General features: G+C 72.0%; 218 protein-coding genes and 1 pseudogene (1 of these 219 cut by a window edge). 149 read left to right on the forward strand and 70 right to left on the reverse strand.

The features are described 5' to 3' along the window. Positions 1–52: 52 nt before the first annotated feature. Both rfbC and rfbA read right to left on the reverse strand, forming a co-directional pair. Entirely contained in the window at positions 53–652 is a 600-nt protein-coding gene (gene rfbC / locus ABT118_RS04220; RefSeq protein ID WP_350645109.1) for a dTDP-4-dehydrorhamnose 3,5-epimerase, read from the reverse strand. A 2-nt stretch (positions 653–654) separates the two neighbouring features. Next, positions 655–1,530 (reverse strand): glucose-1-phosphate thymidylyltransferase RfbA, encoded by an 876-nt coding sequence (rfbA, locus tag ABT118_RS04225; protein WP_350644776.1) that lies wholly within the window; start codon positions 1,528–1,530, stop codon positions 655–657. Positions 1,531–1,665: 135 nt separating this feature from the next. Here rfbA and rfbB point away from each other — a divergent pair, with 135 nt between their 5' ends. From rfbB to ABT118_RS04255, 6 genes are all read left to right on the forward strand, one after another. Then, the gene (gene rfbB, locus ABT118_RS04230) at positions 1,666–2,643 is read left to right on the forward strand and encodes a dTDP-glucose 4,6-dehydratase (protein ID WP_350644777.1); all 978 of its coding nucleotides are present in this window, start codon (positions 1,666–1,668) and stop codon (positions 2,641–2,643) included. Further along, a complete protein-coding gene (rfbD, locus tag ABT118_RS04235) occupies positions 2,640–3,542 on the forward strand; it encodes a dTDP-4-dehydrorhamnose reductase (protein ID WP_350644778.1) in 903 nt (300 codons plus the stop codon). Before rfbB ends, rfbD begins: the two co-directional genes overlap by 4 nt. After that, entirely contained in the window at positions 3,539–4,858 is a 1,320-nt protein-coding gene (locus tag ABT118_RS04240; RefSeq protein ID WP_350644779.1) for a lipopolysaccharide biosynthesis protein, read from the forward strand. Before rfbD ends, ABT118_RS04240 begins: the two co-directional genes overlap by 4 nt. 95 nt (positions 4,859–4,953) lie before the next feature. After that, entirely contained in the window at positions 4,954–5,355 is a 402-nt protein-coding gene (locus tag ABT118_RS04245) for a DUF2304 family protein (protein ID WP_350644780.1), read from the forward strand. Then, positions 5,352–6,128: a glycosyltransferase family 2 protein gene (locus ABT118_RS04250; protein WP_350644781.1), complete on the forward strand. Its 777-nt coding sequence runs from the start codon at positions 5,352–5,354 to the stop codon at positions 6,126–6,128. The genes ABT118_RS04245 and ABT118_RS04250 overlap by 4 nt, the downstream gene beginning before the upstream one ends. A gap of 9 nt (positions 6,129–6,137) precedes the next feature. Further along, the gene (locus ABT118_RS04255) at positions 6,138–7,031 is read left to right on the forward strand and encodes a glycosyltransferase family 2 protein (RefSeq protein ID WP_350644782.1); all 894 of its coding nucleotides are present in this window, start codon (positions 6,138–6,140) and stop codon (positions 7,029–7,031) included. 74 nt (positions 7,032–7,105) lie between these two features. Here ABT118_RS04255 and ABT118_RS04260 read toward each other — a convergent pair whose 3' ends face one another. After that, a complete protein-coding gene (locus ABT118_RS04260; protein WP_350644783.1) occupies positions 7,106–8,350 on the reverse strand; it encodes an acyltransferase family protein in 1,245 nt (414 codons plus the stop codon). A gap of 384 nt (positions 8,351–8,734) precedes the next feature. Here ABT118_RS04260 and ABT118_RS04265 point away from each other — a divergent pair, with 384 nt between their 5' ends. The 40 genes from ABT118_RS04265 (at position 8,735) to ABT118_RS04460 (ending at position 38,064) form a co-directional block, all read left to right on the forward strand. Next, entirely contained in the window at positions 8,735–10,555 is a 1,821-nt protein-coding gene (locus ABT118_RS04265) for a glycosyltransferase family protein (RefSeq protein ID WP_350644784.1), read from the forward strand. A gap of 478 nt (positions 10,556–11,033) precedes the next feature. Next, complete coding sequence (gene rpsJ / locus ABT118_RS04270; protein WP_012785157.1) at positions 11,034–11,342, forward strand: 30S ribosomal protein S10; 309 nt, start codon at positions 11,034–11,036, stop codon at positions 11,340–11,342. 14 nt (positions 11,343–11,356) lie between these two features. Then, positions 11,357–12,001, forward strand: coding sequence for a 50S ribosomal protein L3 (gene rplC, locus ABT118_RS04275; RefSeq protein WP_350644786.1), 645 nt, complete (start codon positions 11,357–11,359; stop codon positions 11,999–12,001). 4 nt (positions 12,002–12,005) lie between these two features. Beyond that, positions 12,006–12,683: a 50S ribosomal protein L4 gene (gene rplD / locus ABT118_RS04280; protein WP_350644788.1), complete on the forward strand. Its 678-nt coding sequence runs from the start codon at positions 12,006–12,008 to the stop codon at positions 12,681–12,683. Further along, positions 12,683–13,003: a 50S ribosomal protein L23 gene (gene rplW, locus ABT118_RS04285; protein WP_030393296.1), complete on the forward strand. Its 321-nt coding sequence runs from the start codon at positions 12,683–12,685 to the stop codon at positions 13,001–13,003. Before rplD ends, rplW begins: the two co-directional genes overlap by 1 nt. Positions 13,004–13,045: 42 nt before the next feature. After that, the gene (rplB, locus tag ABT118_RS04290; protein WP_350644790.1) at positions 13,046–13,882 is read left to right on the forward strand and encodes a 50S ribosomal protein L2; all 837 of its coding nucleotides are present in this window, start codon (positions 13,046–13,048) and stop codon (positions 13,880–13,882) included. A gap of 11 nt (positions 13,883–13,893) precedes the next feature. After that, positions 13,894–14,175: a 30S ribosomal protein S19 gene (gene rpsS / locus ABT118_RS04295; protein ID WP_350644792.1), complete on the forward strand. Its 282-nt coding sequence runs from the start codon at positions 13,894–13,896 to the stop codon at positions 14,173–14,175. 49 nt (positions 14,176–14,224) lie between these two features. After that, positions 14,225–14,572, forward strand: a complete 348-nt coding sequence (rplV, locus tag ABT118_RS04300; RefSeq protein ID WP_057231334.1) for a 50S ribosomal protein L22 — start codon at positions 14,225–14,227, stop codon at positions 14,570–14,572. After that, a complete protein-coding gene (rpsC, locus tag ABT118_RS04305; protein ID WP_350644794.1) occupies positions 14,572–15,405 on the forward strand; it encodes a 30S ribosomal protein S3 in 834 nt (277 codons plus the stop codon). Before rplV ends, rpsC begins: the two co-directional genes overlap by 1 nt. Before the next feature lie 5 nt (positions 15,406–15,410). Continuing rightward, positions 15,411–15,830 carry a 50S ribosomal protein L16 gene (gene rplP, locus ABT118_RS04310; RefSeq protein ID WP_184918570.1) on the forward strand — a complete coding sequence of 140 codons (420 nt, stop codon included), beginning with the start codon at positions 15,411–15,413 and terminating at the stop codon, positions 15,828–15,830. Beyond that, positions 15,830–16,054 carry a 50S ribosomal protein L29 gene (rpmC, locus tag ABT118_RS04315; protein ID WP_030055825.1) on the forward strand — a complete coding sequence of 75 codons (225 nt, stop codon included), beginning with the start codon at positions 15,830–15,832 and terminating at the stop codon, positions 16,052–16,054. The genes rplP and rpmC overlap by 1 nt, the downstream gene beginning before the upstream one ends. Next, a complete protein-coding gene (gene rpsQ, locus ABT118_RS04320; protein WP_057231327.1) occupies positions 16,054–16,329 on the forward strand; it encodes a 30S ribosomal protein S17 in 276 nt (91 codons plus the stop codon). The genes rpmC and rpsQ overlap by 1 nt, the downstream gene beginning before the upstream one ends. Before the next feature lie 99 nt (positions 16,330–16,428). Next, positions 16,429–16,800 (forward strand): 50S ribosomal protein L14, encoded by a 372-nt coding sequence (rplN, locus tag ABT118_RS04325; protein ID WP_030263487.1) that lies wholly within the window; start codon positions 16,429–16,431, stop codon positions 16,798–16,800. A gap of 15 nt (positions 16,801–16,815) precedes the next feature. Continuing rightward, positions 16,816–17,127: a 50S ribosomal protein L24 gene (gene rplX, locus ABT118_RS04330; RefSeq protein ID WP_057231325.1), complete on the forward strand. Its 312-nt coding sequence runs from the start codon at positions 16,816–16,818 to the stop codon at positions 17,125–17,127. Continuing rightward, complete coding sequence (rplE, locus tag ABT118_RS04335) at positions 17,127–17,696, forward strand: 50S ribosomal protein L5 (RefSeq protein ID WP_350644795.1); 570 nt, start codon at positions 17,127–17,129, stop codon at positions 17,694–17,696. Before rplX ends, rplE begins: the two co-directional genes overlap by 1 nt. Before the next feature lie 3 nt (positions 17,697–17,699). Beyond that, positions 17,700–17,885: a type Z 30S ribosomal protein S14 gene (locus ABT118_RS04340; protein WP_104816571.1), complete on the forward strand. Its 186-nt coding sequence runs from the start codon at positions 17,700–17,702 to the stop codon at positions 17,883–17,885. A 265-nt stretch (positions 17,886–18,150) separates the two neighbouring features. Beyond that, positions 18,151–18,558: a 30S ribosomal protein S8 gene (gene rpsH / locus ABT118_RS04345; protein ID WP_073924300.1), complete on the forward strand. Its 408-nt coding sequence runs from the start codon at positions 18,151–18,153 to the stop codon at positions 18,556–18,558. A gap of 22 nt (positions 18,559–18,580) precedes the next feature. Further along, complete coding sequence (gene rplF, locus ABT118_RS04350) at positions 18,581–19,120, forward strand: 50S ribosomal protein L6 (RefSeq protein ID WP_057231316.1); 540 nt, start codon at positions 18,581–18,583, stop codon at positions 19,118–19,120. A 3-nt stretch (positions 19,121–19,123) separates the two neighbouring features. After that, a complete protein-coding gene (gene rplR, locus ABT118_RS04355; protein ID WP_344459728.1) occupies positions 19,124–19,507 on the forward strand; it encodes a 50S ribosomal protein L18 in 384 nt (127 codons plus the stop codon). Positions 19,508–19,555: 48 nt separating this feature from the next. Next, positions 19,556–20,191: a 30S ribosomal protein S5 gene (gene rpsE / locus ABT118_RS04360; protein WP_057231312.1), complete on the forward strand. Its 636-nt coding sequence runs from the start codon at positions 19,556–19,558 to the stop codon at positions 20,189–20,191. Next, entirely contained in the window at positions 20,191–20,373 is a 183-nt protein-coding gene (gene rpmD / locus ABT118_RS04365) for a 50S ribosomal protein L30 (protein ID WP_014136270.1), read from the forward strand. The genes rpsE and rpmD overlap by 1 nt, the downstream gene beginning before the upstream one ends. Position 20,374: 1 nt before the next feature. Beyond that, complete coding sequence (gene rplO, locus ABT118_RS04370; protein ID WP_350644797.1) at positions 20,375–20,830, forward strand: 50S ribosomal protein L15; 456 nt, start codon at positions 20,375–20,377, stop codon at positions 20,828–20,830. Between the two features lie 297 nt (positions 20,831–21,127). Beyond that, the gene (secY, locus tag ABT118_RS04375) at positions 21,128–22,435 is read left to right on the forward strand and encodes a preprotein translocase subunit SecY (RefSeq protein WP_350644798.1); all 1,308 of its coding nucleotides are present in this window, start codon (positions 21,128–21,130) and stop codon (positions 22,433–22,435) included. Next, positions 22,435–23,094 (forward strand): adenylate kinase, encoded by a 660-nt coding sequence (locus ABT118_RS04380; RefSeq protein WP_350644799.1) that lies wholly within the window; start codon positions 22,435–22,437, stop codon positions 23,092–23,094. Before secY ends, ABT118_RS04380 begins: the two co-directional genes overlap by 1 nt. 132 nt (positions 23,095–23,226) lie before the next feature. Continuing rightward, complete coding sequence (map, locus tag ABT118_RS04385; RefSeq protein ID WP_350645110.1) at positions 23,227–24,066, forward strand: type I methionyl aminopeptidase; 840 nt, start codon at positions 23,227–23,229, stop codon at positions 24,064–24,066. A gap of 109 nt (positions 24,067–24,175) precedes the next feature. After that, entirely contained in the window at positions 24,176–24,598 is a 423-nt protein-coding gene (gene mscL, locus ABT118_RS04390; RefSeq protein WP_350644800.1) for a large conductance mechanosensitive channel protein MscL, read from the forward strand. A gap of 160 nt (positions 24,599–24,758) precedes the next feature. Beyond that, on the forward strand, positions 24,759–24,980 hold the full coding sequence (infA, locus tag ABT118_RS04395; protein ID WP_014047798.1) for a translation initiation factor IF-1: 222 nt from the start codon (positions 24,759–24,761) through the stop codon (positions 24,978–24,980). 35 nt (positions 24,981–25,015) lie between these two features. Beyond that, positions 25,016–25,129 carry a 50S ribosomal protein L36 gene (gene rpmJ / locus ABT118_RS04400; protein ID WP_003956441.1) on the forward strand — a complete coding sequence of 38 codons (114 nt, stop codon included), beginning with the start codon at positions 25,016–25,018 and terminating at the stop codon, positions 25,127–25,129. A 195-nt stretch (positions 25,130–25,324) separates the two neighbouring features. Continuing rightward, positions 25,325–25,705, forward strand: a complete 381-nt coding sequence (gene rpsM / locus ABT118_RS04405) for a 30S ribosomal protein S13 (RefSeq protein ID WP_350644802.1) — start codon at positions 25,325–25,327, stop codon at positions 25,703–25,705. A gap of 72 nt (positions 25,706–25,777) precedes the next feature. Next, the gene (gene rpsK, locus ABT118_RS04410) at positions 25,778–26,185 is read left to right on the forward strand and encodes a 30S ribosomal protein S11 (RefSeq protein ID WP_350644803.1); all 408 of its coding nucleotides are present in this window, start codon (positions 25,778–25,780) and stop codon (positions 26,183–26,185) included. A 128-nt stretch (positions 26,186–26,313) separates the two neighbouring features. Beyond that, positions 26,314–27,336 (forward strand): DNA-directed RNA polymerase subunit alpha, encoded by a 1,023-nt coding sequence (locus ABT118_RS04415; protein WP_030232516.1) that lies wholly within the window; start codon positions 26,314–26,316, stop codon positions 27,334–27,336. Between the two features lie 125 nt (positions 27,337–27,461). Further along, entirely contained in the window at positions 27,462–27,956 is a 495-nt protein-coding gene (gene rplQ, locus ABT118_RS04420) for a 50S ribosomal protein L17 (RefSeq protein ID WP_350644805.1), read from the forward strand. Between the two features lie 73 nt (positions 27,957–28,029). Beyond that, positions 28,030–28,932, forward strand: coding sequence for a tRNA pseudouridine(38-40) synthase TruA (gene truA / locus ABT118_RS04425; protein WP_350644806.1), 903 nt, complete (start codon positions 28,030–28,032; stop codon positions 28,930–28,932). Positions 28,933–28,974: 42 nt separating this feature from the next. Beyond that, on the forward strand, positions 28,975–30,633 hold the full coding sequence (locus ABT118_RS04430; protein WP_350644808.1) for an ABC-F family ATP-binding cassette domain-containing protein: 1,659 nt from the start codon (positions 28,975–28,977) through the stop codon (positions 30,631–30,633). A gap of 211 nt (positions 30,634–30,844) precedes the next feature. Then, positions 30,845–31,288, forward strand: a complete 444-nt coding sequence (rplM, locus tag ABT118_RS04435) for a 50S ribosomal protein L13 (RefSeq protein WP_184918591.1) — start codon at positions 30,845–30,847, stop codon at positions 31,286–31,288. 30 nt (positions 31,289–31,318) lie between these two features. Continuing rightward, complete coding sequence (gene rpsI / locus ABT118_RS04440) at positions 31,319–31,834, forward strand: 30S ribosomal protein S9 (RefSeq protein WP_221504372.1); 516 nt, start codon at positions 31,319–31,321, stop codon at positions 31,832–31,834. Positions 31,835–32,011: 177 nt separating this feature from the next. Beyond that, positions 32,012–33,379: a phosphoglucosamine mutase gene (gene glmM / locus ABT118_RS04445; RefSeq protein WP_350644810.1), complete on the forward strand. Its 1,368-nt coding sequence runs from the start codon at positions 32,012–32,014 to the stop codon at positions 33,377–33,379. 151 nt (positions 33,380–33,530) lie between these two features. Beyond that, entirely contained in the window at positions 33,531–34,592 is a 1,062-nt protein-coding gene (locus ABT118_RS04450; protein ID WP_350644811.1) for a hypothetical protein, read from the forward strand. Continuing rightward, complete coding sequence (locus tag ABT118_RS04455) at positions 34,582–35,736, forward strand: glycoside hydrolase family 26 protein (protein ID WP_350644812.1); 1,155 nt, start codon at positions 34,582–34,584, stop codon at positions 35,734–35,736. Before ABT118_RS04450 ends, ABT118_RS04455 begins: the two co-directional genes overlap by 11 nt. A 171-nt stretch (positions 35,737–35,907) precedes the next feature. Beyond that, positions 35,908–38,064, forward strand: coding sequence for an acyltransferase family protein (locus tag ABT118_RS04460; RefSeq protein WP_350644813.1), 2,157 nt, complete (start codon positions 35,908–35,910; stop codon positions 38,062–38,064). A gap of 69 nt (positions 38,065–38,133) precedes the next feature. Here the strand turns inward: ABT118_RS04460 and ABT118_RS04465 are convergent, their stop codons facing one another. The 3 genes from ABT118_RS04465 to coaA form a co-directional block, all read right to left on the reverse strand. Next, positions 38,134–39,300: a glycoside hydrolase family 26 protein gene (locus ABT118_RS04465; RefSeq protein WP_350644814.1), complete on the reverse strand. Its 1,167-nt coding sequence runs from the start codon at positions 39,298–39,300 to the stop codon at positions 38,134–38,136. Next, the gene (locus ABT118_RS04470; protein ID WP_350644816.1) at positions 39,293–40,612 is read right to left on the reverse strand and encodes a glycosyltransferase family 2 protein; all 1,320 of its coding nucleotides are present in this window, start codon (positions 40,610–40,612) and stop codon (positions 39,293–39,295) included. Before ABT118_RS04470 ends, ABT118_RS04465 begins: the two co-directional genes overlap by 8 nt. Positions 40,613–40,769: 157 nt before the next feature. Next, positions 40,770–41,762, reverse strand: a complete 993-nt coding sequence (coaA, locus tag ABT118_RS04475) for a type I pantothenate kinase (protein WP_350644818.1) — start codon at positions 41,760–41,762, stop codon at positions 40,770–40,772. A gap of 88 nt (positions 41,763–41,850) precedes the next feature. Between coaA and glmS the strand changes: the two genes are divergently transcribed. Next, positions 41,851–43,707 carry a glutamine--fructose-6-phosphate transaminase (isomerizing) gene (gene glmS, locus ABT118_RS04480; RefSeq protein ID WP_350644819.1) on the forward strand — a complete coding sequence of 619 codons (1,857 nt, stop codon included), beginning with the start codon at positions 41,851–41,853 and terminating at the stop codon, positions 43,705–43,707. 27 nt (positions 43,708–43,734) lie between these two features. Here the strand turns inward: glmS and ABT118_RS04485 are convergent, their stop codons facing one another. Further along, positions 43,735–44,283 carry a Uma2 family endonuclease gene (locus ABT118_RS04485; protein ID WP_502884484.1) on the reverse strand — a complete coding sequence of 183 codons (549 nt, stop codon included), beginning with the start codon at positions 44,281–44,283 and terminating at the stop codon, positions 43,735–43,737. Between the two features lie 145 nt (positions 44,284–44,428). Between ABT118_RS04485 and ABT118_RS04490 the strand changes: the two genes are divergently transcribed. The 6 genes from ABT118_RS04490 (at position 44,429) to ABT118_RS04515 (ending at position 49,333) form a co-directional block, all read left to right on the forward strand. Continuing rightward, positions 44,429–44,797, forward strand: coding sequence for a holo-ACP synthase (locus tag ABT118_RS04490; RefSeq protein WP_350644821.1), 369 nt, complete (start codon positions 44,429–44,431; stop codon positions 44,795–44,797). Between the two features lie 16 nt (positions 44,798–44,813). After that, the gene (locus ABT118_RS04495; RefSeq protein ID WP_350644822.1) at positions 44,814–46,226 is read left to right on the forward strand and encodes an NAD(P)H-hydrate dehydratase; all 1,413 of its coding nucleotides are present in this window, start codon (positions 44,814–44,816) and stop codon (positions 46,224–46,226) included. A gap of 106 nt (positions 46,227–46,332) precedes the next feature. After that, positions 46,333–47,514: an alanine racemase gene (gene alr / locus ABT118_RS04500; RefSeq protein ID WP_350644823.1), complete on the forward strand. Its 1,182-nt coding sequence runs from the start codon at positions 46,333–46,335 to the stop codon at positions 47,512–47,514. Beyond that, complete coding sequence (locus ABT118_RS04505) at positions 47,511–48,596, forward strand: alpha/beta fold hydrolase (RefSeq protein ID WP_350644824.1); 1,086 nt, start codon at positions 47,511–47,513, stop codon at positions 48,594–48,596. Before alr ends, ABT118_RS04505 begins: the two co-directional genes overlap by 4 nt. Continuing rightward, entirely contained in the window at positions 48,593–49,087 is a 495-nt protein-coding gene (tsaE, locus tag ABT118_RS04510) for a tRNA (adenosine(37)-N6)-threonylcarbamoyltransferase complex ATPase subunit type 1 TsaE (protein ID WP_350644826.1), read from the forward strand. The genes ABT118_RS04505 and tsaE overlap by 4 nt, the downstream gene beginning before the upstream one ends. A 96-nt stretch (positions 49,088–49,183) precedes the next feature. Continuing rightward, on the forward strand, positions 49,184–49,333 hold the full coding sequence (locus ABT118_RS04515) for a hypothetical protein (RefSeq protein WP_350644828.1): 150 nt from the start codon (positions 49,184–49,186) through the stop codon (positions 49,331–49,333). Between the two features lie 19 nt (positions 49,334–49,352). Here ABT118_RS04515 and ABT118_RS04520 read toward each other — a convergent pair whose 3' ends face one another. Next, positions 49,353–49,931, reverse strand: a complete 579-nt coding sequence (locus ABT118_RS04520) for a hypothetical protein (protein ID WP_350644830.1) — start codon at positions 49,929–49,931, stop codon at positions 49,353–49,355. 142 nt (positions 49,932–50,073) lie between these two features. Here ABT118_RS04520 and tsaB point away from each other — a divergent pair, with 142 nt between their 5' ends. From tsaB to ABT118_RS04545, 5 genes are read left to right on the forward strand one after another with little or no spacing between them, the layout of a single operon-like run. Beyond that, positions 50,074–50,718: a tRNA (adenosine(37)-N6)-threonylcarbamoyltransferase complex dimerization subunit type 1 TsaB gene (tsaB, locus tag ABT118_RS04525; RefSeq protein ID WP_350644831.1), complete on the forward strand. Its 645-nt coding sequence runs from the start codon at positions 50,074–50,076 to the stop codon at positions 50,716–50,718. Continuing rightward, positions 50,715–51,197, forward strand: a complete 483-nt coding sequence (rimI, locus tag ABT118_RS04530) for a ribosomal protein S18-alanine N-acetyltransferase (RefSeq protein WP_350644832.1) — start codon at positions 50,715–50,717, stop codon at positions 51,195–51,197. The genes tsaB and rimI overlap by 4 nt, the downstream gene beginning before the upstream one ends. Next, positions 51,190–52,269 (forward strand): tRNA (adenosine(37)-N6)-threonylcarbamoyltransferase complex transferase subunit TsaD, encoded by a 1,080-nt coding sequence (gene tsaD, locus ABT118_RS04535; RefSeq protein ID WP_350644833.1) that lies wholly within the window; start codon positions 51,190–51,192, stop codon positions 52,267–52,269. Before rimI ends, tsaD begins: the two co-directional genes overlap by 8 nt. After that, positions 52,266–52,517 carry a hypothetical protein gene (locus ABT118_RS04540; RefSeq protein ID WP_350644834.1) on the forward strand — a complete coding sequence of 84 codons (252 nt, stop codon included), beginning with the start codon at positions 52,266–52,268 and terminating at the stop codon, positions 52,515–52,517. Before tsaD ends, ABT118_RS04540 begins: the two co-directional genes overlap by 4 nt. 35 nt (positions 52,518–52,552) lie before the next feature. Next, positions 52,553–53,413, forward strand: coding sequence for a polysaccharide deacetylase family protein (locus ABT118_RS04545; protein ID WP_350644835.1), 861 nt, complete (start codon positions 52,553–52,555; stop codon positions 53,411–53,413). On the opposite strand, the gene ABT118_RS04550 is transcribed toward ABT118_RS04545, so the two are convergent. Both ABT118_RS04550 and ABT118_RS04555 read right to left on the reverse strand, forming a co-directional pair. Then, on the reverse strand, positions 53,389–54,585 hold the full coding sequence (locus ABT118_RS04550) for a class I SAM-dependent methyltransferase (RefSeq protein ID WP_350644836.1): 1,197 nt from the start codon (positions 54,583–54,585) through the stop codon (positions 53,389–53,391). The genes ABT118_RS04545 and ABT118_RS04550 overlap by 25 nt on opposite strands. A gap of 67 nt (positions 54,586–54,652) precedes the next feature. Beyond that, the gene (locus ABT118_RS04555; RefSeq protein WP_350644837.1) at positions 54,653–55,081 is read right to left on the reverse strand and encodes a DUF6234 family protein; all 429 of its coding nucleotides are present in this window, start codon (positions 55,079–55,081) and stop codon (positions 54,653–54,655) included. 249 nt (positions 55,082–55,330) lie between these two features. Here ABT118_RS04555 and groES point away from each other — a divergent pair, with 249 nt between their 5' ends. The 3 genes from groES (at position 55,331) to ABT118_RS04570 (ending at position 58,494) form a co-directional block, all read left to right on the forward strand. After that, positions 55,331–55,636: a co-chaperone GroES gene (groES, locus tag ABT118_RS04560; RefSeq protein WP_057231242.1), complete on the forward strand. Its 306-nt coding sequence runs from the start codon at positions 55,331–55,333 to the stop codon at positions 55,634–55,636. Between the two features lie 102 nt (positions 55,637–55,738). Further along, complete coding sequence (gene groL / locus ABT118_RS04565; protein WP_350644838.1) at positions 55,739–57,367, forward strand: chaperonin GroEL; 1,629 nt, start codon at positions 55,739–55,741, stop codon at positions 57,365–57,367. Between the two features lie 125 nt (positions 57,368–57,492). Then, positions 57,493–58,494 (forward strand): LysR family transcriptional regulator, encoded by a 1,002-nt coding sequence (locus ABT118_RS04570; protein WP_350644839.1) that lies wholly within the window; start codon positions 57,493–57,495, stop codon positions 58,492–58,494. 51 nt (positions 58,495–58,545) lie between these two features. On the opposite strand, the gene ABT118_RS04575 is transcribed toward ABT118_RS04570, so the two are convergent. Continuing rightward, complete coding sequence (locus ABT118_RS04575; RefSeq protein WP_350644840.1) at positions 58,546–58,872, reverse strand: WhiB family transcriptional regulator; 327 nt, start codon at positions 58,870–58,872, stop codon at positions 58,546–58,548. A gap of 535 nt (positions 58,873–59,407) precedes the next feature. On the opposite strand from ABT118_RS04575, the gene ABT118_RS04580 reads away from it, so the two are divergent. From ABT118_RS04580 to ABT118_RS04640, 13 genes and pseudogenes are all read left to right on the forward strand, one after another. Beyond that, entirely contained in the window at positions 59,408–60,019 is a 612-nt protein-coding gene (locus ABT118_RS04580; protein WP_014136228.1) for a response regulator transcription factor, read from the forward strand. Between the two features lie 209 nt (positions 60,020–60,228). Next, on the forward strand, positions 60,229–60,864 hold the full coding sequence (gene shbA / locus ABT118_RS04585) for an RNA polymerase sigma factor ShbA (protein ID WP_350644842.1): 636 nt from the start codon (positions 60,229–60,231) through the stop codon (positions 60,862–60,864). Between the two features lie 269 nt (positions 60,865–61,133). Then, the gene (guaB, locus tag ABT118_RS04590; RefSeq protein WP_350644843.1) at positions 61,134–62,636 is read left to right on the forward strand and encodes an IMP dehydrogenase; all 1,503 of its coding nucleotides are present in this window, start codon (positions 61,134–61,136) and stop codon (positions 62,634–62,636) included. 130 nt (positions 62,637–62,766) lie between these two features. Then, positions 62,767–63,891 (forward strand): GuaB3 family IMP dehydrogenase-related protein, encoded by a 1,125-nt coding sequence (locus tag ABT118_RS04595; protein ID WP_350644844.1) that lies wholly within the window; start codon positions 62,767–62,769, stop codon positions 63,889–63,891. A gap of 231 nt (positions 63,892–64,122) precedes the next feature. Beyond that, positions 64,123–65,724, forward strand: a complete 1,602-nt coding sequence (locus tag ABT118_RS04600; protein WP_350644845.1) for a serine/threonine-protein kinase — start codon at positions 64,123–64,125, stop codon at positions 65,722–65,724. 197 nt (positions 65,725–65,921) lie between these two features. Continuing rightward, positions 65,922–66,950, forward strand: a complete 1,029-nt coding sequence (locus tag ABT118_RS04605; RefSeq protein ID WP_350644846.1) for a serine/threonine-protein kinase — start codon at positions 65,922–65,924, stop codon at positions 66,948–66,950. Positions 66,951–67,005: 55 nt separating this feature from the next. Beyond that, positions 67,006–68,562: a serine/threonine-protein kinase gene (locus tag ABT118_RS04610; RefSeq protein WP_350644847.1), complete on the forward strand. Its 1,557-nt coding sequence runs from the start codon at positions 67,006–67,008 to the stop codon at positions 68,560–68,562. 71 nt (positions 68,563–68,633) lie between these two features. After that, positions 68,634–70,253 (forward strand): succinic semialdehyde dehydrogenase, encoded by a 1,620-nt coding sequence (locus ABT118_RS04615; protein WP_350644848.1) that lies wholly within the window; start codon positions 68,634–68,636, stop codon positions 70,251–70,253. Positions 70,254–70,278: 25 nt separating this feature from the next. Next, the gene (locus tag ABT118_RS04620; protein ID WP_350644849.1) at positions 70,279–72,060 is read left to right on the forward strand and encodes a GMC oxidoreductase; all 1,782 of its coding nucleotides are present in this window, start codon (positions 70,279–70,281) and stop codon (positions 72,058–72,060) included. Between the two features lie 49 nt (positions 72,061–72,109). Continuing rightward, on the forward strand, positions 72,110–73,630 hold the full coding sequence (locus ABT118_RS04625; protein ID WP_350644850.1) for a hypothetical protein: 1,521 nt from the start codon (positions 72,110–72,112) through the stop codon (positions 73,628–73,630). A gap of 800 nt (positions 73,631–74,430) precedes the next feature. After that, positions 74,431–76,026: a glutamine-hydrolyzing GMP synthase gene (gene guaA / locus ABT118_RS04630; RefSeq protein ID WP_350644851.1), complete on the forward strand. Its 1,596-nt coding sequence runs from the start codon at positions 74,431–74,433 to the stop codon at positions 76,024–76,026. Positions 76,027–76,188: 162 nt separating this feature from the next. Continuing rightward, a pseudogene (locus ABT118_RS04635) lies at positions 76,189–76,701 on the forward strand (DoxX family protein); the annotation flags it as partial. Between the two features lie 267 nt (positions 76,702–76,968). Further along, the gene (locus tag ABT118_RS04640; RefSeq protein ID WP_350645111.1) at positions 76,969–77,229 is read left to right on the forward strand and encodes a Rieske (2Fe-2S) protein; all 261 of its coding nucleotides are present in this window, start codon (positions 76,969–76,971) and stop codon (positions 77,227–77,229) included. Here ABT118_RS04640 and ABT118_RS04645 read toward each other — a convergent pair. Together ABT118_RS04645 and ABT118_RS04650 are read right to left on the reverse strand one after the other, a co-directional pair. Beyond that, positions 77,226–77,435, reverse strand: coding sequence for a hypothetical protein (locus ABT118_RS04645; RefSeq protein ID WP_350644852.1), 210 nt, complete (start codon positions 77,433–77,435; stop codon positions 77,226–77,228). The two genes, ABT118_RS04640 and ABT118_RS04645, sit on opposite strands and share 4 nt — an antisense overlap. Beyond that, positions 77,432–78,910, reverse strand: coding sequence for a PspC domain-containing protein (locus tag ABT118_RS04650; RefSeq protein WP_350644853.1), 1,479 nt, complete (start codon positions 78,908–78,910; stop codon positions 77,432–77,434). Before ABT118_RS04650 ends, ABT118_RS04645 begins: the two co-directional genes overlap by 4 nt. Positions 78,911–79,125: 215 nt before the next feature. Here ABT118_RS04650 and ABT118_RS04655 point away from each other — a divergent pair, with 215 nt between their 5' ends. The 4 genes from ABT118_RS04655 (at position 79,126) to pcrA (ending at position 85,128) form a co-directional block, all read left to right on the forward strand. Beyond that, positions 79,126–80,511 carry an ATP-binding protein gene (locus ABT118_RS04655; protein ID WP_350645112.1) on the forward strand — a complete coding sequence of 462 codons (1,386 nt, stop codon included), beginning with the start codon at positions 79,126–79,128 and terminating at the stop codon, positions 80,509–80,511. Continuing rightward, positions 80,504–81,202, forward strand: coding sequence for a LuxR C-terminal-related transcriptional regulator (locus tag ABT118_RS04660; protein ID WP_350644854.1), 699 nt, complete (start codon positions 80,504–80,506; stop codon positions 81,200–81,202). The genes ABT118_RS04655 and ABT118_RS04660 overlap by 8 nt, the downstream gene beginning before the upstream one ends. Positions 81,203–81,282: 80 nt before the next feature. After that, the gene (locus ABT118_RS04665; protein WP_350644855.1) at positions 81,283–82,431 is read left to right on the forward strand and encodes a putative hexosyltransferase; all 1,149 of its coding nucleotides are present in this window, start codon (positions 81,283–81,285) and stop codon (positions 82,429–82,431) included. 63 nt (positions 82,432–82,494) lie between these two features. After that, complete coding sequence (gene pcrA, locus ABT118_RS04670; RefSeq protein ID WP_350644856.1) at positions 82,495–85,128, forward strand: DNA helicase PcrA; 2,634 nt, start codon at positions 82,495–82,497, stop codon at positions 85,126–85,128. A gap of 36 nt (positions 85,129–85,164) precedes the next feature. Here pcrA and ABT118_RS04675 read toward each other — a convergent pair whose 3' ends face one another. Beyond that, the gene (locus ABT118_RS04675) at positions 85,165–85,674 is read right to left on the reverse strand and encodes a nuclear transport factor 2 family protein (protein ID WP_350644857.1); all 510 of its coding nucleotides are present in this window, start codon (positions 85,672–85,674) and stop codon (positions 85,165–85,167) included. Between the two features lie 111 nt (positions 85,675–85,785). Here ABT118_RS04675 and ABT118_RS04680 point away from each other — a divergent pair, with 111 nt between their 5' ends. Together ABT118_RS04680 and icmB are read left to right on the forward strand one after the other, a co-directional pair. After that, positions 85,786–86,598, forward strand: a complete 813-nt coding sequence (locus ABT118_RS04680; RefSeq protein ID WP_350644858.1) for a LysR family transcriptional regulator — start codon at positions 85,786–85,788, stop codon at positions 86,596–86,598. 180 nt (positions 86,599–86,778) lie between these two features. Next, positions 86,779–87,186, forward strand: a complete 408-nt coding sequence (icmB, locus tag ABT118_RS04685) for a coenzyme B12-dependent isobutyryl CoA mutase small subunit (protein ID WP_350644859.1) — start codon at positions 86,779–86,781, stop codon at positions 87,184–87,186. A gap of 41 nt (positions 87,187–87,227) precedes the next feature. Here icmB and ABT118_RS04690 read toward each other — a convergent pair whose 3' ends face one another. After that, the gene (locus tag ABT118_RS04690; protein ID WP_350644860.1) at positions 87,228–88,802 is read right to left on the reverse strand and encodes a DUF5691 domain-containing protein; all 1,575 of its coding nucleotides are present in this window, start codon (positions 88,800–88,802) and stop codon (positions 87,228–87,230) included. Positions 88,803–88,937: 135 nt separating this feature from the next. Beyond that, a complete protein-coding gene (locus ABT118_RS04695; RefSeq protein WP_350644861.1) occupies positions 88,938–90,233 on the reverse strand; it encodes an SWIM zinc finger family protein in 1,296 nt (431 codons plus the stop codon). Between the two features lie 236 nt (positions 90,234–90,469). Here ABT118_RS04695 and ABT118_RS04700 point away from each other — a divergent pair, with 236 nt between their 5' ends. The 5 genes from ABT118_RS04700 (at position 90,470) to sucD (ending at position 97,758) form a co-directional block, all read left to right on the forward strand. Further along, positions 90,470–91,579: an ATP-binding protein gene (locus ABT118_RS04700; protein WP_350644862.1), complete on the forward strand. Its 1,110-nt coding sequence runs from the start codon at positions 90,470–90,472 to the stop codon at positions 91,577–91,579. Between the two features lie 55 nt (positions 91,580–91,634). Beyond that, a complete protein-coding gene (locus ABT118_RS04705; protein ID WP_350644863.1) occupies positions 91,635–94,103 on the forward strand; it encodes a DUF5682 family protein in 2,469 nt (822 codons plus the stop codon). Then, positions 94,100–95,284 carry a VWA domain-containing protein gene (locus ABT118_RS04710; protein WP_350644864.1) on the forward strand — a complete coding sequence of 395 codons (1,185 nt, stop codon included), beginning with the start codon at positions 94,100–94,102 and terminating at the stop codon, positions 95,282–95,284. The genes ABT118_RS04705 and ABT118_RS04710 overlap by 4 nt, the downstream gene beginning before the upstream one ends. Positions 95,285–95,684: 400 nt before the next feature. Beyond that, the gene (gene sucC, locus ABT118_RS04715) at positions 95,685–96,857 is read left to right on the forward strand and encodes an ADP-forming succinate--CoA ligase subunit beta (protein WP_350644865.1); all 1,173 of its coding nucleotides are present in this window, start codon (positions 95,685–95,687) and stop codon (positions 96,855–96,857) included. A gap of 16 nt (positions 96,858–96,873) precedes the next feature. Then, positions 96,874–97,758, forward strand: coding sequence for a succinate--CoA ligase subunit alpha (sucD, locus tag ABT118_RS04720; RefSeq protein ID WP_350644866.1), 885 nt, complete (start codon positions 96,874–96,876; stop codon positions 97,756–97,758). A 69-nt stretch (positions 97,759–97,827) separates the two neighbouring features. Here sucD and ABT118_RS04725 read toward each other — a convergent pair whose 3' ends face one another. Further along, on the reverse strand, positions 97,828–99,294 hold the full coding sequence (locus tag ABT118_RS04725; protein ID WP_350644867.1) for a sigma factor-like helix-turn-helix DNA-binding protein: 1,467 nt from the start codon (positions 99,292–99,294) through the stop codon (positions 97,828–97,830). A gap of 78 nt (positions 99,295–99,372) precedes the next feature. Here ABT118_RS04725 and ABT118_RS04730 point away from each other — a divergent pair, with 78 nt between their 5' ends. Then, a complete protein-coding gene (locus ABT118_RS04730) occupies positions 99,373–100,716 on the forward strand; it encodes a cell division protein PerM (RefSeq protein ID WP_350644868.1) in 1,344 nt (447 codons plus the stop codon). 7 nt (positions 100,717–100,723) lie between these two features. Here the strand turns inward: ABT118_RS04730 and ABT118_RS04735 are convergent, their stop codons facing one another. After that, the gene (locus tag ABT118_RS04735) at positions 100,724–101,380 is read right to left on the reverse strand and encodes a hypothetical protein (RefSeq protein ID WP_350644869.1); all 657 of its coding nucleotides are present in this window, start codon (positions 101,378–101,380) and stop codon (positions 100,724–100,726) included. Between the two features lie 304 nt (positions 101,381–101,684). On the opposite strand from ABT118_RS04735, the gene purN reads away from it, so the two are divergent. Further along, positions 101,685–102,359, forward strand: a complete 675-nt coding sequence (gene purN, locus ABT118_RS04740) for a phosphoribosylglycinamide formyltransferase (protein ID WP_350644870.1) — start codon at positions 101,685–101,687, stop codon at positions 102,357–102,359. Then, a complete protein-coding gene (gene purH / locus ABT118_RS04745) occupies positions 102,356–103,936 on the forward strand; it encodes a bifunctional phosphoribosylaminoimidazolecarboxamide formyltransferase/IMP cyclohydrolase (RefSeq protein ID WP_350644871.1) in 1,581 nt (526 codons plus the stop codon). Before purN ends, purH begins: the two co-directional genes overlap by 4 nt. Positions 103,937–104,024: 88 nt before the next feature. Here the strand turns inward: purH and ABT118_RS04750 are convergent, their stop codons facing one another. The 3 genes from ABT118_RS04750 to ABT118_RS04760 all read right to left on the reverse strand — a co-directional run bounded on the left by ABT118_RS04750 (position 104,025) and on the right by ABT118_RS04760 (position 105,678). Then, positions 104,025–104,738 (reverse strand): RDD family protein, encoded by a 714-nt coding sequence (locus tag ABT118_RS04750; RefSeq protein WP_350644872.1) that lies wholly within the window; start codon positions 104,736–104,738, stop codon positions 104,025–104,027. 143 nt (positions 104,739–104,881) lie between these two features. After that, positions 104,882–105,295, reverse strand: coding sequence for a DUF2752 domain-containing protein (locus ABT118_RS04755; protein WP_350644873.1), 414 nt, complete (start codon positions 105,293–105,295; stop codon positions 104,882–104,884). Then, entirely contained in the window at positions 105,292–105,678 is a 387-nt protein-coding gene (locus tag ABT118_RS04760) for a hypothetical protein (RefSeq protein ID WP_350644874.1), read from the reverse strand. Before ABT118_RS04760 ends, ABT118_RS04755 begins: the two co-directional genes overlap by 4 nt. A gap of 208 nt (positions 105,679–105,886) precedes the next feature. Here ABT118_RS04760 and ABT118_RS04765 point away from each other — a divergent pair, with 208 nt between their 5' ends. From ABT118_RS04765 to ABT118_RS04790, 6 genes are all read left to right on the forward strand, one after another. Beyond that, the gene (locus ABT118_RS04765; protein WP_350644875.1) at positions 105,887–106,744 is read left to right on the forward strand and encodes a bifunctional methylenetetrahydrofolate dehydrogenase/methenyltetrahydrofolate cyclohydrolase; all 858 of its coding nucleotides are present in this window, start codon (positions 105,887–105,889) and stop codon (positions 106,742–106,744) included. Positions 106,745–106,749: 5 nt separating this feature from the next. Beyond that, positions 106,750–107,160, forward strand: a complete 411-nt coding sequence (locus tag ABT118_RS04770; RefSeq protein WP_350644876.1) for a DUF3017 domain-containing protein — start codon at positions 106,750–106,752, stop codon at positions 107,158–107,160. Positions 107,161–107,376: 216 nt separating this feature from the next. Next, the gene (locus ABT118_RS04775; RefSeq protein WP_350644877.1) at positions 107,377–108,366 is read left to right on the forward strand and encodes a malate dehydrogenase; all 990 of its coding nucleotides are present in this window, start codon (positions 107,377–107,379) and stop codon (positions 108,364–108,366) included. A gap of 75 nt (positions 108,367–108,441) precedes the next feature. After that, positions 108,442–109,323 (forward strand): hemolysin family protein, encoded by an 882-nt coding sequence (locus ABT118_RS04780; protein WP_350644878.1) that lies wholly within the window; start codon positions 108,442–108,444, stop codon positions 109,321–109,323. 30 nt (positions 109,324–109,353) lie between these two features. After that, on the forward strand, positions 109,354–110,391 hold the full coding sequence (gene trpS, locus ABT118_RS04785; RefSeq protein ID WP_350644879.1) for a tryptophan--tRNA ligase: 1,038 nt from the start codon (positions 109,354–109,356) through the stop codon (positions 110,389–110,391). Positions 110,392–110,398: 7 nt separating this feature from the next. Continuing rightward, the gene (locus ABT118_RS04790; RefSeq protein ID WP_350644880.1) at positions 110,399–110,959 is read left to right on the forward strand and encodes a 2'-5' RNA ligase family protein; all 561 of its coding nucleotides are present in this window, start codon (positions 110,399–110,401) and stop codon (positions 110,957–110,959) included. On the opposite strand, the gene ABT118_RS04795 is transcribed toward ABT118_RS04790, so the two are convergent. The 3 genes from ABT118_RS04795 to ABT118_RS04805 form a co-directional block, all read right to left on the reverse strand. Next, positions 110,938–112,404 carry a hypothetical protein gene (locus ABT118_RS04795; RefSeq protein ID WP_350644881.1) on the reverse strand — a complete coding sequence of 489 codons (1,467 nt, stop codon included), beginning with the start codon at positions 112,402–112,404 and terminating at the stop codon, positions 110,938–110,940. The two genes, ABT118_RS04790 and ABT118_RS04795, sit on opposite strands and share 22 nt — an antisense overlap. 4 nt (positions 112,405–112,408) lie before the next feature. Next, complete coding sequence (locus ABT118_RS04800; protein ID WP_350644882.1) at positions 112,409–114,892, reverse strand: CDP-glycerol glycerophosphotransferase family protein; 2,484 nt, start codon at positions 114,890–114,892, stop codon at positions 112,409–112,411. Positions 114,893–115,127: 235 nt separating this feature from the next. After that, the gene (locus ABT118_RS04805; protein WP_350644883.1) at positions 115,128–118,691 is read right to left on the reverse strand and encodes a bifunctional glycosyltransferase/CDP-glycerol:glycerophosphate glycerophosphotransferase; all 3,564 of its coding nucleotides are present in this window, start codon (positions 118,689–118,691) and stop codon (positions 115,128–115,130) included. A 181-nt stretch (positions 118,692–118,872) separates the two neighbouring features. Between ABT118_RS04805 and ABT118_RS04810 the strand changes: the two genes are divergently transcribed. The 4 genes from ABT118_RS04810 to ABT118_RS04825 all read left to right on the forward strand — a co-directional run bounded on the left by ABT118_RS04810 (position 118,873) and on the right by ABT118_RS04825 (position 123,884). Then, the gene (locus tag ABT118_RS04810; RefSeq protein WP_350644884.1) at positions 118,873–119,889 is read left to right on the forward strand and encodes a glycosyltransferase family 2 protein; all 1,017 of its coding nucleotides are present in this window, start codon (positions 118,873–118,875) and stop codon (positions 119,887–119,889) included. Between the two features lie 142 nt (positions 119,890–120,031). Next, positions 120,032–121,780 carry a hypothetical protein gene (locus tag ABT118_RS04815; protein WP_350644885.1) on the forward strand — a complete coding sequence of 583 codons (1,749 nt, stop codon included), beginning with the start codon at positions 120,032–120,034 and terminating at the stop codon, positions 121,778–121,780. Between the two features lie 140 nt (positions 121,781–121,920). After that, the gene (locus tag ABT118_RS04820; RefSeq protein WP_350644886.1) at positions 121,921–122,880 is read left to right on the forward strand and encodes a class I SAM-dependent methyltransferase; all 960 of its coding nucleotides are present in this window, start codon (positions 121,921–121,923) and stop codon (positions 122,878–122,880) included. Between the two features lie 86 nt (positions 122,881–122,966). Beyond that, complete coding sequence (locus tag ABT118_RS04825; RefSeq protein ID WP_350644887.1) at positions 122,967–123,884, forward strand: YihY/virulence factor BrkB family protein; 918 nt, start codon at positions 122,967–122,969, stop codon at positions 123,882–123,884. Positions 123,885–123,918: 34 nt separating this feature from the next. Here ABT118_RS04825 and ABT118_RS04830 read toward each other — a convergent pair whose 3' ends face one another. Beyond that, entirely contained in the window at positions 123,919–125,118 is a 1,200-nt protein-coding gene (locus ABT118_RS04830; protein ID WP_502884463.1) for a D-alanyl-D-alanine carboxypeptidase family protein, read from the reverse strand. Between the two features lie 130 nt (positions 125,119–125,248). Between ABT118_RS04830 and ABT118_RS04835 the strand changes: the two genes are divergently transcribed. Together ABT118_RS04835 and ABT118_RS04840 are read left to right on the forward strand one after the other, a co-directional pair. Further along, positions 125,249–125,494, forward strand: a complete 246-nt coding sequence (locus ABT118_RS04835; protein WP_350644888.1) for an SCO4848 family membrane protein — start codon at positions 125,249–125,251, stop codon at positions 125,492–125,494. 95 nt (positions 125,495–125,589) lie between these two features. Beyond that, positions 125,590–127,113 (forward strand): hypothetical protein, encoded by a 1,524-nt coding sequence (locus ABT118_RS04840; RefSeq protein ID WP_350644889.1) that lies wholly within the window; start codon positions 125,590–125,592, stop codon positions 127,111–127,113. Between the two features lie 53 nt (positions 127,114–127,166). Here ABT118_RS04840 and ABT118_RS04845 read toward each other — a convergent pair whose 3' ends face one another. The 5 genes from ABT118_RS04845 to ABT118_RS04865 all read right to left on the reverse strand — a co-directional run bounded on the left by ABT118_RS04845 (position 127,167) and on the right by ABT118_RS04865 (position 131,469). Further along, entirely contained in the window at positions 127,167–127,940 is a 774-nt protein-coding gene (locus ABT118_RS04845; protein WP_350644891.1) for a succinate dehydrogenase iron-sulfur subunit, read from the reverse strand. Next, positions 127,940–129,682 (reverse strand): succinate dehydrogenase flavoprotein subunit, encoded by a 1,743-nt coding sequence (gene sdhA / locus ABT118_RS04850; protein ID WP_350644893.1) that lies wholly within the window; start codon positions 129,680–129,682, stop codon positions 127,940–127,942. Before sdhA ends, ABT118_RS04845 begins: the two co-directional genes overlap by 1 nt. A 28-nt stretch (positions 129,683–129,710) precedes the next feature. Further along, positions 129,711–130,202, reverse strand: coding sequence for a succinate dehydrogenase, hydrophobic membrane anchor protein (gene sdhD / locus ABT118_RS04855; RefSeq protein ID WP_350644895.1), 492 nt, complete (start codon positions 130,200–130,202; stop codon positions 129,711–129,713). A 6-nt stretch (positions 130,203–130,208) separates the two neighbouring features. After that, the gene (gene sdhC, locus ABT118_RS04860) at positions 130,209–130,589 is read right to left on the reverse strand and encodes a succinate dehydrogenase, cytochrome b556 subunit (protein ID WP_350644897.1); all 381 of its coding nucleotides are present in this window, start codon (positions 130,587–130,589) and stop codon (positions 130,209–130,211) included. A 325-nt stretch (positions 130,590–130,914) separates the two neighbouring features. Beyond that, positions 130,915–131,469 carry a carboxymuconolactone decarboxylase family protein gene (locus ABT118_RS04865; RefSeq protein ID WP_350644898.1) on the reverse strand — a complete coding sequence of 185 codons (555 nt, stop codon included), beginning with the start codon at positions 131,467–131,469 and terminating at the stop codon, positions 130,915–130,917. 229 nt (positions 131,470–131,698) lie between these two features. On the opposite strand from ABT118_RS04865, the gene ABT118_RS04870 reads away from it, so the two are divergent. Continuing rightward, positions 131,699–133,048 carry an MFS transporter gene (locus tag ABT118_RS04870; protein WP_350644900.1) on the forward strand — a complete coding sequence of 450 codons (1,350 nt, stop codon included), beginning with the start codon at positions 131,699–131,701 and terminating at the stop codon, positions 133,046–133,048. A gap of 9 nt (positions 133,049–133,057) precedes the next feature. Here the strand turns inward: ABT118_RS04870 and ABT118_RS04875 are convergent, their stop codons facing one another. Further along, positions 133,058–133,561, reverse strand: a complete 504-nt coding sequence (locus ABT118_RS04875; RefSeq protein WP_350644902.1) for a 2-oxo-4-hydroxy-4-carboxy-5-ureidoimidazoline decarboxylase — start codon at positions 133,559–133,561, stop codon at positions 133,058–133,060. Positions 133,562–133,867: 306 nt separating this feature from the next. Beyond that, complete coding sequence (locus ABT118_RS04880; protein WP_350644903.1) at positions 133,868–134,608, reverse strand: SDR family oxidoreductase; 741 nt, start codon at positions 134,606–134,608, stop codon at positions 133,868–133,870. 452 nt (positions 134,609–135,060) lie between these two features. On the opposite strand from ABT118_RS04880, the gene ABT118_RS04885 reads away from it, so the two are divergent. From ABT118_RS04885 to ABT118_RS04915, 7 genes are all read left to right on the forward strand, one after another. Then, positions 135,061–136,311 carry an amidohydrolase gene (locus ABT118_RS04885; protein ID WP_502884464.1) on the forward strand — a complete coding sequence of 417 codons (1,251 nt, stop codon included), beginning with the start codon at positions 135,061–135,063 and terminating at the stop codon, positions 136,309–136,311. A gap of 219 nt (positions 136,312–136,530) precedes the next feature. Next, entirely contained in the window at positions 136,531–137,586 is a 1,056-nt protein-coding gene (locus ABT118_RS04890; protein WP_350644905.1) for a BMP family lipoprotein, read from the forward strand. A 326-nt stretch (positions 137,587–137,912) separates the two neighbouring features. Then, complete coding sequence (locus ABT118_RS04895) at positions 137,913–139,421, forward strand: ABC transporter ATP-binding protein (RefSeq protein WP_350645115.1); 1,509 nt, start codon at positions 137,913–137,915, stop codon at positions 139,419–139,421. A gap of 5 nt (positions 139,422–139,426) precedes the next feature. Then, positions 139,427–140,581 (forward strand): ABC transporter permease, encoded by a 1,155-nt coding sequence (locus tag ABT118_RS04900; RefSeq protein WP_350644906.1) that lies wholly within the window; start codon positions 139,427–139,429, stop codon positions 140,579–140,581. Next, on the forward strand, positions 140,578–141,846 hold the full coding sequence (locus tag ABT118_RS04905) for an ABC transporter permease (RefSeq protein ID WP_350644907.1): 1,269 nt from the start codon (positions 140,578–140,580) through the stop codon (positions 141,844–141,846). Before ABT118_RS04900 ends, ABT118_RS04905 begins: the two co-directional genes overlap by 4 nt. Next, a complete protein-coding gene (locus ABT118_RS04910; protein ID WP_350644909.1) occupies positions 141,843–142,250 on the forward strand; it encodes a cytidine deaminase in 408 nt (135 codons plus the stop codon). The genes ABT118_RS04905 and ABT118_RS04910 overlap by 4 nt, the downstream gene beginning before the upstream one ends. A 112-nt stretch (positions 142,251–142,362) precedes the next feature. Continuing rightward, complete coding sequence (locus ABT118_RS04915) at positions 142,363–143,640, forward strand: thymidine phosphorylase (protein ID WP_350644911.1); 1,278 nt, start codon at positions 142,363–142,365, stop codon at positions 143,638–143,640. A gap of 22 nt (positions 143,641–143,662) precedes the next feature. Here the strand turns inward: ABT118_RS04915 and ABT118_RS04920 are convergent, their stop codons facing one another. Genes ABT118_RS04920 through ABT118_RS04930 form a run of 3 tightly spaced genes read right to left on the reverse strand, consistent with a single transcriptional unit; the run spans position 143,663 to position 145,792 of the window. Continuing rightward, on the reverse strand, positions 143,663–143,890 hold the full coding sequence (locus ABT118_RS04920) for a hypothetical protein (protein ID WP_350644912.1): 228 nt from the start codon (positions 143,888–143,890) through the stop codon (positions 143,663–143,665). Between the two features lie 58 nt (positions 143,891–143,948). Beyond that, positions 143,949–144,503 carry a Uma2 family endonuclease gene (locus ABT118_RS04925; RefSeq protein ID WP_350644914.1) on the reverse strand — a complete coding sequence of 185 codons (555 nt, stop codon included), beginning with the start codon at positions 144,501–144,503 and terminating at the stop codon, positions 143,949–143,951. Then, positions 144,500–145,792: an MFS transporter gene (locus ABT118_RS04930; RefSeq protein WP_350644916.1), complete on the reverse strand. Its 1,293-nt coding sequence runs from the start codon at positions 145,790–145,792 to the stop codon at positions 144,500–144,502. Before ABT118_RS04930 ends, ABT118_RS04925 begins: the two co-directional genes overlap by 4 nt. A gap of 64 nt (positions 145,793–145,856) precedes the next feature. Between ABT118_RS04930 and ABT118_RS04935 the strand changes: the two genes are divergently transcribed. Beyond that, positions 145,857–146,813, forward strand: a complete 957-nt coding sequence (locus tag ABT118_RS04935) for a LysR family transcriptional regulator (RefSeq protein ID WP_350644918.1) — start codon at positions 145,857–145,859, stop codon at positions 146,811–146,813. A gap of 35 nt (positions 146,814–146,848) precedes the next feature. Here the strand turns inward: ABT118_RS04935 and ABT118_RS04940 are convergent, their stop codons facing one another. Next, positions 146,849–148,066: an MFS transporter gene (locus ABT118_RS04940; RefSeq protein WP_350644919.1), complete on the reverse strand. Its 1,218-nt coding sequence runs from the start codon at positions 148,064–148,066 to the stop codon at positions 146,849–146,851. A 95-nt stretch (positions 148,067–148,161) separates the two neighbouring features. Here ABT118_RS04940 and ABT118_RS04945 point away from each other — a divergent pair, with 95 nt between their 5' ends. The 5 genes from ABT118_RS04945 (at position 148,162) to ABT118_RS04965 (ending at position 152,782) form a co-directional block, all read left to right on the forward strand. After that, positions 148,162–148,611: a MarR family winged helix-turn-helix transcriptional regulator gene (locus ABT118_RS04945; protein ID WP_350644921.1), complete on the forward strand. Its 450-nt coding sequence runs from the start codon at positions 148,162–148,164 to the stop codon at positions 148,609–148,611. A 303-nt stretch (positions 148,612–148,914) separates the two neighbouring features. Continuing rightward, entirely contained in the window at positions 148,915–149,808 is an 894-nt protein-coding gene (locus tag ABT118_RS04950; RefSeq protein WP_350644923.1) for a polysaccharide deacetylase family protein, read from the forward strand. A 16-nt stretch (positions 149,809–149,824) separates the two neighbouring features. Continuing rightward, on the forward strand, positions 149,825–150,865 hold the full coding sequence (locus ABT118_RS04955) for a GNAT family N-acetyltransferase (protein ID WP_350644925.1): 1,041 nt from the start codon (positions 149,825–149,827) through the stop codon (positions 150,863–150,865). 83 nt (positions 150,866–150,948) lie between these two features. Further along, a complete protein-coding gene (locus ABT118_RS04960; RefSeq protein ID WP_350644926.1) occupies positions 150,949–152,106 on the forward strand; it encodes an adenosine deaminase in 1,158 nt (385 codons plus the stop codon). 208 nt (positions 152,107–152,314) lie between these two features. Next, complete coding sequence (locus ABT118_RS04965; RefSeq protein WP_350644927.1) at positions 152,315–152,782, forward strand: hypothetical protein; 468 nt, start codon at positions 152,315–152,317, stop codon at positions 152,780–152,782. Between the two features lie 105 nt (positions 152,783–152,887). Here the strand turns inward: ABT118_RS04965 and ABT118_RS04970 are convergent, their stop codons facing one another. The 5 genes from ABT118_RS04970 to ABT118_RS04990 form a co-directional block, all read right to left on the reverse strand. Then, the gene (locus tag ABT118_RS04970; RefSeq protein WP_350645117.1) at positions 152,888–153,070 is read right to left on the reverse strand and encodes a PspC domain-containing protein; all 183 of its coding nucleotides are present in this window, start codon (positions 153,068–153,070) and stop codon (positions 152,888–152,890) included. A gap of 211 nt (positions 153,071–153,281) precedes the next feature. Continuing rightward, positions 153,282–153,833, reverse strand: coding sequence for a VanZ family protein (locus ABT118_RS04975; RefSeq protein ID WP_350644928.1), 552 nt, complete (start codon positions 153,831–153,833; stop codon positions 153,282–153,284). 53 nt (positions 153,834–153,886) lie between these two features. After that, positions 153,887–154,216: a hypothetical protein gene (locus ABT118_RS04980; protein WP_350644929.1), complete on the reverse strand. Its 330-nt coding sequence runs from the start codon at positions 154,214–154,216 to the stop codon at positions 153,887–153,889. Continuing rightward, positions 154,213–155,709, reverse strand: coding sequence for an ATP-binding protein (locus tag ABT118_RS04985; RefSeq protein WP_350644930.1), 1,497 nt, complete (start codon positions 155,707–155,709; stop codon positions 154,213–154,215). Before ABT118_RS04985 ends, ABT118_RS04980 begins: the two co-directional genes overlap by 4 nt. Positions 155,710–155,734: 25 nt before the next feature. Beyond that, on the reverse strand, positions 155,735–156,412 hold the full coding sequence (locus ABT118_RS04990) for a response regulator (RefSeq protein WP_350644931.1): 678 nt from the start codon (positions 156,410–156,412) through the stop codon (positions 155,735–155,737). 236 nt (positions 156,413–156,648) lie between these two features. Here ABT118_RS04990 and ABT118_RS04995 point away from each other — a divergent pair, with 236 nt between their 5' ends. Next, on the forward strand, positions 156,649–157,569 hold the full coding sequence (locus tag ABT118_RS04995; protein ID WP_350644932.1) for a SigE family RNA polymerase sigma factor: 921 nt from the start codon (positions 156,649–156,651) through the stop codon (positions 157,567–157,569). 144 nt (positions 157,570–157,713) lie between these two features. Here the strand turns inward: ABT118_RS04995 and ABT118_RS05000 are convergent, their stop codons facing one another. From ABT118_RS05000 to deoC, 4 genes are all read right to left on the reverse strand, one after another. Then, on the reverse strand, positions 157,714–158,352 hold the full coding sequence (locus ABT118_RS05000; protein WP_502884465.1) for an ATP-binding protein: 639 nt from the start codon (positions 158,350–158,352) through the stop codon (positions 157,714–157,716). 209 nt (positions 158,353–158,561) lie between these two features. After that, the gene (locus ABT118_RS05005) at positions 158,562–159,458 is read right to left on the reverse strand and encodes an aldehyde dehydrogenase family protein (protein ID WP_350644933.1); all 897 of its coding nucleotides are present in this window, start codon (positions 159,456–159,458) and stop codon (positions 158,562–158,564) included. Further along, positions 159,451–160,923, reverse strand: coding sequence for an aldehyde dehydrogenase family protein (locus ABT118_RS05010; protein ID WP_350644934.1), 1,473 nt, complete (start codon positions 160,921–160,923; stop codon positions 159,451–159,453). The genes ABT118_RS05005 and ABT118_RS05010 overlap by 8 nt, the downstream gene beginning before the upstream one ends. A 5-nt stretch (positions 160,924–160,928) precedes the next feature. Beyond that, positions 160,929–161,915 carry a deoxyribose-phosphate aldolase gene (gene deoC / locus ABT118_RS05015; RefSeq protein WP_350644936.1) on the reverse strand — a complete coding sequence of 329 codons (987 nt, stop codon included), beginning with the start codon at positions 161,913–161,915 and terminating at the stop codon, positions 160,929–160,931. Between the two features lie 154 nt (positions 161,916–162,069). On the opposite strand from deoC, the gene ABT118_RS05020 reads away from it, so the two are divergent. The 5 genes from ABT118_RS05020 (at position 162,070) to ABT118_RS05040 (ending at position 165,890) form a co-directional block, all read left to right on the forward strand. Next, a complete protein-coding gene (locus tag ABT118_RS05020) occupies positions 162,070–162,861 on the forward strand; it encodes an alpha/beta fold hydrolase (RefSeq protein ID WP_350644937.1) in 792 nt (263 codons plus the stop codon). A 79-nt stretch (positions 162,862–162,940) separates the two neighbouring features. Continuing rightward, positions 162,941–163,564, forward strand: coding sequence for a TetR/AcrR family transcriptional regulator (locus ABT118_RS05025; protein ID WP_350644938.1), 624 nt, complete (start codon positions 162,941–162,943; stop codon positions 163,562–163,564). Positions 163,565–163,617: 53 nt separating this feature from the next. Further along, positions 163,618–164,373 (forward strand): ABC transporter ATP-binding protein, encoded by a 756-nt coding sequence (locus ABT118_RS05030; protein ID WP_350644940.1) that lies wholly within the window; start codon positions 163,618–163,620, stop codon positions 164,371–164,373. Continuing rightward, a complete protein-coding gene (locus ABT118_RS05035; protein WP_350644942.1) occupies positions 164,370–165,107 on the forward strand; it encodes an ABC transporter permease in 738 nt (245 codons plus the stop codon). The genes ABT118_RS05030 and ABT118_RS05035 overlap by 4 nt, the downstream gene beginning before the upstream one ends. A gap of 102 nt (positions 165,108–165,209) precedes the next feature. After that, positions 165,210–165,890: a PH domain-containing protein gene (locus ABT118_RS05040; protein WP_350644944.1), complete on the forward strand. Its 681-nt coding sequence runs from the start codon at positions 165,210–165,212 to the stop codon at positions 165,888–165,890. Between the two features lie 103 nt (positions 165,891–165,993). Here the strand turns inward: ABT118_RS05040 and ABT118_RS05045 are convergent, their stop codons facing one another. The 4 genes from ABT118_RS05045 to ABT118_RS05060 form a co-directional block, all read right to left on the reverse strand. Then, positions 165,994–166,680: a hypothetical protein gene (locus ABT118_RS05045; protein WP_350644947.1), complete on the reverse strand. Its 687-nt coding sequence runs from the start codon at positions 166,678–166,680 to the stop codon at positions 165,994–165,996. A gap of 114 nt (positions 166,681–166,794) precedes the next feature. Further along, entirely contained in the window at positions 166,795–168,480 is a 1,686-nt protein-coding gene (locus ABT118_RS05050; RefSeq protein WP_350644948.1) for a phospho-sugar mutase, read from the reverse strand. A gap of 110 nt (positions 168,481–168,590) precedes the next feature. Next, positions 168,591–169,433 (reverse strand): purine-nucleoside phosphorylase, encoded by an 843-nt coding sequence (locus tag ABT118_RS05055; protein ID WP_502884467.1) that lies wholly within the window; start codon positions 169,431–169,433, stop codon positions 168,591–168,593. A gap of 130 nt (positions 169,434–169,563) precedes the next feature. Beyond that, on the reverse strand, positions 169,564–170,001 hold the full coding sequence (locus ABT118_RS05060) for a gamma-glutamylcyclotransferase family protein (protein ID WP_184918813.1): 438 nt from the start codon (positions 169,999–170,001) through the stop codon (positions 169,564–169,566). Between the two features lie 182 nt (positions 170,002–170,183). Between ABT118_RS05060 and ABT118_RS05065 the strand changes: the two genes are divergently transcribed. Then, positions 170,184–171,638 (forward strand): NAD(P)H-quinone dehydrogenase, encoded by a 1,455-nt coding sequence (locus tag ABT118_RS05065; RefSeq protein ID WP_350644951.1) that lies wholly within the window; start codon positions 170,184–170,186, stop codon positions 171,636–171,638. Positions 171,639–171,861: 223 nt separating this feature from the next. Continuing rightward, entirely contained in the window at positions 171,862–172,737 is an 876-nt protein-coding gene (locus tag ABT118_RS05070; RefSeq protein ID WP_502884468.1) for a DeoR/GlpR family DNA-binding transcription regulator, read from the forward strand. A 206-nt stretch (positions 172,738–172,943) separates the two neighbouring features. On the opposite strand, the gene ABT118_RS05075 is transcribed toward ABT118_RS05070, so the two are convergent. Then, a complete protein-coding gene (locus ABT118_RS05075; RefSeq protein WP_350644953.1) occupies positions 172,944–174,719 on the reverse strand; it encodes an acetyl/propionyl/methylcrotonyl-CoA carboxylase subunit alpha in 1,776 nt (591 codons plus the stop codon). 250 nt (positions 174,720–174,969) lie between these two features. Beyond that, positions 174,970–175,698, reverse strand: coding sequence for a hypothetical protein (locus tag ABT118_RS05080; RefSeq protein WP_350644954.1), 729 nt, complete (start codon positions 175,696–175,698; stop codon positions 174,970–174,972). A gap of 256 nt (positions 175,699–175,954) precedes the next feature. On the opposite strand from ABT118_RS05080, the gene ABT118_RS05085 reads away from it, so the two are divergent. After that, positions 175,955–176,710, forward strand: coding sequence for an alpha/beta hydrolase (locus ABT118_RS05085; protein ID WP_350644955.1), 756 nt, complete (start codon positions 175,955–175,957; stop codon positions 176,708–176,710). A gap of 16 nt (positions 176,711–176,726) precedes the next feature. Here the strand turns inward: ABT118_RS05085 and ABT118_RS05090 are convergent, their stop codons facing one another. The 4 genes from ABT118_RS05090 to ABT118_RS05105 form a co-directional block, all read right to left on the reverse strand. Beyond that, positions 176,727–177,323, reverse strand: a complete 597-nt coding sequence (locus tag ABT118_RS05090; protein WP_350644956.1) for a nucleoside triphosphate pyrophosphatase — start codon at positions 177,321–177,323, stop codon at positions 176,727–176,729. Positions 177,324–177,517: 194 nt separating this feature from the next. After that, entirely contained in the window at positions 177,518–177,643 is a 126-nt protein-coding gene (gene mmpB, locus ABT118_RS05095; protein WP_350644957.1) for a morphogenic membrane protein MmpB, read from the reverse strand. A gap of 53 nt (positions 177,644–177,696) precedes the next feature. Beyond that, entirely contained in the window at positions 177,697–177,918 is a 222-nt protein-coding gene (locus tag ABT118_RS05100) for an acyl-CoA carboxylase subunit epsilon (protein ID WP_057240907.1), read from the reverse strand. A 27-nt stretch (positions 177,919–177,945) separates the two neighbouring features. Further along, positions 177,946–179,538, reverse strand: coding sequence for an acyl-CoA carboxylase subunit beta (locus tag ABT118_RS05105; protein ID WP_350644959.1), 1,593 nt, complete (start codon positions 179,536–179,538; stop codon positions 177,946–177,948). A gap of 274 nt (positions 179,539–179,812) precedes the next feature. Between ABT118_RS05105 and ABT118_RS05110 the strand changes: the two genes are divergently transcribed. From ABT118_RS05110 to ABT118_RS05130, 5 genes are all read left to right on the forward strand, one after another. Continuing rightward, positions 179,813–180,250, forward strand: a complete 438-nt coding sequence (locus ABT118_RS05110) for a nuclear transport factor 2 family protein (protein ID WP_350644960.1) — start codon at positions 179,813–179,815, stop codon at positions 180,248–180,250. A 61-nt stretch (positions 180,251–180,311) separates the two neighbouring features. Then, entirely contained in the window at positions 180,312–181,172 is an 861-nt protein-coding gene (locus ABT118_RS05115) for a biotin--[acetyl-CoA-carboxylase] ligase (protein ID WP_502884485.1), read from the forward strand. Positions 181,173–181,328: 156 nt separating this feature from the next. Further along, the gene (locus tag ABT118_RS05120; RefSeq protein WP_502884469.1) at positions 181,329–182,438 is read left to right on the forward strand and encodes an adenylate/guanylate cyclase domain-containing protein; all 1,110 of its coding nucleotides are present in this window, start codon (positions 181,329–181,331) and stop codon (positions 182,436–182,438) included. Between the two features lie 127 nt (positions 182,439–182,565). Then, the gene (locus ABT118_RS32700) at positions 182,566–184,368 is read left to right on the forward strand and encodes a GGDEF domain-containing protein (RefSeq protein WP_502884470.1); all 1,803 of its coding nucleotides are present in this window, start codon (positions 182,566–182,568) and stop codon (positions 184,366–184,368) included. Between the two features lie 107 nt (positions 184,369–184,475). Next, positions 184,476–184,811: a hypothetical protein gene (locus tag ABT118_RS05130; protein ID WP_350644963.1), complete on the forward strand. Its 336-nt coding sequence runs from the start codon at positions 184,476–184,478 to the stop codon at positions 184,809–184,811. Between the two features lie 7 nt (positions 184,812–184,818). Here ABT118_RS05130 and ABT118_RS05135 read toward each other — a convergent pair whose 3' ends face one another. The 3 genes from ABT118_RS05135 to ABT118_RS05145 form a co-directional block, all read right to left on the reverse strand. Continuing rightward, positions 184,819–185,412 (reverse strand): TetR/AcrR family transcriptional regulator, encoded by a 594-nt coding sequence (locus ABT118_RS05135; RefSeq protein WP_350644964.1) that lies wholly within the window; start codon positions 185,410–185,412, stop codon positions 184,819–184,821. A 24-nt stretch (positions 185,413–185,436) separates the two neighbouring features. Beyond that, positions 185,437–186,837: an amino acid permease gene (locus ABT118_RS05140; RefSeq protein ID WP_350644965.1), complete on the reverse strand. Its 1,401-nt coding sequence runs from the start codon at positions 186,835–186,837 to the stop codon at positions 185,437–185,439. A 228-nt stretch (positions 186,838–187,065) separates the two neighbouring features. After that, positions 187,066–187,935, reverse strand: a complete 870-nt coding sequence (locus ABT118_RS05145) for a MurR/RpiR family transcriptional regulator (RefSeq protein ID WP_350644966.1) — start codon at positions 187,933–187,935, stop codon at positions 187,066–187,068. Positions 187,936–188,127: 192 nt separating this feature from the next. On the opposite strand from ABT118_RS05145, the gene ABT118_RS05150 reads away from it, so the two are divergent. After that, positions 188,128–188,523: a hypothetical protein gene (locus ABT118_RS05150; protein WP_350644967.1), complete on the forward strand. Its 396-nt coding sequence runs from the start codon at positions 188,128–188,130 to the stop codon at positions 188,521–188,523. A 34-nt stretch (positions 188,524–188,557) separates the two neighbouring features. Here ABT118_RS05150 and hutH read toward each other — a convergent pair whose 3' ends face one another. Continuing rightward, positions 188,558–190,132: a histidine ammonia-lyase gene (hutH, locus tag ABT118_RS05155; protein WP_350644968.1), complete on the reverse strand. Its 1,575-nt coding sequence runs from the start codon at positions 190,130–190,132 to the stop codon at positions 188,558–188,560. 142 nt (positions 190,133–190,274) lie between these two features. On the opposite strand from hutH, the gene fdhD reads away from it, so the two are divergent. The 6 genes from fdhD to hutI all read left to right on the forward strand — a co-directional run bounded on the left by fdhD (position 190,275) and on the right by hutI (position 197,136). After that, positions 190,275–191,090, forward strand: a complete 816-nt coding sequence (fdhD, locus tag ABT118_RS05160) for a formate dehydrogenase accessory sulfurtransferase FdhD (protein WP_350644969.1) — start codon at positions 190,275–190,277, stop codon at positions 191,088–191,090. 112 nt (positions 191,091–191,202) lie between these two features. Further along, positions 191,203–191,535 carry a hypothetical protein gene (locus tag ABT118_RS05165; protein ID WP_350644970.1) on the forward strand — a complete coding sequence of 111 codons (333 nt, stop codon included), beginning with the start codon at positions 191,203–191,205 and terminating at the stop codon, positions 191,533–191,535. 125 nt (positions 191,536–191,660) lie between these two features. Further along, positions 191,661–193,331, forward strand: coding sequence for a urocanate hydratase (gene hutU / locus ABT118_RS05170; protein ID WP_350644971.1), 1,671 nt, complete (start codon positions 191,661–191,663; stop codon positions 193,329–193,331). Between the two features lie 11 nt (positions 193,332–193,342). Next, positions 193,343–194,527 carry an allantoate amidohydrolase gene (locus ABT118_RS05175; RefSeq protein WP_350645121.1) on the forward strand — a complete coding sequence of 395 codons (1,185 nt, stop codon included), beginning with the start codon at positions 193,343–193,345 and terminating at the stop codon, positions 194,525–194,527. Further along, positions 194,518–195,867, forward strand: coding sequence for a formimidoylglutamate deiminase (locus ABT118_RS05180; RefSeq protein WP_350644972.1), 1,350 nt, complete (start codon positions 194,518–194,520; stop codon positions 195,865–195,867). The genes ABT118_RS05175 and ABT118_RS05180 overlap by 10 nt, the downstream gene beginning before the upstream one ends. Positions 195,868–195,984: 117 nt before the next feature. Continuing rightward, positions 195,985–197,136, forward strand: coding sequence for an imidazolonepropionase (gene hutI, locus ABT118_RS05185; protein ID WP_350644973.1), 1,152 nt, complete (start codon positions 195,985–195,987; stop codon positions 197,134–197,136). A 62-nt stretch (positions 197,137–197,198) separates the two neighbouring features. Here hutI and ABT118_RS05190 read toward each other — a convergent pair whose 3' ends face one another. Both ABT118_RS05190 and ABT118_RS05195 read right to left on the reverse strand, forming a co-directional pair. Further along, on the reverse strand, positions 197,199–198,704 hold the full coding sequence (locus tag ABT118_RS05190; RefSeq protein ID WP_350644974.1) for a peptide MFS transporter: 1,506 nt from the start codon (positions 198,702–198,704) through the stop codon (positions 197,199–197,201). A 281-nt stretch (positions 198,705–198,985) separates the two neighbouring features. Next, positions 198,986–200,452 (reverse strand): peptide MFS transporter, encoded by a 1,467-nt coding sequence (locus tag ABT118_RS05195; RefSeq protein WP_350645122.1) that lies wholly within the window; start codon positions 200,450–200,452, stop codon positions 198,986–198,988. A 195-nt stretch (positions 200,453–200,647) separates the two neighbouring features. Between ABT118_RS05195 and ABT118_RS05200 the strand changes: the two genes are divergently transcribed. After that, the gene (locus tag ABT118_RS05200; RefSeq protein ID WP_184918861.1) at positions 200,648–201,322 is read left to right on the forward strand and encodes a response regulator transcription factor; all 675 of its coding nucleotides are present in this window, start codon (positions 200,648–200,650) and stop codon (positions 201,320–201,322) included. 47 nt (positions 201,323–201,369) lie between these two features. Further along, the gene (locus ABT118_RS05205) at positions 201,370–202,614 is read left to right on the forward strand and encodes a sensor histidine kinase (protein ID WP_350644975.1); all 1,245 of its coding nucleotides are present in this window, start codon (positions 201,370–201,372) and stop codon (positions 202,612–202,614) included. A 9-nt stretch (positions 202,615–202,623) separates the two neighbouring features. On the opposite strand, the gene ABT118_RS05210 is transcribed toward ABT118_RS05205, so the two are convergent. Continuing rightward, entirely contained in the window at positions 202,624–203,160 is a 537-nt protein-coding gene (locus ABT118_RS05210; protein WP_350644976.1) for a GtrA family protein, read from the reverse strand. A gap of 250 nt (positions 203,161–203,410) precedes the next feature. On the opposite strand from ABT118_RS05210, the gene ABT118_RS05215 reads away from it, so the two are divergent. Genes ABT118_RS05215 through ABT118_RS05225 form a run of 3 tightly spaced genes read left to right on the forward strand, consistent with a single transcriptional unit; the run spans position 203,411 to position 205,988 of the window. Then, the gene (locus tag ABT118_RS05215) at positions 203,411–204,529 is read left to right on the forward strand and encodes a 5-(carboxyamino)imidazole ribonucleotide synthase (protein ID WP_350644978.1); all 1,119 of its coding nucleotides are present in this window, start codon (positions 203,411–203,413) and stop codon (positions 204,527–204,529) included. Beyond that, on the forward strand, positions 204,526–205,050 hold the full coding sequence (gene purE, locus ABT118_RS05220) for a 5-(carboxyamino)imidazole ribonucleotide mutase (protein WP_350644980.1): 525 nt from the start codon (positions 204,526–204,528) through the stop codon (positions 205,048–205,050). The genes ABT118_RS05215 and purE overlap by 4 nt, the downstream gene beginning before the upstream one ends. A gap of 8 nt (positions 205,051–205,058) precedes the next feature. Beyond that, positions 205,059–205,988, forward strand: coding sequence for a TAXI family TRAP transporter solute-binding subunit (locus ABT118_RS05225; protein WP_350644982.1), 930 nt, complete (start codon positions 205,059–205,061; stop codon positions 205,986–205,988). Here ABT118_RS05225 and ABT118_RS05230 read toward each other — a convergent pair. From ABT118_RS05230 to ABT118_RS05240, 3 genes are read right to left on the reverse strand one after another with little or no spacing between them, the layout of a single operon-like run. Then, entirely contained in the window at positions 205,970–207,301 is a 1,332-nt protein-coding gene (locus tag ABT118_RS05230) for a sensor histidine kinase (RefSeq protein ID WP_350644984.1), read from the reverse strand. The genes ABT118_RS05225 and ABT118_RS05230 overlap by 19 nt on opposite strands. Beyond that, the gene (locus tag ABT118_RS05235) at positions 207,301–207,963 is read right to left on the reverse strand and encodes a response regulator (RefSeq protein WP_350644986.1); all 663 of its coding nucleotides are present in this window, start codon (positions 207,961–207,963) and stop codon (positions 207,301–207,303) included. Before ABT118_RS05235 ends, ABT118_RS05230 begins: the two co-directional genes overlap by 1 nt. A 9-nt stretch (positions 207,964–207,972) precedes the next feature. Beyond that, entirely contained in the window at positions 207,973–209,280 is a 1,308-nt protein-coding gene (locus tag ABT118_RS05240) for an MFS transporter (RefSeq protein ID WP_350644988.1), read from the reverse strand. Positions 209,281–209,438: 158 nt separating this feature from the next. Between ABT118_RS05240 and ABT118_RS05245 the strand changes: the two genes are divergently transcribed. Together ABT118_RS05245 and ABT118_RS05250 are read left to right on the forward strand one after the other, a co-directional pair. After that, positions 209,439–210,617 carry a dipeptidase gene (locus tag ABT118_RS05245; RefSeq protein WP_350644990.1) on the forward strand — a complete coding sequence of 393 codons (1,179 nt, stop codon included), beginning with the start codon at positions 209,439–209,441 and terminating at the stop codon, positions 210,615–210,617. A gap of 57 nt (positions 210,618–210,674) precedes the next feature. Beyond that, the gene (locus ABT118_RS05250; protein WP_350644992.1) at positions 210,675–211,481 is read left to right on the forward strand and encodes a DUF1028 domain-containing protein; all 807 of its coding nucleotides are present in this window, start codon (positions 210,675–210,677) and stop codon (positions 211,479–211,481) included. A gap of 23 nt (positions 211,482–211,504) precedes the next feature. Here the strand turns inward: ABT118_RS05250 and ABT118_RS05255 are convergent, their stop codons facing one another. Further along, the gene (locus tag ABT118_RS05255) at positions 211,505–211,912 is read right to left on the reverse strand and encodes a CoA-binding protein (protein WP_350644994.1); all 408 of its coding nucleotides are present in this window, start codon (positions 211,910–211,912) and stop codon (positions 211,505–211,507) included. Positions 211,913–212,215: 303 nt separating this feature from the next. Here ABT118_RS05255 and ABT118_RS05260 point away from each other — a divergent pair, with 303 nt between their 5' ends. Beyond that, positions 212,216–213,418, forward strand: a complete 1,203-nt coding sequence (locus tag ABT118_RS05260) for an acyltransferase family protein (RefSeq protein ID WP_350644995.1) — start codon at positions 212,216–212,218, stop codon at positions 213,416–213,418. Positions 213,419–213,492: 74 nt separating this feature from the next. On the opposite strand, the gene ABT118_RS05265 is transcribed toward ABT118_RS05260, so the two are convergent. Next, positions 213,493–214,836, reverse strand: a complete 1,344-nt coding sequence (locus ABT118_RS05265; protein ID WP_350644997.1) for a UDP-glucose dehydrogenase family protein — start codon at positions 214,834–214,836, stop codon at positions 213,493–213,495. Positions 214,837–214,993: 157 nt separating this feature from the next. Here ABT118_RS05265 and ABT118_RS05270 point away from each other — a divergent pair, with 157 nt between their 5' ends. Next, positions 214,994–216,109 carry an LCP family protein gene (locus tag ABT118_RS05270; protein ID WP_350644998.1) on the forward strand — a complete coding sequence of 372 codons (1,116 nt, stop codon included), beginning with the start codon at positions 214,994–214,996 and terminating at the stop codon, positions 216,107–216,109. A 100-nt stretch (positions 216,110–216,209) separates the two neighbouring features. After that, positions 216,210–217,373: an acyl-CoA dehydrogenase family protein gene (locus ABT118_RS05275; RefSeq protein ID WP_350644999.1), complete on the forward strand. Its 1,164-nt coding sequence runs from the start codon at positions 216,210–216,212 to the stop codon at positions 217,371–217,373. 2 nt (positions 217,374–217,375) lie between these two features. On the opposite strand, the gene ABT118_RS05280 is transcribed toward ABT118_RS05275, so the two are convergent. Continuing rightward, positions 217,376–217,849, reverse strand: coding sequence for a serine O-acetyltransferase (locus ABT118_RS05280; protein WP_350645001.1), 474 nt, complete (start codon positions 217,847–217,849; stop codon positions 217,376–217,378). A gap of 150 nt (positions 217,850–217,999) precedes the next feature. Here ABT118_RS05280 and ABT118_RS05285 point away from each other — a divergent pair, with 150 nt between their 5' ends. Continuing rightward, entirely contained in the window at positions 218,000–218,608 is a 609-nt protein-coding gene (locus ABT118_RS05285; RefSeq protein WP_350645003.1) for a hypothetical protein, read from the forward strand. Positions 218,609–218,610: 2 nt separating this feature from the next. Here ABT118_RS05285 and ABT118_RS05290 read toward each other — a convergent pair whose 3' ends face one another. Together ABT118_RS05290 and ABT118_RS05295 are read right to left on the reverse strand one after the other, a co-directional pair. After that, positions 218,611–219,672: an LCP family protein gene (locus tag ABT118_RS05290; protein ID WP_350645005.1), complete on the reverse strand. Its 1,062-nt coding sequence runs from the start codon at positions 219,670–219,672 to the stop codon at positions 218,611–218,613. 127 nt (positions 219,673–219,799) lie between these two features. Beyond that, positions 219,800–221,140 carry an LCP family protein gene (locus tag ABT118_RS05295; RefSeq protein ID WP_350645007.1) on the reverse strand — a complete coding sequence of 447 codons (1,341 nt, stop codon included), beginning with the start codon at positions 221,138–221,140 and terminating at the stop codon, positions 219,800–219,802. Between the two features lie 322 nt (positions 221,141–221,462). Here ABT118_RS05295 and ssuE point away from each other — a divergent pair, with 322 nt between their 5' ends. From ssuE to ABT118_RS05310, 3 genes are all read left to right on the forward strand, one after another. Further along, entirely contained in the window at positions 221,463–222,017 is a 555-nt protein-coding gene (gene ssuE / locus ABT118_RS05300) for an NADPH-dependent FMN reductase (RefSeq protein WP_350645009.1), read from the forward strand. A gap of 261 nt (positions 222,018–222,278) precedes the next feature. Next, on the forward strand, positions 222,279–223,067 hold the full coding sequence (locus ABT118_RS05305) for an ABC transporter ATP-binding protein (RefSeq protein WP_350645011.1): 789 nt from the start codon (positions 222,279–222,281) through the stop codon (positions 223,065–223,067). A gap of 17 nt (positions 223,068–223,084) precedes the next feature. Next, positions 223,085–223,340 carry the 5' end (the start) of an ABC transporter permease gene (locus ABT118_RS05310; protein ID WP_350645013.1) on the forward strand. Its footprint extends 2,312 nt past the window's final position, so 256 of the gene's 2,568 nt are visible here — the first part of the coding sequence; the start codon lies at positions 223,085–223,087; its stop codon lies off the right edge, out of view.

Genomic DNA, 223,340 nt, shown 5'->3' on the forward strand with positions numbered 1-223,340 from the left:
TGAGGGCCCGGCAGTCGATTCGACTGCCGGGCCCTCACGGTTCGGTGCACGGTCAGGGGCGCTCGGCGCCCAGGCCCGCGGTGAACGCCTTGACGGCCTGGTAGTCGGGCAGCAGGCCGCTGGCCAGCGCCTCGCTCAGGGAGGGCGCCTGGGCGTCCTTGGCGGACAGCTGCGGCGTCCCGGCCGGCCATTCGATGCCCAGCTCCGGGTCCAGCGGGTGCACGCCGTGCTCGCCGGTGGGGTTGAACGGCTCGGAGCACAGGTAGGTCAGCGTCGCGTCGTCGCTCAGGGCGCAGAAGCCGTGCCCGAGGCCCTCGGAGATGTAGACGGCCTTGCGCTCGTCCTCGTCCAGCCGCACGCCCTGCCAGCGGCCGAAGGTCGGCGAGCCCACCCGCAGGTCGACGATCACGTCGAGCACCGCGCCCCGGACGCAGGTCACGTACTTGGCCTGGCCGGGCGGCACGTCGGCGAAGTGGATGCCGCGGACCACGTCGCGGCTGGACACCGAGAGGTTCGCCTGCGCGAGCCGCAGCGGGTGCCCGACCACGGCGGCCAGCTTGTCGAAGCGGTACCACTCGGTGAACAGGCCGCGCGGGTCGCCGTGGAGCTGCGGGGTGATCTCCCAGGCCCCCTCGATCGAAAGCTCCTCGATCTTCACCGGGCGTCCTCCTCGTCCAGCAGCGCCACCAGGTAGTCGCCGTAACCGCTCTTGAGCAGGGGCTCGGCAAGCTCCCGCAGCTGGTCGGAGCTGATCAGGCCGGCCCGCCAGACCGCCTCCTCGATGCAGCCGATCTTGAAGCCCTGGCGCTCCTCGATGACCCGGACGAACTCCGAGGCCTGCACCATCGAGACGAACGTGCCGGTGTCGAGCCAGGCGGTGCCCCGGTCGAGGATGGTCACGTGCAGGTCGCCGGCGTTCAGGTAGGCCTCGTTGACCGCGGTGATCTCCAGCTCGCCGCGGGCGCTGGGCTTCAGGCCGCGGGCGATCTCGACCACCCGGTTGTCGTAGAAGTAGAGGCCGGGAACGGCGTAGCGCGACTTGGGCGCGGTGGGCTTCTCCTCGATGGAGATCACCTGGCCCGAGGCGTCGAACTCGACCACGCCGTACGCGGTCGGGTCGGCCACCGGGTAGGCGAACACCCGGCCGCCCTCGGCGCCGGTGTGCTGCGCGAGCCGGGTGCCGAGGCCGCTGCCGTGGAAGATGTTGTCGCCGAGGATCAGCGCCACCGGCTGGTCGCCGATGAAGTCGGCGCCCAGGACGAACGCCTGGGCGATCCCCTCGGGGCGTTCCTGGACGGCGTACTCGAGCCGCAGCCCGAGCTGCGAACCGTCGCCCAGCAGCCGCTCGAACTGCTCGCGGTCGGCAGGGGTGGTGATGATCAGGATCTCGCTGATCCCCGCCATCACGAGGGTGGAGAGCGGGTAGTAGATCATCGGTTTGTCGAAGACCGGGAGGAGCTGCTTCGAGACGGCTCGGGTCAGCGGCCAGAGCCGCGAGCCGGTTCCGCCGGCCAGGAGGATTCCACGCATGCGAGCAGCTTAGACCGCCCGGGGACGAGCACCGGCGGCCCCGGAGGGCGACGGAGGGGTCCGGGGGTGAGCCCTCCCACGAGCGGTCCGGGCCGGTCGTGGCGGCCCCGGCGGCGCAGGTAGACTTCGCGCATTATGCGCATCCTCGTGACCGGCGGCGCCGGATTCATCGGTTCGGAGTTCGTCCGTCAGCTTCTCGGAGCGGACGAGGGCGCCCGGATCACCGTCTTCGACAAGCTCACCTACTCCGGTGTGCTGGCGAACCTCGACCCGGTGGCCCAGCACCCGGGCTACTCCTTCGTCCAGGGCGACATCTGCGACCCGGAAGCGGTCGACCAGGTGATGCCCGGCCACGACGTCGTGGTGCACTTCGCGGCCGAGTCCCACGTGGACCGCTCGATCGCCGGTGCGGGCCCGTTCGTCCTCACCAACGTGGTGGGCACCCAGGTCCTCCTGGACGCCGCCCGCAAGCACGGTGTGGCCCGTTTCGTGCACGTCTCCACCGACGAGGTGTACGGCTCGATCAGCGAGGGCTCCTGGACCGAGACCTGGCCGCTCGCCCCCAACTCCCCGTACTCCGCCTCCAAGGCCGGCTCCGACCTGCTGGCCCTGGCCTACCACCGCACCCACAAGATGGATGTCGTGGTGACCCGCTGCTCCAACAACTACGGGCACTACCAGTTCCCGGAGAAGGTCATCCCGCTGTTCACCACCAACCTGATCGACGGCCGCAAGGTGCCGCTGTACGGCGACGGTGGCAACATCCGCGACTGGCTGCACGTCGCCGACCACTGCCGCGGCATCGAGCTCGTGATGCGCGGCGGCCGCGCCGGTGAGGTCTACAACATCGGCGGCGGCACCGAGATCAGCAACAAGGAGCTGACCGGTCTGCTGCTCGAGGCCGCCGGCGCCGGCTGGGACATGGTGGAGCCGGTCGAGGACCGCAAGGGCCACGACCTCCGCTACTCGCTCGACATCAGCAAGATCCGCACCGAGCTCGGCTACGAGCCGCAGGTCCGGTTCGAGGACGGCCTCGCCGCGACCATCGCCTGGTACCGCGAGAACCGCGCCTGGTGGGAGCCGCTGAAGCAGAAGGCGGCGCTGGAGAAGTGACCGCCGACACTGTCCGCTGGCTGGTGACCGGCGCCGCCGGGATGCTCGGCCGGGACGTCCTGGCCGAGCTGGACGCCGCCGGGGCCGAGGTCACCGCGCTCGGCCGGGCCGACCTGGACATCACCGACGCCGCGGCCGTGCTGGCCGCGGTCTCCGGCCACGCCGTGGTGGTCAACTGCGCCGCCTGGACGGACGTCGACGGCGCCGAGAGCGCCGAGCAGGCCGCCACCGAGGTCAACGGCACCGGGGTGCGCAACCTCGCCGCCGCCTGCGCCGCGACCGGTGCCCGGCTGCTGCACGTGTCCACCGACTACGTGCTGGCCGGCGACGCCGCCGAGCCGTACGCCGAGGACGCCCCGACCGCGCCGGTGAACGCCTACGGGCGGTCCAAGCTGGTCGGCGAGCAGGCGGTGCTGGAGCTGCTGCCGGAGTCCGGATACATCGTCAGGACCGCCTGGCTGTACGGCGAGCACGGTCCGAACTTCGTCGCCACCATGCTCAAGCTGGCCGCCCAGCGCGACACCCTGGACGTGGTGGACGACCAGCACGGCCAGCCGACCTGGTCGCGCGCCCTGGCCCGGCAGCTCACCGCCCTCGGCCTGGCGGCCCTGGCGGGACGGGCACCGGCCGGGGTCTACCACGGCACCGCGACCGGCCGGACCACCTGGTTCGGGCTGGCCCGTGAGTCGTACCGGCTGAGCGGCCTCGACCCGGAGCGGATCCGTCCGACCACCTCCGCGGCGTTCGTCCGCCCCGCGGTGCGGCCCGCCTTCAGCGTGCTGGCCCACCAGCGCTGGGCCGCCGCCGGGCTGGCGCCGCTGCCCGAGTGGCCGGCCATGCTGGCCGAGGCGCTGGAGCGCCCGGCCTTCGTCGAGCTGCGCCCGCCGGTGCGGCCGTGACCGGCGTGCTCGGCAGGCTCACCCGGGCGCTGCCGCCCGGACTGCTCGCCGTCGCCCTGGGCACCGTCACCCTCGGTGTCGCCTCCTACGTGCACCTCGGCATAGCCGGCCACGCGCTGGACCGGGAGTCGCTCGCCGAGGTCTCGGTGCTGTGGACGATGGCGATGTCCTTCGGGCTCGGCCTGTTCTTCCCGGTCGAGCAGGAGCTCACCCGGGTGATCGCGGCCCGGGCGGCCACCGGCCAGGGGGCGATGCCCGTCCTGCGCAAGGCCACCGTGCTGACCGGCGCGGTCCTGGCGACCGTCCTGGTCGGCCTCGCCGTCTTCTCGGGCCAGATCGCGGACGTCTTCTTCCACGGCGACCGGACCATGGTGGTGGCGCTCGGCGCCGCCTTCGTCGGCCCGGCCGCCTGCTACCTGACCCGCGGCGTGCTGGCGGGGCTCGGGCTGTTCACCGCGTACGGTGCCCAGCTCGGCCTCGACGGGGTGCTGCGGATGGTCCTCGCGATCGCGCTGATGGTCGCGGGCGTCGACTCGGCGCTCGCCTACAGCCTGATCCTGGCGGTGGCGCCGCTGCTCGCGATGCTGCTCAGCCTGCCGCTCACGCTCCGGTCGGCCCGGCCGGGTCCGGCGATCGGCTGGCGCGAGCTGTGCAGTGGCCTCGGCCTGCTGACCGGCTCGTTCCTGCTCGCGCAGTTCGTGGCGAACGCCGCGGTGCTCAGCATCCAGGTGGTCGCACCGAGCCAGGCCGTCCTGGTCGGCGCGTTCACGGCTGCGATGGTGCTCAGCCGGGTGCCGCTGTTCGTCTTCGGCGCGCTGCAGGCCTCGCTGATGTCGGGCCTCTCGACCGCGGTGGCCACCGGGGACCGGCTCGGCTTCCGCCGGCTGCTGACCCGGACCTGCGCCATGGTGACCGCGCTCGGTGTGCTCGGCGGGGTGCCCGCGGTGCTGCTCGGCCCCTGGATCATTCACCTGGCGTTCAACGCCGACCGGCATGCTCTGGGCGCGGTCGACTTCCTCTGGCTCTCCATCGGTACCCTTGCCTATCTGCTGGCCACCGTGGTCGGGCAGGCGGTGATCGCCCGCGGTCACCACCGCCGACAGCTGCTCGGATGGCTGGCCGGCACCCTGGCGTTGCTCGCCGTCACCTGTCTGCCGGGTGATCCGGCGGTGCGGGTCGAGGTCGCCTACGCCGTGGGGCCGCTGGTGGTCCTCGGCGTTCTGTTGCTGGCGCTGCGCGGTGGCGGTAGCGTGCCCGGCGCCGGGTCCCGGCCGGTGCAGGTACCGCTCGCCGCCGACAGCATTCCGGCCGGCTGAGCCCCCGTGTCCCGTTTTCCGCTCCCCCGAAAGGGCGCTGTGATTTCCGCGTCCCTAATATGTGCCTCACCCACGCGTGAAAGGCGAACCCCATCGTGCAGTTGAGTGTGCTGACCTCGATCACCGGCGTGCTGGTGCTCGTGTGGATCCTGGAGTTGCTGCGCCGTCAGCAACTCCGGGAGAAGTACGCCGCGCTCTGGCTCGGCATCGGCGTGGTCGTCGCGCCCCTGGGGTTCTTCCCCCGGGTGCTCGACTCGACCGCCCGTCGTCTCGGTATTGCCTCCGGCGCCAGCCTGGTGCTGTTCCTGGGGTTCCTGCTGGTCCTGCTGGTCTGCGTCCACCTCAGCTGGGAGACCAGCAGGCTGGAGGCGGAGACCCGCACCCTGGCCGAGGACGTCGCGATGATGCGCGCCCACCTCGCCGAGCACCACGGCTTCCCGATCGCCCGGGCGAGCACCGACCAGAGCAGCCTTTCCGACCCCGAGGTGCGGACATGATCGACGGCAAGCGGGTACTGATCATCCTTCCCGCGTGGAACGAGTCGGAGGGTCTGCCGAAGATCCTCCGCGAGATCCAGGAGAAGCTGCCCGGAGCCGACACCCTCGTGGTGGACGACGGCTCCGTGGACAACACCGCCGCGGTCGCCGCGCTCGCCGGCTCCCGGGTCGCCCAGCTCCCGTACAACCTCGGTGTCGGCGGCGCGATGCGGCTCGGTTACCGCTACGCGCACCTGCACGGTTACGACGTCGCGATCCAGTGCGACGCCGACGGCCAGCACGACCCGGCGTACGTCCCCGCCCTGCTGGCCAAGCTGGAGGAGGCGGACCTGGTCATCGGCGCCCGCTTCGACGGCGAGGGCAGCTACAAGGTGCGCGGCCCCCGGAAGTGGGCCATGAAGCTGCTCTCCGTGGTGCTGTCCCGGATCACCGGTACCCGCCTCACCGACACCACCTCGGGCTTCAAGGCGTGCAACAAGTCGCTGATCGAGTTCTTCTCGCAGTGGTACCCGGTCGAGTACCTGGGCGACACCATCGAGAGCATGGTCGGCGCGGCCCGCTGCGGCTTCACCATCCGGCAGGTGCCGGTGGCGATGCGCGAGCGGACCACCGGCACGCCCAGCGCCTCGCCGATCAAGGCCATGGTCTACCTGTCCCGTGCGGGTCTGGTGCTGCTGCTCGCGATGATCCGCCGGATGCCGGCGAACGTGAAGGCGATCCAGCCCACCACCCGTACGGCCGTCAACCGGCCCGAGCTCATCGGCAAGGTGTAGGTTCACGCGATGTCCCGATTCGAGATCCTGCTGCCTTACTACGGCGACGTCCAGCTGATGCAGGACGCCGTCCACAGCGTGCTGGCGCAGGATGGCGACGACTGGCGCCTGACCGTCGTCGACGACGGTCAGGAACCGGAGGTCCCTGGCTGGTTCGAGGCCCTGGCCGACCCGCGGGTGCGGTACTTCCGCAACGAGGCCAACCTCGGCGTGACCGGGAACTTCAACCGCTGCGTGGAGCTGGCCGAGTACGAGTACCTGGTGCTGATGGGGTGCGACGACCTGATGCACCCCAACTACCTCCCGGTGGTCAGGGCGGCGCTGGACCGCTTCCCCGAGGCGGGCCTGGTGCAGCCCGGCGTGGCGGTCATCGACGGTGACGGCCGGCCTGCGGACAGCCTGGCGGACACCGTCAAGCGGCGGCTGTACGCCCCCAAGGACACCGGGCCCGCGCTCCTCTCCGGGGAGTCGCTGGCGGTGAGCCTGATGCGGGGGAACTGGCTGTACTTCCCGTCCATCTGCTGGCGGACCGAGGCGGTCAAGGGAGCGCGGTTCCGCGCGGACCTGGGCGTCATCCAGGACCTGGCGATCATCGTCGACCTGCTGCTGGCGGGCGAGTCGCTGGCCGTCACCCCGGAGGTCTGCTTCAGCTACCGCCGGCACGCGGTCAGCGAGTCCTCGGTCACGGCCTTCACGGGCAAGCGCTTCGAGGAGGCCAGGCGGTTCTTCCGGGAGACGGCCGACCGGCTGGACGCCTTCGGCTGGCACCGGGCGGCGGCCGTCTCGCGCCGCTTCGTCTCGTCCCGGCTGCACGCCCTCAGCATGATCCCGCAGGCGGGCCGGAAGGCCGGACTGCGGGGCATCGGCGCGATGCTCAGCCACGTGGCCGGCCTGCGCGTCTGACCGGGTCCCCGGCGCAGTACGAAGGAGCCCGGCTCCGCCTCGATGAGGCGGAGCCGGGCTCCTTTTCCGTTCGGTCAGCTGCGGGAGTCGGCCAGCGGGGCGTCCCGGTCGTCGTACGCCGGTGCGGCGGCCGGTGCCGCCGCGGGGGCCTCGGCCTCGGCCGGGCGGCTCTTCTTCTTCCCGATGTCCTTGAGCCGGAGCGCGGGCTTCTCCACCAGGTACCAGGAGAACAGCGCGGCGACCAGGGAGAGCAGCACCGACAGCCCGGTGTAGACGGCGTAGCCGTGGCGGTTCAGCGCCAGCAGGGTCAGGCACTGCTGGATCGGGAAGGCGTAGATGTACACGCCGTAGGAGAGGTCCACCTTGGTGCCGACCTTGGTCAGCGGCCGGGGCATCCGGGCGGCGAGCCAGATCAGCAGGTAGGCGAAGGCGGGCAGCCCGATCATGGTGAAGCCGCCGTACCTGGCCGTGACGAGGAAGACCACCAGGGCCAGCGCGGCGGCGACGGCGTTCATCCGCAGCCGGTCCTTGTAGAGCTCGGCCAGCGCGCCGAACCCGAACATCAGGATCAGCGGGAGCAGCATCTCCATGCCGAGCCCGCCGAGGAAGGGCAGCTGCCACCCGGGCAGGCCGGTCGGCGGGTACTGCGGGGCGCGCATCAGGTCGAAGTCGATCGCGATCGAGAACATGAACGCGTACAGCCCGGCGACCATCAGGGCCACGGTCCAGCGGGTGCTGCGGCGGAAGAGCCCGATGGCGGCGAGGGCGGCGACCGCGAAGTAGCAGAACACCTCGTACGCGAGCGACCAGACCGAGCCGTTGAACGCCCCCGCGTGCGGGTTGTGGTTCAGCAGCCCGGAGATGCCCCACTGCCCGACCCCGAGGCCCCAGTTGGCCCTGATGTACTGCCAGGGGCCCTGCGGGTCGCTCCAGAAGACGTCCAGCCGGCCCTGGCGGTGGGCGACCAGCGGCGCGATCACCAGCGCCGTCAGCAGCAGGCAGACCCAGAACGCGGGGAGGATCCGGATCGCGCGGTTCCAGAGGAAGCGGCCGGTGCTGAGCCGCACCCCGCTCCGGGTGATCAGCAGCCCGGAGAGCACGAAGAAGCCGTTCACCGCGATCGCACCGACGTTGGTCTGGCCGCGCGATTCGGTGAAGCCGAGGTCGGCCGAGCCGAAGCCCAGCGGCATGGCGTGCGCGAAGATCACGGCCAGGGCCAGGGTCAGCCTGAGCAGCCCGAACCCGTTCTCCCGGCCGAGCGCCTCCGCCAGCGGGGGAGCGGCGAGCAGGCGGTTCGGCTTGCGCTTCTTGCGGTTCATGGTGAGGAGGGCTCCGGGCCGGTAGGGCGGGAAAGAGGTGCGGGAGGTCGCGCGGTGGCCGGCAGCGGAGCACGCCGGGTGTGTGAGGTGCCGAACAGAGCACCGGGACCGGGCCGTGACCTCCGGCCGCCGGACGGCAGACCTCGACCGCCAAATCTATGGCACCCGGCCGGTCGGTGACCAGCACGGGGGCCCGTGACGGCCGTGCCGGTACGCCCGACTGCCAGGGGCGCGTGCACCTCTGTTCGACACATCTTGCTAGCGTGGCCTTCACGACTCATGTGTGTCGACCGGACACCGCACGGCCGCGCTGTAATCGCCGGCCGAATCAGAGCCGGCCCGCCAGTGCTGCGGCCCGCCGTTAACTCCACGGAAGTGAACGATATGACGGACCTGGCCCACGAGTCGGGCTACGGCGACTCGGCGACCGAGAAGCCCGTCCAGCCCTCCTCGGCGGACCCCGCAGCCCGCAGGGGCTGGTGGAAGGCCCGCTGGGTGATCCCGATCGCACTGCTGGTCGGCTATGTCGCCCAGGTGTGCTTCCGGCTGTCGCTGGTCACCGGCCAGGACTACCCGGTGGTGATGCCGGACGAGCCGATGTACCTGGTCATAGCGCGGATGTTCGCCGGCCTGCCGACCACCGAGATCCCCGGCAACGAGGTCCTCCCCGGCGGGTACGCGCTGCTGATCTCGCCGGCCTTCCGGCTGAGCCAGGACCCGGTGCAGGTCTACCACCTGATCATGGGCATCAACGCCCTGATCAGCTCGCTGGTGCTGCCGCTGGCGTACGTCGCCCTGCGCCGCCTGCAGATCTCCCGCCCGCTGTCGTACCTGTTCGCGACCGCGGCCGTCATGCTGCCGCCGGTCGTCTTCTACTCGCAGTTCGCGATGGCCGACACCCCGCTGCCCGCGCTGGTGCTGGGCTGGCTGATCGGTGTGCACGGGCTGCTCTCGGAGGGCTCCAACCGCCGTCGGCTCTGGTTCGGCCTGCTGGCCGGCTTCTGCGCGGGGTACTGCCTGCTGACCCACGACCGGGGCGGCGTGGTGGTCGCGCTGACCGGCCTGGTCCTGCTGGTGGTGCTGGTGTTCGGCTGGGCGCCGAGGATCGCCACCGCGTCGGCGCTGGCCGTGGTGGCGGCGATGTTCGTCGCCAAGAGCCTGATGACCTCCTGGCTGCTCACCCGGATCGACGGCGCGCACCCGAGCCAGGTCGGCAGCGTGGTGATCGACTCGCTGACCCAGCCGGACCTGCTCCGGCGCACCGTGATGCGGATGTCCGGCCACATCTGGTACTTCGTCACCTCCACCTGGGGCCTGGCCGCCGTGGTGATCGTGACCTGCGTGGTCGTCGTCTTCAGCTCGCGGTTCAGCAAGGCCGACCGGGTGGTGGGCTTCCTGATGGTCGGTCTGCTGTGCGGTGTCGCACTGGCCGCCGCGGCCGGCCTGCCGGAGGACCACCGGATCGACACCATCGTGTACGCCCGCTACCTGTCGCTGCTGGTGCCGGTCTTCTTCGTGGTGGCGGTGGCGATCCTGCTCAGGGCCCGCAGCTGGAAGCGGGTCGCGCTGCTCGGCGGGTCGTCGGTGGTGCTGACGCTGCTGGTGTCGGCGGTGGTGCTCGAACTGGCCTCGCGGGAGTTCAGGAAGTCCTGGTTCATCCTCTGGGCGCTGCCGGACGCGACCTTCCTGTCCAGCCTCTGGCAGGACAACTGGGGCAGCTTCCACCTGGTCAGGACCACGGCGGTGGCCCTGGTGGTGCTGGTCGCGGTGGTCCTGCTGCGGCTGCTCGGCGGCCGCCGGACCATGCTGACCGGCGTCGTGATCGGCCTGGCGCTGGCGGCCTTCGCGGCCTTCAGCACGGTGACCATCACCGACCACGTCACCAAGCCGAACACCGCCTGGCGCTACGGCGACGGGACCGGCTTCCTGAAGGACGCGGGCATCCGGCCCGGCGACCAGGTGGTGATGGACCCGGACTTCCGCTGGGAGATCCGGATGGGCCTGGCCTACGAGGTGATCGACGGCCGGGTCTGGACCAGGAACCTGACCAAGGGCGTGACCCCGCCGGCCGAGGCCAACGTCGCCCTGTTCGGCCTGTACGACCCGGTGGCGCCCCCGGCCAAGAGCTGGCCCAACGCTCCGGCGGGCTGGCACATCGACCGCAACGTGCAGCAGAACGGCTACGTCGTCTGGCGACGGGACTGATCGGACCGACCGGATCGGGGTCGGTGAGGTACGCCTCACCGGCCCCGATTGGCATTCCTGCAGCGTGCTGTGGCAGGATAGCCAAGTTGCTCGGTTGAGTGCCGATGCTGCGCGCCTCCCACCGGGAGGACTGGAAGCGAGTCCCAGGTACTCGTCGTTCCCGTGATGGCCGTTCATGTGTCCACGTGAAGTGTGTGGACGCAGTGGTGTGTAGTCGACACCGCGGCAGCTGCGGGGCGGACGTACGGGAATCTTCCGGGAAGCGTGGGCGGGGCCTCGATCCGGCACCTGGTGGGTGCAAGGCTCACCGATTCCGCAGGCCGAGAAGGGAAACCTTCCCGGTTCTTTGCAAGCGTCAGGGCGACACGCCCGAGCGCGGGGGTCGGAAGGTAACCACCCAAAGGGGCCACCGGACCAAGCCACCCGGCCGAATCCGGCAGAAGAAGCAGCAGACGAGACAAAGGACTACTGAGTAGCCATGGCGGGACAGAAGATCCGCATCCGGCTCAAGGCCTACGACCACGAGGTGATTGACTCCTCGGCGAAGAAGATCGTCGAGACCGTCATTCGCACTGGTGCGCAGGTCGCGGGCCCGGTGCCGCTGCCCACTGAGAAGAACGTGTACTGCGTCATCCGCTCGCCGCACAAGTACAAGGACTCGCGCGAGCACTTCGAGATGCGCACTCACAAGCGTCTGATCGACATCCTCGACCCGACCCCGAAGACCGTTGACTCGCTGATGCGCCTCGACCTTCCGGCCGGCGTCGACATCGAGATCAAGCTCTGAGAGGCGCGACGAAGATGGCAAAGCAGATTAAGGGAATCCTGGGCGAGAAGCTCGGCATGACCCAGGTCTGGGACGAGAACAACCGGATCGTTCCGGTGACCGTCGTCAAGGCCGGGCCCAATGTCGTTACCCAGATCCAGACCGCTGACGCTGCCGGCTATGACGCCGTCCAGCTCGGCTTCGGCGAGATCGACCCCCGCAAGGTGAACAAGCCCCTCGCGGGTCACTTCGCCAAGGCCGGTGTCACCCCGCGCCGCTTCCTGGTCGAGCTCCGCACCGCGGACGCGTCCGAGTACGCCCTCGGCCAGGAGATCACCGCTGAGCTGTTCGAGGCGGGTGTCAAGGTCGACGTGACCGGCACCTCCAAGGGCAAGGGCTTCGCCGGTGTCATGAAGCGTCACAACTTCAAGGGCCTCGGCGCCGGTCACGGCGTGCAGCGCAAGCACCGTTCGCCCGGCTCGATCGGTGGCTGCGCCACCCCGGGTCGCGTGTTCAAGGGCATGAAGATGGCCGGCCGGATGGGCCACGAGCGCGTGACCACCCAGAACCTGACCGTCCATGCCGTTGACGCGGAGAAGGGGCTGCTCCTGATCAAGGGCGCGGTCCCGGGCCCGAACGGCGGCCTCGTCCTCGTCCGCACTGCGGCGAAGGGGCTGTGAGGATATGAGCACCATTGACATCCTGTCGCCCTCGGGCGACAAGGCCGGCAGCCTCGAGCTGCCCGCCGAGATCTTCGACGCCAAGGTCAGCGTCCCGCTGATGCACCAGGTCGTCGTGGCGCAGCTCGCTGCGGCCCGTCAGGGCACCCACTCGACCAAGCGTCGTGGCGAGGTCCGAGGCGGCGGCCGCAAGCCGTACCGCCAGAAGGGCACCGGCCGCGCCCGTCAGGGCTCGACCCGCGCCCCGCAGTTCGTCGGCGGTGGCGTTGTCCACGGCCCGAAGCCGCGTGACTACTCGCAGCGGACGCCCAAGAAGATGATCGTCGCCGCTCTGCGTGGCGCGCTCACCGACCGGGCCCGCCACAACCGCATCCACGTCATCACCGACGTGATTGCGGCCGAGGCGCCGTCGACCAAGGCCGCGAAGGGCCTGCTCGGCAAGATCTCCGAGCGCAAGAACGTCCTCCTGGTCGTCGAGCGCGCGGACGAGCTGGGCATCAAGTCCGCTCGCAACCTGCCGAACGTGCACATCCTGGACGCCGGTCAGCTGAACACCTACGACGTGCTCGTCTCCGACGATGTGGTCTTCACCCAGGCTGCTTTCGAGCGTTTCGTGGCCGGTCCGGCCGCGTCCGCCAAGGCTGTGGCTGCTGAGGGCGAGCTCGAAGGGAGCGCCGCCTGATGGCTGCAGAGATCACGAGCAAGACGTTCACGGACCCCCGTGACGTCCTGGTGAAGCCGGTCATCTCCGAGAAGAGCTACTCGCTCCTCGACGAGAACAAGTACACGTTCGTCGTGTCGCCGGGTGCCAACAAGACCCAGATCAAGCAGGCCGTCGAGGCGGTCTTCTCGGTCAAGGTCGAGTCCGTCAACACGCTCAACCGTCAGGGCAAGCGCAAGCGCTCCAAGACGGGCTTTGGCAAGCGCAAGGACACCAAGCGCGCCATCGTGACGCTGGCTGAGGGCAACCGCATCGACATCTTCGGTGGTCCGACCTCCTAACGGGGTCCGGATCGTCGATAAGGACGAGGACGAGAGAGCCAAATGGGCATCCGCAAGTACAAGCCGACTACGCCGGGCCGTCGTGGCTCCAGCGTGGCCGACTTCGTAGAGATCACGCGGTCCACGCCGGAGAAGTCGCTGGTTCGCCCCCTGCACAGCAAGGGCGGCCGTAACAACGCCGGTCGTATCACCGCTCGCCACCAGGGTGGCGGACACAAGCGCGCCTACCGCGTGATCGACTTCCGTCGTCACGACAAGGACGGCGTGCCGGCCAAGGTCGCGCACATCGAGTACGACCCCAACCGCACTGCGCGCATCGCGCTCCTGCACTACGCGGACGGCGAGAAGCGCTACATCATCGCCCCGCGCGGTGTCGGCCAGGGCGACCGGATTGAGAACGGCCCCGCGGCCGACATCAAGCCCGGCAACAACCTGCCGCTGCGCAACATCCCGGTGGGTACCACCATCCACGCGGTTGAGCTTCGTCCGGGTGGCGGCGCCAAGATGGCCCGCTCCGCCGGTGCGGGCATTCAGCTGCTCGCCCGTGAGGGTCGCATGGCGCACCTGCGCATGCCCTCCGGTGAGATCCGCCTGGTGGACGCGCGCTGCCGCGCGACCGTCGGCGAGGTCGGCAACGCCGAGCAGTCGAACATCAACTGGGGCAAGGCCGGCCGTATGCGCTGGAAGGGCGTTCGCCCGACCGTGCGTGGTGTGGCCATGAACCCGATCGACCACCCGCACGGTGGTGGTGAGGGTAAGACCTCCGGTGGTCGCCACCCGGTCTCGCCGTGGGGCAAGAAGGAGGGTCGCACCCGTAAGGCCAACAAGGCTTCGGACGCTCTCATCGTGCGCCGCCGCAAGTCCAACAAGAAGCGCTAGGAGCAGGTCAGATGCCGCGCAGTCTCAAGAAGGGCCCCTTCATCGACGGCCACCTTCTCAAGAAGGTGGACTCGCAGAACGAGGCGGGTACCCAGAACGTCATCAAGACCTGGTCCCGTCGCTCCGTGATCAGCCCGAGCATGCTCGGTCACACGATCGCGGTCCACGATGGCCGGAAGCACGTCCCGGTGTTCGTCACCGAGTCGATGGTCGGCCACAAGCTCGGCGAGTTCGCGCCGACGCGCACCTTCCGCGGGCACGTCAAGGACGACCGCAAGTCGAAGCGTCGCTAGTCGCCAGCGAAGTACCGACTCAATGACTTACACCAGCAAGGGGACAACCATGGAAGCCAGGGCCCAGGCGCGGTACATCCGCGTCACGCCCATGAAGGCCCGCCGCGTGGTGGACCTCATCCGTGGCATGAGTGCCACGGAGGCCCAGGCCGTCCTGCGTTTCGCTCCGCAGGCAGCCACCGTGCCGGTCGGCAAGGTGCTCAACAGCGCCATCGCCAACGCCGCGCACAACTACAACCACTCCAACGTGGACGACCTCGTGATCAGCGAGGCGTACGTTGACGAGGGCCCGACCCTGAAGCGGTTCCGTCCGCGTGCCCAGGGCCGTGCCTACCGGATCCGCAAGCGGACCAGCCACATCACCGTGGTCGTCAGCAGCAAGGAAGGGACCCGGTAATGGGCCAGAAGGTTAACCCGCACGGGTTCCGCCTCGGCATCAGCACGGACTTCAAGTCCCGCTGGTACGCCGACAAGCTGTACTCGGACTACGTCAAGGAAGACGTTGCCATTCGTCGCATGATGACGAAGGGCATGGAGCGTGCCGGCATCTCGAAGGTTGAGATCGAGCGCACCCGCGACCGCGTCCGGGTCGACATCCACACCGCTCGCCCCGGCATCGTCATCGGTCGCCGTGGCACCGAGGCCGACCGCATCCGCGGCGACCTCGAGAAGCTGACCGGCAAGCAGGTCCAGCTGAACATCCTCGAGGTCAAGAACCCCGAGCTGGACGCCCAGCTCGTGGCTCAGGGCGTCGCGGAGCAGCTGTCCTCGCGCGTCTCCTTCCGTCGTGCCATGCGCAAGAGCATGCAGGGCACCATGAAGTCGGGCGCCAAGGGCATCAAGGTCCAGTGCTCCGGTCGTCTCGGCGGCGCCGAGATGAGCCGTTCGGAGTTCTACCGCGAGGGCCGTGTGCCGCTGCACACCCTGCGCGCGAACGTCGACTACGGCTTCTTCGAGGCCAAGACGACCTTCGGCCGTATCGGCGTGAAGGTCTGGATCTACAAGGGCGACGTCAAGAACATCGCCGAGGTCCGCGCTGAGAACGCTGCTGCCCGCTCGGGCAACCGTCCGGCCCGCAACGACGCCCGCCCCGCGCGTGGCGGCGAGCGCGGTGCCCGTGGCGGCGAGCGCGGTGGCGCCCGTGGCGGTCGTCGTCCCGCGAACACCGAGGCTCCGGCCGCGGTGAGCGCCGAGGCGCCGGCTGTCGAGAGCACCGGAACGGAGGCCTGACCGACATGCTGATCCCCCGTCGGGTCAAGCACCGCAAGCAGCACCACCCGAAGCGCCGCGGCGCTGCGAAGGGTGGCACCGAGCTCGCGTTCGGCGAGTACGGCATCCAGGCGGTCACCCCCGCCTACGTGACGAACCGGCAGATCGAGTCCGCTCGTATCGCCGTCACCCGTCACATCAAGCGTGGTGGCAAGGTCTGGATCAACATCTACCCGGACCGTCCGCTCACCAAGAAGCCTGCCGAGACCCGCATGGGTTCCGGTAAGGGTTCCCCCGAGTGGTGGATCGCCAACGTTCACCCGGGTCGGATCATGTTCGAGCTGTCCTACCCGAACGAGAAGATTGCTCGTGAGGCGCTCACCCGCGCTGCTCACAAGCTCCCGATGAAGTGCCGGATTGTCCGGCGCGAGGCAGGTGAGAGCTGATGTCGGCCGGTACCAAGGCTGCTGAGCTGCGCGAGCTGGACAACGAGGGTCTCGTTGCCAAGCTCCGCGAGGCCAAGGAGGAGCTGTTCAACCTCCGCTTCCAGGCGGCGACCGGGCAGCTCGACAACCACGGACGGCTCAAGCTCGTCCGTAAGGACATCGCGCGGATCTACACCCTGATGCGCGAGCGCGAGCTGGGCATCGAGACGGTGGAGAACGCCTGATGACTGAGAACACCACCAACGAGACGCGCGGTTTCCGCAAGACCCGTGAGGGTCTCGTCGTCAGCGACAAGATGGACAAGACCGTCGTCGTCGCCGTCGAGGACCGCGTCAAGCACGCTCTGTACGGCAAGGTCATCCGCCGTACGAACAAGCTGAAGGCGCACGACGAGGCCAACGCCTGCGGTATCGGCGACCGGGTCCTCCTCATGGAGACCCGCCCGCTGTCCGCGACGAAGCGCTGGCGCGTCGTCGAGATCCTCGAGAAGGCCAAGTAACGAAGCCGATGTGGTACGGCCGTATGTGCCCGGTGCAGCGATGCGACCGGGTGAGCAGCGGCCGGCCCGTCGACTCTCGTTGACGATCAGGAGAAAGCTGTGATCCAGCAGGAGTCGCGACTGCGTGTCGCCGACAACACTGGTGCCAAGGAAATCCTTTGCATCCGTGTTCTCGGTGGTTCCGGTCGCCGCTACGCCGGTATCGGGGACGTCATCGTCGCCACCGTCAAGGACGCGATCCCCGGTGGTTCGGTGAAGAAGGGTGACGTCGTCAAGTGCGTCATCGTTCGTACCGTCAAGGAGCGTCGTCGTCCGGATGGCTCGTACATCCGCTTCGACGAGAACGCCGCGGTCGTTCTCAAGAACACCGATGGTGACCCCCGTGGCACCCGCATCTTCGGCCCGGTGGGCCGCGAGCTGCGTGACAAGAAGTTCATGAAGATCATCTCGCTTGCGCCGGAGGTGCTCTAACCCATGGCGAACAGCATGAAGATCAAGAAGGGTGACCTGGTCCAGGTCATCACCGGCAAGGACCGCGGTAAGCAGGGCAAGGTCATCCAGGCCATCCCCGCCACCAACAAGGTCCTGGTCGAGGGTGTCAACCGGGTCAAGAAGCACACCAAGCCGGGTCCGGGCACCCAGGGCGGCATCATCACCGTCGAGGCCCCGGTTCACGTCTCCAACGTCCAGCTGGTCGTGGAGAAGGACGGCAAGAAGGTCGTCACCCGCGTTGGCTACCGCTTCGATGACGAGGGCAACAAGATCCGCGTTGCCAAGCGAACCGGTGAGGACATCTGATGTCTGAGACGACTGTTGAGAAGGTGACCCCCCGTCTCAAGGAGCGTTACAACTCCGAGATCAAGGGTCAGCTGCAGGAGGAGTTCTCGTTCGAGAACATCATGCTGGTCCCCGGCCTGGTCAAGGTCGTGGTCAACATGGGTGTCGGCGAGGCCGCTCGTGACAGCAAGCTGATCGAGGGCGCGATCCGCGACCTCACCGCCATCACCGGCCAGAAGCCGGCGGTGACGAAGGCTCGCAAGTCCATCGCGCAGTTCAAGCTGCGTGAGGGCCAGCCGATCGGCACCCACGTCACCCTTCGCGGTGACCGCATGTGGGAGTTCCTGGACCGTCTGGTGTCGCTGGCCCTGCCGCGTATCCGTGACTTCCGTGGCCTCTCCCCGAAGCAGTTCGACGGCCGTGGCAACTACACCTTCGGTCTGACCGAGCAGGTCATGTTCCACGAGATCGACCAGGACAAGGTCGACCGTCAGCGCGGTATGGACATCACCGTCGTGACCACCGCCCAGACCGACGACGAGGGCCGGGCGCTCCTGCGCGCTCTGGGCTTCCCGTTCAAGGAGGCGTAACTCATGGCGAAGAAGTCCCTCATCGCGAAGTCCGAGCGCAAGCCGAAGTTCGCTGTCCGCGGGTACACCCGCTGCCAGCGCTGCGGCCGTCCGCACTCGGTGTACCGCAAGTTCGGCCTCTGCCGTGTCTGCCTCCGTGAGATGGCGCACCGCGGCGAGCTGCCGGGCGTGACCAAGAGCTCCTGGTAACCCAGGCTCCGTCACACAGCGAATCAGCAGTGTGCCCGGCCCCACACGCCCCATTTTTGGGGTCCGTACGGTAATCCCGTAAGGTAGTGGGGTCGGGCCCCCTGTCGCGGCAGCCAGAGCTGTCCGCGACCCTCTTATGAGGGCTCGCACCCAGTCTTACTAACGCCGCAGGTCCCCTGCGTCTGTGCCCCTGTCCGCACTCCTCGCGAGTGCGGTGGGGGGACCTGGCGCGGAGAAACCACGGCGAGAGAGGCCTGAGGCCATCATGACCATGACCGACCCCATCGCAGACATGCTCACGCGTCTGCGTAACGCGAACTCGGCGTACCACGACACCGTGGCGATGCCGGCTAGCAAGATCAAGGCGCACGTCGCCGAGATCCTGCAGCAGGAGGGGTACATCTCCTCCTGGAAGGTTGAGGAGCCGCAAGAGAACGAGGTCGGCAAGAAGCTGACCATCGAGCTCAAGTTCGGCCCCAACCGTGAGCGCTCCATCGCCGGCATCAAGCGCATCAGCAAGCCGGGTCTGCGCGTTTACGCAAAGTCCACCAACCTGCCGAAGGTGCTCGGCGGCCTGGGCGTGGCGATCATCTCCACGTCCTCGGGTCTCCTCACCGACAAGCAGGCCGCCAAGAAGGGCGTAGGCGGAGAAGTTCTCGCCTACGTCTGGTAATTCGGGAAACGGAGGTACAGCAATGTCGCGCATTGGACGGCTGCCCATCCCGGTTCCCGCCGGCGTGGACGTCACCATCGATGGCCAGGCAGTCTCGGTGAAGGGCCCCAAGGGCTCCCTCACCCACGTTGTCGCCGCGCCGATCGAGATCGGCAAGGGCGAGGACGGCACCCTGCTCGTCACCCGCCCCAACGACGAGCGTCTGTCGAAGGCCCTTCACGGCCTTTCCCGCACGCTGGTGGCGAACATGATCACCGGCGTGACCGCGGGATACCGCAAGTCGCTGGAGATCAGCGGTGTTGGTTACCGAGTCGCAGCGAAGGGCTCCTCCATGGAGTTCCAGCTCGGCTACAGCCACCCGATCCTGATCGAGGCCCCGGAGGGCATCTCCTTCGTGGTCGAGTCGCCCACCAAGTTCCACGTGGACGGGATCGACAAGCAGCTGGTCGGCGAGGTTTCGGCCAAGATCCGCAAGCTGCGTAAGCCCGACCCGTACAAGGCCAAGGGCGTCAAGTACGCGGGCGAGGTTATCCGCCGCAAGGTCGGAAAGAGCGGTAAGTAAGCCATGAGTCTTTCTGTGAAGATCGGCAAGGGCAACGGCTACAAGAACGCTGCCCGCAAGCGCCGCGCCATCCGCGTTCGCAAGCGCGTCACCGGCACCGAGGTTCGTCCTCGTCTGGTCGTGACCCGCTCGAACCGCCACATGGTCGCCCAGGTCATCGACGACGCCAAGGGTCACACCCTCGCGTCGGCGTCCACCCTCGATGTTTCCATCCGTGGCAACGAGGGCGACAAGACCGAGCTGGCCAAGAAGGTCGGAGCCCTGGTCGCCGAGCGCGCCAAGGCCGCCGGCATCGAGACGGTTGTCTTCGACCGCGCGGGCAACCGTTACGCGGGGCGCATTGCCGCCCTGGCGGACGCTGCTCGTGAGGCCGGGCTCGACTTCTAAGCCGCTCGTCGGCTCAGTCGACGGACGTAATCGAGAGAGGTAATTCCAATGGCTGGACCCCAGCGCCGCGGTAGCGGCGCCGGCGGCGGCACCGGCGGTGGCGGCGAGCGGCGTGACCGTAAGCGCGACGACCGGGGCAACGCCCCCGCCGTCGAGAAGACTGCTTACGTTGAGCGTGTCGTTGCGATCAACCGTGTTGCCAAGGTTGTCAAGGGTGGTCGTCGTTTCAGCTTCACCGCGCTGGTCGTGGTGGGCGACGGTGACGGCACCGTAGGTGTTGGCTACGGGAAGGCGAAGGAGGTTCCGGCCGCCATCGCCAAGGGTGTTGAGGAGGCCAAGAAGAACTTCTTCAAGGTCCCCCGTATCCAGGGCACCATCCCGCACCCGATCCAGGGCGAGAAGGCCGCCGGCGTCGTGCTCCTGAAGCCGGCGTCCCCCGGTACCGGCGTTATCGCCGGTGGCCCGGTGCGTGCCGTCCTGGAGTGCGCCGGCGTTCACGACATCCTGTCGAAGTCGCTCGGCTCGGACAACGCGATCAACATCGTGCACGCCACCGTGGCTGCTCTGAAGGGCCTCGTGCGCCCCGAGGAGATCGCGGCCCGCCGTGGCCTGCCGCTGGAGGACGTGGCCCCCGCTGCTCTGCTCCGCGCTCGCGCGGCCGGGACCGCGGCGGTGAGTGCCTGATGGCTCGCCTGAAGGTCACTCAGACCAAGTCGTACATCGGCAGCAAGCAGAACCACCGTGACACCCTGCGTTCGCTCGGCCTGAAGCGGCTGAACGACACCGTGGTGAAGGAGGACCGCCCGGAGATCCGCGGCATGGTCCACACCGTTCGTCACCTCGTCACGGTCGAGGAGGTGGACTGAAATGGCTGACAACGCCCCGATCAAGATCCACAACCTGCGCCCGGCCCCCGGCGCCAAGACCGACAAGATCCGTGTCGGCCGTGGTGAGGGTTCCAAGGGTAAGACCGCAGGTCGTGGTACCAAGGGCACCAAGGCCCGCTACCAGGTTCCGCAGCGCTTCGAGGGTGGGCAGATGCCCCTCCACATGCGTCTGCCGAAGCTCAAGGGCTTCAAGAACCCGGCGCACAAGCAGTTCCAGGTCGTGAACCTGGAGAAGCTGGCCGAGCTCTACCCGCAGGGTGGCGAGGTCACCGTGGCCGACCTGATCGCGAAGGGCGCCGTTCGCAAGAACGAGCTCGTCAAGGTCCTCGGCACCGGCGACATCGCGGTTGCGCTGCAGGTGACGGTTGACGCCGTCTCCGGCTCCGCCGCCGAGAAGATCACCGCCGCCGGCGGTACGGTCACCGAGCTCCTCTGAGCTGGCTGACTTTTCCACGAGCCCCGTACCTCCCTCCTGGGAGGTACGGGGCTCGTGCTTTTCCTCGGTCGTATGTGGTGAAAAACGGGCATCCCGTCCCCCGTGCGTGGGGGAGGGGCTGTGCACGCTTCTTTCGGGTGGCCACACACTGTTAGAGTCCGTGGAGTTCCCTTGTAGGCTGCGCCCAGGCTTGCCTGGTGCCGTCCGGTTGCCGGACTCTCCAAGGGGCTGTACTCCCCACCCCCCATTCAGGACCGACCCTCCCGCCGACGACGTGCGGGAGGCGCAGGAGGCACCGTGCTCAGTGCGTTCGCGCGGGCGTTCCAGACGCCCGACCTGCGCAAGAAGCTGCTGTTCACGCTGGGCATCATGGTGCTGTTCCGGCTGGGCGCCCACGTTCCCGTACCGGGCGTCGACTTCGTCGCGGTCAACCAGTGCCTGAAGGACACTCCCAGTGGCCTGTTCGGCCTGGTGAACCTCTTCAGCGGTGGCGCGCTGCTGCAGCTGACGATCTTCGCGCTCGGCATCATGCCGTACATCACGGCCAGCATCATCCTCCAGCTCCTCACCGTCGTGATCCCGCGGCTCGAGGCGCTGAAGAAGGAGGGCCAGGCCGGTACGGCCAAGATCACCCAGTACACCCGCTACCTGACCATCGCGCTCGCCGTGCTCCAGGGCACCGGCATCGTCGCGACGGCCTCCAGCGGTGCCCTGTTCTCGGGCTGCCAGTACGCCAACCAGGTCGTGCCGGACCAGTCGGTCTTCCGGATCGCCACCATGGTGATCACGATGACCGCCGGCACCACGATGGTGATGTGGCTCGGTGAGCTGATCACCGACCGCGGCATCGGCAACGGCATGTCCATCCTGATCTTCACCTCCATCGCCTCCGGCTTCCCGGGCTCGATGTGGGCGATCAAGCTCTCGGGCAAGATCGGTGACGGCTGGGTCGAGTTCCTCAGCGTGATCGCGATCGGCGTGATCGTGGTGGTCCTGGTCATCTTCGTCGAGCAGGCCCAGCGCCGGATCCCGGTCCAGTACGCGAAGCGCATGATCGGCCGGAAGGCGTTCGGCGGGACCTCGACCTACATCCCGCTGAAGGTCAACCAGGCCGGTGTGATCCCGGTCATCTTCGCCTCGTCGCTGCTCTACATCCCGGCCCTGGTCGCCCAGCTGACGAACAGCCAGGCCGGCTGGGCCACCTGGATCCGCGACAACTTCGTCCGCGGTGACCACCCGATCTACATGGCCACGTACTTCGTGCTGATCGTGTTCTTCGCCTTCTTCTACGTCGCGATCTCCTTCAACCCCGAAGAAGTTGCCGACAACATGAAGAAGTATGGTGGCTTCATCCCGGGCATCCGGGCCGGCCGACCGACGGCCGAGTACCTTAACTACGTGCTGACCCGTATCACGTGGCCGGGGTCGCTCTACCTGGGCCTGATCGCGTTGATCCCGATGATCGCCCTGGTCGCCTTCAACGCGAACCAAAACTTCCCGTTCGGTGGCACCAGCGTGCTCATCGTCGTCGGTGTCGGACTCGAAACTGTGAAGCAGATCGAGAGCCAGCTCCAGCAGCGTAATTACGAAGGGTTCCTCCGCTGATGCGTATCGTCCTCGTCGGACCTCCCGGGGCCGGGAAGGGTACTCAGGCGCACGTCCTGGCCAAGACCCTGTCCATTCCCCACATCTCCACCGGAGACCTGTTCCGCGCCAACATCAGCCAGGGCACCCCGTTGGGGCTCGAGGCGAAGGCGTACATGGACGCGGGTCGTCTGGTACCGGATGAGGTCACCATCGGGATGGCCAAGGACCGGATGTCGCAGCCCGACGCCGGCAACGGCTTCCTGCTGGACGGATTCCCCCGGAACCTCGGACAGGCCAAGGCCCTGGACGAGATCCTGGTCGAGTTCGGCATCGCCCTCGACGGCGTGCTGGACCTGGAGGTCCCCGAGGACGAGGTGGTCAAGCGGATCGCCGGTCGCCGGCTCTGCCGCAACGACGGGGGCCACGTGTTCCACGTGGTCTACAACCCGCCGAAGGCCGAGGGCGTCTGCGACGAGTGCGGTGGCGAGCTGTACCAGCGCTCGGACGACACCGAGGCGAAGGTGCGGACGCGGCTGGAGGTCTACCACACGGAGACCGAGCCGATCATCGAGTACTACAACCAGCAGGGCCTGCTGGTCACCATCCCGGCGCTGGGCAAGGTCGACGAGGTGACCGAGCGCGCAGTGGCCGCGCTGGAGAGCAAGAAGAGCAGCTGAGACCGACGAGACGGCCGGGACACCCCGCAGGGGGAGTCCCGGCCGTCTCGGCGTCGTACGGTGGACAGGCAAGCAGTACGGCCCCCCGGCAAGGCCCGGACGGGCATTCGGACAGTGGAAGGCGTGGACCAGATGGTGGAGATCAAGACCCCCGAGCAGATCGCGAAGATGCGGGTGGCCGGGCTGGTCGTCGCCGAGGCGCTCAAGGCGGCCCGCGAGGCGGTGCAGCCGGGCGTCACCACGCAGGAGCTGAACGACATCGCGGCCAAGGTGATCGCCGACCACGGCGCGACCTCCAACTTCCGCGCGGACCACGGCGGGCTCTGGTTCCCCGGTGTGATCTGCGCCTCCGTCAACAACGAGGTGGTGCACGGCATCCCGGGCGACCGAGTGCTGGTCGAGGGTGACGTGATCTCGATCGACTGCGGCGCGATCGTCGACGGCTGGCACGGCGACGCCGCGATCACCGTGGCGGTCGGCGAGGTCGCGCCCGAGGTGGAGATGCTCAGCCGGGTGACCGAGGGCTCGATGTGGGCCGGCATCGCCCAGATGAAGAAGAACAACCGGCTGGTCGACGTCTCCAAGGCGATCGAAGGCTTCATCCGCCGCCAGCCGCTGCCCCCCAAGGGCAAGTGGGGCATCACCGAGGGGTACGGCGGCCACGGCATCGGCACCGCGATGCACATGGAGCCGCACGTGCTGAACTACGTCGAGCGCGGCCGCGGCAAGGGCCCGAAGCTCATCCCCGGCACCGTGCTGGCGATCGAGCCGATGGTCTCGCTGGGCACCCCGCACACCACCGTGCTGGAGGACGACTGGACGGTCGTCACCAACGACGGCACCTGGGCCTCGCACTGGGAGCACTCGGTCGCGATCACCGAGCAGGGCCCGCTGGTGCTGACCGCCTTCGACGGCGGCAAGGCGGAGCTGGCCAAGCTGGGCGTGGTGGCGGCGCCGGACCCGCTGGGCTAGCACAGCCGTCCGGCCGGGGTTGACGGGCCGTCAAGGACCTGGAGGTTTCGTCCTCCAGGTCCTTTGTCCTATTTTTAGGAGCTGACAACGGCTTCGAAGGGACCAGCAAGTGCTCAAGGGATTCCGCGACTTCATGATGCGCGGCAACGTGATCGACATGGCGGTCGGTGTCGTCATCGGCTCGGCCTTCACCGCGGTGGTGACCGGCTTCGTGGCGGCCTTCCTCACCCCGCTGGTCGGCGTGGTGGTCGGCGCGGCCGGCGACTTCCGCTCATACAGCTTCGACGTGGTCGGGGTCACCTTCCCGTACGGCCAGTTCCTGAACGTGCTGATCGCGTTCCTGCTGACCGCTGCCGTCCTCTACTTCTTCGTGGTGCTGCCGGTCACCAAGGCGACCGCCCGCTACCTGCCGAAGAAGCCGAAGGTCACCAAGCGCCCGTGCCCCGAGTGCCTGACCGAGATACCGGAGGCGGCCCGCCGCTGCTCGGCCTGCACCGCGCACGTCGAGCCGCTGATCCCGGTGGCGCTCTAGCCCGTTTTGGTCCGGGACCGGGCGGTGGCGTACGATGGACCGTCGGCTCACTCGTAGCGTGCTTCAGCGCGCCCTCTGCCCGGTCGGGCAGTGGTGAACCCAGGTTCGCACGAGCGTGCCGCATACGGTAGCCGTCCCCGGAAGGTGGATCTCGCAGTTCATGGCAAAGAAGCAAGGCGCCATTGAGATCGAGGGCACCGTGATCGAGTCTCTTCCGAACGCCATGTTCAGGGTTGAGCTGCAGAACGGTCACAAGGTCCTCGCGCACATCAGCGGCAAGATGCGGATGCACTACATCCGTATCCTCCCGGACGACCGCGTGGTCGTTGAGCTCAGCCCTTACGACCTGACTCGCGGTCGGATCGTCTACCGGTACAAGTAAGCAACTGCCAGATCTAGACCCGGAGTACCTGAATCATGAAGGTCAAGCCGAGCGTCAAGAAGATCTGCGACAAGTGCAAGGTGATCCGCCGTCACGGCCGGGTCATGGTGATCTGCGACAACCTGCGCCACAAGCAGCGCCAGGGCTGAGCAGCTTCACCCCGCATTTCTCGTAAGTCTTTGCGTGAGCACTGCCTCGCGCGACGCAGAACATCGTCATAAGCGGGCTACCCGATCCGTCCTCGCGGACGGACTGCCACCCCCGGTCAGAGGCCGGGGCTCCCACACCGAGAGGTGTCGGAGTAGGTAGCACGTCAGACCTCTGAAGAAAAACAGGAGCCTTGAATGGCACGCCTCGCAGGCGTTGATCTCCCGCGTGAGAAGCGCATCGAGATCGCCCTCACCTACGTCTACGGCATCGGTCGCACCCGCGCGCAGCTCGCGCTCGCGGAGACCGGCGTGAACCCGGACATCCGGGTCCGCGACATCACCGAGGACGACCTGGTCAAGCTCGGCCAGTACATCGACGCGAACTTCGAGGTCGAGGGTGACCTCCGCCGCGCGGTTGCCGCTGACATCCGCCGCAAGGTCGAGATCGGCTGCTACGAGGGTCTGCGCCACCGTCGGGGTCTCCCCGTCCGCGGCCAGCGCACCCACACCAACGCGCGTACCCGCAAGGGCCCGCGTCGCGCGATTGCCGGCAAGAAGAAGCCGGGCAAGAAGTAGTCCGCCCGTTAACCGGACTTCCCTCCGGCCCGCGGGTTAGCGGACCGACCACCTCAGTAGGAGAACAGACTTATGCCCCCCAAGGGTCGTCAGGCTGCCGGCGCGAAGAAGATCCGCCGCAAGGAAAAGAAGAACGTCGCTCACGGCCACGCGCACATCAAGAGCACGTTCAACAACACCATCGTTTCGATCACCGACCCCTCGGGCAACGTGATCGCCTGGGCCTCCGCCGGTCACGTCGGCTTCAAGGGCTCGCGCAAGTCCACCCCGTTCGCCGCGCAGATGGCCGCCGAGTCGGCCGCTCGCCGCGCGCAGGAGCACGGCATGCGCAAGGTTGACGTCTTCGTCAAGGGTCCGGGCTCCGGCCGCGAGACCGCGATCCGCTCCATCCAGGCCACCGGCCTGGAGGTGGGCTCGATCCAGGACGTCACCCCCACCCCGCACAACGGCTGCCGTCCGCCGAAGCGCCGCCGCGTCTGACGCAGCGCCTTCGGGCAGCTCGGTGTTTTAAACCGCGTACGGGGTCCTGTTTCTGACGGGACCCCGTACGCTGGTTCTGTTCGGCATCAAATAGTGGGTGCCGAGTTCCAACTGGAGGATCTGAAAACATGCTGATCGCTCAGCGCCCCTCGCTGACCGAAGAGGTCGTCGACGAGTTCCGCTCGCGGTTCGTGATCGAGCCGCTCGAGCCGGGCTTCGGCTACACCCTCGGCAACTCGCTCCGCCGCACGCTCCTCTCCTCGATCCCCGGTGCCGCTGTCACCAGCATCCGGGTCGACGGTGTCCTGCACGAGTTCACCACCGTGCCGGGCGTCAAGGAGGACGTCACCGACCTCATCCTCAACATCAAGCAGCTGGTCGTCTCCTCGGAGCACGACGAGCCGGTCGTGATGTACCTGCGCAAGCAGGGCCCGGGTGTGGTCACCGCCGCCGACATCGCGCCCCCGGCCGGTGTCGAGGTGCACAACCCCGAGCTGGTCCTCGCCACGCTCAACGGCAAGGGCAAGCTGGAGATGGAGCTGACCGTCGAGCGCGGTCGCGGCTACGTCTCCGCCGTGCAGAACAAGGCTTCCGGCCAGGAGATCGGCCGGATCCCGGTCGACTCGATCTACAGCCCCGTGCTGAAGGTCACCTACAAGGTCGAGGCCACCCGTGTCGAGCAGCGGACCGACTTCGACAAGCTCATCGTCGACGTCGAGACCAAGCCCGCCATGCGCCCGCGTGACGCCATGGCGTCGGCCGGCAAGACCCTGGTGGAGCTGTTCGGTCTCGCCCGCGAGCTGAACATCGACGCCGAGGGCATCGACATGGGCCCGTCCCCGACGGACGCCGCCCTGGCCGCCGATCTCGCCCTGCCGATCGAGGAGCTCGAGCTCACCGTTCGGTCGTACAACTGCCTCAAGCGCGAGGGCATCCACACCGTGGGTGAGCTCGTGGCCCGCTCCGAGGCCGACCTGCTCGACATCCGCAACTTCGGTGCGAAGTCGATCGACGAGGTCAAGGCGAAGCTGGCCGGCATGGGCCTGGCGCTCAAGGACAGCCCGCCCGGGTTCGACCCGACCGCCGCCGCCGACGCCTTCGGCGCCGACGACCTGGACGACGCGGGTTACGCGGAGACCGAGCAGTACTAAGAGTTTGGACGGGGCGGCCCCTCGGGGCCGCTCCTGTTCGATGAAGGAAAGCCGTACCGGCAACAGTGCCGGTACGCCCGTCCCGGTACCTGATACGGCCGGGTTCGGAGATACAAGGAGCAATCATGCCCCGTCCCACGAAGGGCGCCCGCCTCGGCGGCGGCCCGCACCACGAGCCGCTGCTGCTCGCCGGCCTGTGCCGCGAGCTGTTCACCTACGGCCGCATCACCACGACCGAGGCCAAGGCCCGTCGGATGCGCCCGCTGGCCGAGCGTCTGATCACCAAGGCCAAGGCCGGTGACATCCACAACCGTCGCATCGTCCGCAAGACGATCACCGACGTCTCCGTGCTGCACACCCTCTTCACCGAGATCGCGCCGCGCTACGAGAACCGCCCGGGTGGCTACACCCGTATCACCAAGATCGGTCCCCGTCGTGGCGACAACGCCCCGATGGCCGTGATCGAGCTGGTCGAGGCGCTGACCGTCGCGCAGACCGCCGTCGGCGAGGCCGAGGGCGCCACCAAGCGCGCCGTCAAGGAGGCCGACGCCAAGGTCGAGGCCACCGAGGCTGCCGAGACCGAGGTCGTCGCCGACGAGGTCGAGGCCGACAAGGCCTGACACCTCTAGGTGTTCGTTCGGGCCCGCTTCCCTTCCCGGGGAGCGGGCCCGTTCCTTCTTTTCTGGAGTGGATGTGCTGAACGACTGCGCCGAGCAGCCCCCGGTCAAGGACGGTCCGGCGGAGGGCCGGGTCCGGATCCGGCTCGACCTCGCCTACCAGGGCGCCGAGTTCTCCGGCTGGGCCCGCCAGCGCGGCCGGCGCACCGTCCAGGAGGAGCTGGAGAGCGCGCTGCAGGTGGTCACCCGCAACCCCGAGCCGTTCGCCCTCACGGTGGCGGGCCGGACCGACGCGGGGGTGCACGCCCGGGGCCAGGTCGCGCACGTCGACCTGCCGGTCGAGCTCTGGGCCGAGCACGGCGAGAAGCTGCTCCGGCGGCTGGCCGGGCGGCTGCCCGCCGACGTCCGGGTGTACCGGCTGACCGAGGCGCCGGCGGGCTTCGACGCCCGGTTCGCGGCGATCTGGCGCCGGTACGCCTACCGGGTGGCCGACCACCAGGGCGGGGTGGACCCGCTGCTGCGCGGGCACGTGCTCTGGCACGACCGGCCGCTGGACGTCGAGAAGATGAACGAGGCGGCCCGACTGCTGCTCGGCGAGCACGACTTCGCCGCGTACTGCAAGAAGCGCGAGGGCGCGACCACCATCCGCACCCTGCTCGAACTGCACTGGGACCGCGTCCCGGCGGACCCGTACGCGGCCCAGGAGGGCACCCTGGCGGTCGCCACGGTGCGGGCGGACGCGTTCTGCCACAACATGGTGCGCGCGCTGGTGGGCGCCATGCTGCTGGTCGGCGACGGGCACCGGCCGGTGGAGTTCCCCGGCCAGGTACTGGCGGGCCGGGTGCGGAACTCGGCGGTCAACGTGGTCCGGCCGTACGGGCTGACGCTGGAGGAGGTCGGCTACCCGGCCGACGACCAGCTGGCCGAGCGGAACCGGCTGGCGCGGCGGATGCGGACCCTGCCCGGGGTGGTCGGCTAAACGGTTTGGGCCGACCGCCCGGGCCTTGGCACAATTCCCGGCATGGGACACGTCGAGATTTCGCACCTTGAGTACTACCTGCCGGACGGACGGGTGCTCTTCGACGACGCGTCCTTCCGGGTCGGCGAAGGGTCGGCCGTCGCACTGGTCGGCGCCAACGGGGCCGGCAAGACCACGCTGCTGCGCATGATCGCGGGGGACACCCAGCCGCACGGCGGCTCGGTGACGGTGAGCGGCGGGCTCGGCGTGATGCGTCAGTTCGTCGGCACCACCGGCCGCGAGGACCAGCGGGAGACCCCGGGCGCGCTGGCCGCCGACGCCTCGGTCCGGGACCTGCTGGTCTCGGTGGCCCCGACCCGGATCGCGCACGCCGCCAAGGCGGTGGACGCCGCCGAGCTGGCGATGATGGCGCAGGACGACGAGAAGTCGCAGATGGCGTACGCCCAGGCGCTGGCCGACTGGGCCGACGCGGACGGCTACGACTACGAGACGGTCTGGGACGTCTGCACCATGGCCGCGCTGGGGATGCCGTTCGACCGGGCCCAGTTCCGCGGCCTCAACACCCTCTCCGGCGGCGAGCAGAAGCGCCTGGTGCTGGAGGCGCTGCTGCGCGGCCCCGAGGAGGTGCTGCTGCTGGACGAGCCGGACAACTACCTGGACGTCCCGGGCAAGCGCTGGCTGGAGGAGGCGATCAAGGCCACCTCCAAGACCGTGTTGTTCATCTCACACGACCGCGAGCTGCTCTCCACCTGCGCCGACAAGATCATCAGCGTCGAGTCCGGCGCGGCCGGCAGCAGCGTCTGGGTGCACGGAGGCGGCTTCGAGTCCTTCCACGAGGCCCGCAAGGACCGGTTCGCCCGGTTCGAGGAGCTCGGCCGCCGCTGGGACGAGGAGCACGCCAAGCTGAAGAAGCTGGTGGTGAACCTCCGTCAGGCCGCCTCGATCAGCCACGCGCTGGCCACCCGCTACGCGGCCGCGCAGACCCGGCTGAAGAAGTTCGAGGAGGCCGGCCGGCCGGAGGAGCCGCCGCGCGAGCAGTCCATCTCGATGCGGCTGAAGGGCGGCCGCACCGGCGTCCGGGCGCTCACCATCGAGCAGCTGGAGCTCACCGGCCTGATGAAGCCCTTCGACCTGGAGGTCTTCTACGGCGAGCGGGTCGGCGTGCTGGGCTCGAACGGCTCCGGCAAGTCGCACTTCCTGCGGCTGCTCTCGGGCGACTCGACCGTCAACCACACCGGCACCTTCCGGCTCGGCGCCCGCGTGGTGGCCGGCCACTTCCGGCAGACCCACGCCCACCCGGAGCTGCTCGGACGGACCGTCAGGTCGATCATCGAGGAGGAGCACGCGCTCAGCCGCGGCGCCGCGATGGGCGCACTGCGCCGGTACGAGCTGGACCGCCAGGAGGAGCAGAAGTTCGAGTCGCTCTCCGGCGGGCAGCAGGCCCGGCTGATGATCCTCAAGCTGGAGCTCACCGGCGTCACCGCGCTGCTCCTGGACGAGCCGACGGACAACCTGGACCTGGAGAGCGCCGAGGCGCTCCAGCAGGGTCTGGAGGCCTTCGACGGCACCGTGCTGTGCGTCACCCACGACCGCTGGTTCGCCAAGACCTTCGACCGTTTCCTCGTTTTCGGGGCCGACGGACGGGTCTACGAGTCCACCGAACCGGTCTGGGACGAGACCCGCGTGCAGCGCGACAGGTGAGCGTTTTTGACCCGTACGGACCCGGCCGGTAGGCTGGGCCCTTGTTGTGCGTATTGGCTCGCTCCATCTCACGTGAGAGGTCGGTACGCCGGAGATACCAGGCCGATGACCAGCGGCTCCCACTTGAATTGCGTCCAAGCGGGACCAGGCTGATCTCTCGCCCCAGGTGCTCCTGTCAGGACTCACTCACTGAAAAGCGAAGGCTACGACCGTGCGTACGTACAGCCCCAAGCCCGGCGACGTCCAGCGTCAGTGGCACGTCATCGACGCGCAAGACGTTGTGCTCGGCCGCCTGGCCTCCCAGGCCGCCAACCTCCTCCGGGGCAAGCACAAGGCGATCTACGCGCCGCACGTTGACACTGGTGACTTCGTCATCATCATCAACGCGGACAAGGTGCACCTGTCGGGTAACAAGAAGACCCAGAAGATGGCGTACCGCCACAGCGGCTTCCCGGGCGGTCTCCGCTCGGTCCGCTACGACGACCTCCTGGACAAGAACCCGGAGAAGGCCGTCGAGAAGGCCATCAAGGGCATGATCCCCAAGAACAGCCTGGGCCGCCAGATGCTCTCCAAGCTGAAGGTCTACTCGGGCGACCAGCACCCGCACGCTGCGCAGCAGCCGGTGCCGTTCGAGATCACCCAGGTCGCGCAGTAATTCCGGCCACCAAGCCCCATCACTGAGAAGCTGAGGAACACCGTGGCCGAGACTGCCATCGAGAACACCCTTGAGGTCGACTTCGACGAGACCGTCGAAGAGTTCACCTCCGAGGAGAGCTACACCTCCGAGTCGCTGGCCGGCCGCTTCGGCGAGGCCATCCCCGGCGCCGGCCTCGGCCGTCGCAAGGAGGCCATTGCCCGCGTCCGGATCGTTCCGGGCACCGGCAAGTGGAAGATCAACGGTCGCACCCTGGAGAACTACTTCCCCAACAAGGTGCACCAGCAGACCGTGAACGAGCCCTTCAAGCTCCTCGAGCTCGACGGCCGTTACGACGTTGTCGCCCGCATCTCGGGTGGCGGCGTCTCCGGTCAGGCCTACGCGCTGCGCCTCGGCGTCGCCCGTGCGCTGAACGAGGCGGACGTGGACAACAACCGCGCCGCGCTCAAGAAGGCCGGCTTCCTCATGCGTGACGCGCGTGCCGTCGAGCGCAAGAAGGCCGGTCTCAAGAAGGCCCGTAAGGCCCCGCAGTACAGCAAGCGCTAATCACCCCACCGGGGGGCGTACCATCGCGATGGTTCGCACCCCCGGGGTGTGCTTGGACACCCCGGAGCACCCCGTGTGCTCCGGGGTGTCTTGTTTTTCCCTCCCCGTACGCCTGTTCGCAGCCGGGGAGCCGCGAGAGATTTCTTGCCTGTGGAACGGCGACGGAGGACGGAAACTGTGGGACGACTCTTCGGTACGGACGGCGTGCGCGGTGTGGCCAACCAGACCCTGACGGCCGAGCTGGCGCTCGGCCTGTCGGTCGCGGCGGCCCATGTGCTCGGTGACGCGGGTGCCTTCGACGGGCACCGGCCGGTCGCCGTGGTGGGGCGCGACCCCCGGGCGTCCGGGGAGTTCCTGGAGGCCGCCGTCATCGCGGGTCTGGCCAGCGCGGGCGTCGACGTCCTGCGGGTCGGCGTGCTGCCCACCCCGGCCGTGGCGTATCTCACAGGCGCGCTCGGCGCGGACTTCGGCGTGATGCTGTCGGCCAGCCACAACGCGATGCCCGACAACGGCATCAAGTTCCTGGCCCGCGGCGGGCACAAGCTGGACGACGCGATCGAGGACGCGATCGAGACGCACTACCACCGCTACGGGGTCGGCTCGAACGAGGACTGGCAGCGCCCGACCGGCGCGGCCGTCGGCCGGGTGCGCCAGTACACCGAGGGCTTCGACAAGTACGTCGCCCACCTGGTCGCCGTGCTGCCGAACCGCCTCGACGGGGTCAAGGTCGTCATCGACGGTGCCCACGGCGCGGCCGCCCGGGTCGCCCCCGAGGCGTTCGCCCGGGCCGGGGCCGAGGTGGTCTACACCCTCGGCGCCGAGCCGAACGGCCTGAACATCAACGACGGCGTCGGCTCCACCCACCTGGACAAGCTCCAGGTCGCGATGCGCGAGCACAAGGCCGACCTGGGCATCGCCCTGGACGGCGACGCCGACCGCTGCCTGGCCGCCGACGCGGACGGCAACGAGGTGGACGGCGACCAGATCCTCGCCATCCTCGCCGTCGCGATGAAGGAGGCCGGCACGCTGCGCCGGGGCACCGCGGTGGCCACCGTGATGTCCAACCTCGGCTTCAAGCTGGCGATGGAGCGCGAGGGCATCGAGCTGGTGCAGACCGCGGTCGGCGACCGGTACGTGCTGGAGGAGATGAAGCAGCACGGCTTCGCGCTCGGCGGCGAGCAGTCCGGCCACGTGATCCTGCTGGACCACGCCACCACCGGTGACGGCACCCTGACCGGCCTGATGCTCGGCGCCCGGCTGGCCGCCACCAAGCAGTCGCTGGCCGACCTGGCCGCCGTGATGACCCGGCTGCCGCAACTGCTGATCAACGTCAAGGGTGTGGACCGGACGAAGGTGAACAGCTCGGCCGAGCTGGCCGCCGCGGTCGCCGAGGCCGAGGCCGAACTCGGCGCCACCGGGCGGGTGTTGCTCCGTCCGTCGGGGACCGAGCCGCTGGTCCGGGTGATGGTGGAGGCGGCCGACCAGGTGCAGGCGCAGGCGATCGCCGAGCGGCTGGCCACCGCGGTCCGTACCCACCTGGCCTGAAATCCCGTCACCCGGCCTTGGTTGTACGGGGAACGGGTACGGTTCCGTTGCGGAATGACAAATGTCTCGGCGCGGTGGCCGACAGTTGTGAATGCCTGATCCAACTACCGCTACTATTCGGTCACGTGAACGAAAGGTGGAGGGGGCTCTGATGTCCGAGGAGCAGCAAGGGCAGCCGGCGGTTCCGCAGGCGCAGGGCCAGGCCCCGCAGGCGGTGCCGCCGCAGCAGCAGGCGGCACCGCTGCCGCCGATACCGCAACCGCCGATACCGCAGCAGCCGGTCCAGGGCTTCCCGCCGGTGGCGCACGGCGGCCCGCCGACGACTCCGGCGGTCCGTCAGGACCAGTACAACCAGGGCGGGTACGGGTACCCGCCCATCGCCCCCCAGCCGATCCCGCACGGCCGCTACGGACCGGGCACCTTCCAGCACGACGCCGAGGAGCCGGACTGGTCGGCGATGGCGAGCCGGCACGAGGACGAGCGGCGCCGGCGCAAGCGCACCATGGTGCTGCTCAGCGTGCTGGGCAGCCTGGTGCTGGTCGGCGGCATCGTCACCGCCGCGGTGCTGCTCAACTCGAAGGACAAGCCGACCGACCCGGTCGTCGTCGCTTCGGGGAGCGCGTCGCCGTCGGCCAAGGCCTCGGGCACTCCGTCCGCGTCCACCACGGCGAAGTCGAAGAACCCGGAAGAGGCGCTGAGCCGGGGCGCCACCGACAAGGCACCGATGTCGGTCGACACGCTGTTCCCGAAGGCCACCCTGACCGTCGACGGTCAGGTGCTGAACAAGGTGGTGACCGAGCACGGCGACGAGTGCGCCTCGGGCACCGTCAACGGCCTGGGCACCGTGCTGGAGAAGGAGAACTGCCGGGACATCTACCTGGCCACCTACCTCTCCGACAAGGCCGCGGTGACCGTCGGCATCGTGCTGTTCGACGCCAAGACGCAGGCCGACCGGGCGCAGGCCAAGGTCGTCGGCAACATCAAGCCGCTGCGTTCCGCGCAGACCCCGCGGTTCTGCCCGGACCTGTCCCAGTGCGCGTTCTCCAACAAGGCGTTCGGCCGGTACATGGTGTTCACCACGGCGGGCAACGCCGACGGCACCCCGGTGACCGAGGGCACCCCGGCGACGAAGCAGGCCGCTGCGGCAGTGGCCAAGCAGGTGTTGGACGACCTGAAGGCCCGTGGTCAGGCTGCCCTGTCGAATGCCGGTTAAGCGTTTCCGGCGTCCCCGTACGCCGCAGTTCCGGCTCTGGCCCGCGCGGTTGCGGGCGCTCCCGGCGGCGCGGCTCTGGCGCAGTTGCCCGCCTCTGGCGCGGGCGGGTCTGGCGATCGTCCTCGTACTGGGCTGCACCGCGCTGCTGCTGGCCGACGGCACGTCGTCGGACCGGGCGGCGGCAGGTCCCGCTGCGCCGACCGGTTCGGCCACCCCGGCCGGTTCCGCCGCCCCGCCGGAGAAGCCCGGCACCGCCGCCCGGCGGGACCAGCTGATCAGCCCGCCGGGGCTGCTGTTCGGCATCGCCACGCCGAGCGCGCCGCACGCGGAGGAGACCGCGAACATGGCGCAGATCGTCGGGGTGCGGCCGACCGTCCAGGAGTACTTCCTGAAGTGGGATCAGAGCTTCGACCAGGAAGCCTTCGAGGAGTCGTACCGGCTCGGCGGGGTGCCGCTGCTGACCTGGGAGCCGTGGTCGGGCGGCGACAAGGCGGTCGACCAGCCGGAGTTCGCGCTGGCGAAGATCGCCGCCGGGGCGCACGACGGCTACGTGAAGCGGTTCGCCCAGGCCGTGAAGAAGGCCGGCCGGCCGGTGGTGCTGCGCTTCGCGCACGAGATGAACGAGCCCTGGTACACCTGGTCCGAGGACCGCAACGGCAACCGGCGCGGTGACTACATCGCGGCCTGGCGGCACGTGCACGACGTGTTCGAGCAGCAGGGCGTGACCAACGTGGTCTGGTTCTGGTGCCCGGACCTGCAGAGCCCGGAGAAGTCCCCGCTGTCCCGCTACTTCCCTGGTGACGACTACGTGGACTGGATCGGGACGGAGGCGTACAGCACCGACGGGGAGACCACCGCCGAGCAGCTGCTGGGCGCCACCTACCGGGAGTTGGTCGCGCTGTCGGACAAGCCGCTGTTCATCGGCGAGGCCGGGGTCCGGCCGACGGCCGTCAAGCCGGCGCTGATCCGGGACTTCTTCTCCTGGCTGTCGAAGCACCCGCGGGTGATCGGGTTCGTCTGGTTCCAGTTCTCCGACGCCGACGGCTCCCGCTACGACTGGCGGTTCACCACCTCGCCGGAGGCGCAGCGCGGTTTCCAGGACGGTCTGGCGTCGCTGCTGCTGGCCCCGGGGCCGATGCGCTGACGGTTCGTCAGCTGACGACACGTGTGCGGGCCCGAGCAACCAGCTCCGGGCCCGCACACGTGTCGTGCACGCCGCACCCATATGATCTGGAGCCGGATCAGCACCAGGGGAGCACTTTCGGCGGCTCGGCGAACTGCTTCGTTCGAGGACCGGAGGCCAGGGAGAGACTTCATGAGCAGTTACCACCAGCCCGTCCAGGGGGACCTCGCGACGGCTGTGCGGACCGACCAGGAGACCGAGGCCGCGGTGCCGCCTCGGAGCGGCGGCCGAAGAGCGGCCAGACGCAAGGGGCGGGGCGGGGGGAAGTTCCGGCTCGACATCGAGGGTCTGCGGGCGGTGGCGGTCCTGCTGGTGCTGGCCTTCCACGCCGCACCGGCGCTCGTGCCCGGCGGTTTCATCGGGGTCGACGTCTTCTTCGTCATCTCCGGATTCCTCATCACCTCGCTACTGGTGCACGAGATAGGGAAGACCGGCCGGATCTCGCTGACCGGGTTCTACGCCCGTCGGGCGAAGCGACTGCTGCCCGCCGCCTGTCTCACCCTGCTCACCGCGGCGGTGCTGACCTACCTCTACCTGCCGGTCACGCAGCGCTCCACCTTCGGCGGCGACATCGTGGCCGCGGCCGTCTACGCCGTCAACTGGCGGCTGGCCGACCGATCCGTGGACTACCTGGCCGCGGATGTGCTGCCCTCGCCGGTCCAGCACTTCTGGTCGCTGGCGGTGGAGGAGCAGTTCTACCTGGTCTGGCCGGTGCTGATCGTGCTGGCGCTCTGGCTCGCCCCGAAGATCCGCTGGTCGGTGCGCCGGGTGCTGGCCGTGGTCATCACGCTGGTGGCCGGTGCGTCGCTGGCCTACTCGGTGGTCCACACCGCGGCATCCCCGGCGGAGGCGTTCTTCGTCACCCCGACCCGCCTGTGGGAGCTGGCCGTCGGCGCGATCGTCGCCCTGGCCGCACCGCGCCTGGCCGTGCTCGGACGGGGCGTCAGCGCGACGCTCGCCGCGGTCGGCCTGCTGGTGATCCTGGGCGGTGGCTACTTCCTCGACGGCACCTTCGCCTGGCCCGGGTACTGGGCGCTGCTGCCCACCCTGGGCGCCGCCGCCGTGCTGGTCGGCGGGATCAACGGTCCGCGGGGCGCCGGGCAGCTGCTCGCCTTCCGGCCGCTGGTGTGGATCGGCGGCATCAGCTACTCGCTCTACCTCTGGCACTGGCCGCTGCTGATCGCGGCTCAGGCCGAGTGGGGCGACGGGACCAAGGTCGGCGTCCTCGCCGTACTGGCGTCCGTCGTCCCGGCCTGGCTCTCGCACAAGCTGGTGGAGAACCCGATCCGCTCCTCCGCCGCGCTGGCCAAGCCGTTCAAGGCGGCCTGGGCCGTCGGCCTGCCGTTCACCGCGCTCGCGGTCGCCTCCGGCCTGCTGCTGGTCGGCATCGCCTCGGGCAGCGACGACGGCGGCCCGGTCGCCGGTGCTGCCTCGCTGACCGGCATGAGCGCCAAGCAGCAGGGCGACCTGTGGAAGGTGAACAGCTACCCGGCCGTCCGGCCCGACCCGCTGAAGGCGACGGCGGACGTGCCGGAGGCCTACGGCAAGGGCTGCCAGGCCAAGCAGGAGACCTCCGAGGTGGCTTCCTGCGACTTCGGTGACGTCTCGGCCGCCACCGTGGTCGTGATGGTCGGCGACTCGAAGATGCTGCAGTGGCAGCCGGCCCTCGACGCGATCGGCAAGGCGCACGGCATCCACGTCGTCACCGTCACCAAGTCCACCTGCGCGTTCGCCGACACCGTCGCGGTGCTCAACGACAAGGCCTACAAGACCTGCGTCGACTGGAACAAGAAGGCGATGGCCAAGATCATCGAGCTGCACCCGGCTCTGGTGCTCACCTCGCAGAACTCCGCCCGAGCCTTGACCAACGCCTCGGCGACCGGCCCCGGCGAGGTCCCGCCGATGCGCGACGGCATGGAGCGCAGCTGGACCAAGCTGCAGAAGGCCGGCATCCCGGTGACGGTGGTGCTGAACAACGTCAACGGCGTGCCCTCGCCGGTCTACGAGTGCGTGGCCAAGAACAAGTCCAAGCTGTCCGCGTGCTCGTTCGGCACGCCGGACTACCAGACCGCGGACCTGCAGACCGAACTGGCCAAGAAGCTCGGCGTGGGCGTCATCGACCTCAACCCGCTGATCTGCCCGGCCAAGCACTGCCCCGCGGTGATCGGCTCGGCGCTGATCTACCGGGACGGCTCGCACGTCACCGCGACCTACGTGAAGACCCTGGTCCCGGCTCTGGAGGAGCAGCTGAAGCGGGAGTTCGTCCGCCGCAAGCTCAGCTGGAAGTAGCGGTCAGGAAAGGCGGACGGGCCCGGAGCGTTGTGCTCCGGGCCCGTCTGTCGTTCCTGTTCCGCGAGGTCAGTCCGGCAGGCCGTCGGCGAGCTTGACGGTGGCGATGCCGGAGCGGAAGGCGCTCTGGGTCTCCGGGGTCTCGTCGAAGCGCCAGTCCGACTTGGCGCCGTGGTCGGTGTCGCGTTCGAACCAGATGAAGCCGACCACGTCGGGCTGCTGGTTGAGCCAGACGAAGAAGTCGGTGATCCACTGCGCCTTGAGCGCGGTGCTCGGCTCGCGGCCGGTCTCGGTGATCAGGAACGGCTTCTTGGTGAGGCCGCGCAGCATGGCGATGGTCGGCCCGAAGGTGTCCTCGGCCGTCTTCTCACCCTTGGTGCCGTAGCCGGTCATGCCGATCCAGTCGACGTAGTCGTCGCCCGGGTAGAGCGCGCTGAGCGAGGTGTTCGGCACCGGGCGCAGGATGTTGGGGCTCCAGGTCCAGATCACGTTGGTCGCGCCGGCCTCGGTGAACAGGTCGTGGATGTGCCGCCAGGCCTGCGCGTACTGGCCCTTCTGGTTGCCGTTCTGGCTCTCCGACCAGGGGTACCAGACACCGTTCATCTCGTGCGCGAACCGGATCGCCACCGGCCACTTCTGGGCGGCGACCTGCTGGGCGAAGCGGCGCACGTACTCGTCGTGGGAGCCGTCGATGATGGTCGACAGCTTGTACGCGGGCTGGTCGGTGTGGCCGGCGTCCTCGCCCTCCCAGGGCTCCCAGGACAGCACGGGCAGGGTGCCGTGCTCGTAGGCCTGGGATATCGCCTTCGGGTTGAAGTCGGCGTTCCAGCGGATGAAGTACTCGGTCATGGTGGGGCGGGTGCCGGCCTTGTCGGCGATGGCGTCCACCTCGCCCGAGGACCACGGCGCCTCGGGGGTGGCCACCCCGAAGTACTTGCCGTCGGGAGCGCTGAACAGCGACTTGTCGGGCACCGGCGGCGGCGCCGGGTGCAGCAGCTGCTGCAGTCCGGGCACGCCCGCGGCCTGCCCGAGGCCCGCGTAGCGGGGGCCCTTGGCGTCGAGCTCCAGGGCGGCCATGACGCCCCAGCAGAGGGTGGCCAGCAGCAGCATGCTGACGGTCATCCAGATCCGCAGCCGGATCCCGCTGCCACGGGACCACCAGTGCATCTTCTTCTTGCGCCGGGAGGTGGCGTTCGAGCCGCTCTGGGCGTTGACTTCCACGACTGTCTCAGACACTCATCATCACCGAGCCGATCAGCATCGCGCTGCCCAGCAGATAGGGAATGGCCACCTTCGGACTGCGGACCTTCTCGCCGGCGAAGCTGTCCTTGCGGGTGCCCCAGGAGGCGTTGTGGCCCATTCGGAAGAAGCCCAGCAGCCGGACCGGGAGCAGGATGAAGGTGTTGATCACCATGAACACCGGCAGGAAGACCAAGTCCTGCGAGCGGTAGGCGAAGTGGCGGCCGAACCGGACGGCCAGCGAGAGCACGGACATCGCCGCGGCGAGCACCAGGATGGTGGCGATGGCCTTCCACTGCACGGCCGGCAGCGGCAGATCCAGGTACAGGCTCGGGCCGGTGTGCCGCCACAGCGCCTTCGCCCAGGACGCGAAGGAGCCGAGCAGGACGAACGGCACCAGGATGTCCACCACGTAGAACAGGGCCAGCATCTTCGCGTGGCGCAGCATCCACGGCAGCATCCGCAGCGTGTTGTACTGCGAGCCGCGAGCCCAGCGGTACTGCTGCTTGGTCAGCTTGCCGAGCTTCAGCGGCGCGTCGGTGTAGACGAGCGAGCTGGACTGGTACACGGTGCGGTAGCCCTGCTTCAGGGCGTAGTTGGTCAGGGTGCGGTCGTCGCTGACTTCCAGGAAGACGCCGAGGAACTTCTTCGACAGGAAGTCGTCCATGCAGTCGGTCAGGATCTTCTGGCGGAAGGCGATGGTGCGGCCGGGCAGGCAGCCGACGGTGCCGAGCACGCTCATCGCGGGCAGCGAGTACTGGCAGCGGACACTCTCCAGCCAGTCCGCCCAGCGGGTGAGCACCGAGCGGCCGGGCTCCAGGATGCGCTGACGGGTGGTCACCCCGCCGACCTTCTCGTCGCGGAACGGCTTGACCAGCTCCCGCAGGGTGGTGGGGGTCCACACGGTGTCGGAGTCCACCAGCACCGCGATCTCGCCGGTGCACACCTCAAGGCCGACCTTCAGTGCGTTGCGCTTGCCGGGGACCTCGGTCCACAGCCAGTAGACGCCGAGCCCGTCGCAGACCTGCTCCAGCACCTCGTTGCGCTTGCCGTTGATGACCACGACGATCTCGGTCGGCTGCTGGTCGATGATCCGGTCGAGCACCGAGTAGAAGAGGTCCGCCGGCTCGTCGACCACCGGAATGATCACCGAGGTGGTCACGGAGTAGGGTCGCGTCCAGGGCTTGTAGCGGCGGGCCAGGCCGAGCCTGACGAACCAGAGGATCCACACGACGCTCATGAAGACGGCGAAGGGGTACACCGCGCCGACAGTCCACCATTGGCGGAGCTGGAGCAGAAAAGCGAGCATGTCCCCCGGTACCGTCTCGAATAGTTGCTTGCACACTGACTAGGCCGATCTGATGATAGTCGGCTCGTGAAAGTGTGAATCGGGTCGAAACGGGCATTACGGACTGCCCCCCCGGGCTGATCGGACATCGGAACGAAGTCGTGATGCCGATGGTGTGTCAGAGCTTGCGCAGCAGCGCGCGGCGGACCTTGTGGTCGGCACCCTTCTGCAGGACCAGGGTGGCCCGGCCGCGGGTGGGGAGGACGTTCTCCAGCAGGTTGGGCTTGTTGATGGTGCGCCAGACCTGGCGGCCGTACTCCATCGCCTCCTCCTCCGGCACCTCGGTGAAGCGGCGGAAGTAGGAGTTGGGGTCCTGGAAGGCGGTGTCCCGGAGCTTCTTGAAGCGGGACAGGTACCAGCTCTCGATGTCGTCGGTGCGGGCGTCGACGTAGATCGAGAAGTCGAAGTAGTCGGCCACCGCGAGCCGGGTCCGGCCGTCGGTGCCGGGCAGTGCGGGCTGGAGCACGTTCAGGCCCTCGACAATCAGGATGTCGGGGCGCTCCACGGTGAGGCGCTCGTCCGGCACGATGTCGTAGACCAGGTGCGAGTAGACCGGGGCGGTGACCCGTTCCTTGCCGGCCTTCACGTCCGCCACGAAGCGCATCAGGGCCCGGCGGTCGTACGACTCCGGGAAGCCCTTGCGGGCCATCAGGCCGCGGCGGCGGAGCTCGGCGTTGGGGAGCAGGAAGCCGTCGGTGGTGACCAGCTCGACCCGGGGGTGCTCCGGCCAGCGGGCCAGCAGGGCCTTGAGCAGGCGGGCGGTGGTGGACTTGCCGACGGCCACCGAGCCGGCCACGCCGATCACGAACGGGGTGCGGATGCGCTCGGTGTCGGGGGTGTCCAGGAAGGTCCCGACCGTGCTGCGCAGCTCGTGGGTGGCGTGGATGTAGAGGTTCAGCAGCCGGGACAGCGGCAGGTAGACGTCCCGCACCTCGTCCAGGTCGAGGGCGGTGCCCAGGCCGCGCAGCCGCTCCACCTCCTCGGCGGTCAGCGGGAGCGGCGTGCGCTCGCGCAGGGCGCTCCACTCGGCCCGGCTCAGATCCACGTACGGGGAGGGGGTGGGCGTCGCGGGGGCGCCCCTCGTACAGAGTTCGGTCAGCACAGGCTCCATTGTGGGCCGTTCCGGGCCCCGGGGGTGCTGTGGTGTCGGTCACCAGGGCCTGGCGTGGGCTCCGGGGAAGCGCCGATATCCTGGCGCGATGTGCGGAATCGTAGGTTATGTGGGCTCTCTTGAAGCCCAGAATGTAGTGATCGAAGGTCTGCGACGGCTCGAGTACCGGGGTTACGACTCCGCGGGCGTGGCCGTCCAGACGCGAGGCGCCGACGGGCAGTGGAGCCTTGCCACGGACAAGCGCGCGGGCAAGCTGGTCAACCTGGAGAAGGCCCTGGCGGAGACCCCTCTCCCCGCCGGCACCTCCGGTATCGGCCACACCCGGTGGGCCACCCACGGCGGCCCGACCGACGCCAATGCCCACCCCCACCTGGACGACGCGCGGCGGGTCGCGGTGGTGCACAACGGCATCATCGAGAACTTCGCCCAGCTGAGGGCCGAGCTCGCCGAACGGGGCCACACGCTGCGCTCGGAGACCGACACCGAGGTCGTCGCCCACCTGCTGGGCGAGGCGTTCGAGGGTGACCTCGCCGAGGCGATGCGGGTGGTGTGCCGTCAGCTGGACGGGGCGTTCACTCTGGTCGCGGTGCACGCGGACCAGCCCGGCGTGGTGGTCGGCGCGCGGCGCAACTCCCCGCTGGTGGTCGGCCGCGGCGAGGGCGAGAACTTCCTCGCCTCGGACGTGGCGGCATTCATCGCCCACACCCGGGAGGCGATCGAGCTCGGGCAGGACCAGGTGGTCGAGCTGCGCGCGGAGTCGGTGACCGTCACCGACTTCGACGGCCGGACCGCCGAGGTGCGCGAGTACCACGTGGACTGGGACGCGTCGGCCGCCGAGAAGGGCGGTTACGACTACTTCATGCTCAAGGAGATCGCCGAGCAGCCGAAGGCGGTCGCGGACACCCTGCTGGGCCGGATCGGTGCGGACGGGCAGCTGACGCTGGACGAGCTGCGGATCTCCGACGCCGAGCTGCGGCAGGTCGACAAGGTGGTGATCGTCGCCTGCGGCACCGCGTTCCACGCCGGGATGATCGCCAAGTACGCGATCGAGCACTGGACCCGGATTCCGTGCGAGGTGGAGGTGGCATCGGAGTTCCGGTACCGGGACCCGATCCTGGACGACCGGACGCTGGTGATCGCGATCTCGCAGTCCGGCGAGACCATGGACACCCTGATGGCCCTGCGGCACGCCCGTGAGCAGGGCGCCAAGGTGCTGGCGATCTGCAACACCAACGGCTCCACCATCCCGCGCGAGTCCGACGCCGTCCTCTACACCCACGCCGGCCCTGAGGTCGCGGTCGCCTCGACCAAGGCCTTCCTGACTCAGCTGGTCGCCTGCTACCTGGTCGCCCTGTACCTGGGTCAGGTGCGCGGCACCAAATGGGGTGACGAGATCCAGAGCGTCATCCGTGAGCTCCGTGAGGCCCCCAAGCAGGTCGAGCAGGTGCTGCTGACCATGGAGCCGGTCCGAGAGCTGGCCCGGTCGCTGGCGGATGCCAAGTCGGTGCTGTTCCTGGGGCGGCACGTGGGGTACCCGGTGGCGCTGGAAGGTGCGCTGAAGCTCAAGGAGCTGGCATACATGCACGCCGAGGGCTTCGCCGCCGGTGAGCTCAAGCACGGCCCGATCGCGCTGATCGAGGAGGGCCTGCCGGTGGTCGTGGTGGTGCCCTCGCCGCGTGGCCGCTCGATCCTGCACGACAAGATCGTCTCCAACATCCAGGAGATCCGGGCCCGTGGCGCCAGGACGATCGTGATCGCGGAGGAGGGCGACGAGGCCGTTGTCCCGTACGCCGACCACCTGATCCGCATCCCCGTCACGCCCGTGCTGCTCCAGCCGCTGGTGTCGACGGTGCCGCTCCAGGTCTTCGCCTGCGAACTGGCCACCGCCAAGGGCCACGAGGTCGACCAGCCCCGCAACCTGGCGAAGTCCGTCACGGTGGAGTGAGGCGCGCCGCTCCCCTGTGGTGATCCGTCACTGCAGGGGAGCGGTGTCCAGGGCGAACGAGAACGGGGCGGGCAGGTCGAGCGGCTTGCCGAACGGGACCTGGATGAGCGCGGCGTAGTCGCCGTCGACGGGGTCGGTGAAGAGCACGGCCTCGGCGCGGCTGCGGTCGATCAGCAGGTAGCAGGGGATGCCGGCAGCGGCGTAGCCCCGCCGCTTGACGTCACGGTCCTTCTGCGGGCCGGTGGAGGTCACCTCCAGCACGAGCAGGACACCGGACGGCTGAGCCCAGGAGTCCTGCGCACGGAAGTGCCCGAGCGGCGCCACGGTCGCGTCCGGGATGAACCGGCCACCCGGCGTGATCAGGCCCTTTCCGCCGCTGACGTACAGGTCCGCAGCAGCATGGCGGGCCACCGCGCGGGAGAACCGGGCGATGGCGTCCTCGTGGTCGCCGTCCGGGGGTGGGGTCACGACGATTTCCCCTTCGATCAGTTCGGCCTTGTAGCCCGGGGGCGTGTCGAGGTTGAGGAAGGTCTGGAGGAGATCGTCCCCGGACACCGGGTGCTCGATGGCTGGCATGGCGACCATGGCCCTTCTCCCTCCTGGTGGGGTCGGTCTGCGCGACAGGTTAGGTCTGCGGGCCGACACCCGGAGGGGATCGAAGCGGTTCTCACTCGAAAGTGTGCCGTAAGGTCCGGGCAGCGAGAGAGAGGAGCGGTTCGCGGTGATTGTCGGGGTCGGGATCGACGTGGCGGAGATCGAACGGTTCGGGGCGGCGCTGGTGCGTACGCCCGGGATGGCGGAGCGGCTGTTCACGCCGGGGGAGTTGCTGTTGCCGAGCGGGGCGCGGCGCGGGGCGGCTTCGCTCGCGGCGCGGTTCGCGGCGAAGGAGGCGCTGGCAAAGGCGCTCGGTGCGCCGGGCGGGATGCGCTGGACGGATGCCGAGATCGAGGTCGGGGAGGCCGGGCGGCCGATCCTGACGGTGCGGGGGACGGTGGCGGCCCGGGCGGCCGAACTGGGCGTCCGGTCGTGGCATGTGTCGCTGAGTCATGATGCGGGCGTAGCGTCGGCCGTGGTGATCGCGGAAGGCTGAGCCCGGAGGTTGTCGCATGCGGTACGCCCACACGGTGGAACAGGTACGTGCGGCGGAGGCCGCGGCGATGGCCCGGCTGCCCGAGGGGACGCTGATGCAGCGAGCCGCGTACGGCCTGGCGGCCGTCTGCGTCCGGCTGCTGGACCGGGTGTACGGCAGCCGGGTGCTGGTGCTGGCCGGGAGCGGCGACAACGGGGGCGACGCGCTGTACGCGGGCGCCCTGCTGGCCCGGCGCGGGGCCCGGGTGCGGGCGCTGCTGCTGTCGCCGGAGCGGGTGCACGCGGGCGGGCTGGCGGCGCTGCGGTCGGCCGGCGGGCGGGTGACGGCGGATCAGGCGGAGTTCGGCCGGGCCGATCTGGTGCTGGACGGCATCGTGGGCATCGGCGGCCGGGGCGGGCTGCGGCCGGAGGCGGCCTGGTTCGCCGGGGCGTCCCGGCGGGGCACCGTGGTGGCGGTGGACGTCCCGAGCGGCGTGGACGCGGACACCGGCGAGGTGGCGGGCGCGGCGCTGCGGGCCGACGTGACGGTCTGCTTCGGCACCCACAAGCCCGGCCTGCTGGTCGACCCCGGGGCCTCGTACGCCGGGGTGGTGCACTTGGTCGGCCTCGGGCTCGACCTGCCGGAGGCGGCGGTGACGGTCCTTCAGGACGCGGACGTCCGGGCGCTGCTGCCGGTGCCCGGCGCGGAGAGCGACAAGTACCGGCGCGGGGTGGCCGGCATCGCGGCCGGGTCGGCGAAGTACCCCGGGGCGGCGGTGCTCTCGGTGGCGGGGGCGCTGCGGGGCGGGGCCGGGCTGATCCGGTACGTCGGGTCGGCGGCGCCCGAGGTGGTGCGACGGTTCCCCGAGGTGGTGGTCAGCGACGAGGGGTTGACGGCGGCCGGGCGGGTGCAGTCCTGGGTGGTCGGTCCCGGTGGCGGGGACGGCGTGGGCGAGGTGCTGGACCAGGCCCTCGGGGCGGGCGTGCCGGTGCTGGTCGATGCGGACGGGCTGACCGAGCTGGCGCGGCGGGGGCCGGTGGCCGGCGCCTCGCTGGTGCTGACCCCGCACACGGGGGAGGCGGCGCGGCTGCTGGCCGGGGCGACGGGGCAGCCGCCCCGGGCGGCGGCCGAGCTGGCGGCCGCCCGGCTGGCCACGGCCCGGCGGCTGGCGGAGCTGTACGGGGCGACGGTCCTGCTCAAGGGCTCCACCACGGTGGTCGCCGACCCCGACGGCCGCTGCCGGGTCAACCCGACCGGTACCCCGTGGCTGGCCACGGCGGGCAGCGGCGACGTCCTGGCGGGGCTGCTGGGCTCGCTGCTGGCTGCCGGCCTGAGCCCCTTCGACGCCGCCTCGGTCGCCGCTTACCTGCACGGCCTCGCGGGGCGGCACGCCGCGGAGCGGGGGACCCCGGTCACGGCCATGGACGTGGCAGCGGCGGTGAGCTTCTAGGTCCGGCGTCCGGGTCGCTGCGAAAGTGCCGTTCCCCGAGCCCATGTCTTCCGAACCATGTGCCGAATGCAGAGGCTTATGGGCTGGTCTGGGAGACTGATAGGCGATGACGACTGCGAACACGACCGGGACGGCCCTGCTCACCGACGGGGTGCGCGCCGAGGCGACCATTGACCTGGCTGCCCTGCGCGGGAACCTCGCCGCGCTGCGCGAGCGCACCCGCGGCCCCGAGCTGATGGCGGTGGTCAAGGCGGACGCCTACGGCCACGGCGCGGTCAGCTGTGCGCGGGAGGCCGTTGCGGCCGGCGCCCGGTGGCTGGGGACGGCGACGCCGGAGGAGGCGCTCGCGCTGCGGGCGGCGGGCATCGGGGCGGACCTGGCCCGGGTGCTGTGCTGGCTGTGGATCCCGGGCGGGCCGTGGGCGCAGGCGCTGCGGGCCGAGATCGACATCTCGGTGAGCGGCCGGTGGGCGCTGGACGAGCTGCTCGCGGCCGTCCGGGAGACCGGGGTCCAGGCCCGGGTGCACCTGAAGGCCGACACCGGTCTGGGCCGCAACGGCTGCCAGCCCCGGGACTGGCCCGAGCTGGTGGCGAGCGCCCGCGCCGCCGAGGCCGAGGGCCTGCTGAAGGTGGTCGGCGTCTGGTCGCACTTCGCCGCCGCGGACGAGCCGGGCCACCCGTCCATCCAGTTCCAGCTGGACTCCTTCGCCGAGGCGCTGGCGCAGGCCGAGCGGGCCGGGCTGCGCCCGGAGGTGCGGCACCTGGCGAACTCGCCGGCCACCCTGCTGCTGCCGCAGTCGCACTACGACCTGGTCCGCCCCGGCCTGGCGATGTACGGGCTGTCCCCGGTGCCCGAGGTCGGCGCCCCGGCGGACTTCGGGCTGCGCCCGGTGATGGCGCTGACCGCCCGGCTGGCCCTGGTGAAGCACGTCCCGGGCGGACACGGCGTCAGCTATGGGCACCACTACACGACTTCGGGCGAGACCACGCTCGGCCTGGTACCGGTCGGCTACGCGGACGGCATCCCCCGGCACGCCAGCGGCACCGGCCCGGTGCAGGTGGGCGGCAAGTGGTACACGGTGGCCGGCCGGGTGGCGATGGACCAGTTCGTGATCGACCTCGGCGGCGAGACCGCGCGGGCCGGCGACGAGGTGCTGCTGTTCGGCAACGGCGAGCACGGCGAGCCGACGGCCGAGGACTGGGGCCGGGCCTGCGGCACCATCTCGTACGAGATCGTCACCCGGATCGGCTCCCGGGTTCCGCGCCGCTACCTGGGGGCGTCCTCGTGACCGAGCGGACGCCCGGGGTCGGCCGGGCGGCCGGGCTGATCGGGATCTCGGTCGGCCTGCTGGCCGCCGGTGCGGCGGCCGGCGTCGCGGTGGAGCGGCTGACGGTGGGCCGGGCGACCCGGCGGCGGGCCCGCGAGGAGCTGGACGCCGCCGCCCCGTACGGTTCGCTGCGCGGCCGTCCGGTCAAGGTGGCCGCAGCGGACGGGACCGAGCTGTACGTCGAGGTGGACGGGGCCGAGGACGCGCCGCTGACGGTGGTGTTCAGCCACGGCTACTGCCTGAACCAGGACAGCTGGCACTTCCAGCGCGCCGCGCTGCGCGACCGGGCCCGGCTGGTGTTCTGGGACCAGCGCAGCCACGGCCGGTCCGAGCGCTCGCGCTCCTACCTGGCGGGCGAGGCCGCCAGCATCGACCTGCTGGGTGCGGACCTGAAGGCGGTGCTGGACGCCGTCGCGCCGACCGGGCCGCTGGTGCTGGTCGGGCACTCGATGGGCGGGATGACCGTGATGGCGCTGGCCGCCCAGGAGCCGGAGTTGTTCCGGGACCGGGTGGCCGGGGTGGCGCTGATCGGCACGCTGGCGGCCGGCTGGGACGCGGTCCCGCTCGGCCTGCCCGCCGCGCTGGTGCGGCCGATGAAGCGGATGGCGCCCGGGGTGGTGAAGCTGCTGGGCCGTCAGGCCGCCCTGGTGGAAGCGACCAAGCGGGTCGGCGCCGACGTGACCGCGCTGCTCTACCGGCGCTACTCCTTCGGGGGCGCGGACGTCGATCCCGGGGTGTCCCGGTTCGCCGAGCAGATGCTGGACGCCACCCCGTTCGACGTGGTGGCCGAGTTCTACCCGGCGTTCAGCGGGCACGACAAGCTGGCCGCGCTGGTGGCGATGGCCGGCCGGCCCGCCCTGGTGCTGGCCGGGACGAAGGACCTGCTGACCCCGCCCGAGTACAGCGAGGCGATCGCCGCCGCGCTGCCCGGGGCGGAGCTGGTGCTGGTGCCGGACGCGGGACACCTGGTGATGCTGGAGCGGCCGGAGCTGGTGGACCGTCATCTGACGGAGCTGCTGGCCGCCGCCGGAGGGAAGGAATGAGCGCGGTGATCACAGTGGAGACCCCCGAACGGATGAACCGGCTCGGGTACGCGCTGGCCGGGGTGCTGCGCCCCGGCGACCTGGTGCTGCTCTCGGGGGAGCTGGGCGCGGGCAAGACCACGCTGACCCGGGGCCTCGGCGAGGGCCTGGGGGTGCGCGGTGCGGTCACCTCGCCGACCTTCGTGATCGCCCGGGTGCACCCGTCGCTGACCGGGGGCCCGGCGCTGGTGCACGTCGACGCGTACCGGCTGGGCGGCGGCCTGGACGAGATGGAGGACCTCGACCTCGACGTCTCGCTGCCGGAGTCGGTGGTGGTGGTCGAGTGGGGTGAGGGCAAGGTCGAGCAGTTGACGGACGACCGGCTGGAGGTCCGGATCGAGCGGGCGATCGGCGGGGCGGCCGAGGAGGACGCGGACCCGCGCCAGGTCCGGCTGACCGGGGTGGGGTCGCGCTGGGCCGGGGTGGATCTCACCCGGCTGGGTGAGATCTGAGTTTCCGACGGAGTGTCGGCAACATGTTGTCGGCGGGGTCCCGGGTGTGATGGGATGGCCTCTGCGGTTAGGTGTGCCTAACTAGGGAGACACATCATGTCCAGCACGAAGCCAGCTCCGACGCCGGACCCGCAGGCCCCGATGCGGGCCCTGCTCGCCGCCGCCGCGGCCGCCCGCGCGGTCTCCACCCCGCCGAAGCCCGAGCAGCTCGCGGAGCCCGGGGCCAGGGCCGCCAAGGCCGCCTGAGCCCCCGCCGGGCGTGGTCCTAGGGGACCACCACGACCTTGGTGCCGTTCGGCGCGAAGTCCCAGAGCAGCTGGCCGTCCGTCCGGCCGGAGCGGATGCCGCCGGTCTTGGCCTTCGGGTCGGCGCTCGGGGCCGGGGACGGGGACGGGGCCGGGGTGGCTCCGTCCAGTGCGGCGCTGAAGCCGAAGACCACGTTGTTCTGCTGGGCGAACCGCACCACGTGCTCGATCTGGCGCCCGTCCGTGCCGGTGCCCGAGGGCGTCCGGCTGTAGACCGTGTAGCTGCCGGGGGCCGGCTCGACCGAGCCCGGGGTGACCGTGAACGCGCCCTGGGTCGGCGGGGTCCGCTTCGGGTCGACCAGCCAGACGGCGTGGCTGCCGATCGAGTAGACCACCCGCCGCCCGGAGCCGGAGGAGGCGGGCAGGGCGGGCGCGGAGGGGCTGGCGGAGGCGCTCGGGCTCGGGGAGCCGGAGGAGCTGGTGGAGGGCCCGGCCTCGGTGGTCCGGGTGGCCGCGCCGTTGGCCTGGAAGGCCAGCAGGCCGACCGCCGCCAGTGCCGCCAGGGTGAGACCGGTGACCACCACTCCAGGACGTGACACGTCTGCTCCCGCCAGGCTCGTACCCGCTCGTGCTCTTCCGGCCCATCGTGCCAGGTCCGACAGGTCCGTCCGGACCGTCGCGGCCGTGTGTTCCGGCCCGGTATGAAATACCGACCCCGGCGCACCCCTTAACCTTGACCCCGTGCTGCTGCTTGCTTTCGACACCGCCACCCCCGCCGTCACGGCCGCCGTCCACGACGGCACCCAGGTGCTGGCCGAGGCCCACCAGGTGGATGCCCGACGGCACGGTGAACTGCTGCTGCCCTCGATCGACCGGGTGCTGCGGGAGGCGGGTGTGGACAAGCACGCGCTGACCGGCATCGCCGTCGGCGTCGGCCCGGGCCCGTACACCGGCCTGCGGGTCGGCCTGGTCACCGCGGCCACCCTCGGCCACGCGCTCGGCCTGCCGGTGCACGGCGTCTGCACGCTGGACGCAATCGCGCACCAGGCCGAGGTGGCCGGACCGTTCACGGTCGCCACCGACGCCCGGCGCAAGGAGGTCTACTGGGCCTCGTACGACGCCGACAAGCGCCGCACGGCCGGCCCCGACGTCGCCAAGGCGGCCGAGCTGACGCCCGAGCCGGTGGCGGTCGGCGCGGGTGCGCTGCTGTACCCCGAGAGCTTCCCGCAGGTGACCGGGCCCGAGCACGTGTCGGCCGGCTGGCTGGCCGACTACGCGGCCCAGGAACTGCGGGCCGGCCGGGAGCTGCTGCCGAACGTGCCGCTCTACCTGCGTCGCCCGGACGCCCAGGTCCCGGCCGGCTACAAGGCGGTGCTCCCGGCATGACCGCCGCCCGGCTGCGGTCGATGCGCTGGTGGGACATCGAGCCGGTGATGGAGCTGGAGCTCCGGCTCTTCCCCGAGGACGCCTGGTCGCGCGGCATGTACTGGTCCGAACTGGCCGACACCGGCCCCGGCGGCACCCGGCACTACACGGTGGCGGTGGCCCCGGACGGCGGCATCGTCGGCTACGCCGGGCTGATGGCCGTCGGAGCGGAGGGCGACGTGCAGACCATCGCCGTCGCCGAGGGCCACCAGGGCGCCGGGCTCGGTGCCCGGCTGCTCGCCGACCTGGTGGCCGAGTCCGCCCGGCGGCAGTGCGCCGAACTGCTGCTGGAGGTGCGGATGGACAACCCCCGCGCGCAGCGGCTGTACGAGCGCTTCGGCTTCGAGCCGGTCGGCATCCGCCGCGGCTACTACCAACCCGCCAACGTGGACGCACTGGTGATGCGTCTCGACAACCCCAAGGAGCCGGCCGATGGCTGACGAACCGTTGGTCCTCGGTATCGAGACCTCCTGCGACGAGACCGGTGTCGGCATCGTCCGCGGCACCACCCTGCTGGCCGACGCGGTCGCCTCCAGCGTGAACGACCACGCCCGGTTCGGCGGCGTGGTGCCGGAGATCGCCAGCCGGGCGCACCTGGAGGCGATGGTCCCGACCATCCAGCGCGCGCTGGACACCGCCGGGATCAAGGGCTCAGACCTGGACGGCATCGCCGTCACCGCGGGCCCCGGCCTGGCCGGCGCGCTGCTGGTCGGCGTCTCGGCGGCGAAGGCGTACGCCTGGGCGCTGGACAAGCCGCTGTACGGGGTGAACCACCTGGCCTCGCACATCTGCGTGGACCAGCTGGAGCACGGCCGGCTGCCGCAGCCGACCATGGCGCTGCTGGTCTCCGGCGGGCACTCCTCGCTGCTGCTCAGCGCGGACATCACCACCGACATCCGCCCGCTCGGCGCGACCATCGACGACGCGGCGGGTGAGGCCTTCGACAAGATCGCCCGGGTGCTCGGACTCGGCTTCCCCGGCGGCCCGGTGGTGGACCGGATGGCCCGGGACGGCGACCCGAAGGCGATCCGCTTCCCGCGTGGCCTGAGCGGCCCGAAGGACCCCGAGTACGACTTCTCCTTCTCCGGTCTGAAGACCGCGGTGGCTCGCTGGGTGGAGGGCAAGCGCCGGGCCGGTGAGACGGTGCCGGTCGCCGACGTGGCGGCCTCGTTCCAGGAGGCGGTCACCGATGTGCTGACCCGCAAGGCGGTCAAGGCCTGCAAGGACAACGGCGTCGACCACCTGATGATCGGCGGCGGGGTGGCGGCCAACTCCCGGCTGCGGGAGATGGCCCAGCAGCGCTGCGACAAGGCGGGCATCGTGCTCCGGGTGCCCCGCCCGGGCCTGTGCACCGACAACGGCGCGATGGTGGCGGCGCTCGGCTCCGAGATGGTCTGGCGCGACCGGGCGCCCTCGTCCTTCGACCTGTCGGCCGACTCCTCGCTGCCGGTCACCGAGGTCTCCGTCCCGCACACCGACCTGCACGCCGCCGCGCACGAGGCGCTGCGGTGACCGTCGCGCAGATGTGGGAGGCCCGGGCCGCCGACGGCCGGGGCGCCGAACTCTCGGCCTGGGTGCGGGAGTTCGCGCTGCCCGAGCTGCGCGGAGCGGTCCGCCGGGAGCTGTTCAGCGCCCCGGGCGACCGGGTGCTGCTGATCAGCTGGTGGGACGGCGAGCCGGTGCCGGTGGCCGACCCGCCGGCCGGGCTGCTGGCGCGCCCCGTCCATCGGTGGGGGTTCACCAGCGAGTGGGTCGAGTAGCCTTCCTGGGAGTTCGCTGAACGACGGGGAGCACGGTGAAGAAGACGTACGGGGTGGCTGCGCTCGCCCTGGTGCTGGTGACCGGATGCAGCAGTGCCGCAGGCCGGTCGCCGGCCAGTCCACCGGCCTCGACTCCCGCTCCGAGCAAGGCTGTTGACGCTCCTTCGCCGACGCCGTCGGCTCCGCAGGGAGCGGCCGGGAACTGGGCCAAGTGGGGGCTGACCGCGCTGCCGGCGGCCCCGGCCGCCCCGGCCGACAAGCCGGTCAAGCTGACCGCGAGCGGGCCGGTGCCGGTCTTCAGCGAGGTGCCCACCAAGGACAAGGTCGTCTTCATCACCATCGACGACGGGGCCGAGAAGGACCCGAAGTTCGTCGAGATGCTCACCGACCTGAAGGTGCCGGTCTCGATGTTCCTGACCCGGGACATCGTCAAGGACGACTACGGCTACTTCAAGCCGCTCCAGGCGCTCGGCAACCACGTGCACAACCACACCACCGACCACGCCCAGCTCAGCAAGGTCTCGGCGGAGAAGCAGAAGTCCGAGGTCTGCGACGCCCAGACCGCGCTCACCCAGCAGTACGGCAAGGCCCCGCTGCTGTTCCGCCCGCCGTACGGCGACGGCGCGCACACCCCGCAGCTGAACACCTCGGTGCAGCAGTGCGGCCCGCGCGCGATCGTGCTCTGGCGCGAGTCGATGCAGATCCACGACATGCAGTACCAGGCCGCCGACAAGAAGCTCAAGGCCGGCGACATCGTGCTGGCGCACTTCCGGGGTCCCAAGGACCTCAAGGGCGAGACGATGACCGAGATGTTCGCCGAGATGCTGCGCCGGATCCAGGAGCAGGGCTTCGCGGTGGCCCGGCTGGAGGACTACATCCAGGCCCCGGCCGGCTGACCCGCCGTCACCGGCTGACCCAGCATCATCAGCGGTCCCCGGTCGGTCCGGCAGAGGATCACCGTGACGCTGTTCGGGCCGCTGGGCTTGAGCTGCTTGCGCAGGTCCTCGGGCGTGACGGCGATGCCGCGCTTCTTGATCACCACGGTGCCGACCGCGCGTTCGCGCAGCAGGGCCTTGAGCTTCTTGATCTGGAACGGCAGCACGTCGGTCAGCTCGTACGCGTGCGCGTACGGGGTCGCCACCAGCCGGTCCGAGGTCAGGTAGGCGATCATCGGGTCGATCAGCCGGCCGTCCACCTGCTGCGCCACCTCGGCCACCTGGTGGGCCCGGATCACCGCGCCGTCCGGCTCGTACAGGTAGCGGCCGACCGGGCCGGGCGCCGGGTCGGGCAGGTGACCGCCGGTCAGGCTGTGCGGACCGGGCAGCAGGGTGGCCCGGTGCGGCTCGGTGGCGCCGGTGCCGAACCAGAGCACCGCCTCCTTGACCTCGCCGTGGTCCGAGACCCACTCGGCCTCGGCGCCCTCGGGCACCAGTGCGTGCGGGATGCCGGGCGCCACCTTGAGCGCCCCGTACGGGGTCCGCCGGGCCGCCTCGACCGCCCAGGAGAGCGGCGGGGAGTACGCCTCCGGATCGAAGACCCGGCCGCGCGCCGTCCGCCGCGCGGGGTCGGTGAAGACCGCGTCGTACCCGGTGACGTCCACCTCGGTCACGTCCGCCTGCCGTACCTCGATCAGGTCGGCCAGGCCCAGGGCGGCGGCGTTGGCCCCGGCCACCGCGCAGGTCAGCGGGTCGCGGTCGACCGCCAGCACCTGCACCCCGGCCCGGGCCAGCGCGATCGCGTCGCCGCCGATCCCGCAGCACAGGTCGGCCAGCCGCTTCACCCCGAGCCCGGCGAACCGCTGCGCCCGCCACTCGGCCACGCTGCGGCGGGTGGCCTGCTCGACCCCGTTCGGGGTGAAGTACATCGCGTCCGCGTCGTCGCCGAACTTGGCCCGGGCCCGCTGCCGCAGCCCGGCCTGCGCGAGCGCGGCCCGGACCAGCTCGGCCGGGTGCTGCTTGCGCAGCCGGGTGGCCAGCACCAGCTCCTCACCGGGCCTGAACTCCCGCAGCTCGGCCAGCAGGGCCTGTCCCTGGTCGGTCAGCAGGGCCCGGAACGATTCGATCTCCACGGGGCCATTGTGCCGCTCGGGGGCGGGGCGTCCGCCCGGCTCCGGCTCCGTCCCCGGGACCGGAGGGTCAGTTGCACCGGCCGCTGCCGCTGAAGCAGGGGTGGTAGTCCGAGGGCAGCGGGGCGGGCTTGGGCGGCGGGGTGTTCCGCTGCTCCTGGACCTGGGCGACCCCGACGAGCAGTAGCACCGCGGCGAGCAGCAGCCCGTGCAGCACGGCGGTCACCCGGAGCCGGCCGTACCAGGCGAAGCCGGTGACCAGCAGCAGCCAGAGCGCCAGTGCGCCGACGGTCAGCACCGGCACCCAGTCGTACGGCGGCGGCGGGGGAGGGAGGGCGGAGGAGCCCGTCGGCTTGACCCCGGAGGAGGAGGCGGCCCAGGCGCGCAGGCCCAGCGTGAGCCCCGCGTAGAACGCTCCGCCGACCGAGAGCAGCAGGAGCAGGAACGCCGACACCAGGTCGGTCGCGAGGTCGGGGCGGGGGCGCTCGGCAGCGGGCATGACGGCAATTCTGCCCACCGGGAGCGGCCTCGCACATGAGTACCGGTACTCGTTTCCGGCGGTTCTCCGAGCCACGCCGTTGGCACTCTGGTTGACTGAGTGCTAACGGCCGCCTATGGTCGTTCCTGGCACTCCCCACCGGGTGAGTGCTAACGCGATGAAGCGAGTCTGACCCCCGCGACGGCAGACCCGTACTCATCGCCACCTACCTGAAGAACAACCCCGTAATCTCCGAAGGGGAGCTCGGACGTGACCGCCAGCAGCAAGGTTGCCATCAAGCCGCTCGAGGACCGCATCGTGGTCCAGCCGCTCGACGCCGAGACCACCACGGCCTCCGGCCTGGTTATCCCGGACACCGCCAAGGAGAAGCCCCAGGAGGGCGTCGTCCTGGCCGTCGGCCCGGGTCGCTTCGAGGACGGCCAGCGTCTCCCGTTGGACGTCGCCGTCGGCGACATCGTCCTGTACTCGAAGTACGGCGGCACCGAGGTCAAGTACCAGGGTGAGGAATACCTGGTTCTCTCGGCGCGCGACGTTCTCGCCATCATCGAGAAGTAAGACGTACCAGCCCGCCCCGGATTCTTGTCACCAGTGACAGGGGCCCGGGGCGCGGTTGTTGGCTCACGCCGTCGTCAGTAGACCCCTTTAGGAAACGGAATCATGCCGAAGATCCTGCAGTTCGACGAGGACGCCCGCCGCTCGCTCGAGCGTGGCGTGAACAAGCTGGCCGACACCGTCAAGGTGACCATCGGTCCCAAGGGCCGCAACGTCGTCATCGACAAGAAGTTCGGCGCGCCGACCATCACCAACGACGGTGTCACCATCGCCCGTGAGGTCGAGCTGGACGACCCGTACGAGAACCTTGGCGCGCAGCTGGTCAAGGAGGTCGCGACCAAGACCAACGACGTCGCGGGCGACGGCACCACCACCGCCACCGTGCTGGCCCAGGCCCTGGTCAACGAGGGTCTCCGGAACGTCGCCGCCGGCGCCGGCCCGGCCGCCCTGAAGAAGGGCATCGACAAGGCCGTCGCCGCCGTCTCCGCGCACCTGCTCGCCAGCGCGCGTGAGATCGAGGGCAAGGAGGACGTGGCCGCCGTCGCGTCCCTGTCCGCCCAGGACCAGCAGGTCGGCGACCTGATCGCCGAGGCGATCGACAAGGTCGGCAAGGACGGTGTCATCACCGTCGAGGAGTCGAACACCTTCGGCGTGGAGCTCGACTTCACCGAGGGCATGCAGTTCGACAAGGGCTACCTGTCGCCGTACTTCGTCACCGACGCCGAGCGTCAGGAAGCGGTCCTCGAGGACCCGTACATCCTGATCAACCAGGGCAAGATCTCCTCCATCCAGGAGCTCCTCCCGCTGCTCGAGAAGATCCTGCAGGGCGGCACCTCCAAGCCGCTGCTGATCATCGCCGAGGACGTCGACGGCGAGGCGCTCTCCACCCTGGTGGTCAACAAGATCCGCGGCACCTTCAACGCCGTCGCGGTGAAGGCCCCCGGCTTCGGCGACCGCCGCAAGGCCATCCTCGGCGACCTGGCCGTCCTCACCGGCGCCACCGTCATCTCCGAGGAGGTCGGCCTCAAGCTCGACCAGGCCGGTCTCGACCTGCTCGGCACCGCCCGCCGGATCACCATCACCAAGGACGAGACCACGGTCGTCGACGGTGCCGGTGACTCCGAGGCCGTCGCCGGCCGGGTCAACCAGATCAAGGCCGAGATCGCCAACACGGACTCGGACTGGGACCGCGAGAAGCTGCAGGAGCGCCTGGCCAAGCTGGCCGGCGGCGTCTGCGTGATCAAGGTCGGCGCGGCCACCGAGGTCGAGCTCAAGGAGCGCAAGCACCGTCTCGAGGACGCCATCTCGGCGACCCGCGCGGCGGTCGAGGAGGGCATCATCGCCGGTGGCGGCGCCTCCCTCGTGCACGCCCAGAAGGTGCTCGACGACAGCCTCGGCCTGACCGGCGACGAGGCGACCGGTGTCGCGGTCGTCCGCAAGGCGCTCGCCGAGCCGCTGCGCTGGATCGCCCAGAACGCCGGCCTCGAGGGCTACGTCATCACCTCGAAGGTCGCCGAGCTGGAGAACGGCCACGGCTTCAACGCGGCCACCGGCGAGTACGGCGACCTGCTGAAGGCCGGCGTCATCGACCCGGTCAAGGTCACCCGCTCGGCCCTGGAGAACGCGGCCTCGATCGCCTCGCTGCTCCTCACCACCGAGACCCTCGTGGTGGAGAAGCCCGCGGACGAGGAGCCGGCCGGCCACGGCCACGGCGGCCACGGCCACTCGCACTGACGCTCCGTCACGCCTGACCGAAGGCCCGGTTCCCGCACTGCGGGGCCGGGCCTTCGGCGTTCGCCGCCCAGGGGCTCGGGGTCCGACATTCGCGGTCGCCTCAAAGGATGGCTTATAACTGAGGCATGATCGAGGCCCGCCATCTCCGTGTCCTGCGTGCCGTGGCCCGGACCGGTTCGTTCTCCGCCGCCGCCCGGGAGCTGGGCTGTACGCAGCCCGCCGTGAGCCAGCAGATGAAGGCGCTGGAGAAGTCGGTGGCCACCCCGCTGGTGGCGCGCTCCGGCAAGGGGATGCAGCTCACCGAGGCCGGCCAGGTGCTGCTGAAGCACGCGAACGGCATCCTCTCCGGCCTGTCCGCCGCGGAGGAGGAGGTGGCCGCGATCACCGGGCTGCGGGCCGGCCGGGTGCGGTTGGTGTCGTTCCCGACCGCGAGCTCCACCCTGGTGCCGCCGGCGGTCGCCCGGTTGCGGGGCGCCCGTCCGGGCGTCCGCGTGTCGCTGGTGGAGGCCGAGCCGCCGGAGTCGCTGGCGATGCTGCGCGGCGGTGAGTGCGAGGTGGCCCTGGCGTTCCGGTACCCCGACTCGCACGGCGGCGCGGCGGTGCCGGCTCCGCACGCCACGGCGCGCGAGGCGCGGGCCGAGGCGACCCTGGAGGCGGCCGCCAGCCAGGCCGCGAACGACTGGTCGGACCTGGTGGTCCGGCCGCTGCTGGACGACCCGCTGATCGGCCTGCTCCCGACCGGCCACCCCCTGGCGGCCCGGGACGAGAGCAGGCCGGTCGACCTGGCGGAGCTGGCGGGCGAGCAGTGGATCGCGGGCTGCCCCCAGTGCCGGGGCCATCTGGTGGAGCTGTGCGCGGCGGCGGGCTTCGAGCCCCGGATCGACTTCGCCACCGACGACTACCCGGCGGTGGTCGGCCTGGTGGCCGCCGGACTCGGGGTGGCGGTGCTGCCCGGCCTCGCACTGGAGGCGGTGCGGCACTCGGGGGTGGCCGCGGTACCGGTCAGGGCGGCGTCGGGCGCCCCGGCGGTGCGCCGGGTGGTGGCGCTGACCCTGCCGGACCTGGCCGAGGTCCCGGCCGTGGCGCTGATGCTGGACCAGCTCGCCGGGGCGGCGGCCGACCGCTAGCGCCGGGCCGCGGCCTGGTGGTGAAACGTTTCTTCGATGTCTGACGAGGGCTCAGCGCCTGATCGTGGCCGGCATGGCGAGGGGCACCTCGACCAGCCGGTTGCGCGAACGGCCCATCAGCTCCTCGCGCTCGTCCTCGGTGAGTCCGCCCCACACGCCGTACGGCTCGCGGACCGCCAGCGCATGCGCCGCGCACTCGGTCCGGACCGGGCAGCGCATGCAGACCTCCTTGGCGCTTGTCTCGCGCGAACTGCGCGCGGCCCCGCGCTCGCCCTCCGGGTGGAAGAAGAGCGAACTGTCAACGCCGCGGCACGCGGCGGAGAGCTGCCAGTCCCAGAGGTCTGCGTTGGGGCCGGGGAGGCGGGAGAAGTCTGCCATGGCTCTTGTATCCCTTCATGGACTGCTGGAGGAGTCTCGGGCTGCGCGGCGAGGCTGCTCGGAGCCGGTATGGACACCTGGAAATATGACTTACGGCAACCACTGGGACAAGTCACTCATAGCGTTGCACAACAGTCAATGACCGCACAGAAGCTATAAAAAGGGACAAACGGGGCATGACGTTTGGCGGGTACCGGCGTGGCATTCGGGTTGCTCCGGGGGCGCGTGGCGGTGCCTGAGGGCGCCGGTGGTGCGCGGCACGCGTGTGAGCAGCACAAAAGCGCGGCGTGTGCACCGCGATGCGGCTGATCGGTAACGGGTCGGCCACGTACAGTGGTGGAGATGGCCCTGAAAGCCGTAACTCATTCGAGTGACGGTCGTTGGAAGTGCGGAGGCGGTTAGCGGGCGCTGGACGTCGGGAACGATCGCGGGAGACCGTCGGTCCGATCGAAGTCCTACGTCATTCGGCCGTGTCGGAGAGATTCGTACCAGCCAGGAGGCTCAACGTGACGCGGATCAGCTGCGGAGGACGGTCATGACATCCGTACTCGTCTGCGACGATTCCCCCCTCGCCCGGGAGGCGCTTCGCCGCGCGGTGGCGACGGTCCCCGGTGTCGACCGGGTGACCACGGCGACGAACGGTGAGGAGGTCCTCCGCCGGTGGGTGGCCGACCGCTCCGATCTCGTCCTGATGGATGTTCGGATGCCCGGCCTGGGCGGGGTGGAGACGGTCCGCCGACTGCTCTCGGCCGACCCCGGCGCCCGGATCATCATGCTCACGGTGGCCGAGGACCTGGACGGGGTCGCGCTCGCGGTCGCCGCCGGGGCCCGGGGCTACCTGCACAAGGACGCCTCGCGCGCCGAGCTGCGGGCCACCGTCACCCAGGCCCTGGCCGACCCGACCTGGCGGCTCGCCCCGCGCCGGCTGCGCAGCCCCGACATGGGTGCCGCACCGACTCTGACGGCGCGTGAGATCCAGGTGCTCGAAGGGATGAGCCACGGCCGGAGCAACGCCGAGATCGGGCGCGAGCTGTTCCTCTCCGAGGACACCGTGAAGACGCACGCCAGGCGGCTGTTCAAGAAGCTCGGCGCCTCGGACCGCGCGCACGCCGTGGCGCTCGGATTCCGCTGGGGCCTGGTCCGCTGACCGGCCCTCACCGGTCGGACTCCTCTGGTGCCGCGGCACCAGCGCTCGCTCAGATGTGTGACGTTACGGTCCCGAGGCTGCACCATGGAGTAGTGGAGCACCTCGGGGACCAGCGGGCGGAGGCGGCGGTGGGGGAGGCGCATAACGTTCCGATGCACAACTCCGGACGCGGTGCCATGTTTTCCGGTCCGACCAGGCACCATGGACCGATGCGCGACGACGATCCCCCCCGAGCCGGCGGTCCGCCCTCGGCGACGGCCGGATCGGTGGCGGGCGAGCTGACGGTGCTGGTCGCGGCGGCCGTGCGGGGCGAAGGCCCGGCGATCGAGGCCCTGTTGGCGTACGTCCACCCGTTGGCGCTGCGCTACTGCCGGGGCCGGCTGGTCCGGCTGCCCGGCGGCGCCCGGCACCACGTGGACGACGTGGCCCAGGAGGTCTGCGTGGCAGTGCTCTGCGCACTGCCCCGCTACAAGGACGAGGGCCGTCCGTTCGAGGCCTTCGTCTACGGGATCGCCGCGCACAAGGTGGCCGATCTGCAGCGGGCCGCGATGCGCGGGCCCGGCTCCACGGCGATCCCGCCCGACGACCTGCCCGAGCTGCCGGATGACGCGCTCGGCCCCGAGGAGCGGGCACTGCTGAGCAGTGACGCGGCCTGGGCCAAGGAGCTGCTCTCCAACCTGCCGGCCCGTCAGCGCGAGCTGGTGCTGCTCCGGGTGGCCGCCGGGCTGTCGGCGGAGGAGACCGGGGAGGTGCTCGGGATGTCCCCGGGCGCGGTCCGGGTCGCCCAGCACCGGGCGCTCAGCCGGCTCCGGGCGCTGGCCGAGCTGGCCGAGGAGCCCTCCTGATCCGGTCCGACCCTTCCTGACCTGGAAGGGATCGAGCGTTCCTGTTGTTGTCAAGGGGGCGCGAGTTCGGCATACCGGTTGCCAGTACCATGGGGTATCGGCGCCTGGGCAGGTCGCCAAAGTTTCGCGGGTGCGCGTGAGGTTCCGTTGGAGGTTCCTCCAGTAGCCTCGGGTGTCTTGGTGGCAGGCTGGTGCCGGTTCGAGAGCAGCGTGCCCGAACCCTCACCGGGCACGATCAGATCGACGGCCGCCACGGAAGGTCCCCACTCATGTCCTACAACGCCGCAGGCGTACCCGAGAAGTTCGCGATGCTCGGGCTGACCTACGACGATGTCCTGCTGCTGCCCGGTGCTTCCGAGGTGCTCCCGAACCAGGTGGACACCTCCTCCCGGGTCTCCCGGAACGTCCGCGTGAACATCCCGCTGCTCTCGGCCGCGATGGACAAGGTGACCGAGGCCCGGATGGCGATCGCGATGGCGCGCCAGGGCGGCGTCGGTGTGCTGCACCGCAACCTCTCGATCGAGGACCAGGCGAACCAGGTCGACCTGGTGAAGCGCTCCGAGTCCGGCATGGTGACCGACCCGATCACGGTCGGCCCGGAGACCACGCTGGCCGAGGCGGACGCGCTCTGCGCCAAGTTCCGGATCTCCGGCGTGCCGATCGCGGACGAGGCGGGCAAGCTGCTCGGCATCGTCACCAACCGCGACATGGCCTTCGAGTCGGACCGGTTCCGCAAGGTCCGCGAGATCATGACCCCGATGCCGCTGATCACCGGCAAGGTCGGCATCTCCGGCGAGGACGCGATGGCGCTGCTCCGCCGTCACAAGATCGAGAAGCTCCCGCTGGTCGACGACGAGGGCCGGATCAAGGGCCTGATCACGGTCAAGGACTTCGTCAAGGCCGAGAAGTACCCGAACGCGGCCAAGGACGCCGAGGGCCGGCTGCTGGTCGGCGCCGCCGTCGGCGCCTCCGCCGAGGCGTTCGAGCGGGCCCAGGCCCTGGTCGCCGCCGGCGTGGACTTCCTGGTCGTGGACACCTCGCACGGGCACAGCCACAACGCGCTGTCCTGGATCGCCAAGATCAAGTCGGCCGTCGCGGTCGACGTGGTCGGCGGCAACGTGGCCACCCGGGACGGCGCCCAGGCGCTGATCGACGCGGGCGTGGACGGCGTGAAGGTTGGCGTCGGCCCCGGTTCGATCTGCACCACCCGGGTGGTGGCCGGCATCGGCGTCCCGCAGGTGACGGCGATCTACGAGGCGGCGGTGGCCTGTCAGGCGGCCGGCGTGCCGGTGATCGGCGACGGCGGCCTCCAGTACTCCGGCGACATCGGCAAGGCGCTGGCCGCCGGTGCCGACACCGTGATGCTCGGCTCGCTGCTGGCGGGCTGCGAGGAGTCGCCGGGCGAGCTGCTCTTCATCAACGGCAAGCAGTTCAAGTCCTACCGGGGCATGGGCTCGCTGGGCGCCATGCAATCGCGCGGCCAGGGCCGCTCGTACTCCAAGGACCGCTACTTCCAGGCCGAGGTCTCCTCGGACGAGAAGCTGATCGCCGAGGGCATCGAGGGCCAGGTGCCCTACCGCGGCCCGCTGTCCACGGTGCTGTTCCAGCTTGTCGGCGGTCTTCGGCAGACCATGGGCTACGTCGGTGCGGCCACGGTCGCCGAGATGGAGTCCAAGGGCCGGTTCGTCCGGATCACCTCGGCGGGCCTCAAGGAGAGCCACCCGCACGACATCCAGATGACCGTCGAGGCGCCGAACTACCACGGGCGCTGAGCCCACCCCGAACGTCCGGTCCAGGGGCGCGGAACCGCAGCACTGCGGCTCCGCGCCCCTGGCGTGTCCGCCCGCTGCGGGAACGTGCGGGATACTTGGGGCGACCAGCAAGCAGCAGGAAGGGCTCGAAGTGACTGAGATCGAGATCGGGCGAGGCAAGCGCGGCCGCCGGGCGTACTCCTTCGACGACATCGCCGTCGTCCCCAGCCGCCGTACCCGCGACCCGAAGGAGGTCTCGATCGCCTGGCAGATCGACGCCTACCGGTTCGAGCTGCCGTTCCTGGCGGCGCCGATGGACAGCGTGGTCTCGCCCGCGCAGGCCATCGAGATCGGCCGGCTCGGCGGCCTCGGCGTGCTGAACCTCGAGGGTCTGTGGACCCGGTACGAGGACCCGCAGCCGTTGCTGGACGAGATCGCCACGATCTCGGACGAGGCCCAGGCGACCCGTCGGCTGCAGGAGATCTACTCCGCGCCGATCGACCCGGAGCTGATCAAGCAGCGGATCAAGGAGGTGCGCGAGTCCGGTGTGGTGACCGCCGCCGCGCTCTCGCCGCAGCGCACCGCCGAGTTCTCCAAGGCGGTGGTCGACGCGGGCGTGGACGTCTTCGTGATCCGGGGCACCACGGTCTCCGCCGAGCACGTCTCGGGCGCGGCCGAGCCGCTGAACCTGAAGCAGTTCATCTATGAGCTGGACGTCCCGGTGATCGTCGGCGGCTGCGCCACCTACACCGCCGCGCTGCACCTGATGCGGACCGGCGCGGCCGGCGTGCTGGTCGGCTTCGGCGGCGGCGCCGCGCACACCACCCGCAACGTGCTGGGCATCCAGGTCCCGATGGCCACCGCCGTCGCGGACGTCGCGGCGGCCCGCCGGGACTACATGGACGAGTCCGGCGGCCGGTACGTGCACGTGATCGCGGACGGCGGGGTCGGCTACAGCGGCGACCTGGCCAAGGCGATCGCCTGCGGTGCGGACGCCGTGATGATCGGTGCCGCGCTGGCCCGCGCCACCGACGCGCCCGGCAAGGGCTTCCACTGGGGCATGGAGGCCGTGCACGAGGAGCTGCCGCGCGGGAAGCGGGTCGACCTCGGCACCGTGGGCAGCACGGCGGAGATCCTCACCGGTCCGTCGCACACCCCCGACGGCACCATGAACCTGTTCGGCGCGCTGCGCCGGGCGATGGCCACCACCGGCTACTCGGAGCTCAAGGAGTTCCAGCGCGTCGAGGTGACGGTCAACCCGAACCAGCACCGCTGACGGTCCGTCTGCACCGAAGGCCCCCGCCGTGACACGGCGGGGGCCTTCGGCATCGGTCAGGACGGCGCCGGCGGACGATGGCGAAAGGTAGCAGCGCGGATGTGGCCGGGGACAGGCATTTCCGATCACGGGTCGAGTACGAACTCCGGTCTGTCCGGGGGCGGCTGACACTCCGGCGGGGTGACACGACATGATGGGGGTCTGGCCGACCGCACTTTGGGGGACGTGGCAATGACCGAGACCAACGGACGACTGTTGGGCGGGCGTTACCGGCTGACCGGGGTGCTTGGGCGCGGCGGGATGGGCACCGTGTGGCGGGCCGAGGACGAGATGCTCGGCCGGGTGGTCGCGGTCAAGGAACTGCGGATGAGCGGCGTCGACGAGGAGGACCGGCACCGGCTGGTGGTCCGGACCCTGCGCGAGGCCAAGGCGACCGCCCGGATCAGGCACACGGCGGCGGTGACGGTCTTCGACGTGGTCGAGGAGGACGACCGCCCGTGGATCGTGATGGAGCTGGTCGGCGGCCGTTCGCTGGCCGAGGTGATCAAGGAGGACGGCCCGCTGACGCCGGTCCGGGCCGCCGAGATCGCCCTTGAGGTGCTCGGAGTGCTGGGCGAGGCCCACGAGTTGGGCATCCTGCACCGGGACGTGAAGCCGTCCAACGTGCTGATCGGTGACGACGGCCGGGTGGTGCTGACCGACTTCGGCATCGCCAGCGTGGAGGGCGACACCTCGGTCACCTCCACCGGCATGCTGGTCGGCGCCCCCTCGTACATCTCGCCGGAGCGGGCCCGGGGCCAGAAGCCCGGACCGCCGGCCGACCTGTGGTCGCTGGGCGGCACGCTGTACGCGATGGTCGAGGGGCGGCCGCCGTACGACCGGGGTTCGGCGCTGGCCACTCTGACGGCGGTGATGACCGAGCCGCTGACGCCGCCGGTGTGCGCCGGGCGGCTGCTGACCCCGCTGATCGAGGGGCTGCTGGAGAAGGACCCGGCGCTGCGGCTGGACGCCACGGCCGCCCGGCCGATGCTGCGGCGGGTGATCGCGGAGGGGACGGTCAAGGCGGAGTCCACCACCGAGGTGGCCGCGATACCCGTGGCGGGGCCCGCCCGGCGGTGGCCGCTGGTGGCGGCGGCCGTGCTGGTGGTGGCGGCGCTGGTGGCCGGGGTGGCGGTCTGGCAGCCGTGGAAGGACGAGTCCGCCGGCGTGGCCAAGGACGCGCCGAGCACGGCGGCGGCGAACGTGCCGGGGCCCGCGAGCGCTCCGGCGGGGAGTGCTCCCGCCGCAGGCACTCCGGCGGCGGGCACCCCGGCCGCCCCGGCGGCGACGCCGAGTCCGAGCCCCAGTCCGAGCCCGAGCCCGAGTGCCGGCCCCGGTGCGACGTCGGATCAGCTGCCGGGCTATCAGGACGTGCGCGGCCCGCAGGGCTTCAGCGTCAGGATGCCGGACTGGCTGAAGGCGGAGGGGGTCAGCGACGACGGCGCCCAGTTCTACTACCGGGGCAACGGCATCACGCTGATCGTCGCGTGGACCGCGTCGCCGGGGCCGAGCGCGCTGAAGGCCTGGGAGGAGATGGACGCGGCGGGCAACTTCCCCGGGTACCGGAGCCTGGGCACCCGGGCGCTCACCTTCCGCTCCTGGACCAACGCGGCCGACTGGGAGTGGACGTACGACGGCAAGAAGGGCGTCCGCCAGCACTCCATGGAGCGGGGCTTCGTGACCGGGAAGTACGGCTACTCGATCTACTGGACCGTGCCGGACGCGGACTGGTCGAAGCCCGAGCTGGTGCAGGCCCGTCAGATCTCGTTCGACAGCTTCCAGTCCGCGCCGTAGCGGTCGGCCGGCCCTGACGCGTCCGGCGGCCGCCGGCGGCGACTCGCCCGGCAGGGCGGCCGGCCGGACCGGGTGCGGGGCCGGGCTGCTGGTGCTGTCACTGCCCGGGGCGTCGAAGGCCGGGTCGATCAGCTCGGTCCGGTCCGTGCTTTCGAGGGTGGCCCGCGTACTGTGACACCCCTAGGGAGGGACGACGCATGCTGGCCCCTGGGCAGGTGGTGGGCGGGCGGTACCGGGTGACGGACCGTCCGGTCGGTGCTGCCGTCTGCGCGGTGGACCTGCGCAGCGGTGAGCAGGTGCGGCTGGCCGGGCTGGAGCTGCCGGAGCTGCTGGACGACGAGGACTGGGAGGCGGCCGACCCGTGGGCCGGGCTGGCCGGGCGGGTGTCGGCCGGGCTGGCGGGGGTGCCGGTGCACCCGAGGCTGTTGCGGGGCTTCGAGGCGTTCGTCGAGGGGCGGTGGCTCTGGTCGGCGGAGGAGCTGCCGGCCGGGGTGCCGCTGGCGGAGCTGACGGAGCGTCCGTGGTCGCCGTACCGGGTGGCGGAGCTGGCGGCGGACCTGGCCGGGGCGCTGGGGGCGCTGCACCGGGCCGGCCTGGTGCACGGGAACGTTTCTGCGGCGTCGGTGCTGGTCGGCGAGGACGGGGCGGCGCTGCTCGGCGGGCAGGTGTCCGGGGCGGCGGAGGAGGCGTTCTGCGCCGAGCTGGGCGGACCGGTGCCGCGCCGGGTGTACGAGGCGCGGGCGGTGCTGCTGGGGGTGCGGGCCGAGCGCTGGGCGCCGATGGGCGGACCGGCCGGGGACGGCTGGGCGCTCGGGGTGCTGATGTACCGGCTGCTGACCGGCTACCCGCCTTATCCGGAGCGGGAGTTGGGCGAGCTGCTGGCGGCGGTGCGGGACGGCAGGTACGCCCCGGCGGAGGGCTGCGGGCCGCTGCGGCCGGTGGTGGAGGGATTGCTGTCCGGGCGGCTGGCGCTGGGGCAACTGCGGCTCTGGCTGGCCGCGTTCCTGGCGGCGGCGCCGGAGCCGTTCGAGCGGGTCGGCCCGCTGCTGCCGGTGGTCCGGCCGCGCGGACCCGTGGTGCCGAGGCAGCGGGCGAAGGTCCCGGCGGAGCGTCCCGGGCGGTCCGGACGGAGGATCAGCCCGCTGCTGCTGGGGCCGGTGCTGGTCGGAGGGGTGCTGGTGCTGCTGGTGGCAGCCCTGGCGGCGGTGGTCGCGTTCGGGGGCTGATCTAACCTGTGCAGGGAATGTGATTCGAACGCCTGGTACTGGGGGAGCAGCCACTGTGGACGCAGGGGACGGTCGGCGGCTGTTGGCGGGCAGATACGCGCTGGGCGAGCGGGTGGGCCGGGGCGGCATGGGAACGGTCTGGCGGGCCCGGGACGAGATGCTGGACCGGGAGGTGGCGGTCAAGGAGTTGACGGTCAGCCACCTGCCGGAGGAGGAACTGGAGATCCTCCAGTCGCGGATGAAGCGCGAGGCGAGGGCGGCCGCGCGGATCAAGCACCCCGGGGTCATCACCATCCACGACGTGCTGGAGCAGGACGGCCGGCCGTGGATCGTGATGGAGCTGATCGACGGGCGCTCGCTGGCCGACGTGATCAGCCAGGACGGCACGCTGCAGCCCAGGGAGGCGGCCGAGGTCGGCACCCAGGTGCTGGCCGCGCTGCACCGGGGGCACCAACTGGGGGTGCTGCACCGGGACGTGAAGCCCGCCAACGTGCTGCTGGAGCACGGCACCGGCCGGGTGGTGCTGCTGGACTTCGGCATCGCCACCTTCGAGGGTTCGACCGAACTGACCAGGCCGGGGGACCTGGTGGGGTCGCCGGACTACCTGGCGCCGGAGCGGGCCCAGGGTGAACGGCCCGGCCCCGCCTCGGACCTGTGGGGTCTGGGCGCGACGCTGTACGCCGCGGTGGAGGGCGACTCGCCGTTCCGGCGCAGCTCGCCGATCACCACGCTGGCCGCGGTGGTCGGCGATCCGCTGCCCGAGCCGCGCCGGGCGGGTGCGCTCGGGCCGGTGCTGGCGGCGCTGATGGCCAAGGACCCGGCCGACCGGCCGGGGGCGGACGAGGCGCTGCGGATGCTGGCGGAGGTGACGGCCGGTCACACCCTGGCGATCAAGGCCGCGCCGGAACCCCGGCCGCAGGTGGAGCCGACCCAGCCCGTTCCGGTGGTGGACCGGCCCGGACCGGTCGAGCCGGAGCCGCTGCCGCTGCCGGAGCCGCCGACCGTGCAGGTGAAGCGCCGTCGGTTCTGGCCCCGGGTGCTGCTGGCCGGGCTGGCGGCGGGCCTGCTGGCCGGGGCGGCCTCGTACGCGATGACGGTCGACCGGAGTGATGCTCCGACCCCGTCGCCGCAGCAGCAGAGCAGTGCGGCACCGGTGCCGGCGCCGAAGGGCTTCCGCTGGACCGACGACCCGGCCGGGTTCCGGTTCCTGCTGCCCACCGAGGGCGGCACCTGGGTGCGCTCGGTGGAGAACGGCCAGATCTACTACTCGCCGGACAACCGGCAGCGCTACCTGCAGTTCGCGGTGGCGGTCGGCCAGCCGCTGGAGCCGATCGCGCACTTCCGCGAGCTGGAGCTCTCGGTCAGCAAGGTCAGCAAGGACTACCGGCAGGTGGCGCTGACCAAGGTGGACGTGAAGGGCGACGAGGGGGCGGTCTGGGAGTTCACCTACCTCAAGGACGGCGTCCGGCGGCACGTCAAGGACGTGGAGTTCCGCGATGCCAAGGGGACCTCGTACACGCTGCTGGTCGGGGTGCCGGACAACGACAAGGACTGGGTCGCGGGTCAGCGCATCCTCACCACGGTACTGAACGAGTTCGTACCGACGCGATAAGGATCTGCCACAGATATTTTTCTGTTACCGACGGGTACCGTTCGGCCGGTCGAGCGCCTAGGCTGCGCCCCATGACGGACACCACGGCAGTCGGACAGACCAGCGGACGCAACCCCGCCGCCCCCGGCGCAGCCCGGACGGTCGCCTCGGCGGTCCCGGCGGCACTGGTCGCCCGGCTCGCGCAGGGCGTCACCGCCACCGGTGACCCCGAGCTCGTGCACACCACCGCCCCGCTCACCGGCGAGCGGCTGGCCACCCTGCCGCGGTCCACACCGGCCGACGTCGAGATCGCCTACCAGCTGGCCCGGAAGGCGCAGAAGGCCTGGGCAGCACTGCCGGTCCGCCGCCGGGCCGGGGTGCTGCTGCGCTTCCACGACCTGCTGCTGCGCCGTCAGGACGAGGTGCTCGACCTGATCCAGGCCGAGACCGGCAAGGCCAGGCTGCACGCCTTCGAGGAGGTGCTCGGCGCGGCGCTGGCCGCCCGGCACTACGGCCGCAAGGCCCCGTCCTACCTGCGCGACCGCCGCCGGGGCGGGGCGGTGCCGGTGCTCACGCACGCGATCGAGGCCCGCCGCCCCAAGGGCGTGATCGGCCAGATCTCGCCCTGGAACTACCCGCTGGAGCTCTCGGTCGGCGACGCGCTGCCCGCCTTCGTGGCCGGCAACGCGGTGGTCAACAAGCCGGACACCCAGACCGCGCTCACCGCACTCTGGGCCCGCGAGCTGCTGATCGAGGCCGGGCTGCCCGCCGACCTCTGGCAGATCGTGATCGGCGACGGCCCGGTGATCGGCCCCGCCGTGGTCGAGCACGCGGACTACGTCTCCTTCACCGGCTCCACCCGCACCGGCCGCGACGTGGCCCAGCGCGCCGCCGCCCGACTGGTCGGCGCCTCGCTCGAACTGGGCGGCAAGAACGCCCTGCTGGTGCTCGCCGACGCCGACCTGGACAAGGCCGCCGAAGGCGCCGTCCGGGCCTGCTTCTCCTCGGCCGGGCAGCTCTGCATCTCGATCGAGCGGCTCTACGTGCACCGCTCGGTGGCGGACGAGTTCCTCCGCCGGTTCGCCGCGCGGACCGCCGCGCTGCGCCTCGGCGGCGGGCTGGCCTACGGCGCCGACATGGGATCGCTGGTCTCCGACCGGCAGTTGGAGACCGTCACCCGGCACGTCGAGGAGGCGGTCAAGGGCGGCGCCACCGTGCTGGCGGGCGGTCAGGCCAGGCCCGACCTGGGCCCGCTGTTCTTCGAGCCGACCATCCTGGACGGGGTCACCCCCGGGATGGCGGTCTGCGACGAGGAGACCTTCGGCCCGGTGGTCTCGGTCTACCGCTTCGACACCGAGGACGAGGCCGTCGAGGCGGCCAACTCCACCACGTACGGCCTCAATTCGAGCGTCTGGACCAAGGACGCCCGGCGCGGCCGGGCGGTCGCGGCCCGGCTGCACACCGGCACCGTCAACGTGAACGAGGCGTACGCCGCGGCCTACGGCTCGGTCGCCGCGCCGATGGGCGGGATGGGCGACTCCGGCCTGGGCCGGCGGCACGGCTCGGACGGCATCCTGCGCTACACCGAGGCGCAGACCATCGCGACCCAGCGGATGCTGCCGATCGCCCCGTCGTTCGGCCTGGACGACGAGCGGTTCGCCGCGCTGTTCACCTCCAGCCTGAAGGCGATGAAGGTCCTGCGGTTCAAGTAGAGCGTTCTCTCTAGGAGTGCTGAGAATGACGGATGGAACGTTCGACTACGACGTGGTCGTCGTCGGCTCGGGGTTCGGCGGATCGGTGGCCGCGCTGCGGCTGACCGAGAAGGGCTACCGGGTCGCGGTGCTGGAGGCCGGGCGCCGGTACACCGCGGACGAGCTGCCGAAGAACTCCTGGGACACCAAGAACTACGTCTGGGCCCCCGCCCTCGGCCTGTACGGCATCCAGCGGATCCACCTGCTGGCCAACGTGCTGGTGCTGGGCGGGGCCGGGGTCGGCGGCGGCTCGCTGAACTACGCCAACACCCTGTACGTCCCGCCGAAGCCGTTCTTCGAGGACCGGCAGTGGCAGCACATCACCGACTGGGAGGAGGAGTTGGGCCCGTTCTACGACCAGGCCCAGCGGATGCTCGGGGTGCGCACCAACCCGACCGTCACCCCCTCCGACGTCCACCTCAAGGCCGCCGCCGAGAAGATGGGCGTCGGCGACACCTTCCACCTGGCCCCGGTCGGCGTCTTCTTCGGCGACGGCCGGGACGGCGACGGCGAGGCCAGGACGGCCCCCGGCACCGAGGTGGAGGACCCGTACTTCGGTGGGGCCGGGCCGCGCCGCAAGGCCTGCATCGAGTGCGGCGAGTGCATGACCGGCTGCCGGCACGGGGCCAAGAACACCCTGACCGAGAACTACCTCTTCCTGGCCGAGCGGAACGGCGCCGAGATCCACCCGCTCACCACGGTCGAGCGGCTGCGCCAGGTCGAGGGCGCCGACGGGGACAGCGGTTTTGCGGTCGACGTCCGGCGCACCAACTCCCGCTCCAAGGACCGGGAGAAGGCCGGCGCCAGGACCATCACCGCCGCCAGGGTGGTGGTCTCGGCCGGCACCTACGGCACCCAGACCCTGCTGCACAAGATGCGCGACGGCGGGTTCCTGCCGGACATCTCGGCCCGGCTGGGCGAGCTGACCCGGACCAACTCCGAGGCGCTGGTGGGTGCTTCGACCACCGACCGGCGGTACGGCGAGAAGGTCGACTTCACCAAGGGCGTCGCGATCACCTCCTCGATCCACCCGGACGCGAACACCCACATCGAGCCGGTCAGGTACGGCAAGGGCTCCAACGCGATGGGCGCGCTCAGTGTGCAGCAGGTGCCCGGGGTCGGCCGGGGGCCGCGCTGGCTGCGGTACGCCGTCACGGCGGCCCGGCACCCGGTGATCTTCGCCCAGTCGATGAACCAGCACCGCTGGTCGGAGAAGACCATCATCGGCCTGGTGATGCAGTCCCTGGACAACTCGATCACCGTCTCGCTGAAGAAGTCCGGCCTCGGCAAGGGCAAACTGACCTCCCGCCAGGGCCACGGCGCGCCCAACCCGACGTACATCCCGGCCGCCGAGGCGGGTGCCCGGGCGCTGGCCGAGTCGATCAACGGCTTCCCCGGCAGCACGGTCGGCGAGATCTTCGACATCCCGATGACCGCCCACTTCATCGGCGGCTGCCCGATCGCCGACAGCCCCGAGGGCGGCGTGGTCGACCCCTACCAGCGGCTCTACGGCTACCCCGGCATCAGCGTGATGGACGGCTCCACCATCTCGGCCAACCTGGGCGTCAACCCCTCGCTCACCATCACCGCCCAGGCGGAGCGGGCGGTGTCGATGTGGCCCAACAAGGGCGAGGCGGACCAGCGCCCCGAGCAGGGCGAGGAGTACCGCCGGGTGGCTGCCGTCACCCCGCGGACCCCGGCCGTCCCGAAGGGAGCCTTCGGCGAACTGCTGCTCCCGGTCCCGAAGGTGCCCAGGAAGTCTGTTTGACACCCTCGCGACAGCGGTGGGATAAACGGCCCCTGACGAGGGGGACGGTATGGCGATCTGTGGTGACTGCGGGGCGGCATCGGCCGAGGGGGCGGCGCGCTGCGCGGCCTGCGGGTGGTCGTTCGCGATCGGAGCGGTCGAGTTCGGCGACGGCGGGACCGAGGCGCCGGAGCAGCAGGGCAGTTGGGGCGCCGGAGTGGTGGTCGCCTCCCGGCCGCGGCCCGCGGCCGTGCGCTGGTTCACCGACGCGGACTGGCGCCCGGCGCTGCGGGCGGTGGCCGCGCCGACCGCCCTGCTGCTGGTCGTCCCGCTGCTGCTGGCGTTCGGAGCCAACGGCGAGCAGGACGGCGTCGGCTTCGGGACCCGCTTCGGTGGTGCGCTCGCCCTGGCGCTGACCGCCTTCGGCGGCCCGGTCGGCGTGCGCTCCCGCTTCACCGACGGGGAGGGCTCCTTCCCCGAGCTGGTGAACCAGTTCTGGCTGCTGCCGATGACCATCACGCTGCTCTGGGCGCTGCTGTTCGGATACGGCCTGCGGGCGGCCCGTCGGCGCCTGGCCGCCGGGTCGACCGGGCGGCAGCAACTCGCCGACGCCGGGCGCCCGGTGCTGCTGGCCGTCGCGGTCACGGTCGCGCTCGGCCTGCTCGGCGGGGCCGAACACACGGCCGGGCGCGGGCGGGTGGAACCGACCGGACCGCTGGGCCTGCTGTTCCAGTTCGGCTACGCCAGGCACGTGGAGGTGTCGGCCGGCACCGGCTGGTCCGCGCTCGGCACCGCCGTCCTGGCCACCGCCCTGGCCGCCGGGGTGTACGCCGCCCCGTGGCTGCGCCGGAAGCTCGGCGACCGGGCCGCGAGCGCGGCCGCGGCCGGCCGGGCGCTGCTGCTGACGGTCCTGCTGGCCGGCGCGGTGGCACTGGTCCTGCTCGGGTCGCTGGCTCCGCTGGACGTGACCCTGGTCGCCCTGGTGGCGCTGCCCAATGTCGGGCTGATCCTGCTCGGCTTCGGTTCGGGCGCCACGGCGGGGATCCGGCGGGACCGTACCGGTGTGGCCGACAGCGACCTGCAGGACGGACTCAACCAGGAGTACTCGCTCTTCGACCCGGCCGGACAGAGCGGCCAGTGGTGGTGGTCGGTGCTGCTCGCGGTGGCCGTCGCACTGCTGCTCGGCTGGCTGGTGCGCCGGTTCGACCTGCGCGGCCGACTCCGGGCGGCCGGCGTCTTCTGGGGCGGTGCGAGCGTGTTGACGCTGCTCGCCACCATCTCCCAGCGGACCACCATGGAGATGCACGGGGGCGAGCCCGGATTCGACCCCGCGGCGCTGGCCAGGACCGACGGGATCTCGTTCGGCCTGGCACCGGTGCCGGCCCTGGTCGCACTGCTGCTCTGGACGGCGCTCGGCGCCCTGGTGCTGGCGCCGCTGCTGGGCCGGCTGTCCGGGGCCGGGCCGGCTGACGGTGCGTCGGAAGCCGCCGCAGCACCGGCCGACGAGCCGTCGGCGCTGCCGCCGAAGCCCACGTACGTGCCGTTCACCGGCGAGGTGCTGGACTCGCACGGGCCGGACCTGCCGCGCTAGCGGTGCCCGGGACGGGCAAAGGGCCCCGCGGGGGAACGGGGCCCTTTGTCGTTCAGCACCGGGCGTCAGGGCTGCACCGGTGCTGCAGTGACGGCGCCGGGGGATGAGCGCCGTCCGGAAGGATGGTCCGGGTGCAGGGCGTCCCTTAACGGAGCGTGATGTTCAGGCTGACGACAGGTCAACCCCGCATCCAGCATCGTGCTGGAAAGAGCCCCGGCTCTGCAACCGGTTCGACGCAGTTCGGTACAGTCCGTCTCGTACCCGGTCGGACCGGCGTACCCTGCCCCGACGGTTCGGGGGCGGTCGGATCGGACCGCGAGGTCGACTACGCTCCGTAGTAGTGGCAAGCGGGACGGGGTCGGACGGTCCAGAGGTACGGCGGCCGGAGCCCGGCGTCCCGGACGCAGGCCGCCGCACCTCTTTCACTGGTTCAGTCGTGCCCGGGCGGCTGTCCCCTGCCGATCCGGTCACACCACCCGCGCACGGTCCCACGGCGGGCCGTTCCCGGAGCGGGAGCGGCGGCGCCACGCGCGCCGGTGGACTGAGAGATCCACGCGCATGGGTCGGGTCGACCACCCCGCCGGCCTCGCGCCTGGCGGGCACGACCCGGAAGGTGCGGTCGTGAGGAGCAACGATCCTGCGCGGCGCCGGTCACGCCGTTCGACCCGGGCAAGCGGGTGAACCGGGGCAACCGCGTCGGCCGGTAGAATCGCCGGTGACACCCCCACCCGCCGCCCGCCACCACCCTTCCAAGGTCGCGCTGCGCGCGGCACCTCCGTTTCGCTGCCGGAAGGCCGTCCGTGTCCTCTGCTACTCCCGACCAGTCCGCCCCCGAGCTCGACACCGTACTGGTGGTCGACTTCGGCGCCCAGTACGCCCAGCTCATCGCCCGTCGGGTGCGTGAGGCCCGGGTCTACAGCGAGATCGTCCCGAGCACCATGCCGGTGGCCGAGATGCTCGCCAAGAACCCGAAGGCGATCATCCTGTCCGGTGGCCCCTCCTCGGTCTACGAGGACGGCGCGCCCCGCCTGGACCGGGCGATCTTCGAGGCCGGGGTCCCGGTCTTCGGCATGTGCTACGGCTTCCAGCTGATGGCCATCACCCTCGGCGGCACCGTCGACAACTCCGGTGCCCGCGAGTACGGCCGGACCGAGCTGCACGTCGCCAAGGCCGGCTCGACCCTGTTCGAGGGCACCCCGGCGGAGCAGTCGGTGTGGATGTCGCACGGCGACGCCTGCTCGGCCGCCCCCGAGGGCTTCACCGTCACCGCGTCCACCGACGTGGTGCCGGTCGCCGCCTTCGAGAACGACGAGAAGAAGCTCTACGGGGTCCAGTACCACCCCGAGGTGCTGCACTCCACCCACGGCCAGCAGATCCTGGAGCACTTCCTCTACCGGGGTGCCGGGATCGCGCCGAACTGGACCACCGTCAACGTGGTGGACGAGCAGGTCGCGCTGATCCGCGAGCAGGTCGGCTCCAAGCGCGCCATCTGCGGCCTCTCCGGCGGCGTGGACTCCGCGGTCGCGGCCGCGCTGGTGCAGCGGGCCATCGGCTCGCAGCTGACCTGCGTGTACGTCGACCACGGTCTGATGCGCAAGGGCGAGACCGAGCAGGTCGAGAAGGACTTCGTCGCCGCCACCGGCATCCAGCTCAAGGTGGTCGACGCCCAGGAGCGCTTCCTGTCCGCGCTGGCCGGGGTCACCGACCCCGAGGAGAAGCGCAAGATCATCGGCCGCGAGTTCATCCGGGTCTTCGAGCAGGCCCAGGCCGAGATCATCGCCGAGGCCGGCGAGCACGGCGAGGACGTCGAGTTCCTGGTCCAGGGCACCCTGTACCCGGACGTGGTGGAGTCCGGCGGCGGCACCGGCACCGCCAACATCAAGTCGCACCACAACGTCGGCGGCCTGCCCGAGGACCTGCAGTTCAAGCTCATCGAGCCGCTGCGGAAGCTGTTCAAGGACGAGGTCCGGATGGTCGGCCAGGAGCTCGGCCTGCCGGAGGAGATCGTCCAGCGGCAGCCGTTCCCGGGCCCCGGCCTGGGCATCCGGATCGTCGGCGAGGTCACCAAGGAGCGGCTCGACCTGCTCCGCGAGGCCGACGCGATCGCCCGCGAGGAGCTCACCCTGGCCGGTCTCGACCGCGAGATCTGGCAGTGCCCGGTGGTCCTGCTGGCGGATGTTCGCAGCGTCGGCGTCCAGGGCGACGGCCGCACCTACGGCCACCCGATCGTGCTCCGTCCGGTCTCCTCCGAGGACGCCATGACGGCCGACTGGTCCCGGCTGCCGTACGAGGCGCTGGCGAAGATCTCGACCCGGATCACCAACGAGGTCAAGGACGTCAACCGGGTGGTGCTGGACGTCACCAGCAAGCCCCCGGGCACCATCGAGTGGGAGTAGTCCCCACCGAGCACCGAACGGCCGCGCCGCCGCTCCCGTACCCGGGGAGCGGCGGCGCGGCCGTCTCGGTACGGGGCCGTGCCACCGAAAGTGCGGGACAACGGGCAGAATCGGACCGGACCTGTCAGCAGTTGACGGGCCGTGAGCGAAGGGTGTCGGCACATGGCGGTGGGGCATGGTGGGCCGGAACAGTCGGGAAGAGCGGAACGAGCGGCGCAGCGGCGGGAGCTGGGCACCCGGTACGCACTGCTCCCGCTCCGGCTGTTCCTCGGGCTGACCTTCGTCTACGCCGCGTTCGACAAGCTCTCCGACTCGCACTACCTGGCCGGGGCCGGTGACCCGGTCTCGTTCGTGGCGCAGACCACCCTGCTCAAGCCGAACAGCCCGATCGGCTGGGCGCTCGGCCCGGCGCTGGACTACCCGACCTTCTTCGCCCTGATGATCGCCTTCGGCGAGCTGGCGGTCGGCCTCGGCACCTTGTTCGGCCTCTGGGGCCGGATCGCGGCCACCGGCGGCGCGCTGATCAGCCTCAGTCTCTGGCTGACCGTCAGCTGGAACGTCTCCCCGTACTACTACGGCAACGACCTGGTCTACCTGATGGCCTGGCTGCCGCTGGTGCTGGCGGGCACGCCGTACCTGTCGGTCGACGGCTACCTGGCCCGGCGCTCCGGCCGGGACCGGGACCGCGGGCTGGCCGAGGACCAGGTCCGCCGTCGGGCGCTGGTGGACGGCGGTATCGCGGCCGTCGCGCTGGGCGGCGCGGGCCTGCTGGCCGGCTCGCTGACGGCCACCTTCGGGCGGGACACCAAGACCCCCGCCGCGACGCCCACGCCCGCTCCCACGCCCGCGCCGTCCGGTTCCGGTACGGCCGGTGCGACCCCGGCCGGCGGGGCCAAGGTCTCGGTCGCCGCGGCGAGCGTGCCGGTCGGCGGCTCGGCGCAGGTGAAGGACCCGGCCTCCGGCGACGCGGTCTACATCGTGCAGCCCAAGGCCGGGCAGTACTGCGGCTTCTCCTCGGTCTGCACCCACTCCGGCTGCGCCGTGGACGCCCCGAAGAACAACCAGATGTACTGCCCCTGCCACGGCTCCAGGTTCGACGCCACCACCGGCGCGGTGCTCAACGGCCCGGCCACCAAGCCGCTGCCCAAGTACACCGTCACCAAGAACGGCGACCAGCTGGACCTGGGCGCGGTCCAGAGCTAATCGTGTGAGTCGGGTCGGCCGCGGCGGCTCATCGCGGTGACCGCGCCGACCAGGCCGGCCGCGCCGAGCACGATGAAGGTGACCGGGAGCACGATCCGACCGTTCACCGCGCGGTCGTTCAGTGAGGCGATCAGGTAGAGCGCGGCGACCACGGTGAACAGGGTGCCGGTGATCAGGGAGAAGGGGTCCAGCCGGTGCTTCTTCATGACTGCTCCACCTTGAGGTCGCCGAGGCCGACGGTGAGATCGAGGTCGAGCGTCCCCTTGGACGGCTGACCGTTGGTCGGGTGCAGCTGGTACTCCACCCGGTTGTTCACTCCGGAGGACAGGGTCCGGTCGCCGACCCGGAGGCTGCCCAGGCCGCTGTGCAGGGTCAGCCGGACCTCGACGTCGCCGGGGACGGACACCTTCAGATCGCCCGCGCCGAGCTTGGCCGTGGTCGTGACGGTGCCGCCCGCCGGGTCGATCGCGGACAGGTCGAGGGTGGCGTCACCGGCGCCGAGGCGGTAGTCGGCCTGCACCTCGGCGACCGCGACAGGTGCCCACAGCCGGTCGCCGACGCTGCCCTCCAGGGTGGCGTCCGTGCCCGAGACCGCGCCCAGCGCGATGGTCAGCAGCAGGGCGGGTACGGCCAGCCTGCGGGCCCGGCCGTACCGGGCGCCGATCAGGATCGCCACCCCGAGGCCGAGCAGCGCGGCCGCCAGCACGGTGGACAGCGGCGCGGCGTCCCCCTGACCGCGGGTCAGCCACCAGGCCAGCGCACCCGCACCGGCCGCCAGCAGCAGCCCGGCCGGGGCCAGGAACGAGCGCTGACGGTGCCTCACCACCGTGGCCGTGGCCGGCGGCAGCGGGGGCAGTGGAGCCGACGGGGCGCCCTTGCGCAGCGGGTCGCCCTCCGGGAGGTCGGGGCGCTGCCACCAGGGCTGGGCCTGGTGCGGCGCCCGCGGGGCCTGCGGTGCGAGCGGCGGCTGCGGGGCCTGCGGCGACGAGGCACCGTACGGGTTGCGCTCCGGGTGCCGCGGGTCCCAGAGGTAGCCGGAGGGGCCCGGGGCGGGGGTGTCGGCCGGGACGGTGCCCGCCGACCGCTCCCGGGCGTGCTGAGCGGCGGCCTGGTCCCGCCAGTCGGCCGGTGCGCCGCCCAGGTCGTACGGGTGGCCGCTCCCGTCGGTCGGCCGGTCGTACGGGCCGCCGGGCAGGTCGTCCCGCCGGTGGAAGTGCCGGCCCAGGCGGCTGCGGCGGCGGCGCTCGGGGTCGTACCGGACGGCCAGCAGGATCAGCCCGCCCAGCAGCAGGATCGGGAACAGCTGCCCGCCGTCGCCCATCGAGGAGAAGAAGACGCCGGTGCCGATCAGGGTCAGCAGCACCGCGCCGATCGACTGCCCGTCCACCCGGCCGGTCAGCACCCGCTGCAGCTCCGTCCGGCCCGGCCGGTCCGCGACCGGTTCGCGCGGCACGATCAGCCAGGCCAGGCCGTACAGGAAGAGGCCGAGACCGCCGGAGAGGCAGAGCACCGCGACCACCACCCGGAACACCACCGGGTCGATGTCCAGGTGCCGTCCGAGACCGCCGCACACCCCGGCCACCACCCGGTGCCGCTCGCTGCGGGTCAGCGGCGGGCGCTGCCGCTCCGGCTCGGTCGGTGCGCCGGTCGGGCCCGGTGCCGTGATCTGCTCGTCCGTCATGCCCTCCATCCTGCTGGTCCGGCCGCCCGGGCCCAACCTTCCGGTGCCCGGTACGGACCCTGATCTCTCCCTGAGAAGGATCGGGGTCGGCACCCTGATGCGCCGGGGGCGCCGGACGTGTGACCATCGGTGGCGTGGCAGCCCCCGGTACCGATCCCAGACCCCTCGCACCCGAAGGAACGCGCCTTCCTGACGCCCCGTCGGCCGACCCCGGGGTGGAGCGCCCGCCGTACCGCCGGCTCTACCGGAGCCCGCACGGGCGGATGCTCGGCGGCGTCGCGCACGGCCTCGCGCTGCACCTCGGACTGCCGGTCGCCTGGGTCCGGGTCGCCTTCGTGCTGCTGTTCTTCGCGCAGGGGATAGGGGTGCTGCTGTACGCGGCGTTCTGGTTCGTGGTGCCGATCGGCATCGGCCAGCCCGCGCCGGGCGGCGGACCGCGCTGGGCCTACGTCAACGGCGGGTTCGTCCCGGCCGACGCGGTGGTCGGCGGCAGCGAGCTGCGCAAGGGCAGGCCGCGCCGGATCGGCCGGCTGCGGGACCTGCTCCAGCGCACCTTCCACGGCGAGGCGGCGGTGGCCGGCGGGGAGGCCCTGCTGCCCGGTGCCGAGGCGGGCGAGGCGCGACCGGTCCGGGGCGGGCTCGGCCAGCTGTTCGCGCTGCTGCTGCTGGTGGTCGGGATCATGGCGCTGCTGAGCGCCCTGCACATCCAGACCGCCAAGCCGTACATCTGGCCGCTGCTGACGGTCGGGGTCGGCGTCGCGCTGGTCTGGCGGCAGGCGGACGACTCGCGCTGGCAGCGCTGGTTCGGCCTGGAGGAGGGGCCCCGGCGGCGGGGCGCGTACACCAGGGTCGGCGCCGGGGTGCTGCTGGTGGTTGCCGGTACCGTCGGCTTCCTGATCCTCCAGGGCAGCGGCTCCACGGTGGCCTCGGTGATCGAGGCCTCGCTCGCGGTGCTGGCCGGGGTGCTGGTGCTGGTCGGCCCGTACGCGCTGCGGATGTGGCAGGACCTCGGCACCGAGCGGACGGCCAGGATCAGGGCGCAGGAGCGGGCCGAGATCGCCGCCCACGTGCACGACTCGGTGCTGCACACGCTGACCCTGATCCAGCGCAACGCCGACGACGCCAAGGAGGTGCTCCGCCTCGCCCGGGCCCAGGAACGGGAGTTGAGGCTCTGGCTGTACCGCCCCGAGGCCGCCGCCGAGGCCGCCCCCGACACCCTGGCCGAGCGGATCCGCTCGGTGGTGGCCGAGGTGGAGGACCTGCACGGGGTGGCGGTCGAGCTGGTCTGCGTCGGCGACTGCCCGATGGACGAGCGGATCGCGTCCCAGATCCAGGCCTCCAGGGAAGCGATGGTCAACGCCGCCAAGTACGGTGGCGGGGGACCGGTCCAGGTCTACGCCGAGGTGGAGGGACGGACGGTGTCGGTGTTCGTACGCGACCACGGGCCCGGCTTCGACCCGGACAGCGTGCCGGAGGACCGGATGGGCGTACGGGAGTCGATCATCGGCCGGATGAAGCGCAACGGCGGCACCGCGAGGGTGCGGCCCGCGCCGGACGGCGGGACCGAGGTCGAGCTGGAGATGGAGAGAGCAGATGACTGACGCTGTGTCAGGGGCCGTCGAGGCGGGTCCGGAGCGCATCGCCCGGGTGGTGCTGGTGGACGACCACCGGATGTTCCGGACCGGGGTGCGGGCCGAGATCGGGCGCACCGAGGTCACCGGGATCGACGTGGTGGGCGAGGCCGACGACGTCGAGTCGGCCGTCCAGGTGGTGGCCGAGACCCGGCCCGACGTGGTGCTGCTGGACGTCCACCTGCCGGGCGGCGGCGGGGTCGAGGTGCTGCGCCGGTCCGCCCCGCTGATGTCCGACCCGAACGGGGTCCGCTTCCTGGCGCTGTCGGTCTCCGACGCGGCCGAGGACGTCATCGGCGTGATCCGGGGCGGGGCCAGGGGCTACGTCACCAAGACCATCACCGGCACCGACCTGGTCAACGCGATCTTCCGGATCTCGGACGGCGACGCGGTCTTCTCGCCCCGGCTGGCCGGCTTCGTGCTGGACGCGTTCGCCGCGACCGACACCCCGCCGGTCGACGAGGACCTGGACCGGCTGACCCAGCGCGAGCGCGAGGTGCTCCGGCTGATCGCGCGCGGGTACGCGTACAAGGAGATCGCCAAGCAGCTCTTCATCTCGGTGAAGACGGTGGAGAGCCACGTCTCGGCGGTGCTGCGCAAGCTGCAGCTGAGCAACCGGCACGAGCTGACCCGCTGGGCGACCGCGCGCCGGCTGGTCTGACGGTCCGGCGGGTCCGGTCCGGCGCCGACCGGGTCTGACGTGCTGTCATGGCCGGGAGCGGAGTACGGGATGATGGCGCCGTGACTCCGTACCCGCTCGCGCTCACCCGCCGGACCGCCCCGATCGGGGCGCTGCTGCGGCACGCCGCCCCCGCGCTGCTGGGATACCTGGCGGTGCGGGCGGTCGGCGTCCTGGTGACCCCGGCCTGGAAGGGCGCCGGTCTGTACCGGCTGAGCACGCTCTGGGACGCGTCCTGGTACCAGAACCTGGCGGCGCACGGCTACGCGGGCACCGCCCCGGTGCCCGGGCCGCACGGGCCGTACGAGGCGTACGCCTTCTTCCCGCTCTACCCCGCGCTGATCCGGGCGGTGGAGGGGCTGACCCCGCTGTCCGTCAACTACGCGGCCCTGCTGGTGGCGTGGGTCGCCTCGCTGGCGGCGGCCTGGGGCATCTTCGCGGTCGCCGACCGGCTCTACGGGCGCCGGGTCGGAGTGCTGGCCGCCGTGCTCTGGGGCGTGCTCCCGTACGCGGTGGTGCAGAGCTCGGCGTACTCCGAGTCGCTGTTCACCGCCCTCGCGGCCTGGACGGTGTACGCGGCGCTGCAGGGCAACTGGATCCGGACCGGAGTGCTCTGCCTGCTCGCCGGGCTGAGCCGGCCGACCGGCATCGCGCTGGCGGCGGCGGTCTCCGCCGTGGCGGCGTGGGAGCTGCTGCGCGGGCGCGGGGGGTGGCGGGCGGCGCTCGGGGCGGTGCTCGCGCCGCTCGGGTTCGTCGGGTACCTCGGCTGGGTCGGGCTGCAGAAGGGCCGCTGGGACGGCTACTTCCGGGTCCAGGACGCCTGGGAGTCGCACTTCGACTTCGGCCGTTCCACCTTCTACTCCTTCAAGGACCTGGTGGCCGAGGGCGACCGGGTCTGGTTCTCCCAGGTCACGGTCGCCGCCGTGCTGATCGCCAGCGTCCTGCTGCTCGCCATCTCGGCGGTCCAGCGGCAGCCCCCGGTGCTGCTGCTCTACAGCGCCGCCATGGTGGTGCTGGCGCTCGGCGACGCCGCGTACTTCAACTCCCGGGCCCGCTTCCTGCTGCCCGCCTTCGGCCTGCTGCTCCCGGTCGCGGCGGGGCTGGGGCGGGTGCGCAAGCAGGCCTCGGTGGTGCTGGTCATCGCGACGGCGGCGGTCTGCTCGGCCTTCTACGGCGGCTACCTGGCCTTCGTCTACCCCGACGCCCCCTGAGCGCGGCGGGATCGGTCCGTTCCCCCCGGAGCTGTCGGTGCGGGCCCATAGACTCGTAGGGCCATGACTAGCCTCTTTGACGACCTTCCGCTCCCCGGCTTCGAGCTTCCGTCCTCGGCCGGGTCGAAGCAGCAGCCGCCCGGTGACGAGCCCCCGTTCGCCGAGGAGGAGCCGCCGCCGTACGACGACGCCCCGTACGACGACGTTCCGTACGCCTACGAGGAGTCGGTGCCGGACGGGCTGTTCCAGACCGACCACGCGGCCGAGGCGGAGCGGGACGCGTTCTACCGCAACGGCGCGGCCCGGACGGTGATCGACCCGGCGCAGCTGCTGGAGGGGATGAACGACCCGCAGCGGCTGGCCGTGGAGCACGCCGGTTCGCCGCTGCTGCTGGTGGCCGGGGCCGGATCGGGGAAGACCCGGGTGCTGACGCACCGGATCGCGTACCTGCTCGGCGCGCGCGGGGTGCAGCCGGGGGAGATCCTGGCGATCACCTTCACCAACAAGGCGGCCGGCGAGATGCGCGAGCGGGTCGAGGCGCTGGTCGGGCCGCGGGCCCGGGCGATGTGGGTGTCGACCTTCCACAGCGCGTGCGTGCGGATCCTGCGCCGGGAGAGCAAGGTGCTCGGCTTCACGTCGAGCTTCTCGATCTACGACTCGGCGGACTCGCAGCGCCTGATGGCCCTGGTCTGCCGCGACCTCGACCTGGACCCGAAGCAGTTCCCGCCGAAGTCGTTCACCGCGAAGATCAGCAACCTGAAGAACGAGCTGATCGACGAGGAGACGTACGCCGACCAGGCGGCCAACCCGATGGAGAAGAAGCTCGCCGAGGCGTACTTCCTCTACCAGCGGCGGCTGCGCGAGGCGAACGCGCTCGACTTCGACGACATCATCATGACCACGGTGAACCTGCTCCAGGCCTTCCCGGCCGTGGCCGAGTACTACCGGCGCCGGTTCCGCCACATCCTGGTCGACGAGTACCAGGACACCAACCACGCCCAGTACATGCTGGTGCGGGAGCTGAGCGGCGGCTCGGTGGCCGCGCAGCCGAAGCGCACGGTCGACGGCGACTACGTGAACCCGGCGGCCGGGCAGCTGTCCGAGCTGCTGCCCGCCGAGCTGTGCGTGGTGGGTGACGCGGACCAGTCGATCTACGCCTTCCGCGGTGCGACCATCCGCAACATCCTCCAGTTCGAGGAGGACTACCCGAACGCGACCACCATCCTGCTGGAGCAGAACTACCGCTCCACCCAGACCATCCTGAGCGCCGCCAACGCGGTGATCGAGCGGAACACCGGCCGCCGGGAGAAGAAGCTCTGGACGGCCGGGGACCACGGCGAGAAGGTGGTCGGCTACGTCGCGGACGACGAGCACGGCGAGGCGCAGTACATCGCTGACGAGATCGACCGGCTGACCGACGCGGGCGACGCCCGGCCCGGCGACGTGGCGATCTTCTACCGGACGAACGCGCAGTCCCGGGTGTTCGAGGAGGTGTTCATCCGGGTCGGCCTGCCGTACAAGGTGGTCGGCGGGGTGCGCTTCTACGAGCGCAAGGAGGTCCGGGACGTGCTCGCGTACCTGCGGGTGCTGTCCAACCCCGAGGACACCGTGCCGCTGCGCCGGATCCTCAACGTGCCCAAGCGCGGGATCGGCGACCGGGCCGAGGCGATGATCGACGCGCTCTCGCAGCGCGAGCGGATCAGCTTCGCGCAGGCGCTGGTGCGGGTGGACGAGGCGTACGGGATGGCCGCGCGCTCGGCCAACGCGGTGCGCAAGTTCAACGAGCTGATGGCCGGGCTGCGGCAGATCGTCGAGTCGGGCGCGGGCCCGGCGGCGGTGCTGGAGGCGGTGCTGGAGGAGACCGGCTACCTGGCCGAGCTGCAGGCCTCGACCGACCCGCAGGACGAGACCCGGGTGGAGAACCTCCAGGAGCTCGCCTCGGTCGCGCTGGAGTACGAGCAGGACCCGGGCGAGCGGCCGGAGGGCGACGACGAGGGCACCCCGCCGGTGGGTTCGCTGGCGGACTTCCTGGAGCGGGTCGCGCTGGTCGCGGACTCGGACCAGATCCCCGACGACGAGGACGGCGCGGGCGTCATCACGATGATGACGCTGCACACCGCGAAGGGCCTGGAGTTCCCGGTGGTGTTCCTGACCGGCATGGAGGACGGGATCTTCCCGCACATGCGGGCACTGAACCAGGTCAAGGAGCTGGAGGAGGAGCGGCGGCTCGCGTACGTCGGGCTGACCCGGGCCCGGCAGCGGCTGTACCTGACCAGGTCGGTGCTGCGCAGCGCGTGGGGGCAGCCCTCGTACAACCCGGCCTCGCGGTTCCTGGAGGAGATCCCGACCGAGCTGGTGGAGTGGAAGCGCACGGGTGCCTCGGCGGTGCCGGTCTCGCGCGGGTTCTCCTCGTCCTCCGGGTCGGGCTCCGGTTACGGCTCCGGCTCCGGCGGCCGGAAGTCGGCCGGTACGGCGGCGAGTTCGCCGAAGGCGGGCTGGGGGCAGTCGGCCCGGCGGGTCACCGAGCGGGAGGCCGTCTCGCTGGCGGTCGGCGACCGGGTCACCCACGACAGCTTCGGGCTCGGCACGGTGGTGGCGACCTCCGGTGTCGGGGACAAGGCGCAGGCGACGGTGGACTTCGGGGCCACCGGGCGCAAGCAGCTGCTGCTGCGGTACGCGCCGGTCGAGAAGCTCTGATCGCTGCTGCGGTGCGGCGGCTGGGCTCTTCGGAGTTCAGCCGCCGAAGATCGCGGTGGGGTCGCCGGTGTACCAGACGTTCTCGATCCGCAGGCGGTGGATGAGCCAGCGGGAGCCGTCCCGGGTCAGCTCGACCGCATAGCGGTTCCTGAGCAGGGCCCGGGTGGAGTGGTCGGCGGAGAGCAGGTGCTGGGCCTCGACGAGCGCGGTCAGCCGGGCGGTGTCGCCGGTCACGGTGATCCGGGGGTTGGTCACCACGTGGCTGGTGTCGACCCGGCCGGTGAACATGCCGAGGATGGTGCCGGTGATCGTCTCGCGCCCGGCCAGCACCGGTGGCTCGGCGCCCCAACGGGCGGCGGCGGGGCGGAAGTCGAGCTCGGCGTCGGGGGTGAAGGAGGACGCGAACAGCTCCTTGTCCTGGAGGTCCTGGCCGAGGCCGAAGCGGAGCAGTGCATCCACGATCTCGGTGCGGTCGCGGAGCTCCCGCAGCAGGTCGCCGGCCTCGGCGGCGGTGGCAGTCAGGGCTCGGTCGGTGGTGACGTACATCGGGGGCTCCTCCGTTCGGCGGTGGTTCCACTCTCGGGCGGGACGCCCGTCCGATCAACGCGCTTCTGCGCAAGGACCGTTGAGCCGGGCTCAACGGTGGGGGAGAGGGAGATGCTGGAGCGGCACGAGCTGGAGGCGTTCCTGACGCTGGCGGAGGAGCTGCACTTCGGCCGCACCGCCGAGCGGATGCGCGTCTCCACGGGGCGGGTCAGTCAGATCATCGGCGCCCTGGAGCGGCGGGTGGGGGCGCTGCTGTTCCGGCGCACCAGCAGGCGGGTGGAGCTGACCGCGATCGGGCGCCGGCTGGAGCAGGACCTGCGGCCCGCCTGGGAGGCGATCGGGGCGGGCCTCGAACGGGCCGTCCGGGCCGGGCGGGGCTTCGACGGGGAGCTGCGGGTCGGCTTCACCGGGACCCCCGGGGGTCAACTGCTGGTGGATGCGGCCGAGTTGTGCCGGGCGCGGCAGCCCGGGTGCGAGGTGGTGATCCGGGAGGTGCAGCCCGCCGATGCGGCGGCCCGGCTGCTGGGCGGTGAGGTCGAGCTGCTGCTCACCTGCCTCCGGCTGGAGGTGGACGGGTTGGCGGCGGGGCCGGTGCTGGTGACCGAGCCGCAGCTGCTGGCGGTGCCGGCCGGGCACCGGCTGGCGGGGCGGGAGTCCGTCCCGGTGGCGGAGCTCGACGGCGTCCGGGTGCTGGATCCGGAGGCGGGCCTGCAGGAGGTGTTGACGTTCGTGGGCGCCGGGCAGGGGGTATGTCCGGTGGGGGCGCACGTCCGCCGCTACCACCCGCGCCCGGACGTCCGGTACGTACGGCTGGACGGTGCCGCGCCGTTGCACTGGCGGCTGCACCGGCGGGCGGACGGCGCCACTGCGCGGGTCCGGCTGTTCGAGGAGGCGCTGCGGGAGCTGCTCGACGGGGTGGCCTGAGCGGCGGCCAGGGGCGGTCGGGGCTGTTGGGGTTGTGATTTTCCCCTCCTCTGGAGAGGGGGGTCCGCCAACCGCCTCCGGGGGCGCTAACCTCCCCTCAGATTGGTTATCGGTCGTTAACCGCGTGCATCCGGCCAGGTCGGTCGCACGCGGCGGGACAGCGTGGTCCAGGAGGCAGTCATGGGTGTGTCAGGGCCGATCCGTGTGGTGGTCGCGAAGCCGGGGCTCGACGGCCACGACCGGGGTGCCAAGGTGATCGCGCGCGCGCTGCGGGACGCCGGCATGGAGGTCATCTACACCGGTCTGCACCAGACCCCCGAGCAGGTCGTCGACACCGCGATCCAGGAGGACGCGGACGGCATCGGCCTGTCGATCCTCTCGGGCGCCCACATGACGCTCTGCGCCCGGGTGATCGAGCTGCTCAAGGAGCGCGACGCGATGGACATCAAGGTCTTCTGCGGCGGGATCATCCCGGAGGACGACATCGTCGAGCTCAAGCGGATCGGCGTCGCGGACATCTTCACCCCCGGCACCCCGACCCGTGACGTGGTCGCCTGGGTCGAGGCGAACCTCCGGGTGGCGGGCTGAGGTTCGGAGCTCCCGAGGTCCGGAGGCTCTGGAGTCCGGGATCAGCCGGCCAGTTCGGCGAGCATGGCGGCCCGGAAGCGGAGCGTCTCGGCGAGCCGGGCCAGGGTGTCGGCCCAGGCCGAGTTCGGAGTCGCGTCGGCGGCCAGGGCGGCGACCGCCGGGGCGGTCCCGGGCGCGAGGGCGCGCTCGGTCATCCCCAGCACGCCGCTGTGGCTCCACGGGTACGCCCCCGAGGCGGCGGCCCGCTCCAGCGCGGCGACGACCGCGGTGCTCAGCGGCGGTGTCCAGGGCGTGGCACAGGAACCGAGCAGTTGGAACGCCTCACCCAGCCCGTTGACCTGGATGAACGCGGCCGTCCAGGCGGCCCGTTCGTCCTCCGGCAGGACGGCGAGCAGCCGGGCCGGGGCGCCGGGGGTGGGGCCGCCCGGTCGGCCGGCGGCGCGTCGGGGCGCCGGGCCGAGCAGGGCCCGGGCCCAGCCGACGTCCCGCTGACGGACCGCCGCGCGGGCCCAGGCCTCGTGCAGGTCCTCGGTCCAGTCGGGCCCGTCGGGGTCGGTGTCGGCGACCGGGAGCCGGAGCAACTGCTCCGGAGCGAGCCCGGATTCCGTCGTCCAGACCGTGAGCGGGGCGGCGGCGATCACCTCGCCGAACCACCAGGCGCGTTGGCCCCGGCCGGTGGGGGACTTGGGCGGTATCCCGTCGCGCTGCATCCCGGCGTCGCACTCGACCGGCGGGCTGACGGCGAGTCGGGCGGTGCGGCCGGCCCCGTCCAGCTGCACGGCGGACCGGGCGCGCTCCGCCATTCGGGCGGCCAGGGCCGACTCCGGCAGGGTCGAGAGCAGCTCGGCCGCAGTGGCCCGGACGTTCTTGCTCCGGTCGCCGAGCGCGGCCTCCAGGAAGCTCTCGTCGGCGGCTGACAGGCCCTCGTGCAGGGCGTCCAGGAAGAGCAGCCGGTCCTCGGCCCGCTCGGTGGACCAGGTACCGGCCAGCAGCTCCAGCGCCGTGGGCGAGCCGCTCCGCCGCAGCCGGGAGATCAGGGTGACCCGCTCGGCGAACAGGCCCTCCTGCCAGAGCAGTCGGTCGGACTCGACCGACTCGGAGGCTCCGCCGACCGGGTGCTCGACGGCGGTGCGGTGGACGTACTTCCAGTCCGGGTTCTGCCGGGCGAGCCAGCGGCCGAGCGGACCGGCCAGCGCGACCACGTCGGGGCGCAGCTCGCTGCGGGCCCGGGCGGTGTCCAGCAGGGCGGGCACGGCGGCGGCCGGGGCCCGGTAGTCGTACCGGCGGGCGGCGGCGAGCCACTGCGGGAGCAGCTCGCCCAGATTCGCGGTGCCGGTGTGGTGGCCGCCCAGCAGCACGGTCAGGCGCCGGCCGGCGGCGGCCGGGAGCTCGGGGCGGGAGTCGGCGGCGGCCGGGGCGGGTGGCTCGACCGCCGGCTCCGGCCTGGCCCCGGCCCGGCGGCGGACCGTCTCCAGGGCGGCCAGGTCGAGCAGGGCGGTGGCCGGGTCGGACCGGTCCACCTCGGCGGCCGGGCCGTCCGGGGCGGGCGGCAGCGGGCGGCGGTCGGTGCCGAGCAGGGCGGTGGTGTGCAGCTCCTGCCAGGTGTCGGTGGTCATCGGGACTCCATGCAGTCAGGGCACACGATTCGGACGGGACGGGACGAGCCCGGGGAACGGCGAGGGCGGGCTCAGGAGCGTTCAAGTCGCTGCTGCGATCGGGCAGTTCCGTCCTGGCCGGCGCCGGACGGGGGCTCAGGTGAGGGGCGTGGCGCGGCCGTCGGCGGACCAGGCGGTGACCGGGGCGAAGCCGCGGTGGCCGGACTCGCCGAAGACGGTGAGCGGATGGCCGGCCGAGACGGCGGCGAGACGCCAGAGCGCGGGCTCGGGGCAGCTGCCGGTGCGGACGGCCAGGCTGTGCTGCCCGTCCGTCAGGCGCCAGCCGTCGCTGCCGAGGACGGGCACCACACCGGTGAGCACGGTCGGCCAGGACTCCACCCAGGGGTCCTCGGCGACCGCCCGGCCGTACTCGGCCACGGCCTCCCCGGGCGTCACGCCGTCCGGGACCGAGGCGTCGGGCTCCGGCCCGCCGTAGCGGGGGCCGAGCACGGCCCGCAGCGGCCGGGCGCCGGGGTGGAAGGCGAGCTCGGCCTCCAGCAACTGGCCCACGGGCAGGGCGAGGTCGGGGGCCCGGCCGGGACCGCCGAAGGCGAGCAGCAGGGCGGGACGGCCGGTCTTGGCGCCCCGGAGCCAGATCCGGCGGGTGGTGAGCCGGTCGTCCGCGGTGTCGCGGGAGCCGAGCACGAGCCAGCGGTCCCGGACGGTCGGGCCGGCCAGCAGCTCGGCGGTGTCGGCGGGGACGCCGACCCGGCTGCGGACGGTGGCGGCGAGCTCCTCGGGCAGCCGGTCGGCCCGGCCGACCGCGCCGGCGAGCAGGTGCAGCAGGGCGTACTCGGCCAGCCGCTCCTGGGCCGGCAGGTAGTCCAACTCGCGGACCTGGGCGGCGAGTCGGGGTGCCTGGGCGTCGACCATCCGGGCGGCCACCTCCTCCCACCCGCCGGGGGCCTCGTCGGCCAGGCCGTGCCGGACCCGGTCGGCCAGCCGGAGCCGCAGCTCGGCCGCACCGGCCGCGATCCGGGTGGAGCGGCGGGCCGCGCGGCGGGCGGCGGCGACCGGATCGACCGGAGCGGTGGGGGCGGCCGCCCTGCGGACCGCGGTCTGCTGACGGATGCTCAGCCACTCGGCGGCCCAGTCGGGCGGCTCGGTGGCGGTGAGGGCCAGCAGGTCGCCGCTCCAGAGCAGCAGCAGGCCCAGGGCGTGCTTGCACGGGAACTTCCGGCTGGGGCACGTGCACGAGTAGGCGGGCGTGGTGAGCTCGACGACCGTCCGGTACGGCGTGCTCCCGCTGCCCTTGCACAGGCCCCAGAGCGCGCCCCCGCCCTGGCCGGTGCCGGACCAGGGGGTGGGTGCGGACAGCTTGCCCGCGGCCTTGCGGGACGGTTGGTCGGGGGCGAGGGACAGGACGTGCTCGGTGCTCCAGCGTTCCTCCATGCCGCTGACGCTAGGAGCAGGCACTGACAACGGAGCGGTCCGTTCACTCGAACTGATGATCTGTCACGGCCGGGCCCCGGATTGTCGGTGCCGGGGTGCATGGTGGTTCTCGCAGCCCGGGAACGTGTGTCCGAACCGGGGCCTGTCCGCACTGGTAAGACGCCTGCGCCCAGTCACCCACGACCTCTCCGTCCCCTGCCACAGCTCTGCCCTGCGGCTGATCCGAAGGAGCCCTGATGACCACTCGCACGAGTGCCCCCGAGACCGGCGAGGTGCTCCGCGAGCACGCCGAGGACGCCTTCGCCGCCGAGCTCGCCGCACTGGCCGCGCAGGACGACCGGCCGCGCCCCGAGCGCTGGCTGCTCTCGCCCTGGGCGGTGGCCACCTACCTGCTGGGCGGCACGCTGCCCGACGGCACCGTGATCACGCCCAAGTACGTCGGCCCGCGCCGGATCGTCGAGGTCGCCGTCACCACCCTCGCCACCGACCGCGCGCTGCTCCTGCTCGGCGTCCCCGGCACCGCGAAGACCTGGGTCTCCGAGCACCTCGCGGCCGCCGTCAGCGGCGACTCGACCCTGCTGGTGCAGGGCACCGCGGGCACCCCCGAGGAGGCGGTCCGGTACGGGTGGAACTACGCCCAGCTGCTGGCCAACGGCCCCAGCCGGGCCGCCCTGGTGCCGTCCCCAATCATGCGGGCGATGGCGGACGGGCAGATCGCCCGGGTCGAGGAGCTCACCCGGATCCCGGCCGACGTCCAGGACAGCCTGATCACCATCCTCTCCGAGAAGACCCTGCCGATCCCCGAGCTGGGGCTGGAGACGCAGGCGGTGCGCGGGTTCAACCTGATCGCCACCGCCAACGACCGGGACCGGGGGGTGAACGAGCTCTCCAGCGCGCTGCGCCGCCGGTTCAACACCGTGGTGCTCCCGCTGCCGGCCTCGCTGGAGGAGGAGGTCGACATCGTCACCCGCCGGGTCGGCCAGCTCGGCCGCTCGCTCGACCTGCCGGCCCTGCCCGAGGGCGCGGCGGAGATCCGCCGGGTGGTCACCGTCTTCCGCGAGCTGCGGGACGGCGTCACCACCGACGGCCGGACGAAGGTCAAGACGCCCAGTGGCACCCTCTCCACCGCCGAGGCGATATCGGTGGTCACCAACGGCCTCGCCCTGGCCGCCCACTTCGGCGACGGCGTGCTCCGCGCGAGCGACGTGGTCTCCGGCGTCGCGGGCGCGGTCCTGCGCGACCCGGCCACCGACCGGGTGGTCTGGCAGGAGTACGTCGAGGGCGTGCTCCGCGAGCGGGACGGCTGGAAGGACTTCTACCGCGCCAGTCGGGACGACTCCCGCTGACCGCACCACGGTTGACGCGCAGGCAGTACGAGGACTCGTTCGAGGGGAGCACGGCATGAGCGGCGCAGCGGTGACGTTGCTGGGCATCCGGCACCACGGCCCCGGCTCGGCCCGGGCGGTGGCCGCCGCACTGGAGCACCTGCAGCCGGACGCGGTGCTGATCGAGGGCCCGCCGGAGGCCGACGCCCTGGTCGGGCTGGCGGCGGAGCCGGGCATGGTGCCGCCGGTCGCCCTGCTGGCACACGCGGTGGACGACCCGGCGCAGGCGGCCTTCTGGCCGTTCGCGGCCTTCTCCCCGGAGTGGGTGGCGATCCGTCACGCGACCGACCGGGGCGTTCCGGTCCGGTTCATCGACCTGCCGGCGGCGTACGGCCTGGCGCAGGGTCAGGGTGCGGAAGTGCCGGGGGGCACTTCCGCACCCGAAGGGCCGACCGCCGGGTCCGGGTCCGGGCCCGACCCGATCGGGCAGCTGGCCGCAGCGGCCGGTCACACCGACTCCGAGGCCTGGTGGGAGGACGTGGTCGAGCACCGGGCCCCGTCCACCGACCCGGGGGCCGACGCGCTGGCCCCGTTCGTCGCCGTCGCCGAGGCGATGACGGCCCTGCGCGAGCAGGGCACCACCGGCCCCCGGGACGAGCTGCGCGAGGCGTACATGCGGCAGGCGGTGCGGGCGGCCCGCCGGGCCGGCCACGCCCGGATCGCGGTGGTCTGCGGTGCCTGGCACGTCCCGGCGCTGAGCGCCGGGACGACGGTCGCGCACGACCGGGCGCTGCTGGCCGGGCTGCCGAAGAAGGTCAGGACCGAGATCACCTGGGTGCCCTGGACGCACCGCAGGCTCTCCCAGCACACCGGCTACGGCGCGGGGATCGACTCGCCCGGCTGGTACCACCACCTGTTCACCAACGGCGCTGCGGGGGCGGGGGGTTCGCGCGGGCTGGCGCACTGGATGACCAGGGTCGCGGAGCTGCTCCGGGCCGAGGACCACCCGGTCTCCTCCGCGCACGTGATCGAGGCGGTCCGGCTGGCCGAGACGCTGGCGGCGATGCGCGGCCGGCCGCTGGCCGGGCTGGCCGAGACGCTGGACGCGGTCCGGTCCGTGATGTGCGACGGCTCGGACGTCGCGCTCGCCCTGGTCCGGGACAGGCTGGTGGTCGGCGACGCGCTCGGCGAGGTCCCCGAGTCCGCACCGACGGTGCCGCTCCAGCGGGATCTGACCCGGCTTCAGCGCAGTCTGCGGCTCAAGCCCGAGCCGGAGCCGCGCGAGCTCGTCCTCGACCTGCGCAAGGAGAACGACGCCGCCCGTTCGCTGCTGCTGCACCGGCTCCGGCTGCTCGGCGTGGACTGGGGCAGCCCGGCCCGCTCGACCGTCAACTCGACCGGCACCTTCCGGGAGAGCTGGCGGCTGCGCTGGCAGCCGGAGTTCGCGGTCCGGATCGCGGTGGCGGCCCAGTGGGGCACCACGGTCGAGTCCGCCGCCACCGGCCGGGCGGTCGAGCAGGCCGCCCGGGCGACGGCGCTGCCGCAGCTCACCGAGCTGGTGGAGCACTGCCTGCTGGCCGGGCTGCCCGCGGCGCTGCCCGCCGTGATGCGGGCGCTGGCCGACCGGGCCGCCCTCGACACCGATGTGGTCCAGCTCGCCGAGGCGCTCCCGGCCCTGGTCCGGGCGCTGCGGTACGGCGACGTCCGGGGCACCGACAGCGCCGCCCTGGAGGGCGTGGCCCACGGCCTGGCCGACCGGATCTGCGTCGGCCTGCCGCCCGCCTGCGTCGGGTTGGACGCGGAGCGGGCGGGCGTCCTGCGCGGCCACCTGGACAGCGTGCACACCGCCATCGGCCTGCTGGAGACGGACGGGCCGGCAGCAGCGGGCGAGGGAGAGGACGGGCCGGCGGCAGCGGGAGAGGACGGGCCGACGGAGGGGACAGCGCCGTCCGACTCGCTCGGCGGGCGCTGGGCCGCCACGCTGCGCTCGCTGGCCCGGCGTCAGCCCCCGGCCGCGGCGGGCACCGGCATCCCCGGGCTGCTCCGCGGCCGGGCGACCAGGCTGCTGCTGGACGGCGGGCGGATCGACTCCGCAGAGGCCGGGCAGCGGCTCGGCCTGGTCCTGTCGCACGCCAACCACCCGGCGGACACGGCGGGCTGGGTGGAGGGCTTCCTGGCCGGCAGCGGCGTCCTGCTGCTGCACGATCCGGCCCTGCTCGGCCTGCTCGACCGCTGGCTGAGCGGGGTGCCCGCAGAGGTGTTCACCGACGTCCTGCCCCTGCTCAGGCGGACGTTCTCGGCGCTGGAGGCGGGCGTCCGCCGCACCGTCGGCGAGCGGGTCGCCGCCGGCCCGCTGGACGGCACCGCACCCGGCCCCCGCCCCGGCTCGGCGGCCGTCGAGCCGGACGTCGAGCGGGCCGACGCCGCACTGCCGGTGCTCGCCCTGCTGCTCGGCCTGGGCGGGGCTCCCGCCCCCGCCGGCTCCACCGCCACCACCACCCGTGCCCGGATCCCCCGTCAGACCGACCGCAGGAGCGCCGGATGACCACCACTCAGTTCCCCACCGGCACCGACCCGCTCGACCAGGAGCGGCTGCGCCGCTGGCGACTGGTGCTCGGCGGCGAGTCCGACGGCACCGGCTGCACCCTGGCCGGCCGGGACGCCGCGATGGACGGCGCCCTGGCCGCGCTCTACCGCTCCGCCGACCCGGCCGCGCCGTCCGGCCGGTCCGGCAGCTCCCGGTCCGCCGGGCTCGGCGGCTCCGCCCCGCAGGTGGCCCGCTGGCTGGGGGACATCCGGGAGTACTTCCCGACCTCGGTGGTCCAGGTGATGCAGCAGGACGCGATCACCCGGCTCGGGCTGGAGCGCCTGCTGCTGGAGCCGGAGATGCTGGAGGCCGTCGAGCCGGACGTGCACCTGGTCGGCACCCTGCTCTCGCTCCGGCACGCCCTGCCCGAGACCACCAGGGAGACCGCCCGGGCGGTGGTCGGCAAGGTGGTCGCCGACCTGGAGCGCAGGCTCGCCGACCGGACCAGGGCGACCCTGGGCGGGGCGCTCGACCGCAGCGCCAGGGTCAGCCGCCCCCGCCACCAGGACATCGACTGGGGCCGCACCATCCGGGCCAACCTGACCAACTACCTCCCCGAGTACCGCACCGTGGTGCCCGAGCGGCTGGTCGGCTACGCCCGGGCGCAGCGCGCCGTGAAGAAGGAGGTGATCCTCTGCGTCGACCAGTCGGGCTCGATGGCCCCCTCGGTGGTGCACTCGGCGGTGTTCGGCGCGGTGCTGGCCTCGATGAAGAGCCTCTCCACCCGGCTGGTGGTCTTCGACACGTCGGTGGTGGACCTGACCGAGCAGCTCACCGACCCGGTGGACGTTCTGTTCGCCACCCAGCTGGGTGGCGGCACCGACATCAACCGGGCGCTGGCGTACTGCCAGTCCCGGATCACCCGCCCGGCGGACACCGTGGTGGTGCTGATCAGTGACCTCTACGAGGGCGGCATCCGGGACGAGATGCTCAAGCGGGTCGCGGCGATGAAGGCCTCGGGCGTGCAGTTCGTCGCGCTGCTCGCGCTCTCCGACGAGGGGGCGCCGGCCTACGACCACGCGCACGCCGCCGCGCTGGCCGCCCTCGGTGCGCCTGCCTTCGCCTGCACCCCGGACGCCTTCCCGGAGATCATGGCCGCCGCGATCGAGCGCCGTCCGCTGCCGGTCCCCGAGGGCTGACGGTCCGGCAGTGCGGTGCGTACTCGAAGGAGGGAAGCCGGGGAGCTGACGGAGTGTTGGGGCGGATTCACCCGGACGTGCGACGCGCGGAGCAGGGCGCCGGCGACCTCACCGCCGCCGCACACCGGGGGTGAGCTGGGCGGGCGGCGCGCCCGGGGAGACCCGTTGTGACGGTTCTCACCAAAGCCGAGCGGGCCCCGGGCGAAACACTCCCGTCGTCCGGGGATAACCTGCCACACGGACGTGACGCGCGTGTTGGTTGACGTGTGCGCCCGTGGCTGTGTGGGCCGCAAGGCCGTATCTCTGCGTACCCGCCCAGCCTCGACGACCCGCAGCGAAGATCCTGCCGTGGCACGCTCGTAGAGACACAATCCGCGACCACGAACAAGGACGAACACACGTGGACCTGTTCGAGTACCAGGCGAGGGACCTCTTCGCCAAGCACGGTGTGCCCGTGCTTGACGGGGATGTCATCGAGACCCCCGAAGCAGCTCGCGCCATCGCCGAGCGTTTCGGCGGACGCGCCGTCGTCAAGGCTCAGGTGAAGGTCGGTGGCCGTGGCAAGGCCGGTGGCGTCAAGCTCGCCGCCGACCCCGCCGACGCCGTCGCCAAGGCCGAGGCGATCCTCGGTATGGACATCAAGGGCCACACCGTCAACAAGGTGATGCTGGCTCAGACGGCGGACATCAAGGAGGAGTACTACGTCTCCTTCCTGCTGGACCGCACCAACCGCACCTTCCTGGCCATGGCCAGCGTCGAGGGCGGCGTGGAGATCGAGGTCGTCGCCGAGGAGAACCCCGACGCGCTCGCCAAGATCGCCGTCGACGCCAACGAGGGCTGCACCCCGGAGAAGGCCGCCGAGATCGTCGCCGCGGCCAAGTTCCCGGCCGAGATCGCCGACCAGGTCGCCGACGTGCTGGTGAAGCTCTGGAAGGTCTTCATCGCCGAGGACGCGCTCCTCGTCGAGGTCAACCCGCTGATCAAGTCCGGTGACGGCAAGATCATCGCGCTCGACGGCAAGGTCTCGCTGGACGAGAACGCCGAGTTCCGCCAGCCGCACCACGCCGAGCTCGAGGACAAGGCCGCCGCCAACCCGCTCGAGGCGGCGGCGAAGGCCAAGGGCCTCAACTACGTCAAGCTCGACGGCCAGGTCGGCATCATCGGCAACGGCGCGGGCCTCGTCATGAGCACCCTCGACGTGGTCGCCTACGCCGGTGAGAACCACGGTGGCGTCAAGCCCGCCAACTTCCTCGACATCGGTGGCGGCGCCTCCGCCGAGGTGATGGCGAACGGCCTGGAGATCATCCTGGGCGACGCCGACGTCAAGTCGGTCTTCGTCAACGTCTTCGGTGGCATCACCGCGTGCGACGCGGTCGCCAACGGCATCGTGCAGGCGCTCGCGCTGCTCGAGCAGAAGGGCGAGGCGGTCACCAAGCCGCTCGTCGTCCGCCTCGACGGCAACAACGCCGAGCTGGGTCGTCAGATCCTGACCGACGCCAACCACCCGCTCGTCGAGCAGGTGGACACCATGGACGGTGCGGCCGACCGCGCCGCCGAGCTGGCCAACAAGTAAGGAAGAGGACTTAATCATGGCTATCTTCCTCACCAAGGACAGCAAGGTCATCGTCCAGGGCATGACCGGCTCCGAGGGTATGAAGCACACCCGCCGGATGCTCGCCTCGGGCACCCAGATCGTCGGTGGCGTGAACCCGCGCAAGGCCGGCACCTCCGTGGACGTCGATGGCACCGATGTGCCCGTCTTCGGCTCGGTCGCCGAGGCCATCGAGAAGACCGGTGCCGATGTCACCGTCATCTTCGTGCCGCCGAAGTTCACCAAGGACGCCGTCGTCGAGGCGATCGACGCCGAGATCGGCCTCGCGGTCGTCATCACCGAGGGTGTCCCGGTCCACGACTCGGCCGCCTTCTGGGCGTACGCCGGTGCCAAGGGCAACAAGACCCGGATCATCGGCCCGAACTGCCCCGGCCTGATCTCCCCCGGACAGTCCAACGCGGGCATCATCCCGGCGGACATCACCACCACCGGTCCGATCGGCCTGGTCTCCAAGTCGGGCACCCTGACCTACCAGCTCATGTACGAGCTGCGTGACCTCGGCTTCTCCTCGGCCGTGGGCATCGGTGGCGACCCGGTCATCGGCACCACGCACATCGACGCCCTCGCGGCGTTCGAGGCGGACCCGGAGACCAAGATCATCGTGATGATCGGCGAGATCGGCGGCGACGCCGAGGAGCGTGCGGCGGCCTACATCGCCGAGCACGTCACCAAGCCGGTCGTCGGCTACGTCGCGGGCTTCACCGCCCCGGAGGGCAAGACCATGGGCCACGCCGGCGCCATCGTCTCGGGCTCCTCGGGCACCGCCCAGGCGAAGAAGGAGGCCCTCGAGGCCGCCGGCGTCAAGGTCGGCAAGACGCCGTCCGAGACCGCCCGCCTGGCCCGTGAGCTGATCGCCAACTAAGGCTCGGCATTCGCGTCTGAGGCCCCTCACCCGCTTGCGGGTGAGGGGCCTCAGACGTTCCGTCAGGTCTCAACGGAACGGCAGCTCCAGCGGGAGCGCCGCCACCGCACCAGCCGCACCCGGTACCCCCGGGCAGAGCCGCAGCCCGGAGCAGGGCGCGGCCGGCACCGCGACCGGCAGCGGGGGGAGCCGCGGTGCCACCGGTGCCGGGCGTGCGGCCGCCGGCCGGAGTGCCTCGACCACCGGTCGGGCGGCTCCGGCTGCGGCGGTGGCTGCGGCCGGGACGGGAACCGGAGCGGGCCCGTGCGGCACCGGCTTTCCCGGGGTCGGACCGCACCAGTGGCTGCGCAGCCCCGGCCAGGCCGCCGCACCCGGCGCGGCCGGCCCGGCACTGCCGCTGTCGGCGGCCGAGCAGACCTGCCCCGGGCCGAGGCCGGGCGGGCGGAACAGCTCTGACGGGCCGTTACCGGCCAGGGTGGCCGCGATCGCCGCCGTCATCGCCAGCGTGAGCGCCCCGGCGGCCGCGGCGGCCAGCCCGGCCCTGGTTCGGCCGCGGGCCTTGAGCAGCCGCGCCGAGGGTGGCCGGGGTGCCGGGCAGCCGTGCACCGCAGCCTGGTGCAGCAGCGCGCCGAGCCGGGCGCCGAAGCCGGGTTCGGCCGGGTCGGCTCCGACCAGGTCGGGGACCGACCGGGCCAGCGCCGCCCGGGCGGTGAGGACCCGTCCGGCGGCCGCGGCAGTGGTGGACTGCACCTCGGCGGCCACCTGCTCCGCCGGGAGGCCGAGCGCGTCGTGCAGCACCAGGGCACGGCGCTGCGGCCGGGTGAGCCGCTTCAGCGCCTTCAGCAGGTCCCGGTCCCGTGGTGTCAGCCGGTCCTGTTCCGGGTCCTGCCCCGGACCCGGCGGCCGGTCGGGGAGGGGGTGCACCTGGATGCGGCGGTGCGGCAGCTGCCGGAGGTGGGACCGGCGCGGTCCGCCCCGGTGCCAGAACGCCTGGGCCGTCTCGAACGCGTACTCCCGGGCCCAGCCCTCCGGATCGGGCAGCGCGGAGACCTCGGGCCAGCGGCGTCCGGCGGCGGAGAGCGCCAGGCGTACGGCGTGCACGGCGCGGTGGCGGCAGGCGGTGAGCAGGAAGGTCTGCTGCACCAGGCGGGTGTGGGCGCGGGTGCAGAGTTCGTCGAAGCTCTCGGGACGGGGTTCGGCGGCCACCGCCGTCTCAGCGGTCACCGCCTCGGCGACGGGTGCGGGTGCCACCTCGGCCACGGCGGAAGCTGCCGGGGCAGTCAGGGCGACGGCCTCCGCGCGGCTGCGGACGCCGAGCTTCCGCATCGCCCGGTGCAGGTGGGTGCGGGCGGTGCCGGGCGAGATGCCCAGCTGTGCGGCGATCTCCCCGGTGTCCAGGCCGGTCGCCAGCAGGGCCAGTGCCTGGGCCTCGCGCGGGGTCAGCAGCCGGAGCAGCCGGGCGGGATCGGCGTGCGGGCGCGCGGGCGCCGGCGAGGTCACCGGATCGCCCGGGGCAGGCGGGCTGAAAGTAGGCACATAAGCAGATAATCCGGGACACGGCGGAGCTTCGCCTCTTCACGGGGCACAACGGGTGATCTTGGGAGCATGAGGCCCATGACTCAGCTGATGGGCCGTCCGATCCTGGGCCTGCCGGGCGAACTGGGAGTCCGCCCGTTCCTCGCCGACCTGCTCGCCGGTGTCCGGGCCGCGCTGCTCACCCTGGCGGTGATCGCCGTCCCGGTCCTCGCCCTCTGGGTGCTCACCCCGTACGCGGACGACACCGCCGCCGGGGCCGGGCGGCTGGCCTGCGCGCTCTGGCTGTTGGGCCACGGCGCCCCGCTGACCAGGGGCGCGACCGGTGCGCCGGTGACGCTGACCCCGCTGCTGCTCACCGTGGTCACCACCGTGCTGCTGTTCCGCACCGGCCGCCGGCTCGGAGGGCGTGAACGCCTCTACTGGCGCGCACCGTTGGCCGTGTGCGCCGGGTATCTTGCGGTCGCGCTGGCGGCCGTCGCCGAGTGCTCCGGCGCGGGCGCCCTGCGGGCCGCCCCGGTGCTCGACCTGCTCGTGGTCGCGCTGGTGGTGACCGGTTCGGTCGGCGCGGGGCTCTGGTCGGCGCTCGGGGTGCGCCCCGCGCTGCCCGGGCAGTGGACGGCCCGGGTGCCGGACTGGGCCAGGCCCGCCGGTGGTGCCCCGGTGGTGGGACGGGCGGCCGCGGCCGGCGGCTTCGGCCTGGTGGCGGCGGGCGGTGCGGTGTTCGCGGTCACCGCGGTGCTCGGCCTGGACGCGGTCGGCCGGTCGGTGGCGGGTCTGGGCGGCGGTGCGGCCGCGGTCGGCGGGCTGGCGCTGGCCTGTCTGCTGCTGGTGCCCAACGCCGTGCTCTGGGCGGCCTCGTACGCCCTCGGCCCCGGGTTCCGGGTCGGCAGCGGCACGGTGGTGGCGCCGACCGGGGCCCGGGTCGGCCCGGTGCCGGACTTCCCGCTGTTCGCGCTGCTGCCGGAGACCGGCGGGGCGCCCTGGTGGCCGGTGGCCTGCGTGCTGCCGCTGCTGGCGGGGCTGGTCCCGGCGGTGCTGATCGGCCGGGCGGCGGCCGGGGCCCGCTGGCACCCGGTGGCCACCGCCCTGGCGGCGCTGGGCGGTTCGGTGCTGACCGGGCTCGGCGCGGGTGTCTGCGCCTGGGCGGCCGGGGGAGCGCTGGCCGGGGGCAGGATGGCCGAGCTCGGGCCGGTGCCGTGGACGGCGGGCCCGGCGGCGGCGGTCTGGCTCGCCCTGGTCGGGGTGCCGGGAGCGCTGCTGGTCCGCTGGTGGGTGGTCCCGCCGCGCTGGTGGACCTCCCTGACCGGCCCGGCCGGTCTGCGCGGCCTGACCGGCCGTCACCTCGGCCGGGCCCGCCGGGCCGTCCACCAGGGGCTGGTGTTCGCGGCGGACCGGCTGCCGCCCCGGCGGAGGGACGGTTGACCGGCGGTCAGCGGTCCTGGCTGTACAGGTTGACCAGGAAGTCCGGGGCGTTGTCGCAGCTGTCCCGGGCCTGGGTGGTGAGGGCCTCGCTGACGCAGGTCACGTAGTCCTGGTAGTAGAGCGTGATGCCGAGCGAGGCGAGCACGAACAGGACGGTCACCCCGCCGGTGACCAGCCCGCCGATCGCGGCCGGGGTCTGCGGCCGGACCGGCTGCGGGCCGGGCTGGGCCGAGCCGCCGGTGCCGGTGCCCGCGTTCGGCCGGGGCGAGCGGAGCGCGCTGATCCCCCAGTACGCGGCCAGCGCACCGAGCAGCAGCGCCACGTACGGGATGCCGAGCACCACGCAGAACAGGCCGCCCATGCCCGCGCTCAGCGCGTACCGCGAGCGGCGCTGGACCGGGTCGTTCGGGTCGAACTTCGGGGCGGCGGGCGGCGGCTGCGGCGACCAGCCGCCCTGGTAGCCCGGGCTCCACGGGTGCGGCGGCGGCACCTGCGGCCGGTCGCCCCCCTCGCCCGGTGCCCCTGACGTGCCGTCGGCGGAGCCGTCGGGCTGCTGGTCGGCGGGCGGCTGCTGCGGGGTACGCGGCTGCCAGGGCTGGTCGGGGGCATCCGCCGGCGGCGGCGCGAAGGGGTTGCGCTCGCCGGTGTTGTCTCCGCTGCTCATCGGTCAGCCAATCCTTCGTCGGTGGTCGGGCCTGCTCAATGATCCCGCAGGGGTGTACGAGAGTCACACGGGTATGGCGAACCCGCCGTACGTGGCGCCCCGGGCGCTCCGGTGTGGCCCGCGCCTCAACTACGCGCGTAGCGTTGCCATCAGGTGACAGGAGCCCTCCGACCAGCCGTTATCGTGGTGACGGTCAGCAGTTCGGAGCAGCCCCGCCGCCTCCCGACTCGACCTGGCGCCGCCCGTAGTGGCCCCACCGACGGTGGACGTACCAGCGGGCGCAAGACGTACGGAGAGTCCCGCAGTGGCCGCCGCTTCCGCCCAGCCCGCTCACACCCAGGTCTTTGCGCCGCGTACCCCGGGCCCGGCCCGGCTGGTGGTGCTGGTCTCCGGCTCGGGCACCAATCTGCAGGCCCTGATCGACACCGTCGCGGACCCGGCCTTCGGGGCGGAGATCGTCGCCGTGGGTGCGGATCGGGACGCCATCGCCGGACTGGAACGGGCCGAGCTGGCCGGGCTGCCGACCTTCGTGCACCGGATCAAGGACCACGCCGACCGCGCCGCCTGGGACACCGCGCTGACCGCCTCGGTCGCCGGGTACCGGCCCGACCTGGTGGTCACCGCCGGGTTCATGAAGATCCTCGGCCCGGAGTTCATCGCCGCCTTCGCCGGACGGATCGTCAACACCCACCCCGCCCTGCTGCCCGCCTTCCCCGGCGCGCACGGCGTGGCCGACGCACTGGCGTACGGGGTGAAGGTGACCGGCTGCACCGTCCACCTGGTGGACGGCGGTGTGGACACCGGTCCGATCATCGCCCAGGGTGTGGTCGCCGTCGAGGAGGCCGACCACGCCGACGGCGGCGCCGCGCTGCACGAGCGCATCAAGACTGTCGAGCGCCAGTTGCTCGTCGACGTCGTGGGCCGACTGGCTCGCGAGGGTCACCGCATCGAGGACCGAAAGGTATGGATTCCGGCATGAGTGCCAGCTCCACCACGCCCCCCGTCTCGGAAAATGTCCGCCCGATCCGCCGCGCGCTGATCAGCGTGTACGACAAGACCGGTCTGGAGGAGCTGGCCCAGGGCCTGCACGCCGCCGGGGTCACCATCGTCTCCACCGGCTCCACCGCCGGTCGGATCGCCGCCGCCGGGGTCCCGGTCACCGAGGTCTCCGAGCTGACCGGCTTCCCGGAGTGCCTGGACGGGCGGGTGAAGACGCTGCACCCGCGCGTGCACGCCGGTGTGCTGGCCGACCTGCGGCTGGAGTCGCACCGCGCGCAGCTGGCCGAGCTGGAGATCGAGCCCTTCGACCTGGTGGTGGTGAACCTCTACCCCTTCACCGCCACGGTCGCCTCCGGCGCCACCCCGGACGAGTGCGTCGAGCAGATCGACATCGGCGGCCCGTCGATGGTCCGCGCGGCGGCCAAGAACCACCCGTCGGTCGCCGTCGTGGTCGACCCGGCCCGCTACGCGGACGTGCTGACGGCGGTTCAGGGCGGCGGCTTCGACCTGATCACCCGCAAGCGGCTGGCCGGCGCGGCGTTCGCGCACACCGCCGCGTACGACGTGGCGGTCGCCTCCTGGTTCGAGGGCTCCGGCTACACCGAGAACACCGAGGCCTTCCCGGCCTTCCTCGGTGCCACCTACGAGCGCGAGAACGTGCTCCGCTACGGCGAGAACCCGCACCAGCAGGCGGCGCTCTACACCGACGGCACCGGTGGCCTGGCGGGCGCCGAGCAGCTGCACGGCAAGGAGATGTCGTACAACAACTACGTGGACACCGACGCCGCCCGCCGGGCCGCGTACGACCACGCGGACCCGGCCGTCGCGATCATCAAGCACGCCAACCCGTGCGGCATCGCCACCGGTGCGGACGTGGCCGAGGCGCACCGCAAGGCGCACGCCTGTGACCCGCTCTCCGCGTTCGGCGGCGTGATCGCGGTGAACCGCGCGGTCACCGTCGAGCTGGCCGAGCAGATCGCCGAGATCTTCACCGAGGTCGTGGTGGCCCCGGCGTTCGAGGACGGCGCGGTCGAGGTGCTGGCCCGGAAGAAGAACATCCGGGTGCTGCGCGCCCCCGAGGCCCCGGCCAACCGGGTCGAGGTCCGCCCGATCTCCGGCGGCGCACTGCTGCAGCAGGTCGACCGGGTGGACGCGGCCGGTGACGACCCGTCGACCTGGACCCTGGCCACCGGTGACGCGCTCTCCGAGGCCGAGCTGGCCGAGCTGTCCTTCGCCTGGCGGGCCTGCCGGGCCGTCAAGTCCAACGCCATCCTGCTGGCCAAGGGCGGTGCCTCGGTCGGCGTCGGCATGGGCCAGGTCAACCGGGTCGACTCGGCCAAGCTCGCGGTCGAGCGGGCCGGCGAGCGGGCCCAGGGCTCGTACGCCGCCTCGGACGCGTTCTTCCCGTTCCCCGACGGCCTCCAGGTGCTGCTCGACGGCGGCGTCAAGGCCGTGGTGCAGCCGGGCGGTTCGGTCCGGGACGACGAGGTGGTCGCGGCGGCGAAGGCGGCCGGCGTGACGATGTACCTGACCGGGACCCGGCACTTCTTCCACTGACCGGTGCACGGTGACCGCGGCCGGCGACGGCCCCGGTGACGACGGATGCCCCGCACACCACCAGGTGTGCGGGGCATCTGCCGTGCGGTCAGTTGGACTTGACGACCACGGTGCCGACGATCTTGTCCGAGAGCGTCTGCTTCTTGGCGTCCCAGAGCGGCCACAGGAAGCCGAGGCAGCAGACCAACTCGTCGACGATGTGGCAGAGCTGGCGGACGAAGGCCATGCCGAAGCCGATCGGCTGGCCGTCGGTCTCCCGGACCACCCGGATGTTGACCATCTTGCGGCCGGGGGTCTGACCGGTCTTGCCGACCTGGTAGATCAGCCAGAAGCCGCCGAGCACGCCGATCAGCCAGCCGAGGCCGGCCAGCGCCAGGCCGGCGCCGGAGAAGCCGCCGCCGGTGCAGGCCGAGGCGGCGTAGCGGCTGGTGGTGCAGACCGGGGCCTCGTAGCCGACCGCGAAGCCGATGCCGTAGAAGATGCTCGCCGGGATGCCGATGATCAGGCCGTCGACCAGCGTGGCGGCGACCCGGGAGCCCCAGCTCGCGTAGAAGTTCTGCACCTGGCCGCCGTGGCCGTAGCCCTGCTGCGGCGGGATGCCGTAGCCCTGCGGAGGCTGCTGCGGGTAGCCGTAGCCGGGGGCACCCTGCGGCGGCGGGGCCTGCTGCGGGTAGCCGTAACCCGGGGCGCCCTGCGGCGGGCCCTGCTGCGGGTAGCCGTAGCCGGGGGCACCCTGCGGCGGGCCCTGCGGCGGCTGCGGGGGCTTGTTGTACGGGTTGTTCGGGTCGGGCGGGTAGCTCATCAGTGCCTCCGGGCAGGATGGTGAGGTGGTGGGACTGGGCAGGAAGACCCTGGGACGGACAGGCAGTTGAGGTGCCGACCGGTGGGACATTAGCGGAACGCGGTGACACCGCGAAGGTCAGTTGTCGTCAGAAAGCGTCAGGCTCAGGGCAGTACGACACCGAAGCGGTGCAACTGCCAGAGCCAGGACACCGTTAATGCAGTGCCGATCACGACATTCCGGTGCAGATTGGACAGTTGCCACCACCAGCGCCCCGGTCCGAGCGGCGCGACCAGCAGGCCGAGCCCGACCAGCACGGTCACCGGGTTGGCCAGCAGCGCGGCGCCGAACGCACCGTGGCCGGCCTCGATGAAGACTGTGGTGCTCCCGCAGCCGGGGCAGGGCATGCCGGTGAACCGGCGCAACGGGCAGAGCGCGCCGGGGTCGTGCACGTCGTGCAGTGCCGCGACGGTCAGCGCGACCACCGCCGCACCGGCCCCGCGCAGCACCATCCGCAGCGCGCCGCCCAGTGGCGTTCCGGCCGTGCTCGTCCAGCGAGCCGTCAACTCGTGCTTCACGGCAGGTGGTTCTCGGCGGTCGTCTCGTAGAGGACCACTGCGGCGATACCGATCAGCAGGCCGAGGACGGACAGCACCAGGCCGCCGATCGCCTGGGTCCGGCCGACGCCGGTGCGCTGCGCCCTGGCCAGGCCGGCCACGCCGAGACCCAGGCCGACCGGCGCGAGCAGCGCGCCGTAGAAGCAGACCAGGACGCTCAGGAAGCCCAGCACCATCGAGGCGACGGCCAGGTTGTTCGGCACCGGGGCCGGCTGGACCGGCTGCGGGTAGCCGTACCCGGGCTGCTGGTACTGGGGCGCGGCGTACGGCGGCTGTGCCGGTTGCGGCGGCGGCCCGTACGACCCGTACGGATCGGGCGGCGGCTGTTGGTACGGATTGCTCACTGTTCTTCGGTCCCCCCGAGCTCTGTTCTCCCCCGTGCTGCTCCGACGGGCCGTCACCGGCCGACCGGGGCATGGTCGTCCCGGTCATATCGTGGGCGGGTGCCCCCCGCGCTGTCCAGCGACGGTCAGGACCCGGACCGAACTGTGGCGCAACCGCAACCCGGGTGGCACGTGCCGAGCACCGGGCGCGATCCGGGACAATGGCGCCATGACTGCCCAGATTCTCGATGGCAAGGCCACCGCGGCCGCGATCAAGTCCGAACTCGCCGTCCGCGTGGCGGCCCTCAAGGAGCGGGGCATCGTCCCCGGCCTCGGCACCGTTCTGGTCGGCGACGACCCGGGCAGCCGCTGGTACGTCAACGGCAAGCACAAGGACTGCGCCGAGGTCGGCATCGCCTCGATCCAGCGCGAGCTCCCGGCCACCGCCACCCAGCAGCAGGTCGAGGACGTCGTCCGCGAGCTCAACGCCGACCCGACCTGCACCGGTTACATCGTCCAGCTCCCGCTGCCCAAGGGCCTGGACCAGAACCCGGTCCTGGAGCTGATGGACCCGGACAAGGACGCCGACGGCCTCCACCCCACCTCCCTCGGCCGGCTCGCGCTCGGCATCGAGGGCCCGCTGCCCTGCACCCCGTACGGCATCGTCGAGCTGCTCCGGCGGCACAAGGTCGAGCTGGACGGCGCCGAGGTGGTCGTGGTCGGCCGCGGCGTGACGGTCGGCCGGTCGATCGGCCTGCTGCTCACCCGCCGGTCCGAGAACGCCACCGTGACGCTCTGCCACACCGGCACCCGGGACCTGTCCAAGCACCTGCGGCAGGCCGACATCATCGTGGCCGCCGCCGGTGTCGGCCACCTGATCAAGGCCCAGGACGTCAAGCCCGGCGCCGCCGTGCTGGACGTCGGCGTCAGCCGCGACGGCGAGGGCAAGATCCAGGGCGACGTGGAGCCCGCCGTGGCCGAGGTGGCCGGCTGGATCTCCCCGAACCCGGGCGGCGTGGGCCCGATGACCCGCGCCATGCTGCTCAACAACATCGTGGTGGCGGCCGAGCGCCGCGCCAACGGCTGACGCCGGTGACGGCCAAGGCCGGCCGGTCCCGCCGGCGGCCGGTGAAGACCACCGGCACGCTGCCGCCGGAGGGCTCGGCGGCGGCGCTGGACCGCAGCCACCCGCTGCCGGTCCGGCAGTGGCCGATAACGATGGTGCTGGGGCTGGTCGCGGCCGGCCTCGGCATCACCTGGTTCGGTGACTTCAAGTACGGCCTGCTGACGGTCGGCGGGGCGGTGCTGATCGGGGCGGTGCTCCGGCTGGTGCTGCCCGAGGTCGGCATGCTGGCGGTGCGCAGCCGCTTCACCGACGTCACCGTGCTGGCCTTCCTCGGCGGGGCGATCGTGCTGCTCACCCTGATCGCCCAGCCCGACCCGTGGCTGCGGCTCTCGGTGCTGGACAACATCGGCCAGTTCATCGGCCGCCAGCGGCACTGACCGGCACCCCCGTCCGGCGACGGCGGCGGCCCCCGCCCGGCTCCGGCCGGACGGGGGCCGCCGCCGTTGTGACGAATCAGCCACGGCCGGTGGCCCCCGGGAGCACGGGGCTGCGATAACCTGGCGCCGGATCTCTCGATGTCGAGAGACCGTCCTCGGCTCCAGCGCGTCGGGCGCGCGTGGGGCGTGGCTGGCGATCGCTGGAGTAGACAGAAAATGACTCGCACCCCCGTCAACGTCACCGTCACCGGCGCGGCCGGCCAGATCGGCTACGCGCTGCTCTTCCGCATCGCCTCCGGCCACCTGCTCGGTGCGGACGTGCCGGTGAACCTGCGCCTGCTGGAGATCCCGCAGGGTCTCAAGGCCGCCGAGGGCACCGCGATGGAGCTCGACGACTGCGCGTTCCCGCTGCTGCGCGACATCACCATCACCGACCAGCCCTCGGTCGCCTTCGACGGCGCCAACGTGGCCCTGCTGGTCGGCGCCCGTCCGCGCACCGCGGGCATGGAGCGCGGCGACCTGCTGCAGGCCAACGGCGGCATCTTCGGCCCGCAGGGCAAGGCCATCAACGACCACGCCGCGGACGACATCAAGGTCCTGGTGGTCGGCAACCCGGCCAACACCAACGCCCTGATCGCCCAGCGCAACGCCCCGGACGTGCCGGCCGAGCGCTTCACCGCGATGACCCGCCTGGACCACAACCGCGCGGTCGCCCAGCTCGCCAAGAAGCTCGGCGTCACCGTCAACGACATCCAGCGGCTCACCATCTGGGGCAACCACTCGGCCACCCAGTACCCGGACATCTTCCACGCGCTGGTCAACGGCAAGAACGCCGCCGAGGCCGTCAACGACGAGCAGTGGCTGGCCGAGACCTTCATCCCGACCGTCGCCAAGCGCGGCGCGGCCATCATCGAGGCCCGCGGCGCCTCCTCGGCCGCCTCGGCCGCGAACGCCGCCATCGACCACGTGCACACCTGGGTGAACGGCACCGCCGAGGGCGACTGGACCTCGATGGGCATCGTCTCCGACGGCTCGTACGGCGTCGAGGAGGGCATCATCTCCTCCTTCCCGGTCACCACCAAGGACGGCAAGTTCGAGATCGTCCAGGGCCTGGAGATCAGCGACTTCTCCCGCGCCCGGATCGACGCCTCGGTGGCCGAGCTGGTCGAGGAGCGCGACGCGGTCAAGGAGCTCGGCCTCATCTGAGTCCGGGTCAACCTGCCGACACGGCCGGGCCGCCCCAGTGGGGGCGGCCCGGCCGTCGCCGTACACTGACCCCCCGTGACCCTCGCCCTGCTCCTGCTGCTCACCGCTGTGCTGGCCGAACTGCTCCGCCCGCTGGGCCGGCTGGCCGGGTACGCCCGAGGGCTCCGCGAGGAGCCCGGGATCAGCTCCGAGGAGCTCCGCGGCCTGGTCGCCGCCAACACCGAACTCGGGCACGATGAGCGGGAGTTGATCGCCGATGTGTTCTCGGCGGGGGAGCGCCAGCTGCGCGAGGTGATGGTGCCGCGGACCGAGGTCACCTTCCTGGACGCCGACCGCCCGCTGGCCGAGGTGCGCACCGAGACCAGCCGCTCGCCGCACTCCCGCTACCCGGTGGTGGAGGGCTCCTACGACGCGGTGGCGGGCTTCGTGCACGTCCGCGACCTGTACGGCGCGCGCGGCGAGCACGCGCTGCGGGTCCGGGAGCTGGCCCGGCCGGTGAAGCTGCTGCCGGCCACCAAACGGGTGCTGGCGGCGATGGGCGAGATGCGCCGGGAGGGCCACCACCTGGCGATCGTGGTGGACGAGTACGGCGGCACGGCCGGCATCGTCACCCTGGAGGACCTGGTCGAGGAGGTGATCGGCGAGATCCGGGACGAGTACGACGCCCAGGACACCACCGCGACCCGTCGGCTGGCCGGCGGCGGGATGGAGCTGGACGGGCTGCTCAACCTGGCCGACTTCGCCGAGGAGACCGGCGTCACCCTTCCGGAGGGCCCCTACGAGACCGTGGCCGGCTACCTGGTCAGCGAGCTGGGAAAGCTCCCGAGCACCGGCGACCAGGTGGCCACGGAGCAGGGACTGCGGCTCGCGGTGGCCAAACTGGACGGCCGCCGGATCGAACGGATCCGGGTGAGTGCGGTCACACTGGCGGATCCTCCAGGGGCTGATGTTTCCTGAGCGGTCGGTGAAGCTGGAACAATGGCCACCATGGTCAACGCAGCGATCACTGGTCCGGTCAAGGACCGCCCCCGGGTCCTCTCCGGCATCCAGCCCACGTCGGGCTCCTTCCACCTCGGCAACTACCTCGGCGCGGTGCGCCAGTGGGTGGACCTGCAGGAGGCCAACGACGCCTTCTACATGGTGGTCGACCTGCACGCGATCACCGTGCCGCAGGACCCGGCGGTGCTCCGGGAGAACACCCGGATCTCCGCCGCCCAGCTGCTCGGCGCCGGCCTGGACCCGGAGCGCTGCACCCTCTTCATCCAGTCGCACGTGCCCGAGCACGCCCAGCTCGGCTGGATCATGAACTGCCTGACCGGCTTCGGCGAGGCCAGCCGGATGACCCAGTTCAAGGACAAGTCCAGCAAGCAGGGCGCCGAGGGCACCACGGTCGGCCTGTTCACCTACCCGGTCCTGCAGATCGCCGACATCCTGCTCTACCAGGCCGACGCCGTCCCGGTCGGGGAGGACCAGCGCCAGCACCTGGAGCTCACCCGCGACCTCGCGGAGCGCTTCAACACCCGCTACGCGCCCACCTTCACCATGCCGAAGCCGTACATCCTCAAGGAGACGGCCAAGATCCTGGACCTCCAGGACCCGACCGCCAAGATGAGCAAGTCGGCCGCCTCGCCCAAGGGCCTGGTGAACCTGCTGGACGACGCCAAGGTCAGCGCCAAGAAGTTCAAGAGCGCCGTCACCGACACCGACACCGTGGTCTCCTACGACGAGGAGAAGAAGGCCGGCGTCTCCAACCTGCTGCGGATCCACTCCGCGCTCAGCGGGCAGTCGATCGACCAGCTGGTCGAGCACTTCGACGGCAAGATGTACGGCGCGCTGAAGACCGAGCTGGCCGAGCTGTTCACCGACTGGGTCGGCCCGTTCCAGCAGCGCACCAAGGCCTACCTGGACGACCCGGCGGAGCTGGACCGGGTGCTCGGCCTCGGCGCGGAGAAGGCCCGCGCGGTCGCCTCCGAGACGCTGGCCACCGTGTACGACCGCATCGGCTTCCTGCCCCCGAAGCGCTGAAGCCCTGATGTCGAGCACCGTGCCCGCCCCCGTCGGTGACGGCCTCCCCGAGGCCGTCACCATCGGCGTGTCCATACACGTCCCGGAGCCCTTCGGCTCCGCGATCCAGGACGCCCGGGCCGGGCACGGTGACCCGATGGCCCGCTCGATACCCACCCACGTCACCCTGCTGCCGCCGACCGAGCTCCCGCTCGACCGGCTGCCCGCGGTCGAGGCCCACCTGCGCGAGGTGGCCGCCGCGCACCTCCCGTTCCGGATGCTGCTGCAGGGCAGCGGCACCTTCCGGCCGGTCTCCCCGGTGGTCTTCGTCCGGGTCGAGGAGGGTGCCCAGGAGTGCCGCGCGCTGGAGGCCGCCGTCCGCTCCGGACCGCTCGCCCGCGAGCTGGCCTTCCCGTACCACCCGCACGTGACCGTCGCGCACGGCCTGCCCGAGGACGTGCTGGACCGGGCGCACGCCCAGGCCAGGAACTTCCACGCGGCCTTTCCGGTGCCCGGCTTCGCCCTCTCCCGGTTCGGCGCGGACGAGGTCTGGCGGCCCTGCCGCAGCTACGCCTTCGGCACCGGCTGATCCGGCCGCCGCACGGCCGGGATCAGGGCGAGACAGAACGGTGCGATGAACAGCGGCCCCACCAGGTAGCGGTACAGCGGGGCCGGATTGGCCACCAGGACGCTGAGCTGGAAGCCGATCAGCACTCCCGCGAGGGCGTACGCGGCGGGCATCCGCCGCCGCCTCCCGTACCACGCGATCGCCGCGTAGCCCAGGTAGCACCAGGTGGCGCCCCGGTAGCAGAGCCAGTTCAGCTGCGGGACCCGGAAGGTGTTGTACCAGAACGCGGCCACCGGGCGGAGCAGCGGCAGCAGCGGGTGGCTGTACAGCGCCTGCCGGTAGGGGTTGGCCGCGAGCGGGGTGCCCGGGGCGGCCACGCCGTACAGGTCGGCCGGGGCGGGCGGCGGCGCGGCGATCCAGGTGTGCGCCATCTTCTCCGGCGGGCCGGGGAACGGGGACCAGGCGATGTGGCCCCGGCAGATCCGGGCGTTCAGCACCAGGTCGGGCCGCTGCGCCAGGGTGCGCAGCCAGAGCTCCAGCAGCCGGTCGTTGACCCGTTCGGCGGCGGCCCGGTCGAAGCCGGCGGCGAGCACCAGCTGGTCCGAGACGTAGCAGTTGGCGCCGCCCCGGGCCCACTGCTCCAGCGGGGCCACCTGGGCCAGCACGGCGGTGTCGGCCGGGGTGTACAGCCCCGGCTGGGCCGCGTACGCCACCGCGAGGTCGTGGTAGTTGAGCGAGTTGACCGAGCTGACCGAGGGCGGCGTGATCCCGAGCGCCGGGTAGAGCACCAGCTGGCCGAGCAGCGAGACCGCGACGGCGGCCAGGGTGAGCAGGGCCACCCGGAGCCGGCGCCCGGTCAGGGCCGCGGTCAGCACCAGGCCGGCCACCAGGGCGACCCCGAGGCCGTTGTTGCGGAACAGGCCGAGTCCCAGCAGGGCCGCGCCGAGCACCCACCAGTCCGCCCGCCCGGCCCGGCGGGCGAGCAGCCGCGCGGACGCGGCGAAGACCAGCACCGAGCAGAGGGTGAACGGGACGTCCTTCCAGATGAAGACGGTGAAGGCCCCGACCGGCGCGGTCGCCGCGAGCAGCACCGCGATCGGCGCCGTCCACCGGCCGCGGCAGCCCAGGGCCCGCATCGCCACGCAGGTGTAGGCCAGGGTGGCCGAGGCCAGCACGGTCTGGGCCAGCGTCAGCGCCGCGAGGCGGCCGGGCAGCCGCAGGGCCAGCCAGACCAGGGCGTTGTAGAGCACCGAGTGGTCCGAGTGCCAGGCCCCGCCCCCGGTCACCTCCTGGACGTAGACCGCCGAGTCGTAGCTGGTCAGCCCCGGGTAGAAGGACGCCCACCAGAGCAGCAGTACGGCCTGGACCGCGCCGCCGACCAGCAGCGGGAGCCGCAGCCCGCCGGCCGGGGCGGAGGCCGGGGCGGACGCGGACGGAAGGCGGGGCGGGGTGAGGGTGGCGGTCACCGGGTCAGCTCCCCAGTTCGAGCAGGCGGTCGACCACCCGGGCGGCGGCCCGGCCGTCGTCCAGTCGGCAGTGGGTGGCGCGGAACCGCCGGTAGGCGGCCGCGTGCCGGTCGGTCAGGGCGGTGCCGGTGGTCAGCGAGCGCAGGGCGGCCAGGAGTTCGGCCGAGCTGGGGAGCAGCGGCCCCGGGGCCTCGGCCTCGAAGTCGAAGTAGAAGCCGCGCAGGGTGTCCCGGTAGTGCTCCAGGTCGTAGGTGAAGAACAGGATCGGACGGCCGGTGATGGCGAAGTCGAACATGATCGAGGAGTAGTCGGTGACCAGGACGTCGGCGGCCAGCAGGAGTTCCTGGACGTCGGGGTAGTCGCCGACGTCCAGCAGGAAGCCGTCGCCCGCGCCGGGCAGCGGCTCGGCCACGTGCGAGTGCGGGCGGACCAGCAGGACGTGGTCCTCGGCCAGCGCGGCCCTGGCGGCGGCCAGGTCGAGCCGGAGGCCGAGCCGGTAGCCGTCGCCGTCGGAGCGCTGCTGGTCCTCGCGCCAGGTGGGGGCGTACAGGACGATCCGCTTGCCCGCGGGGATGCCGAGCCGGCGCCGGACCGCCGAGGCGTCGGCCGGGCCGGCCAGCAGGTCGTTGCGGGGGTAGCCGGACTCCAGGATCTCCCCGGTGTAGCGGAAGGCGCGGCGCAGGATCGGGGTGGCGAACGCGCTGGGGGAGACCAGCAGGCTCCACTGCGGGACCTCCCGGTCCAGCGCGGCCAGGTAGCCGCTGTCGGTCAGCCAGCGGTGCTCCACGTCGTGGGCGATCCGCTTCAGCAGCGAGCCGTGCCAGGTCTGCAGCACCACCTGGCCGGGGCGGCGGGTGAGGAAGTCCGGGAAGTGGGTGTTGCCGACCAGGTAACGCGAGGTGGCCAGCGCCTCGTACCACTCGGGGCTGTGGGTGCGGACCGGACGTACCCCGGCGGGCACCACCGCCTGGGCGTCGCCCACCGTCCAGAGGTGCTCCAACGGCGCACCGCGCCGGACCAGTTCGGCGTGCACGGCGCGGGGCGAGTCGGCGTAGCCACGCCCGCCGAACACGTCGTAGAGCACGGCGGGGCGGAGCGGCCGGCGGCGGGCGGCGGGGTAGCCGACCCCGCGCAGGCGCTGCTGGGCCCAGCGGCTGCGCTCGGCGGGGGCCAGCACCGGGGTGGAGTCCAGGATCAGGGTGTTGTGCCAGCGGCTCTGCAGCACGGCCTGCTTGGCGCCGCCGGCCACGAAGCCCGAGGTGGCCCCGAGCCGTACCGCGCAGGGGAGTTGGGCCAGGGCGTGCTGGGTGAGCAGCAGCGGCTGCTCGGCGTCGGCCCGGCCGGCCGGACGCAGCCGGAGCTCCCAGATGCCCTGCCGGAGCGGGCGCAGGCTGAGGTCGGGGGCGGTGGTGGCGATCGGCACCAGGAGTTCGGCCGGGGCTCCGGGCCGGACCGCCGTCCGGAGCTCGACGCTGCCGTTGCAGTGCCGGAGCACCAGCTCCCAGGGGCCCGGGCCGGGCAGCACGGTCTGGGCCCGGAGCCGGAAGCCGTCCTGGCCCGGGGTGATCCGGTCGATCAGTACGGCGCCCGGCTGGACGCAGAACTGCGGGTAGCCGTCCGCCAGTTGACGGACCATCAGGGCGCCGCCGGCCGGTCGGGGGAGTACCACGCCGCCGGGCTGCGGCCGTTCGTCGAGGACCGGCCGCTCGGTGGAGCCGTCCGGTCTGAGCAGTTCGCCGTTCCACTGCCCGTCCCCGGTCGCGCTCCCGGGGGCGAAGGCCTCGAACGGCAGCCGGGCGGTGAACTCCCGGCCGGTGGCGGCCACCGGGTGCCGGCTCTCTGCGCCGGTGGTCCCGTGCCGCAGCCGGAAGACGGTGCCCGCCGGGACGTCGTGGGCCCAGCCGGCCAGCTCCAGGCCGCCGTCGACCGGGCGGAGCGCGGTGATCCGGCTCCACACCCGGTGGACCTTCAGCCGCAGCCGCTCCTCGGTGAAGTGCAGCAGCACCCGGACGTTCGGGGCCACCCAGTGCGCCGGCGGGTACTCGCCCGAGCCGCACCAGTACGGCCCGAGCGGCCCGTGCTCGCGCCGCAGGCCGGTCGGCCGCAGCCCCTGCAGCAGCGCGGCCCCGACCTCCCACTCGGCGTCCGGCCAGGCGTCGTGCTCCCGCAGCCGCTCCGGGTCGACCGTGACGGTGAAGGCGGCCCAGTCGTGGTTGAGGTCGCTCTGGGCGCTGTCCTCGGTCACCTCGGGCAGCCGCAGCGGCCGGGTGCGGAGGCGGATCGGGCGGTGGCCGGGCCGGGTCAGCTCCAGCACGGTGAAGGAGCTGCGGACCTTCCCGCTGCCCCGGTCGGCCCGGCGGGCGAAGCCGGTCAGCTCCAGCCGGCCGCCGGTCCACCGGGCGGACCGGAGGCCGAGGGCGAGCGCGGGGGCCGGCCGGTCCGGCAGCCGGGGGGCGGGCAGGGCGGGGCGGGTGAGGGCAGCGGACATGGCGGGCGACTTCCTGGGCGGCGGTCGGCCGCGCGGCGGCCGACAGTCCGGCCGAGCCGTGGGGGAAGGCACCGCGGACCGGAGGTGACACACCCGGCACGGACTGTGAGCGCCATCACATACCCGATAGCGCCGGAGATCAACCGGTACCGCCCGGAACGCCCCGGGACAACCCGCCCGGGTGGCCGCAGCCGAACCGGCGTCCGAAACGGGTCGGACGCCGGTTCGGGCGGGGTCAACCGAGCAGTGCGTCGACCACCCGGGCCGAGGCCTGGCCGTCGTCCAGGTCGCAGTACTTCTGCCGGAACACCGCGTACGCGTCGGCGTGCTCCGCGGCCACCGCGTCGACCCGGCCGAGGGCCTCGACCAGCTCGGCCGAGGTCTCCAGCAGCGGGCCCGGCGCGTCCGCCTCGAAGTCGAGGCTGAAGCCGCGCAGGTTGTCCCGGTAGTGCTCCAGGTCGTAGGTGAAGAACAGGATCGGCTTGCCGGTGTTCGCGAAGTCGAACATCGCCGAGGAGTAGTCCGTCACCAGCACGTCCGCGACCAGCAGCAGATCGGCCATGTCGGGGTAGGTGCCGACGTCCCAGACGTAGCCGTTGCCGGCGCTCGGGACCTGACCGCACATCAGCTCGTGCGCCCGGACCAGCAGGACCTGGTCCGGACCGAGCGCGGCCTGTGCCGCCGCCAGGTCGATCCGCAGGTCGAGCTGGTAGCCGCCCTGCGGCCGGCGCCGGTCCTCGCGGAAGGTCGGCGCGTACAGCACCACCTTCTTGCCCTCGGGCAGGCCGAGCCGCTCGCGGACCTGCTCGGCGGTCTTCTCCCGGTCGGCGGCGAACAGCACGTCGTTGCGCGGGTAGCCGGACTCCAGGATCTCGCCCTGGTACCGGAACGCCCGCCGAAGCACGGCGGTGGAGAAGGTGTTGCCGGAGACCAGGTGGCTCCACTGCGGGACCTCCCGGTCCAGCAGCTTGAGGTACTCGGAGTCGGTGAACCAGACCTTCTCGAAGTCGTGGCCGATCCGCTTCAGCGGGGTGCCGTGCCAGGTCTGCAGGACCACCTGGCCGGGACGGCGGACGAAGAAGTCGGGCAGGTGGGTGCTGGTCACGATGTACTTGGCGGTGGCCAGGTGCTCGTACCACTCCGGGCTCCGGTGCCGGACCGCCTCGGCGCTGCGCGGCAGGTCGGCCTGCATGTCGCTGCTGGTCCAGACGTGCCGCAGCGAGGCGCTGCGGCGGACCAGCTCCTCGTGCACGGCGCGCGGCGAGCCCGCGTACTGGCCGCCGAGCGCGGTTTCGTAGAGCGCGGTGTCGTAGAGCACGGTGTCGGTCAGCGGGCGCTGCTGCGCCTCGGCGAAGCCGTTGCGGAGCTGGCGCTGGCGGTAGCCGCTGCGCTCCTCCGGCAGCAGGTCCGCGTGCGACTCCAGCGAGAGGCTGTCGTAGATGCGGCGCTCCAGCACCACCCGGCGGCCGCGGGCCTGGATCTCCAGCGGCAGTTCGCCGTGGCAGGAGGAGGCCAGCAGCACGTTCGGCCACAGGCTGCCGGGCTCGGCCCCGACCGGGCGGAACTCGACGTCCCAGGTGCCCCGGTGCAGCGGCACGTTCCCGGCGAAGGAGGCGGTCGGGACGGCGGGCAGCGCGGCCCGGAACCGGCCGTCGGTGATCTCGACCGGGTAGCGGTGCTCCTCCTCCCGCCAGTTGTGCCGGACCACCAGCTCGTAGAGGTGGTGGCCGGGCAGCGGGAAGCTGCCGCTGAGCAGGAAGCCCTCGGCGTCCTTGGACCGGACGATGCTGTCCACCACCGGCTGCAGCACCTGGTCGGTGAACTGCAGGTACCCGCTCGGGGACGGCTTGGAGAAGAGCGCCCGGGTGTTGTCCAGGATCGGCACGTCGATCTGCTCGGGTGCCCGGCTGTCGTCTATCACCACCGGCATGGCGGTGCCGTCGGCGAGCAGCAGCTCGGTGGCCCAGCGGTCGCGCGACCGCTCCTCGGCGGCCGGGTCGAGCGCGTCCCAGGCCTCGCGGACGGCGGTCAGCCCGGCGATCGGGAAGCTCGCGGTGAACGGGACCTGGCGGCCGGCCGGCGTACCCAGCTCGACCGGGAAGAGCAGCTCGCGGTCGGACTCGGCGTGCACCAGGCGCAGCTGCACCCCGGCCAGGTCCGCGCCGGAGCCGACGTTCCCGGTCACGGTGACCTCGCCGCGCGCCGCGGCGACCGTCAGGGCCCGGGCCCTGACCCGCTCCACCCGCAGGTAGACGTGGTTCTCCTTGAGCCAGGGCACGATCCGGACGTCGTCCTCGACCCACTGCACCGGCGGGTACTCGGCGGTGTCGCTCCAGCCGCCGGAGATCCGGCCCTTGTAGATGCCGCCCTTGCCGACGCCGGCGATCAGCACCCGCCAGGAGCCGTCCCGCCACTCGCCCCGGTGCTTGAGCCGCTTGGGGTCGATGACGGCGGAGAAGCCGGCCCAGTCGCAGTTGTAGAGGTCGTGCGGCGAGGAGGCGGTGGCCTCCGGGCTGTACATCGCCTTGGTCTGCACGGCCAGCACCCGGCGGCCCTTGGCCTCGCGCAGCACCAGCACCTTGACCATGTCGTGCCGGTTCTCGGCGCCCAGGTGCTCGGGGAAGGCGTGCCCGGTGATCCGGAGCTTCCCGTCCTCCCACGCCGTCTCGTACAGCCGGCTGCGCATGACCAGCGCGTTGTCCAGCCGCAGCACGTCGGCGGGCACGCTCTTGCGGCCGCCGCGCAGGAACGGGTAGTCGGCGTACGGGCGGAGCAGGCCGCGGGCCGGGGCGGCGCCGTTGCTGTCCTTCTCGAACTCCATCTGGTCGACGAACTCGGACATCCGGTTCTGCAGCGTCAGGTGGTACTTCAGCCGCAGCGGCGCGCGCAGCCTGCGGACCTGCTCGGGGCCGATCGCCCGGAGCAGCCGGCTGACGTTCTCCTGGTAGGCCTCCCGGTAGTCCTGGTCGCCCTCCAGCACGGACCAGAAGAACATCGGGATCTCCTCGACGAGGTTGTTCTCGTCGTAGGAGCGCAGGTACTCCTTGAACTTCGGCTCGGGGCGGGCCAGCATCCAGGCCCGGACCAGCTCCATCGACTTGACCCGGTCGATCAACCCCTTGGGGTTGGTGCGCATCTGAGTGATCGACATCTCGCCGACCTCGCGCTCGCGCCAGTGGTAGATCGGCTCGGAGAGCACGTCGACGCTCTTCGCCAGGTAGTGGTGCGGCACGCTGACCGGGGCGTCCTCGTACAGGATGCCCTCGGGGTAGAGCACGCCGGCCGCGTCGAAGAAGGAGCGGCGGTAGACCTTGTTCCAGGCGGTCCGGTCGGTGACCAGGCTGGGGAGCTCGGTGACGTGGGTCTTCAGCCTGGTCTCGGCGAACGGCTTCCGGTGGCCGCCGGACGGGTAGTAGCCCACCGCCCGGAAGCGCAGCACGTTGCCGGTGACGAAGTCCGAGCCGGTCTCCTCCAGCGTGCCGATCATCAGCTCGTACGCGCTGGGCGGCAGGGTGTCGTCACTGTCGACGAAGTTCAGGAACTCGGTGTCCGGGTCGATGTGCCGGTAGCCGGTGTTGCGGGCCGCACCGAGGCCCTGGTTCACCTGGCGGACGAGACGGAAACGCGAGTCCTTGGCGGCATAGGCCTCGGCGATCGCCGCGCTGCCGTCCTTGGAGCCGTCGTCGACCATCACGCACTCGAGGTCGCCGAACGTCTGGGCGGCGATGGAGTCCAGGCACTCCTCGAGGTAGCGCTCGACGTTGTAGATCGGTACGACGACGGAGAGACGGGGGGCCATCGGCTGCGCGGGCCTTTCATCGGGGACGTACGACCGGCTGTGCCCGGTCTGCTTCGATCCGGATACAGGTCTCCGTCGATCCTACCGTCCGGACGGGCCCCGACCCGGGGCGGCGCGGCCCGTCGGGGGACCGCGCGGAGGGGAAACGGGCCGGTCCGGTGCCCCCTACAATGATCCGCAAATGCCCCGCTTCAGTGTGATCGTCCCGGTGTACCAGGTCGAGGAGTACCTGGCCGAGTGCCTCGACTCGGTGCTCACCCAGTCGTGCGCGGACTTCGAGCTGATCGCGGTTGACGACCGCTCGCCCGACGGCTGCGGCGCGCTGCTGGACGCGGCGGCCCGGCAGGACGGGCGGGTCCGGGTGCTCCACCTCCCCGCCAACGTCGGCCTCGGCCGGGCCAGGAACGCCGGCCTGGCGGTCGCCACCGGCGACTACGTGGTCTTCCTGGACAGCGACGACACGCTGACCCCGGGCCTGCTGGCGGCCGTCGACGCCCGGCTGCGGTCGGCCGCGGACCCGGACGTCCTGGTCTACGACTACGCCCGCACCTACTGGGACGGCCGGGTGGTCCGCTCCGCCTCCGCTGGGGTCTTCTCCCGTCCCGGCCCCGAGGTGTTCGACCTGGACGGGCGGCCCGACCTGCTCGACCTGCTGATGGTGGTCTGGAACAAGGCCTACCGCCGCGGCTACCTGGACGAGCAGGGCCTGTCCTTCCCGGCCGGGTACTACGAGGACACCCCCTGGACCTTCCCGGCGCTGCTGGCCGCCGGCCGGATCACCCTGCTCGACCTGGTCGGCGTGCACTACCGCCAGCGCAGGCAGGGCGGCAACATCCTCGCCACCGCGAGCCGGCGGCACTTCGACGTCTTCGACCAGTACGACCGGGTGTTCGCCTTCCTGGACGGCCGCCCCGACCTGGCCCGCTGGCGCCCGGTGGTCTACGGGCGGATGGTGCACCACCTCGACACCGTGGTCTCCCGGCCTGGCCGGATCCCGCCGGGCGACCGCCGCGAGTACTTCCGGCGCGCCGCCGAGCACTGCGCCCGGCTCCGCCCGGCCGGCTACCGGCCGGCCCCCGGTGCGGAGGGGGTCAGGACCGAACTCCTCAGCCGCGGCCGCTACCTGACGTACCAGGGGGTCCGCGTGCTGGCCCGCGGCCGCACGGCCGCGGCCCGGCTGGTCCCCGGCACCCGGTAGGCGCGGCACCCCGTTCGGTGGAAGCGGCGGCCCTCCCGGTGACCTGACCGGGAGGGCCTCGTTACGCCGGTTGCAGTACCGGAGGACTGCCCGGTGCCGCCGTGCGGGAGTCCGGTCCCGACCCCACCGGAAGCGAACCACCATGTCGGACACCGCCACCGGGGCAGCCACGCTGCCCGCCCAGGCCATCCCGCTCGAACCGCCGCCACCGCGGCCGCCCTCGCCCGTCCGCTCCCACCGCCTGCTCGCCGTCTCGGCCGAGGGCGCCGTCGCGCTGGCCGTCGGGATCTGCTTCATGGTCTGGGCCCGCAACATCCACGTGGACCCGATGATCCGGATCGGCCAGGTGAGCGGGCTGGCCCGGCTGCAGTTCCGGGCCGCCCTGGTCGCACTGCCGGTGCTCGGCCTGGTGCTGTACGCCGCGCACCGGTGGAGCCCGCACCGCTACCGGCTGGTGCTGCGGCTCGGCTGCGCGGCACTGGCCGGCCTGGGCACCGGCATCGTGGCGGGCGGCATCGCGGTCGCCCTGCGCGGCACGCCCTGGGGGATCGGCGGCCAGGACGGCGACCCCGGAACGCTGGAGGGCTACGCGATGTCCTTCCTGCGCGGCGAGGGCATCCCCGACCTCTACCCGCCGGGCTTCATCGTGCTGCTGGGGGGCTGGGCCAAGCTCTTCCACCACAACCAGGTCGGCTTCGCCCTGAAGGACCTCCAACTGCTGCTCAGCGCCGCCTTCGGACCGCTCTGCTACCTGGCCTGGCGCAGTCTGCTCCGGCCGGTCTGGGCGCTCGCGGTGGCCCTGCCCGCCTCGATCCTCTTCCTCGACCCGATCCGCCCGTACAGCCACCTGGTGATGGTGATGCTGGTCCCGCTGTTCGGCCGGCTGCTCACCGAGCTGACCCGGGCGGCCGGGCGGCCGGTCCGGGCGGCGGCGCTGCGCGGGGCCGGGCTCGGCGCGCTGTTCGGCCTGCTCTACCTGCTCTACTCCGGCTGGTTCGTCTGGTCCGCCCCGGGGGTCCTGGTCGCGGTGCTCGCCCTCGTCCCGTGGCGGCGCGGCCGCCGGGCCCTGACCCGGGCCGCCGTCCTGCTCGGCGCCACCGGGCTGGCCGCCGCGGCGGTGGCCTGGCCCTCGCTGTACCGGATGGCCACCAACGGCACTGGCACGGTGGACCGTTACGCCTACTTCGACGTCTACGTCGACCCGGCCTACGTGATGGGCTGGCGCTACGACCGGCCCGGGCTGGCCGACTGGGGGTCCTGGCCGCCGCCCGGCGACCTGGCCGGGCAGAGCGGCTTCACCCTGGTGCTGCTGGCGGGCGTCGGGGTGGCGCTGGCGCTCGGGCTGCGCCGTCCGGCCGTGGTGGCTGCGCTGGCCTGCCTGGGCAGCGCGTGGATGCTCAGGTTCTGGTTCGCCGGGCACATGCAGCGCGACCAGGCGGTGATGCTGTACCCCCGCACCAGCTGGCTGATCCTGTACACGCTGCTCACCCTGCTGGTGCTGGCCGTGCTGATGGCCGGGGAGGGGGTGGGCTCGCTCTGGCGGCGGTCGACGGCGGACCGGCCGGTCCGGCTGCCCCGCCACCTCGGGCGGCGGCTGGCGGCGGGCTCGCTCGGCGGGCTGATGCTGTTCGGCGCGATGGCCGGCTCCTGGTCGGCCAACCGCTACATGCCGGTCGGCCCGGAGCGGCTCACCATGGGCCTGGACGCCTGGCGCTCGCACACCCTGCAACGCGCCGACGGCAGCTGCCCGTTGTACGCCCCGGGGCACCGCTGCGGCGCCCCGCGCGGGTACACCCGCCCCAAGGACAGCCTGGACACCAGGATCTGGTGCGGCAACGTCTCATACGCCAACTGGACCGCCTACTGCGGCGGTCGGCCGCCGACCGGGTGAACCCGCGCTGCCGCGGGTGAACCCGGTCAACCGCCCGTACCGAAGCTCACCCGGTACGGGCGGTCACCCGGAGGGACCCGTCTCGTTGCTCCGGTTGGGCCGTCCGTGGCGGTCGGCCGTGCAGCTGTGAGGAGTACCCGATGACCGGAAGCACCGCGACCACCGAGACCCCCGGAATCGTCGAACCGGCAGTCCTGGGCGACGTGCCGGGCTGGTTCTGGGATCTGGACCGACACGCCTTCGAGTGGTTCCTGGACCGTCAGCGGGAGGCCGGCACCGGTGGCGACCTGCTGGAGCTCGGGGCCTACCTCGGCCGCAGTGCGATCGTGATGGGCCGTCACCTCCAGCCCGGCGAGCGGTTCACGGTCTGCGACCTGTTCGACTCCGAGGCCCCGGACGACGAGAACTCGGCCGAGATGGCCATGTCCTACCGCAAGACCCTCACCCGGGACGCCTTCGAGGTCAACTACCTGGCCTTCCACGACCGGCTGCCCGAGCTGATCCAGGCCCCCACCTCGGTGCTGGCCGACGACCGGATCCCGGCCGGCAGCTGCCGGTTCGCGCACGTGGACGCCTCGCACCTGTACGAGCACGTGGCGGGGGACATCAAGGTCGCCCGGGCCGCACTGGCGAAGGCCGGGGTGCTGGTGCTGGACGACTACCGCTCCGCGCACACCCCGGGCGTGGCGGCCGCCACCTGGGAGGCGGTCTTCAACCACGGCCTGCGGCCGATCCTGCTGACCGAGTGCAAGTTCTACGGCACCTGGGGCGACCCGCTCCCGGCCCAGGAGGCCCTGCTGGCCAGCTCCGGCGGCGCCCCCGGCTGCCTGGTCCAGGTCGACACCATCGCCGGACAGCGGGTGCTCAGGCTCGCCGGCCAGCCCGAGCGGATCCGGGACTTCCCGGTCTCCCGGCACCACGACCGGCTCGCCCGGGAGGCCGCCGCCCGCGCCACCCAGGAGGCGGCCGAGCAGCTCACCGTCCGCCGGGCCAAGGCCGCCGCCGCCCGCCGTCCCGCTGCGGTGGCCAAGCGGATGGCCGCCGACCTGCTGCCGCCGGTGGTCACCGCGGCCGTCCGGCGGGCCCGCCGGGGGAACTGAGCCCCCGTCGACCGGAGCGTTTCCGCTCGCCCGGCCGCTCCGACCGGTATACAGGGGACCGGACGATCCGGACCCGACCGGCAAGGGTGACCGTGGAATTCCTGACCAAGCTCCCGGTGATCGGCCCGATCGCCGCCCGGCTGCTGCGCAGCCGCCCCTGGCTGGTGTACGCGCACTTCACCGAGGTGCAGGGCAATCGGCTGGCCGGGGCGGTCACCTTCTTCGGCTTCCTGGCGCTCTTCCCGCTGCTCACCGTGGCCCTGGCGATCGCGGTGGCCACCCTGACGGACAGCCGGGTGGAGCAGCTCCAGCAGGACATCGCCGACCAGCTGCCCGGCCTGGCGGACTCGCTCGACCTGCCCTCGCTGGTGGCCAACGCCGGGACGGTCGGACTGATCAGCGGCGTGCTGCTGCTGATCTCCGGCCTGGGCTGGGTGGACACCATAAGGGGGTCGATCCGCGAGGTCTGGCGGCTCCCCGCCGAGCCGGGCAACATGGTGCTCCGCAAGCTCTGGGACTGCGCCGTACTGCTCGGCCTCGGCCTGGTCTCGGCGGTCTCGCTGGGCGCCTCCGCACTGGCCACCACGCTGGCCCGGCGGGCCGCCGACTGGCTCGAACTCGACGGCGTGGGCTGGCTGTTGAGTGTGATCGGATTCCTGATCGCGGTCGGCGCCGACCTGCTGCTGTTCGCCTACCTGCTCGGCCCGTTCCCCCGGATCACCGAGCAGCAGCGGCGCCGATCCCTGCTCGAGGGCGCGCTGATCGGCGCGGTCGGCTTCGAGCTGCTCAAGCTGCTGCTCTCGTCCTACCTGGGCTCGGTCGCGGGCAAGAGCCTGTACGGCGCCTTCGGCGTCCCGGTCGCGCTGCTGCTCTGGATCAACTTCGTCTGCCGGCTGCTGCTGTTCTGCGCCTCCTGGACCGCGCTGGCCGATCCGGCCGCCGCCCGGGCCAGGACCAGGGCGAAGGCCGACGCGATGCTGGAGAGCGCGGCCGAGCCGGGCTGACGCCGGATCAGGTGGATCAGCCGGGCCAGTCGGATCAGGCGGCGGGGCCCGATCGGCGCGGGCGCCTGATCCAGAGCACGGCCGCGGCCACGGCGGACAGGCAGAGCCCGGCGGCCAGCCAGCCGGGCCAGCCGATGCCGCCCCCGACCGCGTGCACGGCCTGCAGCTGCTGGCCCTCCTGGCCGGCCCGGTCCGCCCGCCCCGACTGGTCCGACGGCTCCACCGGGGCGGCCTGCGGCGGTTCGGCGGGCGCCGCCGCCGCGGCGCCCGAGGCGTCGGTCAGCCGCCCGACCGGGGTGACCTTCCCGGCCGCGGCGAAGCCCCAGTCCAGCAGGGCCGCCGTCTCGTCGTAGACCTGCTGGTAGCCGGCCGGGTGCATGACCGTCACCAGCAGGGTCCGCCCGCCCCGTTCGGCCGCTCCGGTGAAGGTGGCCCCGGCGTTGGTGGTGTAGCCGTTCTTCACCCCGATCAGCCCCTGGTACTTGCCCAGCAGCCGGTCGGTGTTGGCGATGCCGAAGCTGCCGCGCTGCCCGGTGGCCTTGTCCACCAGGCCGGGGAACTGCGCGTCCCGGGTGCCGCAGTAGACCCGGAAGTCCGGGTTGGCCAGGCCCGCCCGGGCGAACAGCGTCAGGTCGTACGCCGAGGAGACCTGCCCGTCGGTGTCGTACCCGTCCGGCGTCACCACCTGGGTGTCCTCGGCCCCCAGCGCCTTCGCCCTGGCCTGCATCTGGGCCACCGTCGCGGCGATGCCGCCGTTCATGTGCGCCAGCACCCGGACCGCGTCGTTGCCCGAGCTCAGGAACACCCCGCGCCACAGGTCCTCCACCCGGTAGTCCAGGTTCTCCTTGATCCCCACCATGCTGCTGCCGTGGCCCATGCCGGCCAGTTCGGCGTCGGTCACCCGGTGCACGGTGTTCTTGTCCAGCTTGGGCAGCACCGTGTCGGCGAACAGCATCTTCAGCGTGCTGGCCGGCGGCAGCCGCAGGTGCGCGTTGCTCGACGCGAGCACCTCGCCGCTCTTCGCGTCCGCCACCACCCAGGACTGCCCGGTCAGCGCGGCCGGCAGCGCGGGCGCCCCGGCCAGCGGCGCCAGCTGCACTCCCGGCTGCCCCAGCCGCTCGCCGCCGACTGCGGACACCGGCGGCGGCTCCTGCCGGGGCACCCCGGCGGAGCAGAGCGAGACGACGGCGGCCACCGCGGCGCACCGGTGGACGAAGTGACGGTGTGTGGGCACCCACGGACCGTACCCGGACGTTCGGCCACCGGCCCGCCGCGCCGCCATCGTCCTCCGGACGAGTGCCGCTGCTTGGGCCGACCGGCCCACTCCGCATACTGGACCCGACCCCCGGAAAGGACTCACCCGCATGAAGCTCGGCCGCCGCACCTCCTGGTTCCTCACCGCCTTCGGCGTCTGGTCGGTGATCATCTGGACCACCTTCCTGAAGAACCTCTGGAAGGACTCCGGCGGCCAGGCCTTCACCGACGGCGACCACTCCCGCCCGACCGCCTTCTTCTGGGTCCACCTCCTGCTGACCGTCACCTCGCTGGCCCTCGGCCTCGCCGTCGGCGGCATCGGCGTGCGCAGTCTGCGGACCCTGCGCCGCGGCTGAGAAATACCGTTGCCCCCACCCGGCGGGACTGCCAGGATCCCGCCGGGGGGCGTACACGACGCACCCCAATTCCTCTCCAGGGGTGGGTTATCCAGATGTACTCCGCACGGCTGCTGACCTCCGCCGCCGCCGTCGCCCTCGCGGCCGGTCTGCTCTCCGCACCGGCCGCCTCCGCGGCCGGCTCCGCCGTCACCGAACCGCACGCCGTCCCCGCACCCGGCTTCGCCTCCACCGGAGCCCGTACGGACGCCTGCGACGACACCACCGTGCCCGGCTTCGTCGGCACCACCGCACCGGTGCTCACCGCCCGAACCACCGGGACCCAGGCCCGCTACGCGCTCTGGGACGAGACCAGCGGCGGCAAGCTCTTCGACCAGTCCGTCCCCGCCGTCGACGGCCTGCTCTCCGCAGCCCCCACCGGTCTGACGGACGGTCACACCTACGCCTGGCGCTACTGGCCCGCAGGCGGCGGCAAGCCCACCCCCAAGTGCCACTTCCGGGTGGACGTCAGCGCCCCCACCGGCCCGGTGGTCTCCTCCACCGACTTCCCGGCCTCGAACAGCGGCCAGACCCCGCAGAAGTACGCGGGGCAGACCGGCTCCTTCACCTTCCGGGCCGAGGGCGCGACCTGCTACCAGTACGTCCTGAACGGCACCCTCAGCGTCGGCTCCCCGTGCCAGGCCCCGGCCGGCCCGGACGGCAGCCTCACCGTGCAGCTGAAGCCCAGGCAGTGGGGCACCAACGTGCTCACCGTCCAGGCCACCGACGACGCGGGCAACGTCGCCCAGCCGGTCAGCTACACCTTCTACGCCCCGTCGAACCCGAACCCGGTGAGCGCCCCGGGCGACGTGGACGGCGACGGCGTCCCGGACATCCTGCTGCCGGACCTGGCGGGCAACCTCCAGGTGATCAGCACGGACGGCACCGGCACCACGCCGTCGTCGCTCATCGCGGCACAGAGGTCACCAGGTGGGGTGAGCTGGGCCGGGGCCGAGGTGGTGAACCGGGGCTACGAGAACCACTACCCGGTCAGTGATCTGCTGGCACTGTCTCCCGGCAACGGGTCCCTGTACTTCTACCGGAACTTCGACCTGGGCGAGTTCTCGAACGGACCTGTACTCGGTGGTCGCCGCCCGACCGACACCCCGGGCATCGCGTCCAACTGGAGCCACGCCACCCAGCTGGCCGGTCTCGGCACCCTCGACCAGTATCCGGGCTCCTCGGTGCTCAGCGTTGAGGACGGCGACCTCCTGCTGTTCACCGAGCCGGGGAACAACCGTTTCTGGGCGTCCAAGAAGCTGAGCACCGGCGCCGCCTGGGCCGGCTACCAGGTGATCGAGCCGGCCGTCGCCGCCGACGGGTCGCTCACCCTGCGCTCGCGCGAGCTGGCGACCGGTCAGCTCCGGGAGTACGCCGTCCCGAAGGCCGCCGACGGCACGTACGACTTCACCGCCCTGGCCGCCCCGGCGGCGGGCACCGTGGTCGGCACCTTCCCGGTCGCCGCGTACCCGACCCTGGACAGCTCGGCCGACGGCAACCTCTACGCCGTCACCGCCGACCGGCACCTGCTGACCTTCACCGGGGTGACCAACCCGAAGGACCGCGGGCTGCTCAAGTAGCCAAAAGCTGAGGGCCCGTCCGGAACACCGGACGGGCCCTCGGCACGTGGCGACTAGAAGCGGCGGGTCACCAGGGCCCGCTTCACTTCCTGGATCGCCTTGGTGACCTCGATGCCACGCGGGCAGGCCTCGGAGCAGTTGAAGGTGGTGCGGCAGCGCCACACGCCCTCACGGTCGTTCAGGATCTCCAGGCGCTGCTCGCCGCCCTCGTCGCGCGAGTCGAAGATGAAGCGGTGCGCGTTGACGATGGCCGCCGGGCCGAAGTACTGGCCGTCGTTCCAGAACACCGGGCAGGACGAGGTGCACGCGGCGCACAGGATGCACTTGGTGGTGTCGTCGAACCGCTCGCGGTCCTCGGCGCTCTGCAGGCGCTCGCGGGTCGGCTCGTTCCCGTTGGTGATCAGGAACGGCATGACGTCCTTGTACGCCTGGAAGAACGGGTCCATGTCCACGATCAGGTCCTTGAGGACCGTCAGGCCCTTGATGGCCTCGATCGTGATCGGCTTCTCCGGGTTGACGTCCTTCAGCAGGGTCTTGCACGCCAGCCGGTTGCGGCCGTTGATCCGCATCGCGTCGGAGCCGCAGATGCCGTGCGCGCAGGAACGGCGGTAGGTGAGGGTGCCGTCCTGCTCCCACTTGATCTTGTTGAGCGCGTCCAGGACGCGCTCCTTCGGGTCCATCTCCAGCTGGTAGTCGACCCACACCGGGTCCGGCAGCTCCTCCGGGTTGAACCGGCGGATCCGGATGGTGACGGTGATCAGCTTGTCGCCGCCGGCCTCGACCGCGTCCAGAGCGGCCGAGTGCTTCTCCACGGTAGGAGTGCTCATCAGTACTTACGCTCCATCGGCTGGTAGCGGGTCGTGACGACCGGCTTGTAGTCGAGGCGGATCGAGGTGGTGCCGTCCGCGGCGACCTCCTGGTACGCCATGGTGTGCTGCATGAACTTCACGTCGTCACGGGTCGGGAAGTCCTCGCGGTAGTGACCGCCGCGCGACTCCTCACGAGCCAGTGCGGAGACGGCCAGCACCTCGGCCAGGTCGAGCAGGTTGCCCAGCTCGACGGCCTCCAGCAGGTCGGTGTTGTAGCGCTGGCCCTTGTCCTGGATCGCCACGTGCTTGTACCGCTCGCGCAGCCCGGCGATGTCCGCCACGGCCTGCTTGAGGGTCTCGCCGGTGCGGTAGACCATGGCGTTGGTGTCCATGGTCTCCTGCAGCTCCTTGCGGATCTGCGCGACCGACTCGGTGCCCTCGGAGTCGCGGAGGCCCTCGATGATCCCGATGACCTTCTCGGCCGGGTTGTCGGGGAGCTCGGTGTACTCGACGGTCTGCGCGTAGTCGGCGGCGGCGATGCCGGCCCGCTTGCCGAAGACGTTGATGTCGAGCAGCGAGTTGGTGCCCAGGCGGTTGGCGCCGTGCACCGAGACGCAGGCCACCTCGCCGGCCGCGTAGAGGCCGGGCACCACGTCGGTGTTGTTGCGCAGCACCTCGCCCTCGACGTTGGTCGGGATGCCGCCCATGGCGTAGTGCGCGGTGGGCTGGATCGGGATCGGGTCCGTGTAGGGCTCGATGCCGAGGTAGGTCCGGGCGAACTCGGTGATGTCCGGGAGCTTGGCGTCGAGCTGCTCCGGCGGAAGGTGCGTCAGGTCCAGGTAGACGTGGTCGCCGTCCGGACCGCAGCCGCGACCCTCGCGGATCTCGGTGTAGATCGCGCGCGAGCAGACGTCACGGGACGCGAGGTCCTTCATGACCGGGGCGTAGCGCTCCATGAAGCGCTCGCCGTCCTTGTTGCGCAGGATGCCGCCCTCGCCGCGGGCGCCCTCGGTGAGCAGGATGCCCATCCGCCAGATGCCCGTCGGGTGGAACTGGAAGAACTCCATGTCCTCCAGCGGCAGGCCGCGGCGGTAGACCAGCGCCTGGCCGTCACCGGTGAGGGTGTGCGCGTTGGAGGTCACCTTGAAGAACTTGCCGGTGCCGCCGGAGGCGAAGACGACCGACTTGGCCTGGAAGACGTGGATCTCGCCGGTGGCCAGCTCGTAGGCGACGACGCCCGCGGTCTTGCCGTCGTTGATCAGCAGGTCCAGGACGTAGAACTCGTTGAAGAACTCGACGCCGTGCTTGACGCAGTTCTGGAACAGCGTCTGCAGGATCATGTGACCGGTGCGGTCGGCCGCGTAACAGGAGCGGCGGACGGCCGCCTCACCGTGGTTGCGGGTGTGGCCGCCGAAGCGGCGCTGGTCGATCCGGCCCTGCTCGGTGCGGGAGAAGGGGAGACCCATCTTCTCCAGGTCGAGAACGGCGTCGATGGCCTCCTTGCACATGATCTCGGCGGCGTCCTGGTCGACCAGGTAGTCACCACCCTTGACCGTGTCGAAGGTGTGCCACTCCCAGTTGTCCTCCTCGACGTTGGCGAGGGCGGCGCACATGCCGCCCTGGGCCGCGCCGGTGTGGGACCGGGTGGGGTAAAGCTTGGTCAGCACCGCGGTGCGGCTGCGCTGGGTCGACTCGATGGCCGCGCGCATGCCTGCGCCACCGGCGCCGACGATGACGGTGTCGTACTTGTGAATCTGCATGGGGTCTTCGTCGCCTCTGGCTGGCCGATTAGATGTTCGGGTCGAAGGTGAAGATCACCAGGGTGCCGAGCAGGACCGTGAAGACGGTCGCGGCGCCCATCAGGGTCTTCAGCCACAGCCTGGTGGAGTCCTTCTCCGCATAGTCGTTGATGACCGTGCGCATGCCGTTGCTGCCGTGCAGCATGGCGAGCCACAGCATCAGCAGGTCCCAGCCCTGCCAGAACGGCGAGGCCCAGCGACCGGCCACGAAGGCGAAGTTGATCTTCGACACGCCGCCGTCGAGCACCAGCATGATCAGCAGGTGACCGAGGATCAGCACGACCAGCAGGACACCCGACAGGCGCATGAACAGCCAGGCGAGCATCTCGAAGTTGGTGCGGGTACGCCGAGGGGTCTTCTTGGTACGCGCACGCGGGGGCTCGACGACGAAGGCGTCGGCGGGGTTGCCGGTACCCAGGCCCTGGCCCGTGTGGGCCTGGAGCGAGGGGACCACCAGGGTCTCGTTGGTCTCAGTAGCCATCGCGGATCAGCCCCCGAACCAGGTGCGAAGAGTGTGCTGGAGGATCGGGTAGAAGGCACCGGCCATCAGGACGACCCAGACACCGACAGCGGTCCACAGCATCTGCTTCTGGAGCTTCGGGCCCTTGGACCAGAAGTCCACGGCGATGACCCGCAGACCGTTGAGCGCGTGGAACAGGATGGCGGCGGTGAGGCCGTACTCCATCAGGTTCACCAGCGGGTTCTTGTACGTCTCGATGACGGTGTCGTAGGACTCGGGCGACACCCGCACCAAGGCGGTGTCAAGGACATGGGCGAACAGGAAGAAGAAGATGAGGACACCGGTGACTCGATGAGCCACCCAGCTCCACATGCCTTCCCGGCCGCGGTACAGCGTTCCAGCCGGCACGGAAAACCCTCCGGAAGCGATTGGGGGCTCGGCCGGCTTCGGTGTCGGTCAGCCCGGCCGGTACGGTCCTCCGGCCGCCAGCATCCTATCGACGCGCCGTGGCCAACCGCCTCCGGGGGTGTCAGGTGTGATCAATCAGGCACGCACGGCCTAATCGGCGCCCCGATTGTGACACTGCGTGACGATCGCCCGCGCTGCGGCGGCCGCCCTCCTGACGCCGACTCACCTGCCGCACCGGGGCGGCGGCGGGGCGGGAGCCGATGCGGCCGTCGGGTTCACCCTGACGAATGAATCCGGCGAGGTGACGGCTCCGCCCCGGCCGCCTTCAGTCCCGCGTCCAGTCCCGCCCGGCGACGTAGCCCCGGGTCACCAGGGCCGCACCGATCTCGTCGTAGTCGGCGGAGTCCTCCGGGAGGATCGCGTCGAGGCCGTCGACGTACCGGTTGAACATGCAGAACGCCGCCGCGACCAGCACCGCGTCGTGGATCGCCTCGTCGTCCGCGCCCGCCGCCCGGGCCGCCGCGACGTCCTCCGCGGTGACGTTCCGGGCGTCGCCCTGCACCTTGGCGGCGATCGCCAGCAGCGCGCGGGTCCGTTCGTCGACCGGCGCGGTGGCCGGGTCCTTCTTCACGGCGTCCACCAACTCGTAGTCACCGCCCAGGGCATGGGCGGCCGCCGCGCTGTGCGAGCCGGTGCAGTAACGGGTCTCGTTGCGGGAGGAGACGTAGGCGGCGATCAGCTCCCGCTCGCCCACGCTGAGCGGGGAGTCGCCCCGGAGCAGTTGCTGGGCGAGCTCACTGAGCAGGCGCCCCGAGGCGGGCTTGCTCGCCATCAGGCCACCGATCCCCGGGCGGCGGCCCGGGATCGCGATGTGCGGCATGGAATCGACTCTCCTTCGACGGTCGGCTTCGCGGTCGGGGACAACCGGGTCATCCTGCTGGGGCGGCACCCGGTCGCGCCTCTTCCAGATTGCCGTCAACTTCCGCCGGAAAGCAGCTACTTCGAGGTTTTCCGGAGCTCGGCACGATGGAAGAAGACACGCTTCGCCGAGGCCCCCGACTGTGTTCCCCGGCCGCCCGGCCCACCCCTGGCACACCTCGGGAGCACCCATGCCGCAGCACTCCGCCCCGCACCTTCCGCAGCCGCCGGGGCCGGACCGCCGTTCGGTCGCCGCCACGGTGGTGGGCAACTTCGTCGAGTCCTTCGACTGGCTGGGCTACGGGCTGTTCGCGCCGATCTTCGCGGTGAAGTTCTTCCCGTCCGCCAACCCGGTCACGGCCCTGCTCGGGGTGTTCGCGGTACTCGGAATCGGTGTGCTGGCGCGGCCGTTGGGCGGGGTGCTGCTCGGCCGCTTCGCCGATCGCCGGGGCCGGCGCCGGGCGCTGATGCTGTCGATCGCGCTGATGACCGGCGGGTCGGTGCTGATCGGTGTCGCCCCGACCTATCAGCAGGCCGGGCTGGCGGCGCCGGTCGTGCTGCTGCTCGCCCGGATCGCCCAGGGCGTCTCGCACGGCGGCGAGTGGCCGAGCGCGGTCGCCTACCTGATGGAGCTGGCACCCCGGGAGCGCCGCTGCTTCCACGGCAGCCTGTTCGCGCTCAGTACGGTGGCCGGCGCCTTCACCGCGTCGCTGCTGGGCGGCGCCCTGACCGCCGCGCTCGGCACCGGGGCGCTGGCCGACTGGGGCTGGCGGGTGCCGTTCCTGGTGGGCGGGGTGTTCGGCCTGGTCCTGCTGCTGCTCCGGAACCGGCTCAGCGAGACGGACGTGTTCCGGCGGGAGGTCCTGACCCGGCCGTCCCGAGGGTCGCTGCGGGTGCTGGCCCGGAGCCACTGGCGCCGGGTGCTGCGCTCGGTGCTGTTCGTCGCGGGCGTGGGCGCGGTGGGCAACACCTGGACCGCGGTGATCCCGGCGACGGGCCAGCGGCTGGCCGCGCCGGGCACGATGTTCTGGGTGGTGGTCTGCGTCACCGGCGTGATGATGCTGGCGGCGGTGCCGCTGGGGCTGCTCGCCGACCGGATCGGCGCGGTCCGGCTGCTGGTGGTGGCCAGCTGCGGCTTCGCGGTGGCGGGCTCCTGGACCTACCTGACCCTGAGCGGCGAGGTGTTCAGCCTGCTGGTGACCTACGGCAGCGGGGTGGTCTACCTGATGTGCGTCACCACGGTGCTGCCCAAGATCCTCTCCGAGTCCTTCCCGCCGGAGGTCCGGGCGCTGGGCATCGGTCTGCCGTACGCCCTGACCACGGCGGTGCTCGGCGCGGCCGGGCCGGCCTCGGCCACCTGGCTGGCCGAGCGGGGCGCCTCGGGCTGGTTCGCCGGCGGCATGGCGGTGGCGGTCCTGCTGGCGCTGCCGGCGGCGGCCGGCGCCCGGGGCGACCGGCCGCCGGCCGACCACCCGGGGATCCGGGCGGCCGGGCCGGGCGACGGTGCTGCCGTGGTCACGGCGGCAGGGTCAACCGCCTGACACCGGCGGTCAGTTGCTCGACCGGGTGGTGGCGGCGGCGACCAGGTGCTCCAGCCGGGTCAGGGCGATCCGGCGGAGCTCGTCGGCCGCCACCAGCCGCTCCTCGTCCGGGTCGTTGGCCAGCCTGGTCCGGACCGAGGTGAGGACGGTGTCGAGCATCTCCTCCGGGTCGACGCCGTCCAGGCAGACCACGAAGACGTGGCCGAAGCGCGCCTCGTACGCGGCGTGGGCGGCCCGCAGGGCGGTGTGCGCGGCCTGGCTGCCGGGTGCGCGCATGCCGACCAGCGGCTGCGGCATCCAGCTCTCGTCCGCCAGCGCCTCGGCCAGGTCGGCCGGGCGCAGGTCGTAGGAGGCCTCGCTGGCGGCGGCCAACAGGGACTCTATGTCGGGGTAGGGGCGGTGGGCGGTGAGCCGAAGCGCCCAGCGGTGGCTGCCGCAACAGGCCAGCAGGGCCTCCTCGGCGGCGCCGGGGTCGGCCTCGTTGAAACGGTGAAGCCCGAGCAGGGACGGCACCAGCAGCGGCAGGTCGAACCGTTGCGGCGGGATGTCACTGGACAGCGGGTCCTCCTCGTGAGGGCGGGAAGGGGGAGATGCTCCAGAGACGAAACGTAGGTGGTCTGCGGTGGCGCGAAGGACCGATCGGCGAGGCCCGGAACCAGGCATCTCGTGGACCGCCCGGGCAGCGGCACCACGGTAGTTGAGCGTTCGTCAGTTGAGGAGGGGTCGCGTCGAATTCACTCGATCGAGCTATCAAGTCGTGACGTTGTCATGTTCGGAGGGGGTGGCCACCCGCCCGGCCACCCCTCCGACGGACGGACGTCAGCCCCGGTGCACCTTGTGGTTGGCGGCCTGGGCGCGGGGCCGGACCACCAGCAGGTCGATGTTGACGTGCGGCGGGCGGGTGACCGCCCAGGAGACGGTGTCGGCCACGTCCTCGGAGCTGAGCGGCTCGGCCACGCCCGCGTACACGGCGGCGGCCTTCTCCTCGTCGCCGCGGAAGCGGGTGACCGCGAAGCCCTCGGACTTCACCATGCCGGGGGCGATCTCGATCACCCGGATCGGCTCGCCGCACAGCTCCAGCCGCAGCGTGGCCGCGATGGTGTGCGCGGCGTGCTTGGCCGCCACGTACCCGCCGCCGCCCTCGTACGCGGTCAGCGCCGCGGTCGAGCTGAGCACCAGCACGGTGCCGTCGCCGCTCGCCCGCAGGGCGGGCAGCAGGGCCTGGGTCACGTGCAGCACGCCGAGCACGTTCACCTGGTACATCGCCAGCCAGTCGGCCGGGTCGCCGGCCTCGACGCTCTCCGCGCCGATCGCGCCGCCCGCGTTGTTGACCAGGACGTCCACCGGGCCGACCTCGGCGGCGAAGGCGTCCACCGCGGCCCGGTCGGTCACGTCGACGGTGTAGGCCCGCCCGCCGATCTCCTTGGCCAGGACCTCGATCCGCTCGGTGCGGCGGGCCGTCACCACCACCTCGAAGCCGTCCGCCGCGAGCCGTCGGGCCGTCGCCGCACCGATGCCACTGCTGGCGCCGGTGACCACGGCCACCTTCCGCTCGGTCATGTTGCACTCCCCTGTTGTCCGGTCGTTCCCCCGATCATCTCAACCGCCCCCGGCCGGGGGAGTACCCGTCCACCCGTCGCGTTCGGCCTGCCGACCCGGACGCGCCGGTGCTCCTGCTGCTGTACCAACTGGTCGGCGAGGAACCCGAAGTCGCAGATGCTGCGCTTCCACACCCGGACCGCCGGGGTCCAACTCACCGCCCACTGCGGAGGTCTGGGGCATGTACACCCCGGCGGAGCGGTTCTGACCCGGCGTCAGCTGAACGTGGGGCGCGCGCCGCGGGCCCCACGCCGTGTCTTGCCCACCGACCGCTCGTTGCACAGGTCAGCGAGCACCGGGAAGGCGGCTGAAACGGTATGTCATACCCACCTGCGGGGCCGGTATGCGCCCATCCGGGGACCACTTCTCCGGAAGTCGGGCCAAATCCCCACCACCGGCCTAGTCTTGTTGAGGTGAACGATCCTCAGCCCGCCGCTCAGGCCGCCCTCACCCCTGCCCGCCCCGGCTCCGACCTGCGCGCACGGGTACGGGCCTACCAGGCGGAGCTGGTCGCCTTCCGCCGCGACCTGCACCGGCACCCGGAGTTGGGCCGGCAGGAGTTCCGCACCACCCGGCTGCTCCGGGAGCGGCTGCTGGCCGCGGGGCTGACGCCGAAGGTGCTGCCGGGCGGCACCGGGATGACGGTCGACATCGTGCCGGTCGACTGCAAGCCGGGCACCCCCTTCCTGGCCTTCCGGGCCGACATCGACGCGCTGCCGATCGACGACGCCAAGACCGAGGCGCCGTACCGCTCGACCCTGCCGGGCCGGGCCCACGCCTGCGGGCACGACGTGCACACCTCGGTGGTGCTGGGCACCGCGCTGGTGCTGGCCCAGGCGGTCCGCACCAGGGAGCTGAAGCAGCCGGTGCGGCTGATCTTCCAGCCCGCCGAGGAGATGATGCCCGGCGGTGCGCTGGACGTGATCGAGGCGGGCGGGATGGCCGGGGTGGGCCGGATCTTCGCGGTGCACTGCGACCCCAAGGTCCAGGTCGGCCGGATCGGCCTCAAGGTCGGCGCCATCACCTCGGCCTGCGACCAGCTGCTGGTGCACCTGGACGGGCCCGGCGGCCACACCGCCCGCCCGCACCTGACCACCGACCTGATCACCGCGGTGGCCCGGCTGGCCTCCGACCTGCCGCCGGCGCTGGCCCGCCGGATGGACCCGCGCTGGGGCGTCAGCCTGGTCTGGGGCCGGATCGCCTCCGGCTCCGCCTCCAACGTGATCCCGCAGCACGCCGAGCTGGAGGGCACCGTCCGGTGCCTGGAGCTGGCCGGCTGGCGCGAGGCGCCGGACGCGCTGCACGAGCTGACCGCCAAGCTGGCCGAGCTGTACCGGGCCAAGTGGACGCTGGACTACCGCCGGGGCGTGCCGCCGGTGGTGAACGAGCACGTCTCGATCGACCAGTTCGAGGCGGCGATGACCGGCCGGTTCGCGGCGGGCACGGGCCCGGTGGTCGAGGACACCGAGCAGAGCCTGGGCGGCGAGGACTTCTCCTGGTACCTGGAGCACGCGCCCGGCGCGCTGGCCCGGCTCGGCGTGAAGAGCCCGCACGACCCGACCGTCCGCGACCTCCACCAGGGACGTTTCGACGTGGACGAGCGGGCGATCGCGATCGGGGTCGAGTTGTTCGCCTCACTGGCACTGGAGTACGGCCGAGTCTGACGTGATCAGGGCGGGTTCGGCGTAGAGTGGCGGCGCACTACCAGGGAGTAGTGACGTTCGGATGTGGCAAGCTTGGGCATATGTCTGATTCGTCCAGACATAGCACCACGTTTTGATAACAACCCGAATGGCCTTCCCGCCCGTAACACAACCGTGTTCTACGCGCGTTACGGTGGCGCTCGACCACGCCAAACGGGTGTGTGAGAAGGAGAAACTCCCTTGCGCCGTTCAATGAAGCTCGCCGCGGTTGTGCTCACGGGTTCCCTGGGCATGGCCTCGCTCGCCGCTTGCGGCGCAAAGAGCAACGAGACCAACTCCAGCCCCGCCGCCGGTGCCTCCGGCATCAAGGTCGGCATGGCGTACGACATCGGCGGCCGTGGCGACCAGTCGTTCAACGACTCCGCCGCCCGCGGTCTGGACAAGGCCAAGTCCGACCTCGGCGTGCAGGCCACCGAGGCCGAGGCCAAGACCGGTGAGGCCGAGGCCGACAAGGAGACCCGTCTCAAGACCCTGGTGACCGGTGGTTACAACCCGATCATCGCGGTGGGCTTCGTCTACCAGGCCGCCGTCGAGAAGGTCGCCAAGGACAACCCGAACGTCAAGTTCGCGATCATCGACTCCGGCTCCACCACCCAGCCGGTCAACGTCACCTCGCTGACCTTCTCGGAGCAGGAGGGCTCGTACCTGGCCGGCGTCGCCGCCGCCTCGAAGAGCCAGGCCAAGCACATCGGCTTCATCGGTGGCGTGCAGTCCGAGCTGATCAAGAAGTTCGAGGCCGGCTACGCCGCGGGCGCCAAGTCCGTCACCCCGGACATCAAGATCGAGACCACCTACCTCACCACCCCGCCGGACTTCTCGGGCTTCAACGACCCGGGCAAGGGCAAGGACGCGGCGCAGGGCCAGATCGACAAGGGCGCGGACGTCATCTACTCCGCCGCCGGCTCCTCCGGCAACGGCGCCATCGAGGCCGTCTTCAACGCCAAGAAGTGGGCCATCGGCGTCGACTCGGACCAGGCCGCCCAGCCCGCCCTGGCCAAGTACAAGGAGCGCATCCTCACCTCGATGGTGAAGAACGTCGACACCGCGGTGTTCTCCTACGTCGACTCCATCAAGAAGGGCACCCCGATCACGGGCGCCAAGAACTTCGACCTGAAGGAGAAGGGCGTGTCGCTGGCCACCACCGGCGGCTACATCTCCGACATCCAGGCGAAGCTGGACGCGGCCACCACGGCCATCACCTCGGGTGCCACCAAGATCCCGACCACCATCGGCTGACACTCGCTCAGCCTGCCGCTGCTCCTCCGGGGCAGCGCGCATGATTGACAGAGCATCAGGGCGGGGCCCGGCGGGGCGCGCGTGACGCGCGCCGCCGGGCCCCATCCGTTCCCCCAAGCCTTCTCCAGCGCAACGACGCGCCCTGTGACCACCAGGAGATCGCCATCACCGCTTCCGAACCCGCCCCGACCCCCGCGGGCGGCAACCCCAGCGCGGGGACGGCGACACCGGCCGTCGAGCTGCGCGGCATCACCAAGCGTTTCCCCGGCGTCGTGGCCAACCACGACATCGACATCACCGTCGCCCCCGGCACCGTGCACGCCCTGATGGGTGAGAACGGCGCCGGCAAGTCGACCCTGATGAAGATCCTCTACGGCATGCAGAAGCCGGACGAGGGCACCATCGCCATCAACGGCGAGCAGGTCGAGTTCAACACCCCCGGCGACGCCATCGCGCGCGGCATCGGCATGGTCCACCAGCACTTCATGCTGGCCGACTACCTGACGGTGTGGGAGAACGTGGTCCTGGGCGGCGAGAAGCTGCACGGGATAGGAGCCAAGGCCAAGGCGAAGATCCGCGAGATCTCGGACCAGTACGGCCTGGGCGTCCGCCCGGACGCGATGGTCGAGGACCTCGGCGTGGCCGACCGCCAGCGGGTGGAGATCCTCAAGGTGCTCTACCGGGGCGCCAAGATCCTGATCCTGGACGAGCCCACCGCCGTCCTGGTGCCGCAGGAGGTGGACGCGCTCTTCGCGAACCTCCGCGAGCTCAAGGCCGAGGGCGTCACGGTCATCTTCATCTCGCACAAGCTGCACGAGGTGCTCTCGGTGGCCGACGCGATCAGCGTCATCCGCCGCGGCACCACGGTCGGCGACGCCGACCCGCGCACCGTGACGGCCCGTCAGCTGGCCGAGCTGATGGTCGGCGCCGAGCTCCCCTCGCCGGAGAGCCGCGAGTCCACCGTCACCGAGACCGAGATGCTCCTGGTCGACGCGCTGCGGATCGCCAAGGCGGACGCCGAGGGCATCGAGCGCGTGGTGCTGGACGACATCTCGCTGCGGATCCGCAAGGGCGAGATCCTCGGCATCGCCGGGGTCGAGGGCAACGGCCAGGCCGAGCTGGTCGAGGCCATCATGGGCATGCTGCCGCTGGACGGCGGCGCCGTCACGCTGGACGGCAAGGACCTGACCGGCACTCAGACCCGGGCCCGCCGCGAGGCCGGCATCGGCTACATCCCCGAGGACCGGCACAAGCACGGCCTGCTGCTGGAGGCCCCGCTCTGGGAGAACCGGATCCTCGGCCACGTGACCGAGCGGCCCAACTCCAAGGGCATGCTGCTGGACCCGGCCGGGGCCCGCAAGGACACCCTGCGGATCGTCGAGGAGTACGACGTCCGCACCCCCGGCATCGACGTCACCGCGGCCTCGCTCTCCGGCGGCAACCAGCAGAAGCTGATCATCGGCCGCGAGATGAGCCACCGGCCGAAGCTGCTGATCGCCTCGCACCCGACCCGCGGTGTGGACGTCGGCGCGCAGGCGCAGATCTGGGAGCAGATCCGGGCCGCCCAGCGCGAGGGCCTGGCGGTGCTGCTGATCTCCGCCGACCTGGACGAGCTGATCGGCCTCTCCGACACCATCCGGGTGATCTACCGCGGCCGGCTGGTCGCGGACGCCGACCCGGCCACCGTGACGGCCGAGGACCTGGGGACCGCGATGACCGGTGCGGCCAGCGGCCACATCGAGTCGGACCCGGAGGCGGTGGCCGAGGCGCAGGCCTTCGTGGCCGAGATCACCGAGGCCGGGCTGCCGACCGACGACACCCAGGCGGGGGAGTAAACCCGATGACCAGTCCCAACCCCGTGGCCAAGAAGCCACTGGCGAAGCGGTTCGACACCGAGAAGATCGCGCTCGGCCTGGCCGCACCCGTGCTGGCCGTGCTGCTCTCGGTGGTCATCTGTGCCGTCCTGCTGGCGGTCTCCGGCAAGGAGCCGTTCAAGGCGTTCCAGGTGATGTTCGACTACGGCACCGCCTCGGACGGCCAGGTGCTGACCCTCAACCGGGCCACCGTGTACTACATCGCCGGTGCCGCCGCCGCGTTCGGCTTCCGGATGAACCTGTTCAACATCGGCGTGGACGGCCAGTACAAGCTCGGCATGCTGTTCGCCGCGTTCGTCGGCAGCCAGGTCGACCTGCCCACCGTGCTGCAGATCCCGCTGCTGCTGGTGACCGCGATGCTGGTCGGCGGCCTGTGGGCGAGCATCGCCGGTCTGCTCAAGGTCTACCGGGGCGTCAGCGAGGTCATCTCGACCATCATGCTGAACGCCATCGCGACCGCCGTGGTCGGCCTGCTGCTGGTGCCCGGCGTCTTCGCGCCGGACAAGGGCACCACCACCAACTCGGTGCAGACCAGCCCGATCTCGGAGTCCAGCCACTTCTTCTCGATCGAGACCGCCGGTGGCACCCTGTGGGGCTTCATCGTGATCGCGGTGCTGATCGGCGTGGTGTTCCAGTTCACCCTGAACCGGACCCGGTTCGGCTTCGACCTGCGCGCCACCGGCCGCTCGGAGAGCGCCGCCACCGCCTCGGGCGTGAACGTCAAGCGCATGGTGATCACCTCGATGGTGGTCTCCGGTGCGATCGCCGGTCTGATCGGCCTGCCCGAACTGACCCAGAGCTCCTACTACTTCGGGCAGAACGTGCAGCCCGGTCTGGGCTTCATCGGCATCTCGGTCGCCCTGCTCGGCCGCAACTCGCCGATCGGCATCGCCTTCTCGGCGCTGCTGTTCGCCTTCCTCGACGTCTCCGGCACCCAGCTGCCGCTCCAGGGTGACTACCCGCAGGAGATCGTCAACGTCATGCAGGGCACCATCGTCATCTGTGTCGTCGTCGCCTACGAGCTGGTGCGCCGCTACGGCCTCAAGCGCCAGCAGCAGAAGGTCGGCGCCGAGCTGGCCGCCCAGGCCGCCGCCGCTGCCAAGAAGGAGGTGGCCGCATGAGCACCGCCACTGCCGCCCGGCCGAAGTCGCCGGGCAGTTCCCCCGCCAAGAAGCGCAAGCTCACCTGGCCGGTGGTGCTGCTGCTGATCGCCGGCACGCTGCTGCTGTTCTCCGCCGTCGGCGCCGCCACCGGCAACCACGGCCTGACCTCCTCCGGGCAGATCACCGCCGCGCTCGGCGCCGCGGTGCCGATCGCGATGGCCGGCCTCGGCGGCCTCTGGGCCGAGCGGGCCGGCGTGGTCAACATCGGCCTCGAAGGCATGATGGTCGCGGGCACCTTCTGCGGCGCCTGGGCCGGATACCTGGTCAACCCCTGGGTCGGCCTGCTGGCCGGCATGCTCGGCGGTGCGCTCGGCGGCCTGCTGCACGCGGTCGTCACGGTCACCTTCGGCGTGGACCACATCGTCTCCGGTGTCGGCATCAACCTGCTGATCCCCGGCATCTGCGCCTACGTCAACCGGATCTACTACCGCGACTACGTGGCCTTCGGCGCCGGGGCGAACCAGTCCCCGCCGGCCGACCCGCTGCCGTACATCAACATCCCCGGCCTGGCCGACTGGCTGGACAAGATCGAGGCGCACCACTGGTTCCTGGTCTCCGACGTCGCGGGCATCCTCGGCGGTCTGGTCTCCAACCTCTCGGTGGTCGTGGTGATCGCCGCGGTCTTCATCGTGGCGAGCTACTTCGTGCTCTGGCGCACGGTCTTCGGCCTGCGGCTGCGCTCCTGCGGCGAGAACCCGACCGCGGCCGAGTCGCTGGGCGTCAACGTCTACAAGTACAAGTACCTCGCGGTCATCACCTCGGGCGCGTTCGCCGGCCTGGCCGGTGCGTACCTCTCGCTGGTCGCGGCGCACTTCTACAAGGACGGCATGACCCAGGGCCGGGGCTTCATCGGTCTGGCCGCGATGATCTTCGGCAACTGGATGCCGGGCGGCCTGGCGATGGGCGCGGGCCTGTTCGGCTTCACCGACAGCCTCCAGCTGCGCGACGCCGACTCGGTGCACGTGCTGCTGCTGACCGTCTCGATCGCGATGGCACTGCTGGCGCTCTGGAACCTGTACCGGCGCAAGTTCAACAGCGCGGCCGTCACCTTCGTGGTCGCCGCCGGCCTGGCGCTCTGGTACGCCACCACCGACTCGGTGCCGCGTCCGCTGATCGTGGCCACGCCGTACGTGATCACCCTGGTGGTGCTCGCACTGGCCTCGCAGCGGCTCCGGATGCCGAAGGCGGACGGGCAGATCTACCGGCGCGGGCAGGGCAAGTGACGGCGGCCCAGGCCGTCCGGCCGGTCGACTGGGAGCAACTGCGCACCGCCGCCCGGGACGCGATGGGGCACGCGTACGCCCCGTACAGCAAGTACCCGGTCGGCGCCGCGGCCCTGGTCGACGACGGCCGGGTGGTCACCGGCTGCAACGTGGAGAACGCCTCGTACGGGCTCGCGCTGTGCGCCGAGTGCGGGCTGGTCTCGGCGCTGCACGCGAGCGGCGGCGGGCGGCTGGTGGCGTTCACCTGTGTGGACGGGGCCGGCGAGCTGCTGGTGCCGTGCGGCCGCTGCCGCCAGCTGCTGTACGAGCACGGCGGGCCCGAGCTGCTGGTCGACCTGCCGTCCGGGCTGCGGCCGATGAGCGAGGTGCTGCCGGACGCGTTCGGCCCGGAGCACCTGCGGTAATCGGGCCGGAGCGGCTCTGGCAACTGCTGTAGTTACGCGCGTAGAGTGTCGCGGGGGATCAGCTCCCCCGCGGCACTCTTCGCCTTTTCTTCGAACCTTCTGGAGAACCCTCATGGACGCCCCCTCCGTCATCAGGACCAAGCGCGACCGCGGTGAGCTGACCGACCCCCAGATCGACTGGGTGATCGACGCCTACACCCGCGGCGAGGTCGCCGACGAGCAGATGTCCGCGCTGGCGATGGCGATCCTGCTGAACGGCATGAACCTGCGCGAGATCAGCCGCTGGACCGACGCGATGATCCGCTCGGGCGTCCGGATGGACTTCTCCGCGCTCGGCGTCCCGACCTCCGACAAGCACTCCACCGGCGGCGTCGGTGACAAGATCACCCTCCCGCTGGCCCCGCTGGTCGCCGCCTGCGGCGCGGCCGTCCCGCAGCTCTCCGGCCGCGGCCTGGGCCACACCGGCGGCACCCTGGACAAGCTGGAGTCGATCCCCGGCTGGCGGGCGCTGCTCTCCAACGAGGAGATGATGGCCGTGCTCGGCTCCGCCGGTACGGTGATCTGCGCCGCCGGCGACGGCCTGGCCCCGGCCGACAAGAAGCTCTACGCCCTGCGCGACGTGACCGGCACGGTCGAGGCGATCCCGCTGATCGCCTCCTCGATCATGTCCAAGAAGATCGCCGAGGGCACCGGCGCCCTGGTCCTCGACGTCAAGGTCGGCTCCGGCGCCTTCATGAAGAACCTGGCCGACGCGCAGGAGCTGGCCCGCACCATGGTCGGTCTGGGCACCGCCGCCGGGGTCAACACGGTCGCGCTGCTCACCGACATGTCCACCCCGCTCGGCCTGACCGCGGGCAACGCGCTGGAGGTCCGCGAGTCGGTCGAGGTGCTGGCCGGCGGCGGCCCCGCCGACGTGGTCGAGCTGACCCTGGCGCTGGCCCGCGAGATGCTCGCGGCGGCCGGTGTGCACGGCAAGGACCCGGCCGACGCGCTCCGGGACGGCTCCGCGATGGACCACTGGCGCCGGATGATCTCCGCCCAGGGCGGCGACGTGGACGCCCCGCTCCCGGTCGCCCGCGAGCAGCACGTCATCACCGCCTCCTCCTCCGGCCTGCTCACCGGCCTGGACGCCTACGCCGTCGGCGTCTGCGCCTGGCGCCTGGGTGCGGGCCGGGCCCGCAAGGAGGACCCGGTGCAGGCCGGCGCGGGCGTCGAGATGCACGCCAAGCCGGGCGAGCGGGTGACGGCGGGTCAGCCGCTGCTGACCCTGCACACCGACACCCCCGAGCGCTACGACTACGCGATCGAGGCCCTGGCCGGCGGCATCACCATCGCCCCCGAGGGCACCGCCTTCACCCCGACCCCGATCGTGCTCGACCGGATCGCCTGACGCAGCCCGCCCCGACGCCCGGTCAGCGGGCGTCGGGGCGGCGGGCGCGCAGCCGCAGGTACGTGGTCACCGTGCCGGCCAGTCCGGCCACCGTGATCACCCCGTACCCCAGCTGCCGCAGCCCCGGCCCGACCGGCAGCCCCGCCGTCACCCCGGCCAGCGCCAGCGCCGTCAGCAGCGCGGTGACCAACCCGGCGACGAACCCGATGAACGCGTCCAGCTCGGCGGTGCGGTCCTGGTTCCGGTGCACAGTGGGTCCCAACTCTCGGCGCGGCGACACCCGTTGGCCTACCCAGCACCACCCGGCCTCAGCCGTAGGTGAGCAGTCCGCTGGTGTCGATCGTCCAGGGGCCGACCGGGATGGTGTCGCCGAACACGAACTTCTCGCGGAGGGCGAAGCCGGGCTGGGAGTGCACGATGCCCGTGCCCTCGCGCGGGTCCACCAGCAGGTAGAGCGGGATGCCCATCGCCGCGTAGTCGTGGACCTTGTTCTCGTAGTCGTTCTCGGGATTGGACTTGGAGACGATCTCGACCACCAGCAGCACCTCGTGCGGGTGGAGCGCAGGTGCGGTGCTCTCCAGCGCCGCCTCGGCGAAGACCATCAGATCCGGGCAGCGGAGCCGACCGAGCCCGGGATCCTCCAAGTCGGCACCGGGGTGCGCGATGTGGCCGGGATGGGTACCGGGAAGCTGCGCGTTCAACTGCCGCGCCAGCCTGAGCACGGCGAGCTCGTGCCGTCGCACCGGGGACATCATCATGACGATCTCGCCGTTCGCGATCTCGACCTTGCCTATCCCGGGAACGGCCGGCAGCTGATCGGCGATCTCGCGGAGCCGGACGTACGTGGCCGGATCGATGCTCATACCCGGAGTGTACTGACGGCCCTGCGGGTCGCGACGGCCTTGCGGGTGGCGTAGAGGGTGACGCCGGTGGCCAGGGTCATGGCGGTCAGGCCGACGGTGGCGGCGCCCGGCCAGCCGGTGGAGTGGTAGGCGTCGGCGCCGAGGGTGCCGCCGAGGCTGTTGCCGAGGTAGTAGGCGATCAGGTAGAGCGCGGAAGCCTGGGCGCGGCCCTCGGTGGCGGTGCGGCCGACCGAGGAGGAGGCGGTGGCGTGGCCGGCGAAGAAGCCGGCGGTGATCAGGACCAGGCCGAGCAGGACGCCGGCCAGGGTGTCGGAGAGCGAGAGCAGCAGGCCGGCGGCGGTGGTGCCGATCGCGACGTAGAGGGTGCCGCGGCGGCCGAGCCGGCCGACCAGGCGGCCGGCGCCGGCCGAGGAGACGGTGCCGACCAGGTAGACCACGAAGATCGAGGCGGCCACCGATTCGGGCAGGTCGAACGGGGCGGCCACCAGGCGGTAGCCGACCGTGTTGTAGACCGCGCCGAAGACGGCCATGAAGAGCAGGCCGAGGGCGTAGAGCCGGAGCAGCAGCGGATTGCGCAGGTGGCCGGTGACGGTGCGGGCCAGCGCGCGGGCGTCCAGCGGGGTGCGCCGGAACTGCCGGGCCGGCGGGATCAGCAGCCGGAAGGCGAGTGCGGCGAGCAGGGCGAGGACGGCCGAGACGGCCAGGCCCCAGCGCCAGCCCCAGGCCGCGCCGGCCCAGCCGGAGGCGAGCCGCCCGCCCATGCCGCCGATGCTGTTGCCGGCCACGTACAGGCCCATCGCGGAGGCGAGCGCGCTCGGGTGGATCTCCTCGGCCAGGTACGCCATCGCGGTGGCGGGGAGCCCGGCGAGGGCGGCGCCCTGGACCGCGCGCAGGACCACCAGGGTGGTGAGGTTCGGGGCGAACGGCAGGACCAGGGCGATTCCGGCAGCGGCCAGCATCGAGGCGGTCATCACCGCGGTCCGCCCGTACCGGTCGGAGAGCGCGCTGGCCGGGAGCAGCGCCAGGGCGAGGCCGAGGGTGGCCACCGAGGCGGTCCAGCTGGCCTGGCCCGGCGTCAGGCCGAGGTCGGCGGAGAGCAGCGGCAGCAGGCCCTGGGTGGAGTAGAGCAGGACGAAGGTGGCGATCCCGGCGGCGAACAGCGCGAGGTTGGCGCGCCGGAAGGCGCGGTCACCGGGGCGGTGCCGGGTGTCCGTAGGAGCAGCAGGGGACGACGGGGTGAGGGCACCCGGCAGCTCGGCTGCGGATGCCCCGGTACTGGCAGGCGGCATGGAAGTGAAGTTAGGGGGTCGGCCACTGATGCGTCCAATACATGGATCATCGATAATCGATGCCATGCCGTATGAGAGCAGCTCACCGCCGCCGACCCCGGCCGAACTCGGCCCCGGGACCGATCTCGCCCTGCTCGCACCGCAGTTGGCCCAGTTCGCGGCGGTGGCCCGGCTGGAGCACGTGACCCGGGCGGCCCAGCTGCTCGGGATGCCGCAGCCGACGCTGTCCCGCTCGGTGGCCCGGCTGGAGGCGGAGCTCGGGGTGCAGCTGCTGGCCCGCCAGGGGCGGACGGTACGGCTGACCCGGGCCGGGCGGATGCTGCTCGGTTCGGTGGAGCGGGCGCTGGCGGAGCTGGAGCGCGGGGCGGAGGCGGCCCGGGCCGAGGCGGACCCGGCGGTCGGGCGGGTGGCGTTCGGCTTCCTGCACACGATGGGGTCGGACGCGGTGCCCGCGCTGCTGCGGGGCTTCCGGACCGGGCATCCGCAGGTGCGGTTCCAGCTGGTGCAGGACTACGTGGCGGCGATGCTGGAGCGGCTGCGGGCGGGGGAGCTGGACCTCTGCCTGGTCTCGCCGCTGCCGGACGCGGCCGACCTGACGGCCCGTCCGCTGGACGAGCAGCGGCTGCACCTGGCGGTGCCGGCCGACCACCGGCTGGCCGGGCGGCGGCGGATCAGGCTGGCGGAGGTGGCCGAGGAGCCGTTCGTCGCGGTCGAGGAGGGGTACGGCCTGCGGGTGATCACGGACGGGTTCTGCGCGGAGGCGGGGTTCGTGCCGCGGATCGCCTTCGAGGGGGAGGAGGCGGAGACCCTGCGCGGGCTGGTGGCGGCCGGGCTCGGGGTGGCGCTGCTGCCGCCCGCGCTGGTGCCCCGGCCCGGGGTGGTCGAGCTGGAGGTCACCTCGCCGCGGACCAGGCGGGCGATCGGCCTGGCCTGGGTGACCGGACGCCCGCTCACCCCGCCGGTGGCGGCGTTCCGGGACTTCGTGCTGTCCCGCCGGGGCCGGCTGCTCGACCACGACTGACCCGCCCTACTGACCCGCCCGGCCGAGCGGGCCGGTCAGCCCGCCGAGCCGAGCGCCGGGACGCCGACCGTTGCGGTGCGCCGCTCCAGCAGGGCGGACACCACCGCGAGCACCAGCGCCGACCCGGTCAGCGCGGCACCGACCAGGTTGGGCGCGGTGTACCCGTACCCGGCCGAGATGACCACGCCGCCGAGCCAGGCGGCGAGCGCGTTGCCGAGGTTGAAGGCGCCGATGTTGACGGCGGAGGCCAGTGTCGGTGCCTGGGCGGTCTGGTCCAGCACCCGCTTCTGCAGCGGCGGGACGGTGGCGAAGCCGAAGGCGCCGAGCAGCGGCACGGTGATGATCGCCGCGAGCTGGTTGTGCGCGGTGAAGGTGAAGGCGAGCAGGGTGAGGCTGAGCGCGCCGAGCGAGACGTACAGCAGCGGCATCAGCGCCCGGTCCGCGTACCGGCCGCCGAGCAGGTTGCCGATCACCATGCCGAGGCCGAACAGGACCAGCAGCCAGGTGACCGAGGAGTCGGCGAAGCCGGCCGGGCCGGTCATCATCGGGGCGATGTAGGTGATGGCGGCGAAGACTCCGCCGAAGCCGAGCACGGTCATCGCCATCGCCAGGCCGACCTGGACGTTGCGGAAGGCGGCCAGCTCCTGCCGGAGCCGGGCGGCCGCCTGCGGGCGGGGCAGGTCGGGGACGAGCAGGGCGATCCCGGCCAGGCCGGCCACGCCGACGGCGGCGACCAGGGCGAAGGTGACCCGCCAGCCGATCTGCTGGCCGATCAGGGTGCCGAGCGGGACGCCGACCAGGTTGGCCACGGTGAGGCCGGTGAACATGGTGGCGATCGCGCCGGCCTTGCGGTCCGGGGCGGCCAGGTCGGCGGCGATCACCGAGCCGATGCCGAAGAAGGCGCCGTGCGCGAGCGAGGCCACCACCCGTCCGGCGAGCAGGAGTTCGAAGCTCGGGGCGACGGCGGAGACCAGGTTCCCGGTCACGAACAGGCCCATCAGCAGCATCAGCATCCGCTTGCGCGGGATCCGGGTGCCGAGGGCGGTGAGCAGCGGGGCGCCGACCACCACGCCCAGCGCGTAGCCGGTGACCAGGATGCCGGCGGTCGGGATGGTGACGTCGAAGTCGGCGGCGACCCGGGGGAGCAGCCCGGTGATCACGAACTCGGTGGTGCCGATGCCGAAGGCGCCGACGGCGAGCGCGAGCAGCGCGAACAGGCTGCTGCGGGGAGTGCTTGCGGTGGCTGATTGCATGCTTCGACAATAAATGCAGACGCTGGATACTTGCAAACGCGGGATATTGCGGGGAGTCGGTATCCTGGAACCCCCAGGGACAGGAGGTCCGAGCGGTGAGCGGTGCCGAGCAGGTGACGGGGCGCGGGTTCGCGCAGGGCTGGTGCGCGCTCTCGGCGCTGCACGGGCGGATCGAGGCCCGGGTGGAGCGCGAGCTCCAGGCGGCGCACGCGCTGAGCGTGCGGGAGTACTCGCTGCTGGACGTGCTGAGCCGTCAGCACCCGGGCGAGGGCGGTCACTTGCGGATGGGCGAGGTCGCCGAGGCGGTGGTGCTCAGCCAGAGCGCGACCACCCGGCTGGTCTCCCGGCTGGAGGACCGGGGCCTGCTGGCCCGCTACCTCTGCCCGACCGACCGCCGGGGCATCTACACCGACGTCTCGGCGGCCGGTCTGGAGCTGCTGGCGCAGGCCCGTCCGACCAACGACGGCGCGCTCGCGGCGGCGCTGGCGGACGCGGCGCTGGTGCCGGAGCTGGCTCCGCTGGTTGAGGTCGTCCGGGGCGGGTAGTGCTTGCTGGGAGTTCGCTGGGAACACCGGGTCTTCACCGGCCCGGGCGGCGCCGAACCGGCGCCGGGGCGGTCCTGATCCGTTCGTTCCCGCACCTCAGTGGCGGGCATCGGATTCCGGCCAGGACGGCGGTGAACTTCCCGAACTTATACCGCTCTTTACCAAACTGAGGGATATTGATGGGGGGATGCAGGCACCGCTGCAAGGAACGAACCAGGGGGAATCGTGTCGGATCAGGACACGGCCGCGCGCGTAGCCGACGGTGCGCCGGCCGACGCCCGGCGGAGCCGACTGGACCGGCTGATGAGGCGTTCGCCGCTCCAGCCGTTCTTCCGGGTCCGGGCCGCGCGCCGCCTCTCGGTGCTCGCGTACCACGGGGTGGACGACCTGCCGAGCTTCACGGCGCAGATGGAGCGGCTGGTCCGGGGCGCCACCCCGGTGCCGCTCGCCGCCGTCGAGCGGGCCGTGGCCGAAGGGCGTCCGCTGCCGCCGCGCAGCGTGCTGGTCACCTTCGACGACGGCGACCGGACGCTGCTCACCCGGGGCCTCCCGGTGCTCGACCGGCTGCGGATCCCGGCCGCCGCCTTCGTGGTGGCCGAACTGATCGACGGGGACCAGCCGTTCTGGTGGCGCGAGGCCGCCGAACTGGTCGCGATCGGCGGCAGTGCCCGGGTGCTGTCCGACGGTGCGCCGGGCGCACCGGGTGCGGCGGTCGGCCGGCTCAAGGCCCTGCCGGACGCCGAACGGCGGGGCGCCATCGAGGAGTTGCGGGCCAGTGCGCCCCGTCCTGCGGCGCGGCAGCAGCAGCTCTCCGCGCTGGAGCTGCTGGACCTGGTCGCCGCCGGGGTGGCGGTCGGCAACCACACCCTCGGGCACCCCTGCCTGGACCGGTGCACGGACGGGGTGGTCCGGGCCGAGGTCGAGCAGGCGCACCGGCTGCTGACCGACTGGCTGGGCGCGGCGCCGACCGCGTTCGCGTACCCCAACGGCAACTTCGACGCCCGGGCCGACGCGGTGCTGCGCGAGCTGGGCTACCGGCTGGGCTTCCTCTTCGACCACCGGCAGGACGCGCTGCTGCCGCCGAATCCCCTGCGGATCAGCCGACTTCGGGTGAACTCCGACACCAGCAGGGCCCGGTTCGACACAATCCTCTCGGGCCTGCACCCGACCGTGCACCGACTGCGCGGCGGCTGCTGACCCGGGGGGAGCACAGATGGCCGAGCAGCTGACGCCCGAGCAGCTGGCGCCTGACCAGCTGACGCCGGAACTGGTGGACGGCTGGCGGGAGTTGGTGGCCGGGCTGGGGGAGCGGGGGTCGTTCTTCCTGACCCCCGACTGGGTGCTGTCCTGGTGGGAGACGCTGGGCGGCCGCGGTCCGGCCGAGATCGCGTTCTGGCGCGGCTCCGACGGCGCGGTGGAGGCCGTGGTGCCGCTGGTCCGCACCCGGCTGCGGCTGCACCCGGCGCTCCCGTTCACGGTCGGGTGCCGGACGGCGCTCGGCGCCGGCCCGGGGGCAGCCGACCACGGCGGCTTCGCGGTCCGCCCCGAGCGGGTGGCCGAGGTGCGCGAGTGGCTGGCCGGGCTGGCCCGACGGGAGACCCTCTGGTTCCCCGATGTCGACCCGCTGCTGGGCGGGTTGCTGCCGCCCGGCAGCCGCGCGGTGGCCCGGCAGTCCTGCCCCAGGGCCGATCTGTCGGGGGGCTTCGACGCCCTCGGCTCCCGCCAGTTCCGGGCCGACCTGCGCCGGTACGGGCGCAAGCTGGCCGCCGCCGGGGTGACCTTCCGCTGGGTGCCGCCGGGCGAGGCGCCGCCCGGGCTGCTGGACACCGTGGTGCGGCTGCACCGGCTCCGCCGGGATGCGCTCGGCCGGGGCACCACCTTCGACGCGGGACGGCTGCCGCTGCACGCCCGGCTGCTGGAGCGGGCCCGTCCGGACGCCGGGCCCGCCTTCCTGCTGGCCGAGCACGAGGGCGAGGTGGTCGGCGGCCTGTACGGCTTCCTGCACGGCGACACCTTCGCCTACTACCAGATCGGCTGGGATCCGGCCTGGGCCCCGCTGCGGCTCGGCACCGCGATCATCGCCGAGGCCGTCCGCGCCTGTGCGGAGCGGAAGTTGGCCACCTTCGACTTCCTCCGCGGCACCGAGCCGTACAAGTACCGCTTCGACGCGGCCGACCGCGAGGACCTGAGCTGGCTGGTCCCGCACGGCCTGTCCGGGGCGCTGCTCGGGCTGAAGCACCGGCTGAAGGGCTGACCGGCCCAGCAGCGAGGTCCCTATCGGTGGAAAAGTGTGGAACCGCATGGTGAATCTACGCGCGTAGGGGCTACACTCCCGCAATGGAGAAGCAGACTGCCATCGCGGGCACCACAGGCCCCCGCATCCCCACCGCCGACCAGATCGCCCGCGCCCCGAAGGTGCTCCTGCACGACCACCTCGACGGCGGGCTGCGCCCGGAGACCATCGTCGAGCTGGCCGCGGCCTGCGGGTACGAGGGTCTGCCCACCACCGACCCGGCCAAGCTGGGCGCCTGGTTCCAGGAGGCGGCCGACTCCGGCTCGCTGGTCCGGTACCTGGAGACCTTCGCGCACACCTGCGCCGTGATGCAGACCCGCGAGGCGCTGGTCCGGGTCGCCGCCGACTGCGCCGAGGACCTGGCCGCCGACGGCGTGGTCTACGCCGAGGTGCGGTACGCCCCGGAGCAGCACCTGGAGGCCGGCCTGACCCTGGACGAGGTGGTCGAGGCGGTGAACGAGGGCTTCCGGCTCGGTGAGGCGAACGCCCGGGCCAACGGCCACCGGATCCGGGTCGGCACCCTGATCACCGCGATGCGGCACGCCGCCCGCTCGCAGGAGATCGCCGAGCTGGCCAACCGCCACCGCGACCGGGGCGTGGTCGGCTTCGACATCGCCGGTGCCGAGGCGGGCTTCCCCCCCACCCGCCACCAGGCCGCCTTCGACTACCTCAAGGGCGAGAACAACCACTTCACCATCCACGCCGGCGAGGCCTTCGGCCTGCCGTCGATCTGGGAGGCGCTGCAGTGCTGCGGCGCCGACCGGCTCGGCCACGGCGTCCGGATCATGGACGACATCACGGTGAACGAGGACGGCACCGTCGAGCTCGGCCGGCTGGCCGCGTACGTGCGCGACAAGCGCGTCCCGCTGGAGATGTGCCCGACCTCCAACCTGCAGACGGCGGCGGCGACTTCGTACGCCGAGCACCCGATCGGGCTGCTCAGTCGGCTCAAGTTCCGGGTCACCGTGAACACCGACAACCGGCTGATGAGCGGCACCAGCATGAGCCGGGAGTTCGGCCACCTGGTGGAGGCCTTCGACTACACCCTGGGCGACCTGGAGTGGTTCACGGTGAACGCGATGAAGTCCGCGTTCCTGCCGTTCGACGAGCGGCTCGCGATGATCAACGACGTGATCAAGCCCGGCTACGCCGAGCTGAAGGCGGAGTGGCTGTTCAGCGCGGGTGCGGGGACCGGCAGCTGACCACCGCCCGCAGCGGGACGGATGAGCGCGAGGCCTTCGCCGTGGCCTCGCGCTCATCTGACTAATGGGCCAAGTGAGTTACTCGCCTTTGATCTGTGCGCGACGTTGTCACTACGGTGTGCCAGTCAGAGCTGACACGGCGTAGCGATGGGCCTCTTCGGACGGCTGCCGCGACGTCGGCCACCGACGAGGACACGAGGACCAACTCATGAAGCAGGCCACTCTGAAGGCTGCCGGGACCGCTGCGCTCGGCGTCGCGCTCGCGGCTGCGGCTGCCGGTTCCGCCTCCGCCGCCACGCCCGGTGGGCTCGGTCTCCCGACCGGAGCGCTCGCCCAGTCCGGTGCCCTGACCGGTGCGGCGACCAGCACCGTCAGCCAGCTCCCCGCCACCGCCCCGGTGACCCAGGCGGTCGGCAACCTCAACCCCGACGTGGCCGCGCCGGTGGCGCAGGCCCCGGAGTCCGCCCAGCCGATGACCGCGCCGGTCACCGACCAGACCGCCCCGATGACGGACCAGGCGACCGCCCCGGTTGCCGAGGCCGCCACCCCGCGCGGTCTGCCGCTGCCGGTCCCGGGTGCCGAGGGTCTGACCCAGGCGCCCGGCGTGAGCACCGTGACCGGTGCGCTCGGCGGCGGCCTCCCCGGCGGCAGCAGCCTGCCGGGCCTGGGCGGCTGACGCAGCCCCCGTACGGCCGAAGGGCCGCCTCCCCGCACGCGGCGGGGGAGGCGGCCCTTCGGGCTGTCCGGGTCGTTCGGGAGCGGGCCGGGTGGCCCGCTGCGGTCACGGCTCCTGCGGGAGGATCAGCCAGAGCGCCAGATAGATCAGGAACTGCGGGCCGGGCAGCAGGCAGGACGCCAGGAACAGGATCCGGACCGTCCACGGCGCCAGCCCGAAGCGCTGGGCGATCCCGGCGCAGACGCCGGCGATGACGCGGTGGTGTCGGGGGCGGGCGAGTGCGCTCATGGTCAGCTCCGGGGTGCTGTCGCCCGGGCCGGTCTCTCCGGTGGGCATGTATCCATCGTCGGCGCCCGGACCTGCGGAAACCTCAGCCCTGATGGCGATCTGGGCCCCTGAGCCCTCACCGGTGGGAGGTACCCCGTGGTCAGGGTCGGCGTCGGGGGTGACCCTGAGAGCCGGGCCCGGGCCGGGCGGCCGGACCGCCGGGCGGCCGGGCTCAGCGGCGCTGGGCGCCGAGTCCGCCGAGCGGGGTGTGCAGCTCGAAGCCGCGGGTGCCGCGCTCGGGCCGGCGGCGGGAGCGTCCGGCCAGCCGGGCCCGGACGGCCGGGACGACGGCGAGGTGACAGGCCGTCACACCGAGGACGCCGAGGACGATGTTGTCCACGTTCAGCACGTGTCCGGGGGCCCAGCCCTTGAGGATCTCCAGCGCGGTGGCGATCAGCGCCGACCCGCCGGCCGTCCGCAGCAGCGAGGGCAGCCAAGCGGCCCGGACCCGGCCGCCGGCCAGCGGCAGCAGGATGCCCAGCGGCGCCAGCGGGAGCAGCCCGCTCGCCAGTTGCAGCGCCCCGGTGGTACCGCCGACGGTGAACGCGTCCCGGACCGAGGCGAACGGCGTCAGGTTGGCCGGGTAGGTCCAGCCGACCGCGAGCGGTCGCAGGATCAGCCACCCGATCAGGCCCAGGTAGCCGGCCAGCAGCAGGGCTCCCAGCAGTCGCAGCCGGGGCGACACCTCCGGTGCGGGCTGCGAGGGGTTCGCCTGATCGGTCACACCGGCAGGGACGCGGGCCGGTGTACGGACGGTTCCAGCCGCTCCCGCCACCGTCAGGGGCAGGCCGTGGCGCTCGGCGCGGTGCTGCTCGGGGCGGCGCTGAACAGCACCTCGGGCGACTTCGAGCCGTTGCCGGGCCGCTTCGGCAGCGCGCTCGGCGCCGGGGTCGGCAGGCCGGACGCGTCCGGGCCCGGTTCCGCGGTGGTCGGCTCGGCCGCCTGCGGCACCCGGACCGGCGTCGGGCAGGCGGTCCGGCTCGCGGGTGCGCCGGCGTCCACCGGCACGGCGGTCGGCCGGATGCCGCACCCCGCCGCGGAGCTCAGCGCGGCACCCAGCAGGGCGGTGGCCAGGACGCGGCGCAGCGGGATGGTGCGGCGGGTCACTTCGGGCCCTCCTCTGGCGTCGGTGCGGGCTGGGTGAGCGGCAGGGTCAGGGTGAAGACGGCGCCGACGGTACCGTTCGCGGCCGTGATCGAGCCGCCGTGGATCTGGGCGTTGGCCATCGCGATGGAGAGGCCGAGCCCGCTCCCCTCGGACCGGGCCCGGCCCTTGTCGGCCTTGTAGAACCGGTCGAACACGTGCGGCAGCACCTCCTCCGGGATGCCGGGGCCGCTGTCCGAGACCTCGACCACCACGGTCTCGTCGATCTGACGGACCTTCACCCGGACCGGTGAGCCGCCGTGCTTGAGCGCGTTGCCGATCAGGTTGGCGAAGACCACGTCCAGGCGCCGGGGGTCGACCACCGCGAGCACCCCGCGCGGGGCGTCCAGCTCGACCGCGTCGTACCAGGCCCGGCCGTCGATGCAGGACATGATCAGGTCGGCGATGTCCACCTCGTCGGCGACCAGCCTGGCCGTGCCGGCGTCGAAGCGGGTCACCTCCATCAGGTTCTCCACCAGGTCGGACAGCCGCCGGGTCTCGCTCACCACCAGCCGGACGGCCGGTTCGATCATCGGGTCCAGCGACTCCGCCTCGTCCTCCAGGATGTCGGTGACGGCGGTCATCGCGGTCAGCGGCGTGCGCAGCTCGTGCGACATGTCGGCGACGAACCGGCGGCTCTGCGCCTCCCGCGCGCTCAGCTCGGCCACCTGGCCCGAGAGCGACTCCGCGGTCCGGTTGAACGTCCGCGCCAGCTCGGCCAGTTCGTCCGCGCCCTCGACCTCCAGCCGGGTGTCCAGCCGCCCCTCGCCGAGCTGCCTGGCGGCCTCGCCGAGCCGCTTCACCGGCCGCAGCACGGTGGCGGCGGCGGCCTGCGCGATCAGCGCCGAGCCGATCAGCGCCAGCAGGGTGGCGATCGCCAGCGAGGTGCCCAGGGTGTTCAGGTCGGCCCGCTCGTTCTCCAGCGACTTGAACATGTACGCCGTCGGCCCGGTCGGCACCGCCCGGCTGCCGCCGACCAGGTAGGGGCCGTTCAGGTTCGCCCGCTGCCAGTAGAGGTGGTACGTGTACGGGTTGCCGGGGCCGAGCTCGCGCGGGGTGTCGACCGCCCGGCGCAGCGCCGCCGGGACCTGCGCCTCGGTGAACCCGGCCGGGTCGGAGGAGGCCACGCAGCCGGGCAGGTCGGGGTCCACCACAACCACTTCGTAGTTCAGCCCGGAGCTGGCCACCTGCTGCGCCAGATAGGCGAGTTGGGTGCAGCTCGGGTGCAGCGGCAGGGCCGAGACGTTCCGGCTCAGCGAGTTCCGGAAGTCGTTCAGCGCGGTGTCCTGGGCGCGCTTGAGCACCGCGTCGCGGTTCAGCCAGTAGGCGATCCCGGAGGCCGAGACCGCGGTGGTCAGCGCGACCACCGCGAAGACCGCGATCAGCCGGATCCGGAGCGAGCGCAGGCGCCGCCCCCGCCCCGGGCGCGGACGGGGCGGGGTCTCGGTGTCAGTCAACGGAGCAGCTCACCATCGTCAGGGGTCAGGCCGGCGGGTCGAGCCGGTAGCCGACCCCGCGCACGGTGCGGATCAGGGTCGGGGCGGAGGGTACATCCTCCACCTTGGCCCGGAGCCGCTGCACACAGGCGTCCACCAGTCGGGAGTCGCCCAGGTAGTCGTGCTCCCAGACCAGCCGGAGCAGCTGCTGCCGGGACAGCGCCTGACCCGGACGGCGGCTCAGCTCCAGCAGCAACCGCAGCTCGGTCGGCGTGAGTTGGAGGTCCTCGCCGTCCTTGGTCACGGTCATCGCGGAACGGTCGATCACCACCGTGCCGTACGCCGAGGAGTCGGAGTTCTCCCGCTCCCCGCGCCGCAGCACGGCCCTGATCCGGGCGTCCAGCACCCGGGGCTGGACCGGCTTGACCACGTAGTCGTCCGCGCCCGACTCCAGGCCGACCACCACGTCGATGTCGTCGGAGCGGGCGGTGAGCAGGATGATCGGCAGCTGGTCGGTGCGCCGGATCCGGCGGCACACCTCGAAGCCGTCGATGCCGGGCAGCATCACGTCGAGCACGATCAGGTCGGGACGCTGCTCCTTGAAGAGCTTCAGGCCGTCCTCGCCCGAGGCAGCGGCGGCCACACGGTGGCCCTGGCGGGTGAGAGCGAGTTCGAGGCCGGTCCGGATGGCGTCGTCGTCCTCGATCAGAAGGAGGAAAGGCACGGGCTCATTCTGGCCCAAGTGGAGCCGCTGTTCACCCACCAGGGGCGGGGCCGCAGTTCCTCTGCAACCGGAACCGGTGGTTCTGGCGTCAGGACTGCGGGTGCGGGGATCGTGCGGCCTGTGACAGGCCTGTGACAGTCGACGGACACCGCCATCACACGGGACCGGCAGGATTTTCCTTGTCGCCGCAGTACCGGGCGGCAGGAACCGCTGGTACCGACCCATGGGGGTGCACGATGAACGCCACGCTCAAGACCCGCAGCAACGCGGCCGTCCACAACGCGCGTTCGTCTCGCACGCACTTCGAGGTACGGACGGACGAGACTTCCGGTGCCGTGATCGTACGGGGGTGCGCACACAGCACCGGATCCCGCCGCCTCGGCGGTGGGAGCAGGGGGGAGCTGTACGGGATCGGTCGCACGGGGAGTGCGGCCGACTCCGCCTCGACCCTGACGCTGCGCGGGATCCTTCCCGTCCGCGTCGAGGGTCGGGAGAGCACGGGGGGCACGGGGGACCTGTCCGGTACCGGCTCGGGGGAGCCGGCCGGACGGGAGGCCGCCGGCGCGACGCTGCTGCGGCTCACGCCGGTCGCCGAGCAGTCGGCGGCGGGGCGGCCGGTGGCCGAACCGTCGGACAACGTCGCCGAGTTCACCGCGTACGTCCGGGAGCGCCGGGCCTCGCTGTACGCCACCGCGTACCACCTGACCGGTGACCGCCACGCGGCCGAGGACCTGCTGCAGAGCGCGCTGTTCTCGACCTACCGGGCCTGGGACCGGATTACCGACAAGGCCGCGGTCGGGGGCTACCTCCGCCGCACCATGACCAACCTGCACATCTCCGCCTGGCGCCGCCGCAAGGTCGCCGAGTACCCGACCGAGGAGCTGCCGGAGACGGTCGGCGACACGGACGCGATGGGCGGCACCGAGCTGCGCGCCGTGCTCTGGCAGGCGCTGGCCAAGCTGCCGGAGAACCAGCGGACCATGCTGGTGCTCCGCTACTACGAGGGCCGCACCGACCCGGAGATCGCCGACATCCTCAACATCAGCGTCGGCACGGTGAAGAGCAGCATCTGGCGCGCCCTGCGCCGGCTGCGCGAGGACGACCAGCTGAACCGCACCGGGGACACCGTGTTCGCCTTCGGCGAGCTGGTCGCGTAACACCACAGGAACTCCCGTCGGGGGACGGGACAGGTCGCGGAAGCACGGCGGGTCGACTCGGGGGAGCGGTCGCCGCAGGACGTGGCCGAACAGGAAGGGCCCGGTGCCGGGGAGCGGCACCGGGCCCTTCCGTGTGCTCGGACCTCACACCGGCTGCGGCTGCCGCCCGGCCACCGCGCCGATCCGCTGCTCCGCCTCGGACCCGGCGCAGGCGTACGCGCCCAGCTCCACCTGGCGGGCCACGATGCCGCGCTCGGCCCGCATCAGCCGCCAGCCGCGCCGGAGCAGGTACGGGACGGACTTGCGGGCCTCCCGGACGTCCCGGCGGAACCGCCGCCAGGCGGTGGTCAGCGGGCGGTTGCGCAGGCAGATCGCCGCGCCGAGCAGCTCCTCCTGTGCGCACCGGCCGACCAGCTCGGCGGCGAATATCCCCTCGGCGATGAAGGCCGGGGCACCCGCCAGGTCCAGCACGTGGCTGCCGGCGCGGCCGTTGGCCGGGATCGAGTAGACCGGCACCTCGGCCCGGCCGGTCGCGGCCAGCTGCCGGATCGCCTCCAGCGCCTGCTCGCGGTGCCAGGAGAGCGGGGAGTCCCAGTCGGTGCCGCCGTCGTCGGGCAGCAGCGGCAGGGTCGGGTCGTCGCCGTCCTTGTAGAAGTCGTCGAGCTGGAGCACCGGGAGGCCGGTCCGCTCGGCCAGCGAGGACTTCCCCGATCCGGAGGGCCCGGACAGCAGGACGACCAGGGCGGGTGCCGTCGGGGCGGGGTTCATGGGGGAGTCACTCACGAGACACCAGTCTGACGCATCGGGGGGCGATGCCGAAACAGACGGGACGTCAGCTCTTCCCTCCGGTGGCCGGTCCGTCGGCCGGGAAAAGGGCGACGGGCCCGCACCAGGGGGGGAGAGGTGCGGACCCGTCTTAGGCACGTCCGGGCCCCGGGGGGGGTAGGGCACTGGGGACGGCCAGTCTGTGTGGAGTTTTCCCTGGCGGGAGGTCAGACACCCATCGGGTGCCAGACCGTCTTGGTCTCCAGGAACGAGAGTAGCCGCTCCGTTCCCGGGGCATTGGTCCAGTCCAATGTCCCCTGGTCAGCCGCCGGGCGGATGACTCGCTTCAGAGTATCCGCGGCGAGCACCTCCAGCTCGACCGCCGCGCCGGGACCTTCGGCCGCGATCGCGCCGGCCAGGTCCAGGCCGTTGACGTCCTGGTGCGAGGCCAGCGTCGGGGCGATGTCGGCGGTCCGGCCCGAGAGCAGGTTGACCACGCCGCCCGGCAGGTCCGAGGTGGCCAGCACCTCGCCCAGCGAGAGCGCGGGCAGCGGGGCGTCGGCGGCGGCCGCGACCACCACGGTGTTGCCCGCCGCGATCGCCGGGGCGATCACCGAGACCAGCCCGAGGAAGGAGAAGCCGGTGCCGGACTGCGGCGCGACCACGCCGACCACGCCGGACGGCTCCGGGGTGGACAGGTTGAAGAACGGGCCCGCCACCGGGTTGGAACTGCCCGCGATCTGGGCCACCTTGTCGGTCCAGCCCGCGTACCAGACCCAGCGGTCGATCGCCGCGTCCACCAGGGCGGCGGCCTTCTTGCTGCCGATGCCCTCGGCCAGCGCCACCTCGGCGGTGAACTGCTCCCGCCGCCCCTGCAGCATCTCGGCGATCCGGTACAGCACCTGGCCGCGGTTGTACGCGGTGGTGCCGGCCCAGCCCTTGACGGCGGCCCGCGCGGCCTGAACCGCGTCCCGGGCGTCCTTGCGGGTGCCGAGCGGGGCGTTGGCCAGCCACTGGCCCTTTGAGTCGGACACCTCGTACACCCGCCCGCTCTCGGAGCGCGGGAACTTCCCGCCGACGTACAGCTTGTAGGTCTTGAAGACGCTCAGGGTGGTCTCAGACATCGAGGTACGCCTCCAGGCCGTGGCGACCGCCCTCGCGGCCGTAGCCCGACTCCTTGTAGCCGCCGAACGGCGAGGTCGGGTCGAACTTGTTGAAGGTGTTGGCCCAGACCACACCGGCCTTGAGCTGGTTCGCCATCCAGAGGATGCGCGAGCCCTTCTCGGTCCAGATGCCGGCCGACAGCCCGTACGGGGTGTTGTTGGCCTTCTCCACCGCCTCGGCGGGGGTGCGGAAGGTCAGCATCGAGAGCACCGGGCCGAAGATCTCCTCGCGGGCGATCCGGTGGGCCTGCGAGACGCCGGTGAACAGGGTCGGCCGGAACCAGTAGCCGGCGCCCGGGAGTTCGCACTCCGGGGCCCAGCGCTCGGCGCCCTCGGCCTCGCCCGCCGCCGACAGCTCGGTGATCCGCGCGAGCTGCGCGGCCGAGTTGATCGCGCCGATGTCGGTGTTCTTGTCCAGCGGGTCGCCGACCCGCAGGGTGCCCATCCGGCGCTTGAGCGCGTCCAGCAGCTCGTCCTGGATCGACTCCTGGACCAGCAGGCGGGAGCCCGCGCAGCAGACGTGGCCCTGGTTGAAGAAGATGCCGTTCACGATGCCCTCGACCGCCTGGTCGAGCGGCGCGTCGTCGAAGACGATGTTCGCGGCCTTGCCGCCGAGCTCCAGCGACAGCTTCTTCCGGCTGCCCGCGAGCTGCCGGGCGATCGCCCGGCCGACCGGGGTCGAGCCGGTGAAGGCGACCTTGTTGACGTCCGGGTGCGAGGTCAGCGCGGCGCCGGTGCGGCCGTCGCCGGTGACGATGTTGACGACACCCTTGGGCAGACCGGCCTGGCGGCAGATCTCGGCGAACCGCAGCGCGGTCAGCGGGGTGGTCTCGGCCGGCTTCAGCACGACCGTGTTACCGGTGGCCAGTGCCGGGGCGATCTTCCAGGCCAGCATCAGCAGCGGGAAGTTCCACGGGATGACCTGGCCCGCGACGCCGAGCGGCCTCGGGTTGGCGCCGTAGCCCGCGAAGTCGAGCTTGTCGGCCCAGCCCGCGTAGTAGAAGAAGTGCGCGGCGACCAGCGGCAGGTCGACGTCCCGGGTCTCCCGGATCGGCTTGCCGTTGTCGATCGACTCCAGCACCGCCAGCTCGCGCGAGCGCTCCTGGATGATCCGGGCGATCCGGAACAGGTACTTGGCCCGCTCGCTGCCCGGCAGCGCCGACCAGCCGGTGAACGCCTTGCGGGCGGCGGCGACCGCGCGCTCGACGTCCTCGTCGGTGCCCTGGGCGAACTCCGCCAGCACCTGCTCGGTGGCCGGGTTGACCGTCTTCAGCGCCTCGCTGCCGGAGGAGTCGACGAACTCGCCGCCGATGAAGTGGCCGTACGAGGACGCGATGTCACCGGCGGCAGCCGGGGACTCGGGCGCGGGCGCGTAGCTGAACAGACCGCTCTTCGGGGTCTCGGCAGCCTGCTTGTTCTTGGCCATGGGGATCAGTCCACCGTCACGTAGTCGGGACCGGAGTACCGGCCGGTGGTGAGCTTCTGACGCTGCATCAGCAGGTCGTTGAGCAGGCTGGAGGCACCGAAGCGGAACCAGTGCGGGGAGAGCCAGTCGTCGCCGAGCGTCTCGTTCACCATCACCAGGTACTTCATCGCGTCCTTGGTGGTCTTGATGCCACCGGCCGGCTTCACGCCGATCTGGACGCCGGTCTGCTGCCTGAAGTCGCGGACGGCCTCCAGCATCAGCAGGGTGACCGGCGGCGTCGCGTTGACGGCGACCTTGCCGGTGGAGGTCTTGATGAAGTCGGCGCCGGCCAGCATCGCCAGCCAGGAGGCGCGGCGCACGTTGTCGTACGTCTGCAGCTCGCCGGTCTCGAAGATCACCTTCAGGTGGGCGGAGCTGCCGTCGGGGCGTCGGCAGGCCTGCTTGACGGCGGTGATCTCGTTGAAGACGTCCAGGTACCGGCCGGAGAGGAAGGCTCCGCGGTCGATCACCATGTCGATCTCGTCCGCCCCGGCGGCCACCGCGTCGGCGGTGTCGGCCAGCTTCACCGGCAGCGCGGCGCGCCCGGCCGGGAAGGCGGTGGCGACCGAGGCCACCTGGATGGCGGTGCCCGCGAGGGCGGCCTTGGCGGTGGCGACCATGTCCGGGTAGACGCAGATCGCGGCGACCCGGGGGGCGGTCGGGTCGGTCGGGTCGGGGTTCCGGCCCTTGGTGCAGAGGGCGCGCACCTTGCCGAAGGTGTCCGCACCTTCCAGCGTGGTCAGGTCGATCATCGAGATCGCCAGGTCGATGGCGTACGCCTTCGCCGTGGTCTTGATCGATCGAGTACCGAGGGAGGCGGCGCGGGCTTCCAGGCCGACGGCGTCGACGCCGGGCAGGCCGTGCAGGAAACGGCGGAGCGAGGCCTCGGACGCCGCAACGTCCTGAAGGCCGCCGCCCGCAGCGCCGGGGGCATTGGCTGCAACAGTGGACATGGTCACAAGGGCAGCATATCTACGCGCGTAGCGATGCGCCAGACCCGGCCGTTTTCGATGCTGGACCGAGACCTGCCCCGCGCCGCGGCACCGCCCGGGTCCTACCGTGGAGGGCAAGGCCGGGAAACCGTGCCCCGGCCGGGGAGCGAAGGCCATGCGTGCGGAGTGGACCACCTGGGACCGCCGGGAGTCGGGCCCGGACGACGCGCGCCGGCGGGTGCTCCTGCTGCCCGGGGGGATGTGCACCGCCGGACAGTACGCGGAGCTGATGGCCGAGCCCGAGCTGGCCGGCGTCCGGCTGATCGCGGTGACCCTGCCCGGGCAGGGCGGCACCCCCGCGCCGTCCGACCTCGGGGTGGAGCACTACGCCCGGCTCGCGGCCGAGTGCGCCGCCGACCTCGGCTGCGACGCCGTGGTGGGCCACAGCATGGGTGCCACCGTCGCGCTGGAGATGGCCGGGGCCGGGCTGTTCGCCGGGCCGCTGGTGCTGTTGGCGCCCAGCTTCTCCCGTGCGGACGAAGCCCTCGCCCTCCGGGTGATCGACCGGCTCGGCCGAGTGCTGGGGCACCTGCCGGTCGCCATGGTGCTGAGGCTCGCGGACGCCGCGGTGAAGGGGAGCCCGCTGCCGCCGGAGCGCCGGGCCGCACTCGTCGCCGACCTGCGCCGGAACGACCCGCGCACCGCCCGCCGGGCCTTCCACGGCTATCTCCGCTACCTGGACCGCCACGGCTCGGTCGCGCCCCGGCTCTGCCGGGCCGGGGTGCCCGCCTGGGTGGTGCACGGCGAGAGCGGCGACGGCGGGATGACCGACGGCGAGCGGCGCCTGCTCGCGGGGTGCCCGGGGATCACCCTGGTCACCATCCCGGGCCCGAGCTTCTTCACGCCCAACGAGGAGCCGGCGCTGGTGGCTTCGCTCACGGTCCGGGCGCTGGAGCAGGTCCGCTAGGGCGGCTGTTCCGGATCGCGGCGGGGTCGAGCCGCGCCGCCCGTGCCCGCGGCGGCGGTGTTCTGCGGAGAATGGTCGGATGACCACCCCGCAGCAGCCATCCGCAGCAGCCGACCGGCCCCGGAAGCGGACCGGCCGACGGCCCGGCTCCACCGACACCCGCCGGGTGGTGCTGGAGGCGGCCCGGGCCGAGTTCGCGGCGCGCGGGTACGAGAAGGCGAGCATGCGGGCGATCGGGCGGGCGGCGGAGGTGGACCCGGCGCTGGTGCACCACTACTTCGGCAGCAAGGACCGGCTCTTCCTGGCCGCGCTGGAGTTCCCGGTCGACCCCAGGACGGTGGTCGAGCAGGTGCTGGCGGGCGACCGGGCGACGGTCGGCGAGCGGGTGGCCGGCTTCGTGCTGACGCTCTGGGAGCAGCCGGGCGTACTGGACCGGCTGCTCGCCCTGGTCCGGGCGGCGGCCACCACCGAGCAGGTCGCCCAGCTGATGCGGGAGTTCGTGCTGGAGGAGCTGGTCCGGCGGGCGGCCGTGGAACTCGACATCGAGCAGCCGGAGTTGAGGACCGAGCTGATGCTCTCCCAGATCATGGGGCTGGCGATGGCCCGGTACGTGATCCGGGTCGAACCGCTCGCCTCGGCGACCCGGGAGGAGCTGCTGCCGCTGCTCGCACCGACCTTCCAGGGCTATCTCGGCGGCGCCTGATCCGTCCTGCCGCGCTGCTTGACGGCACCGGTGCGCGGGTAGAAACTCATCGCATGATGAATTCTCAGGCGGGCCCGGCGCCCGCCGTCCGGATCGACGGGCTCACGGTGGCCCGGGGCGGCCGGACCGTCCTGCACGGCCTCGACCTCACGGTGGCCCGGGGCTCGGTCACCGGCCTGCTCGGCCCCAGCGGCTGCGGCAAGACGACCCTGCTGCGCTCGATCGTCGGCGTCCAGCAGGTCGCTGCCGGGCGGATCGACGTGCTCGGCGCACCGGCCGGCGGCGCCGGCCTGCGCCACCGGGTCGGGTACGTCACCCAGGCCCCCTCGGTCTACGCCGACCTGACCGTCGCGGAGAACCTCCGCTACTTCGCCGCCGTCCTCGGCGCACCCGCCGGCGACCCGGCCCGGGTGACCGCCGAGGTCGGCCTGGCCGGGTCCGAGCACCGGCAGGCGGCCCAGCTCTCCGGCGGCCAGCGGGCCCGGGTCTCGCTCGCCGCCGCCCTGCTCGGCACCCCCGAACTGCTGGTCCTGGACGAGCCCACGGTCGGCCTCGACCCGGTGCTCCGGCAGGACCTCTGGGAGCTCTTCCACCGGCTGGCCGAGGCCGGCACCACCCTGCTGATCTCCAGCCACGTGATGGACGAGGCGGCCCGCTGCGACCGCCTGCTGCTGATGCGCGAGGGCCGGCTGCTCGCCGACGACACCCCCGCCGAACTGCTCGCCCGCACCGGCGCCCCGGACGTCGACGGCGCCTTCCTCGCCCTGGTCGCCGGGGCCGTGGACCGGACCCCCGGGAGCCCCTCGTGAACACCGCCCGCACCCTGGCCACCGCCCGCCGGGTCCTGGCCCAGCTCCGGCACGACCCCCGCACGCTGGCGCTGCTGCTGGTCGTCCCCTGCCTGCTGCTCACCCTGCTCCGCTACATGTACGACGACCAGCCGCTGGTCTTCGACCGGATCGGCGCGGCCCTGCTCGGGATCTTCCCGCTGATCGTGATGTTCCTGGTCACCTCGGTCGCGATGCTGCGCGAGCGGACCACCGGCACCCTCGAACGGCTGCTCACCATGCCGCTCGGCAAGGCCGACCTGCTGCTCGGCTACGCCCTCGCCTTCGGCGCCGTCGCCCTGGTCCAGGCCGCGCTGGCCTCGGTCCTGACGCTGGGTCTGCTCGGACTGGACGTCGCCGGACCGACCTGGCTGCTGTTCGCGGTGGCTCTGGGGGACGGGCTGCTGGGCATGGCGCTCGGCCTGCTGGTCTCGGCCTTCGCCCGGACCGAGTTCCAGGCCGTCCAGTTCCTCCCGGCGGTGATCCTGCCCCAGCTCCTGCTCTGCGGCCTGTTCGTCCCGCGCTCCGCCATGGCCGCCCCGCTGCGCTGGGCCTCCGACGTGCTCCCGCTCTCGTACGCGGTGGACGCGATGGACCACCTCGCCGCCGGACCCGACATCACCGGCGCCCTGGTCCGCGACCTGGTCGTGATCGGCGGCTGCGTGCTGCTGGCACTGGCACTGGGCGCGGCCACCCTGCGGCGGCGCACGGCCTGACCCGCCCGGGGGGAGCGGTGTGCCGAGCCGGTACTCCATCGGTACCTGTTCGGTGCCCGTGCCCCTGGGGGACGGCGGGGCCGATGGGGCAGAATCGGCCCCATGACCGATTCCGACGGCAGGCCCGACCCGGGCAGCGCCGCCCCCGAGCTCACGTACGCAGACCGCGTCTACCGCTCCGTTCCCGGGGTCATCTCCGGCGTGCTGCTGCTGGCCGTGGCCGTGTGGCTCGTCACCGACGCCGTGCTGACCGGCAGCGGCCGGACCCCGTGGGTCGCGCTGGTCACGGCCCCGGTGTTCGTCTTCCCGGTGATCGCCTACACGCTCCGGCCCGCCGTGCTGGCGAACGACCGCCGGCTGCTGGTCCGGAACCCGTTCCGGACCGTGGTGGTGCCGTGGGCCGCGGTCGAGGGCCTGCGGGCCGGCTACTCGGTCGAGCTGTTCGCCGGTGGCAAGAAGTACCAGGTCTGGGCCGTCCCGGTGTCGCTCCGGGCCCGGAAGAAGGCCACCCGCGCCGCCTCCCGCGCAGCCGCCGCCGACGACCCCAGGGCCTCCCGCACCTCCAGCCTGACCAACCCCACCCGCACCCTCCGGGCCGGCCAGGTCGACCCCACCAAGGCCTGGTCCGACCAGGTGGTCGCCACCCTGCTGGAGGTGGCCGAGCGCAACGCCGCCAACCCCGCCGCCGCCGGCCCGGTCGTCACCCGCTGGTGCTGGTGGATCATCGCCCCCGCCCTGATCGCCCTGGTCACCCTGGTCGTCCTCATCATCGCCACCAACTGACCTGGCCCGTCGCCGTTCAGGCCGAGAGCCCCACCGGGCAACGCAGTTCCGGTGGGGCTCTACGGTTTATCGAGGCTTCGGTGCACTGCCGCGGCGGCGCCGGTCAGCTCTCGGCCCTGACCTCGACCGCGGCGCGGATGTCCCGGGTGCGCCCGGCCAGTTCCTCGGGCTCGCTCCCGCCCGTGCTGTCGGTCACGATGCCGACCGTACTGCCGTCCGCCCAGGCGCAGACGGTCTCGGAGACGGACGGGTACGCCAGCACCGCGCACAGCAGCTCCCCGCCGAGCGGGCCGGCCGGGAAGTCCCGCAGTCCGGTCACCGTCTCGCCCATCACGTCACCGCTCGCCATCCGCCCGAAGTACTTCCGCAGCTCCCGCTCCGGCTCCGCGAAGCTGCCGGTCAGCCCGACCACGGTCAGTGCGGTCCGGGTCGTCCCGGCGGCTCCGTATCCGGCCACCGCCAGCTCCCGGTAGGGCCTCAGAGCCGTCATCCGCCGTGCGTAGTCGGCGCGTACGGCCTGGGTGTTCCCGTCGTCCGGGAGCCGTACCTGGTCGCCGACCCGGTCCACCAGCACGATCCGGTGTCGCGGCGGGGCACCCGCGCCCGTCACGGCGGCCACCACCAGCGCCGTGGCCAGGCCCACGACCACCACCCCCGCGACTGCGAGCCTGGGGGAGACCCTGCGGTACCAGGGCAGCGGAGCCACCGGTTGCCGGGTGTTCGCCCAGATCGCCTGGAGGCCGCCGAGGACTTCGGAGGGCTGGTCGGTCCTGGTTTCGGTGCCGGTCACGTCGTCTCGTCGTTCTATTGAGCCGGAAAAGGAAGCGGGACCGGATCCTACGTCAGTGCACCGGGGACCGGCCCCGCCCGCACGTCGCCGGGTGCGGGCAGGGCCGACGGCCGGTCAGATGCCGGCGGCCTCGGCGAGGTCGCGCTTGATCGCGTCGAGCAGGGCGGTGGCCCGCTCGCGGGTGTCGGCGAGGTCGGCGGCGGTGGCGACCGGGAGGACGACCTCCAGGTAGCACTTGAGCTTGGGCTCGGTGCCGGAGGGGCGGACGACGATGCGGGCGGCGGTGACCGACTCGCCGCCGAGGTAGTAGCGCAGGCCGTCGGTGGGCGGCAGCTCCGGGGAGCCGGCCGCCAGGTCGTCGGCGCGGGTGACGCGCAGGCCGGCCAGGACGGTCGGCGGCTGGTCGCGCAGGCGCTGCATCGCGTCGGAGATGACCGAGAGGTCCTCGACCCGGACCGAGAGCTGGTCGGTGGCGTGCAGGCCGTGTTCGAGGGCGAGGTCGTCGAGCAGGTCGGTCAGGGTGCGGCCGGTCCGCTTGAGGGTGGCGGCGAGTTCGGCGACCAGAAGGGCGGCGGTGATGCCGTCCTTGTCGCGGACGCCCTCGGGGTCGACGCTGTAGCCGAGCGCCTCCTCGTACGCGTAGCGCAGGCCGTCGGTACGGGAGAGCCACTTGAAGCCGGTCAGCGTCTCGGTGAAGCCGAGCCCGGCCGCCGCGGCGATCCGGCCGAGCAGGGTGGAGGAGACGATGGTGGTGGCGAAGGTGCCGGTGGCGTGCTTGGCCACCAGGGCGGAGCCGAGCAGCGCTCCGACCTCGTCGCCGCGCAGCATCCGCCACCCCCCGTTGTCCGCGACGGCGACGGCGCAGCGGTCCGCGTCCGGGTCGTTGGCGATCACGATGTCGGGCCCGACCGAGGCGGCGGTGCGGAACGCGAGGTCCATCGCGCCCGGCTCCTCCGGGTTGGGGAAGGCCACGGTGGGGAAGTCCGGGTCGGGTTCGGCCTGTTCGGCCACCACGGTCGGGGCGGGGAAGCCGGCCTGCTTGAAGGCGGCCACCAGGGTGTCCCGGCCGACGCCGTGCATCGGGGTGTAGACCACGTCGAGGTCGCGGGGCCCGGCCGGGTCGACCACGGTGACGGCGCGGTCCAGGTACGCCTCGATCACGTCCTCGCCGAGCACCTCCCAGCCGCCGTCGGCCAGCGGCACCTGGTCCAGCGACACGATCGCGTCGATCTCGGCGGCGATGCCCGCGTCGGCGGGCGGGACGATCTGCGAGCCGTCGCCCAGGTAGACCTTGTAGCCGTTGTCCTGCGGCGGGTTGTGACTGGCCGTCACGGTGACCCCGGCGGCCGCGCCCAGGTGGCGGACGGCGAAGGCCAGCACCGGGGTGGGCAGCGGGCGGGGGAGCACCGCGGCGCGCAGCCCGGCGCCGACCACCACGGCGGCGGTGTCGCGGGCGAAGTCGTACGACTTGTGCCGGGCGTCGTAGCCGATCACCACCAGGTCGCCCAGCCCCTCGGCCTTCACGTACGCGACCAGGCCGGCCGCGGCTCGGATCACCACGGCGCGGTTCATCCGCATCGGGCCCGCGCCGAGCTCGCCGCGCAGCCCGGCGGTGCCGAACTGGAGCCGGTCGCTGAAGCGTTCGGCCAGCCGGGACCAGGCGATCCGCTCGCCCGCCTCGGGGTCGCCCTCGGCAGCGGCCAGCAGCGCGGTGAGCTCCTCGCGGGTGTCCGGGTCCGGGTCCTCGGCGAGCCAGGTCCGGGCGCGCGCGAGCAGATCGGTGGTCGGTGCCTGGGACATTGCTGCCAGCTCCCTCTGAGGGTGAGTGGGACAAAGAGACGGAGCCGCCACCCCGGATGAAAGACCCTGGGGCGACGGCTCCGGACTACTGATTCTGCGTCAGGAGACGGTCAGATCCGCTCAAGGACCTTCGCCAGCAGCGCGCCCATCCGCTCGGCGCTGGCCTTGCCGGCCTCCAGCACCTCTTCGTGGTTGAGCGGCTCGCCGGTGATGCCGGCCGCCAGGTTGGTGACCAGGGAGATGCCCAGCACCTCGGCGCCGGCCTCGCGGGCGGCGATCGCCTCCAGCGTGGTGGACATGCCGACCAGCTCGCCGCCGATCGCCCGGACCATGCCGATCTCGGCCGGGGTCTCGTAGTGCGGACCGCGGAACTGCACGTAGACGGCCTCGTCGAGGGAGGAGTCCACCTCGCGGCAGAGCTCGCGCAGCCGCTTGGAGTACAGGTCGGTGAGGTCGACGAAGTTGGCGCCGACGATCGGGGAGTCCGCGGTGAGGTTGATGTGGTCGCTGATCAGCACCGGCTGACCGGGCACCCAGCCCTCGCGCAGACCGCCGCAGCCGTTGGTCAGCACCACGGTCTCGACGCCCGCCGCGACGGCGGTGCGGACGCCGTGCACCACGGTGGCCACGCCGTGGCCCTCGTAGTAGTGGTTGCGGCCGAGGAAGATCAGGGCCCGCTTGTCGCCGATCTTCACCGAGCGGATCTTGCCGGAGTGGCCCGCGACCGCGGGGGCCGGGAAGCCGGGCAGGTCGGTGACCGGGAACTCAGCCACGGTCTCGCCGAGGGCGTCGGCAGCCGGCACCCAGCCGGAGCCCATCACCAGGGCGACGTCGTGGCGCTCGGCACCGGTCAGCTCGCGCAGGCGCGCGGCGGCCGTCCGAGCGGCGGCGTAGGGGTCGGCGGAGACGTTGGACTGAGGAGATGCGTTCACGCCACCGAGAATAGACGGCATTCGCCTACGCGCGTAGACATTGCCGGTGAACCATGCCGGATCGTTACCCGGATGACCTAGTAATCCAAACGAACGGCCCTGCTGGGGTGCCCCGTTCGGACGGATCTACAGGGCCGGCGCGCCGGAGCGGTCAGCAGGGGCGGCGGCGCAGGTCCAGCACGTAGTCGTGCGGCGCGCCCGCGCTCTCCGCCGCGTCCGCGATCATGCCCAGGTAGCGGGCGGCGGGCAGCCCGCCCTCCCAGTCGTTCAGCACGTACGTCCAGACCGGGATGTCCCCGTCCAGGGTGTGCGCCCGCAGCCGGATCTTCCGGTAGATGCCGAGCTGCACGCCCTCCCAGCGGTCCAGGCCGTCCTCGTCCATCGGCGCCACGTCGTAGAGCGAGACGAAGACCTGCTCCTTCTCGTCCTCCACCACGGTGGCCAGCGAACCCTCCCAGCCCAGCTGCTCGCCGCCGAAGGTCATCCGCCAGCCGTCCAGCCACCCGGTACCGCGCAGCGGCGAGTGCGGGGCGCGACGGCTCATCTGCCGGGCGTCGAGGTTCGTGGCGTACGCGGCGTAGAGGGGCATGGGCGCCAGCCTACGGGAGAGGGCCGGTCGGAAGGGAGCGGCTCCGGAGCATCTGACGGTCCGTCCGAACACCCGTCCAGGGCGGATAGCGACCGGCCGGTGAGCGGATTACGGCCGGTTCCGATCGGAGCCGGGCACAATGCGGCGCCCCCGGCGTGGCGCCGGTCCCGGCGTACGGGACAATGGTGCACGTGACTCGGATCGTGATCATCGGTGGCGGACCCGGCGGATATGAGGCAGCCCTGGTGGCGGCCCAGCTCGGCGCGGAGGTGACCGTTGTCGACCGCGACGGTCTGGGCGGATCGGCGGTGCTGACGGACTGCGTGCCGTCGAAGACCCTGATCGCTACGGCGGAGGTGATGACCACCTTCGACAGCTCGTACGAGGAGCTGGGCATCATCGTCGCCGACGACACCCCGCCGATCGAGGGATCGGCCCGGGTGGTGGGGGTCGACCTCGGCAAGGTCAACCGACGGGTGAAGCGGCTGGCCATCGCCCAGTCGCACGACATCACCCAGTCGGTCACCCGGGCGGGCGTGACGGTGCTGCGCGGCAAGGGCCGGCTCGGCACCGACGGCCAGGCGGCCGACGGCTCCCGCGAGGTGATCGTGGAGGCGGTCGACGGCTCCACCGAGTCGCTCCGGGCCGACGCCGTGCTGATCGCCACCGGCGTGCACCCGCGCGAGCTCCCCGACGCCCAGCCGGACGGCGAGCGCATCCTCAACTGGACCCAGGTCTACGAGTTGGAGGAGCTGCCGCGCGAGCTGATCGTGGTCGGCTCCGGTGTCACCGGCGCCGAGTTCGCCGGTGCCTACCAGGCGCTCGGCTCCAAGGTCACCCTGGTCTCCTCGCGCGACCGGGTGCTGCCGGGCGAGGACCCGGACGCGGCCGAGGTGCTGGAGGAGGTGTTCCGCCGGCGCGGTATGAATGTGATGTCCCGCTCCCGGGCCGAGAGCGCCAAGCGCATCGGCGACCGGGTCGAGGTCGCGCTCGCCGACGGCACCGTGATCGAGGGCACGCACTGCCTGATGGCGGTCGGCTCCGTCCCCAACACCGCCGGTCTCGGCCTGGAGGAGGCCGGGGTCAAGCTCAACGAGTGGGGCCAGATCAAGGTCGACCGGGTCTCCCGCACCTCTGCCCCCGGCGTCTACGCGGCCGGTGACTGCACCGGCGTCTTCATGCTCGCCTCGGTCGCCGCCATGCAGGGCCGGATCGCGATGTACCACGTGCTCGGCGACGCCGTGCAGCCGCTGAACCTCAAGACGGTGGCCTCCAACGTCTTCACCGACCCGGAGATCGCCACGGTCGGCTACACCGCCACCGACGTCTCCTGCGGGAAGATGGACGCGATCGCGATCAAGCTCCCGCTGCGGGGCAACCCGCGGGCCAAGATGCAGGGCATCCGGGACGGCTTCGTGAAGCTGTTCTGCCGCCCCGGCACCGGCATCGTGGTCGGCGGCGTGGTGGTGGCGCCGCGGGCCAGCGAACTCATCCATTCGATCTCGCTGGCCGTGGACAACAACTTGACGGTCGAACAGGTGGCCGGTGCCTTCACGGTCTACCCGTCGCTCTCCGGCTCCACCGCCGAGGCCGCCCGGCAGCTGCACATCCGCAAGCGGGAGGACTCGGACTCCTGAGCTGCGGAACGGAGTTGGGGCGGTCGCCGGTGGCGGCCGCCCCTGCCGTCTCACCCGCGCGGCGGAGCGTGGGCCCCGGTAGCTGACGGCGCGTATTGTACGGTCGCACGCTGCTCCGAGGTGAGCATTTCCCGATACCAGCTGCAAACGCCTGAAAGCAGACGGTCATTCGGTTACCGTCGGTTCTGTGTTTGCTGCAGAACGTCGCCAGTTGATCCTAGAAATGGTGCGCGCCAACGGAGCCGTCTCACTCCGCGAGTTGGCCCGCGTCGTCCAGACCTCCGAAGTCACCGTACGTCGAGACGTCCGGGCGCTGGAGGCCGAAGGGCTGCTCGACCGCCGCCACGGCGGCGCGGTGCTCCCCGGCGGCTTCAGCAGGGAGCCCGGGTACCCGCAGAAGACCCATCTCGCCGCCGCCGAGAAGAGCGCGATCGCCGATCTCGCCGCCTCGATGGTCGAGGAGGGGGACGCCGTCGTGGTCGGCGCCGGCACCACCACGCAGGAGCTGGCCCGCCGATTGGCCCGGGTCCCCGGGCTGACGGTGGTCACCAACTCGCTGCTGGTCGCCCAGGCGCTGGCCCATGCCAACCGGGTGGAGGTGGTGATGACGGGCGGTACGCTGCGCGGCTCCAACTACGCCCTGGTGGGCAGCGGGGCGGAGCAGTCGCTGCAAGGGCTGCGGGTCACCAAGGCCTTCATCTCCGGCAGTGGGCTGACCGCCGAGCGCGGCCTCTCCACCACCAACATGCTCTCCGCGAGCGTGGACCGGGCACTGGTGCAGTCGGCCTCCGAGGTCATCGTCCTCGCCGACCACACCAAGCTCGGCGCGGACACCATGTTCCAGACCGTCCCGACCGAGGCGATCACCCGCCTGGTGACGGACGAGCAGGCCGCCGGGACGGACCTGACGGCCCGTGAGCTGGACGCGCTCGCCGACTGCGGCGTGCAGATCTCGATCGCCCCGCTCGGCACCCCGGCCGAGCCCCCCGTCCACCAGCAGTCCGCCCCGGTCAACGCCGCCGCGCGCCGTCCTCCGGCACCGCTGCCCGGCCAGCGCCGTCCGAACCACCAACTCCTGAGCGCGACCCGTGTGCGCTGAGCGCAACCATCAGGGGCTCGGGGCCCTGCTGATGTGCGGCTCCGCCGCGTGGGCGACGCCGACCTCGTACAAGGTCACCCGTGCGTGAGTGGTCAGGCGCTTTCGCCTTTTGACCCGCACGCCGGATAGCGTCGCCCCGGTGGCGGAGCCGCCCGTCAGCGGAGCCCCGAGCCCCTGGATGGTGCAACTCGAGGTCTGCGGAAAAGTCAGTCCTTGATCTCGCAGAGGACCGCACCGCTGCTCACACTGCCGCCGACCTCGGCCTTGAGGCCGGTGACGGTGCCCGCCTTGTGGGCGTTGAGCGGCTGCTCCATCTTCATCGCCTCCAGGACCACGATCAGCTCGCCCTCGGCGACCACCTGGCCCTCCTCGACGGCGACCTTCACGATGGTGCCCTGCATCGGCGAGGCCAGCGTGTCACCGCCGGCCGCCGCGCCGGCCTTCTTGGCGCCGACGCGGCGCTTGGCCTTGCCGGTGGCCGAGGCGCCGGCCGCCGGAGCGGCGGAGACCCCGAGCGAGGAGGGCAGCGAGACCTCGATCCGCTTGCCGCCGACCTCGACCACGACGGTCTCCCGCTGGTCCGCCTCCTCGGCGTCGGCACCCCCGCCCGTGAACGCCGGGATGGTGTTGTCGAACTCGGTCTCGATCCACCGGGTGAAGACCGTGAACGGGCCCTCGCCGCCGTGCACCTCCGGCGCGAACGCCGGGTCGGTGACGACCGCCTGGTGGAACGGGATGGCGGTGGCCATGCCCTCGACCTTGAACTCGGCGAGCGCACGGGCGGCCCGCTGCAGCGCCTGCTTGCGGGTGGCGCCGGTGACGATCAGCTTGGCCAGCAGCGAGTCCCAGGCGGGGCCGATGACCGAGCCGGTCTCGACACCCGCGTCCAGCCGGACGCCGGGGCCCGACGGCGGCGAGAACAGGGTGACGGTGCCGGGCGCCGGGAGGAAGTTGCGGCCCGGGTCCTCGCCGTTGATGCGGAACTCCAGCGAGTGGCCGCGGATCTCCGGGTCGTCGTAGCCGAGCTCCTCGCCGTCGGCGATCCGGAACATCTCGCGGACCAGGTCGATCCCGGTGACCTCCTCCGAGACCGGGTGCTCCACCTGGAGGCGGGTGTTGACCTCCAGGAAGGAGATCAGCCCGTCCTGGGAGACCAGGAACTCGCAGGTGCCGGCGCCGACGTAGCCCGCCTCGCGCAGGATCGCCTTGGAGGCCCGGTACAGCTCCGCGTTCTGCTCGTCCGTCAGGAACGGCGCGGGCGCCTCCTCGACCAGCTTCTGGTGCCGGCGCTGGAGCGAGCAGTCACGGGTGGAGACGATCACCACGTTGCCGTGGCTGTCGGCCAGGCACTGGGTCTCGACGTGCCGGGGGTTGTCCAGGTACTGCTCGACGAAGCACTCGCCGCGACCGAAGGCGGCGACCGCCTCGCGGACCGCCGACTCGTACAGCTCGGGGATCTCCTCCAGCGTGCGGGCGACCTTGAGGCCGCGGCCGCCGCCGCCGAACGCCGCCTTGATGGCGACCGGCAGGCCGTGCTCGGAGGCGAACGCGACCACCTCGTCGGCACCCTGGACCGGCTCCGGCGTACCGGCCACCAGCGGGGCGCCGGCGCGCTGGGCGACGTGACGGGCGGTCACCTTGTCGCCGAGGTCGCGGATCGCCTGCGGCGGGGGGCCGATCCAGGTCAGGCCGGCGTCGAGGACGGCCTGGGCGAAGTCCGCGTTCTCGGACAGGAAGCCGTAGCCGGGGTGGACCGCGTCCGCCCCGGAGTCCGCCGCGGCCTGGAGCACCTTGGCGATGTCCAGGTAGCTGGTGGCCGGGGTGTCGCCGCCGAGCGCGTACGCCTCGTCGGCCGCACGGACGTGGAGCGCGTCCCGATCCGGCTCGGCGTAGACGGCGACGCTGGCGATACCGGCATCCGAGCAGGCCCGGGCGACTCGGACGGCGATTTCGCCACGGTTGGCGATGAGCACCTTGCGCACGTTTGGCTCCCTTCTTGAACCTCGTTGAGTTTATGGATTGCGGGGGTGTACCGGCGAGTAGCCCCAGGTGGTGAGCTTGCCCACACGGAGCGTGACGCGAATTCGTGATCACCCGGACACGGAGCGGCATCCGCCGCTGGTGGCGACGTTACGCCGCCGCGCCGGACCCGGGCCGGAACCTATCCCGGAGGCTCCGGGCGCGCCGTGGCCTTCGCCACACCGCCTGCTCCGGCCGCTCCGTTCGGGCAGTTCATCCGGCCGCCGCGAACGCTTTGGCCGTGACGTCGGAAGCGAGTTGGACCACGTCAGGTCCGTACGCATCGGGGTTGACCACCCGGAGCACCAGGGCGAAGCCGCCGTCCCGGCCGTGCCGGCGGGCCAGTTGGCCGTGACGGGAGGTCAGGTAGCGGACCGCCGCGTGGTTCGAGGTCGCGGTCTGGCCCGCTATCAGGAAGACCGGTCTGCTGCCGACGGCTGCGTGCACCCGGGCCAGCAGGACGTACGCCTGCTTCTGGCCCTCGGCGGATTCGAACCGGAAGGTCTCGTCGCCCACCGCGATGGTGCTGCCGTAGGGGGGTCCGGCGGCCGGGGTGAAGCCCACCCCGGGCAGCCAGTTGCGCAGGTGGGCGGCGGTGCGCTCGTTGCTCTCCGGCCCGCCGAGGCAGAACTCGGCCTTGCTGCCGAGCCCTTGGCGCACCTCGTCGTGCGAGACCAGGTCGGCCTGCGCGCCGCACTCCTTGACCAGCGCCGCCAACTCCATCAGCGCGTACACGTCGTTGCGCGAGACGCTCTTCGAACTCGTGACCGCCGTGTGCCGGTTGACCACCAGCAGGCACTCGGTGCCGCCGGGCAGGCCGAAGAACTCCCGGACCCGGCCGAGCCGTCGGCGACGGCGCAGGGTGTGGGCGAGCCAGCCGAGCGCGGCACTGATGGCGCTGGCCAGCAGGCCGAGCACCAGGTTGAGCAGGCTGTCGATCATCGCACTGCCCCTTCCCGGTCCGGCGACCGCGCCAGCCTAGCCGCCGGGCGCCCCGGGGGTGCTGGGTCGGGGCAACAGATGTGAGGGCCAGGATCTGTCCGGATCAGCAGGTATAGCGGAGGGTGACGGTCCGCTTCGTTCGGTGTTCAAGCCGTGATGGTCTGGACCATTGACGGGGTTTCCCCTTGATCCCTAGCGTTTCGGGCGACGGCCGCCGCCCGGCGTGCGTCGCCAACTCGACGGGGGAGTCGAAGAGATGAAGATCCGTACGGTCATGCCCGCACTCGGTGGACTGACGGCCGTGCTGCTGCTCGCGGGGTGCAGCAGCGACGGCGGGACGAAGGCCGCGCCGCCGTCCCCCTCGGCCAGTACCAAGGCGCCCAGGTACGGCTGCCTGGACCAGGCCCGGGCCGACAAAGGCTCGTTCTCGCTGGCCAGCGGCGTCGACCGCAATGCCTACTTCCAGGACTCGGACGCGGGCAAGGCCAAGGTCGCGGTGGTGTTCTCGCACGAGAACGGGGGGTCGCTGTGCGACTGGGTCCCCTTCGTGCCGGACTTCACCAAGGCCGGCTACGCCACGCTCGCCTACACCTCCTCCGGCGACCTGCTGGAGGACATCGAGGCGGCGGAGAAGTACCTCAAGGGCAAGGGCGTCGAGAAGGTGGTGCTGGTCGGGGCCTCCAAGGGCGGCACCGGCTCGCTGGTGGCCGCCACCGCCACCGGCGGTTCGCTCCCGGTGACGGCGGTGGCCACCCTCAGCTCGCCCACCGGCTTCGGCAGTTGGGACGCCGCGAAGGCGGTCGGCACGCTCAGGGTGCCGCTGTTCCTGGCCGCCCAGGAGGGCGACCAGCCGTTCGCCGACGACGCCGCCAAGCTGCAGAAGGCGGCCGTCGCGGCGGTCAAGGAGCTGAAGATCTACCCGGGTGCCGACCACGGTGCCCGACTGCTCCCGGCGGGCACGGCCAAGGCCGACCTGTTCGCCTTCCTGGCGGCGAACGCGCCGAGCAGCTAGCCGGTCAGGCGGCCGGTCAGGTCCAGAGGTCGGTGATCCGGACGCCGAGGTCTGCCAGCAGCTGCCGCAGCAGCGGCAGCGAGAGGCCGATCACGTTGCCCGGGTCGCCGTCGATGCCGTCGATGAACGGCGCCGAGCGGCCGTCCAGGGTGAACGCCCCCGCCACGTACAGGGGTTCGCCCGAGGCGATGTAGGCGGCCAGCTCGGCGTCGTCCGGGGTACCGAACCGGACGGTGGTGGAGGCGGTCGCGGAGGACTGCTTGCCGGTCGCGGTGTCGATCACGCAGTGGCCGGTCTGCAGCACGCCCTCGCGGCCGCGCATCGCCTGCCAGCGGGCCAGCGCGTCGGCCGGGTCGGTGGGCTTGCCGAGCGCCTGCCCGTCCAGCTCCAGCACCGAGTCGCAGCCGATCACCAGTTGACCCCCGGTCAGCTCCCCGGCCACCGCCCGGGCCTTGGCCTCGGCCAGCACCAGGGCCAGCTCGGCCGGGGTCGGCGCGCTGATCGCGTCCTCGTCCACCCCGCTCACGATCACCTGCGGGTCGAGCCCCGCCTGGCGCAGCAGCCCGAGCCGGGCGGGGGAGGCGGAGGCGAGGACGAGCACGCGGTTGGTCATGCGCTCCAGCCTAGGGCCTGTCGCCAAGCCCCCGTCTGCGGGCCGCCGCCGGGGCACGCACCTCGCCGGCTTCTCGTCGGTCGATGATGCTCCGCATCTATCTCCCTCCTCGGCACCGCCGAGCCACGCACCCCAACGCCGCCCCACCCGCCCTCCGGGCGGACGACGGGGGTTTGACGACAGGCCCTAGAGGTTCAGAGCAGCAGCAGGACCATCGCGACCAGCGCGATGGCCGCGAGCAGCGGCCCGGCCAGGCGCAGCTTCCGCTGCACCCGGCGGGCCTCGGCCGATGTTTCGTCCCGCGGGTCTGACCAGAGCACCTCACCAGCGTGCGCCGCCCGCGGCCGGTACCGCTTGAGTACGGATACTCAACTCATCCGGCCCAGCCGGACGTGCGCCAGACGTTCAGCCCGGGCTTGGGCGTGTGCCGCATCCGCCGGGCCCGGTCGTTCCAGGCCGAGGCCGGGCCGCCGCCCGCACGGCGGGCCGCCTCGGCGGCGGCCTGTGCGGCGGCGGCCCGGGCTGAGACCACCGCCAGGACGGTGGCCAGCTCCTCGGGGGTCGGCTGCCCGTGCAGCACCTGAATCGGAGTCATGCCTCAATCATCTCCCTGCGCCGGGTGCTAGAGCGGAATGTTGCCGTGCTTCTTCGGCGGCAGGACCTCGCGCTTGCCGCGCAGCGCCCGCAGGCCCCGGACGATGTGCCGGCGGGTCTCGCTCGGTGCGATCACCGCGTCCACGTAGCCGCGCTCGGCGGCCAGGTACGGGTTGAGCAGGGTGTCCTCGTACTCGGCCACCAGCTCGGCCCGGCGGGCGTCGACGTCCGCGCCGGCCTTGGCGGCCTCGGCCAGCTCGCGGCGGTAGACGATGTTCGCGGCGCCCTGGGCGCCCATCACGGCGATCTGCGCGGTCGGCCAGGCCAGGTTGAGGTCGGCACCGAGGTGCTTGGAGCCCATCACGTCGTACGCGCCGCCGAAGGCCTTGCGGGTGATCACGGTGATCATCGGGACGGTCGCCTCGGCGTACGCGAAGATCAGCTTGGCGCCGCGCCGGATGATGCCGTTCCACTCCTGCTCGGTGCCGGGCAGGAAGCCGGGGACGTCCACGAAGGTGAGCACCGGGATGTTGAAGGCGTCGCAGGTGCGGATGAACCGGGCGGCCTTCTCGCTGGCGTTGATGTCCAGGCAGCCGGCCAGGTCCATCGGCTGGTTGCCGACCACGCCGACCGGGTGGCCCTCGACCCGGCCGAAGCCGGTGAGGATGTTGCCCGCGTACAGCGACTGGGTCTCCAGGAACTCGCCGTCGTCGAGGACGTGCTCGATCACCTGGTGCATGTCGTACGGCTGGTTCGCCGAGTCCGGCACCAGGGTGTCGAGTTCGAGGTCCTCGTCGGTGATCCCGAGGTCGGCCTGCTCGGGGTAGGCCGGCGGGTCGGAGAGGTTGTTGGAGGGCAGGTAGGAGAGCAGGTTCTTGACGTACTCGACCGCCTCCTTCTCGTCCGCCGCCAGGTAGTGCGCGTTGCCGGACTTGGCGTTGTGGGTGCGGGCGCCGCCCAGCTCCTCCATGCCGACGTCCTCGCCGGTGACGGTCTTGATCACGTCGGGGCCGGTGATGAACATGTGCGAGGTCTGGTCGGCCATCACCACGAAGTCGGTGATCGCGGGGGAGTACACCGCGCCGCCCGCGCACGGGCCCATGATCAGCGAGATCTGCGGGATCACGCCGGAGGCGTGCACGTTGCGGCGGAAGATCTCGCCGTACAGGCCGAGCGAGACCACGCCCTCCTGGATCCGGGCGCCGCCGGAGTCGTTGATGCCGATCACCGGGCAGCCGGTCTTCAGGGCGAAGTCCATCACCTTGACGATCTTCTCGCCGAAGACCTCGCCGAGCGAGCCGCCGAAGACGGTGAAGTCCTGGGCGAAGACGGCGACCTGACGGCCGTCCACGGTGCCGTAGCCGGTCACCACGCCGTCGCCGTACGGCCGGTTCTTCTCCTGGCCGAAGTTGGTCGAGCGGTGCCGGGCGAACTCGTCGAACTCCACGAAGGAGTCCTCGTCCAGCAGCTCCTCGACCCGCTCACGGGCCGTCAGCTTGCCCTTGGCGTGCTGCTTCTCGACGGCGGCCGCCGAGCCGGAGTGCACGGCCTCGTCGATCCTGCGGCGCAGGTCGGCGAGCTTGCCGGCGGTGGTGTGCGGGTCGTGCGACGCCTCGGTCATCCGGTCGGCTCTCCCTGATCCATCGGCCGCTCCCGGTGCATGGCTGCGTGAGGGCAGGTGCGGCGCTGCGAACTACCGCTGAGTAGCGTAGCCAGCCCGGGGCCGTTCCGGTTATGGCCAGCGACACAGTGCAGTCGGGCGTGTTTCTGCGGCAGCATGGTGCGGCTCACGGCCGTCGCAGGGGCCCCGTCCGCATATATAACCGCTACTCGCCTCGATAAGGGTTAGAGTTGGGGTCGTCCGGTCATTCCGTCGCGACCAGTGAGGACCCGTCATGTCCGCTGCCCGGCCCCCGTTCCCGCCGTTCACCGCCGAGAGTGCTGCTGCCAAGGTCCAGGCGGCCGAGGATGCCTGGAACTCCCGCGATCCGGAGCGGGTGGCGCTCGCGTACACGGAGGACTCGGCCTGGCGCAATCGGGACGAGTTCCTCACCGGGCGGGCGGAGATCAGCGCCTTCCTCACCCGCAAGTGGGCCAAGGAGCAGCAGTACGCGCTCCGCAAGGAGCTCTGGGCGTACACCGGCAACCGGATCTCGGTCCGGTTCGAGTACGAGTGGCACGACAAGTCCGGCCAGTGGTGGCGCAGTTACGGCAACGAGCAGTGGGAGTTCGCCGCGGACGGCCTGATGCGCCGGCGCGAGGCCAGCATCAACGACCGGCCGATCGACGAGGCCGACCGGACCATCTTCGGGCCGCGCGCGGAGAGCCGGTGATCCGACCGCCGGTCGGTACGCTGGCCCGGTGACCGAGACTCCCCGCCCCCGTCGTAGTGGTCTGCGTGGCTTCGGCCACGACGGGCCGTCCCCGTGGACCGACCTGCAGCGGCCGCCGCTCGACCAGGCCGGGCTGCGGCGCGACCTGCTGGTGCCGGGCGGACTGTGGACCTCGCTGGACGTGGTGGCGGACACCGGGTCGACCAACACCGACCTGGCCGCCCGGGCCGGGCAGGGCGCGGCCGAGGGTGCGGTGCTGGTGGCCGAGGAGCAGACGGCCGGGCGGGGGCGGCTGGAGCGGCAGTGGTCGGCGCCCGCGCGGTCGGGCCTCTTCCTCTCGCTGCTGCTGCGGCCGAAGGACGTCCCGATGGAGCGGTACGGCTGGCTGCCGATCCTGGTCGGGGTGGCGGCCGCGGCCACCGTGAGCCGGGTGGCCGGGGTGGAGACCGGCCTGAAGTGGCCGAACGACCTCCAGGTCACCGTGGGCGGGGCCGAGCGCAAGCTCGGCGGCATCCTGACCGAGCTGAGCGGCGGCGCCGTGGTGGTCGGGCTCGGCATCAACGTCTCGCTGCAGCAGGACGAGCTCCCGGTGCCGGCCGCCGTCTCGCTGGCCCTGGCCGGGGCCGGGGTGACCGACCGGGAGACCCTGCTGCGCGCACTGCTGCGCGAGTTCGCCGAGCTGTACGGAGAGTGGACGGCGGCGGCCGGCGACCCGCAGGCGAGCGGACTGCTGCCCGCGTACACCGCCCGCTGCACCACGCTGGGGCGACCAGTGAAGATCCAACTGCCGGGTGGCCGGGAGCTGTTGGGCGACGCGGTGGCGATCGACGGGGACGGCAGGCTGGTGGTCAGGACGGCCGACGGCACCCGGCACCCGGTGGCGGCCGGGGACGTCGTGCACGTACGGCCGCAGTCGGCCTGAAACCGTCCGACCTGTGGGCAGGGCGGCGTCCGGCCCGTGGTCGGCTCTCCGACGGATGCCCCGGATCGGGGGATTCCGTGCGACGATTCCCCCTGGCAGCGGTGTGAGGCGCACCACTACCCGCGTGGTGGTCGGTCGCGCCCGGACAGGCAGGACATGAGGCAAGTGCGGCAACCGCACGGGGACGGACCGGTGGTGCACGAAGGCGGCGGCGGCGAGGAGCCGGAAGGCGACGGCCGGACGGTCGCGCTGGACCTGGAACGCCTGATCCTCGACGCACCGCGCAGATACACGCCGTACCAGGCCGCCCGCGCCGCCGATGTGCCGATGGAGCTGGCCACCCGGTTCTGGCGGGCGATGGGCTTCCCCGACATCGGCCAGTCCCGGGCCCTCACCGACGGCGACGTGATCGCGCTGCGCCGGCTGGCCGGCCTGGTCGAGTCCGGCCTGCTGAGCGAGTCGATGGCGATCCAGGTGGCCCGCTCCACCGGCCAGACCACCGCCCGGCTGGCGGGCTGGCAGATGGACACCTTCCTGGACAACCTGACCCAGGCGGTCGAGCCCGGGCTGACCCGGGCCGAGGTGGCGTACCCGCTGGTCGAGCTGCTGCTGCCGGAGCTGGAGCAGTTCCTGGTCTACGTCTGGCGGCGTCAACTCGCCGCCGTCACCGGCCGGGTGGTGCAGGCCGCCGAGGACACCGAGATCACCAGTGGTCGGCTCGCGGTCGGCTTCGCGGACCTGGTCGGCTTCACCCGGCTGTCCCGGCGGCTGGAGGAGGAGGAGCTCGGCGAGCTGGTGGAGAGCTTCGAGAACACCTGCTCCGACCTGATCGCCGGCCACGGCGGCCGGGTGGTCAAGACCCTCGGCGACGAGATCCTGTACGTCTCCGAGGACCCGGCCACCGCCGCCGAGATCGCGCTCAGCCTGGTCGAGGCGCTGGCCGACGAGGAGAACATCCCGGCGCTGCGGGTCGGCATGGCCTTCGGCACCGTCACCTCCCGGATGGGCGACGTCTTCGGCACCACGGTCAACCTGGCCAGCCGGCTCACCTCGATCGCCCCCAAGGACGCCGTCCTGCTGGACGGCGAGTTCGCCGCCGCGCTCGAACAGAACGGCGCCGCCGCCCCCTCGGGCGAGCCCGACGGCCCCGTGCAGGCCGGGCCGCACCGCTTCCACCTCCAGCCGATGTGGCGCCGCCCGGTCCGCGGCCTCGGCCTGGTCGAGCCCTGGCTGCTCACCCGGGTCGGCCGCACCCAGCTGCCGTAACGGCGGACCCCTGCGGGCACCGGATTCGCACAGATTCCCCTCGACAAAACGGACAAAGTCTCAACAAAGCGTCATAACCTAGGTGCAGAACGGGCAGATCGATCTGCACCAGGGACGAGGCGAGCCGGTGAGCGAGGCGACCATGGCGGAGTGCGTACAGGCACCGTCGACTGACCGGCGGTTGCGCGCGGTGGTCGAACTGGCCCAGGACATGGCGGGTGCGCTCACCCCGCTGGAGGCCGTCCGGGCCGCCGCCGTCCGGGCCACCACCGCACTGAGCGCGACCATGGCCGCCGTCTCGGTCTGGGACCGCGAGTCCGGCCGGCTGCGGGTGCTGGTCAACCACGGCGACCTGGCCCCGGGGGAGGAGGAGCTCCCCCAGGACGAGTCGTACCCGGTGGCCGACTTCCCGGAGATCGTCACCTACCTGGAGGAGCACTGGACCACCGGGCGGCTCCCGCGCGCCTGGGTGCAGACCGCCGAGAACTCGACCCCGCACGCCCCGCACGCCCACCCGGGCGCGGGCGCGTTCTGCCAGCAGCGGGCGGCCGGGCTGCGCCGGCGCGGCCGGGAGTGCTGCCTGGTCGCGCCGATCGTGCTGCACGGCCAGGCCTGGGGCGAGCTCTACCTGGCCCGCACGCTCGGGCTGGCCGTCTTCACCGAGTCGGACGCCGAGTACGCCACCCTGCTGGCCGCCCAGATCTCGGCCGGCCTGGCCGCCACCGAACGCCTCGCCGACCTGCGCCGGCTCGCCTTCACCGACCCGCTCACCGGCCTGGCCAACCGCCGCGCGGTGGACGCCCGGCTGGAGAGCGCGCTGCAGGCGCACAACCGGGACGGCACCGTGGTCTCGCTGGTGGTCTGCGACGTCAACGGCCTCAAGCGGGTCAACGACCGGCTCGGCCACGAGGTCGGCGACCGGCTGCTGGAACGCTTCGCCCACCAGCTCTCGCTCGCCGCCGCCCGGCTGCCCGGCTCGCTCGCCGCCCGGCTCGGCGGGGACGAGTTCTGCCTGTTGGCGGAGGGTCAGAAGTCCGACGAGGTGGTGGCCGTGGCCGAGGAGCTGTGCGCCCGCGCGCTGCAGCTGGCCGACGGCGAGGGCGTCGCCTGCGGGGTCGCCTCCACCGGTGACTCGATCGGCCCGGTGACCACCCCCGACCGGCTGTTCCGGCTCGCCGACGCGGCGCAGTACCGGGCCAAGGGGGCCAGGGCCGCCCACCCCGTGGTGGCCGGCCGCAGCCACGGCCCCGGCTTCTCGCCGGACCCGACCGTGCTGCTCGCCGACGCGGCCGACCCGCACCACCGCGCCGACGGGCGCCGCAGCCCCGGCCGGATCGGCGCCGCCGACCGCCGCCGGTTCCGCGGCGCCGCGCACAGCGCGGACCCGGGCCAGCTGCTCAACGTGGTGCTCGGCGCGCTGGACCGCAGCGGGGTCGGCCGGGCCAGCCACCCCGCCGACACCATCAGCCGGCTCGCCGTGGTCGCCGAGACCTCCGCCCGGCTGCTGGACGCGGTCGGCTGGTGGATCTCGTACGTGCCGCCGGGCTCGCACTTCATGCGCACCTCCCGGCACGCCGTCTACCGTATGACCAGCGGCCCGAGCAACACCGGGGCGGAGACCCAGCGGGCCCAGATCGAGGCCCCCGACGCGGTCTTCGACCTCGGCCACTACCCGCTCACCCGCCGCACCGTCCGCGGCGGCGCCTTCGCGCTGCGCGCCGGTGCGGCCGGGAACGACCCGGCCGAGGAGGCGATGATGATGGTCAGCGGGTACAAGGCGATGGTGGCGGCCGGTGGCTCCAACGCGGCTGGCGGCTGGCTGCTCGAACTCTTCGCGGACGAAACCACGCTGCCGTTCGGCCAGGTCGCCCCCGCGCTGCGCTCACTGGTCGCCGTGGCCCTGTCCGGACCGGCCTCGCCGCCCCCGTGAGCCCCGCCGTCACAGCTCAGGTACAGGGCTGTCGCGGCGGCCCGGCCTCTGCCACAGTTGGCGCAACGCCTGCCGGAGGGGCCTGGGCGGGAACGAGGTACGGGGACATGCGCACAAGACTGGTCGCCACACTGCTGACCATGATGCTCGCCGTCGGCGGGCTGACCACCACCGCCAGCGCCGCCACCGCGGTGCCGGCCAACACCATCACCCTGACGGCGGTCCAGGGCGCCCGGCCGAGCGAGGCCGTGGTGGTGGTCGCCGCTCCCGCCGTGGCCAAGAGCGTCGGGACCACCGAGCTGGCCAAGTCGAAGTCGAAGTCGAAGAAGAAGAAGGGTTCCTTCGTCGGGATCCTGATCGTGCTGGTGCTGATCGGCCTGCTGATCGCGGCCGTGGTGCTGGTTGTCGTGGTGATGAAGCGGCGCGGGCGCGAGCGCCACTGACCGCCCGTCAGGGGCGGAGCGCCCTGAGCGCGAGCTCGACCAGCCGGTCCGCGTACGCGTGGTCGAGCGGTCCGAGGCCGTGCAGCCAGCGGTAGTACAGCGGGCCGTAGAGCAGCTCGACCGCGAGGTCCGGGTCGGTGTCGGCGGCCAGCTGCCCGGCCGCCCCGGCGCTGCGCAGCCGCTCCCTGGTGACCTCCAGCAGCGGGTCGAGCAGCCGCTCGCGGTACTCGCCCAGCAGCTTCGGATCGGTCAGCACCTCGGCGGCCAGGGCCCGGCCCGCACCGCCGAGGAACGGTGACGCCAGCTCGTCCACGGTGCCCCGGAGCAGGGTCCTGAGGTCGGCGGCCACGTCCCCCGTGTCGGGGAGGGCGAGGCCGCCGGCCTCGCTCGCGTTCCCGGCCAGCAGGGCGTCGAAGACCACCGCGCCCTTGGACGGCCACCACCGGTAGATGGTCTGCTTGCCGACCCCGGCCCGGGCCGCGACGGCCTCGATGGTCAGCTTCGCGTAGCCGAGCTCGGTGACCAGCTCGGCGGCGGCGGTGAGGATGGCCTGCCGGGAGCGCTCACTGCGGCGGGCCGGGTCCGGGGTCTTCGACGTCATGCGGGCAAGTTTTGCAGCTCGGCGTCAGCGGGCGGCGCGGCGGCGGTTCACCACGGCGGCGGCGGTCAGCACCACGGCCGCCGCGACCAGGGACAGGTACATCTGGGTGCGGCCCTCGTGGTCGGTGAACATGTAGACCATGACGAACCCGATCAGCCCGATGGTGGCCCAGGTCAGGTACGGGTACAGCCACATCCGGACGGTGAGCCGCTCGGGCGTCTCGCGCTCGATGATCTTCCGCATCCGCAGCTGGGAGAAGCAGATCACCAGCCAGACGAAGAGCGCCACCGCGCCGGAGGAGTTGATCAGGAACTTGAACACGGTGTCCGGCGAGGTGTAGTTGAAGAAGACCGCGACGAAGCCGAAGACCACCGAGGCGAGGATCGCCGTCCGCGGCACCCCGCGTCCGCTCACCTTGGCGAACGCCCGCGGCGCGTCGCCCCGCTGCCCGAGCGAGAAGGCCATCCGGGAGGCGGTGTACAGGCCCGAGTTGAGGCAGGAGAGGACGGCGGTCAGCACGATCACGTCCATCACCCGGCCGGCGCCGGGGATGCCGACGTGTTCGAGCACCGCGACGTACGGGCTGCCCTTCACCGAGGCGTCGTTCCAGGGGAGCAGGGTCACCACGATGGCGATCGAGCCGAGGTAGAAGACGCCGATCCGCCAGATCACGCTGTTGGTGGCCTTGCTGACGGCCTTCTCCGGGTCGGCGGACTCGCCCGCCGCCAGGGTGACGATCTCGCTGCCCATGAAGGCGAAGACCACGGTCAGCATGCCGGTGAAGACCGCGCCCACTCCGTGCGGGAGGAAGCCGCCGTTGCCGGTCAGGTTGGTGGTGCCGACCGCGTCGGTGCCGGGCAGCAGACCGAACACCGCCAGGCCGCCGACCACGATGAAGGCGATGATGGCCACCACCTTGATGCCCGCGAACCAGAACTCGAACTCGCCGTACGAGGCGACCGAGAACAGGTTGGTGGCCGTCAGCACGGCCATCACGATCAGGGCGAACGCCCACTGCGGGACGCCGGGGACCCAGTTGTTGAGGATCTTGGCGCCGGCGGTGGCCTCCACCGCGAGCACCACGACCCAGAAGAACCAGTACAGCCAGCCGATGCTGAACCCGGCCCAGCGGCCGAGTGCCCGGTCCGCGTACGCGGAGAACGATCCGCTCTGCGGGTCGGCGGCGGCCATCTCGCCGAGCATCCGCATCACCATCACGACCAGCACGCCGGCCAGTGCGTACGAGAGCAGGATGCCGGGGCCGGTGGACGCGATGCCCGCGCCGGAGCCGACGAACAGGCCGGCGCCGATCACGCCGCCGATGGCGATCATGGAGAGGTGACGGTTCTTCAGCCCGGCCTCGAGCCGGCCGTCGTCCGGGGTCTCCGGCGGGACGGTGGCCCGGGTGGTGGTGTTCGCACTCATGGGTGAGGGTGCCTGTGCCTTCCCGCGCGGTCGGCCCCTTCGGCCGGGTACGCCGAAGGGAGGGGGACGGATCCGCGCAATGCGAGGCAAACTAACCGCTTCTGCCCGGCATCGGAACAGGGCCTGGCCCGACGGGGCGTCATTTCGGGCAAAGGGCCAGGTCAGACCGGTTGTGAAGATGTTCGGGAAAGCTCAAATCTGACGCAGTCCCAGTCCGATTCCCCGGCCTCAGTCGAGGAACAGGCCCCGGGCGGCCGCCGACTGCTCGATCGACTCCAGCCGGGCCTCGGCGCCGGGGATGAAGTCGCACATGGTCTGCAGCAGCACCCGGCCGAGCATCATCGGCGCGCAGGCGGTGTCGAAGACCAGCCCGGTGCCGACGGCGGCGGGGAGCAGCAGGTCGGAGAGCTTCGCCACCGGGGCGAAGGCGCTGTCCGCGACGGTGAGCACGGTCAACCCGGCCTCGCGGGCCACGGTCAGAGCGTCCATCAGCTCCCGCGGGTAGCGGGGGAGCGCGAAGCAGAGCAGGGCGGAGGCGCCGGCCGCGACGGCCTGTTCCAGCCGGTCGGCGAGCATCGAGCCGCCCTCGTCCAGCAGCCGTACGTCGGGGTGCACCTTGCCGGCGAAGTAGGCGAAGCCCCGGGCCTGGGCGGAGGCGGCCCGCAGGCCGAGCACGGGCAGCGGGCGGGAGGCGGCCAGCAACCGGGCGGCCCGGACGATCGGTTCGGGGTCGGCCAGCAGGTCGGCCAGGTGGCGCAGGTGGGCGATCTCGGCCAGGACGGCCTGCTGGTGCTCGTTGCGCACCACGTCGGCGTGCGACTCGGGGGCGGCCGGTTCGCCGGTGCCGAGTTCGCGGAGCTGCTTGCGCAGGGCGGGGTAGCCGTCGAAGCCGAGGGCGACCGCGAAGCGGGTGACGGAGGGCTGGCTGACGCCGGCCAGTTCGGCCACCTCGACGCTGGACAGGAACGGGGCCTCGGTCGCGTGCTTGACCAGGGAGTGGGCGATCCGGCGCTGAGTGGGGGTCAGCCGGTGGCGCTCGAAGAGCTGGAGCAGCCGGGCGGAGGGGCCGACCGTACCGGGTTCGTCCGTGGCGGTCATCAGCGCTTCCTCCGGGCAGCTCGGGCGGTGCTGGGGACGACTGTGCAGCAGTCCCGGGATACGGGCAACGAGGTATCGAACAGTGGGACGGGCGCTCGGCCGTCGGGGTGACCCTGATTTACCCCTGAGCCGTCCCCGAAACCGTCCGCCCGAAGTGGACCGGGTGCTGTCCGGGACGCCAGGATGACCGGTATGAACAGTCGCCAGGACGATCTGAAGCGTGACCTCGACGCGGCCCTGCAGACCCGCAAGGAGCTCGGCAAGGAGTACGAGGCGGAGATCGTCGACTCCTTCCTGACCAGGCTGGACGCACGCATCGACGCCCAGGTCGACCAGCGGGTGGCCGACCGGCTGGCCCAGCACGGCGTGGGCCGGGAGGGGCGCGGGGGCCGGAGCTGGTCGGGCCCGGGAAAGCTGCCGGTGATCTCGCTGATCATGGCGATCCCGCTCACCGGCATCGCCGCCGGCGCCGACCTGGCCGGGATCGTGGTCTGTTGGGCGGGCATCGTCGGGGTCAACGTGGCCGCCGCCCTCGGCAGCCGCCGGGAGCAGCAGGCCCCCCGGTCGGGCCGGAGCGACTGGCTCTGACGTCCAGTCACCCCGGCCCGGTCCACGGCAGCTGCTAGGCCAGCGGCCCGGTGACCTGCTCGACCGCGGTGACCAGTCCGCCGCCGGCGACCAGCGTGGCGGCGGCCTCCAGGTCGGGGGAGAGGAAGCGGTCGCGGCCGGCGCCGCCGACCCCGGCCGCGCGGGCGGTGGCCAGCGCGGCGGCGGTGGCGGGGGCCAGCGGGCCGCTGCCGTTGTCCAGCCGGATCTCCAGCGCGCGGGCCGAGGCGGTGAGCTCGACGGCCAGGATCCGGCCGAGGTTCTCCACCGACTGGCGCAGCTTGCGGGCGGCGGACCAGCCCATCGAGACGTGGTCCTCCTGCATCGCCGAGGACGGGATCGAGTCCACCGAGGCGGGGACGGCGAGCCGCTTGTTCTCGCTGACCAGGGCGGCCTGGGTGTACTGGGCGATCATCAGGCCGGAGTCCACGCCCGGGTCGTCGGCCAGGAAGGCCGGCAGGCCGTGCGAGCGGGCCTTGTCCAGCAGCCGGTCGGTGCGGCGCTCGGAGATCGAGCCCAGGTCGGCGGCGGCGATGGCGAGGAAGTCCAGCACGTACGCGACCGGGGCGCCGTGGAAGTTGCCGTTCGACTCGACCCGGCCGTCGGGCAGCACCACCGGGTTGTCGACCGAGGCGGCCAGCTCGCGGGAGGCGACCAGCTGGGCGTGCGCCAGGGTGTCCCGGCCGGCGCCCGCGACCTGCGGGGCGCAGCGGATCGAGTACGCGTCCTGGACCCGGGGCGCGTCGTCCTGGTGATGGCCCGTCAGGCTCGAGCCCTTGAGCACGGCCAGCATGTTGGCGGCGGAGAGCGCCTGGCCCGGGTGCGGGCGGATCGGGCCGTGCAGCTCGGGGGCGAGCACCTTGTCGGTGCCGAGCAGGGCCTCCAGCGACATCGCGGCGGTGATGTCGGCGGTGGTGAACAGGCGGGCCAGGTCGGCCAGCGCCATCACCAGCATGCCGAGCATGCCGTCGGTGCCGTTGATGAGGGCCAGGCCCTCCTTCTCCAGCAGCTCGACCGGCTCGATGCCGGCCTCGGCCAGCAGCTCGCCGGCGTCCCGCTCGACGCCGTCCGGGCCGAAGGCGGTGCCCTCGCCCATCAGCGCGAGCGCGCAGTGCGAGAGCGGCGCGAGGTCGCCGGAGCAGCCGAGCGAGCCGAACTCGCGGACCACGGGGGTGATGCCGGCGTTCAGCAGCGCGGCCATGGTCTGGGCGACCAGCGGGCGGACGCCGGTACGGCCGGAGGCCAGCGTCTTCATCCGCAGGAAGATCAGCGCGCGGACCACCTCGCGCTCCACCACCGGGCCCATGCCGGCGGCGTGCGAGCGCACCAGCGAGCGCTGGAGCTGGGCTCGGAGCTCGGGGCTGATGTGCCGGACGGCGAGCGCACCGAAACCGGTCGAGACGCCGTACACCGGGCGCGGCTCGGCGGCCAGCGCCTCGATCCGGCCACGGGCGGTGGCCATCTCGGCCAGCGCGTCGGGGCCGATCTCGACCCGGGCGTTGCCGCGCGCGACGGCGATCACGTCCTCCGCACTGACGTCGGCCTTGCCGACCAGGACCAGCGGAGCGTCGGGGTCCACAGCACTGTGCATATCCATATACACAATCACACCAGGTGAATGAAGATATGACAACTAGGGTCGGCCCGCCTGGCCGAATGAACGCGGTCCGGTCGCGGTTCGGTGCCGCCCGGCGGCCGCCGTAGCCTGGCAGCGGATCGAAAGGGGTGCACGGATGGCACGGGCGACGGTGCGGCGGCGGGTGGTGCGGCTGCGCGGGGACGAGCGGGCCGAGCGGGCGGACGTGCTCGCGGGCGAGGAGCCGCTGGAGATCCGGGTCGGCGGCGAGCCACTGACCGTGACCATGCGCACGCCCGGGCACGACTTCGACCTGGTGGCGGGCTTCCTGGTGGGCGAGGGGATGCTGCACACGGGCCCGGAGCTGGCCGCCCTGCGCTACTGCGCCGGGACGGACGAGGACGGCCTGAACACCTACAACGTGGTGGACGCGACCCTGCGCGGCGGCCGCCCGGCCCTGACCACCCATCGGAACCTGCTCACCACCAGCGCCTGCGGACTCTGCGGCCGGGACACCGTGGACGCGGTGCGGACCCGGGTGCGCTGGCCGGTCGGGGAGGACGCGGTGCGGATACGGCCGAGCGTGCTGTACGGGCTGCCGGACCGGCTGCGGGCCGCGCAGAAGGCGTTCGACTCCACCGGCGGGCTGCACGCCGCCGGGCTGTTCACGGCGGAGGGCGAGCTGCTCTGCGTCCGGGAGGACGTCGGGCGGCACAACGCGGTGGACAAGGTGGTCGGCTGGGCGCTGCGCGAGGGGCGGCTCCCGCTGGCCGGGCACCTGCTCCTGGTGAGCGGCCGGGCCTCGTTCGAGCTGACCCAGAAGGCGGCCCTGGCGGGCATCCCGGTGCTGGCCGCGGTCTCCGCCCCGTCCTCGCTGGCGGTGGACCTGGCCGAGGAGCTCGGCCTGACCCTGATCGGCTTCCTCCGCGGCGAGGGCGCCAACGTCTACACCGGCGCCGAGCGCCTGGCCTGAGCTTCGGACCGATCCGGCAACAGCTTGGTGACGTCCGGTTGCCGGCCGTCCGGGAGCGGGCATCCCCTCGGTAGGCCCTGGCACCCGGGGCCGGACGGGGGTGCGCACAGCCATGCGCGTGATCCACGAGATGAAACTGGTCGGCCGGCTCGCCTCGGGCGCCGACGAGTGGTCCTGCCCCACCTGTGGCCGCCGAATCGCTCTCCGCCAGCCTCCCTATCCCGACCTCACCATCCTGGAGGAGGGCGACGAGAACGCCGTGCACGTCGGCGTGATCCAGCCCGACCCGGCCGCCTCGGCCGCCGCCGAGAAGTACGGCCTGGGCCCGGTCCAGGAGATCCCCCGCCCGCCGAAGCCGGCCGCCCAGGAGCCTCCGGACGCGGACGACCGGGCCTGGCTGGCCGACATCGGCATCAGCTGGGACGACGGCGGCGCGGCGGCCTGAACCACGCCAAACAAGTACGGACCGGGACGGAACGTCCGGAGGCGCCCTCTGGCCGCCGTTCGGATGATTGGATATATTCAGTCGAACGGGCTTTGAATGAATCCATCCGCAAGGAGATCGTGAGCATGGTGCAGCAGCAGGGCAGTGGTCCGCGCGAGGTGCGTGCGGCGCGTGGGACGCAGCTGACGACGCAGGGCTGGCAGCAGGAGGCCGCCCTGCGGATGCTCATGAACAACCTCGACCCGGAGGTGGCCGAGCACCCCTCCAAGCTGGTGGTCTACGGCGGCACCGGCAAGGCCGCCCGCGACTGGCGCTCGTACGACGCCATGGTGCGCACGCTGCAGACGCTGAAGCAGGACGAGACCATGCTGGTCCAGTCCGGCCGCCCGGTCGGCGTGATGCAGACCCACGAGTGGGCGCCCCGGGTGCTGATCGCCAACTCCAACCTGGTCGGCGACTGGGCCAACTGGGAGGAGTTCCGCCGGCTGGAGAACCTCGGGCTCACCATGTACGGCCAGATGACGGCCGGCTCCTGGATCTACATCGGCACCCAGGGCATCCTCCAGGGCACGTACGAGACCTTCGGCGCCGTCGCGGCGAAGAAGTTCAACGACACCCTCGAGGGCACCATCACCCTGACCGCCGGCCTCGGCGGCATGGGCGGCGCCCAGCCGCTGGCCGTCACCATGAACGGCGGCGTGGCGATCTGTATCGACTGCGACCCGTCCCGGATCGCCCGCCGGATCGAGCACCGCTACCTGGACGTGGAGGCGAAGAACCTCGACCACGCGCTCGAACTCGCCACCGCCGCCCGGGACAAGAAGCAGCCGCTCTCGATCGGCCTGCTGGGCAACGCGGCCGAGCTGTTCCCGCAGCTGCTCGCGATGGACGCGCCGATCGACATCGTCACCGACCAGACCAGCGCGCACGACCCGCTGGCCTACCTGCCGATCGGCGTCGACTTCGACGACATGGCGGACTACGCGGCGGCGAACCCGGCCGAGTTCACCCAGCGCTCGCGCGAGTCGATGGCCAAGCACGTCGAGGCGATGGTCGGCTTCCAGGACCGCGGCGCCGAGGTGTTCGACTACGGCAACTCGATCCGTGGCGAGGCCCAACTCGCTGGCTACACCCGTGCGTTCGACTTCCCCGGCTTCGTCCCGGCGTACATCCGGCCGCTGTTCTGCGAGGGCAAGGGCCCGTTCCGCTGGGCCGCGCTCTCCGGTGACCCGCAGGACATCTACAAGACCGACAAGGCCGTGCTCGACCTCTTCCCGGAGAACGAGTCGCTGCACCGCTGGATCAAGATGGCCCAGGAGAAGGTGCACTTCCAGGGCCTCCCGGCCCGGATCTGCTGGCTCGGCTACGGCGAGCGCGACAAGGCCGGCGAGCGCTTCAACGACATGGTGGCGAGCGGCGAGCTGTCCGCGCCGATCGTGATCGGCCGCGACCACCTGGACTGCGGCTCGGTGGCCTCCCCGTACCGGGAGACCGAGGCGATGCTGGACGGCTCCGACGCGATCGCCGACTGGCCGCTGCTGAACGCCATGGTCAACGTCGCCTCCGGCGCCTCCTGGGTCTCCATCCACCACGGCGGCGGCGTCGGCATCGGCCGCTCGATCCACGCCGGCCAGGTCACGGTCGCCGACGGCACCGCGCTGGCGGGCGAGAAGATCCGCCGGGTGCTCACCAACGACCCGGGCATGGGCGTCATCCGCCACGTCGACGCGGGCTACGACCGCGCGGTCGAGGTCGCGGACGAGCGTGGTGTGCGCATCCCCATGGGTGAGCTGTGACCTTCGAAGAGATGTGGGCGGAGCTGCTCCCCGTGGGCCGCTCCGCCTCCTCCGGGGGCTACCGCCGGCACGCCTGGAACTCGGCCGACGCCGAGTGCCGGGCCTGGTTCGAGCAGCAGGCCGCCGACCGCGGCCTGACCTACGAGCTGGACCGCAACGGCAACCAGTGGGCCTGGCTCGGCGACCCGAACGGCGACGGCGCGATCGTCACCGGCTCGCACCTGGACTCGGTCCCGGACGGCGGCGCCTTCGACGGCCCGCTCGGGGTGGTCTCCTCCTTCGCGGCCCTGGACCAACTGCGCGAGCGGGGTGCGGAGTTGGCCCGCCCGCTGGCGATCGTCAACTTCGGCGACGAGGAGGGGGCCCGGTTCGGCGTGGCCTGCATCGGCTCCCGGCTCAGCGCCGGGGTGCTGACCAAGGCGCAGGCGTACGACCTGCGCGACGCCGACGGCGTCCGGCTGCCCGACGCGATGGAGCGGGCCGGGTACGACCCGGGCGCGATCGGCGCGGACGACGACCGGCTGCGCCGGATCGGCGCCTTCGTCGAGCTGCACGTCGAGCAGGGCCGGTACCTGACCGAGGACCACCCGGTCGGGGTGGCCAGCGCGATCTGGCCGCACGGCCGGTGGCGGTTCGACTTCCACGGCGAGGCCAACCACGCCGGGACGACCCGGATCGAGGACCGCCGCGACCCGATGCTCACCTTCGCCGACACCGTGCTCTCGGCCCGGCAGCAGGCCGAACTGGCCGGTGCGCTGGCCACCTTCGGCAAGGTCGCGGTCGAGCCGAACGGCACCAACGCGATCGCCTCGCTGATCCGCGGCTGGCTGGACTCCCGGGCGGCCGACGAGACCGTCCTGACCCAACTGGTCGAGCGGATCAGGGAGTCGGCGTCCGTCCGCGGCGAGCGGGACGGCGTCCGGGTCGAGCTGACCCGGGAGTCGTACACCCCGGTGGTCGACTTCGACGGACCGCTCCGCGACCGCCTCGCCAAGCACCTCGGCGGGGTGCCCGTGCTCCCGACCGGGGCGGGACACGACGCCGGGATCCTGGCTTCGGCGATCCCGACCGCCATGCTGTTCGTACGTAACCCGAGCGGGGTCTCGCACTCCCCGGCCGAGCACGCCGAGCAGGCGGACTGCCTGGCCGGCGTGGCCGCCCTCGCCGACGTACTGGAGGACCTGGCGTGTCAGTGACCAGCTACTGGGCGGAGCACGCCTGGCTGCCGCACCCCAACGGTCCGGTGGTCGAGCAGGACGTGCTGATCCAGGTGGCGGACGGGCGGATCACCGGGGTCGTGCGGGACAGCGGGCCCTGCCCGCCCGGCGCGGTCCGGCTGAACGGGCTGCTGCTGCCCGGCCAGGCGAACGCCCACTCGCACGCCTTCCACCGCGCCCTGCGCGGCAGCGTCCAGGTCGGCTCCGGCACCTTCTGGACCTGGCGGGACACCATGTACCGCTTCGCCGGGGCGCTCGACCCGGACAGCTACCTGGCCCTGGCCACCGCCGTCTACGCCGAGATGGCGCTGGCCGGGATCACCGCCGTGGGCGAGTTCCACTACCTGCACCACGCCCCCGGCGGCGGCCGGTACACCGACCCCAACGCGATGGGCCACGCCCTGATCGAGGCGGCGGCCCGGGCCGGCATCCGGATCACCCTGCTGGACACCTGCTACCTCTCCTCCGGCTTCGGCGCCGAGCCGACCAGGCCCCAACTCCGCTTCAGCGACGGGGACTCGGACGCCTGGGCGGAGCGGGTCAGCGCCCTGAAGCCGACCGAGCACGCCCTGATCGGCGCTGCGGTGCACTCCGTCCGGGCCGTCCCCGCCGGACAGTTGAGCACCGTGGCCCAGTGGGCCGAGCAGGCCGAGGCCCCGCTGCACGTCCACCTCTCGGAGCAGACCGCCGAGAACGACGCCTGCCTCACCGCCCACGGCGTCACCCCGACCAGGCTGCTCGCCGACCACGGCGTGCTCGGGCCGCGCACCTCCGCCGTGCACGCCACCCACCTGACGGAGCAGGACATCCAGCTGCTCGCGGACTCCTCGACCAACATCTGCATGTGCCCCACCACCGAACGCGACCTCGCGGACGGCATCGGCCCGGCCCGGCAGCTGGCCACGGCCGGCTGCCCGATCACCCTCGGCAGCGACAGCCACGCGGTGATCGACCCGTTCGAGGAGGCCAGGGCACTGGAGCTGGACGAACGCCTGCGGACCCGCACCCGGGGCCACTGGACGGCGAACGCCCTGCTCCGCGCGGGCGCCGAGGACGGCCACGCCTCCCTCGGCCGGCCGGACGCGGGCCGGATCGAGGCGGGCGCCCTGGCCGACTTCACCGTGGTCGCGCTCGACTCGGTCCGCACCGCGGGCCCCCCGCCCGCGCTCGGCGCCGAGACGGCGGTCTTCGCCGCCTCCGCCGCCGACGTCCGCCACGTGGTGGTCGGCGGCCGACACATCGTCAGCGACGGGGTCCACCAGCTCGTCCCGGACGTCGCCCGTGCCCTGAGCACGACAATCGCCGCCCTCCGGTCCTAGACTGCGAGGCGTGTGCCCGAGCGGGGCTGATCCGCTCGGGCACACGCCTTTCGCCGTGGCGCACCTCTGCAGTTCGAACCGAGCTGTGCAATCCACCCATCTGCGAGAGGCAATCCCGTGAGCACCCTGATCACCAACCTGGGTTCCCTGGTCACCAACGACCCCGCCCTGGGCACCCTGGCCGACGCGGCCGTGGTGGTCGACGGTGACCGGATCGCCTGGGTCGGCCCCGCGGCCGCCGCGCCGCCCACGGACACCCGCTTCGACGCGGCGGGCCGGGCGATGATCCCCGGCTTCGTCGACTCGCACGCCCACCTGGTCTTCGCCGGCGACCGCACCGCCGAGTTCAACGCCCGGATGAGCGGCCAGTCCTACACGGCCGGCGGCATCCGGACCACCGTCGCCGCCACCCGCGCCGCCACCGACGCCGAGCTGGAAGCCAACCTCACCCGGTTCATCGGCGAGGCGCTGCGCCAGGGCACCACCACGATCGAGTGCAAGTCCGGCTACGGCCTGACCACCGAGGACGAGGCGCGGGCGCTGCGGATCGCCGCCGCCCACACCCCGGAGACCACCTACCTGGGCGCCCACGTGGTGGCCCCGGAGTTCAAGGACGACCCGGCCGGCTACGTCGACCTGGTGACCGGCGAGATGCTGGACGCCTGCGCCCCGCACGCCCGCTGGGTGGACGTGTTCTGCGAGCAGGGCGCCTTCGACGGGGACCAGGCCCGGGCGATCCTGACCGCGGGGGCGAAGCGCGGGCTGATCCCCCGGGTGCACGCCAACCAGCTGCACCACGGCCCGGGCGTGCAGCTCGCGGTCGAGCTGGGCGCGGCCTCGGCCGACCACTGCACCCACCTCACCGACGCGGACGTGGACGCCCTCGCCAACGGCGACACGGTGGCCACCCTGCTGCCCGGCGCGGAGTTCTCCACCCGCGCCACCTACCCGGACGCCCGCCGCCTGCTGGACGCGGGCGCCACCGTCGCGCTCTCCACCGACTGCAACCCCGGCTCCAGCTTCACCAGTTCGATGGCGTTCTGCATCGCGGTCGCAGTCCGCGAGATGGGCATGACCCCGGACGAGGCGGTGTACGCGGCCACCGCGGGCGGGGCCCGCGCGCTCCGCCGCACCGACGTCGGCCTGATCGCCCCGGGTGCCCGGGCCGACCTGCTGCTGCTGGACGCGCCCTCGGCCGTCCACCTGGCCTACCGTCCGGGTGTGCCGCTGACCGCCGCCGTCTGGCAGGACGGCGTCCGCAGGGTCTGACCGCACGCGAGAGGGCCGGTACCCCGTCCGACGGGGTACCGGCCCTCAGTGCTGAGCGGGCGTCAGTGCACGTCGCCCATCAGCCGGACCACCTTCTTGCGGTACATCATCAGCGCCACACCGGCGAGCACCGCCAGCAGGCCCTGCGAGGCGAAGTACCAGGTGCTGCCGGTGGCGTCGCCGACCAGCAGCTGGACCACGGCGGCGGTGCAGTCGCCCGCCGTGACGGCGAGGAACCAGATGCCCATCATCTGGCTGGCGTACTTGGCGGGCGCCAGCTTGGTGGTGACGGAGAGTCCGACCGGAGAGAGGGTCAGCTCGCCGACGGTCTGGATCAGGTAGACCAGGGCCAGCCAGAGCGGGGTGACCCGGGCGCCCCCGGAGGCGGCGGCCATCGCCAGCATCATCACCAGGAACGAGCCGCCGATCATCAGCAGGCCGAAGGCGAACTTCACCGTGGTGGACGGGTTCTTCCGGCGCCGGTCCAGCCAGACCCAGAGCCACGCGAACACCGGGGCCAGCGCCATGATGTAGAGCGGGTTCAGCGACTGGAACCAGCTGGTCGGGAAGGAGAACCCGAACAGGCTGGAGGCGGTGCTGTTCTCGGCGAACAGGTTCAGCGTCGAGCCGGACTGGTCGTAGATCATCCAGAAGATCGCGGCGGCCACGAAGAACCAGATGTACCCGCTCATCTTGGACTTCTCGTCCGCGCTCAGGTCCTTGTCCCGGTGCAGCCGGGCGAAGTACACCACCGGGATCGCGATGCCCGCGATCGAGAGCGGCCAGATCAGCCAGCCGACGGTCAGGCCGCCGGTCAGTGCGACGCCGCCGTAGAAGACCACGGCCGCGGTCAGCCAGAGCGCGGCCTTGCGCAGCACGGCGCGCTTCTCGGCCGGGGCCATCGGCGAGGTGACCACGCTGCTGCGCTCGCTCAGGTGGCGGCTGCCGAGCAGGTACTGGATCAGGCCGATCGCCATGCCGACGCCGGCCAGTGCGAAGCCGAGGTGCCAGCTGACCTTCTGTCCGACGGTGCCGATCACCAGCGGGGCGACGAAGGCACCGAGGTTGATGCCCATGTAGAAGAGGGTGAAGCCACCGTCGCGGCGGGGGTCGTTGGGGCCGTCGTAGAGGTGGCCGACCATGGTGGAGATGTTGGCCTTGAGCAGGCCGGAGCCGATCGCGATCAGGCCGAGCCCGGCGAAGAAGGTCGCCTGCGGCGGCAGGGCCAGCGCGAAGTGGCCGAGCATGATGATGCCGCCGCCGATCGCGACGGTTTTGCGGGCGCCGAGGAAGCGGTCCGCTATCCAGCCACCGGGCAGCGCGAGCAGGTACACCATGGCGTTGTAGACGCTGTAGACGGCGGTGGCCGTGGCGATCTGCATGCCGAGCCCGCCCTTGGAGACCTCGGCGGCCATGTAGAGCACGAGCAGGGCGCGCATGCCGTAGAAGCTGAACCGCTCCCACATCTCGGTCATGAACAGGGTGGCGAGTCCACGGGGGTGCCCGAAGAACGTGGGGCCGGCGACGGTGTTCGGTCGGGGCCCGGCGGCCAGAGTGCTTGACGCCATGTGTGGGGGTTTCCTTGCCTGGCAGCGCCCGCCTGAGGGGGGTGGCGGCGAGCGGGACCAGACCACTGTACGTGGCGATTTCTGGTGCTATCAGGGCAGAAGGCCACAGCTGTATGTATTGTCCAGGTAAAGAATGAACTGATCCAAAGTGCAGAATCAATGGTATCAGCGAACAATTTCCGCGAAATCCAAGGTCGGACCGGCGGATCTCCCGCGTATCCGGCATCCGCCCCGGAGCGGGTGCCGGTCCGCCGTCCGGCCGGGCGCTCACCCTCTGTGAACTAGTTCACAGCCCCCATCAGCCGCCGGATCCGGCTCGCGGCCAGCCAGATCGCCACCCCGCAGAGCGCCGCCAGCGCACCCTGCAGATAGAAGTAGGCGTCCGCGCTGACCACCCGCTGGAGCTGGGTGGTCCAGCCCGCCACCGCGTCACCGGTCGCGGTGGCCAGGAACCACAGGCCGAGCATCTGGCTGATGTACTTCACCGGCGCCAGCTTGGTGGTCAGCGAGAGGCCGACCGGGGAGAGCGTCAGCTCCGCGACGGTCTGCACGAAGTAGACGCCGACCAGCCAGAGCGGCGAGACCAGCTCGCCGCCCGAGGCCGCCAGTTCGGCCAGGCCCATCAGCCCGAACGAGGCGCCGATCAGGATCAGGCCGACGGCGAACTTCACCGGGGAGCTCGGATTGCGGCGGCGCAGCGTCAGCCACTGCCAGAGCCAGGCGAAGACCGGCGCCAGCGCGATGATGAACAGCGGGTTCACCGAGTTGAACCAGCTGGACGGGAAGTGGAAGCCGAAGATCGACAGGTCGGTCGACTCGTTGGCGAACTGGGAGAGCGTCGACCCCGACTGGTCGTAGATCATCCAGAAGATCGCGGCCGCGATGAAGAACCACATGAAGGCGGACATCCGGCTGCGCTCCAGCACGGTCAGCTCGCGGTCCCGGCGCAGCCGGGTGAAGTACCAGGCCGGCAGGGCGATGCCGATCACGCCCAGGATGTTGACCACCTGGTGCACCGAGAAGCGGTCGAGCAGCGCGTCGACGGTGAAGAACACCGCCGCCGCCCCGGCCCAGAACCCGGCCAGCCGCAGCACCCGCCGCCGCACCGCGGGTTCGGCCGGCCGGCCGGGCAGCTCGCCGGCCCGGCCGAGGTGCTTGCGGCCCAGCACGTACTGGACCAGACCGAAGGCCATCCCCACCCCGGCCAGCGAGAACCCCAGGTGCCAGCTGACGTTCTGGCCGACCGTCCCGATCACCAGCGGCGCGAAGAACGAGCCGATGTTGATCGCCATGTAGAAGATGGTGAAGCCGCCGTCCCGGCGGGCGTCGTCCTCGTGGTAGAGCTGCCCGACGATGGCCGACACGTTGGGCTTGAGCAGGCCGGTGCCGGCCGCGATCAGCAGCAGCCCGCACCAGAACAGCGCGCTCAGCGGCACCGCCAGCGCGAAGTGGCCGCCCATGATGATCAGGCCGCCGATCAGCACCGCCCGACGGGCGCCCCAGAGCCGGTCGGCGATCCAGCCGCCGGGGATCGCCAGCATGTAGATCAGCGAGTTGTAGACGCTGTAGACCGAGGCGGCCGTCACGGTGTCCAGGCCGATCCCGCCCTGGTCCACCGGCACCGCGAGGAACAGCACCAGCAGCGAGCGCATCCCGTAGAAGCTGAACCGCTCCCACATCTCGGTCATGAACAGCGTGGCCAGCCCGCGCGGATGCCCGAAGAAGGCGTGCTCGTCCTCCGGTGGCATTCCCGACGCCGAGTACGGTCCCGTCTCGCCCTGCGTCCCCGCCACCAGACCTCCTGCGCCGAACCGTCCCGACCGCCCACGTTACGAGCCGACTGCCCGTCAGGAGCCGATGTACGCCTCCGGTTGCGCCGTTCGGGCTCCGCGACGCTGCCGAAGCCCCTGAACGCCGCGTCGTACTCGGTCTACCATCGGCCCATGACCTGTGTGCTGCTGGCCGAGGACGACCCGGCGATCTCCGAACCGCTGGCCCGTGCGCTCCGACGGGAGGGCTACGAGGTGCTCGTCCGCGAGGAGGGCCCCGGCGCCCTCGCCGCGGGGCTGACCGAGGACGTCGACCTCATCGTGCTCGACCTCGGCCTGCCCGAGATGGACGGCCTGGAGGTGGCCCGCCGGCTCCGCGCCGAGGGCCGCACCTGCCCCGTGCTGGTGCTCACCGCCCGCGCCGACGAGGTGGACACCGTGGTCGGCCTGGACGCCGGCGCCGACGACTACGTGACCAAGCCGTTCCGGCTGGCCGAGCTGCTGGCCCGGGTCCGGGCCCTGCTCCGGCGCGGCAACGTGGACCAGCTGACCACCGGCGCGCACGGCGTGAAGATCGACATCGAGTCGCACCGCGCCTGGCTGGGCGAGGAGGAGCTGACCCTCTCCGCCAAGGAGTTCGAGCTGCTCCGGGTGCTGGTCCGGGACGCCGGCCGGGTGGTCACCCGGGAGGAGATCATGCGTCAGGTCTGGGACACCACCTGGTGGACCTCGACCAAGACCCTGGACATGCACATCTCCTGGCTGCGGAAGAAGCTCGGGGACGACGCGGCCAACCCGCGGTACATCTCCACCGTGCGCGGCGTCGGCTTCCGGTTCGAGAAGAACTGATACCCCGGCAGCACGACCCCGCCCGCACCGACCAGGAGCCGTACCGCTTGAAACGCCGGATGATCAACTCTCTGCTGGGCGTCGTTCTGGTGATGGTGGTGGTGTTCTGCGTCCCGATCGCCCTGATCGAGAAGCAGTCCATCGTCAACGCCGCCGACGCCCGGGTGGACGCCCAGGCCGTCCGGGTGCTCGGCCTGGTGGAGAGCCGGCTGGCGGCACAGGAGCCGATCACCGGCGGGAAGTTCACCGCCCAGCTCTCCGAGGGCGGCTACGTCACCATCGCGGTGCCGGGGCAGCCGGTGCTGGAGATCGGCACCCGGCCCGAGGGGCCGGTGATCAGCGCCACCGAGTCCGGCGCCGACGGCGAGACGGTGACGGTGGTGCAGTCCCGGAGCGGGGTGGACCACGAGATCGCCAACATGCTGCTGCTGCTCGGCGTGGTCGCCCTGCTCGCCGTCCAGGCGGCGGTGGCGCTCGCGGTCTGGCAGGCCAAGCGGCTGGCCCGGCCGCTGGTCGACCTGGCCGAGACCGCCGAGCGGCTCGGCTCGGGCGACCCGAGGCCGCGGGACCGGCGGTACGGCGTGCCGGAGCTGGACCGGGTGGCCGAGGTGCTGGACGCCAGCGCCGAGCGGATCGCCCGGATGCTCTCGGCCGAGCGCCGGCTCTCCGCCGACGCCTCGCACCAGCTCCGCACCCCGCTCACCGCGCTCTCCATGCGGCTGGAGGAGATCAACACCCTGGCGAGCGAGCCGGACACGGTGAAGGAGGAGTCGACCATCGCCCTCCAGCAGGTGGAGCGGCTCACCGACGTGGTGCAGCGGCTGCTCACCAACCAGCGCGACCCGCGCAGCCCGACCGCGGTGGTGTTCGAGCTGGACGAGGTGGTCAAGCAGCAGCTGGCCGAGTGGAGCCCGACCATGCGCGGCACCGGCCGCACCCTGCGGGTCGAGGGCCTGCGCGGGGTCCGGGTGCTGGGCACCCCCGGCATGGTCGCCCAGGTGCTGGCCACGCTGATCGAGAACTCGCTGATGCACGGCGCCGGGACGGTGGTGGTCCGGGCCAGGCCGTCCGGCCGCTCGGTGGTGCTGGAGGTTCAAGACGAGGGGCCCGGCGTACCGGCCGAACTGGGCAACCGGGTCTTCGAACGGGCCGTCAGCGGCCGCAACTCCACCGGCATCGGTCTCGCGGTGGCCCGCGACCTGGCCGAGGCGGACGGGGCCCGGCTGGAGCTGCTCTCGCTCCAGCCGCCGGTGTTCGCGCTCTTCCTCAGCCGCTCCGACGAGCCGGCCTGAGGCGTCGGGTTACCGCTCGGCGTACTGGGGCTGCTCGACGGCCGCCAGCGGGCCCGGGATCACGGGGATCACCGGGAGCACCGGCGGCTCGGCCAGCTCGGGCAGCGCCTTGAAGACCCAGGTGCGGTAAGAGATGAAGCGGAACACCGTGCCGATGCCCAGGCCGAGCGTCTTGGCGGCGAACACCTGCAGGTGGCTGTCGAAGCCGAAGCCGTACTTGGACACCGCCAGGACGCCGGTCTCGATCAGCATGCCCGCGCCGCTGAACAGCAGGAACAGGGTGATCTCCCGCTTGCGCGAGGAGGCGTCGCGGTCCCGGTAGAGCCAGTAGCGGTAGCCGAGGTAGTTGGTCGCGATGGCCACCAGGGTGGCGGCGATGTTGGCGCGCAGCGTGGCCAGGCCGAAGCCGTTGATGCAGATCCAGAAGGCGACGAAGTTGATGACGACGCCGCCGAGGCCGACCACGCCGAACTTGATCACCTCGCCGGAGGAGACACCGCGCAGCTTCTGAACCAGAGCGGAACTGCGCCCGGTGGTCGTGGTCATACTCGGCTGTCTCCTGTGCTGGCGGACGAGAGGCTCCACTGCCCGTACGGTTAGGAGCCACTCGTATACACACATGATCGGATCGTGTGCTTCGGGCCCTGGCCAACCAGGCTACTCGGTCCCGTCCACCACCTGTTCCCCGCCCGCCCCTGCAGGCTCCGGACGGACCGCCGGTGCACCGCCCCCCACCGGCCCGGATATCCTGGGCAGCGTGACTTTCGCGGGCAATGCAAATTTTCCAGTGGTGGGCATGATCGGCGGCGGGCAACTCGCCCGGATGGCACACCAGGCGGGCATCCCGCTGGGCATCCGCTTCCGCCTCCTCGCCGACACCCCCCAGGACTCCGCCGCACAGGTGGTCTCCGACGTGGTGCTCGGTGACTACCGGGACCTCGACACCCTGCGCCGCTTCGCGGCCGGGTGCGACGTGGTCACCTTCGACCACGAGCACGTGCCGACCGAGCACCTGCGCGCCCTGCAGGCCGACGGCATCGCCGTCCGCCCGGGCCCGGAGGCCCTGGTCAACGCCCAGGACAAGGGCGTGATGCGGGCGAAGCTGGAGTCGATCGGCGTCCCCTGCCCCCGGCACCGGCTGGTCGCCGACCCGGCCGACGTGACCGCGTTCGCCGCGGAGGGCGACGGGTACCCGGTGGTGCTGAAGACGGTGCGCGGCGGCTACGACGGCAAGGGCGTCTGGGTCGTCGACGACGAGACCCAGGCCGCCGCCCCGTTCCTGGCGGGCGTGCCGGTGCTGGCCGAGGAGAAGGTCGACTTCCTGCGCGAGCTGGCCGCCAACGTGGTCCGCTCGCCCAGCGGCCAGGCCGTCGCCTACCCCGTGGTGGAGAGCGTCCAGGAGAACGGCGTCTGCGCCGAGGTCACCGCGCCCGCCCCCGGGCTCGACCCCGCGCTGTCCGACGAGGCCCAGCAGCTGGCGCTGCGGATCGCCGGCGAGCTGGACATCACCGGCCACCTCGCGGTCGAGCTGTTCCAGACCCGGGACGGCCGGATCCTGGTCAACGAGCTGGCCATGCGCCCGCACAACTCCGGCCACTGGACCCAGGACGGCGCCGTCACCTCGCAGTTCGAGAACCACCTCCGGGCCGTCCTCGACCTCCCGCTCGGCGACCCCCGCCCGCGCGCCAAGTGGACCGTGATGGTCAACGTGCTCGGCGGCGACTACCCGGACATGTACCACGCCTTCCTGCACTGCATGGCCCGCGACCCGGGGCTGAGGATCCACATGTACGGGAAGGACGTGAAGCCCGGCCGCAAGGTCGGCCACGTCAACGTCTTCGGGGACGACCTCGACGACGTCCGCGAGCGCGCCCGTCACGCGGCCGCCTACCTGCGAGGAACGATCACCGAATGACTGACCCCGTTGTCGGCATCGTCATGGGCTCCGACTCCGACTGGCCCGTGATGGAGGCCGCCGCCCAGGCGCTGGACGAGTTCGAGATCCCGTACGAGGTCGACGTGGTCTCCGCGCACCGGATGCCGCGCGAGATGGTCGCGTACGGCGAGCAGGCGCACCGGCGCGGGCTCAAGGCGATCATCGCGGGTGCCGGCGGCGCCGCCCACCTGCCGGGCATGCTCGCCTCGGTCACCCCGCTGCCGGTGATCGGCGTGCCGGTCCCGCTGCGCTACCTGGACGGCATGGACAGCCTGCTGTCGATCGTTCAGATGCCCGCCGGTGTCCCGGTCGCCACCGTCTCGGTCGCCGGGGCCCGCAACGCCGGGCTGCTGGCGGTCCGGATGCTGGCCGCCTTCGACCCCGAACTGGCCGAGAAGATGACCGAGTTCCAGGCCGAGCTGAACAGCCAGGCCACCGAGAAGGGCAAGAAGCTGCGGGCCAAGGTGGCCGGCTCGTCCTCCTTCGGTTTCGGCAAGTAGCACCGCCGGTGCCGTCGCGCCGCGCGGTCCTCGCCCTGGGGGCCGCCGCGGTGCTGACGGGGTGTTCGGCGCCCTCGCCGCGCGGTGTGCTGCGGCTGGCGGCGGGCCCCGAGGGCGGTCCGTACCGGACCTTCGGGCTGCGGCTGGCCGAGGAGATCGGCCGGGCCCACCCCGGGCTGACGGTCGAGGTGCTGTCGACCGCCGCGAGCGTGCGCAACCTGCGGCTGATCGGCGAGGGCGGCGCCGAGCTGGGGCTGACCCTGGCGGACAGCGCGGCCGACGCGGTGGCCGGGCGCGGTGCCTTCGACCGTCCGGTCCCGGTGGCCGCGATCGCCCGGCTCTACCTCAACTACCTGCACCTGGTGGTACCGGCCGACCGGCCGGTGCCGGCGGTGGGCGAGCTGGCCGGCCGCCGGTTCTCGATCGGCGCCGACGGCTCAGGCACCGCCGTGGTGGCCGAACGGGTGCTCGCCGCCGCCGGGGCGACCCCGGCCGGGGCCCGACTGCTCGGCCCGGCCGAGTCGGTGGCGGCGCTGGAGGCCGGCGAGCTGGACGCGTTCTTCTGGTCCGGCGGGGTGCCCACCCGGGCGATCACCGGGCTGGCCGAGCGGCTGCCGGTCCGGCTGGTCCCGCTCGCGGCGCAGGCGGCCGCGCTGCGCACCGCGTACGGGCCGGTGTACGAGGCGGTGTCGATCCCGCTCGGGGCCTACCGCCAGGCGGCGCCGACCCCGACCGTCGGTACCCCGAGCTACCTGGTCTGCGCCGCCGGGCTCGACCCGGAGATCGCGCGGGCCGTCACCGAGGTGCTGTTCCGCCGCCGGGACCACCTGCAGACCCCGGACGCCCCGGGCGGGCGGCTGGACGAGCGGTACGCGATCGGCACCGGCACCGTCCCGCTGCACCCGGGCGCGGCCCGGCACTACCGCGCGGTCCACTGACCGAGCGTCAACTCGACCACCAGCCCGTTCGGCTGGTTCGGCAGCAGGGCCAGGGTGCCGCCGCAGGCGCGGGCCAGCTCGGCCGCGATGGCCAGGCCGAGGCCGCTGCCCGGGACGTTGCGCTGCTCCGGGGCCCGCCAGAACCGGCCGAGCGCCGACTCCCGGCCGGCCGGGTCGAGCCCGGGGCCGTCGTCGGCCACCCGGAGCACCCCGCCGGCGAGCGAGACCGCCACCCGGCCGCCGGGCGGGACGAACTTGGCCGCGTTGTCGAGCGCGATGTCGGCGATCCGGGCCACCGCCTCGGGCAGCGGGGAGCGGTCGGCGACCTCCACCGCGAGGGTCAACCCCTGGGCGGTGTACAGCTCCTGCCACCCGGTCAGCCGGGGGAGCAGCCCGCCGGCCGGAAGCGCCTGCGGCAGCCCGGCGTCGGCCTCCACCCGGGCCAGCGTCAGCAGGTCCTCCAACAGGGCCTCCAGTCGGTCGAGTTCGGCCAGCGTCTCGCGGTACTCGGGGCGGCCGCCGGCGGTCAGGTGCGGCTCCAGGTTCTCCAGCCGGAGCGAGAGCACGGTGAGCGGGGTGCGCAGCTCGTGCGAGGCGTCCGCGACGAAGGCGCGCTGGCGTTCCAGCGCGACCGAGATGGCGTCCGCCATGGCGTTGAAGCGCTCCTCCAGCCGGCGCAGCTCGACCGGGCCGCGGACGGTGCCGATCCTGGCCCCGAGCCTGCCCTCGGCGATCTCCCGGGTGGTGCGGTCGAGTTCGCCGACCGGCCGGAGCACCCAGCCGGCCAGCCGCCGGGCCGCGACCAGCGAGCAGAGCAGGGCAAGCACGGAGCCGGCCGCGAGCGCGCCCCAGACGGCGGCCACCTCCCGGCGGGCGGTGGCGGTGGAGACCCGCAGCAGCACCACCCCGGAGACCTGGTCGTCCCGCCCGGCCGGTTCGGCGACCAGCACCGAGGCCGGACCGAACGGGGTGAGCAGCGGCAGCCCGTCGGTGGTCCGGCCGGACAGCGCCCGCTCGGCCGCCCGGCCGCCGTCCACGGCGGTGCCCGCGATCAGCCGGCCGTCCCGGTCCCGGATCTCCACCGCCGTGCCGTACAGCTCGGCGTACCGGGACACCTCCGCCGCCAGCCCGGACGGACCGCCCTCGCGCAGCGCCCGGTCGGTGAGCTCGGCGAAGCGGGTGGCGTCCGCCCGGCGGGCCAGCAGCAGTTGGCCGGTCCGGTGCGAGGACCAGGCCAGTGCGAGCGGTACGGCCAGCGCCGCCACCAGGCAGGCGATCAGCAGGGACTGGACCACCAGCAGCCGGCGCTGCATCAGCCGGCCGCCAGCCGGTAGCCGGTGGCCCGGAGCGTCTGGACCAGCTGCGGCCGGCCGGTCTTGGCCCGGATGCCGGCCACGTGCACGTCCAGCGACCGGGACGCCGACAGCTGGACGTCGCCCCAGAGCTCGTCCAGGATCTCCTCCCGGCCGCGCACCGCGCCGGGCTCGCGGGCGAGCAGCGCCAGCACGTCGAACTCCCGGCGGGTGAGGGCGATCTGCTCACCCGCGACGGTGATCCGCCGGGCCTCCAGGTCGATCCGGACGTCGCCGAGCTGCACCACCGTCCCGGCGGCGGCCAGCGGCCGGGTGCCGCGCCGGGCCACGGCGGCCATCCTGGCGGCCAGTTCGGCGGTCCGGAACGGCTTGGCCAGGTAGTCGTCCGCCCCGGAGCGCAGCCCGCGCAGGATGTCCCGCTCCTCGGTCCTGGCGGTCAGCACGATGACCGGCACGGTGGAGACCCGGCGCAGCCGGCGGAGCAGTTCGAGGCCGTCCAGATCGGGCAGGCCCAGGTCCAGCAGGACGAACTCGCAGGTGTCCTTGAGGCGCAGCGCGTCGTCCGCCCGCCCGGCCCGGACCACCTGGTGGCCGTGCCGGGCGAGCGCCGGGATCAGGGCGGCCGCGAGACGGTCGTCGTCCTCGACCAGGAGCACGCGCATGCCGCAACCCTAGGCGGCGACCGCGGCCCTGGGGGCCGACTGCCCGGCTTCGGTGAGTTCGGTGCCCCTGGTCTCCCGCATGGTCAGGTAGACCACCAGCGAGACGGCGGCCAGGGCGGAGACGTACCAGTAGTAGCCGGACTCGGCGCCCGCGTCCTTGAACCAGAGCGCCACGTACTCCGCCGTGCCGCCGAACAGCGCGTTGGCCAGCGCGTACGGCAGGGCCACCCCGAGCGCCCGGATCCGGGTCGGGAACAGCTCGGCCTTCACCACCGCGTTGATCGAGGTGTAGCCGGTGACGATGACCAGCGCCAGCAGGGCGAGCAGCAGTGCCCCGCCGAAACTGCCGGTGTGCGAGAGCGTGGTCATCAGCGGCACGGTGCCGAAGGTGGCGCCGACCCCGAAGGTGATCAGCAGCGGGCGGCGGCCGATCCGGTCGGAGAGCGCCCCGGCGAGCGGCTGCAGCAGCATGAAGCCGGTCAGGGCGCAGAAGCTGACCAGGGCGGCGTCGTTCCGGCTCAGGCCGACCGTGTTGGAGAGGTACTTGGTCAGGTAGGTGGTGTACGTGTAGTAGGCCACCGTGCCGCCCATGGTCAGCGCCATCACCAGGACGAACTCCCGCCGGTGCGCCAGCAGTCGGCGCAGCGTGCCGCGCTCCTCGGCGGACTCCTCGGCGCTGGTGTAGGCCTCGGTCTCGGCCAGGTTCCGCCGCAGCCAGAACACCACCGCCGCGCCCAGCGCCCCGAGCACGAACGGGATCCGCCAGCCGTACGAGTGCAGTGCCGTGGCGGACATGGTGTGCTGGAGCACGATCTGCAGCCCCAGGCCGAGCAGTTGACCGAAGGTCATCGACACGTACTGGAAGCTGGAGACGAAGCCGCGCCGCTCCGGGGTGGACGCCTCGGTCAGGTAGGTGGCGCTGGCCGCGTACTCGCCGCCGACCGACAGGCCCTGCAGCAGCCGGGCCAGCAGCAGCACCGCCGCCCCGGCGTAGCCGACCCGGTCGTAGGTCGGGGCGACGGCGATCAGTAGGGCGCTGACCGACATCAGCGAGACGGTCAGGGTGAGCGCGGCCTTCCGGCCGCGCCGGTCCGCGTACCGGCCGAGCAGCCAGCCGCCGACCGGGCGCATGAAGAAGCCGACGGCGAAGATCCCGGCGGTGTTGAGGAGTTGGGCGGTCGGGTTGCCGTGCGGGAAGAACGCGGCGGCGAAGTAGGTGGCGAAGCTGGCGTAGACGAACCAGTCGTACCACTCGACCAGGTTGCCGACCGAGCCGCCGATCACGGCCTTCCAGGGGGTCTTGGCCTTCGTTGTCACTGGGGTCTCCCGGGGTGGGCGGGGCTGAGCCCGCAGCGTCCACCCGGGCGGACGGTGCCGGACAGGGCCCCGGCCGAGAGTTGGGCTCCGGTTAACACTGGGCTCCGGTGCACGCCGGGCTCCGATGAACACCCGGCGGCCGGGGTAGAAATGTTCGTATGACTTCTGAGCTGCTCGACCGTGCCCGCGCCCTGCTCCGGACCGCACCCGTGGTGGACGGCCACAACGACCTGCCCTGGGCGATGCGGGCCCAGGCCGGCTACGACCTGGACGCGGTGGACCTGACGGCGGACCAGCGCGACCGGCTGCACACCGACTTCGGGCGGCTGCGGGCGGGCGGGGTCGGTGCACAGTTCTGGTCGGTGTACGTGCGCTCCGACTACGCGGGCGACCAGGCCGTCAGCGCCACCCTGGAGCAGATCGACTTCGTCCGGACGCTGACCGAGCGCTACCCGGAGCAGCTGCGGCTCGCGCTCACCGCCGACGACATCGAGACCGCCCGGGCCGAGGGCCGGATCGCCTCGCTGATGGGCGCCGAGGGCGGGCACTCGATCAACTGCTCGCTGGCCACCCTGCGGGCGTTCCACCGGCTGGGCGTGCGGTACCTGACGCTCACCCACAACGACAACCTGCCGTGGGCCGACTCCGCCACCGACAAGCCCGAGCACGGTGGGCTGACCGCCTTCGGCGAGGAGGTGGTGCGGGAGATGAACCGGCTCGGCATGCTGGTCGACCTCTCGCACGTCTCCGCCGACACCATGCGGGACGCCCTGCGGGTCACCGAGGCGCCGGTGATCTTCTCGCACTCCTCGGCCCGCGCGGTCTGCGACCACCCGCGCAACATCCCCGACGACGTGCTGGCCCAGCTGCCCGGCAACGGCGGCGTCGCGATGGTCACCTTCGTGCCGAAGTTCGTGCTGCCCGACGCCGTCGAGTGGACCGCCACCGCCGATGCGAACATGCAGGCCCACGGCTTCCACCCGCTGGAGACCACCCCCGAGGCGATGGCCTGCCACCACGCCTTCGAGGCGGCCCACCCCCGCCCGACCGCCACCGCCGCCACCGTCGCCGACCACCTCGACCACATGCGGCAGGTGGCCGGCATCGACCACCTCGGGATCGGCGGCGACTTCGACGGCACCGCCTTCACCCCGGACGGCCTGGACGACGTCGCCGGCTACCCCAACCTGATCGCCGAACTGCTCGGCCGGGGCTGGTCCGAGGCCGACCTGGCGAAGCTCACCTGGCACAACGCGGTCCGGGTGCTGCGGGACGCGGAGGCGGTGGCCCGCGACCTCCAGGCCGTCCGGCGGCCGTCGATCGTCGCCTTCTCCTAGCCGCCTCCTGGGCCGGCTGCTAGGCATGGACGCGACGAGCGGCTATCGTCCGTCGGCGTGACCTTCTCCATAGTGGCCCGTTCGGGCAGCGCCGTCGGTGTCGCGGTGGCCAGCAAGTTCCTCGCCGCAGGCGCGGTCGTCCCGGCCGCCGAGGCGGAGACCGGCGCGCTGGCCACCCAGGCGCTGGCCAACTTCGCCTACCGTCCGCAGGGCCTGACCCTGCTCCGGACCGGAGTCGCCCCCGCCGACGTGGTGGCCGGGCTGACCGCCGCCGACCCCGGCCGGGCCGAACGCCAGCTCGGCGTGGTCGGCACCGAAGGTGACGGCGCCACCTACACCGGGGCGGACTGCCTGGACTGGGCGGGCGGCACCACCGGCCCCGGCTACGCGATCCAGGGCAACATCCTGACCGGCCCCGAGGTGGTCGCGGCGATGGAGTCCGCCTGGCTCGCCGGAGCCGAACTGCCCTTCCCGGAGCGGATGGTGGCCGCGCTGGCGGCCGGCGACGCGGCGGGCGGCGACAGCCGGGGCCGGCAGAGCGCCGCCCTGTACATCGCCGACCGGGGCGCCGGCTACGGCGGCGTCAGCGACACCTCGTACGACCTCCGGGTCGACGACCACCCCGACCCGGTCGCCGAGCTCGGCCGCCTGCTCGCCATCCACGAGACCCTCTTCGGCACGCCCGACCCGGCCACCCTGCTCGACCTCACCGGCGAGCTGGCCGCCGAGGTCGACGCCCTCCTCGCCACTGCGGGCCACTCCACCCTGGACCGCTGGGCCGGCGTCGAGAACCTCGAAGGCCGCCTCGTCCCGGGCAAGATCGACCCCCTGGTGCTGGATCACCTGCGCACCAAGGCCCGGTAGCCCCGGGCTGCCGCGGCACGTGACTAGAGCCGGGGCAGCTCGATCGCCGGGCAGCGGTCCATCACCATGTCGAGGCCGGCCGCGGTGGTGCGGGCGTACGCAGCCCGGTCGATGACGTCCAGCTGGAACCAGACCGCCTTGGCCCCCTTGGCGACGGCCTCGTCCGCGACCGCCCCCGCCAGCGAGGAGTTCACGAACACGTCCACCACGTCGACGTCGAACGGAACCTCGGCCAGCGTGGCGTACCCCTGCTCCCCGAGCACCGTCTCGGCCTTGGGGTGCACCGGCACCACCCGCTTCCCCGCCCGCTGCAGCACCCGCGCCACCCCGTACGCGGCCCGGGCGGTGTTGTTGGACAGCCCGACCACCGCCCAGGTGTCGCCGCTGTCCTGGAGGATCTTCCGCACCACCGTGTCGTCTCCGTAGCTCATGGCAGCTGCAACAGCCGTCCGAGCAGGGGCATTCCGAGTGGCCGTCCGGTGTCAGATCGCCGCAGCCGTGCAGGGCTTGACAGTCCGTGTGGACAGTATGCAGACTTCCTCAGCTGTTCCCGGGGAGATCTGGTGTTCGCTTTGCGGGCTGGAGTTCGACCACTGTCGGCACAGACTCCCGCCACAGCCGTGTGCGGTTGATTCAGGCACATGATCAATCGAGGTTCGATGCCGACTCGCAGGCGGGGACAGGGCGGTGGCCGACGTTCGGCCGGCCGGAGATTCTGGGAGTCCCGGGGGACGGTGGCGGACCTCTTCACCGGCCGCGACAACAGCCTCGGCGTGCTCCGGCTGCTGATGGCGTCGGCGGTGATCGTCTCGCACGCCGGGCCGATAGCCTTCGGCAGCGTCAGCCTCCTGAACCAGGAGTTCCACGGCCAGACCAACATCGGGAACCTGGCGGTCTACGGGTTCTTCGTGCTCTCCGGAATCCTGGTGACCCGCAGCGGCGTCCGGCTGCGGCCGGGACGGTTCCTCTGGCACCGCGCGCTGCGGCTGCTGCCGGGCCTGTGGGTCTGCCTGCTGGTGACCGGCCTGGTGATCGCGCCGGTGCTCTACCACCGGCTGCACGGCGGCACCCTGGCAGGCTTCTGGGGGAACGCGGCCAGCCCGCTGTCGTACCTCCGGCACAACCTGATCGCCGGTGAGTACCAGAGCGATGTCGCCGGAGTGATGGAGAGCGGGGCCCGAGCGGGGCTGATCCGGGTGCCCGAGTTCAACGGATCGCTCTGGTCGCTCAAGTACGAGATGCTCTGCTACCTGGCGGTGGCGGCCCTCTGCTGGGCGGGCGTCCTGCTCCGGGCCCGCCGCCTGGTGCTGGTGCTGGCGGCCTGGCTCGGCTGCATGGTGCTCGGCGACGCCCTGGCCGTGCGTTTCCTCGACCCCCGGGCGGTTCCCCGCGCGACCGTCGAGATCCCGCACCTGGGCTGGATCAACCTCAGCTTCTTCATCTACCTGGCCCTGGCGTTCACGCTGGGCGCGGTGGTGGAGCTCTACCGGCACCGGATCCGGATCAACGACGTGTGGGGCGTCCTCAGCGGGGTCCTGGTGGTGGGCTCGCTGCTGTACGGCTACTTCTTCGCCGTGGGCCTGCCCGCCTTCGCCTACCTGCTGGTGTGGCTGGCGATCCGACTGCCGAAGCCGTTCCGCCGGATCGGGGCCAAGCGCGACTACTCGTACGGGCTCTACATCTACGGCTTCCCGGTCGAGCAGCTGCTGGCCGGGTTCGGCGGCGCGTCCTACGGGCTGAACACCTACCGGGCGATGGCGGTGGCCGGGACGCTGCTCTTCGCGGTGGCCTCGTGGCACCTGGTCGAGCGGCCCGCGCTGAAGCTGAAGGACGTACGGATCCCGCTGCCGCGCTCCCGGCGCCGGCCCCCGGCCGAGGAGATCCGCCTCCCCGAACAGCAGCAGAAGGAGACCGCGCGGCCGACCGTCGGCGTCTGATCCGCCGTCAGCCGGCCTGCACGGGTGGCCGGGCAGGCCGGGTCGGTCCACGACCCGGCTCGCCCGGAGGGCGGCTATTCCACCGACGGGCGGCCCATGGCGCGGTAGTGCCAGCCGGCCGCGCGCCACTTGGCGTCGTCCAGGATGTTGCGGCCGTCCAGTATCCGGCGCTCGGCGACCACCGCGCCGAGGTCGGCGGGGTCCAGGTCGCGGAACTCCTGCCACTCGGTCAGGTGCAGGACGACGTGGGCGCCTTCGGCGGCCTCCAGGGCGGAGGCGGCGTAGGCGAGGCCGGGGAACATCTTGCGGGCGTTGTCCATGGCCTTGGGGTCGTAGACGGTGACCTGGGCGCCCTGGAGCTGGATCTGGGCCGCGACGTTGAGGGCGGGGGAGTCCCTGATGTCGTCGGAGTTGGGCTTGAAGGCGGCGCCGAGGACGGCGACCCGGCGGCCGAGGAAGCCGCCGCCGCACTGCTCGCGGGCCAGCTCGACCATCCGGGAGCGGCGGCGCATGTTGATCGAGTCGACCTCGCGCAGGAAGGTGAGCGCCTGGTCGGCGCCCAGCTCGCCGGCCCGGGCCATGAAGGCGCGGATGTCCTTGGGCAGGCAGCCGCCGCCGAAGCCGACGCCGGCGTTGAGGAACTTGCCGCCGATCCGCTCGTCGAACGAGAGCGCCTTGCTGAGCTGGACCACGTCCGCGCCCGCGCTCTCGCAGACCTCGGCCATCGCGTTGATGAACGAGATCTTGGTGGCAAGGAAGGAGTTGGCGGCGGCCTTCACCAGCTCGGCGGTGGGGAAGTCGGTGACCACGAACGGGACGCCGTCGGAGATCGGGGTCGCGTACACCTCGCGGAGCAGCGCCTCGGCCCGCTCGCTGCGGACGCCGACCACCAGGCGGTCGGGGTGCAGGGTGTCGCCGACGGCGAAGCCCTCGCGCAGGAACTCCGGGTTCCAGGCCAGCTCGGCGGCCTCGCCGACCGGGGCCAGCTCGGCCAGCCTGATCGCCAGCCGGTTGGCGCTGCCGACCGGGACGGTGGACTTGCCGACCACCAGCGCGGGGCGCTTGAGGTGCGGGGCGAGCGAGTCCAGCGCGGCGTCGACATAGGACATGTCGGCGGCGAACTCGCCCTTCTTCTGCGGGGTGTTGGTGCAGAGGAAGTGCACGTCGCCGAACTCGGCGACCTCCTCGTACGAGGTGGTGAAGCGCAGCCGGCCGGACGAGCCGGGGTGCCCGGGCACGTGCTTGACCAGCAGCTCGGCCAGGTCGGGCTCGTACATCGGGATCTTCCCGGCGGCCAGCGTGGCGATCTTCTCCGGGTCGATGTCCAGGCCGAGCACCTCGAAACCGAGCTCCGCCATACAGGCGGCGTGCGTGGCGCCGAGGTAGCCGGTGCCGATCACCGTGATGCGGAGGGTCACGCGCTTCCCCTTTTCTGGGTCGAGGTCTGGCCGGTCGGGCAGGGACCGATGGTATCCGGCACGGAGCGGCCGCGTGGCGCTGCTGCCGAGGTAACGACTTCGCCCTCCTCCTTCCGTTTCCGCCCCGAGCCCCGGGGGCCGACCGCAGAATGCCCGCATGAGCACCGAGGACGGGGCGGACTCCGCCGGACTGAGCATCTTCTCCGACCGGTCCGAGGAGGCCGGCGGCGACGGGGGGAGCGGGGCGCCGAGGCGCAGGCGCCGGGGCCGCCGGCTGCTGCTGGGCGCCCTGCTGACGGTGGTTCTGATCGCGGGCGGCTGCTCGGGGGCGGTGTACTGGACCGCCGACCACTACGCCTCCTCGGTGGACCGGATCCCGGGTGCGCTGCCCAGCCTGGCGGTGTCCGAGCGCCCGAAGCCGGTGCCCAACGCGGGCACCACCTTCCTGCTGGTCGGCCTGGACGCCAGGACCGACCCGGGGGCGCCCGCCAAGGCCCCGGCCTGGAAGGCGGGGGCGGCCCGCAGCGACACCATGATGCTGCTGCACCTGTCGGCGGACCGGAAGAACGCCTCGGTGATCTCGCTGGCCCGGGACACCTGGGTGGACGTGCCGGGCCACGGCAAGGCGAAGCTCAACGCGGCGTACTCGCTCGGCGGCCCGGCCCTGATGGTCCGGACGATCCAGGACCTCACCGGCATCCCGGTCGACCACCTGGCGGTGGTGGACTGGAACGGCTTCAGGTCCCTCACCGACGCGGTCGGCGGGGTGGACATCACCATCCCGAAGGAGATCGAGGGCAAGGGCGAGGCCAGGCACTGGGCGGCCGGCACCCAGCACATGGACGGCGCGACGGCGCTGCTCTACGTCCGCGAGCGGTACGGCCTGCCCAACGGCGACCTGGACCGGACCAAGCGTCAGCAGAACTTCCTCCGCGCGCTGATGCAGCAGACCCTCAGCTCCGGCACCCTGGGCAACCCCGGCAAGCTGACCGGCCTGCTCGGCGCCGTCGGCGAGGTGGTCAGCGTGGACGACAAGCTGAGCAACTCCGACCTGTACGACCTGGCCTGGAGCCTGCGCGCGCTGCGCGGGGACGGGGTGCGGTTCATGAACGCGCCGTTCGGCGGCTTCGGCGACGAGGGCGGCCAGTCGGTGGTCTACCTGGACCAGCCGGTGGCCAAGCAGCTCTGGGAGGCGGTCCGGAACGACCAGGTCCCCGAGTACCTCGCCCAGCATCCAGGAACCGGCGACACGCTGGGCGAGAACGTCAGATGAGACGGTGTCACGCATGTCACGTACAGGGTAGGCAGGGGGCCAGCCTAGAATTAGGCTTACTTAACGGTAACTAACACGGTCCGAATCAAGGGGCAGGCACATGGCGGGCAACTCCGGGGCGGAATTCGACCTCTTCCAGCTCACCGAGGAGCACCAGATGCTCCGGGAGGCGGTGCGATCGCTGGCCGAGGCGAAGATCGCCCCGTTCGCGGCCGAGGTGGACGAGCAGGGCCGCTTCCCGCAGGAGGCTCTGGACGCGCTCCAGGCCAACGACCTGCACGCGGTGCACGTGCCCGAGGAGTACGGCGGCGCCGGCGCCGACGCGCTGGCGACCGTCATCGTGATCGAGGAGATCGCGCGCGTCTGCGCCTCCTCCTCGCTGATCCCGGCGGTCAACAAGCTGGGCTCGCTGCCGGTGCAGCTCTCCGGCTCCGAGGAGCTGAAGGCCAAGTACCTGGGCGCGCTGGCCCGGGGCGAGGGCATGTTCTCGTACTGCCTCTCCGAGCCGGACGCCGGTTCGGACGCGGCGGGCATGAAGACCCGCGCGGTGCGCGACGGCGACTTCTGGGTGCTCAACGGCGTGAAGCGCTGGATCACCAACGCCGGTGTCTCGGAGTTCTACACGGTGCTGGCCGTGACCGACCCGGAGAAGCGCTCCAAGGGCATCTCCGCGTTCGTGGTCGAGAAGGGCGACGAGGGCGTCTCGTTCGGCGCCCCGGAGAAGAAGCTCGGTATCAAGGGCTCGCCGACCCGCGAGGTCTACTTCGACAACGTCCGCATCCCGGCCGACCGCATGATCGGCGCCGAGGGCACCGGCTTCGCCACCGCGATGAAGACGCTGGACCACACCCGGGTCACCATCGCCGCCCAGGCGGTGGGCATCGCCCAGGGCGCGCTGGACTACGCCAAGGGCTACGTCCAGGAGCGCAAGCAGTTCGGCAAGCCGATCGGCGACTTCCAGGGCGTCCAGTTCATGCTGGCCGACATGGCGATGAAGCTGGAGGCGGCCCGTCAGCTCACCTACGCCGCCGCCGCGAAGTCGCAGCGGGTCGACGCCGACCTGACCTTCTTCGGTGCCGCGGCCAAGTGCTTCGCCTCGGACGCCGCGATGGAGATCACCGTCGACGCCGTCCAGCTGCTCGGCGGCTACGGCTACACCCGCGACTACCCGCTGGAGCGGATGATGCGGGACGCCAAGATCACCCAGATCTACGAGGGCACCAACCAGATCCAGCGGATCGTGATGTCCCGCAACCTGCCGTAGCGTCAGTTCGGCTGCAGGGCCCCGTCGGTGCGACCGGCGGGGTCCTCGCGCGTTCCGACCCGGCGGGCCGGGACGCCGGCCCAGATCTCGTTCGGGCCGGTGGAGGTGGTGAGCACGGCGTTGGCGCCGATCACGGTGCCGGCGCCGACGGTGAGCACGCCGCTCTTGCAGACGATCTTCGCGCCCGCGCAGACCACCACGCCGTCCTCCAGCACCACCCGGCGCATCGCACTGCGCTGCTGCGGCACCCAGGGGTCGGCCCGGCCGATGGTGACGCCGTTGTAGAGCGTCACCCCGGCCCCCAGGGTGGTGTACGGGTGCAGGACGGTGCCGAAGCCCCGGTGGAAGACCTGCAGCCCGGGGCCGATCTCGACGGCGGCCGGGACCTCCATCCCGTACAGCGCGAGGGCCTCCTGGACCAGGCGCCCGAACAGGCGGCTGCGGCGGCGGTGGATCAGAGCGGTGACCAGCGACATGGAGCACATTGTGACGGCCCGGGCGCGGACGGTGCGCCATCGGCGCGGACATTGTTCCGGTGCTGTCACAGCGGGGCCAGGGGGGTAACCCGGCCGCTTCCCCGGCCCGTGTGACAGGGTGAACAGCCACTCGAACCGGGGGAACACACCATGAACAAGCGTCACCTGCCCGCTGCCGCCACCGCGCTCCTCGCCGCTGCCGTGATAGCCCTGACCGCCTGCGGGCCGAGCGAGGCGAAGCCCGAGGCGGTGCCGACGGCGACCGCCGTCGCGTCCGGTGCGCCCGGCGCCGCGCCCGCGCCCGCTTCCGCCGCTTCGGCGAAGCCCGTCCCGGTGTCCTCCGCCTCAAAAGGGGCACCCAAAGCGCCCAAAGCTTCGGCCCCGGTGGCGGATTGCCAGGCCGACGCCGCCCAGGTAGGCCACGTGATCGAGGCCGCCGAGGTCGGCTACGCCACCCACGTGTGGATGAAGGCCAAGGAGACCAGGTTCGTCTGCGGCCCGGACCTGCCGGGGGCGAGCCACTTCGAGGCGACCGGCGCCGTGAAGGTCTTCGAGTTCACCAACGAGGTCAGGACCTACGTGCTCGCCGACCTGAAGGAGAAGCCGTTCCCGCTGAACGACTTCATGGCCCGCGCGGAGGCCTGCCTGACCGACCGGAGCGCGGTGCAGCGGCCGTACGGCTGCTACGGCAACCAGTTCGCGGTCAAGGTGGACGCCGCCGGCAGGATCAGCGAGATCCACCAGCTCTACCGCCCCTGAGCTCAGGACGCGGGCACCGGCCGGTCGTTCTGGATCGCCTGGAACAGTTGCTGCGAGGCGTTCTGGGCCCAGAGGATCGAGGACCCGGCCGGGGTCTGGTAGTTCTGGTCGGCGATCGGCACGGTGACGGTCCGTCCGCCGGAGCCCGCCACCTCGTCCATCTGCACCCCGAACTGGGCCAGGGTCCACAGCGAGCTGCCTCGGTCCACCGTCAGGGCGTCCAGGGCGGCGCTCAGGAACGGGTACAGCACGAAGGGGTCGAGCAGGGTGGACGGGCTCAGCACCTCCCCGGCCAGCGCCTGCAGGAAGGCCTGCTGGTTCTTGATCCGGCTGAGGTCGGAGTCCGGCAGGGAGTAGCGGGTGCGGACCAGCTGGAGCGCCTCGGTGCCGTTCAGGGTCTGGCAGCCGGCCGGCAGGTCGGCGCCGGACTTGGCGTCGACCACCGGCTGGTCCAGGCACATCTTCACCCCGCCCAGCGCGTCGACGATGTCCACGATGCCGGTGAAGCCGACCTCGACGTAGTGGTCGATCCGGATGCCGGTGTTCTGCTCCACCGTCTGCACCAGCAGCTGCGGCCCGCCCTCGGCGAAGGCCGCGTTGATCTTGTTCTTGCCGTGGCCCGGGATGGTCACGTAGCTGTCGCGCGGGATGCTCATCAGCACCGGGCCGTTGTCGCCCTTGTGCAGCACCATGACGGTGTCGGTGTTGACCCCCGACTCACCGCCGACGTGCAGGTCCTGCTGTTGCTGACCGGTCAGCCCGGCCCGGCTGTCCGAGCCGACCAGCAGCCAGTTGGTGCCGGGGCCGTCGGCCGGCCGGCCCGACCAGTCGGCGACCGCGTCGGTGTGCCGGATCCTCCCGTCGGCCCAGAACCAGGTGCCGACCGCCGTCGCGACCAGCGCGAGCAGCAGCAGTCCGACCGTCCAGAGCACGATCCGCCACCAGCGCCGGCGCCGCCGCGGCGGCTTCGCGGCCGGGCCCCCGCGCGGGTTCAGCGAGGGCGGCAGCGGGGGTTCGGAGCCGTACGCGCCGGGAGTGCCGGTGGGCCTGCCGCTGCTGCTCATGCCTCCAGGGTGGGCTCCCCGGGCCCGGACGGCTGTCCGGTGGGGGCCGTCCGGGTGACACCGGCTGACGGTGGCTCAGATCTGACGCCGCCTCATGCCGCCTCGCTTCGCATCACGTCACTTCGCGTCACTTCACGTCGGGCACCGCGGTGTCGCCCTTGAAGGCGTCGAAGACCTGCTTGGCCTTCGCGGTGTCCCACTTCACCGCGGACTCGCCGGTGGGGGTGCGGAAGTCCGGATTGGCGATCGGCACGGTCATCGACTTCCCCTCGCCGCCGGAGACCGAGCGCATCGCCAGGAAGAGCGAGCCGAGGTCGCCGAGACCGGCGTCGTCGTCCACGATCAGGGTGCCCAGGCCCGAGCTGACCATCGGGTAGAAGGTGAACGGGTTGAGCAGGGTGCCGGGCGAGGCGGCCTGGTTGGCCAGCGCGGAGAGGAACTTCTGCTGGTTGCGCATCCGGCCCAGGTCCTGGTCGGCCATCTGGTGCCGCTGCCGGACGAAGGCCAGCGACTCCTTGCCGCTGAGCGACTGGCAGCCGGCCTTGAGGTTGAGCCCGGAGTCCTTGTCGGCGATCGGCTTGTCGATGCACATGTCCACCCCGCCGACCGAGTCCACGATGCCGACGAAGCCGGCGAAGCCGATCTCGGCGTAGTGGTCGATCCGCAGGCCGGTGTTGTGCTCGACGGTCTGCACCAGCAGCTTGCCGCCGCCGGTGTTGAAGGCCGCGTTGATCTTGGTGGTGGTGGCGGGGACGGTCTTGCCGTTCCCGTTGGTGTTGGGGTGCGCCGGGACGGTCACCCAGGAGTCGCGCGGGATGCTCATCAGGGTGTTCCCGTTGTCCCCGACGTGCAGCAGCATCATCGAGTCGCTGCGCTTGCCCACGGCGGAGCCGGTGTGCAGCGCGTCCTCGTCCGCGTCGGTCAGCCCCTCGCGGCTGTCCGAGCCGACGATCAGCCAGTTGGTGCCCTTCCCGGCGGGCGGGCGGCCGTCGTACGAGACCAGCACGTTCTCGTGGTTGAGCTTCGAACCGGCCCAGAACCAGGTGCCGGCGGCGGTCAGCATCAGTGCGGCCAGCGTGCCGTAGACCCCGACCTTGATCTTCCGGCTGCGCGGCCAGCGCGCGTTGGCGGGCCGGGGCGCGCGGGGCGGCTTCGGCGGACCCTGCGGGCCCTGCGGTCCGGGCGGTATCGGAGCGCCGGGGGCGCGGGGCGGGACGGCGCCCGCGCCGCGGGGGTTGAGCTCCGGCGGCAGTGCGGACCCGGCCTGGGCCGGCACCGGCGGCGCGGTGGGCGGGGCGACCGGGGGCGCGGCCGGGCGGCGGGGCGCCGGGGCGCCGGGGCCGCGCGGGTTCAGCCCCGGCGGCAGCGGGGGCTCGTCGCGGTACGGGTTCGGCCCGCCCTCGGAGCCGTAGGACCCGTACGCGCCGCCACTGCCGCCGCCCGGGCGGTCCTCCTGCCACGTGTTCATGTGGGGAAGAATGCCCGAAAGCAGGACCCCGCAGTGCAACGGGGTCTCCCACCAGGGCCCTTGTGACCGAGTTGATGCACGCCCCGGACCGCGCGGCCGAATGTTCACGGACTGGAACGAACCTTGACCCGTTCGAACACAGCGTGGTCCCATGGCCGGTATGGAGCAGCAGAGGATTCTCACGCGGAGGCGACACGTCGACCTGCTGCGCGTGTCCTGCTCCCTCTGTAGTGGCTGACCGCACGCCACCTTCCCTTCCTGCTTTCCCCCGCGCAGCGCCGCGCGCTCAGCCCTGCCCGCTTCCACACCCCAGGGGTGCCCCATGGCCACCGTCCTGTCCGTCTCCGGCTCGCCCTCCGCCGCCTCCCGCACCACCCGCCTGCTGCGCCACGTCGACGCCCGCCTCACCGGCCACGGCCACCGGGTGATCCCGCTGGAGGTGCGCAGCCTGCCCCCGGCCGCGCTGCTCTCCGCCGACACCAGCGATCCCCAACTAGCCCGCGCCATCGAGCTGTTCGCCGAGGCGGACGGGGTGGTGATCGGCACCCCGGTCTACAAGGCCGCGTACTCGGGTCTGCTGAAGACCCTGCTGGACGTCCTGCCGCAGTACGCGCTCGCGGGCAAGGCGGTGCTGCCGCTGGCCACCGGCGGCTCGACCGCGCACGTGCTGGCCGTCGACTACGCGTTGCGGCCGGTGCTCTCCTCCATGGGGGCCGGGCACATCACCCAGGGCTGGTTCGTGCTGGACCGGCACATCAGCGCCCGCGAGGACGGCAGCACGCTGATCGAGCGGGAGACGGAAGCCCTGCTCACGCCGGTGGTGGACGCCTTCGCGACGGCGCTCGCGCGACAGGGCGAGCCGGCCCTGGTGGCATGACCCCTGAGACGGGCGGCGGGAACCCCTAGGGGGAGGGGGCCCGCAGCCCGTACATCGGTCGTTGGTCGGCTTCCTCCCGGCGGATGACGATCCGTTCGGACGGCGCTCCTAACGTGGTTCTTACCTCGCTACTCCAGTCAGCACCACCTGGGGGGTGGGGGCAGCCCCAGGATCAAGACGGCAGACCGCACCATGTCCCCGGACGGGTGCGCTGCGGAAGTCTTGGGGCCGACGGGTGGACCACAGACCGAGGAGAATCCAGTGACGACGGCAGCCAGCGCCGTGAAGGACCAGCAGCTTTCCGGCGGCCCCGCCGCTCCGGCCGCGGCCGCGCGGCAGGTGACCAAGGCGTACGGCGCGGGCGAGACCCGGGTCACCGCCCTCGACGCCGTCGACGTGGACATCCACCGCGGCCGGTTCACCGCCATCATGGGGCCCTCCGGCTCCGGCAAGTCGACCCTGATGCACTGCCTCGCGGGCCTGGACACCGTCTCGGAGGGCCGGATCTGGATCGGTGACACCGAGATCACCGGCCTGAAGGACCGTCAGCTCACCAAGCTGCGCCGGGACAAGATCGGCTTCATCTTCCAGTCCTTCAACCTGCTCCCCACGCTCAACGCGCTGGAGAACATCACGCTCCCGATGGACATCGCGGGCCGCAAGCCCGACGCCGCCTGGCTGGACACCGTGGTCTCCACCGTCGGCCTGGCCGACCGCCTCAAGCACCGGCCGACCCAGCTCTCCGGCGGCCAGCAGCAGCGCGTCGCGGTGGCCCGGGCGCTGGCCGCCCGCCCCGAGATCATCTTCGGCGACGAGCCCACCGGCAACCTCGACTCCCGCTCCGGCGCCGAGGTGCTCACCTTCCTCCGCCGCTCGGTGGACGAGCTGGGCCAGACCATCGTGATGGTCACCCACGACCCGGTCGCCGCCTCCTACGCCGACCGCGTGCTCTTCCTGGCGGACGGCCGCCTGGTGGACGAGATGCACGCCCCGACCGCCGATTCCGTCCTCGAGCGCATGCGCCGCTTCGACGGCAAGCGCACCAGCTGAGACGGGGTCAGAAACCGATGCTGCTCAAGACCTCCCTACGGAGCTTCTTCGCCCACAAGGGGCGGATGGCGCTCTCGCTCATCGCTGTGGTCCTCTCGGTCGCGTTCGTCTCCGGCACCCTGGTGTTCTCCAACACCGCGACCTCCACCTTCGACAAGCTCTTCGCCACCACGGCCACCGACATCTCGGTCCGGCCGGCCATGCCCGAGGGTGCCGACGGCGAGCGGCCGGGCGACGAGCTCCGCACCGTCCCGGTCGGCCTGGAGAAGACGA

This window comes from Kitasatospora sp. NPDC002040 (genome assembly GCF_040296785.1).
In the GTDB taxonomy this organism is placed as follows: Bacteria; Actinomycetota; Actinomycetes; order Streptomycetales; family Streptomycetaceae; genus Kitasatospora.

Bases quoted from the DNA above. Each gene is read 5' to 3' on its own strand.
- purH (WP_350644871.1), top strand. From the start codon at position 102,356: ATGAGTGCCAGCTCCACCACGCCCCCCGTCTCGGAAAATGTCCGCCCG.
- ABT118_RS04415 (WP_030232516.1), top strand. From the start codon at position 26,314: ATGCTGATCGCTCAGCGCCCCTCGCTGACCGAAGAGGTCGTCGACGAG.
- ABT118_RS04515 (WP_350644828.1), top strand. From the start codon at position 49,184: ATGTCCAGCACGAAGCCAGCTCCGACGCCGGACCCGCAGGCCCCGATG.
- alr (WP_350644823.1), top strand. From the start codon at position 46,333: ATGACGACTGCGAACACGACCGGGACGGCCCTGCTCACCGACGGGGTG.
- rpmD (WP_014136270.1), top strand. From the start codon at position 20,191: ATGGCTCGCCTGAAGGTCACTCAGACCAAGTCGTACATCGGCAGCAAG.
- ABT118_RS05210 (WP_350644976.1), bottom strand. From the start codon at position 203,160: ATGACCACGACCACCGGGCGCAGTTCCGCTCTGGTTCAGAAGCTGCGC.
- ABT118_RS04930 (WP_350644916.1), bottom strand. From the start codon at position 145,792: ATGCCGCCTGCCAGTACCGGGGCATCCGCAGCCGAGCTGCCGGGTGCC.
- ABT118_RS04735 (WP_350644869.1), bottom strand. From the start codon at position 101,380: ATGAGCAGCGGAGACAACACCGGCGAGCGCAACCCCTTCGCGCCGCCG.
- ABT118_RS05020 (WP_350644937.1), top strand. From the start codon at position 162,070: ATGCGTGCGGAGTGGACCACCTGGGACCGCCGGGAGTCGGGCCCGGAC.
- ABT118_RS04815 (WP_350644885.1), top strand. From the start codon at position 120,032: ATGTCGGACACCGCCACCGGGGCAGCCACGCTGCCCGCCCAGGCCATC.
- ABT118_RS04265 (WP_350644784.1), top strand. From the start codon at position 8,735: ATGACGGACCTGGCCCACGAGTCGGGCTACGGCGACTCGGCGACCGAG.
- sucD (WP_350644866.1), top strand. From the start codon at position 96,874: ATGGCTATCTTCCTCACCAAGGACAGCAAGGTCATCGTCCAGGGCATG.
- ABT118_RS04340 (WP_104816571.1), top strand. From the start codon at position 17,700: ATGGCGAAGAAGTCCCTCATCGCGAAGTCCGAGCGCAAGCCGAAGTTC.
- ABT118_RS05100 (WP_057240907.1), bottom strand. From the start codon at position 177,918: ATGACTCCGATTCAGGTGCTGCACGGGCAGCCGACCCCCGAGGAGCTG.
- ABT118_RS04255 (WP_350644782.1), top strand. From the start codon at position 6,138: ATGTCCCGATTCGAGATCCTGCTGCCTTACTACGGCGACGTCCAGCTG.
- map (WP_350645110.1), top strand. From the start codon at position 23,227: ATGGTGGAGATCAAGACCCCCGAGCAGATCGCGAAGATGCGGGTGGCC.
- hutH (WP_350644968.1), bottom strand. From the start codon at position 190,132: ATGCACAGTGCTGTGGACCCCGACGCTCCGCTGGTCCTGGTCGGCAAG.
- ABT118_RS04260 (WP_350644783.1), bottom strand. From the start codon at position 8,350: ATGAACCGCAAGAAGCGCAAGCCGAACCGCCTGCTCGCCGCTCCCCCG.
- ABT118_RS05060 (WP_184918813.1), bottom strand. From the start codon at position 170,001: ATGCCCCTCTACGCCGCGTACGCCACGAACCTCGACGCCCGGCAGATG.
- ABT118_RS05005 (WP_350644933.1), bottom strand. From the start codon at position 159,458: ATGTCTGAGACCACCCTGAGCGTCTTCAAGACCTACAAGCTGTACGTC.
- rpsK (WP_350644803.1), top strand. From the start codon at position 25,778: ATGCCCCCCAAGGGTCGTCAGGCTGCCGGCGCGAAGAAGATCCGCCGC.
- rfbB (WP_350644777.1), top strand. From the start codon at position 1,666: ATGCGCATCCTCGTGACCGGCGGCGCCGGATTCATCGGTTCGGAGTTC.
- ABT118_RS04810 (WP_350644884.1), top strand. From the start codon at position 118,873: ATGCCCCGCTTCAGTGTGATCGTCCCGGTGTACCAGGTCGAGGAGTAC.
- ABT118_RS04805 (WP_350644883.1), bottom strand. From the start codon at position 118,691: ATGGCCCCCCGTCTCTCCGTCGTCGTACCGATCTACAACGTCGAGCGC.
- ABT118_RS04790 (WP_350644880.1), top strand. From the start codon at position 110,399: ATGTCGAGCACCGTGCCCGCCCCCGTCGGTGACGGCCTCCCCGAGGCC.
- ABT118_RS05175 (WP_350645121.1), top strand. From the start codon at position 193,343: ATGTGGGCGGAGCTGCTCCCCGTGGGCCGCTCCGCCTCCTCCGGGGGC.
- guaB (WP_350644843.1), top strand. From the start codon at position 61,134: ATGTCCTACAACGCCGCAGGCGTACCCGAGAAGTTCGCGATGCTCGGG.
- fdhD (WP_350644969.1), top strand. From the start codon at position 190,275: ATGGCACGGGCGACGGTGCGGCGGCGGGTGGTGCGGCTGCGCGGGGAC.
- ABT118_RS04430 (WP_350644808.1), top strand. From the start codon at position 28,975: ATGGGACACGTCGAGATTTCGCACCTTGAGTACTACCTGCCGGACGGA.
- ABT118_RS05040 (WP_350644944.1), top strand. From the start codon at position 165,210: ATGACCGATTCCGACGGCAGGCCCGACCCGGGCAGCGCCGCCCCCGAG.
- ABT118_RS05120 (WP_502884469.1), top strand. From the start codon at position 181,329: ATGAGGCAAGTGCGGCAACCGCACGGGGACGGACCGGTGGTGCACGAA.
- ABT118_RS04900 (WP_350644906.1), top strand. From the start codon at position 139,427: ATGACCAGTCCCAACCCCGTGGCCAAGAAGCCACTGGCGAAGCGGTTC.
- ABT118_RS05285 (WP_350645003.1), top strand. From the start codon at position 218,000: ATGAACAAGCGTCACCTGCCCGCTGCCGCCACCGCGCTCCTCGCCGCT.
- ABT118_RS04455 (WP_350644812.1), top strand. From the start codon at position 34,582: ATGCCGGTTAAGCGTTTCCGGCGTCCCCGTACGCCGCAGTTCCGGCTC.
- ABT118_RS04450 (WP_350644811.1), top strand. From the start codon at position 33,531: ATGTCCGAGGAGCAGCAAGGGCAGCCGGCGGTTCCGCAGGCGCAGGGC.
- ABT118_RS05130 (WP_350644963.1), top strand. From the start codon at position 184,476: ATGCGCACAAGACTGGTCGCCACACTGCTGACCATGATGCTCGCCGTC.
- tsaE (WP_350644826.1), top strand. From the start codon at position 48,593: ATGAGCGCGGTGATCACAGTGGAGACCCCCGAACGGATGAACCGGCTC.
- rpsE (WP_057231312.1), top strand. From the start codon at position 19,556: ATGGCTGGACCCCAGCGCCGCGGTAGCGGCGCCGGCGGCGGCACCGGC.
- ABT118_RS04820 (WP_350644886.1), top strand. From the start codon at position 121,921: ATGACCGGAAGCACCGCGACCACCGAGACCCCCGGAATCGTCGAACCG.
- ABT118_RS04710 (WP_350644864.1), top strand. From the start codon at position 94,100: ATGACCACCACTCAGTTCCCCACCGGCACCGACCCGCTCGACCAGGAG.
- ABT118_RS04960 (WP_350644926.1), top strand. From the start codon at position 150,949: ATGGAGAAGCAGACTGCCATCGCGGGCACCACAGGCCCCCGCATCCCC.
- glmS (WP_350644819.1), top strand. From the start codon at position 41,851: ATGTGCGGAATCGTAGGTTATGTGGGCTCTCTTGAAGCCCAGAATGTA.
- ABT118_RS05165 (WP_350644970.1), top strand. From the start codon at position 191,203: ATGCGCGTGATCCACGAGATGAAACTGGTCGGCCGGCTCGCCTCGGGC.
- ABT118_RS05050 (WP_350644948.1), bottom strand. From the start codon at position 168,480: ATGTCCCAGGCACCGACCACCGATCTGCTCGCGCGCGCCCGGACCTGG.
- ABT118_RS04555 (WP_350644837.1), bottom strand. From the start codon at position 55,081: ATGCCCGCTGCCGAGCGCCCCCGCCCCGACCTCGCGACCGACCTGGTG.
- rplW (WP_030393296.1), top strand. From the start codon at position 12,683: ATGGCTGCAGAGATCACGAGCAAGACGTTCACGGACCCCCGTGACGTC.
- ABT118_RS04615 (WP_350644848.1), top strand. From the start codon at position 68,634: ATGACGGACACCACGGCAGTCGGACAGACCAGCGGACGCAACCCCGCC.
- ABT118_RS04845 (WP_350644891.1), bottom strand. From the start codon at position 127,940: ATGAGCACTCCTACCGTGGAGAAGCACTCGGCCGCTCTGGACGCGGTC.
- ABT118_RS05090 (WP_350644956.1), bottom strand. From the start codon at position 177,323: ATGACCAACCGCGTGCTCGTCCTCGCCTCCGCCTCCCCCGCCCGGCTC.
- ABT118_RS04800 (WP_350644882.1), bottom strand. From the start codon at position 114,892: ATGTCCGCTGCCCTCACCCGCCCCGCCCTGCCCGCCCCCCGGCTGCCG.
- ABT118_RS05010 (WP_350644934.1), bottom strand. From the start codon at position 160,923: ATGGCCAAGAACAAGCAGGCTGCCGAGACCCCGAAGAGCGGTCTGTTC.
- ABT118_RS04570 (WP_350644839.1), top strand. From the start codon at position 57,493: ATGATCGAGGCCCGCCATCTCCGTGTCCTGCGTGCCGTGGCCCGGACC.
- ABT118_RS05230 (WP_350644984.1), bottom strand. From the start codon at position 207,301: ATGCAGCGCCGGCTGCTGGTGGTCCAGTCCCTGCTGATCGCCTGCCTG.
- deoC (WP_350644936.1), bottom strand. From the start codon at position 161,915: ATGTCCACTGTTGCAGCCAATGCCCCCGGCGCTGCGGGCGGCGGCCTT.
- ABT118_RS05025 (WP_350644938.1), top strand. From the start codon at position 162,941: ATGACCACCCCGCAGCAGCCATCCGCAGCAGCCGACCGGCCCCGGAAG.
- ABT118_RS05065 (WP_350644951.1), top strand. From the start codon at position 170,184: ATGGTGCACGTGACTCGGATCGTGATCATCGGTGGCGGACCCGGCGGA.
- trpS (WP_350644879.1), top strand. From the start codon at position 109,354: ATGGTCAACGCAGCGATCACTGGTCCGGTCAAGGACCGCCCCCGGGTC.
- ABT118_RS04880 (WP_350644903.1), bottom strand. From the start codon at position 134,608: ATGACCGAGCGGAAGGTGGCCGTGGTCACCGGCGCCAGCAGTGGCATC.
- ABT118_RS04250 (WP_350644781.1), top strand. From the start codon at position 5,352: ATGATCGACGGCAAGCGGGTACTGATCATCCTTCCCGCGTGGAACGAG.
- ABT118_RS04700 (WP_350644862.1), top strand. From the start codon at position 90,470: ATGACCACTCGCACGAGTGCCCCCGAGACCGGCGAGGTGCTCCGCGAG.
- ABT118_RS05200 (WP_184918861.1), top strand. From the start codon at position 200,648: ATGACCTGTGTGCTGCTGGCCGAGGACGACCCGGCGATCTCCGAACCG.
- rplB (WP_350644790.1), top strand. From the start codon at position 13,046: ATGGGCATCCGCAAGTACAAGCCGACTACGCCGGGCCGTCGTGGCTCC.
- rpsH (WP_073924300.1), top strand. From the start codon at position 18,151: ATGACCATGACCGACCCCATCGCAGACATGCTCACGCGTCTGCGTAAC.
- ABT118_RS04840 (WP_350644889.1), top strand. From the start codon at position 125,590: ATGTACTCCGCACGGCTGCTGACCTCCGCCGCCGCCGTCGCCCTCGCG.
- ABT118_RS04940 (WP_350644919.1), bottom strand. From the start codon at position 148,066: ATGCAATCAGCCACCGCAAGCACTCCCCGCAGCAGCCTGTTCGCGCTG.
- ABT118_RS04915 (WP_350644911.1), top strand. From the start codon at position 142,363: ATGGACGCCCCCTCCGTCATCAGGACCAAGCGCGACCGCGGTGAGCTG.
- pcrA (WP_350644856.1), top strand. From the start codon at position 82,495: ATGACTAGCCTCTTTGACGACCTTCCGCTCCCCGGCTTCGAGCTTCCG.
- rplO (WP_350644797.1), top strand. From the start codon at position 20,375: ATGGCTGACAACGCCCCGATCAAGATCCACAACCTGCGCCCGGCCCCC.
- rplF (WP_057231316.1), top strand. From the start codon at position 18,581: ATGTCGCGCATTGGACGGCTGCCCATCCCGGTTCCCGCCGGCGTGGAC.
- rfbA (WP_350644776.1), bottom strand. From the start codon at position 1,530: ATGCGTGGAATCCTCCTGGCCGGCGGAACCGGCTCGCGGCTCTGGCCG.
- ABT118_RS04950 (WP_350644923.1), top strand. From the start codon at position 148,915: ATGAGGCGTTCGCCGCTCCAGCCGTTCTTCCGGGTCCGGGCCGCGCGC.
- ABT118_RS05255 (WP_350644994.1), bottom strand. From the start codon at position 211,912: ATGAGCTACGGAGACGACACGGTGGTGCGGAAGATCCTCCAGGACAGC.
- ABT118_RS04675 (WP_350644857.1), bottom strand. From the start codon at position 85,674: ATGTACGTCACCACCGACCGAGCCCTGACTGCCACCGCCGCCGAGGCC.
- ABT118_RS04470 (WP_350644816.1), bottom strand. From the start codon at position 40,612: ATGCTCGCTTTTCTGCTCCAGCTCCGCCAATGGTGGACTGTCGGCGCG.
- ABT118_RS05275 (WP_350644999.1), top strand. From the start codon at position 216,210: ATGGCGGGCAACTCCGGGGCGGAATTCGACCTCTTCCAGCTCACCGAG.
- rplE (WP_350644795.1), top strand. From the start codon at position 17,127: ATGTCTGAGACGACTGTTGAGAAGGTGACCCCCCGTCTCAAGGAGCGT.
- ABT118_RS04935 (WP_350644918.1), top strand. From the start codon at position 145,857: ATGCCGTATGAGAGCAGCTCACCGCCGCCGACCCCGGCCGAACTCGGC.
- ABT118_RS05295 (WP_350645007.1), bottom strand. From the start codon at position 221,140: ATGAACACGTGGCAGGAGGACCGCCCGGGCGGCGGCAGTGGCGGCGCG.
- ABT118_RS04680 (WP_350644858.1), top strand. From the start codon at position 85,786: ATGCTGGAGCGGCACGAGCTGGAGGCGTTCCTGACGCTGGCGGAGGAG.
- sdhA (WP_350644893.1), bottom strand. From the start codon at position 129,682: ATGCAGATTCACAAGTACGACACCGTCATCGTCGGCGCCGGTGGCGCA.
- ABT118_RS05195 (WP_350645122.1), bottom strand. From the start codon at position 200,452: ATGCCACCGGAGGACGAGCACGCCTTCTTCGGGCATCCGCGCGGGCTG.
- ABT118_RS04645 (WP_350644852.1), bottom strand. From the start codon at position 77,435: ATGAAGAAGCACCGGCTGGACCCCTTCTCCCTGATCACCGGCACCCTG.
- ABT118_RS04765 (WP_350644875.1), top strand. From the start codon at position 105,887: ATGACTGCCCAGATTCTCGATGGCAAGGCCACCGCGGCCGCGATCAAG.
- ABT118_RS04380 (WP_350644799.1), top strand. From the start codon at position 22,435: ATGCGTATCGTCCTCGTCGGACCTCCCGGGGCCGGGAAGGGTACTCAG.
- ABT118_RS04625 (WP_350644850.1), top strand. From the start codon at position 72,110: ATGGCGATCTGTGGTGACTGCGGGGCGGCATCGGCCGAGGGGGCGGCG.
- hutU (WP_350644971.1), top strand. From the start codon at position 191,661: ATGGTGCAGCAGCAGGGCAGTGGTCCGCGCGAGGTGCGTGCGGCGCGT.
- ABT118_RS04575 (WP_350644840.1), bottom strand. From the start codon at position 58,872: ATGGCAGACTTCTCCCGCCTCCCCGGCCCCAACGCAGACCTCTGGGAC.
- shbA (WP_350644842.1), top strand. From the start codon at position 60,229: ATGCGCGACGACGATCCCCCCCGAGCCGGCGGTCCGCCCTCGGCGACG.
- groL (WP_350644838.1), top strand. From the start codon at position 55,739: ATGCCGAAGATCCTGCAGTTCGACGAGGACGCCCGCCGCTCGCTCGAG.
- ABT118_RS04580 (WP_014136228.1), top strand. From the start codon at position 59,408: ATGACATCCGTACTCGTCTGCGACGATTCCCCCCTCGCCCGGGAGGCG.
- rplQ (WP_350644805.1), top strand. From the start codon at position 27,462: ATGCCCCGTCCCACGAAGGGCGCCCGCCTCGGCGGCGGCCCGCACCAC.
- rplV (WP_057231334.1), top strand. From the start codon at position 14,225: ATGGAAGCCAGGGCCCAGGCGCGGTACATCCGCGTCACGCCCATGAAG.
- ABT118_RS04870 (WP_350644900.1), top strand. From the start codon at position 131,699: ATGCCGCAGCACTCCGCCCCGCACCTTCCGCAGCCGCCGGGGCCGGAC.
- sdhD (WP_350644895.1), bottom strand. From the start codon at position 130,202: ATGGCTACTGAGACCAACGAGACCCTGGTGGTCCCCTCGCTCCAGGCC.
- ABT118_RS04705 (WP_350644863.1), top strand. From the start codon at position 91,635: ATGAGCGGCGCAGCGGTGACGTTGCTGGGCATCCGGCACCACGGCCCC.
- rplP (WP_184918570.1), top strand. From the start codon at position 15,411: ATGCTGATCCCCCGTCGGGTCAAGCACCGCAAGCAGCACCACCCGAAG.
- ABT118_RS04460 (WP_350644813.1), top strand. From the start codon at position 35,908: ATGAGCAGTTACCACCAGCCCGTCCAGGGGGACCTCGCGACGGCTGTG.
- rpsC (WP_350644794.1), top strand. From the start codon at position 14,572: ATGGGCCAGAAGGTTAACCCGCACGGGTTCCGCCTCGGCATCAGCACG.
- ABT118_RS05055 (WP_502884467.1), bottom strand. From the start codon at position 169,433: ATGCCGTCTATTCTCGGTGGCGTGAACGCATCTCCTCAGTCCAACGTC.
- ABT118_RS05030 (WP_350644940.1), top strand. From the start codon at position 163,618: ATGATGAATTCTCAGGCGGGCCCGGCGCCCGCCGTCCGGATCGACGGG.
- ABT118_RS05110 (WP_350644960.1), top strand. From the start codon at position 179,813: ATGTCCGCTGCCCGGCCCCCGTTCCCGCCGTTCACCGCCGAGAGTGCT.
- rpsM (WP_350644802.1), top strand. From the start codon at position 25,325: ATGGCACGCCTCGCAGGCGTTGATCTCCCGCGTGAGAAGCGCATCGAG.
- ABT118_RS05215 (WP_350644978.1), top strand. From the start codon at position 203,411: ATGATCGGCGGCGGGCAACTCGCCCGGATGGCACACCAGGCGGGCATC.
- ABT118_RS04660 (WP_350644854.1), top strand. From the start codon at position 80,504: ATGACTGACGCTGTGTCAGGGGCCGTCGAGGCGGGTCCGGAGCGCATC.
- ABT118_RS04905 (WP_350644907.1), top strand. From the start codon at position 140,578: ATGAGCACCGCCACTGCCGCCCGGCCGAAGTCGCCGGGCAGTTCCCCC.
- ABT118_RS04750 (WP_350644872.1), bottom strand. From the start codon at position 104,738: ATGAGCTACCCGCCCGACCCGAACAACCCGTACAACAAGCCCCCGCAG.
- coaA (WP_350644818.1), bottom strand. From the start codon at position 41,762: ATGGAGCCTGTGCTGACCGAACTCTGTACGAGGGGCGCCCCCGCGACG.
- ABT118_RS05150 (WP_350644967.1), top strand. From the start codon at position 188,128: ATGAACAGTCGCCAGGACGATCTGAAGCGTGACCTCGACGCGGCCCTG.
- ABT118_RS04835 (WP_350644888.1), top strand. From the start codon at position 125,249: ATGAAGCTCGGCCGCCGCACCTCCTGGTTCCTCACCGCCTTCGGCGTC.
- ABT118_RS04730 (WP_350644868.1), top strand. From the start codon at position 99,373: ATGACTCAGCTGATGGGCCGTCCGATCCTGGGCCTGCCGGGCGAACTG.
- ABT118_RS05235 (WP_350644986.1), bottom strand. From the start codon at position 207,963: ATGCGCGTGCTCCTGGTCGAGGACGACGACCGTCTCGCGGCCGCCCTG.
- ABT118_RS05085 (WP_350644955.1), top strand. From the start codon at position 175,955: ATGAAGATCCGTACGGTCATGCCCGCACTCGGTGGACTGACGGCCGTG.
- ABT118_RS04495 (WP_350644822.1), top strand. From the start codon at position 44,814: ATGCGGTACGCCCACACGGTGGAACAGGTACGTGCGGCGGAGGCCGCG.
- ABT118_RS04600 (WP_350644845.1), top strand. From the start codon at position 64,123: ATGACCGAGACCAACGGACGACTGTTGGGCGGGCGTTACCGGCTGACC.
- ABT118_RS04895 (WP_350645115.1), top strand. From the start codon at position 137,913: ATGGGTGAGAACGGCGCCGGCAAGTCGACCCTGATGAAGATCCTCTAC.
- ssuE (WP_350645009.1), top strand. From the start codon at position 221,463: ATGGCCACCGTCCTGTCCGTCTCCGGCTCGCCCTCCGCCGCCTCCCGC.
- ABT118_RS05105 (WP_350644959.1), bottom strand. From the start codon at position 179,538: ATGACCGAGGCGTCGCACGACCCGCACACCACCGCCGGCAAGCTCGCC.
- rpsQ (WP_057231327.1), top strand. From the start codon at position 16,054: ATGACTGAGAACACCACCAACGAGACGCGCGGTTTCCGCAAGACCCGT.
- tsaD (WP_350644833.1), top strand. From the start codon at position 51,190: ATGGCTGACGAACCGTTGGTCCTCGGTATCGAGACCTCCTGCGACGAG.
- ABT118_RS05270 (WP_350644998.1), top strand. From the start codon at position 214,994: ATGAGCACCGAGGACGGGGCGGACTCCGCCGGACTGAGCATCTTCTCC.
- rplX (WP_057231325.1), top strand. From the start codon at position 16,816: ATGAAGATCAAGAAGGGTGACCTGGTCCAGGTCATCACCGGCAAGGAC.
- ABT118_RS04695 (WP_350644861.1), bottom strand. From the start codon at position 90,233: ATGGAGGAACGCTGGAGCACCGAGCACGTCCTGTCCCTCGCCCCCGAC.
- purE (WP_350644980.1), top strand. From the start codon at position 204,526: ATGACTGACCCCGTTGTCGGCATCGTCATGGGCTCCGACTCCGACTGG.
- rplC (WP_350644786.1), top strand. From the start codon at position 11,357: ATGGCAAAGCAGATTAAGGGAATCCTGGGCGAGAAGCTCGGCATGACC.
- ABT118_RS04620 (WP_350644849.1), top strand. From the start codon at position 70,279: ATGACGGATGGAACGTTCGACTACGACGTGGTCGTCGTCGGCTCGGGG.
- ABT118_RS04965 (WP_350644927.1), top strand. From the start codon at position 152,315: ATGAAGCAGGCCACTCTGAAGGCTGCCGGGACCGCTGCGCTCGGCGTC.
- ABT118_RS05145 (WP_350644966.1), bottom strand. From the start codon at position 187,935: ATGACCGCCACGGACGAACCCGGTACGGTCGGCCCCTCCGCCCGGCTG.
- ABT118_RS05290 (WP_350645005.1), bottom strand. From the start codon at position 219,672: ATGAGCAGCAGCGGCAGGCCCACCGGCACTCCCGGCGCGTACGGCTCC.
- ABT118_RS05070 (WP_502884468.1), top strand. From the start codon at position 171,862: ATGGTGCGCGCCAACGGAGCCGTCTCACTCCGCGAGTTGGCCCGCGTC.
- rpmJ (WP_003956441.1), top strand. From the start codon at position 25,016: ATGAAGGTCAAGCCGAGCGTCAAGAAGATCTGCGACAAGTGCAAGGTG.
- ABT118_RS05245 (WP_350644990.1), top strand. From the start codon at position 209,439: ATGACTTCTGAGCTGCTCGACCGTGCCCGCGCCCTGCTCCGGACCGCA.
- rplR (WP_344459728.1), top strand. From the start codon at position 19,124: ATGAGTCTTTCTGTGAAGATCGGCAAGGGCAACGGCTACAAGAACGCT.
- ABT118_RS05140 (WP_350644965.1), bottom strand. From the start codon at position 186,837: ATGAGTGCGAACACCACCACCCGGGCCACCGTCCCGCCGGAGACCCCG.
- ABT118_RS04925 (WP_350644914.1), bottom strand. From the start codon at position 144,503: ATGAGCATCGATCCGGCCACGTACGTCCGGCTCCGCGAGATCGCCGAT.
- ABT118_RS05135 (WP_350644964.1), bottom strand. From the start codon at position 185,412: ATGACGTCGAAGACCCCGGACCCGGCCCGCCGCAGTGAGCGCTCCCGG.
- infA (WP_014047798.1), top strand. From the start codon at position 24,759: ATGGCAAAGAAGCAAGGCGCCATTGAGATCGAGGGCACCGTGATCGAG.
- ABT118_RS04970 (WP_350645117.1), bottom strand. From the start codon at position 153,070: ATGAGCGCACTCGCCCGCCCCCGACACCACCGCGTCATCGCCGGCGTC.
- ABT118_RS04775 (WP_350644877.1), top strand. From the start codon at position 107,377: ATGACTCGCACCCCCGTCAACGTCACCGTCACCGGCGCGGCCGGCCAG.
- ABT118_RS04955 (WP_350644925.1), top strand. From the start codon at position 149,825: ATGGCCGAGCAGCTGACGCCCGAGCAGCTGGCGCCTGACCAGCTGACG.
- ABT118_RS05190 (WP_350644974.1), bottom strand. From the start codon at position 198,704: ATGGCGTCAAGCACTCTGGCCGCCGGGCCCCGACCGAACACCGTCGCC.
- ABT118_RS04690 (WP_350644860.1), bottom strand. From the start codon at position 88,802: ATGACCACCGACACCTGGCAGGAGCTGCACACCACCGCCCTGCTCGGC.
- ABT118_RS05080 (WP_350644954.1), bottom strand. From the start codon at position 175,698: ATGATCGACAGCCTGCTCAACCTGGTGCTCGGCCTGCTGGCCAGCGCC.
- ABT118_RS04605 (WP_350644846.1), top strand. From the start codon at position 65,922: ATGCTGGCCCCTGGGCAGGTGGTGGGCGGGCGGTACCGGGTGACGGAC.
- rplD (WP_350644788.1), top strand. From the start codon at position 12,006: ATGAGCACCATTGACATCCTGTCGCCCTCGGGCGACAAGGCCGGCAGC.
- icmB (WP_350644859.1), top strand. From the start codon at position 86,779: ATGGGTGTGTCAGGGCCGATCCGTGTGGTGGTCGCGAAGCCGGGGCTC.
- ABT118_RS04865 (WP_350644898.1), bottom strand. From the start codon at position 131,469: ATGCCGCACATCGCGATCCCGGGCCGCCGCCCGGGGATCGGTGGCCTG.
- rpmC (WP_030055825.1), top strand. From the start codon at position 15,830: ATGTCGGCCGGTACCAAGGCTGCTGAGCTGCGCGAGCTGGACAACGAG.
- ABT118_RS04995 (WP_350644932.1), top strand. From the start codon at position 156,649: ATGAACGCCACGCTCAAGACCCGCAGCAACGCGGCCGTCCACAACGCG.
- ABT118_RS04650 (WP_350644853.1), bottom strand. From the start codon at position 78,910: ATGACGGACGAGCAGATCACGGCACCGGGCCCGACCGGCGCACCGACC.
- ABT118_RS04485 (WP_502884484.1), bottom strand. From the start codon at position 44,283: ATGCCAGCCATCGAGCACCCGGTGTCCGGGGACGATCTCCTCCAGACC.
- rpsJ (WP_012785157.1), top strand. From the start codon at position 11,034: ATGGCGGGACAGAAGATCCGCATCCGGCTCAAGGCCTACGACCACGAG.
- rpsS (WP_350644792.1), top strand. From the start codon at position 13,894: ATGCCGCGCAGTCTCAAGAAGGGCCCCTTCATCGACGGCCACCTTCTC.
- ABT118_RS05280 (WP_350645001.1), bottom strand. From the start codon at position 217,849: ATGTCGCTGGTCACCGCTCTGATCCACCGCCGCCGCAGCCGCCTGTTC.
- rimI (WP_350644832.1), top strand. From the start codon at position 50,715: ATGACCGCCGCCCGGCTGCGGTCGATGCGCTGGTGGGACATCGAGCCG.